Genomic DNA, 223,607 nt, shown 5'->3' with positions numbered 1-223,607 from the left:
GTGGAGGCCGAGGTCAGCGGCCTCGAAGTCGACGTGCCTGTGCTCGAGCTGCCGGACGGCGAGGTGCGCTGCGGACCCTCGTTGCTCGTCCGCAGCGACCCCGACGAGCCGTTCTTCACCGAGACCGCCAAGTACGAGAGTGCGGCGACTCGGTTCGCCGTCCCTGCGCCACTCGGTCCGGAGCTCACCGCACACCTCGAGCAGCTGGCCGTCGCGGCATTCGACGCCCTCGGCTGCCGGGGCCTCGCCCGCGTCGACTTCCTCGTCGGAGTCGACGGACCGGTCCTCAACGAGGTCAACACGTTCCCCGGGTTCACGCCTGCGTCGCAGTTCCCACGCATGTGGGCCGCCGCCGGGACGGACTACGCAGATCTGGTCGACCTCCTGGTGCGGACCGCGGCCGGGTCATCGGTGGCGATGGTGTCAGGGGTGCACGGGTGAGCGCTCCGACGACGGCGCCAGGCCCTACCTTGCTCTCCGACCCACGCGTCGTGGGCATCCGTGTCGTCGACGACGGGTCCGAGCTCGTCGACGTCGCGAGCGCCGGGGTGCTCGTCGTACCCACCCAGCCGGACCCTCCGCCGGGCCTCGGCCTCGTCTGGGCCGCGTCGATGCCGACCCCTCCTCACCGGCTCGTGCGCCACACCCTCGCCGACCGGCTCGGCGAGGCGCAGTCGACGCTCCCCGACGGCCTGCACCTGCTCGTCGTGGAGGGGCTGCGACCGTTGGCCGCTCAGCAGGCGATCCACGCGGCGTACCGCCGTCGGCTGGCTGACGACCAGCCATGGCTCGACGCGGCCGAGCTCGACCGTCTGGCGAGCCGCTTCGTGGCGCCGCCGGCGAGCGCGCCCCACGTCAGCGGCGCCGCCGTCGACCTCATCCTCGCCGACGACGACGGCCGTCGGCTCGACCTCGGCACGCCCATCGACGCGACGCCCGAGGAGAGCCGCGGAGCCTGCTACTTCGACGCGCCGGGCATCGGTCCTCACGCCCGGCAGCTGCGCTCGGTGCTCGCCGGAGCACTCGGGCGCGCCGGCCTGGTCAACTACCCGACCGAGTGGTGGCACTGGTCCTTCGGCGACCGCTACTGGGCCCACGTCACCGGAGCGCCGTTCGCGATCCACGGGCCGGTGGACCCGTTGCGGAGCCTCGGATCGTGAGGGACTGCCTCAACGCCTGAGCTCGGCCAGCCGGAGCGAGACGATGCGCTCGAGCACCGTGTCGGGCACGGGACGGTCGACCGTGAAGCGGACGGTGCCCTTGCTCAGGGCGAAGCCGTCGAGGTCGGGCGCCACCGCCTCGACGACCGCCGGGCTGAACGGGAAGACCGACAGGTGCTTCGCGGCAGCGGTGATCCCGACGAGCGGCCGGCCGTCCAGGCGCAGGGCAGGCATCCCGTAGCTCGTGCCTTCCTCCGCCTCCGGCACCAGGCGTGACGCGACGTCGACGACGTGCTGCAACGCTGCGCGCTGATCCGGCTCGAGGCCCTCCAGGTAGTCACCGATCGTCCCCACCCTGTGATCGTGCCATCGGCCAGGTGGTTGCGGGGGCGTATCCGCCGGGTGGGGAGGGCGAGCGGAACCGACGGGCACGCCGGGCCTTGCTGCGCCCCTCGAGCTTGGCTCGTCCGACCCGAGCTGCAGCCGACTGTCGACGACCGCGATCACGATCGTCGCGGGCCCGCTCAACTACGTCGGGCTCAACCCGAAGATCGGCTGCTCCACCCCCCAGCCGTCGAAGTAGTCGCCGGCTCCCGGCGTCGTGCCGGGTGGGCCCGGGCGCGGTCCGCACCCGCGGACGCGCGACCCGGCCACCCGGCATACTGGCCGGGTGACCGAGCCCGGCGCCGACGCCGCCCACCMACCTGCACCCGACGACCACACCGACACGGTCAGCGCGCCCCCGACCGAGGCGGAGTCGGTCGACGACTACTACGCCCGCATCGCCGCTGCGGCGGGTGAGGACGGGCGACTGCCCGTGGCAGTCGAGGAGATGCCCGGGTGGGACATCTACCCGTACGAGCTCGAGGGCCTTCGGCTCAAGCCGGTGCGGCCCCCAGCCGACGAGGAGCCCCCGCGCCGCGGCGAGCAGGCTGCCGACTGTCACTGCGCACAAGGGTTCGACGACGCCGACGAGCGCGTCGTCTGGACGAACTCACGCTGGCGGCTGACGCTGTCACGCGACACCGGGCTCCCGCTGATGCTCATGCTGATGCCGGTGGAGCACCACGACCTGCCCTCGCTCCCCGCCGACCTCGCCGCCGAGATGGGTCAGCTCGTCGTCGCGATCTCCGACGCGGTCGAGCACGTGCCGACCGTCGGCCGAGTGCAGCTGGCCAAGTACGGCGACGGCGGCGCCCACCTGCACCTGTTCTTCCTCGGCCGGCCCGCGCGGATGCTGCAGTTCCGCGGGTCGCCCCTCATCGACTGGGAGGAGAACCTCCCACGCGTGCCGTTCGAGGTGCTGCAGGCCAACGCGCGGGTCGTCGCCGAGCGGATGGTCGTGCACGTCGGCGGACGCGCCGGCGCCCTCGGCCGTCGGGACTGACCGGGACCGACCGGCTCACCGGACTCGCCTGGCTGACCGGGCTCACCGGGTGACGAGGCTGGTCCCTTTCCGGTCGGGCCGCCCGGCGAGGTCGTAGGGTCAGCCGTGGTGCGCGGGTCGCTCGAAGAAGAGCACGGCCACGACCCCGATGAGCAGCACGGCGGCGGGCAGCAGCATCGCCTGGGACATGGCCGAGGAGAAGCCGTCGGAGACCTGTGGTGGCATCGCACGGCCGCCGCCCTGCTGGATCGACCCTGCTGACAGCTGGAGGCCGGGCAGGTTGGCGGCCATCCGCGCCTCGATGACCGCGGCGATGGCCGCGCTGCCGAGGACGGCGCCCACCTGCCGCGTCGTGTTGTAGACCCCGGCCCCCGCGCCGGCCGACGACAGCGGCAGGTTGCGGGTGGCGGTGGCCGCGAGCGGGCCCCACATGAAGGCGCTGCCGACGCCCATCAGCGCCATCGGCAGGAGCAGCTGCCAGATCGGGGTGGCGGGGTGCATGACGGCGGCCACCCAGAAGAGCGAGGCCGAGGTGAGACCCAGGCCGACGGGGGCGAGCATCTTCGGGTGGACCTTGTCGGTGAGGCGACCGCCGACCGGAGCGAGCGCGCCGGAGATGACCGCCATCGGTGCGAGCAGCAGTGCCGACGACGTCGGGCTGAGGCCCCGGACCGCCTGCGCGTAGAGCATGAACGGGAAGGCCATCGCCGTGATCGCGAAGCCGACCGTCGTGATGCCGATGTTGGACACGGAGAAGTTGCGGTCGCGGAACAGCCCGAGCGGGACCAGGGGCTCGTTCGTGTTGCGGGACTGCCACACGAGGAACAGGGCGAACACGACGAGTCCGACCCCGATCAGCAGCGGCACCGACACGAATCCCGAGATCGCGCCCCAGTTGTAGGTCTCACCCTCCTGCACCCCGAAGACGATGAGGAACATCCCCACGGCCGACAGCGCGACACCGAGCCAGTCGAAGTCATGGCTGCGCGTGCCCAGACGCGGCACGAGCCGGGCCGCAAGGACGAAGGCGACGATGCCGACCGGCACGTTGATGAAGAAGATCCACTCCCAGCCGGGGCCGTCGACGAGCAGGCCGCCGACGACGGGTCCGACGAGGATCGCGACGCCGGCGGTCGCGCCCCAGAGGGCCATGGCCTGCCCGCGTGAGGCGGCCGGGAAGGTGCGCGTGATCACGGCCATGGTCTGCGGCGTGAGCATCGAGGCACCGATGCCCTGCACGACACGGGCGACGATGAGGCCCGTGATGGTGCCGGTGAGGCCGCACCACAGCGAGGCCAGGGTGAAGATGGCGAGCCCGGCCAGGTAGATGTTCTTCGGGCCGTAGCGATCGCCGAGCCGCCCGGTGATGAGCAGCGGCGTGGCGTAGGCGAGCAGGTAGGCGCTCGTGACCCAGATGACACTGTTGACCTCGGTGTCGAGCCCTCGCAGGATCGCCGGGGTCGCCACCGACACGATCGTCGAGTCGACGAGGATCATGAAGAAGCCGATGACCATGGCCCAGAGGGCGGGCCACGGGTTGTGGTCGGCGGCCACGCCGCCGGGGGGTGCCTGCGCCGCCGCAACCGACGTGCTCGTCGTCGTGTCTGTCGTGCTCTCGTCACCGGCCACGGTGGGCCCCCTTCCGCTGCCTCGCGCAGCACTCCCCGATTCTGCACCCGGGCACCGACAGCCGTCATCGGCTCAGGCAGTGGCCCAGCGGGTCGAGAGCCACATCGGGTCGTAGCCGGTCAGCGGCACCATGCGCCACGTCAGGTCGGCGTCGGCGCTGCGCAGCCGCGCCTCGACGCGGAAGCGGTGCGGCGTCTCGATCACGATGACCTCGGCGCGGAAGGTGTCCTCGTCGACCCAGCCACCGCTGGCGACGACCGGAAGCGTGCCTCCCGCAGCGACCAGGTCGCTCTCGCGCCAGGCCCCGACGCCGACCGGCACGCGCAGCCACTGCCCGCGCCGGGCCAGGCCGAGCACCAGGTCGGCGCCCTCGCGCGTGACCGAGACTGCCGTGTAGTCCGGGGCCAGGTCGGACGAGCTCGAACGGTTGAACTCGGCGTACTCCGGGCCCAGCGCCTCTCCCGTCATGGCGGGGATCTCGAGGCCCGCCAGACGCTCGGCCAATGCGGCGTCAGCCGCGTCGGATCCGGCCGCACCGATGGCGGGCACGAGGTGGCGCCACAGCGCGTCGAGGGTCGACTGCATGCGCTGCTGCTCCGCCGTGACGGCCGCGACGGTGTCGTGCTCGGGCAGCACGATCAGGAACTGCCCGTAGGCCCCGTCGCCGCGGAAGCCGAAGCGCTGCATCCAGAACGAGTAGCCGTAGCCGCGCCTCCAGTCGTCGTCGGCGCCGGGGTCCTCGTTGAGCGGCCCGAATGCGCGGGTGGCCTCGTCGACCCAGGCCTCGGACAGCAGCTGGCGCCCCTGCCAGCGACCCCGGTCGAGGTAGAGCTGGGCGACCGATGCGATCGTCTCGGTCGTCAGGTGCGACCCCGTGAAGCCGAGCTCGCGACCGACCGGGTCGCGGTGCCACGGAATGCCCTCCTGCACGCCGAGCGGCACGAGCAGCCGCGGATGCAGGACGTCGGCGATGCCGCCGCCCGTCAGCTGTCGCACGATGACGGCGAGCAGGTAGGTCGCGACCTGGTTGTAGGCGAAGACCGTGCCCGGCTCACGGGTGGGCGTGGTCGCGAAGACGCGAGGCACCCAGTCGCCGGTGTCGGCGAAGTCGCTGCCGCTCATCCGGTCGAAGACGTGCGTCCACGCGTCCTCCTCGTGCCCGACGGTCATCGAGAGGCAGTGCCGCACGCGCACGTCCTGCCAGCCGGGTGCGACGCGGTCGCGGTCGAGGTCGGGGAAGTGGTCGAGCACCCGGTCGTCGAGCGAGAGGCGACCCTCCTGCGCCAGGAACCCGACGGCCGTGGCCGTCAGCGTCTTCGAGAGGGAGTACGCGAGGTGGACGCGGTCGGCGGCATACGGCCTCCACCAGCCCTCGGCGACGACGTGGCCGTGGCGCACGACCATGATGCTGTGGAGGCCGAGGTGCTCACGCTCGACGGCGTCGACGAGATCGAGGACGCCTGCGGCGTCGACGCCCTGGGCCGACGGGGTGCTGCGGGGAAGGGTCACAGCGCGAGGCTACGCGTCGGCGTCGCCCCACGGGGGCAGCGGCCGGGGCCCGTGCGGCGCGTCAGAGCACCGTCTCAGACCGAGACGTCGAGAGGGGCGTATGCCGCCCCGACCGCCTCGAGGGCAGCCTTTCCACCGTCGATGGCGGTGAGGATCCACAGGCCGTTCTCGCGGACCGCGACGGAGTGCTCCGCGTGCGCGGCCCGCGACCCGTCGGCCGTCACGACGGTCCAGTCGTCGGCCAGCACCTTGGTGTCGGTCGAGCCCAGCGTGATCATCGGCTCGATGGCGCCGGTGAACCCGTCGACGAGCTTCGGGCCCGTCTCGCGCACGGCGTAGTTCGGGATCTGGGGATCCATGTGCATCTCGGTGCCGATGCCGTGGCCGACGTACTCGTCGATGACACCGTACGCGTGCCCGTCGCGGTCGGCGGCACGCTCGATGCTCGCCTCGACGGCGTCACCGACGGCGTACAGCCTGCCGCCCACCTGCATCGCGGCGATGCCGGCGTACAGGCTGGCCTCGGTGGCGGAGATGAGCGCGAGGTCCTCGGGCCGGCCGGCGTCGGGACCACCGACGACCGCGGTGAAGGCCGCGTCGCCGTTCCAGCCCTTGACCTCGGCGCCGCAGTCGATGGAGACGATGTCGCCCGCCGCCAGCACCCGCGGGCCGGGGATGCCGTGGACGACCTCGTCGTTGACGCTCGTGCAGAGCGTGTGGCTGTAGCCCGGCACGAGCTGGAAGTTCGGGATGCCGCCGTGGCTGCGGATGAAGTCCTCGGCGAGGCGGTCGAGCTCGAGCGTCGTGACCCCCGGGCGCACCTCGCCCGCGAGCATCTCGAGGGTGCGCCCGACGAGCAGCCCCGCCTCACGCATGAGGAGGAGCTGCTCGTCGGTGCGGCCCTGGAGCCGGCCTCGGCGTCCGAACATCAGGCGTGCTGGGGCAGCGCGGCGATGACGCGGTCGGTGACCTCGTCGACCTCGCCCATGCCGTCGACCTTCACGAGGAGGCCGACCTGGTCGTAGTGGTGCGACAGCGGCGCGGTCTCCTTGCGGTAGATCGCCTGACGCTCGCGGATGACGTCCTCGGTGTCGTCGGCGCGCCCCTCGGTCTCGGCCCGCTTGAGCAGGCGCTCGACGATGGCGTCCTCGTCGACCTCGAGCTCGAGGACGGCATCGAGGGCGTGGCCGTGGCGCGCGAGCATGGCGTCGAGCGCGTCGACCTGGCCCGAGGTGCGCGGGTAGCCGTCGAGGAGGAAGCCGTGGGTGGCGTCGTCCCAGGAGAGGCGGTCCTCGACGATCTCGTTGGTGATGTCGTCGGAGACGTAGCCACCGGACTTGATGATCTCGTCGACCTTGACCCCCAGCGGGGTCTGGTCCTTGATGTTGGCGCGGAAGATGTCGCCGGTCGAGATGGCGGGGATGCCGAGGCGGTCGGCGATCCGCGCCGCCTGGGTGCCCTTACCGGCACCGGGCGGGCCGAGGATGATCAGTCGCATTTAACGCAGGAACCCTTCGTAGTGACGCTGCTGCAGCTGTGCCTCGATCTGCTTGACCGTCTCGAGACCCACGCCGACGACGATGAGGATCGAGGTGCCACCGAACGGGAAGTTCTGGTTGGCGCCGACGAGCACGAGGGCAACGAGCGGGATCAGCGAGACGATGGCGAGGTAGATGGCACCCGGCACGGTGATTCGGGTCAGGACGTAGTTGAGGTACTCGGCCGTGGGTCGCCCGGCCCGGATACCCGGGATGAAGCCGCCGTACTTCTTCATGTTCTCGGCGACCTCGGTCGGGTTGAACGTGATCGAGACGTAGAAGAACGTGAAGAAGAGGATGAGGGAGACGTAGATCGCCATGTAGATGGGGTGGTCACCGCGCACCAGGTTCGACTGCACCCACGTCACCCATTCGGGGTTGGTGCCGTCGGCGCGCGTGTTGAACTGCGCGATGAGGCCGGGCAGGGCCAGCAGCGAGCTGGCGAAGATGACCGGGATGACGCCGGCCATGTTGACCTTGAGCGGGATGTACGTGGACGTGCCGCCGTACATGCGCCGGCCGACCATGCGCTTGGCGTACTGGACGGGGATGCGGCGCTGCGACTGCTCGACGAAGACGACTGCGGCGATCACGAAAATGCCGAGCGTGATGATGCCGAGGAAGGTGCCCCAGCCCTTGTTCTCACGGATGCCCCAGAGCGAAGCCGGGAAGCCGGCGGCGATCGAGGTGAAGATCATCAGCGACATGCCGTTGCCGACGCCCTTGTCGGTGATGAGCTCGCCGAACCACATGATCAGGCCGGTGCCGGCCGTCATGGTGAGGACCATGATCAAGATGGTGACCATCGACTGGTCGTTCATGATCGAGGTGCACGAGCCGCCGAACAGGCTGGACGGGTTGCGCGCGAACGTGACGAGCGTGGCCGACTGGAGGATCGCGAGGCCGATCGTCAGGTAGCGGGTGTACTGGGTCAGCTTGCTCTGACCCGACTGGCCCTCCTCCTTGAGCGCCTCGAAGCGCGGGATGACCACCGTGAGCAGCTGGATGATGATGCTCGCGGTGATGTACGGCATGATCCCGAGCGCGAACACCGACAGCTGCAGCAGCGCACCGCCGCTGAAGAGGTTGGCCAGGTTGAGGAACCCGCTCTGGTCACCCGACTGGCCCTTGTTGGCCTGCAGACAGTTCTGCACGAGGCTGTAGCTGATACCGGGCGTCGGCACGTGTGATCCGAGCCGGAACAGCACGATGATGCCGAGCGTGAAAAGCAGCTTCTTGCGCAGGTCCGGGGTACGGAACGCGCGTACGAAGGCGGCGAGCACTGGGTCCTCCTGGGGGCCGCGGGGTGGCGCGGCGTCATTCATGCAATCCGTGGAAGGTTAACGCAAAGGCGCAGCGCCCCGAGCCTCCCTCCGCGGTAACCGACGTCACGTCGGCCCGCGGCTGGCGCTCGGGGCGCTGCTCACACGAGGTGTGTGGGGGTCACGCTGGACCGGTCACTCAGCCCGCGAGGGCCGTGACCGTGCCGCCGGCGGCCTCGATCTTCTCCTTGGCGGACGCCGAGAACTTGTGCGCCTCGACCTCGACCTTGACGGAGATCTCGCCGGTCCCGAGCACCTTCACCGGGAAGCCGTCGCGGACGGCACCCTTGGCGACGAGGTCCTCGACCGAGACCTGCCCGCCCTCCGGGAAGAGGACCTGCAGGCGGTCCAGGTTCACGACCTGGTACTCGGTGCGGAACGGGTTCTTGAAGCCACGGAGCTTCGGAAGGCGCATGTGCATCGGCATCGAGCCGCCCTCGAAACGCTCCGGGACCTGGTAACGGGCCTTGGTGCCCTTGGTGCCACGACCGGCGGTCTTGCCCTTGGAGCCCTCACCACGACCGACGCGGGTCTTGGCGGTCTTGGCTCCGGGGGCCGGACGCAGGTGGTGGACCCTGAGGGCGGACTCGCCCGAGTTCTTGGCGTTGTCGGCCATGGTCAGTCAACCTCCTCGACGGACACGAGGTGCGTGACCGTCTTGACCATCCCGCGGATCTCGGGACGGTCCTCCTTGACGACGACGTCGCCAATGCGCTTCAGACCGAGGCTGCGCAGCGTGTCACGCTGGTTCTGCTTGCCGCCGATCTCGGAACGGGTCTGGGTCACCTTGAGACGAGCCATCACGCACCAGCCTTCGCGGCCTGGGCCTCGGCGATGCCGGCGGCACGGGCCCTGAGCATGGCCGCCGGAGCGACCTCCTCGAGGGTCTTGCCACGGCGGGCAGCGACCGACTCGGGGCGCTCGAGGTCACGCAGGGCCTGGGCCGTGGCGTGCACGATGTTGATGGCGTTGTCGGAGCCCAGCGACTTGCTGAGGACGTCGTGGATGCCGGCGCACTCGAGCACCGCACGCACCGGGCCACCGGCGATGACACCGGTACCGGGGGCGGCGGGGCGGAGCATGACGACACCTGCGGCCGCCTCACCCTGGACGGGGTGCGGGATGGTGCCCTGGATGCGGGGGACCTTGAAGAAGTTCTTCTTGGCCTCCTCGACACCCTTGGCGATGGCCGCGGGAACTTCCTTGGCCTTGCCGTAGCCGACACCCACGGTGCCGTCACCGTCACCGACGACGACAAGGGCGGTGAAGCTGAAGCGACGACCACCCTTGACGACCTTGGCGACACGGTTGATGGTCACGACACGCTCGACGTACTGGTTCTTGTCGTCACGGCTGTCGCGGTTGTCGCGGCCACCGCGGTTGTCGCGGCGGTCTCCGCGCTCGGTGCGCTCGCCGCCACCGGCGGGGCCGGTGCCTCGACGCTGCTGTCCGGGCATCAGATGTTCCTCATCTCAACAATTGCGGTCACGAAGTGCTTGGTCACAGGGACAGCCCACCTTCACGGGCGCCCTCGGCGATCGCCGCGACGCGGCCGTGGTACTTGTTGCCACCACGGTCGAACACGACGGACTCGATGCCGGCGTCCTTGGCACGCGAGGCGACGAGCTCGCCGACCTTCTTGGCCTTGGCGGTCTTGTCACCCTCGAACGCACGCAGGTCGGCCTCCATCGTCGAGGCCGAGGCCACGGTCTTGCCGACCGTGTCGTCGACGACCTGGACGAAGAGGTGACGGCTGGAGCGCGACACCACGAGGCGGGGACGGGCGGTGGTGCCGCTGATCTTCTTGCGACCGCGGACCTGGCGACGGATACGGGCGGCAGCCTTGGACTTGCCGCGCTTGATGATCATTGCCATGGCTTACTTACCGGCCTTTCCGACCTTGCGACGGATCTGCTCGCCCGCGTAGCGAACGCCCTTGCCCTTGTACGGGTCGGGCTTGCGCAGCTTGCGGATGTTGGCCGCGACCTCACCGACGAGCTGCTTGTCGATGCCCTGCACCGAGAAGCGGGTCGGGTTCTCGACGGCGAAGCTGATGCCGGCGGGAGCCTCGATGAGGATCGGGTGCGAGTATCCGAGCGAGAACTCGAGGTCCGAGCCCTTCGCCGCGACACGGTAACCCGTGCCGTGGATCTCCATCTTCTTCTCGTAGCCCTCGGTGACGCCGAGGACCATGTTGTTGATGAGCGAGCGGGTCAGGCCGTGGCGCGAGCGCGAGTCACGCTCGTCGTCGGGGCGCTTGACCTCGAGGTTGCCCTCGGCCAGCTCGACCGTGATCGGCTGGACGACGGTCAGGGAGAGCTCACCCTTGGGGCCCTTGACCGTGACGTCCTGGCCGGCGACGTTGATGTCCACACCCGAGGGGATGGAGACGGGGAGTCGTCCGATACGCGACATGTCTGCGTCTCCTTACCAGACGTAGGCGAGGACTTCCCCACCCACGCCCTTCTCGTGTGCCTGCTTGTCGGTCAGGAGACCCGTCGAGGTCGACAGGATCGCGACACCGAGCCCGCCGAGAACCTTGGGCAGGTTCGTCGACTTGGCGTAGACGCGCAGACCGGGCTTGCTCACGCGACGCACACCGGCGATGGAGCGCTCGCGGTTGGGGCCGTACTTGAGGTCGATGGTCAGCGTCTGGCCGACCTCGGCCTCCTCGATCTTCCACGAGGCGATGTAGCCCTCGGCCTGGAGGATCTCGGCGATGTTCTTCTTCAGCTTCGAGTACGGCATGGAGACGACGTCGTGGTGCGCCGAGTTGGCGTTCCGGACGCGGGTCAGCATGTCCGCAATCGGGTCAGTCATGGTCATGTGGGCTCTCCGCCCTTCCTCACCGGGGTTTCGACCGCGGCATCTGCCGCCGGCTTGCGCCGTGTGGTCGACCTACGGTGTCAGAGGTGTGTTGGTCTGGGTTGTGCTCTGGGCTCGAAAAGCCGATTACCAGGAGCTCTTGGTCACGCCCGGCAGCTCGCCCGCGTGAGCCATCTCGCGAAGGCAGATGCGGCAGAGGCCGAACTTGCGGTACACCGAGTGCGGACGACCGCACTTCTGACAGCGGGTGTACGCGCGGACCTTGAACTTCGGCTTCCGGTTCGCCTTGTTAACGAGCGCGGTCTTGGCCATGTCAGTTCTCCTTGAAGGGGAAGCCGAGCTGCTTGAGCAGCGCGCGACCCTCGTCATCGTTGGTCGCCGTGGTGACCACGGTGATGTCCATGCCCCGCACGCGGTCGATCCGGTCCTGGTCGATCTCGTGGAACATCGACTGCTCGGTCAGACCGAACGTGTAGTTGCCGTTGCCGTCGAACTGCTTCGGCGAGAGGCCACGGAAGTCACGGATGCGCGGGAGGGCGATCGTGACGAGACGGTCGAGGAACTCCCACATGCGGTCGCCGCGGAGCGTGGTGTGGGCGCCGATCGGCATGCCCTCACGCAGCTTGAACTGGGCGATGGACTTGCGAGCCTTGGTCACGACCGGCTTCTGGCCGGTGATGGCCGTGAGGTCGCGCACGGCGCCCTCGATCAGCTTGCTGTCCTTGGCCGCGTCGCCGACACCCATGTTGACGACGACCTTGACGACGCCGGGGACCTGCATGACGTTGGCGTGGCCGAACTGCTCCTGCAGGGAGCCCTTGATCTCGTCCTGGTAGCGCTGCTTCAGGCGCGGCTTGGTGCTGGTCTCAGTCATTCTCAGAGGTCCTTGTCCGACTTGACCGCGACACGGACGCGAGCCGCCTTCTGGCGACCGTTGCGCTCCACGGTCTCGACACGCGTCTTGACGCGGGTCGGCTTCTTCGACTCGGGGTCGACGATCGCGACGTTGCTCACGTGGATCGCGGCCTCGGTGTGCGTCAGGCCACCGGTGCGCGTGCCACGGGCGGTCGCGCCCGCCTTGACGTGCTTGGTGACGCGGTTGATGCCCTCGACCAGCACGCGCTGGTTCTCGGGGTAGACCGCGATGACCTTGCCCTGCTTGCCCCGGTCGCCGCCGTTCTTCTGGCTGCGGCCGGAGATGACCTGGACGAGGTCACCCTTCTTGATCTTCATCTTGGTCGGCTTGTTCGCCATGTTCACAGCACCTCCGGCGCGAGCGAGATGATCTTCATGAACTTCTTCTCGCGAAGCTCGCGGCCCACCGGGCCGAAGATGCGGGTACCACGGGGGTCACCGTCGGTCTTGAGGATCACCGCAGCGTTCTCGTCGAACTTGATGTAGGAACCGTCGGCACGGCGACGCTCCTTGACGGTGCGGACGATGACGGCCTTGACGACGTCACCCTTCTTCACGTTGCCGCCAGGGATCGCGTCCTTGACGGTGGCGACGATCGTGTCGCCGATGCCGGCGTACCGACGGCCCGAGCCACCGAGAACACGGATGCAAAGGAGTTCCTTGGCACCGGTGTTGTCGGCGACGCGCAGCCGCGACTCCTGCTGAATCACTTCTAACTCCTGTCGTCGTGCTGGTTCTCACCGGTTGCCCGGATGAGCCTTGCCGAACGGAATGGGGGGCACACAGGGGGCGGAGCCCCCGGTGGGTTGGCTTACTTGGCCTTCTCGAGGATCTCGACGATGCGCCAGCGCTTCGTCGCGGAGAGCGGACGCGTCTCCATGATCAGCACGCGGTCGCCGATGCCGGCCTCGTTCTGCTCGTCGTGCACCTTGACCTTGCTGGTGCGACGGATGACCTTGCTGTAGAGCGCGTGCTTGACGCGGTCCTCGACCTCGACGACGACGGTCTTGTCCATCTTGTCGCTCACCACGTAGCCCTGACGGGTCTTGCGGTGGTTGCGCTCACTCGCCTGGTCGCTCACGACCTTCTCCTGCTCGCTCATGCGTCAGCCTCCTGCGCCTTGTCAGCCTTCTTGGCCTTCTTCTCGGCCTTGTCAGCCTTCTCGGTCTTGTCGGCCTTGGCGGACTTCTTGTCCGCCTTCTCGGCCTTCTCCTCCGCCTTGGGGGCGGCGGGCGCCGAGCCGATGCCGAGCTCGCGCTCACGCATCTCGGTGTAGATCCGTGCGATGTCCTTCTTGACCGCGCGCAGACGCCCGTGGTTGTCCAGCTGGCCGGTGGCCGACTGGAAACGCAGGTTGAACAGCTCTTCCTTGGCCTTCTTCAGCTCGTCCGCCAGCTTCGTGTCGTCGAGACCACGCAGCTGCTCGGGAGCCAGGTCCTTGGTTCCGACTGCCATCAGATGTCACCACCCTCACGCTGAACGAAGCGGCACTTCATGGGGAGCTTGTGCATCGCGAGACGCATGGCCTCGCGCGCCACCGGCTCGGTCACGCCCGAGATCTCGAACATGACGCGGCCCGGCTTGACGTTGGCGATCCACCACTCCGGCGAACCCTTACCGGAACCCATGCGGGTCTCGGCGGGCTTCTTGGTGAGCGGACGGTCGGGGTAGATGTTGATCCACACCTTTCCGCCACGCTTCATGTAACGGGTCATCGCGATACGAGCGGACTCGATCTGCCGGTTGGTGACGTAGGCGGGCTCGAGAGCCTGGATGCCGAAGTCGCCGAAGGCGATCGTCGTGCCACCCTTGGCCGCACCGTGGCGGTTCGGGTGGTGCTGCTTGCGGTGCTTGACTCGACGGGGAATCAACATGGTCAGGCCTGCTCATTCTCGGTGCTCGCCGCGGCGGGAGCCTCGGCAGCAGCGGTCTCGTTCACTGCCGGAGCAGCGGCGGTCTCGTTGCGGTCACCACGACGGGCGCGGTTCGGGCGGTCGCCGCCGTCACGACGCGGGCCACGCGACGGGCGCGGGGCGGCGGCCTGCTGGGCCGCGAGCTCCTTCGCCGTCATGTCGCCCTTGTAGATCCAGACCTTGACGCCGATGCGGCCGAAGGTCGTGCGGGCCTCGTAGAAGCCGTAGTCGATCTGCGCACGCAGCGTGTGCAGCGGGACGCGACCCTCGCGGTAGAACTCGGTGCGGCTCATCTCGGCGCCGTTGAGGCGGCCCGAGACCTGCACGCGGATGCCCTTGGCGCCGGCGCGCTGGGCGGACTGCATGCCCTTGCGCATCGCGCGGCGGAACGCCACGCGGGCCGAGAGCTGCTCGGCGATGCCCTGGGCGACCAGCTGGGAGACGATCTCGGGGTTCTTGACCTCGAGGATGTTCAGCTGGACCTGCTTGCCCGTGAGCTTCTCGAGCTCGCCGCGGATGCGGTCGGCCTCGGCGCCGCGGCGGCCGATGACGATGCCCGGGCGGGCCGTGTGGATGTCGACGCGGACGCGGTCACGGGTGCGCTCGATCTCGACCGAGGCGATACCGGCGCGCTCCATGCCCTTCTCCATCAGGCGACGGATGGCGACATCTTCCTTGACGTAGTCGCGGTAGCGCTGACCCGACTTCGTCGAGTCGGCGAACCAGCGGCTCTTGTGGTCCGTCGTGATGCCGAGACGGAAGCCGTGGGGGTTGACCTTCTGACCCATCAGCGGGCTCCCTTCTTGTTCTCCGGCTGCGTGACGACCACGGTGATGTGGCTCGTGCGCTTGTTGATGCGACCGGCGCGGCCCTGGGCCCGCGGACGGAATCGCTTCATGGTCGGGCCCTCGTCGACGAACGCGGCCGTGATGACGAGGTTGCGCTCGTCGAAGGCGACCGACTCGCGGTCAGCCTTGACACGGGCGTTGGCGATGGCGCTCTCGAGCACCTTCTTGACCGGGTCGGAGGCCGACTGCGGAGCGAAGGTCAGCGTCGTGACGGCGTCGGTGGCCGCCTTGCCGCGGATCAGGTCCACGACACGGCGAGCCTTCTGCGGGCTGACACGGACGTGCCGCGCCGAAGCCTTGGCTTCCATGACTTCTTCCTTGGATTCGGTGGCCATCAGCGACGACGACCCTTCTTGTCGTCCTTCACGTGACCCTTGAACGTGCGGGTCGGCGCGAACTCGCCGAGCTTGTGGCCGACCATCGACTCGGTGACGAACACCGGGACGTGCTTGCGGCCGTCATGGACGGCGAAGGTGTGGCCGAGCATGTCCGGGCTGATGACCGAACGGCGCGACCAGGTCTTGATGACGGTCTTGGTGCCCGCTTCGTTCTGGGCGTCCACCTTCTTCTGAAGGTGGTCGTCGATGAAGGGGCCCTTCTTCAGGCTACGAGGCATTCCAAAGGCTCCTTATCAGCGCTTCTTGCCAGTACGACGGCGACGCACGATGAGCTTGTCGCTTTCCTTGTGTCCCTTGCGGGTGCGGCCCTCGGCCTGACCCCAGGGGGAGACGGGGTGACGTCCACCGGACGTCTTGCCCTCACCACCACCGTGCGGGTGGTCGACCGGGTTCATCGCGACACCACGGACGGTCGGGCGCTTGCCCTTCCAGCGCATGCGGCCGGCCTTGCCCCAGTTGATGTTGCTCTGCTCGGCGTTGCCGACCTCGCCGACGGTCGCGCGGCAGCGCGCGTCGACGTTGCGGATCTCACCGGACGGCATACGCAGCTGGGCGTAGGGGCCGTCCTTGGCGACGAGCTGCACGCGAGCACCCGCGGAGCGGGCGATCTTGGCGCCGCCACCGGGCTTGAGCTCGATCGCGTGAACGACCGTACCCACGGGGATGTTGCGCAGCGGAAGCGAGTTGCCCGGCTTGATGTCGGCCGCGGGGCCGTTCTCGATCGGGTCGCCCTGCTTCAGCTTGTTCGGGGCCAGGATGTAGCGCTTCTCGCCGTCGACGTACTGGACGAGCGCGATGCGCGCGGTGCGGTTGGGGTCGTACTCGATGTGAGCGACCTTGGCCGGCACGCCGTCCTTGTCATGGCGACGGAAGTCGATGACGCGGTAGGCGCGCTTGTGACCGCCACCGATGTGGCGCGTGGTGATGCGGCCGGCGTTGTTACGGCCACCCGTCTTCGACAGGGGGCGGACCAGCGACTTCTCCGGAGTGGTGCGCGTGATCTCGACGAAGTCGGCGACCGACGAGCCACGACGGCCCGGCGTGGTCGGCTTGTACTTGCGGATACCCATGTTCGTTAAGTCTCTCTTCGTCTATCTCAGGCGCCCGCACCGAAGATGTCGATCGAGCCCTCGCGGAGGGAGACGATCGCACGCTTGGTGTCCTTGCGCTTGCCGAGGCCGAATCGGGTGCGACGGGTCTTGCCCTGGCGGTTCAGGGTGTGGACCTTGTCGACCTTGACGTTGAAGATCGCCTCGATGGCGATCTTGATCTCCGTCTTGTTCGCACGCGGGTCGACGATGAAGGTGTACTTGCCCTCGTCGAGCAGCCCGTACGACTTCTCGGAGACGACCGGCGCGATCAGGATGTCGCGGGGGTCCTTGGCGTGGATGCTCACTTGGAGGCCTCCTTGTCGGCCTTGTCGGCCTTCACGGGACCGGCCACGAACGCGTCGAGGGCGGCCTGCGTGAAGACGATGTCGTCGGCGCACAGGACGTCGTACGTGTTGAGCTGGTCGGCGACCAGGACGTGGACGTTCTGCAGGTTGCGCACCGACTTGAACGACACCTCGTCGTCGCGCGTCAGCACGACGAGCAGGTTCGGACGCTCGGTGAGGCCCGCGAGCAGCGCCGCGGCGTCCTTGGCCGAGGGCAGCTCACCCGTGACGACGGAGTCGACGACGTGGATGCGGTCGAAGCGGGCCCGGTCGGAGAGGGCACCGCGCAGGGCGGCGGCCTTCATCTTCTTGGGGGTGCGCTGGCTGTAGTCACGCGGCTGCGGGCCGTGGACGACGCCACCGCCGGCGAACTGCGGCGCGCGGGTCGAGCCCTGACGCGCACGGCCGGTGCCCTTCTGGCGGTACGGCTTGCGCCCACCGCCGCGGACCTCGCCGCGGGTCTTGGTCGAGTGCGTGCCCTGACGAGCCGCCGCGAGCTGGGCCACCACGACCTGGTGGATCAGCGGGACGTTCGTCTGCACGTCGAAGATCTCGGCGGGCAGGTTCGGGGTCTTGGTTGCCATGTCGATCATGCACCCTTCGCAGCCGTGCGGATCAGGACGATGCCACCGCGGGGACCGGGGACGGCACCCTTGATGAGCAGCAGGCCCTTCTCGGCGTCAACGGCGTGGATCTGGAGGTTCTGGGTCGTCTGGCGGACGCCACCCATGCGACCGGCCATGCGCATGCCCTTGAAGACACGGCCCGGGGTCGAGCAGCCGCCGATGGAGCCCGGCTTGCGGTGGTTGCGGTGCGCACCGTGCGAGGAGCTGACGCCGTGGAAGCCGTGACGCTTCATGACACCGGCGAAGCCCTTGCCCTTGGTGGTACCCGTCGCGTCGACGCGCTGGCCGGCCTCGAACGAGTCGGCGGTGATCTCCTGGCCGAGCTCGTAGTCGCCGGCGTCCGCGGTGCGCAGCTCGACGAGGTGACGGCGCGGCGTGACGCCGGCCTTCTCGAAGTGACCGCTCATCGGCTTGTTGACCTTGCGCGGGTCGATCGCACCGAAGGCGATCTGGACCGCGGCGTAGCCGTCGGTCTCGTCGGCGCGCACCTGCGTCACGACGCAGGGGCCGGCCTGGACGACGGTCACGGGGACGAGCTTGTTGTCGGCGTCCCACACCTGGGTCATGCCGAGCTTCTCGCCGAGCACGCCCTTGACGTTCTTCTGAGCAACAGTCATGTCAGCAACCGCCTCAGAGCTTGATCTCGATGTTGACGTCCGCCGGCAGGTCGAGACGCATCAGCGAGTCGACGGCCTTGGGCGTCGGGTCGATGATGTCGATGAGGCGCTTGTGCGTGCGCATCTCGAAGTGCTCGCGGCTGTCCTTGTACTTGTGCGGCGACCGGATCACGACGAAGACGTTCTTCTCCGTCGGCAGCGGGACGGGGCCCACCACGGTCGCGCCGGCGCGCGTCACTGTGTCAACGATCTTCCGGGCCGAGTTGTCGATGACCTCGTGGTCGTACGACTTCAGCCGGATGCGGATCTTCTGTCCCGCCATCTGATGAACGTCTCTCTCTCGCTTCTGACTTCCGGTTCCCTTGGCCATCCGACCCCCGAGGTCGGGCGTGTCGCGCCCGCTTCGCGGCGAAAGTGACGCACTTCCGTGCTACTTCCGGTGTGGATTGCCCGGCCGAACCGGGTAACTTGCGCTTCCCTTGGGCCTCCGAGAGGAGTCCGGGCGAGTCCCCGTCAGGAGGCTCTCAAGGGGCGGCGGCACCGACATGGGTCAGCGACGCGCGTCAAGCAACCTGAACAGTGTGCCAGAGGCGGCGACGCACTATCAAATCGAGCAGAGGCGTCACCGCAGGCCAGGGGCTGTGGCGCGTCGTGAGGCCGGCCGCCGTCGCGCGGTGAGTCACTCCCCCGGCGTCGCCGACGGCCGCGCGCACGCCGCCGTGCCACCCGGCAGCTGGTAGCGGTGCTCGGCGACCCAGCCGTACGCGCGAGACGCCACCCGCGAGACGCCGGGGGCCATCAGCAGGTAGCCGACGGGCCGCCAGGCCGGCGCACCGTGGGTGGCCGCGCTCGCGATCGCCCGGTGACCGGAGCGGATCGAGCCGTCCGCGGTCACGAACTGGGCCGCCTCGTCGCAGTCGGCGGCCGACAGCCCGATGGCCGCCAGGTCGAGCTCCTGCCACGGGCGCACCGCGAACCGGTCACGACGGTCGACCCACCGCTTGGCGAACAGGGCACTTCGCGTGCAGAACCCGCAGTCCGCGTCGTAGACGAGGGTCGGCCGGTCGGGCACGTCGAGCGCTGGGGCCTCCACGGGTTCATCCTCCCATGCCCGAGGACGTATGCCGCCCGGCTGGGCAGGCGGCTCACCTGCGGTCCGCGCCCAGCCCGGCTCTCAGGCCGGGGCGAGGAAGGCGCTCAGCGCGCCGGCATACATGGCCGGGTCGTCGGCACCCATCAGCTCGCGCGTGCTGTGCATCGAGAGCGCGGCCGCACCGAAGTCGACGGTGGTCGCCCCGGTCAGGGACGAGGTGACCGGCCCGACGGTCGAGCCGCACGGAAGGTCGCTGCGCGTGACGAAGGTCTGCATCGGCACGCCGGCCTGCTCGCAGGCGAGCCGGAACGCGGCGGCCCCGACCGAGTCGGTCGCGTAGCGCAGGTTGGCGTTGACCTTGAGCACCGGGCCGCCGTTGACCCTGATGGTGTGCATCGGCTCGTGCCGGTCGGCGTAGTTGGGGTGCGTCGCGTGCCCCATGTCACCGGAGGCGATGACGGTGGAGGCGAGCGCACGCCAATAGTCGTCACGGGTGCCGCCGCCCGCGGTGACGATCCGCTCGAGGACGGACGGCAGCAGGGTCGAGGTGGCACCGCGCTCCGAGGTGCTGCCGATCTCCTCGTGGTCGAAGAGCACGAGGACGGGCACGTGGGTGGGCTCGGTGGCCACGGCGTCGAGCAGAGCGCGCACACCGGCATACGAGGTCGCGAGGTTGTCGAGGCGGGGGGCCGCGATGAGCTCGCGGGCGCGACCGAGACGTGTCGACGGCTGGACCGGGTGCGTCATGACGTCCCACGACAGGACGTCATGACGGTCGACGCCGACCTGCTCGGCGAGGTAGCCGACGAAGTCGCCGGGCTCGTCACCGACGCCCCAGAGCGGCTCCATGTGCGCCTGCTTGTTGAGGCTGAGGGCCTCGTTCTGGGTGCGGTCGAGGTGGATCGCGAGCTGCGCGACGCGGAGCAGGGCCTCGCGACCGTGGAAGGTGCGCGACTCGACACCTTCGCGTCCGCGCACCGCGACGCGGCCCGCGAGGCCGAGGTCGCGGTCGAGCCATGAGCTGAGGAGGAGTCCGCCGTAGGGCTCGACGCCCAGCATCTGCCAGCCGGCACGGCTGTGGTCGGGGTTCGGCTTGAGGCGCAGGTTGGGGCTGTCGGTGTGGGCACCGACGACGCGGAACCCGGCCGCCGGACCGGCACCTGCGCCGTGCGCGCCCGTCGTGTCCCAGGCGATGAGCGAGCCCCCGCGCACGAGGTAGTGGCGGCCCGGCTCGGTCGGCCACGCCGCCCGCTCGTCGACCTCGATGAAGCCCTCGGCCCCGAGCCGCCGGGCGGCCTGCTCGCACGCGTGGAACGGGGTGGGGCTGGCGTCGACGTAGTCGATGAGCCCCTGGGCTTCGGTGTCGGTGTCGAACGAGTGCGCCATGGTCCCCGACCTTATCCACCGACAGGTGGCGCCCACCGCGGGCCCCGGGACTGCGAGCATCGCCCCCATGCCCGACGCAGCGCTGTCCCGACTGGTCGACGACCTCGCCTCCCCCCGACCCGGTCGTCCGCGACGACGGGGCGTATGCCGCCCTGGTACGTCGGCGAGACGGACTGCGCGGCCACGACGACGGGCTCGGCTGGGTCCACGTCGTGGCCCACGGCGCCGGCCGCGATCGGCTGGCCAGACCCCGTGCCCCGTCTCTTCGACACCGGTCGCCCGGCGCGCTGCCGCCGGAGGCGAGCAAGACGACGCGCACGCTCCGGTCGCTCCACGTCGTCCTCGGCGAGCAGGTGGTGCACGACGGACGGCCCGTCGCGGTTCGCGACGGGCCGTGAGCGCGGTGCTCGCCGGCGTGACGGCCTGGTTCTGGGGCCGAGCCGGGTCGTGACCCGGTCACGGGGAGTGCTCCCCATTGGCCGTCAGCACCGGGGGTGCCTAGGGTCGTCAGGAGCGGCCGCCCCTCGGCCGCGGTCGCCGATGCTCGGGGAGGGGCACAGCCGTGGTCGTGTACAGGAAGGGCGCCGATCCGGACGCCCTGGAGCGGTCGGCGGGCCAGCTCGACCGCTACGCCGGCGAGTGCCGAGCCGCTCGTTCGGCCGTCGACCACGCCTTCGGCTCGCTCGGCACCGCCTGGGGCGGCGGCGACTTCGAGTCCTTCCGCGGCGACTGGCGCTCCTCGGCGCCGAGCATCGACGCGCTCGAGAGGGCCCTCCACGGCCTGGGGTCCAGACTGCGCGAGAACGCCGCCCGGCAGCGGGGCACGAGCGGCGATGGCGGCACCGTGCCCGGCAGCGCCAACGGTGGCGGTGGCTCAGTCCCGCTCGGCGGCACGGTCCCGATGTCCTTCGGTGGGCCCACGCCCTCACCGTCGCCCGGGCCCGCGCCCACGCCGACCACTCCCCCGCCCCCTGCCACGACCGGCACCGGCGGCCCGGTCGACGGCTACGACTTCGGTGAGCCCGACAAGCCCGACATCGAGTGGGACGAGGGCTTCGAGTACGACTCCAAGGACTCGAACTGGCACGACCACCTCACCAAGCTCGAGTGGATGGCCAAGCTCGAGGCCGGTCGGGCGTTGAAGTCCGACCTCGACGACGCGACGGCGATGTACGCCCACTACTGGGACAACAACGGCGAGCCGGCGCGCTTCGACTACGAAGAGGGCTACAAGGAGGACCCGTCGATCGCGGCCAACGTCAACGACGAGGTGGCCCGCACGGCGGCGGCCGTCGACGAGATGGTCCGCAACGGCAACTCCCACTTCAGCATGACGGGTGAGGCTCACCCCGCCACCGACTACCCGAAGACCGAGAACTGGCAGAAGACGATCGGCGGCTACCAGCAGTGGAGCAGCGCCGACGTCACGGTGGAGGACGGCCAGGTGTCGATGCAGGTCACCGTCCATGCCGAGGACTACTACAACTTCAACCCCGACCAGGCCGACATCGCCAGCGGCGCGGGCGACAACGAGAACGGCCGCTTCACCGAGATCGGCTGGGCCAAGCCGTTCCCGTCGAGCGGCGACGTCACCCGTACGATCACGTGGCCGGTCGGCTCGCCGCCGCCCACCATCGACGTGGGCTCGGGCGACGTCGAGCGCACCCCGGGTCTCGGTCGCGAGGACCGGGCCGACGAACGAGGAAGCAGCCGATGAGCCACCGCCGCCGGGCCCTGGCGACCGCCGCCGCCCTGCTGACCCTGGCCGCGGCCGGGGCCTGCAGCACCGAGCCCGACCCGCCGACCGACCGCACGAGGAGCACCGTGAGCGCCGTGACCCCAGGGACCAAGACCGGCACCGGCGAGGTCCGCACCGACCTCGAGCCGCTGACCAAGCGCTTCAGCGCCCTCGGCCAGCCGGTATCGGCGACGTGGATGTCCGGCACCCTCGGCAGCGAGGCACCGGGCCCCTCGACCTACTGGATCGACGCAGTCGTGAAGGTGACGCCCGAGAGCGCCGCGACGCTACGTGCCGCCTCGCCCCAGCCGACGACCGAGACACCAGCGGTCGAGGACGGCGTGCGCTCCGCGGTCCCCGCCGGACAGCTGCTCACGTCGAAGGCGCTCGACGCCCTCTTCGCGCAGGGTTCGTTCCGCGCCACGGCCTACCTCGCGGCCGACTCCGACACCGTCGTCCTCGTCGCGCTCGGCCAGTAGCACGGCTGCTCGACCCGCGCTCGACCGCGGGTGACGATCCCTTCAAGACCCCGGCCGGGCTGGACCTCCGACGGCCAGATCCACCTCGGCGGCCTGGTGCGCTACACGACCGCCCGACCAGCCTGCCGCTTTCGAACACCGCCACCGCACTGCAGGTGAGGTCAGACGGTCTTGAGACTGCTGAGCACCCGGCGCATGAGGCTGTCGGCCTGTCGCTGCTGGACGCCAGTCACGACCAGGACGACGACGCGGTTGCCGTGCCGGACGTGGGCCTCCACCCCGACCACCTGCCTGCCGTCGAGCTGGAACCGCACCACCTTCGCCGGGCCGAGTGTCGACGCCCAGGTGGACACCTCGACGTCTCCGCCGGCGTCCTTGACGATGGTCGCCAGCCCGGCTTCCTTGCCGTTGACGAGCGACTCGTTGCTCACGAGGACGCTGTACGGGCGGTCACCGGGCCCCACTGCGATCGCATCGTGGTCGGCGACACGGAACTTCACGTAGTCGGCCCCGTCCTCTCCCTGGAGGTCCGCCGCGGCAGAGACACGCTCGGGCGGGTCCGCCGCCAGGGCATTGAGCACCTCCAAGGAGTACGCCTCCCAACGTTCCGGCACGGCGAACGAGACGGACGAGTCGGTGACTACGACACGCGAGCCCTGCAGCAGGGAGGGGCTGTTGAGCGTCAGCTCGGGCAACGGCCTGCTGGTCGTCGCGGCCCCCGGGGTGGGGCGCGACGTGGCGGCCGTGGACGTCCGCGCCGTCGTCGCGGCTCGCGGGGCGCCGACGGGCGCGGCCGACGCGCACCCGGTCAGCACCGCAGGGAGCACGAGCAGCGAGCAGGCCAGCCACGACAGGGTGGGCACGTGACGGGAACGTGGCACCGGCACACGGTAGCCGAGCGGGTGCCGGCGGGCGCCGCGCGGGTCKGTCGCGGGCGCAGCGGCAGGGACCGCGGCCGCCCCGGGGCCCGGCCGGCGTACGCGCTCTGCCCGGGAACCGCGGGCAGGCGGAAGGGCCCGCCCCGCCGAAGCGGAACGGGCCCTACGCGTACTGCTCTGAAGCTGGTGCTGCAGGTGCAGCGTCAGGTCACTTGTTGATCTTGGTGACCTTGCCGGCGCCAACCGTGCGGCCACCCTCGCGGATGGCGAAGTTGAGGCCCTCCTCCATGGCGATCGGCTGGATGAGCTCGACCGTCATGTCGGTGTTGTCGCCGGGCATGACCATCTCGGTGCCCTCGGGCAGGTGCACGACACCCGTGACGTCCGTCGTACGGAAGTAGAACTGCGGACGGTAGTTGTCGTAGAACGGCGTGTGACGGCCACCCTCGTCCTTGCCCAGGATGTAGACCTGAGCCTCGAACTCGGTGTGGGGCGTGATCGAGCCGGGCTTGACGACGACCTGGCCGCGCTCGACGTCCTCGCGCTTCGTGCCACGAAGAAGGAGGCCGACGTTCTCACCGGCGCGACCCTCGTCGAGCAGCTTGCGGAACATCTCGACACCGGTGACGGTGGTCTTGGCCGGCGGGCCGGTGTGGATGCCGACGATCTCGACCTCCTCGTTGACCTTGAGGATGCCGCGCTCGATACGACCGGTGACGACGGTGCCACGACCGGTGATCGTGAAGACGTCCTCGACGGGCATCAGGAACGGCTTGTCGATGTCGCGCTCGGGCTCCGGGATGTAGGTGTCCACGGCGTCCATGAGGTCGAGGACCGTCTGGCCCCACTCCGCGTCGCCCTCGAGCGCCTTGAGCGCCGAGACCTTGATGACGGGAAGGTCGTCGCCGGGGAACTCGTAGCCCGAGAGCAGCTCACGGACCTCCATCTCGACGAGCTCGAGGATCTCCTCGTCGTCGACCATGTCGGCCTTGTTGAGCGCCACGACGATGTAGGGGACGCCGACCTGCTTGGCGAGCAGGACGTGCTCCTTCGTCTGCGGCATCGGGCCGTCGGTGGCGGCGACCACGAGGATCGCGCCGTCCATCTGGGCCGCACCCGTGATCATGTTCTTCACGTAGTCAGCGTGACCGGGGCAGTCGACGTGGGCGTAGTGACGACCCTCCGTCTGGTACTCGATGTGCGCGATCGAGATCGTGATGCCGCGCTGGCGCTCCTCGGGAGCCTTGTCGATGTCCTCGAACGCGAACTGGGGGTTCAGGTCGGGGTACTTGTCGTGCAGAACCTTGGAAATCGCAGCCGTCAGCGTCGTCTTGCCGTGGTCGATGTGACCGATGGTGCCGATGTTGACGTGCGGCTTGGTCCGCTCGAACTTTGCCTTCGCCACTGTGGTCCTCCTCAGGACTTTCTCGTGTTACGCCGTACGACCAGGGCAGGACGTGGCGCTGTGGGGTGGTTTCCGATGAAAGAGACTACGGGATGGCCCGCAGTCACTCTCCGCGGGTCTTCTTGATGATCTCCTCGGCAACAGCCTTGGGGACCTCTGCGTAGGAGTCGAACTCCATGGAGAAGCTCGCACGGCCCTGCGTCTTGGAGCGCAGGTCACCGACGTAGCCGAACATCTCGGACAGCGGGACGAGGCCCTTGACGACCTTGGCGCCGCTGATGTCCTCCATGCCCTGGATCTGGCCACGTCGAGAGTTGATGTCGCCGATGACCTCGCCCATGTAGTCCTCGGGCGTGCGCACCTCGACGGCCATCATCGGCTCGAGCAGGACCGGGTCCGCCTTCTTGATGGCCTCCTTGAGGACCATCGAGCCGGCGATCTTGAACGCCATCTCCGAGGAGTCGACGTCGTGGTAGGCACCGTCGTTCAGGGTCGCTCGGATGCCCACGAGGGGGTACCCGGCGAGCACGCCGTACTGCATGGCGTCCTGGATGCCGGCGTCGACCGACGGGATGTACTCACGCGGGACGCGACCACCGGAGACACCGTTGACGAACTCGTACATCGAGCCGTCCTCGGTCTCGCCCAGCGGCTCGAAGCTGACCTGGACCTTGGCGAACTGGCCGGAGCCACCGGTCTGCTTCTTGTGCGTGTAGTCGTACTTCAGCACCGCGCGGCGGATCGTCTCGCGGTAGGCCACCTGCGGCTTGCCGACGTTGGCCTCGACCTTGAACTCGCGCTTCATGCGGTCGACCAGGATGTCGAGGTGCAGCTCGCCCATGCCGGCGATGATCGTCTGGCCGGTGTCCTCGTCGTGGTGGACCTGGAAGGTCGGGTCCTCCGCGGAGAGCTTCTGGATGGCCGTGCCGAGCTTCTCCTGGTCACCCTTGGTCTTGGGCTCGATGGCGACCTGGATGACGGGGTCGGGGAAGGTCATCGACTCGAGCACGATCTGCTCGTTGAGGTCGGACAGCGTGTCGCCGGTCGTCGTGTCCTTGAGGCCGATGGCCGCGTAGATGTGGCCGGCCATGGCCTCCTCGACGGGGTTCTCCTTGTTGGCGTGCATCTGGAAGAGCTTCCCGATGCGCTCCTTGCGGCCCTTGGTCGAGTTCACGACGCTCGTGCCCGAGCTGATGTGGCCCGAGTAGACGCGGATGAAGGTCAGCGTGCCGAAGAACGGGTGCGTGGCGACCTTGAAGGCGAGAGCCGAGAACGGCTCGTCCTTGCTCGGTGCACGCGTCAGCTCGACGCTCTCGTCGCCCGGCTTGTGACCGATCATCGGGGGCACGTCGAGGGGCGAGGGGAGGTAGTCGACGACGGCGTCGAGCATGGGCTGCACGCCGCGGTTCTTGAACGCGGAGCCACAGAACACCGGGTAGAGCTCGGAGTTGACCGTGAGCTTGCGGATGCCGGCCTTGATCTCCTCCGGTGTCAGCTCCTCGCCACCGAGGTACTTCTCCATGAGGTCGTCGTCGGACTCGGCGACGCGCTCGACGAGCGCCATGCGGTACTTCTCGGCCTTGGCCTGGAGGTCCGCCGGGATCTCGGCGATCTCGTACTTCGCACCCATGGTCACGTCGCCCTTGGCGTCGCCGGGCCACACGAGGGCACGCATGTAGACGAGGTCGATGACACCGAGGAAGTCGTTCTCGGCACCGATCGGGAGCTGCATGACGAGCGGCTCCGCACCGAGGCGGTCCTTGATCGTCTGCACGGTGAAGTAGAAGTCCGCGCCGAGCTTGTCCATCTTGTTGACGAAGCAGATGCGCGGCACGTCGTACTTGTCTGCCTGGCGCCACACCGTCTCGGACTGGGGCTCGACACCCTCCTTGCCGTCGAACACCGCGACGGCACCGTCGAGGACGCGCAGCGAGCGCTCCACCTCGACCGTGAAGTCGACGTGCCCGGGGGTGTCGATGATGTTGACCTGGGTGCCTTCCCAGAAGGAGGTCACGGCGGCAGACGTGATCGTGATGCCGCGTTCCTTCTCCTGCTCCATCCAGTCGGTGGTCGACGCACCGTCGTGGGTCTCACCGATCTTGTGGTTGACACCGGTGTAGAACAGGATGCGCTCCGTCACCGTGGTCTTGCCAGCGTCGATGTGCGCCATGATGCCGATGTTGCGGACCTTGTTGAGGTCCGTCAGGACGTCGAGTGCCACGTCAGGTTTCTCGTCTCATTCGTCGTGGGGTGAAATCGTGGGCGCCGTGGGCCGCGTCGCAGGACGGGCGGGCGCGTGCCCGGCGGTATGCCGTGGAGCGAGCTCCCCGGCATACCGGCCGGACCGCTGGGTCACCAGCGGTAGTGCGCGAAGGCCTTGTTGGACTCGGCCATCTTGTGGGTGTCCTCGCGGCGCTTCACAGCGGCACCGAGGCCGTTGCTCGCGTCGAGGATCTCGTTCATCAGGCGCTCGGTCATGGTCTTCTCACGACGCTGCCGCGAGTAGCCGACGAGCCAGCGCAGGGCGAGCGTGGTCGAGCGACCGGGCTTGACCTCGATCGGCACCTGGTAGGTCGCGCCACCGACGCGACGGCTCTTGACCTCCATGGCCGGCTTGACGTTGTCGAGCGCACGCTTGAGCGTGGCGACGGGGTCGGTGCCGGTCTTGGCGCGGACGCCCTCGAGGGCGCCGTAGACGATCATCTCGGCGATCGACTTCTTGCCGTCGAGGAGGATCTTGTTGACGAGCTGCGTGACGAGCGGGCTCTGGTAGACCGGGTCGACGACGAGCGGGCGCTTCGGAGCGGGTCCCTTACGAGGCATCAGCTCTTCTCCTTCTTCGCGCCGTAACGGCTACGAGCCTGCTTGCGGTTCTTGACACCCTGGGTGTCGAGCGTGCCGCGGACGATCTTGTAACGCACACCCGGGAGGTCCTTCACACGACCACCGCGCACGAGCACGATCGAGTGCTCCTGCAGGTTGTGGCCGACGCCAGGGATGTAGGCCGTGACCTCGATGCCGCTGGAGAGGCGCACACGGGCGACCTTGCGCAGGGCAGAGTTCGGCTTCTTGGGGGTGGTGGTGTACACGCGGGTGCACACACCGCGGCGCTGGGGCGAGCCCTTGAGCGCCGGGGTCTTGGCCTTCGTGGCCTTGTCCTGGCGGCCCTTGCGGACCAGCTGGTTGATGGTAGGCAACCTGGTTACTCCATAACGTTGCTCGTTGTCAGTCGTCCGGGAGGACGACTCCTTGGCTGTTCGGCTCGTCGACCCCCGAGGTCGGGTGTGTCGGATCCGGTTCTTCCCCCTGCACTTCCCGCTCCTGCCACGGCCTCACGGCGTTCGGAAGGGATGGGTTGCCCGGCGGAAGGTCTGCTCTGGACCGAAGTGGTGTCGCATCCGCAGCGTGCGGTTGGACAGGGCACCGAGGCCGTCATCGCGCGTGCCTGAGTTCTGCCTCAGACACAGTGTTCAAGCGTACCGGGGTGCGGCACGCCGACCAAATCGGTTGGAGCGGCCCAGACCTCCCGATGGGGTATGCCGCCCGCTGGCGTCGCATGGACCGGCTGGGTCAGCCGAGCCGCCAGTCACCGGCGTACATGTGCAGCACGGGGACGCCGAGCGACTCGCGGGCCCGCGAGGCCCAGTCGCGGTGGAAGGTGTCCTCGACGGCGTGCGGCTCGGTGACGACGACGACCTCGCGCGCGCCCAGCCTGGCGACCTCCTCGACGAGGGCGGGCATGGGGTCGTCGGAGGTGATCTCGCCGGTGGCGTCGACGTCGTGGCGCTCGAACTCTGCGAGCGTCGTGGAGAGCGCCGTGTCGGCGTCGGCGTGCGCGCCGGTGCGGTTGACGGGGCGCAGCGCCTCGAGCGCCTCGCGCATCTCGAAGAGGCTCAGGTGGTTGAGGAAGGAGCTGAGCAGGTTGCGCTCGGTGTCTGCCGGCACGAGCACCCGGTAGGTGGGCCGGTCGTCCTCGTGCAGACCGACGATCTTGGTCACGTCGACGGCCTTGAGCGCCTCCTCGGTGAGCACGATGATCGTGGGCGTGGGGCCCTCGCCGCTGGGCGCTCCGGCCGACGTCGTCTGGTCGTCGGGCTCGGGCGAGTGCGGCGCGTCGGCTGTCGGCTCGGTCATGCGACCACCCTATCGAGGCAGGCTCCCCCAGCGGGTCACCGGTTGGTCATGCGCCAGCGGGCGAGCAGCACCCCGAGGCGGTCCTCCACCGGACGCGGCGAGGTGCCGGAGAAGTTGCTCATCATGACGAAGACGTAGCGCCGACCGTCGGCGCCCGACACGTAGCCGGCGAGCGAGCTGACGCCGGTGAGGCTGCCGTTCTTGGCCCGCAGGTTGCCGGCGGCGGCCGTGCCGCGCATCCGCGAGGCGAGCGTGCCACCCTGCCACCGCACCGGGTCGACCCCGGCCACCGGCAGCGCGGCCCGGAAGGCGGACCACCACGGGGCGTGCTGGGCCTTGTCGAGCAGCAGCGCGAGCTGGTTCGGGGTGAGCCGGTTGGCGCGGGCCAGGCCCGAGCCGTCGACGAAGCGCAGACCGGTCACCGGGATGCCGGCGCCGACGGCATACGCCCGGAGCGCGGCGGTGCCGTCGGCCCAGCTGCCCGGACGGCCGGTCCTCGCACCCAGGGTCTTCGTGATGGCCTCGGCGTGCGAGTTGTTGCTCAGCTTGAGGAAGGGCACGAGCAGCTGCCCCAGCGTCATCGATGAGTGCCGTGCCAGCAGGGTGCGCGCCTTCGGTGTCGCGCCTCGCACCGCGCTGCCGTCGACCCGGATGCCGGCGGCGACGAGGCGGGCCCGCAGCGCGCGCCCGACCATGAGCGCGGGGTCGTTCACCGTCACCCACTTGCGGGTGGCCGCGTGCCGCACAGGCACCTGTCCACTCACCGTGATCGTGTTGGTGCCGGCCGCGCGGGTGACCGCGATCGTCGTCGCCGTGCCGGCCGCCGACGTGCGGGTCCTGTTGACGAGGCGCACGTGCGACGCCGCGGAGGCCGGCGTGACCGTCAGGCGCGCCAGCGCCGCCGTCGAGGCCGCTGGGGTCGCGGTGACGATGATCGTGCCGGCGTCGTAGTCGGTGTCTGGCGACAGTGTCAGGGCCGACACCTGGGCCGCGTAGTAGGCGGACGCGTACGACGTGGACCAGTACGGGTTGTAGCGCACGTCGTCGAAGGCGGAGGCGTCGGCGACGACGTCTCCGGTGATGCGAGTGACCCCCTTGGCCCTCAGGGCGGACACGAGCGAGGTGAGGTCCTTCTCGAGCAGCGTCGGGTCGCCGCTCCCCCGCAGGTAGAGGCGCCCGGACACCACTCCCCCGCTCACCGGGGCACCGGCGTAGAGGTCGGTGGGCCACCGGTAGCCGGCCCCGAGGCGGCTGAGCGCCGCGGCAGCCGTGAACGTCTTCTGGGTCGAGGCGGGGGCGAGCGGGGTGTCGGCGCCTCGCAGGTAGATGTTCGAGCGGGTCGACGCGTCCCTGATGACGGCCCCGACCCTCGCCGACGACGCGGTGACCCGCGAGTCGCCAAACACCTTGGTGACCTCGCGGCGCAGCGCTGCGTCACGGACGTCGTAGACGGTGGCACCGCTGCCCCGCGGCGCCGACGACAGGACGGCCGCGACGGCGAGCATGACGACCGCCAGCAGGAACGGCCATCGCGCGGACTGGGTGCGTGGACCGCGGGGGCCGCGCACGATCCTCGCTGATCGAGGCTCTCGTGGTGCTCGCGGGCTTCGTGGCGTTCGGACCATGACGACCTCCGGACGGGTGCCGCCGACTGCCCGGACGCCGCCGGACGACCACCTGCCGTTCGAGGCTAGTCCGAATTGTCCGTTTTGGGGAGGGCGAGCTGCGCCCTTCCCGGGAACGCCGAGGGCCGGCTCCCCGTGACGGGGAGCCGGCCCTGCGGCATACGTGGTGCTCGGGTGTCAGACCCGGGCCACCGCTCAGAACTGGTCGAGACCGAGAGCCTCGTCGTCGAGACGGATGGCCTCGCCCGAGCCCGAACCGAAGCCTGCGTAGTCGTAGGCGTCGTAGTTCGGCAGGGAGTACATCGCAGCCTTGGCCTCCTCGGTGGGCTCGACCTTGATGTTCCGGTAGCGGGGCAGGCCCGTGCCGGCAGGGATGAGCTTTCCGAGGATGACGTTCTCCTTGAGGCCGAGCAGCGGGTCGGACTTGGCTTCCATGGCGGCCTGCGTGAGCACGCGGGTCGTCTCCTGGAAGGACGCGGCCGACAGCCACGACTCGGTGGCCAGCGAGGCCTTGGTGATGCCCATGAGCTCGGGACGACCAGCGGCCGGGCGGCCACCCTCAGCCATGACGCGACGGTTCTCGTCCTCGAAGCGGCCGCGCTCGGCGAGCTCGCCCGGGAGGAGGTCCGCGTCGCCGGCCTCGATGATCGTCACGCGCCGCAGCATCTGCCGCACGATGACCTCGATGTGCTTGTCGTGGATCGACACACCCTGCTGGCGGTAGACCCGCTGCACCTCGTCGACGAGGTGCTTCTGGGCGGCACGCGGGCCGAGGATGCGAAGGACCTGCTTCGGGTCGATCGCGCCCTGGACCAGCTTGTCACCCACGGTCACGTGGTCACCGTCGCCGACGAGCAGGCGCGAACGCTTGCTCACCGGGTAGGCGTGCTGCTCGGAGCCGTCGTCGGGCGTGAGCAGGACGCGACGCGCCTTGTCGGTGTCCTCGATCTCGACGCGACCGGTGGCCTCGGCGATCGGGGCGACACCCTTGGGCGTACGGGCCTCGAAGAGCTCGACGACACGCGGCAGACCCTGGGTGATGTCGTCGGCCGCAGCCGCGCCACCGGTGTGGAAGGTGCGCATCGTCAGCTGCGTGCCGGGCTCACCGATCGACTGGGCCGCGATGATGCCGACGGCCTCGCCGATGTCGACGAGCTTGCCGGTCGCGAGCGAGCGGCCGTAGCAGGCCGCACACGTGCCGACCTTGCTGTCACAGGTGAGGACCGAGCGGACCCGCACCTCGTCGACCCCGGCGGCGTAGAGCGCGTCGATGACGACGTCACCGAGGTCGATGCCGGCCACGGCGAGGACGGTGCCGTCCTTGTCGGTGACGTCCTCGGCGAGCGTACGGGCGTAGATCGAGGCCTCGACGACATCGCTCGGCGCCCGCGTGCCCGTGGTCTCGTTGACCTGGGCGATCGGCAGCTTCAGGCCGCGCTCGGAGCCACAGTCGTCCTCACGGATGATGACGTCCTGCGACACGTCGACGAGACGACGCGTGAGGTAGCCCGAGTCGGCGGTACGAAGCGCCGTGTCGGCCAGACCCTTACGGGCACCGTGCGTCGAGATGAAGAACTCGAGCACCGTGAGGCCCTCACGGAAGTTCGCCTTGATCGGGCGCGGGATGATCTCGCCCTTCGGGTTGGCCATCAGGCCACGCATGCCGGCGATCTGACGGATCTGGAACCAGTTACCACCAGCACCCGAGCTCACCATCCGGTAGATGGGGTTCGTGCGCGGGAAGTTGGTCTCCATCTCCTTGGCGACCTGGTTCGACGCCTGCGTCCAGATCTCGACGAGCTCCTGTCGGCGCTCGTCGTCGGTGATCAGACCACGCTCGTACTGCGTCTGGACCTTGGCGGCCTTCGTCTCGTAGCCCTCGAGGATCGCCGTCTTGTTGTCCGGCGTCGTGACGTCGGAGATGGCGACGGTGCAGCCCGATCGGGTCGACCAGTGGAAACCGGCCTCCTTCAGGGCGTCGAGGGACGCGGCGACCTGGACCTTGGAGTAGCGCTCCGCGAGGTCGTTGACGATCGCCGAGAGGCGCTTGCGGTCCACCGGGCGGTTCTCGAACGGGTAGTCGATCGGCAGCGTGTCGTTGAAGATCGCGCGGCCGAGCGTCGTCTCGAGCGTGATGCTCGGCACGATGCCGTCCTCGCCGGCCTCGACACCCTCGGGCAGCTCGAAGCCAGCCGGGGGCACCGCGTCGGTGAGGCGCAGCTTGACCGCCGAGCCGATCTGGATCTCGCCACGGTCGAACGCCATCCGCGCCTCCGACGGAGACGTGAACGCGCGACCCGCACCGGTGCCGCCGCCGTCGATGGCGTCGGTGAGGTGGTAGATGCCGGTGATCATGTCCTGCGTCGGCATGGTGACGGGGCGACCGTCAGCCGGCTTGAGGATGTTGTTGCTCGACAGCATGAGGATGCGGGCCTCGGCCTGCGCCTCTGCCGACAGCGGCACGTGGACGGCCATCTGGTCGCCGTCGAAGTCGGCGTTGAACGCCGAGCAGACGAGCGGGTGGATCTGGATGGCCTTGCCCTCGACGAGCTGCGGCTCGAACGCCTGGATGCCGAGACGGTGCAGGGTGGGCGCACGGTTGAGCAGCACGGGGTGCTCGGTGATGACCTCTTCGAGGACGTCCCACACGACCGGACGGGCCCGCTCGACCATGCGCTTGGCCGACTTGATGTTCTGCGCGTGGTCGAGGTCGACCAGACGCTTCATCACGAACGGCTTGAAGAGCTCGAGCGCCATCTGCTTGGGCAGACCGCACTGGTGCAGCTTCAGCTGCGGGCCGACGACGATGACCGAACGGCCGGAGTAGTCGACGCGCTTGCCGAGCAGGTTCTGGCGGAAACGCCCCTGCTTGCCCTTGAGCATGTCGGACAGCGACTTGAGCGGACGGTTGCCGGGGCCCGTGACCGGGCGACCGCGACGGCCGTTGTCGAAGAGGCTGTCGACGGCCTCCTGGAGCATGCGCTTCTCGTTGTTGACGATGATCTCGGGCGCACCGAGGTCGAGCAGGCGCTTCAGGCGGTTGTTGCGGTTGATGACGCGACGGTAGAGGTCGTTGAGGTCCGAGGTCGCGAAGCGGCCACCGTCGAGCTGCACCATCGGGCGCAGGTCCGGGGGGATGACCGGGATCGCGTCGAGGACCATGCCCGACGGGTGGTTCGTCGTCATCTGGAAGGCGTTGACGACCTTGAGGCGCTTGATGGCCCGGGTCTTCTTCTGGCCCTTGCCGGTGGCGATGATCTCCTGCAGGAGCTCGGCCTCGGCGTCGAGGTCGAAGGACTGGAGGCGCTTCTGGATGGCTGCGGCGCCCATGCCGCCCTCGAAGTACAGACCGAAACGGTCACGCATCTCGCGGTAGAGGATCTCGTCGCCCTCGAGGTCCTGGACCTTGAGGTTCTTGAAGCGGTCCCAGACCTGCTCGAGGCGCTCGACCTGCTGGTCGGCGCGCTTGCGGATGTTGTTCATCTCGCGCTCGGCCTGGTCGCGGACCTTGCGCTTCGCGTCGGCCTTGGCACCCTCGGCCTCGAGCTCGGCGACGTTGCGCTCGAGCAGCTGCGCACGCGACTCGACATCCGAGTCGCGGCGGTTCTCGATCTCCTTCTTCTCGACCTGGATCTGCGCCTCGAGCGACGGCAGGTCAGCGTGGCGCTGGTCGTCGTCGACGGACGTGATCATGTAGGCCGCGAAGTAGATGACCTTCTCGAGGTCCTTCGGGGCGAGGTCGAGCAGGTAGCCGAGGCGGCTCGGCACACCCTTGAAGTACCAGATGTGGGTGACGGGCGCGGCGAGCTCGATGTGGCCCATCCGCTCACGACGCACCTTGGCGCGCGTGACCTCGACGCCACAGCGCTCGCAGATGATGCCCTTGAAGCGGACGCGCTTGTACTTGCCGCAGTTGCACTCCCAGTCCCGGGTGGGGCCGAAGATGCGCTCGCAGAACAGGCCCTCCTTCTCGGGCTTCAGCGTGCGGTAGTTGATGGTCTCGGGCTTCTTGACCTCGCCGTGGCTCCACTGGCGGATGGACTCCGCAGTGGCAAGGCCGATGCGCAGCTCGTCGAAGAAGTTGACGTCGAGCACGTGGTTCCTTCTCTCGTAACTCTCGTTAAGTCTTTGGTCTGAGTGGGATTCGTTGACAACCGGTGGCGTATGCCGCTGAGCGGGCCCAGCGGCATACGCACCGCTTGTCGTGGGGTGGCCTTTTCTCAGACCTCTTCGACGCTGGACGGCTCACGCCGGCTCAGGTCGATGCCGAGCTCCTCCGCTGCGCGGAAGACCTCTTCGTCGGACTCCTTCATCTCGATCGTCGTGCCGTCGCTGCTCAGGACCTCGACGTTGAGACACAGGGACTGCATCTCCTTGAGGAGGACCTTGAACGACTCCGGGATGCCCGAGTCGGGGATGTTCTCGCCCTTGACGATGGCCTCGTAGACCTTCACGCGGCCGGGAACGTCGTCCGACTTGATCGTCAGCAGCTCCTGGAGCGTGTAGGCGGCGCCGTACGCCTCGAGGGCCCAGACCTCCATCTCACCGAAGCGCTGGCCACCGAACTGGGCCTTACCGCCGAGCGGCTGCTGGGTGATCATGGAGTACGGACCCGTCGAGCGAGCGTGGATCTTGTCGTCGACGAGGTGGTGCAGCTTGAGGATGTACATGTAGCCGACCGCGACGGGCTCGGGGAACGGCTCGCCGGAGCGGCCGTCGAAGAGGCGCGTCTTGCCCGAGGCGTCGATGAGGCGGACCCCGTCGCGCGTCTTGAGCGTCGAGTCGAGCAGACCGGTCACGACGTCCTCGGAGGCACCGTCGAAGACCGGGGTCGCCACACGCGTGCCCGCAGGGGCCTCGTGCGCGTCGACCGCGATCTCCTTGGCCCACTCCGGGTTGCCCTCGATCTTCCAGCCGCGCGAGGCGGCCCAGCCGAGGTGCAGCTCGAGGATCTGGCCGAGGTTCATACGACGCGGCACACCGTGCGGGTTGAGCACGACGTCGACCGGCGTGCCGTCCTCGAGGAACGGCATGTCCTCGACCGGCAGGATCTTGGAGATGACGCCCTTGTTGCCATGGCGACCGGCGAGCTTGTCACCGTCGGTGATCTTGCGCTTGTTGGCCACGTAGACGCGGACGAGCTGGTTGACGCCGGGCGGCAGGTCGTCGCCCATGTCGGCGCGGAACTCCTTGACGCCGATGACCGTGCCGGTCTCGCCGTGAGGCACCTTGAGCGACGTGTCGCGGACCTCGCGCGCCTTCTCACCGAAGATCGCGCGGAGCAGGCGCTCCTCCGGGGTCAGCTCGGTCTCGCCCTTGGGCGTGACCTTGCCGACGAGCAGGTCGCCGTCGCGGACCTCGGCGCCGACGCGGATGATGCCGCGCTCGTCGAGGTCGGCCAGGACCTCCTCGGAGACGTTCGGGATGTCCCGGGTGATCTCCTCGGGGCCGAGCTTCGTGTCGCGGGCGTCGACCTCGTGCTCCTCGATGTGGATCGAAGAGAGGACGTCGTCCTGGACCAGACGCTGGCTGAGGATGATCGCGTCCTCGTAGTTGTGGCCCTCCCACGACATGAACGCGACCAGCAGGTTGCGCCCGAGCGCCATCTCGCCACCCTCGGTCGCGGGACCGTCGGCGATGACGCCGCCGGCCTCGAGCCGGTCGCCCTCGTTGACGACGACGACCTGGTTGTAGCTCGTGCCCTGGTTGGAGCGCGCGAACTTGGCGATGCGGTAGGTCTGGTAGGTGCCGTCGTCGTTGGCGACGGTGACGAGGTCAGCCGACACCTCCTGCACGACACCTGCCTTCTCGGCGCGGACGACGTCGCCCGAGTCGAGGGCGGCGCGGAACTCCATGCCGGTGCCGACGATTGGCGCCTCGCTCTTGACGAGCGGGACGGCCTGACGCTGCATGTTGGCGCCCATGAGCGCGCGGTTGGCGTCGTCGTGCTCGAGGAACGGGATCATCGCGGTCGCGGCAGACACCATCTGGCGCGGCGAGACGTCCATGTAGTCGACCTCGTCGCCGGGGACGAGCTCGACCTCTCCACCCTTGGTGCGCACGAGCACGCGGTCCTCGGTGAAGTTGTTCTGCTTGTCGAGCGGCGCGTTGGCCTGGGCGACGACGAAGCGGTCCTCCTCGTCGGCCGACAGGTAGTCGACGTCGTCGGTGACGTGACCGCCGGTCACCTTGCGGTACGGCGTCTCGATGAAGCCGAACGCGTTGATGCGACCGTAGGACGCGAGCGAGCCGATGAGACCGATGTTCGGGCCTTCCGGCGTCTCGATCGGGCACATGCGGCCGTAGTGCGACGGGTGGACGTCACGGACCTCCATCTGGGCCCGGTCACGGGAGATACCACCCGGGCCGAGTGCGGACAGACGACGCTTGTGCGTCAGACCCGCGAGCGGGTTGTTCTGGTCCATGAACTGCGAGAGCTGCGAGGTGCCGAAGAACTCCTTGATCGACGCCACCACGGGGCGGATGTTGATCAGGGTCTGCGGGGTGATCGCCTCGACGTCCTGCGTGGTCATGCGCTCGCGGACGACGCGCTCCATGCGCGACAGACCGGTGCGGACCTGGTTCTGGATCAGCTCGCCGACGGAGCGCAGGCGACGGTTGCCGAAGTGGTCGATATCGTCGACCTCGACGCGCACGTCGACCTCGTCGCCGTTCTTGACGCCCTTCATCGAGTCCTGGCCGTCGTGCAGCGTGACGATGAACTTGATCGTCTTGACGATGTCGTCGATGGACAGGGTCGAGTCGTTGATCGAGGCGTCGAGGCCGAGCTTCTTGTTGACCTTGTAGCGACCGACCTTCGCGAGGTCATAGCGCTTGCCGTTGAAGTAGAGGTTGTCGAGCAGGGTCTGCGCGGCCTCCTTCGTCGGCGGTTCGCCCGGGCGCAGCTTGCGGTAGATGTCGAGCAGCGCGTCGTCCTGGCCCTGGGTGTGGTCCTTCTCCAGGGTGAGGCGCATCGACTCGAACTCGCCGAACTCCTCGAGGATCTGGGCCTCGGTCCAGCCGAGGGCCTTGAGGAGCACCGTGACCGACTGCTTGCGCTTGCGGTCGACGCGGACGCCGACCATGTCGCGCTTGTCGATCTCGAACTCGAGCCAGGCACCACGGCTCGGGATGATCTTGGCCGTGTAGATGTCCTTGTCGGACGTCTTGTCGGGCGTGCGCTCGAAGTACACGCCCGGGCTGCGGACGAGCTGCGAGACGACGACACGCTCGGTGCCGTTGATGATGAAGGTGCCGCGCTCGGTCATGAGCGGGAAGTCGCCCATGAACACCGTCTGGCTCTTGATCTCGCCGGTCTGGGAGTTCATGAACTCGGCGGTGACGAAGAGGGGCGCGTCGTACGTCTGGTCGCGCTCCTTGCACGACTCGATCGTCTTGCGGGTCTCCTCGAAGCGGTGGTCGCGGAACGACAGCGACATCGAGCCGCTGAAGTCCTCGATCGGGGAGATCTCCTCGAAGATCTCCTCGAGCCCGGACCGGTCCGGGACGTCGGTGCGTCCCTCGGCCTTGGCCGCGGCGACGCGAGCCTGCCAGCGCTCGTTGCCGAGCAGCCAGTCGAAGCTCTCCGTCTGAAGCGCCAGGAGGTCGGGGACCTCGAGTGGTTCGCGAATCTTCGCGAAGGACAGACGCCCCGAAGGGGTCTGTGCGGTGGACATGTTCGTCGCAGTACGCGAGGCAGCCAAGGAGGGTCCTTCCACGGGCCTTTTTCGAATCTTCAGATCCGCGTTGCCGCATGGCTCCGCTCGCGGGTCCCATGGTCGAGCCGCATGCCGTGTGGCATGGTGGATGGCCTGACCGAGGTCGCGAAGGGTGGGCATGGGCAGCGCAAAGGCTTAGCCTACCGTCGAAGGGCAGGAGTGTCCAGCCGGGTCAAGCGGCGGAGGTCGTCAGCCGAGGTACGGCCCGGTCTCGAACGACCGAGCGCCCTCGGCGTGACCTGCTACGCCTCCCGGACCGGGAGCTCGCGATGCGAACGCGACGAATATGGCCCGACGCGGCCCAGACGTCAAGACCTGCCCACTCCGTAGGCGCGTCGCGGACCGGGCGGGCGTGCCGCCGCCGCCTAGCATGGGAGGGGCATCCAGTTCCGCAGACGTCCTTCCGAGAGGGAAGCCATGTCCGACCAGAACCCGCCCGAGCAACCGTCCTTCAACCGCCCCGCCGGCGACCCGACCACGCCCCTGCCGACGAGTTCGTCCGGCTCGTCCGGCTCGTCGCCGTCGAGCGGTCCGACGGGAGCGTTCGACTCCCCGGCGGAGCCGGTGCAGAGCGCCGCGCCCGGGTCGTCCACGGGTGCCGGCAGCCCGCCGCCCCCGCCACCGCCGCAGGCGCCGACGGGCTACTCGCCCGGCCCGTCCGGGATGGCCAGCGTGCCCAACCCGGCACGCGAGGGCGCCGGCTTCTTCACGGCGCTCTTCGACTTCAGCTTCACCAACTTCGTGACGCCGATCCTGGTGCGCTTCGTCTACCTGCTCGCGACCGTGGCGCTCGTGGCCACCTGGCTGGTGCTGCTCTTCGCCGGCTTCGTCCGCGGCTTCGGAAGCGGGCTGTCGGTGCTCATCCTCGGACCGATCTTCCTGGTCATCTACCTCGCGGTGATCCGCATGACGCTGGAGTTCTACCTCTCCGTCGTCCGGATGAGCGAGGACATCCACAAGCGCCTCCCCCAGGCCTGAACCCCTCATCGAAAGAGCCGTTCGTCGTGAGGCCGCCCGCGGCCGAGCGAACGAACTGCTCTTTCGATCAGGTCGGGCGTCCGGAAGTGGGCACTCGACATCAGACGCTGGGCTGCTGCTGGGTGATGCAGTGGATGCCGCCGCCACGGTCGAAGAGTGGACGGGCGTCGACGCCGACGACGCGTCGGCCCGGGTAGGCATCGGCGAGGACCGCCAGCGACGCCTCGTCCTGAGGGTCGCCGAACGTGCAGGCGATGACGCCGTCGTTGACGACGAGGTGGTTGAGGTAGCTCCAGTCCACCGGCCCGTCGTCGTCGGCGAGTGTGCGCGGCGCCGGCACCCCCACGACCTCGAAGCGCTCACCCCTGGCGTCGCGGGCGTCCTCGAGCAGGGCCCGCAGCTCGCGTGAGACCGCATGGTCGGGATGGTTCGGGTCCTGCTGCTCGTGGAGCAGGACGACCCCGGGGCTCGGGATGGTGGCGACGATGTCGACGTGACCGCGCGTGCCGAACTCGTCGTAGTCGCGGGTGAGGCCGCGGGGCAGCCAGATGCACGTCGTGGCGCCGATGGTGCGGGCGAGCTCGGCCTCGACGTCGGCACGGGCCAGGCCCGGGTTGCGACCCGGGTCGAGCTGCACGGTCTCGGTCAGGAGCACGGTTCCGAGGCCGTCGACGTGGATGCCGCCGCCCTCGTTGACGAGGGACGAGCCGATGACCTCGGCTCCGCTGAGGCCTCCCACGAAGGTCCCGATGCGCGCGTCGTGCTCCCAGCTGGCCCAGGACTGGGCGCCCCAGCCGTTGAACACCCAGTCGACCGCGCCGAGCCGGGTGCCGTCGCCGGAGTGGACGAACGTCGGGCCGATGTCGCGCATCCACGCGTCGTCGAGGGCAGCCGGGACCAGCTCGACGTCGGGGTGCAGGCGCTCGCGTGCCACGGCGAGGTCGTCGGGGACGACGACCATGCGGACCGGCTCGAACTCGGTGACGGCATTGGCGACGGCGGCCCAGGTGCGGCGAGCGGTCTCGACCTCCTCGGCGGTGTCGCCCAGCGTGTAGCCCTGGCTCGGCCACGCCATCCACGTGCAGTCGTGCGGGGCGGTCTCGGACGGCATGCGCCAGGCCGGCGTCGCGGCGTCGGCGCCTCCCCCGGGTGACGCCTCGGGGGCGTCGGTCACTGCTCCACCTCGCGACGGTGCTCGTCGCGCACGGGGGCGGTCAGGGCGGCATACGAGTCGGGACGCCGGGTCTCGAGGAACGGGAACAGCTCGAGCCAGTCTCGACGCTGGGCCAGGTCGAGGTCGGCCACCAGGACCGCGGCCTCGTCACGTGGGGCCTGCACGAGGATGCGGCCGTACGGGTCGGAGATGAACGAGCTGCCGTAGAAGGTGATGAGGCCCTCGGTGCCGAAGCGGTTGGGAACCACCATGAAGAGGCCGTTGGCGATGCCATTGCCGACGATGACCTGCTGCCACAGCGGCTGCGTGTCGAAGCCGGGGTGGTCGGGCTCGGAGCCGATGGCCGTCGGGTAGCAGAGCACCTCGGCGCCGCCCAGCGAGTAGAGGCGCGCGACCTCGGGGAACCACTCGTCCCAACACGTCGGCAGACCGAGACGCACCGACGGGTTGTCAAGGGAAACAATGGGATACGCGTCCTCGGGCGGACCCGGACGGAAGTACTTGTCCTCGTAGTATCCGGCCGTGACGGGGATGTGCGTCTTGCGGGTGCGCGCCACGACCTCGCCGGTCGGGGCGACGACGACGGCGGTGTTGAAGCCGAGCCTGTCACCGGCGTCGGCGCGCTCGTAGAGCGAGGCGTGCACGTGCACGCCGAAGTCGCGGGCGGCCTCGCGCGCGAAGCTGACGGTGGGTCCGGTCTCGAGGTCCTCGGCGATGGCCGACGGGGTGCCCTCCGGAAGCGTGTCGGCCGGGTAGCGCGACAGCGTCAGCTCGGGCAGGAAGACGATCGTGGCGCCGGCCTCGGCCGCCGTGCGAATGCCGTCGCGGAGGGTCGCGACCAGCGCGGCGGGGTCGTCGACCCACTCGTGCTGGACGACGCCCACGCGCACGGGCGCTGCCTCCGGCTGGTCGACGCGGGCAAGGGACTCGGGGACGCCATCGGCCTGGATCAGCTTCACAGCAGGCAGTATGCCGCAGCGTCGCGAGGCGGTCGGTCCGCGCGCGACGGCGCTCGGTCCCGGACGTCGGGATCGACGCCCGGGACCTCGCCCCCCAGGTTGCCCCCCTCGTAGAAAAGCCGGTCAGCAGCTCGTCAGAAGGCGGAGAGCTCGCTGACGAGCCAGCGCTCGCCGACCTTGCGCATCGTGGCGATGACCCGGTTCTGGTCGATCGCCGGCGCCTGCTGCGCCTTGGTCGTGGTGGCCTGGTTGACGAAGGCCATGACGCGGACCGTCGTGCCCTCGCCGCCGTCGCCCGAGGCGTCCATGACGCCGGCCTCGTAGACCTTGGCCTGCACGGTCGCCTCGTTCTTGACCGCCATCGGCTTGATGTCGCTGGCCGCGACCTTGGTGAACTGGTCCTTGAAGGGGGACGTCAGCTGCGGAGCGACCTCACCGACGTGCTTGTCGAAGGTCGACCCGCTGTAGCTGAGCAGGCTCTCGAGCGTCGTCCGGGCCGAGCCGACCGCTGCCGCGCGGTCGGTGTCGGACACGGTGGGCCGCAGGCCGTAGACGGTCGCGGTCGCGAGCAGTGCGAGGGCGACCACGGCCCCGGCGGCTGCGATCCACAGACGGGCCGAGCCACGTCGCGCGCGCCCCTCGGCACGGTCGTCCGCACGCTCACGGACGGGGCCGGCCGACGGCGCCGTGTCAGAGGGAGCCCGGGTGTCCGCGGTGTCGGCGGCTGCAGCCGCGAGCCCGCGGTCGTGCTTCGTGGGGGCGAGGAGATCGGTGTCGGTGTTGAGGTCGGCGTCGACCTCGGTGCTGCGGTCGAGCACGAGGGTGGACGCGGTCGACTCGCGTCGACGGCGGGTGCCGGCGACACGACGGCGCGGGGCGCCTGCCGTGCCGGCCGGGCGTCGGGGGTCAGCTGACGAAGTCAAGGGTGCTCACCTTCCAGGAGTCGCCGACCTTCACGAGGTCGAGCCGGAGCCGGTAGGTCTTCTTCTCGGCCTTGGGGGTCGAGGCGTTCGTGGTGGGGGCGACGACGCCCACGATGACGCGGGCGGAGTCGTCGTCGCCGGAGACGAGCGAGGCCTCGGCGCGCTCGACCGTGGAGACGGTCTTGTTGGCCGTCACGACCGGCTTCAGCTGCGCGAGCGTCGCGGCGTACTCCTTCTGGAACGAGCCGGTCGACTCGGCGAGCACCCGCTTGGTGTCGGCGTCGAACGTCGCGGCGTTCATCGTCACGAAGTTGACGGCGATCTGGCGCCCGGCAGCGAGCGCGGTGTCACGGGCGTCTGCTGTGCGCTGCGCCCGCCAGGCCGACCGGCCGAGGGTGGCCGACACGGCGACCGCCGCGAGGAGCAGGACTGCGGTGACCGTCCAGAGCAGGCGCGGCGTGGGTCGCCACGTGCGGACACCCCTGAGGCCCGCACGTGGCGCGTCGTCACGGCCGGGAGCACTGGCGTCGCGCTCATCGGCGGCAGTGTCTTCGGGGTGGGGTGACCGGTTGGGCGGCTCGCTCCCCGCCTGGGAGGTGGAGCGGGTGGGGGCCATCGTCATCGAGGGGATTCCTTCCGTCACCGGCTAGCGGAGCGCCTCCTGCATCATCCAGAGCCAGCTCGTGCCGTTGCCGGTCCGTGCGTCGCCGCCGGCCGGGACGACCGGCGACTGCACTGACAACGAGGCAGGGCTCCCGGAGGTCACGGCCGGGTTGCCGAGAGTGACCGGAGTGGGGCCGAACGCCATCGGGTAGCTCAGACCGCCGCCGTTCTGCCCCGAACGGGACGGTTTGGGCGCGTTCTGCGCGCCTCGCACGTTGACGCCGGAGCCGCGCGAGGCTGCGCAGTGCGCGTCGAGGTTGACCGGCGGAAGGCCCGAAGTCCGGTGCGGGTCGACCTTCTGGGTGCCTTCGTAGCCCGCCTCGCAGGCCTTCGGGTCGTCGACGTTGAGCACGAGGCCGAAGTGCGCGGTGCCGTCGCCGGGCACGACCGTGAAGCCGCCGTTGACGACGTCGGGGTAGGTCACGAGCAGCTGCTCGATCCCGTCGAGGCGCGCCGTGGTCACGTTGCCGATGGTGATGAAGTTGGCGATGAGCGCCGCGAGGCTCTGCTTGTTCTCGGCGATGAGCGCGTCGAGCTCCTTGGTGGCGACGGCACCCCGGTCGAGCACGACGCGGAGGTCGGGGTCGGCCTGACGCAGGGCGTCAGCCACGTCGGCGAAGCCGGAGACGCTGGTGCGGATGTCCTTGCCGGACCGCACCTGGGTGTCGAGCACGATGCGGCCGTCGTCGATGAGCTTGGTCGTCTGGGGCAGGGCCTCTGAGGCTGCCGTGGTCAGGGCGTTGCCCGAGTCGATGAGGCGTTGCAGGTCGGCGCCGCCGCCCTTGAAGGCGTCGGCGAGCTCGTCGACGGTCGTGACGAGGGCATCGCGCGGCACGGAGGCGACGGTGTTGTCGACGTGCTGGAGCAGCTGGTCGATGCGGATCGGGAACGCCGTCCGATCGCGCGGGATCACGTCGCCCGCGGCGAGGAAGGGAGCGCGAGAGGTGCGCGGCTGGAGGTCGAGGTACTGCTCCCCCACGGCGGACCGGTTCTCGACGACGGCCTTGGCGTCCTTCGGCACCTCGGTGCCGCGGTCGAGGCGCGCGTCGACGACGACGCCGTCGCCCGAGAGCCGCATCCCCTCGACCTTGCCGACCGTGACGCCGCGGTAGGTGACCTCGGCGCCGACGAAGATGCCGCCCGACTGTGCCAGGTCGGCGGAGACGACATAGCTGCCGCCGGCGATCTTGTCGGTCAGCCCGACGTAGTTCGCCGACAGGATGGCGACGAGGGCCACCGACAGGAGGGCGAACGCGGCGAGCTGGAGCCGGACGGTGCGCGTGATCATCGGGAGCCTCCCGTGGGGAAGAGGGCGGACCACGACGCTGTGTCGGCTGAGGAGCCACCCGCCCGGGGAGCCCCGAGGAGGCCGCCCGGCAGTGTCGTCGGTATGCCGGAGGGAACGCCGGGGACGGACGGCAGCGGGATGCTCGGGCGAGGGACCGACGGCAGCGGGACTCCTGGCACGCTCGGCAAGGTCGGCAGGCCCGGCAGACCTGGCCCGCTCGGGAGCTTGCCCACACCGAGGTTGCCCGCGAGCGTGTCGAGGTTGGTGTCGAGGGTGGCCCAGAGGTTGGTGTAGTCGCCCTTGATGGTGTTCTGGGCGTTGTTGGGGAAGGGGTAGGTCAGCAGCAGCTGGAAGCTCTTCGGCAGGTCGTCGCCGGCCTTGTTGAGCTGGCGCAGGATCGGGCTGACGGCGCGGAGGTTCGCCTCGAGGTCGGCCCGCGACCCGCGGATGACGCGGGTGCCGACCTCGCCGAGGTCGCGCAGGGCGGTCAGCATCGCCGTCAGCTGTCGGCGCTGGTCGGCGAGGATCTTGAGCCCCTTGGGCAGCTCGTCGAGGGCCTTGGCGATCTTGTCCGAGTTCTTCGCGAGGGTGCCGGAGAGCCGGTCGATGCTGTCGATGGCGCGCACGATCTCGCCCTTCTGGGCGTCGAGCCCACCGACGAAGGTGTTCAGCTGGCCGACGAGGTCCTTGACGTCTCCGGTGCGGCCGCGCAGTGCGTTGTTCAGCTCGACCTCGATGGTCTTCAGCTGGGCCACGCCGCCGCCGTTGAGCAGCAGCGACATCGCGCCGAGGACCTCCTCGACCTCGGGGTTGCGACTCGTGCGGGACAGCGGGATGCGGTCGCCCTGGCCGAGCCTGCCCTGCGGCTTCGCGTCGGTGGGTGCGGCGAGCGCGACGTACTTCTCACCCAGGAGCGAGGTCTGCTTGAGCTCGGCCGTGGCGTTGTCGGGCAGCACGACGTTGCCGGGCAGGCGGAGCCGGACCGTCGCGGTCCAGCCGGTGACCTGGATGTCCTCGACGGAGCCGACGGTCACCTGGTTGACCTTCACCGACGACTGCGGCACGAGGTCGAGCACGTCGGCGAACTCCGCGGTGACCGTGTAGGAGTTGTCGCCGGTGCCGGCGCCGCCCGGGAGGGGCAGGTCGTAGGCGCTGCAGCCACCGAGGGCCAGAGAGCCGAGCACGACGGCGGCGAGCGCGGCACGAGAACGGTTGCGGGCGGCATACGTCATCGGGAACCTCCGAGCAGTCCGCCGAGGGTCGGATCGGCACCACGCAGGTTGACGAGCCCACCCGGTTGCGGACTGCCTTGCAGCGCAGAGCCGTTCGGCAGCGAGGGGAGCTGGGGCAGCTTGGGCAGCACGGCCTTCTTGAGCGAGTCGCACAGGCGTGTGTTGCCGGCGTTGGTCGGCCCGGTGAGGATCGAGCAGACGAGGAGCAGGGGATCGTCCAGGCCCTTCGCGTTGTTGCGCGTGTCGAGTGTGCCCGTCTCGGGGTGGTAGGCGTTCTGGAGGTTCGAGAGCGCCACGGGGGCATTCTCGAGCACCTGGGCGAGCGCCTGGCGGTTCTTCGCGAAGGCGCCGGTGACGGTGACCGCGCGGTCGAGGTTGCTCTTGAGCAGCGTCCGGTTGTCAGCGACGAAGCCGGACACCTCGTCGACAGCGACCCCGAGGCTGCTCAGCGTCGACTTGAGGTTCTCGCGCTCCTCACCCAGCTGGACCGCCACGGTCGCCAGGTCGGAGTTGAGACGGCGTACCTGCGCGTTGTTCGAGGCCAGCATCGAGGTGAAGGACTGGAGGTTCTTCACCGTGCCGAAGAGGTCGTCCCGGCTGCCCGAGAGCGTCGACAGTGCCGTGGACAGGTCGTGCACCGTCGAGTTCAGCTTGTCGCCGTTGCCGTCGAGGTTGGCGGCCGACGTCTGGAGCAGCTGGTTGAGCGCACCGTCCTTGTTGGCGCCGTCGGGCCCGAGCGCGACCATGAGGTCGTCGAGGCTCTGCGACACCCGGTCGAGCTCCACAGGAACTGCCGTGCGCGACAGCGGGATCCGCGTTCCGGGCGCGAGCGCCGGTCCCGCCTCGTAGACGGGGAGCAGCTGCACGTAGCGGTCGGAGACCAGTGACGGCGCCACGATCGCGGCCTTGGCCGAGGCCGGCACGCGGTACTTCTCGTCGTAGCTGAAGGTGACGTGCACGTGGTCGCCCTCGGGTGCCACCGCCTCGACCTGGCCGACCTTGACCCCGAGGATCCGCACGTCGGAACCGGGGTAGAGCCCGACGGCGCGGGTGAAGTCGGCGCTGACCGTCGTCTGCTGCTGCCGCGGCCAGAAGAGGAACGCGGCCGCGACCAGGGCGACGACGACGAGGCCGGTCACGACCTTTCCGAGCGCGGTCGCGGGACCGTGGAGCCGACCGAACGGCATCCGGCTGCTGGTCTGTGCGGCCATCAGCGAGCACCTCCTGAGGTGCCGGGCAGGAGCAGTCCGGGCAGCTGCGTGCCCGGCAGTGCCAGACCGGGCGTGCCGACGGGCACGACGAGGTTGGACACCCACGTGTCGAACCAGCGGCCGCTACCGAGGGTGTTGGCGTAGACGCGGGTGAAGGGGGCCATGGCGCGGATCGTCTTCTGGAGGTCGGTGTCGTGCTTCTGCAGCAGGGCGAGGGTCTTGTCGAGCTCGGCGAGCGCCGGCTTCAGCTGGGCCCGGTTGTCACGAGCCAGACCGGTCAGCTGCGTGGCGAGCGCCGACGTGTTGCGGAACAGGGTGCGGATGTCGTCGCGGCGCTTGACGAGCTCGACCATGAGCAGGTCGGCGTCCTTGATGAGCGTGCCGACCTGCTGGTTGCGGCTGCGCACCAGCCCGGACACGCTGTTGGCGCGCTGGAGCAGCGAGCCGAGCTCGGCATCGCGGCTGGCGACGGTGCGCGACAGGCGCGAGAGCCCGTCGAGTGTGGACCGGACGTACTGCGGGCTGTCCTTGAACTCGGTGGCGATGACCGAGAGCGACTTCGCCAGCTGGCCGGTGTCGATCCGCTCGGTCGTGGTGGTGAGGTCCTGGAAGGCGTTGATGACGTCGTAGGAGCTGACCGTGCGCGAGACCGGGATCTGGCTGTCCGCGTCGAGCTGGCCGGCGCCCTCGGGGTCGAGCGCGACGTACTTCTCGCCGAGGATCGTCTTCATCCGGATGGAGGCGCCCGTGCGGGTGCCGAACGAGGCGTCCTCGGTGATCGTGAAGTCGACGCGCACGTGACCGTCCTCGAGGTCGACGCCGGTCACCTTGCCGACCTTGACGCCCGCGATGCGCACGTCGTCGTCGGGTCGGATGCCGCCCGCCTCGGTGAAGGCGGCACTGTAGGACGTGCCACCCCCGATGAACGGCAGGCTCGAGGCGTTGAACGCGAGGAACAGCAGCAGCCCGAGGATCACCAGACCGGCAGCGCCGATCGGCACGGGGTTGCGCTCGCGGAAGGGCGTGCTCATGAGTTGCACCTCGCGGACGCGACGTCGTAGGTGGGCGAAACACCGGGCAGCAGCGGGCTCTTGGTGTCGAACCGGCAGAGGTAGAAGTTGAACCACGAGCCGTAGGTGGCGGTGCGTGTCAGGGTCGTGATGCGAGTGGTGGCGTTCGAGATGAAATCCTCGAACTCCTTGACGTTCGCAGGCTTGTTGAGCGTCGTGGCGAGGGTGCGCAGCTGGGCGACGTCGTCCTTGATGAACGGGCGCGTCGACACGAGAAGGTCGGCCGTCTCGGCGGACAGCGTGTTGATGCCCGAGAGGGAGCGCCCGATCGTCTCGCGGTCGGCCGCGAGACCGCTCGTGAAGCGCTGCAGCTGGTCGATGAGCGAGAGCAGCTGCTGGTCGTGGGCGTCGACGGTGCCGAGCACGGCGTTGAGGTTGTCGATCGTGCGGCCGATCACGGCGTCGCGGTCGGCGAGGGTGGACGTCAGGCTCGCGGTCTTGGCCAGCAGGCTGTTCACGTCTCCGCCCTCGCCCTGGAGGGTCTGGATGAGCAGGCCCGAGAGCTCGTTGACGTCGCTCGGCGAGAGCGCGGCGAAGAGCGGCTTGAAGCCGTTGAACAGGACGGTGAGGTCGAGCGCCGGGTGGGTGCGGGCGAGTGGGATCGTCGCGCCGTCCGGGAGCGCGGCCGGGGTGCCGGCGCCCTGCGTGAGCGCCAGGTAGCGCTGCCCGACGAGGTTGCGGTACTTCACCGTCACCTCCGTGCCCTGGGTGAGCACCGAGCTCTTGAGCACCGAGAACTCGATCGCGGCGGTGGCGTGGTCGGAGCCCGCTCCCGGTGCGACCCGGACGTCGGACACCTCCCCGACGCGCACGCCGGCGATGCGGACGTCCTGCCCGGCGATGACGCCCGTGGCGTCGCTGACGAGAGCCGTGTAGGTCGCCTTCGACCCGAGCTGGATGTTGGCGATGGTCAGCGCGAGGATGCTCGTCGCGAACAGCGTGACCGCCGCGAAGACGATGAGCTTGATGAGGGAACCCTTGACCTTCATCGGGTGCTCACCACCGTTCCACGCATCATCGGCCCGGCGAGCAGGGTGCGTATGCCGTCAGCGCCGTCGCTCCCCTGCTGCCCGTCGCGGGCGAAGAGGGCACCGACGACGCGCTGCTCGTCGGCCGTGCCGGCCGACCCCGAGTCGGCGGCCGCGTCACCCAGCAGCGCCTGCGGCACGCCCGAGAACGGTTGGGCGTTGCTCGCCGGCCTCGTGCCGTCGTCGAAGTGGTTGCCGGCGAACGGGTTCGACTGCGACCCGTCGGGCGAGGGCAGGCCGTAGCAGTGCGGCCCGCGCTTGTCGTCCCAGCGCGGCTCCTCGCCCGGCTTGTAGGCCTGGCGGGGCGGCACGACCTCGAGCGTGATGTGGAACGTCCCGCCCGAGAACGCCTGGTTGGCCCGCGGCAGCCAGTTGACCATGCCGCTGGCGACGCACGGGTAGATCGGGGAGTACTCGGCGAGCACGGCGAGCGTCGGGCGGCTCACCTGGCCGACCTGGATGATGCGGTCACCGTTGTCGCGCAGGAAGCCGGCGGCCTCGTTGGCGAAGCCGGCCGTGCCGACGAGGAAGGCCGCGAGCTGCTGGTCCTTCTCGACGATGGTGCGGTTGGTGACCCGAAGCGACTCGGTGAGGCGGAAGAAGTCGGGCGCGACGCCGTTGTAGAGGTCTGCGGTGTCGGCGAGCAGGGAGATGTCCTTCTGGATCGTCGGCATGCTGGGGTTGAGCGCCTTGAGGTAGCGGTCGACCAGCACGAAGTTGCGCCCGATCTGGTCGCCGCGACCGTCGAGCGTCGTCGACAGGGCGTTGAGGGTCGTGGCCAGCTTGGCCGGCTGCACCGTGCGCAGCAGCGGGTAGAGGTTGTCGAGGACCGTCTCGAGCTCGATCGCGACCGTGCTGCGGTCCTGCGGGATGACGTCGCCGGCCCGGATCGAGCGCTGGCTCGGCCCCGCCGTGACGAGGTCGACGTAGCGCTCGCCGAAGAGCGTCTTGGGCAGCAGGCGAGCCGTGACGTTGGCGGGGATCTTCGCGACGTCCTCGGGCTGCAGCGCGAGCTCCAGGCGGGCACCGGTGGGCGTCGCCTCGACGGTGCGCACCTCGCCCACGAGCAGGCCGCGCAGCTTGACGTCGGAGCTCTCCTGCAGCTGGCTGCCGAGCCGGTTGGTCTCGAGCGTGACCATGACGACGGGCGTGAAGCGCTTCTGGAACGAGGCGATCGAGAGCCCGAGAAGGAGCGTAAGCACCACGAGGAAGATGATGCCGTATGCCTTCTGCCCCAAGCGCTTTCGCGTGTGCTGGGTGATCGGGCCCGGAGTCGCGTCGGTGCTGACGTCGTCTGCGGCTGTGCTCTTCGCGGGGCTCATCCGGCGATCCGGACACTCGTGGTCGCGCCCCAGATCGCGAGCGACAGGAAGAAGTCGACGATGTTGATGGCGACGATCGAGGTGCGCACGGCCGTGCCGACGGCCACGCCCACGCCCGCGGGGCCGCCCGACGCGGTGTAGCCGTAGTAGCAGTGGATGAGGATGATGACGACCGCGAACACCATGACCTTGGCGAACGACCAGAAGACGTCGCCCGGTGGCAGGAACAGGTGGAAGTAGTGGTCGTAGGTGCCCTCCGACTGCCCGAAGTACGCCGTCGAGATGAACCGGGTCGCGGCATACGAGCTGAGGAGCCCCAGCACGTAGAGCGGGATGACGGCGACGAAGCCAGCGATCATCCGGGTGGTGACGAGGAACGGCAGAGACGGGATGCCCATGACCTCGAGCGCGTCGACCTCCTCGGAGATGCGCATCGCGCCGAGCTGTGCGGTGAAGCCGCAGCCGACGGTGGCAGCGAGTGCGAGGCCGGCGACGAGCGGGGCGATCTCGCGGGTGTTGAGGTAGGCGGAGAAGAAGCCGGTGAACGCGCCGGTGCCGAGCTGGTCGAGCGAGGAGTAGCCCTGCAGGCCCACCTCGGTGCCGGTGAAGAAGGCGAGGAAGGCGATGACGCCGACCGTGCCGCCGATGACCGACAGCGCGCCGGTGCCGAGCGAGACCTCGGCGAGGAGGCGCACGACCTCCTTCTTGTAGCGGCGCAGGGTGCGTCCGCTCCACGCGAGGGATCGCACGTAGAAGCGCATCTGCTCGCCGAGCGAGTCGAGCGCGCGGGAGGGCCCGCCGGCCAGGTGGAGCAGGCGCTCCGCGCTCTGGGGTCGGGTCTTGGTCTTGGTCTGGGTCTGGGTCTTGGTCTTGGTCTTGGTCGCCATGGTCGGTTCTCAGATCTTCTGGGGGACGACCTGGAAGTACACGGCCGTGATGACGAAGTTGACGACGAAGAGCAGCATGAAGGTGATGACGACGCTCTGGTTGACGGCGTCGCCGACGCCCTTCGGGCCACCCCCGGCGTTGAGTCCCTTGTAGGCCGCGACCACTGCGGCTATCGCCCCGAAGATGAGGGCCTTGATCTCGGCGGTCCAGAGGTCGGGCAGCTGGGCGAGGGCGGTGAAGCTCGCGATGTACGCGCCGGGCGTGCCGCCCTGGACGATGACGTTGAAGACGTATCCACCGACGACGCCGACGACCGACACGAGTCCGTTGAGCAGCACCGCGACGAGCATCGAGGCGAGCACGCGGGGCACGACGAGGCGCTGGATCGGGCTGATGCCGAGCACCTCCATGGCGTCGATCTCCTCGCGGATCTTGCGGGAACCGATGTCGGCGCAGATCGCCGAGCCGCCGGCGCCCGCGATGAGCAGCGCCGTGACGATCGGGCTCGCCTCACGCAGGACCGCGAGCACGCTCGCCGCTCCGGTGTAGGACTGGGCCCCGAGCTGGCGGGTCAGCGTGCCGAGCTGGAGCGCGATGACCGCGCCGAAGGGGATGGACACGAGGGCCGTCGGCAGGATCGTGACGCTCGCGATGAACCAGGCCTGCTGGATGAACTCCTTGACCTGGAACGGCCGTTTCGGCAGGGCTCGGAAGACGTCGAGCGTGAGCGCGAACAGGGAGCCGGACTGGCGCAGTGCGCCGGTGAGGGGTGCGGCCATGTCAGCTCACCTCGCCGACGAGCTCGGGTGACTCCGCCGCGGCCGCGGGCTGGACGGCCGTCGGCGCGGCCGGCGACTCGTAGCGGACCCCGGGGACGCCCGCCTTGTCCGAGAGGAACGAGCCGGGCGCGGGGGTCACGCCGTTGGCGCGGCACCACTCCCCCGCCGGGCGCTCTGCACGGCGCGGCGAACCGTCGCTCGTGCGCAGCTGGAGGGCGATGGGCGGCAGCGGGGGGAGCTCCTGGCCCTCCTCGGCCGCCAGCTCGTCGGCGTCCTTCTCCTCGGACATGCCGATCGGTCCCACGGTCTGGGCGTTGAGGAACTGGCGCACGACCGGTTCCTCCGAGCTCAGCAGCATCTCGCGCGGGCCGAACATCGCCAGGTGCTTGTGGTAGAGCAGCCCGATGTTGTCGGGCACGGTGCGGGCGGTGTTGATGTCGTGCGTGACGATGAGGAAGGTCGCGTCGATCTGGGCGTTGAGGTCGATGAAGAGCTGGTTGATGTAGGAGGTGCGCACCGGGTCGAGGCCCGAGTCGGGCTCGTCGATGAGGAGGATCTCGGGATCGAGCACCAGCGCGCGGGCCAGTCCGGCGCGCTTGCGCATGCCGCCGGAGATCTCACCCGGCAGCTTGCTCTCGGCGCCCGAGAGACCGACGAGCTCCATCTTCTCGCTGACGATGCGCCTGATCTCGGCCTCGGTCTTCTTCGTGTGCTCGCGCAGGGGGAAGGCGACGTTGTCGTAGAGGGTCATCGACCCGAAGAGCGCACCGTCCTGGAAGAGGACACCGAACAGCTTGCGCACCTCGTAGAGGTCGGACTCCCTCAGCCGCGTGAGGTCGCGGCCGTTGATGACGATCGAGCCGGCGTCGGGCTTGAGCAGCCCGACGAGCGTCTTGAGGAAGACCGACTTGCCCGTGCCGGAGGGGCCGAGCATGACCGAGATCTCACCTGCGGGAAGCGTGAGGGTCACGTCCCGCCAGATCGTCTGCGACCCGAACGTCTTGGTCAGCCCTGTGACCGCGATCTCCACACCCATGTGGCATCCACCTGCATCTCTCTCACCGTCTCGACTCGGCTACGGGGGAAACGAGGGGCCCGGACGGAAGTTACGCGCGAGTTCGGTTTGCCCGGTGTGGCCGGGCGGCGGTGGTTACCCTGTGTGCACCGTGATGGAGGAGGGGTGCATGCGAGCGAAGCTGCGTGAGTCGCAGGTCGGGCCAGGTGCCGTGCTCGAGGTCGAGGGCACGCGCCACCGTGTCGTGGGCAGCCTGCGCTTCGACCTCGACGGCATGGCCTGGGGCGAGCACTGCATCACCGCCTCGGGGCCTCGCGAATGGGTCTCGTTGCGGCCGCGCGGGGCCGCGTCGATCATCCACTGGCGCTCGCGTCACGACCTGTTCGGCGAGCCCGACCACGCCGGGACGACGCTCGACGGTCGCGACTGGACGTTGCTCGAGGCCGGCTCGCTGACCTACACGGCCAAGGGCGACACGGGCACCGGCAGCAGCGGCACGTGCGAGTTCGTGGAGTTCACCCATGCCGGCGAGCTGCTCGTCTTCGAGAGCTTCGACGGCGCCGTGTGGGAGATCAGCGTCGGCCGGCTCGTCGACCCGGCCCAGGTGCGCGGCTACCACGAGGTCGCCCGCGCCTGACGCTCAGTGGGTGGCGGTGACCTCGTGGCTGACGCTGTCGCCGTCGACGCGCACGGTGAACGACGCGACTCCGGCGTCGCCCTGGCCGCCGGCCGCGCCGAGGCGCGCGAGCACATCGGCCAGCCGGGCGAACGTCTCCGGCGTCGGCACCGGCGCCTGGCCGTCGGCGTTGCCCGACAGGCCGGTGAGCCGGTGGGCCGCGTCGACGGTCAGCGCCGCCGTCATGCGCTGGACGGGCACGCCACGCTGGGCCTCGATCCCCTGGCGCAGCACTGCGGCGACCTCGTCGAGCACCCCTGCCACGGCGCCGGCGTCGACCCCTCCCCCATTCGCAGGGGAGCCTTCCTCCCCGCCGGTCGCGTCGGCGGCCGTATGCGGCTGGGCTGGGTCGGCGGCATACGCGGCCGTCGTGCCGGGCGTGGCGTCAGCCGGGCCTTCCGCTGCCGTGTCAGCCGGGGTGTCGGCGGGGTTGTCTGCGCCGGGTCGGGGCGTGTGCCCCTCGCTCAGGAAGCCGATGGCGGCGAACTCGATCTTGCCGAAGTCGACCTCCGCGTCGCGCGCGAGCGAGTTGTCGATGACGTAGGCGAGGTTGACGGCGAGGTCCTTCATGCCAGGGTGAAGCTGCTGGCCGACGAAGCGGGCACACAGGAGCAGCGCGTGCACCCGGACCATCGGGCGGCCCTTGCGGTCCTCGACCCGCTGCTCCGCCTCGACCCGACCGAGGTCGAAACCGTCGGCGGGGTAGAAGTGCACCGGCCGCTCGAGCACGAAGAGCGAGTAGTCGGGCCGGTCGGATCCGGGCATGAGCCGGTAGAGCTCACCGTTCAGGGGGAGCTGCCACTCGAGCTCGGGCGGCGCCGTGTCGAAGTGCGTGACGGAGACGAGCGGGCCGTAGCGCCCGGACGGCGTCGGCGTGGGCGTGCCCGAGGGCGCGTCGGCGACGGGCAGGGGCGCAACGAGCTGGGGCGCGACGGGGACGGGCGGTCCAGACTGGGGCGCCGACGCGTCCGGGTTCGCTGGCGGGTTGCCCGGCGCGGACGCCGGGGTGTCATCGCCGGAGCCGAAGGTGCGCGACAGCCATCCCATGCGGGCAAACCTACCCGGACGTCCACCGGAATCCGTGGGGCGCCGGTGCAGCACATCCGGGGTGTCGATGCGTCGAGGTGTCGAGGTGCCGGTACAAGGGCCGGCACCCCCAGCGAGAGGCAGTCCGTGGAGGCATCGTTCGAGGAGTTCGTCCGCAGCCGCGGTCCGGCGCTGCTGCGTTACGCGCACCTCGCTCGGGAGGCCGTAGAGGTTCTCGTGGTGGGCTGTCGGCACCACGAGAACGGCGCCCGGGTTCGCCGGCCACCACTTCGGGCCGATTCGCGCGAAGACGAGGCCTTCACTGGCGACGATGTCGTCGGCGGCGCTGTCGGCGTTCGTGATCCCGGCCAGCAGGTTGCAGAAGGGGCAGGACCAGCCGGCCGGTTCGTGGCGCACGCGCATCGGCCCACCCTGCCCGAGCGCGCGACACCCAGCGGCCCGTGGTTACGGTGGGTCGGTGACGACAGTGAGCAAGGACGCTCCGGACCGCCCGGCCCTGGGTGACCTCGCAGACACCCTGGCGACCGGCGCCCTGCTGACCGAGCCCGACAGCCTGGCGGCCTACCGCTTCGACTACACCGCTGACGCCGGCGCAGGTATGCCGCTCGCCGTGGTCCGGGCGGAGACCGCGAAGGACGTGCAGGCCACGGTGCGCTGGGCCGGGGCTCACGGCATACCTGTCGTGCCTCGTGGCGCCGGCAGCGGACTGTCCGGTGGCGCCAACGCGATCGACGGTTGCATCGTGCTGAGCCTCGAGCGGATGCGGGCGCTCGAGATCGACCCCGCGACGCGCACCGCCGTCGTCGAGGCCGGCGCCCTCAACGCAGAGGTGAAGCGAGCCGCGGCGCAGTACGGCCTCTGGTATCCACCCGACCCGTCGTCCTACGAGATCTGCTCGATCGGCGGCAACGTCGCCACCAATGCCGGCGGCCTGTGCTGCGTGAAGTACGGCGTGACCACGGACTACGTGCTCGGCCTCGACGTCGTGCTCGCCGACGGCACGCTCGTGCACCTGGGCGGCCAGCGGGTCAAGGACACCGCCGGCCTCTCGCTCGTCAAGCTCTTCGTCGGCAGCGAGGGCACGCTGGGCATCGTGACTCGCGCGACGCTGCGGCTCGTGCCGGCCCAGGCTCCTCCGGCGACGCTGGTCGCCACCTTCGACGACGTCGAGGCGGCCGCCCGCGTGGTCGTCGCCATCGGGGCGAGCATGCGCGCGTCGATGATGGAGCTCATGGACCAGGCCTCCATCAACGCCGTCGAGGACCATCGCAGCATGGGGCTCGACCGCACGGCCGGCGCGATGCTGCTCGCGCAGTCCGACGCCCCGGGTGCTGCGCGCGGCGAGGAGATCGCCGAGATGGAGCGCATCTGCACGGCCGGCGGCGCCCGCGAGTGCTTCTCGACGACCGACTCCGACGAGGGAGCGATGTTCGTCGCCGCCCGGCGGTCGGCGATCGTCGCCATCGAGCGCCGCGGCGCCATCATGCTCGAGGACGTCGGGGTGCCCGTGCCGCGGCTGCCCGAGCTGCTCACTGGCATCGCGGCCATCGCGGCACGGCGTGAGGTCGAGATCCCGGTCGTGGCGCACGCCGGCGACGGCAACACGCACCCGATCGTCGTGCACCCACCCGGCGATGCCGACGCGAAGGAGCGTGCGGCACAGGCGTTCTCGGAGGTGATGAGCCTCGCGATCAGCCTCGGCGGCACCATTACCGGCGAGCACGGGGTCGGTCGCCTCAAGCGCGCTGCCCTCCCCGAGCAACTGGGCCCCGATGTCATGGCCCTCACCCACCGCATCAAGAACGCCCTCGACCCGCAGGGCATCCTCAACCCCGGAGCAGCCTTCTGATGACGACCACGCCCCCGACCACCGCGTCCCGTCCCGTCGCCGAGCGTCACCTCTTCGGGCCGGGCCCCTGCAACCCCTACCCCGAGGCGACGCTCGCTCTGGCCGCGCCCCTGCTCGGGCACCTCGACCCCGACTTCCTGGCGATCATGGACGAGACGTGCGACCTGCTCCGCTACGTGTGGGGCACCGGCAACCGGCGTACGCTGCCGCTCTCGGCGACGGGGTCGGCCGGCATGGAAGCCGCCTTCGTCAACACCGTCTCCCCCGGCGACGTCGTCGTGGTCGCCGTCAACGGGCTCTTCGGCGAGCGCATGGTCGACGTGGCGGGACGCCACGGCGCCGAGGTGGTCCGGGTCGACCACGAGTGGGGCACGCCCGTCGATGCCGAGCGCGTGGCCGCCGCCCACCCGTCACCGAAGATCATCGCGGCCGTCCATGCCGAGACCTCGACCGGTGTCCGCTCCGACATCGCCGCGCTCGGCGCAGTCAAGGGTGATGCCCTGCTGCTCGTCGACGCCGTGACGAGCATCGGCGGCATCGAGCTGCGCGCCGACGAGTGGGGCATCGACATCGGCTACGCCGGCACGCAGAAGTGCCTCGGCGTCGCCCCCGGCCTCGCGCCGTTCACCATCAGCGACCACGCCTTCGCGCGGCGCGTGGAGAAGCCGTCGTCGTGGTACCTCGACCTCGGCCTGCTGGGCGGCTACGTCGGCGAGGCCTCAGGCGCCGGCAAGCGCACCTACCACCACACCGCACCGACGGCGATGGTCGCGAGCCTGCACGCCGGACTTCGTCGCATCGCCGACGAGGGACTCGAAAAGGTCTGGGACCGCCACGCCGAGGCCGGACGACTCCTGCAGGACGGCCTGCAGGAAATGGGGCTCGAGCTCTTTGCGTCCGAGGGCTGGCGCCTGCCCGAGCTGACGACGGTGCGCGTGCCAGACGGGGTCGACTCGGCGGCCGTGCGGGGCTACCTGCTCGAGCGGCACGACATCGAGATCGGCGCGGGCGTCGGTGAGTTCGCCTCGACGGTCTGGCGCATCGGCCTGATGGGCCACAACGCCCGCCGCGACCGCGTCGCCCTCGTGCTCGCGGCCCTGAAGGACGCCCTGACCCACGCCGCCTGAGTCGGAGCCCTCCGTCGGAGGAGGTATGCGGTCGCGCCAGGACGCGACGAATCGCCTCGACCCACAGTGCCCACAGAGGGCGCGGGGCGTGGCGGTGGGAGCGGCATCGGCGGCGGCCATGCGGCATACGCAAGGAGCGGGTGGGCTGGAACGGCCACCGACGCTCCACGCCGCGACCGCCGTCACGCCCCGCGTCCGTCGGGAACTGAGCACTCGACGGGGAGGGGCCGTCGGGAACTGAGCACTCGACGGGGAGGGGCCGTCGGGAAGTGAGCACTCGACGGGGAGGGACCGTCGGGAAGTGAGCACTCGACGGGGAGGGGCCGTCGGGAAGTGAGCACTCGACCGGGCACGGTGGGCAAACGAAAAGGCGGGCCCGACCGTGTGGTCGGACCCGCCTTCGCGGTGAAGCAGTGATCCCGGCAGAGCCGGGTCAGATCACTTGAGCTCGACGGACGCGCCGGCGCCCTCGAGCTGCTCCTTGGCCTTCTCGGCCGCAGCCTTGTCGACACCCTCGAGAACGGGCTTGGGGGCGCCGTCCACGAGGTCCTTGGCCTCCTTGAGACCGAGGCTCGTGAGCGCGCGGACCTCCTTGATGACCTGGATCTTCTTCTCGCCGGCGGCGGTGAGAACGACGTCGAACGAGTCCTTCTCCTCCTCCTCGACGGCGGCAGCGCCGCCACCGGCAGCCGCGGGAGCGGCGGCAACGGGGGCAGCAGCGGTGACCTCGAAGGTCTCCTCGAACTGCTTCACGAACTCAGAGAGCTCGATGAGGGTCATCTCCTTGAAAGCGTCAAGGAGCTCGACGGTGCTGAGCTTCGCCATGGTGGCTTCCTTCCTAGATATTGCCGTGAGTGGCGTGTTGTTGAATCGAGCTGGAGCGCAGGAGCGCAATCAGCTCTCGTCGCCACCCTCGGCGACGTCGGTGGTTGCCTCGGCGGCCGGAGCCTCCGTGGCGGGAGCCTCGTCGGCGGCAGCCGGCGTGGCGGGACCCTGCGCCTCGACCTTCTGGCGCAGGGCGTCGACCACGCGGGCCGTCTGCGACAGAGGTGCGACGAAGAGGTAGGCGGCCTTGGTGAGGGAGCCCTTCATGGCCCCCGCAAGCTTGGCCAGGAGAACCTCGCGGGACTCGAGGTCCGCGAGCTTCGTGATCTCCTCGGGGGACAAGGCCTTGCCGTCGAGGACGCCGGCCTTGATCACGAGGAGGGGGTGTGCCTTGGCGAAGTCACGCAGACCCTTGGCCGCTTCGACCGGGTCACCGGTGACGAAGGCGATGGCCGACGGGCCCTGGAGGTGGCCGTCGAAGGCCGAGATCCCGGCCTCCTGCGCGGCGCGCTCCGTGAGCGTGTTCTTGACCACGGCGTAGGTGGCGTGCTCTCGGATCGAGTTGCGCAGCTCGGTGAGCTGCTTCACGGTCAGGCCGCGGTACTCGGTGAGAACGGCCGCACCGGACTCACGGAACTTGTCCGCGATCTCGGCAATGGCTGCGCTCTTCTCGGCGTTCGCCATCTGGGCCTCCTTCCCTTGCGTGGTGCCGCCGGTGAAGGGGCCCGTAGGGCCTGCACGAGAAGAGCCCCGGCGCAGGGCGCTCGGGGCTCGAGGCGGCATACTCGACGTATGCCGTGAGGCTGAGTGTCCTGCGCTGGCTGCCCGCATCGTGCGGGACCTTCGAGAGATCGTGGTTGCCCACGCCTCCAACCGGCGGTCATTGGTCGTTGACCAGAGTACGGGGTGCGCCCCCCACGACCAAATCGGCATGGCCCTGGCCCGCTCTCCCGCGCGTCCCGGGTGCGCTCCCTGCCTAGGGCGGGTAGGTGACCTAGCGTGAGCCACATGGCGCGAGGCAGCGTGGAACGCCGGCCCACCCCGGCTCAACGGCAGGCCATCCGCCGTCGACGCACGTGGGCCGGTCTGGTCGTCGTGCTCTGCATCGCCGGCGACGTGTGGTCGGTGAGCGGCGCGGGAGCCCGCGAGCCCGTGCCGGAGGCGGGGCTGCTCCGCATCGACCGGTTGTCGTTCGCGGCGGGTACGGCGCCCTCCATCGCCGTCGACCAGGTCGAGCGTGTGCCCGACTCACAGGTCGGCTCCCCCGTCGGAGGCTCCGCCGCCGGCGAGACACCAGGCACTGCAGCCCAGGGCGACGCCGGTGCCACGGCCGGGGGCGCCACCCTCAACGACGGCAAGGACGCCAAGGGCAACGTCATCGAGTCCGGCACCGGACGCTTCACGGTCGTCGCGATGCCCGCCAAGGCTCTTCGCCCCACCCCGGCCAGCGGCCGCACAGTGCGCTACACCGTCGAGCTCGAGGGCGGGCTGGACGTGTCCGGCGAACAGCTGGCCACCGTCGTCGGCACCGTGCTCACCGACCCCCGCGGCTGGCAGACCAAGGACGACGTCCGGTTCGTCAACGTGGCGCCGGCCGCTGCGGCGAGGGGTGCAGGCATCGACCTGCGCATCACCCTCGCGAGCCCGAACACCACCGACAAGCTGTGCGCCCCGCTCGAGACCCGAGGTGAGGTGAGCTGCCACAACTCCGGGCGGGTCGTGCTCAACCTGCGACGCTGGGTGCTGGGCGCCGAGGCCTACGGCACCGACATCGCCGCCTACCGCACCTACCTCGTCAACCACGAGGTGGGCCACGGCATCGGCCACGCCCACGCGTACTGTGGCGGCCCGGGCAAGGTGGCGCCCGTCATGATGCAGCAGACCTACGGCCTCAAGGGCTGCACAGCGTGGCCGTGGCCCACGACCAAGCCCGCCTGACTGCCTTCCTGACCTGTCACCGCACCGTCCCGGGGCGAGCACGCGGCCGAGCGGGCAGGCTCGTCGCGACGATGGTCACGACCAGCCTGCCCTGCCCCGTCTCGGCGGATCTCAGAGCAATGAGGTCACGGACGATCCGACACGCACCACGGAACCCGTCGGGAGACTGCCCCGGACGCGGTCGGTCACGATCTCGAGCATGACCACCTCGATGGACTTCGAGGTGCGCACCACCTTGTGCAGCGTGACCTTGCCTACGCCGGGGACGGTCAGCACGGTGTTGGGCGGGACCGACGACGAGATGGCCGGGACGCCCGGGATGCGCAGCCCCACGAACCTGGACGCGTCGGCGTAAACGGGAGCGCCGCCGGGGCCGGCCTGCCGCGCCGAGGTCTCGGCGACGATCGACTCAGCGCTGATCAGGCCGCCGAGCACCCGCGGGGCCGTGATCGTGTTCCGCGCCCAGGAGCTGCGCACGGTCGAGGTCAGCTTGGAGAGAACGTCGGTGGAGGTCGTGCCGGTCGAGACCAACGTGGGGACGGTGGCTGTCGCGAGGGTCGCCTGACCCGAACCGCCGGTGCACGGCACGCCGGCCAGGGCGGTGCGGCTCGATGACGCAGCGCCGTCGGGGTAGCTCGCGGACGTCGCAAAGCCGAACCCACCGACGAGCCCGCTCACGGGACCCGTCAGCGTCGCGCGGGACACGCCGACGTCCATGCGTGAGCCGATGGGAAGACCGAGCGCGTTCGACCCTGTGACGACGACCCGCAGGGCCGTGGTGGCGACCCGCAGCTCATTGCCGACGACCGACCTGGACTGCTGGTTGAGGTAGACCGTCGCGAAGGCCGCCCAGCCCGACGAACGCAGGGTGATGGCCGAATTCGGGGCGGGGACGCTGTTGACCGACCGGCCGCCGACCTTGAGCCCGACGAGCTGGGATGTGTTCGAGCCAGTGAGAGCCCCGGCGGTGCTGCGTGAGGCGGCACTCGTCGAGGTCACGTTGTCGGCGTGGACGAGCCCCTTGAGGAGGTTCACCCCCGAGGTCGTCGACGACGCCCGGCTCGAGTGACCGGTCGGGCTCTGCGTCGTCGTCGCGCTGGTGCGGGTGGCGCCGACCCAACCGGCAGGAACATCGCCAGCCGCGGCGGATCCGGCGGTGGACCTCCCGAACACCGTGGTGCAGCTGATCCCGGCGTATGCCGTCGGGCCGGAACGGACGACGCCCCCGACCACGACGTAGCTGCCGTAGGCGGAGGCGCTGGCCCCGAGCAGCGGCGTGGCCGCAGTCGCCGGAGCGGCAGTGAGAGGCGCGGCCATCCCCGAGATGGCCGCACCGACGAGGATCGCCGTGAGTTTCCTGTTCATTGTCGAGCTCCCTGTCATCGATGCCCTGCCATCGATCCCCTGACCGATGTGCACAGAAAACGAGGGTCCGCACCAGTGTGTTATGCGACACATCGACTATTTGCGTGATATGCGCACTCCGCACGTCGCACCGATCCCGCAGCCGGACTCACACCGAAGGAGGCCGTCCCCGGTGGGAACGGTCTCCTTTCCATCCCCGGTGACCGGGGCGGTCAGCGGGGATGGACGACCATCGCCGAGCCGCCCCCGCGCCGCACCGTCTCGGCCGCCGCCTCGAAGCGGTTGCCACCGAGGCTCCGGATCGCCGTCACTGCGCCGATCTCACCAGCGTCCCTGAGCACGTGCCCGAGGGCGCGCAACCCGGCCGCGGCGGGGCTCGCAAGGAACGCCGGCTCGGCGTCCTCCGCCGCGCCGTTGCGGGAGGAGAGCCGCGGGGCCGCGATGGCGTCGACCAGTGACAGTTCACGGTCGAGGTAGCCGAGGATCGTCTGCGACACCGACGTGATGATCGTGGCGCCGCCGGGCGAGCCGACGGCCAGGTAGGGACGACCGTCCTGAAGCAGGATCGTCGGGCTCATCGACGACCGCGGCCGCTTGCCGGGGCCCGGGAGGTTCGGGTCGGGGGCCTCGCCCTGGGTCGGGGCGAAGTTGAAGTCGGTCAGCTCGTTGTTGAGCAGGAAGCCGTAGCCAGGCACCGTGATCCCCGAGCCACCCGTCTGCTCGATGGTGAGGGTGTAGGACGCCACGTTCCCCCACCGGTCGGCCACGGTCAGGTGGGTGGTCGACTGCCCCTCGCTGGGCTGTGACGACGCGGGTGCGGTGGCGCACGAGGTGTAGGAGCCGTCGGGGATGCCCGGCGGGATCGGCCGCGGCGAGTAGGCCTTGGCCGGGTCGAAGAGGCAGGCGCGCTCGGCGGCGAAGCCTCGGCTCGTCAGCTCATCGACGGGGACACCGGGCACGTCGCCGACGTAGCGGTTTCGGTCGGCGAACGCCGTGGCCGACGCCTCGGAGAACCGGTGCAGGTAGTCCACGTCGGAGAGCGCGGACGTCTTGGTGCCCGTGCGGTTCTCGTAGGCCTTCATGAGGTTGAGGATCTCGGCGACGGCGATGCCGCCCGAGCTGGGAACCGGCATGCCGTAGACGTCGAGGCCCTCGTACTGCGAGTGGATCGGCGCCTTCGTCAGCGCGCGGTAGGAGGCCAGGTCGCGCAGCGTCAGCTTCCCGCCCATGACCTCCTGGCCCGGCACGGTGTGCGGGGCGTTGGACTCGCGGACGATCGCCTCACCGAGGCGGCCACGGTAGAGCACGTCCGTCCCCTGGGTCCGCAGCGTGCGGTAGGCCCTGGCCATGTCGGGGTTGGTGAAGGTCGAGCCGACGGCCGGCGCCTGGCCGTTGCGCAGGAACACCTGCGCCGTCGCCGGGAACCTCGAGAACCGAGTGGCGTTCTGTGCCGTCTGGTCGTGGAAGGTCTGGTCGACGACGAACCCCTTGGCGGCGAGCCGCTCGGCCGGCTTGAGCGCTTCGTTGAAGGAGATGGTGCCGTGGTCGCGCAGCGCCTTGGCCCACAGTGCGGGCGTGCCCGGGACCCCGACCGAGAGGCCGGAGTTCACGGCGGTGGCGAAGGCGTAGGGCTGGCCGGTGGCCGGGTCGATGAACGCCTTGTCGGTGAAGGACATCGGCGCGGTCTCCCGGCCGTCGATGGTGCTGACCTTCCTGGCGCGTGCGTCGTAGTAGACGAGGAAGCCGCCACCGCCGATGCCGGCGCTGTAGGGCTCGGTGACGCCGAGGGCAGCGGCTGTCGCGACGGCGGCGTCCGCGGCGTTGCCGCCCCGGGCGAGCACGTCGATGCCGACCTGCGAGGCGTCGCGGTCGACGGAGGTGACCGCGCCCCCGGAACCGACCATGAGCGGGGACTTGGGCAGCGGCGTCGGGTTGCCGTGCCGGCCGTGGTCGCGCTGTGGCGCGGGCACCACCGTCGGCTGGGCACCGGCCGTGGCTGGCAGGAGGGCGAGCGGGAGGCCGACGACGAGGGCGCCGAGGACCCATCGGGAACGTGTCGTTGTGCGTGCGCTGTGACGACTCATCTTTCGACCGTACCCGGGCGAACGCCGCAGATCGCGCCGAGCACCCACCCGATCCCCGACGACGTGACGCAGTGTTCTCTCGATCGAGAAGGTGAGCGCGGTCCCGCCATGGTCGAGTGACGGAGTGTTCTCTCGATCAGGAAGGGAGCGCTGTGGTGAGGGAGCTCAAGCGAGCGGGGTCGGTGGTCGTGAGCCGCATCGGCGACGGGCACGTTGCCATGGAAGCGAGCGTGCCGGCATACGCCCGTCGACGCTCGAGAGCCCGCCACCCCAGTGGGGTGACGGGCTCTCGACTGCGTGGGTCAGGCGATCAGGCCTGGTCCTCCTCGACGAGGAGGTTGCGCGTCTTGGAGAAGTCGAGCGGGATGCCCGGGCCCATCGTCGTGGAGACGGTGGCCTTCTCGATGTAGCGGCCCTTGGAGCTGGCCGGCTTCAGACGCAGGATCTCCTCGAGGGCGGCGGCGTAGTTCTCGACGAGCTTGGTCTCGTCGAAGGACGCCTTGCCGATGATGAAGTGGAGGTTCGCGTGCTTGTCGACGCGGAACTCGATCTTGCCGCCCTTGATGTCGGCGACGGCCTTGGCGACGTCCATCGTCACGGTGCCGGTCTTCGGGTTGGGCATGAGGCCACGCGGGCCGAGCACCTTGCCGAGACGACCGACCTTGCCCATGAGGTCAGGGGTGGCGACGACGGCGTCGAAGTCGAGCCAGCCGCCCTGGACCTTCTCGAGGAGGTCGTCGGAGCCGACGTGGTCGGCGCCGGCCTCGCGGGCGGCCTCGGCCTTGTCACCGTTGGCGAAGACGAGGACGCGGGCGGTCTTGCCCGTGCCGTGCGGCAGGTTGACCGTGCCGCGGACGGCCTGGTCGGCCTTGCGGGGGTCGACGCCGAGACGCATGGCGACCTCGACGGTCTCGTCGTACTTGGCCTTCGCGGTCTTCTTGGCGACGCGGACGGCCTCGAGCGGGGCGTAGACCTTGCCCGGCGTGACGAGCTCGGCTGCGGCGCGGTAGTTCTTGCTGCGCTTCATGACTGCTCCTGCTTTCTTCGTGGAGTCGTGGTGCGACCGTGCGCTGGTCTCCCACGGGGGCTTCACGGCCGTATGCCGTGTGCCCCGGTTCGGGGGTGCCCGCCCTCACGAGGAGGGCGGGCGTCCCGAGGTTCTGGTGACCCGGGCTCGTCAGAGCTCGGTGTCGATGCCCATCGAGCGAGCGGTGCCGGCGATGATGCGCGCCGCCATCTCCTCGTCGTTGGCGTTGAGGTCTTCCATCTTCTGGCGAGCGATCTCGAGGACCTGGTCACGCGAGAGCTTGGCGACCTTGGTCTTGTGCGGCTCGCCGGAACCCTTGGCGACGCCGGCGGCCTTCTTGATGAGCTCGGCGGCCGGCGGGGTCTTCGTCACGAAGGTGAACGAGCGGTCCTCGTAGACCGTGATCTCGACCGGGATGACGTTGCCGCGCTGGGACTCCGTCGCGGCGTTGTACGCCTTGACGAACTCCATGATGTTGACGCCGTGCTGACCGAGGGCCGGGCCGACGGGCGGGGCGGGGGTGGCCTGTCCGGCCTGGATCTGCAGCTTGATGAAGCCGGAGACCTTCTTCTTGGGGGGCATGGTTGCCTACCTTCTGCGTTGTGGCCGACGCCGTGGGCGATGACCCGGTTGCATGCCGGTGCGGGATGCCGCACCGAACGTGGTGGGACCTTGCTCAGATCTTGGCGACCTGGGCGAAGGAGAGCTCGACCGGGGTCTCCCGGCCGAAGATCGAGACGAGCACCTTGAGCTTCTGCGTGTCGGCGTTGATCTCGGAGATCGTGGCGGGAAGGGTCTCGAAGGGCCCCTCCATGACGGTGACGGACTCGCCGACCTCGAAGTCGACGACGCGGACGTCCTTGGGGGCGCTGGACTTCGACGCCGCCGAGCCGTCGGCGCCCGCGGCCGCCTCGAAGGTCGGGGCGAGCATCGTGAAGACCTCGTCGATCGACAGCGGCACCGGCTGGTGCGCGTTGCCGACGAAGCCGGTCACACCGGGCGTGTGGCGGACGGCGCCCCAGCTCTCGTCGGTGAGGTCCATGCGGACGAGGACGTATCCGGGCATCCGGACGCGGCGGACCTGCTTCTTCTGGCCGTTCTTGATCTCGGTGACCTCCTCCATGGGGACCTCGATCTCGAAGATGAAGTCCTCCATGTTGAGGGTCTGGATGCGCGTCTCGAGGTTCGCCTTCACGCGGTTCTCGTAGCCGGCGTAGGAGTGGATGACGAACCAGTCGCCGAAGCGGCTGCGCAGGTCGGCCTTGAAGTCGGCGACGGGGTCGCCGCTGCCGGTGGCAGCCGGGGTGGCCTCGGAGTCGTCGTCGGAGTCGTCGTCGGAGTCGAGCTCGTCGCTCGGCTCGCCGGCTTCGTCGTCCTCGTCCGTGGGGTCGTCGGAGTGGTCAGCGGCCTCGTCGGCGTCAGACGCGTCGTCGACACTCGCGTCGGTGGCCTCGGCGTCCTCAGCACCCGACGCGACGTCGGAGGCCGAGAGCTCGTCGGACGGGGCCGCGGGGTCGACGACGTCGGTCCCGGTGCTGTCGCCGTTCGGGGCACCCTCGTGGGCGAACTGCTCGGACACGCTCTGACCTACTTCCTTGCTCGTGGACCAGCCGATGGCGGCTGGTGGTGACATCCCGGGGCGGGCGGCGAGCCCGCGCGTCAGCTCGTCGAGCCGGTGAAGGCCCACGAGATCAGCTTGCTCAGACCGAAGTCGAGCCCCGACACGAGAGCCATCATGATCACGACGAACACGACCACCACGGTGGTGTAGCGCACGAGCTCGGGGCCCGTGGGCCGCACGACCTTGCGCAGCTCGTCGAGGATCTGGCGAACAAAGAGGCTGATCGCGCCGAGGAACCGCGACACCGGGTTGCCGCCACGGGCCTTGTCAGCCCGGCCGGACCCGCGCTTGGCGCTCGTCTCCGTCACGATTCCTTCTTTCTGCCTGGGTACTGGCCCGCGACAGCGCCCGGGACCGTGGGGTGTCCACGCCTGAGCGAGAGCCGCGTGCCGCCTTGCACGACGACCACATCACTGGGGATGCGCAGGGCAAGAGGGACTCGAACCCACAACCGCTGGTTTTGGAGACCAGTGCTCTACCAATTGAGCTATTGCCCTTCGCCGAGACCGTGGGGGTCGCGGCGGGACGGCATGCGTCAGCATGGCCAGCGAAGCCGTCCGAGGGTCGATCATACGGGACGATCGGACCGCAACGCGAACCGAGCGCCGACAGCCCCCCGGCCGCGCCGCGTCCACGTCCAGGGGGTCCCGGTGACGGCACCACCCGGCATACGGACCGCGCTCCTCGGGAGCACGCCCGAGTGGCAGGATCGGGAGGGTGACGAACCCGCGCACCGCCCTCGCGTCCCTGTCCGACGACGACCTGGCCGGCTTCCTCGCCGAGCAGCGTGAAGCCTATGCCGGCCTGCAGGCCCGCGGGCTCAAGCTGGACCTGACGCGGGGCAAGCCGTCGGCCGCGCAGCTCGACCTCTCGGATGCGTTGCTCGCACTGCCGTCGACGACGAAGGACCGGGCCGGCGTCGACGTGCGCAACTACGGCGGTCTCGAGGGCCTGGCCGAGCTGCGCGAGATGTTCGCCGAGCTGCTGTGGGTCGAGCCCGCGCAGGTCGTCGCCGGCGGCAACTCGAGCCTGACGATGATGTACAGCACGATCGTCGACTTCCTGCTCTTCGGCGGCGTCGACTCCCCGCGGCCGTGGTCGCAGGAGGAGAAGGTCCGTTTCGTCTGCCCCGTCCCCGGCTACGACCGGCACTTCTCGATGCTGGCCTCGTTCGGCATCGAGATGGTCACCGTCGACATGCACGACGACGGCCCCGACATCGCTGCGGTCGAGGCTCTCGTCAAGGACGACCCGAGCATCAAGGGCATCTGGATCGTGCCCACCTACGCCAACCCGTCCGGCGCCGTCGTCTCGCAGGAGATCGCGGCCCGACTCGCGGCGATGCCGACAGCGGCACCCGACTTCACGATCTTCTGGGACAACGCGTACGCCTTCCACCACCTCACCGAGGACGAGGCCAAGAGCGCCGACATCCTCACGCTCGCGGCTGCGTCGGGCCACCCGAACCGCCCGATCATGTTCGCCTCGACGTCGAAGATCACGTTCGCCGGCGCCGGGGTCGCCGTGCTGGCGGCCAGCGAGGCCAACGTGAAGTGGTACCTCAAGCACCTGTCGATGAGCTCGATCGGACCCGACAAGGTCAACCACCTGCGGCACATCGAGTTCTTCAAGGACGCCGACGGCGTTCGCGCACACATGCGCGGGCACCGCGAGATCATCGCCCCGAAGTTCGCGGCGGTCGACCAGGCCCTCACCGAGGGGCTCGACGGCCTCGAGGTCGCCGAGTGGACGCGGCCCACCGGTGGCTACTTCGTCAACCTCGACGTGCTCGACGGCACGGCGTCGCAGGTCGTGGCCCTGGCCAAGGAGGCCGGCATCGCGCTGACCCCGGCCGGCGCGTCCTTCCCGCTCGGGCACGACCCACGCGACCGCAACATCCGCCTCGCCCCGACGTTCCCGGTTCTCGACGAGGTGCGCACGGCCATGGCCGGCGTGGCGACCTGCGTCGCCCTCGCCGCCGCCGAGAAGGTGACCGCCGACCGGTCCGCCGGGGTAGGGGACGGGAGCGACGCCGCCGCGGCGCCGACCGAGCCGGCCACCGAAGGAGCAGCCCGATGAGCGAAGCCAACGAGAACATCGACGACGACCTCACCAGCTACAGCGTCGACGACGAGGACCAGCTCCAGCCCGAGGACACCCTCGAGGACGGCGAGCTCGACGACGTCCTCGACCGCGGCTACTCCCCCAACGACCGTCCGCAGGGTGTCAATGCCCACGGCACGACGGCCTACGAGGAGTCGATCGACGAGACGATCGACGAGCGCATCCTGCAGGAGGAGCCCGATCCCAGCTCGGCCTACGGCCGGCCCGACAACGAGAGCGGCCTCGACGACGACCGCATCGGCGGCGACGACCCCGACTCCATCGACGCCGAGGACGACTGGCTCGGCGACCGCGAGGTCGGCGACGCCCGCGCGGGCCGTCTCGTGGCCGATGACGAGGGCGCGCACGACGACGAGGAGAAGCAGGCCTGGGCCAGCGACGTGGGCGTCGACGGCGCGGGCGCTTCGGCCGAGGAGGCCGCCATGCACGTCGTCGACGAGATCGCCGACGAGCCCGACGAGGACTGATCTCGCGCCATGCACCAGGTAGGCCGCGTCGCTGACTCAGGCTGCCCGGCCGGCCGCAGCAGCGGGTGACACACTGGCCCGCATGACGCGCTCGGTGGAGGACCTCCCCAAGGCCCACCTGCACCTGCACTTCACCGGCTCGATGCGCATCGACACGGTGCGCGACCTGGCTTCCGCGCACGGCATCCGGCTTCCCGACGCGCTCGCATCCGGATGGCCGCCGAAGCTCGCACGGGCCACCGACGAGCGCGGCTGGTTCCGGTTCCAGCGGCTCTACGACGCCGCCCGCTCCTGCGTGCGCAGCGAGAGCGACATGCGCCGCATCGTGCGCGAGGCCGCCGAGGACGACGCGGCCGAGGGCTCGCGATGGCTCGAGATCCAGGTGGACCCGACGTCCTACGCGCCCTTCGTCGGGGGCATCACGCCGGCTCTGGAGATCGTCCTCGACGAGGCCCGGGCCGTGTCGTCCGAGGGCCGCACCGGCGTCGGCGTCGTCGTCGCGGCGAGCCGGATGCGCCACCCCCTGGAGGCCCGCACGCTCGCCCGGCTGGCGGCGCACCACGCCGGCGACGGGGCGGGCGAGGTCGTCGGGTTCGGGCTCTCGAACGACGAACGGCGCGGCGTGGTCGCCGACTTCGCGCCGGCCTTCGCCATCGCCCGACGGGCCGGGCTCGCCCTGGTGCCGCACGGCGGCGAGCTGCTCGGGGCACAGTCGGTGATGGAGACCCTCGAGCACCTCGACCCCGACCGCATCGGCCACGGCGTGCGCAGCGTCGAGGACCCGCAGGTGCTCGACGCGGTCGCCGAGGCCGGCGTCACCCTCGAGGTGTGCCCAGGCAGCAACGTCGCCCTCGGCGTCTATGCCGACCCCACCGAAGTGCCGCTGCGTCGCATCGTCGACTCGGGCATCCCGGTGGCCCTCGGCGCCGACGACCCCCTGCTGTTCGGGTCGCGGCTGGCGGCGCAGTATGCCGCGGCCCGTGACCTCGGGTTCGACGACAAGGGGCTGGCCGACCTCGCGCGCGGGTCCCTCGAAGGCAGCCGGATGCCGTCCCGGCTGCGCGCAGCCGCCATGGCCGACGTCGACGGGTGGCTCGCGCGCCCCGAGCACGACGTCACCACCCCGACCGTTGCGGGTGACCGCGGGTTGGCCACCGAGCCGGCCTGACCCGCCACATGGCGTGACTCGGGCCACACCGAGGAGCCGGGCACACCGGGGCAAAATCACCCACCGGCCGCTGCACTGCACCGTCCACGTCGGCGCACCGAGTTTGCTCAGGGTCGGTGCGCCCGGTCATGCTGGGCGGGAGATGAAGACTTCTGCCGCCGCCCTCGCCCGCCCCACGACCGCCTCGGGCGACCGCCTGCGACGCCTTTCGGTCGTCGGCCTGCTCGCCCCTGTCGTCGCCCTGGCGGCCTGCAGCGGCGAGTCCCCGGTGACCGCCGACCCGACGGCGCCCGCCGGTGTCACGTCGTCGACGACGGAAGCCGCCGCGACGTCGACGAGCCCCGCGACGGCGCCCCCCAGCACCACCTCGGACGCGGCCGCGCCGGTCGACAAGATGGTGACGAAGACGATCACGGCCACCCTGAAGGACCCCGAGCTCGGGCACACCATCACCGCCCGGCGGCTGGTGCGCAACCTCTCGTGGCCCTCCGGACAGCCGGTCGGGGCCAAGCAGTTCGAGATCGTCGGCGTGTGGGTGACCCTGAAGGCGGGCAGCCGCTACTCCGCCTCGGTCGACTCCTCGATGCTCTCCCTCGTGGCCGCCAGCCCCGCACAGTCGGTCGTGCCCACGTCAGAGTTCACCAAGCGCTGGGGCGCCACCGTGCTGAAGCCCGCCAAGCGGTCCCAGACCACCGCCGGCTGGGTGTTCTTCAAGGTCGACCGCGGCACGACGAGCGCGCTGAAGCTCGGCTTCAACCGTCCGGCCTACCAGGTCAGCACGACCGGCAAGAAGCTGCCGGCGAAGTCGTTCAACGTCGTCCTCACTAAGTAGCGCCACGAGGTAGCGCCGCGAGGTAGCACCATGGCGCTATCTCGCGGCGCCGTTGTGCCGGCCGTCAGAGGTCGAGGCCGAGCAGCACCGGCTCGTTGACGAGGGTGACGCCGAAGGCGTCACGGACGCCGTCGCGGACCTGGCGTGCGAGAGCGACGACGTCGCCCGCCGTGGCGCCGCCACGGTTGGTGACCGCGAGGGTGTGCTTGGTCGACAGGGCCGCCGGGGCGGGGAGCCCGAATCCCTTGCCGAACCCGGCGTGCTCGATGAGCCACGCCGCGCTCGTCTTGACGCGGCCGTCGGGCTCGGCGAACCGGGGAGGCGTCGGCCCCTCCCACCCGAGCCGCTCGCCGACCCGCTCGACGAGGGCGTCGAACTGCTGCCTGCTGAGGATCGGGTTGGTGAAGAACGACCCGCACGACCAGGTGTCGGGGTCGGCGTCGTCGAGCACCATGCCGCGGGACCGTCGCTGCTGCAGCACGGCCTCGCGGGCGTCCTCGAGGGGCACGCGCGCGCCCAGAGGGACGTCGAGACCCTTGGCCAGGGCGGCATACGCGATCGGGCGGCTGAGGTTGGCGAGCTCGAACTGGAAGAGCACGTCGAGCACGACGTAGCGCGCGTTGCCCTTGAAGCGTGAGTGACGGTAGGTGAAGGCGCAGTCCGAGCTCATGAAGGTGCGGACGGCCTGCTCCTGGCGGTCCCACGTGCGCACGTGCGCAACGGTCTGCGAGATGTCCTGGCCGTAGGCGCCGACGTTCTGGATGGGGGTGGCGCCGGCGCGGCCGGGGATGCCGCTGAGCGCCTCGACCCCCGCCCAGCCCTCCGCCACGGCCCGCTCGACGACGTCGTCCCAGACCTCGCCGGCCGCGACGCGCACCATCGCTCCCCCGCACGCGTCGGCCGACTCCGGCGTGACACCGCTCGTGGCGACGTGCACGACCGTGCCCTGGAAGCCGTCGTCGGACACGACGAGGTTCGACCCGCCTGACAGGACGAGCAACGGCTCGTCGGCGTCGTCGACCTCGCGCACGGCGTCGACGAGCTCGTCGATCGTCTCGACGGTGACGAGCCGGGCCGCAGGACCCCCGACGCGCATCGTCGTCAGGGTCGAGAGGGGGACGTCGTGATCCTCGCGCACGTGTGGACCTGACGTCTCAGTCGAGCCGGGCGACGGCCAGGGCGCGGCCCAGGACCTTCTCGCCGGCCGCGATGGCGGTCAGCTCGACCGTGACCCGCTTGGTCTCGGGGTCGACGGACTTCACGACGCCGGAGACCTCGACGTCGGCGCCGGTGTCGTAGGGCACGACCACGGGGCGGGTGAAGCGCACGCCGTACTCGACGACGCGGCCGGCGTCGCCCACCCAGTCGGTCACGACGGTGACGGCCGAGCCCATCGTGAACATGCCGTGGGCGATGACGTCGGGCAGGCCCACCTTCTTGGCGAACGGCTCGTCCCAGTGGATCCGGTTGCGGTCCAACGACGCCCCGGCGTACTGCACGAGGCGGGCCCGGTCGACGTGCACGGTCACGGGCGGGAGCGCGTCACCGGCGGCGACGCTGTCGAACGCCCGCACCGCTGTGGGCGCGGGGGTGGCGGATGTCGTGGATGTCGTGGGCTGGGTGCTCATCACTCGCCTCCTCGGATGACGATCGTCGACGTGGCCGTGCAGACGGCCTCACCCTGCTCGGTGGCGAGCTCGGTGCGTGTCGTCACCATCGCGTGGCCCCCGGCCTCGCGCACCGCGTCGACGTGGAGCGTGCCGATGACGGCGTCGCCGGCCGTGAGCGGGCGGTGGTGGGTGAAGCGCTGCTCGCCGTGGACGACCCGCGAGAAGTCGATGCCGGCCTCGGGGTCGGCGATCAGCTGCGCGTCGCACTGCTGGGCGATGAGCACGGCGAACGTGGGTGGCGCGATGACGTCGGCGTAGCCGCGCGCCCGGGCGACCTCGGCGTCGACGTGGACGGGGTCGGCCGAGCCGACGGCCTCGGCGAACTCGCGGATCTTGGCGGCACTGACCCGGTAGGTCTCGGTGGGCGGGTAGACCCGCCCCTGGAAGTCTGCGTTCACCGGCATACGGGCACCCTACCGACCGGCGGGGTCACGGGCTCAGCGCGTCTCGGCCCGGCCGGACCGGCCGGACCCGACCGGACCCGACTGGCGAGCCGTTCGGGAACGACGACGCTCCCCCGGCCGAGGGCCGAGGGAGCGTGGACGTCGAGCCGCTGGGTCAGCGGGTCTCGCGGTGCTCCGTGTGCTTGCCGCACTTCGGGCAGAACTTGTTCATCGCGAGACGGTCGGGGTTGTTCCGACGGTTCTTCTTCGTGATGTAGTTGCGGTCCTTGCAGTCCACGCACGCCATCGTGATCTTGGGACGGACGTCGGTGCTCTTGCTGGCCACGGCAACCTGCTCTTTCGGGAACGTACGGGGTGATCTGTCGTCTTGCGACGGGTGTCGCGCGGCGCGTCACGCGTTCCGGGCTCCCGGGTGACACGCAGGCGCGACGTCCTAGGCTACGCGACACCCCGGCGATTGGAGAAATCGACGTCGGTGCGCGTGGAAGTGGTAGCGGGAGCGGGGCTCGATCCCGCGACCTCACGATTATGAGTCGTGCGCTCTAACCAGCTGAGCTACCCCGCCATGGGCTGCCGTGCCCGGACCTCGTCGCGATGCTGCGAGAGGCCGGGACCGGCCGACCAGAGCCCCAATAGGGAATCGAACCCTAGACCTTTTCCTTACCATGGAAACGCTCTGCCGACTGAGCTATTGGGGCACGGCCGACGTCGTGGAACCGTCGTGACGACGGGCCCGGGTCGACCTGCTGTGCGACGGCGAGACTACACGGTCGCAGCCGTGGATACGAAATCGGGCAGGGCACGTGCGCACGGCCCGCGGGCAGGGCGCCGCCCCGGCCTCGGCTCCCCCGCACCAGGGCAGGTCAGCCCTCCGCGTCGTGGTCGGCGAGGGCCTGCTGCGCGGCCTCCTCCTCCGTCTCACGGCGATCGCGTATGCCGGTCGCGTCCTCGAGCTCGCCGGTGACCTTCTCGAGCCGCCCGCGGGCCGTGGCGAGCCGCCGCTCCAGGTCGGCGATGCCCTCGGTCACCTCCTCGTGGCGCGCGGTGAGGACGGCGACCTGCCGGTCGGCGGTGCGCAGCTCGGAGCGGGCCGTCTCGAGTGCTGACTGGAGACGGGCTCGCACCGCGGCTCGCTTGGCCCGGCGCCGCTCCTCGAGGTCGACGGCGTCCTCACCGTCCTCACCGTCGTCGGCCTCGCCGCCCTTGCCCTTGGAGCCGGCGCCGCCCCGGACGACAGACAGCGACGGACGGGCGGTCCCACCGTCACCGTCGTCACCCCCGAGCGCCACGACGTCCTCGACGTCGACCGAGCCGAAGCCCGAGTAGCTGAGGGAGCGCACGAGCGAACCGGTGAGCACGGAGGACTCGGCATCCTCGTCGGCGATCACGGCCGTCAGGGTGTCGCGGACCTCCTGCGCCACCCCGGCGCCGAGCTTCTGCCCGGCCTCCGCCGACTCTGCCCCGATGCGCTCGGCCAGCGCGTCGACGCGCCTCGACCGCTCACGACCCAGCAGCCGCAGCTGGTCGGCATCGAGGCTGCGCTGGGCCTCGCGGAGCAGCTCGGCGAACTCGCGGAAGTCCTCGAGCTCGTCGGCGTGCTCGCGCACGAAGTGGTTGACGGCCCACGCGGCCACCGTCGGCTTGCGGAGGGCGCCGATCGCCGTGGCGAGGTCCTTGTCGCCGGCCTTCTTCGCCTCGGCCACCAGCTCGGAACGCAGCGGGGTGAAGCGGGCCGGCGGGGCGGCATACAGCTGCTCGACAGCGGCGCGCAGGTGCATGATCACGGATGCATCCTCCCGCAAACCTGCTGGTGCGGCGCGGCGCAGCCGGGCAGGCTGGGCGGGTGATCTGGATCTGTGCGACCTGTGCCGTCGAGACCGATGACCTGGCGGAGCCGCCGACGGAGTGCGAGGTGTGCGAGGACGACCGGCAGTGGGTGCCCGCGTCGGGCCAGCGGTGGACGACCGTCGCGGAGCTGCGCGAGGCAGGCACCCGCATCACCATCGATCCCGTCGAGCACGACCTCTGGGGGCTGCACGCCGACCCCGCCGTCGGCATCGGGCAGCAGACCATGGTGGTGCGCGCCCCGGAGGGCGTCCTGCTCTTCGACTGCGTCGGCTACCTCGACGACGAGGCGGTCGAGTTCGTGAGGTCGCTCGGGCCGACCCTCGCCGTGGCCGCGAGCCACCCGCACATGTACGGCGTGCAGACGGAGTGGGCCCGGGCGCTCGGGGAGGTGCCGGTGCTCGTCGCGGAACGCGACGCGGAGTGGGTGCGACGCAACGACGCGCTCGTCGAGCTCTACGACGAGTCCCGCGAGGTGGCACCCGGCCTCACCCTGCACCGCGTGGGGGGTCACTTCCGCGGCCAGGCCGTCGTCGAGTGGCAGGCTGGCGCGGAGGGCCGTGGCGTGCTGCTCGCCGGCGACGCCGTCTTCCCGAACCCCGACCGGAGGTCGGTCAGCTTCCTCCGCAGCTATCCCAACCGGATCCCCTTGTCCGGCAAGGTGGTCCAGCGCATCGCCGCCCAGCTCGAAGGGCTGCACTACGACCGGCTCTACAACAACTTCGGCGCTGTTGTGCCGCGCGAGGCGAAGGCCGTGGTCCGCTTCTCGGCCGACCGGCACGCAGCCTGGACGCGTGGCGACTTCGACCACCTCACCTGACGGCGGGCACGACATGGGGCCCGGTTCGTGCCGGAGCGCCCGGCAGCGGGTAGGTGCAGGGGCGACGGCGTCGTCCGGCGCCGCCTGGAATCAGCAAGAGGAGCAGCCATGAGCGACAACCCGCTGGACCCGGTGAGCGACGACCCGACGACCGAGGGGCCGGCTGACGGCGGCGCCGACGCGCAGACCCACGACGGCGGAGCGGACGGCGGCGCCGACACGGCGCTGGGATCCGACACCGAGTCCGACCTGGGCTCTGGCATGGGCTCTGGCATGGGCTCTGGCATGGGCTCCGAGATGGGCTCCGACGCCGGTTCCGGTGGAGAGGGCCCGGCTGACGGCGGCGCCGACGCGCAGACCCACGACGGCGGAGCCGACGGCGGCGCAGGAGCGGACTCCGACGGTGAAGGCCCGGCTGACGGGGGCGCCGACACCGACAGCCACGACGGCGGTGCCGACGGCGGAGCCTGATGACCGCTGGCACGACGAGCCGGGTGCCCGCCTCCGACGGCGGGCACTCGGCCCTGCGGCGTCTCGTCTCGATCGACTCCGACACCTTCGCCCGTGAGCACTGGTCCAGCCGGCCGCTCGTGACGACGGCCGCGGACCTTCCCGGAGACCTGGCTGACCTGTTCGACGAGCACGCCGTCGACGAGCTCGTCTCCCGGCGAGGACTGCGCGCTCCCTTCCTGCGCGTCGCACGTGACGGCCGCACCCTCGGCGACCGCGAGTTCACGCAGGGTGGCGGTGTCGGGGCCACCGTCACCGACCAGGTCAGCGACGACAAGCTGCTCCACCTCTTCGGCGAGGGCTCGACCATCGTCCTGCAGGGCCTCCACCGCACGTGGGGCCCGCTGATCGACTTCACCCAGCAGCTCGCCGAGGAGCTCGGCCATCCGGTGCAGGCCAACGCGTACGTCACGCCGAGCCAGAGCACCGGCTTCAGCGACCACTACGACGTGCACGACGTCTTCGTGCTGCAGATCGCCGGCGAGAAGCGCTGGCGGCTCAGGGCGCCGGTCCACGCGTCCCCGCTGCGCGACCAGCCGTGGACCGACCACCGCGCAGCCGTCGAGGAGGCCGGGCGGGCCGAGCCCGACCTCGAGGTCACGCTTCGACCGGGTGACGTGCTCTACCTGCCGCGCGGCTGGATCCACTCGGCCACCGCGCGCGGCGGCGTGAGCACCCACCTGACTCTCGGCATCCACGTGTGGACGCGGCGCCACCTCGCGGACGAGCTCGTGCGCCTCGCGCTGGCGTCGGCGAGCCGCGACGAGCGGGTGCGCGCCTCCCTCGAGCTGACCTCGTCGGGCCTCGACGGCGCCTCGCTGGCGACCGACATCGAGGTGGTGCGCGAGAGCCTGATACGAGAGCTCGGCTCGGTCGACGCCGGCGCGGTGGTCGATGCCCTCGAGGCGCGGGTGCGGTCGGCGCAGCGACCGGCACCGATCGGGCCGCTGGCCCAGGTCGCCGCGGCGGACGCGCTCACTCCCGAGACCGGCCTCCGGCTGCGCCCCCATGTCGATGCGCGCCTCGTGCCCGACCCGAACGGCTCGGTGACCCTGCGCAGCCGTCTCGGCGACCGACCTGTCGGCCCGCACGAGGTCGGCACCCTCGTCGCCCTCGTGGGCGGCGGGGTGCTCCGGGCCGACATGGTGGGCATCGAGCTCGCGCGACAGCTCATGTGCGCTGGACTCCTCGTCGTCGCCGACGAGCCCTGACCCCCTCAAACCGTCGAGAGGCCACGTGTGGCCCCCTCGCCGCCGTCGACAGGCCAGACCTCGTCAGCCGCTGACGGCCGCGGCGAGCGCGGCGCGGGCGCCGACGAGCGAGGGGCCGTACCACGTGAGCAGCCGGCCGCTGACGAGTGCGGTACGCGCCTGCCTGAATGCCTCGGGACCGTCCTGCGCCGTGAACACGTAGGGCTCGTCGGGCAGCAGGACCGTCACGCCGTCGCGGTCGAGGTCGGCCAGGTCGACGTGGGGGTAACGCTCGGGCGAGCCGGCGAGCACGTTGTGCCAGCCCAGCCGGGCGGCGACGTCGCCCGTGAAGGTGTCGCGCCCGACCGCCATCCACGGGTCGCGCCAGATCGCCACCGCAACCTCGAGCGTCGGCTCGGGCACCGGACCCGACCACTCGTCGCGGGCGGCCGCGAGCCAGGTGGGCGTTCCGATGTCGAGCACCTCCACGAACAACCGCTCGAGCGAGTCGAGCGCCCCCGGCACCGTCTCGATGTCGGTGACCCAGACGGGTATGCCGGCAGCCCGCAACCGCTGCACGTCGAGCTCGCGATTCTCCTCCTTGTTGGCCACGACCAGGTCGGGACTCAGCGCGGCGATCGCCACGCGGTCGGGGTTCTTGGTGCCCCGAACTCGTTGCACCGCAAGGTCGCTCGGGTGCGTGCACCAGTCGGTCGCCCCGACGAGCCGGTCCTGGCATGTTGTTGCCAAGGCCTCCGTGATGGACGGCACCAGCGACACGATCCGACCTGGCGGCGTCGGGAGCGAGACGGCATACGCCAGGTCGTCGAGCAGCGTCACAGAGGACATGGACTGGCCTCTCGACTGGTCAGGACCGACAAACTTTGGCCTCTCGACGGTTGAGGGTGGGGGTCAGACGTTGCGGCGGTACTGGCCGCCGACCTCGAAGAAGGCCTCGGTGACCTGCTGGAGCGAGCAGACGCGAGCTGCGCGCATCAGCACCTCGAAGACGTTGCCGCCCTCGATCGCGACCGTCTTGAGATCCTCGAGCGCGGCCTTCGCCTCGACCTCGTGCTCCGAACGGAACGCCCGGACGCGTGAGAGCTGGCTCTGCTTCTCGTCCTCGGTGCCCCGGGCGAGCACCACCTTGCGGGGCTCCTCCCCCTCGTGCGGGTTGCGGAAGGTGTTGACGCCGATGATCGGCAGGCTGCCGTCGTGCTTGCGGTGCTCGTAGAGCATCGACTCGTCCTGGATGCGGCCACGCTGGTAACCGGTCTCCATCGCCCCGAGAACGCCGCCACGCTCGGTGATGCGGTCGAACTCCTTGAGCACGGCTGCCTCGACGAGGTCGGTGAGCTCGTCGATGACGAACGACCCCTGGAGCGGGTTCTCGTTCATCGCGAGACCCCACTCGCGATTGATGATGAGCTGGATCGCGAGGGCACGGCGCACCGACTCCTCCGACGGGGTCGTGACGGCCTCGTCGAAAGCGTTGGTGTGCAAAGAGTTCGCGTTGTCGTAGATCGCGATGAGCGCCTGGAGCGTCGTGCGGATGTCGTTGAAGTCCATCTCCTGCGCGTGCAGTGAGCGGCCAGACGTCTGCACGTGGTACTTCAGCTTCTGGCTGCGGTCGTTGGCGCCGTACTTCTCCTTCATCGCCACCGCCCAGATGCGGCGGGCCACGCGGCCGAGCACGGAGTACTCGGGGTCCATGCCGTTGCTGAAGAAGAAGCTCAGGTTGGGCGCGAAGTCGTCGATCTTCATGCCCCGCGCGAGGTAGCTCTCGACGTACGTGAAACCGTTGGCGAGGGTGAACGCGAGCTGGCTGATGGGGTTCGCCCCGGCCTCGGCGATGTGGTAGCCGGAGATCGACACGGAGTAGAAGTTGCGGACCTTCCGCTCGATGAACCACTCCTGGATGTCGGCCATCATCTTCAGGCTGAACTCGGTGCTGAAGATGCAGGTGTTCTGGCCCTGGTCCTCCTTGAGGATGTCGGCCTGCACCGTGCCGCGGACGTTCGCGAGGGCGTATGCCGTGAGCTCGGCCCGCTCGTCGTCGCCGGGCTCACGCCCCTCCCGCTCGCGGAAGACGTCGACCTGCTGGTCGATGGCGGTGTTGAGGAAGAAGGCGAGGATCGTCGGCGCGGGTCCGTTGATCGTCATCGACACCGACGTGGTGGGCGAGACGAGGTCGAAGCCGTCGTAGAGCGCCTTCATGTCGTCGAGGGTGGCGACCGAGACGCCCGAGGTGCCGACCTTGCCGTAGACGTCGGGGCGCGGGTCGGGGTCGCGGCCGTAGAGGGTCACGGAGTCGAAGGCCGTCGACAGGCGCGTCGCCGGCTGTCCCTCGGAGACGAGCTTGAAGCGGCGGTTGGTGCGGAACGGGTCGCCCTCCCCCGCGAACATGCGCGCCGGGTCCTCCCCCTCGCGCTTGAACGGGAAGACGCCCGCCGTGAAGGGGTAGTAGCCGGGGAGGTTCTCGCGACGCAGGAAGCTGACGAGTTCGCCGTGGTCGCGGTAGCGGGGCAGCGCGACGCGGGGGATCTTGTTGCCCGACAGCGACTCGCGGGTCAGGGAGTTGCGGATCTCCTTGCCACGGATGCTGACGACCTGCTCGTCGCCGGAGTAGGACTCGACGACGGAGGGCCAGGCGGCGAGGGCGCCGGCCACGTCGGTGGGCACGTCGGTGCGGGCCTTCTCGAGGAGCGCCTCCACGGCGTCGACAGCGCTCTCGGCGCTGTCGACGTCGTCGGCCGCCGCTGCGGCCGCGAGCTCGCGGCGCACCGACTCGAGGCGCTGCACGCGGCTGGCCGCCGCGGCATACCGCTCGGTGGCCTCGTGGTAGCCGCGGACCGTGTCGCTGATCTCGGCGAGGTAGCGCACCCGGGCGGCGGGCACGATCGTCGCGATGCGGGTGGACTGCCTGGTCGCGACGTGCGGGAGCACGCCCTCCTCGACCGGCATCCCCTTGTCGGAGAGCAGGGTTCGCAGCTCCTGGTACAGCGCGGTCACGCCGTCGTCGTTGAAGGTGGCGGCGCTCGTGCCGAAGACGGGCATGTCGCCGGGGCCCTTGCCGAAGGCCTCGCGGTTGCGCACCATCTGGCGACCGACGTCGCGCAGGGCGTCCTCGGCACCGCGCCGCTCGAACTTGTTGATGGCGACGACGTCGGCCCGGTCGAGCATGTCGATCTTCTCGAGCTGGCTGCTGGCGCCGAACTCGGGCGTCATGACGTAGAGGGAGACGTCGGCGTAGCGCACGACGGCGGCGTCACCCTGGCCGATGCCCGGCGTCTCGAGGATGACGAGGTCGAAGCCTGCGGCCCGCACCACGTCGAGCACGTCGTCGAGGTGGGCCGGCACCTGCGACTCGCCACGGGTGGCGAGGCTGCGGAAGAAGACGCGGTCACCGTCGAGCGAGCTCATGCGGATGCGGTCGCCGAGCAGCGCGCCACCGCCACGGGAGCGGGTGGGGTCGATGGCGAGCACCGCGACACGGAGCTTGTCCTGCTGGTCGAGGCGCAGCCGCCGGACGATCTCGTCGGTGAGGCTCGACTTGCCCGAGCCGCCGGTGCCGGTGATGCCGAGCACCGGAACGCGCCGGCGACCGGCCGCCTCGCGGATGCCCGTCAGGGTCGCGTCGTCGAGCTCGCCCTCCTGGGCGCCGGTGATGGCGCGCGCCACGGCCGAGCGGTCTCCGGCGAGGAGCGCCTCGAGCGAGGGCGACGCGATGTCCCACGGGTCGAAGTCGCAGTCGGCGACGACCCGGTTGATCATGCCGGCGAGGCCGAGCCGCTGGCCGTCCTCGGGGCTGAAGATGGTCACGCCAGACTCGCGCAGGCGGGCGATCTCTTCGGGCACGATGACGCCGCCACCGCCACCGACGACGCGGATGTGGCCGGCGCCGTTCTCCTTGAGCAGCTGCACGAGGTACTCGAAGTACTCGACGTGCCCACCCTGGTAGGAGCTGACGGCGACGCCCTGCACGTCCTCCTCGATCGCCGCGTCGACGACCTCCTGGACCGAGCGGTTGTGCCCGAGGTGGATCACCTCGGCCCCCTGCGTCTGCATGATGCGCCGCATGATGTTGATCGACGCGTCGTGCCCGTCGAACAGGCTGCTCGCCGTGACGAGGCGGACGTGGTGTGACGGCTGGTGGAGATCGCGCTTCGCTGCGTCGGACATGCAAAAATAGTAGGACTTCCTACTAATGGACGTCAACGCGTCGCCGCCCTACGATGGCGCCATGAGCGCGGACACAACCGGAGCCCTCGAGGCGCAGCCAGTCCCGGCACCGCCTGGCGTCGCCGCGGGTTCCGGGCTCGGTTTCGACCCGATCGCCCGCGCCCGCGACCAGTGGGTCGAGCAGGGCTGGGACGCCGCCGCCGACGGCATGGCCGCGATCACCTCCCTCATGCGGGCGCACCAGATCGTCCTCGCCCGGGTCGAGGCCACCCTCAAGCCGCTCGGTGTGACCTTTGCCCGCTACGAGGTGCTCATGCTGCTGTGGTTCAGCAAGCGCGGGTCGCTGCCGATGAAGGTCATCGGCTCGCGTCTGCAGGTGCACCCCACCAGCGTGACGAACGCCGTCGACCGCCTCGAGGACGCCGGGCTCGTGACGCGTTCGACGCACCCGGAGGACCGCCGCGCCATGCTCGTCGCCCTGACGCCGTCGGGCCGCGAGCTCGCCGAGCGGGCGACGAAGGCCCTCAACTCCGAAGTGTTCGAGCAGCCCGACCTCGGCTCGGGTGACGTCCACGCGCTCGTCGACGTGCTGACCCGCCTGCGTCGGGGCGCCGGCGACTTCTGAGCCGACACCCCAACCTGCTGGCACACGCCACGCCCGTCTCGTTGGCCGGACCTCCAGCGGCCGCGCGCCGATCTCGGCAGACTGGGCCCATGGCCGATGCTCCTTCCTCGCCCGCCGACCACCTCGACCACCTCGACTGGCTCGACGAGCAGCGACGACGCATGCGCACCCTCGTGCGGCGTGCGCAGAACCCGTCGGGCGGCTTCGGCTGGCTCACCGACGACGGCGACCTCGACCCCGACAAGGGCGTCGAGCTGTGGATCACGGCGCGGATGACCCACGTCGCGGCGCTCGCCGTGCTCGAGGGCGACACCGCGTCGACCGATCTCGTCGACCACGGCGTAGCGACCTTCGCGCCCGGGGGGATGCTCCACGACGCCGAGCACGGCGGCTGGTTCGCGTCGGTCCACCCCGACGGCTCTCCCGACATCGCCGACAAGCGGGCCTATGAGCACGCCTTCGTCGTGCTCGCCGCGACGAGCGCCTCGGCCGCGCGACGCCCCGGCGCCGACGACCTGCTCGACACTGCCCTGCAGACCTTCGAGCAGCGATTCTGGCGCGAGTCCGACGGCTTGGCCGTCGACGTGTGGGACCGCACCTGGACCGAGCTCGAGGACTACCGCGGCGTCAACGCGAACATGCACTCGCTCGAGGCCCTGCTCGCGGCGTGGGACGTGACGCGCGACCCGCGGTGGCTCGGGCACGCGCTGCGCATCACCGAGCGGGTGGTGCACGGCTTCGCCCGGTCGTGGAACTACCGGCTGCCCGAGCACTTCGACTCCGCCTGGCAGCCGCGCCCCGACTACAACCGCGAGCGCGCGACCGACAAGTTCCGGCCCTTCGGTGTCACGCCGGGCCACCTGCTCGAGTGGGCGAGGCTGGCTCTCCACCTGCGCCGCGCACTGGGTGCCGAGGCGCCACCGTGGCTGCTCGACGACGCCCGCTCGCTCTTCGACGTCGCGGTGCACGAGGGCTGGCACGTCGACGGCAACGAGGGCTTCGTCTACACCACCGACTTCGAGGGGCGTCCGGTCGTCCGCGACCGGCTGCACTGGGTCGTCGCCGAGGCCATCGGGGCCGCCCGCACGCTCGACCTCGCCACGGGCGACCCGACGTATGCCGCGTGGTACGACCGCTGGTGGCAGCATGCCCAGCACTGGTTCGTCGACGCCGAGCGGGGGTCGTGGCGACACGAGCTCTCACCCGCACTCGAACCGTCGAGCGTTGTGTGGCAAGGGCGCCCGGACGTCTACCACGCCTACCAGGCCTGCCTCGTCGGCGCGCTCGGCGAGATCACGTCGTTCGCCGGCGCCCTGCGCGAGGGGGTCCTGAGCTGAGCGTCAGCCGATGACCCGCTGGAGCCACGCGTTGCCGAAGACCCGGTCGGGGTCGACGCGGTCGCGCAACGCGCGGAAGTCGCCCAGGCGGGGATAGAGCGGGGCGATCGCGTCGGCGGCAGCCACGAAGCACTTGCCCCAGTGCGGGCGGGCGCCGAGTGGCAGGAGGGCGTCCTCTACGGCGGGCAGGACGGCATACACCCGCTCCTCGTCGCGCAGCCACGTGAAGTGCACGCCCAGGACATCGTGGCCGTAGGAGCTGCTGAGCCAGTGCTCGTCCGCTGCGACGGTCCGCAGCTCGCACACCTGCAGCACCGGCGCCAGTCGGGGGCCGAGCGCGCGCAGCCGCTCGATCGCGGAGAGCGCGCGCGTGCGGGGCAGGAGGTACTCGCTCTGCAGCTCCTCGCCGCGGCTCGGGGTGAACTCCATCCGGAAGTGCGGCAGCCGGTCGAGCCACGGCCCGAACACGCCGCCCTGCTCGGTGACCGACTCGGTGGGGGCACCCTCGAGCATGTGCAGGGTGCGGCCGGCCGGTTGCGCGCCGTGCAGGTCGACGGGCGCCTCGTCGACGCGGCTCTTGCGCCAGACCTGCTCGATGCCGGCATCGGTCCAGCGGGTGAAGAGGCTGACGCTGTAGGCACTGCGGGCGACCTCCTCGATGTTGGCGACGAGGGCGTCCCAGCCGAGCCCGGTGTAGACGTCCTGGCGAATGTCGTAGGTCGGTTCGATGTCGAGGGTCAGCCCCGTGACGACGCCAAGCGCACCCAAGGACACGACGCTGCCCTCGAAGTCGGCGTCTCCCCGGCTGACGGTGCGCATCTCACCGTCCGGCCCGATCATGTCGAGGGATGCGACCGCCGTTGCGAGAGAACCGTTCTCGACGCCCGACCCGTGAGTGCCCGTGGCCACGGCGCCGGCCACCGAGATGTGCGGCAGCGAGGCCAGGTTGCCGAGCGCCCACCCGGCCGCCTGCAGCTGGGTGGCGACGTCGCCGTATGCCGCACGGCCCGTCACGCGGGCCGTGCGGCTCGCGGGGTCGACGTCCACCGTCGTCGGCAGCTCGGCCAGTGACACGAGCACGCCGTCGTCGACATCGGTGATGTCGGTGAGGTCGGTGAAGGAGTGGCGCGACCCGAGGGCGCGCACGCGCGCGGACGCCGCCACGATCTCCTGCAGGTGCTCGACCGAGCGCGCCCGCTCGATGCGAGCCCGATAGGTGTGGTTGCCGGCCCAGTTCTTCTCCGTCGTCACGTCCGTCATGCGCCCAGTCTGGCAAGGCCGCTCACCGGGCACTGCGGATGACCGCCGCGGCCGCGTCGACCGCGTCGACCGGGGCGTTCGCCGCGCGACGCGGCTAGTGGCGGCGTCGGCGCGTGCGGTCCTGGTGCAGCTCGGGGTGGACGTCCTCGGGCAGCTCTTCGGGCATGGCTCCCTCGCCCGGGGTGGCGACCCCCCAGCCCTCGGTGCTGATCGTGTCGACCGGCGGGTTGCCGACGAGGTGGGAACGCTCTGCACCCTCGGGGTGGTCACGGCGGTCCTGCTCCGTGCGGTCGCGGTGCGAGTTCATGGAGTCCATCGGGTCGCCTCCCCGCCGGGAGCTCCTCGGCTCGACCATGACGAAGCCGATGACGAGGATGACGATGACACCGAACAGGACGAAGATTCCTACGCGATCACCCATGGCAACCTCCCGGGACGAGCCGATACTCCAGACGGTACTCCCGTCAGGGCGCGCCCGACCTCGAAAGACGGTGGGCGTCAGTCGGCGTCGCTCCCGCGCGCGGCGCGGGCGCGAGCCACGCGGGCCTCGCGTTCACGCGCGAGACGGGCCTTGGGGTCGTTGCCCTCACCGAGCTCGGCGGGACCGAAGATCGTCAGCCCGATCAGGCGCAACCGGTAGCCGATGCGGTATCCGACGGACAGTCCCTTGGACCTCGAGCTCGCCACGTGCTGCCTCCATGGTTAGTGTGCTAACTGTTAGTGTACAGGCGAAAGAGGACCACCCCCGACGACGAGGCGAGATGACCACCCGCACCCCGAACGACTCCGAGGCGACGCACCGCCTCGACACCGCGGCACCCGATGACCTGCTGCGCCTCGACCAGCAGGTCTGCTTCGCACTGGCCGTGGCGGCTCGCAACGTCATCGGCCTCTACCGGCCGGTGCTCGAGCCGCTCGGTCTCACCCACCCCCAGTACCTCGTCATGCTGGCGCTCTGGGAGCGGTCGCCCCTGACGCTCCGCGAGATCAGCCACCTGCTCAGCCTCGAGCCGGCCACGCTCTCCCCGCTGCTGAAGCGCCTCGAGGGGGCGGGGCTGGTCACCCGCGACCGCCACCCGGAGGACGACCGGGCGCTCGCGATCACCCTGACGCAGCGTGGTCGCCGGCTGCGCGCCAAGGCGCTCGAGGTGCCGCCGCAGATCGTCGAGACGCTGGGGATGGAGCTCGGCGAGCTCGAGCTGCTCCGCACCGCCCTGACCCGCGTCATCGCCGCCACCACCCCCGCGGGCTGACGAGCACGCCGGCGGACGCGCACCGACGAGCGTGGCCCCGCCGGGATCGGCGAGGCCACGCGCGGGTCGACCGGGGTCGACAGAGGGAGGTCTTTGGGGGTCGTGCCGCTCAGGCAGCCTGGACCTGGTGGTCGACGAGGGCGCCGAGCGCGTCGCGCAGGCGGCCGAAGACCTGGGGGTCACCGAGCACGTCGGTGTCGATCGTCGACTGCGACACGACCACCTGGTCGAGGACGACCGCGCCGGCGATGCCTGCCGAGCGGCGCGCGTCGTCGTGGGCCCACTTGCCGCCGTAGGGGGTCGGCGTCGCTCCGATGACGGCGAAGGGCTTGCCCGAGATGGCGCCCTGCCCGAACGGCCGGGACAGCCAGTCGATGGCGTTGTTCAGCACGGCCGGCATCGTGCCGTTGTACTCCGGCGTCACGACGAGCACGCGGTCGGCGCCGGCCACGGTGGCACGCAGGTCGGCGGCCGGAGCCGGAGCCTGGTCGCCGTCGATGTCCTCGTTGTAGAAGGGCAGAGCGGCCAGACCGTCGACGATCTGGACTTCGACGCCGGCGGGGGCCTGGTCGCGGAGGGTCTCGGCGATGCGGCGGTTGACCGAGTCGGCGCGGAGGCTGCCGACGAGCACGGCGACGCGGGTGGGGACAGTGGGGCTGGGGGCAGCAGAAGTCATGTGGAGCCAAACGGACCACAGTCCGTTTCTATTCCGGAGCCGCCATGCCGACCTCCCACCTAGGATCACGACCGTGTCCACGGAGCCGACGGTCGAGCGCGCGCTCTTCGACCTGCACGCCCGTCCGGAGCGCCGCGACGCGGCACGCAACCGCGAGCTGCTGCTCGACGCCGCCCACCGGCTCGTCGATCGTGACGGGGCCGAGGCCGTGACGATGGACGCGGTCGCCTCCGAGGCCGGTGTCGGCAAGGGCACCGTGTTCCGCCGGTTCGGCAGCAGGGCCGGGCTCATGACCGCCCTGCTCGACCACACCGAGGCACGCTGGCAGGGCCTCGTCATCTCGGGGCCGCCCCCGCTCGGTCCGGGCGCCCCTCCCCTCGAGCGGCTCCTCGCCTTCGGCGCCTCCCGCCTCGACCGCACCATCGCGAGCACCGACCTCATGGTCGCCGCGGCGGGGCGCCACGGGAGGTCGGGACCCGCGGTCGCATTCTGGACCGTGCACGTGCGCCACCTGCTCACCGAGCTCCGGGTGACGGGCGACCTCCCCCTCCTCGCCATGGCGTTGCTCGCACCGCTCGACGTCTCCATCGTGAGTCAGCAGCTCGACGGCGGGGTGAGCCGCGAACGCATCCTCGCGGCGTGGACCGACCTCGTCGAGCGTGTCGTCGCAGGCCGTTGAGCTGTCTTGCCGCGGGTCTCACGCCCCGCCGACCGGCCCGGCACCACCGGTAGGACGCTGCGACGCGGCGGCCGCCCCCAGGTCGTCCAGGTGCAGCGGCCGGCGCGGCTCCGAGTCGACGACGAGTCGCTCGGTGACGGCGAGGCGCTCGTCGACGGCGAGCAGCACCCCTGGCTCGAGCAGGCGCCAACGGTCGTCGTCGTCGAGGCGCTCACTCGCCACGACGACGCTGGGCGCGTCGGACAGGTCGTGCGAGACGACGTGCGTGCCGGCGGCGGACCTGTGGTCGAGCCGGCCACGCGGCTCGTGGCGCTCGAGCACCCACAGCGCGTGCGTGGCGGGGTAGCGCACCGCCCAGAGACGGCCGGGCGTGGTGAGGACGACGTTGACGGCATACACGGGCAGCTCGGCCGCCACCCAGCGCAGGGCGGCGCTGAGGCCCGCGCCGACATCTCCGCCGGCGGCCGCGGTCTCGCGGGTGACCAGAGCGAACAGCCGCTCTGAGTCGGTGTCGCCACCGACGCGGCGCAGGTCGTCACCGAGGTGGCGTTCGAGCACGTCCATGCCCTCGACGACACCGTTGTGGGCGAAGAGCCGACCGTCCATCTCGAACGGGTGGGTGTTCTCGAGGCGCACGGGGGCACCCGACGAGTGGCGCACGTGCGCCACGAAGGTCGCACTCGTGCGGTCCCGGGCCTCGCCGGCGAAGTCGGCGTCGTCGTAGGCCGCGAGCGCCTGCTTCTCGACGACGGGCCGGCCTCCCTCGTCGAAGGTCCCGAGGCCGGTGCCGTCGAGGTTGGCGTGCGACTGCGCGGTCAGGCTGTCGGGGGCATCGAGCAGCCAGAAGGTCGCCCGGACGCGGCGGTGCCCGGCGGTGAGGCCGAAGAGGCGGCACACGGTGGGCTCCCCCTCACCGGCTCTCGAAGGCCTCGCGCGACTTGGCGATCGCGAAGCCCCAGCCCTGCGCGAGCGTCGGCTTCGGCGGCACGGCAACCTCGTCGGGGTTGGTCACGACGTCGAGCAGCACCGGGCCGGCGGTGGCGAGCGCCCACGCGACCGCCTCGTCGAGGTCACCGGCGTCGGTGACCCGGCGGGCAGTGAGACCCATCGCCGTGGCGACGGCGGCGAGGTCGGGGTTGTCGAGCTCGGTGCCGAACTCCGGCAGACCACCCTGTTCCTGCTCGAGCTTGACCATGCCCAGGCGCCCGTTGTCGAACACGACGACCTTGACGGGCAGGTCGTGGGTCACTGCGGTGCGCAGGTCTCCGAGCAGCATCATGAGGCCGCCGTCACCGGAGAAGGACACGACGGGGCGAGCCCGGTCGAGCGCCTGCGCCCCGAGCGCCATGGGTAGGGCGTTGGCCATCGAGCCGAGGTTGTAGGAGCCGACCAGCCGCCGGGTTCCMCGCATCGTGACGAACCGCGAGAGCCACGCCGTCGACATGCCCGTGTCGCTCGTGAAGATCGTCGAGTCGGGGGCGAGCCGGTCGACGGCTGCAGCCAGCGCCTCGGGCCGGATCCGCTCGTCCGGGTTGTCGAACACGGCCCGGGCCCGTCCGAGCAGGGAGTCGTCGTGGTGCGGGTCGAGCAGGGCACGCTGCCTCTCGTGCCAGCTGCGGTACGCGTGCACGGCCTGGTCGAGGTGGGCGCGGTCGGCGCGCCTGGCCAGCAGCGGGAGCAGCGCCTCGAGCGTCGCCCTGGCGTCGCCCACGAGCGCCTGGGCGACGGGGGTGCGACGACCGATGTGCTCGCCGCGGGAGTCGAGCTGGACCACCGTCTTCTCCTTCGGGTACCAGTCGCGGTACGGGAAGTCGGTGCCGACGAGGACGAGCACGTCGCAGGCGTCCATCGCCTTGGCCGCGGCAGGGTTGCCGATGAGCCCCGACTGACCCACCTCGAAGGGGTTGTCGTGCTCCAGGCCCTCCTTCGCCTTGAGCGTCAGCACCATCGGCGCCGCCAGCAGGTCGGCCAGCTCGAGCACCTGGTCGCGCGCGTCCCGGGCACCGGACCCGACGAGGAGCGTGACGGCCTCGTCACCACCGAGCATCTCCGCGACGCGGCGGACCGCGTCGGCGGGAGCCGCGGCGGCCGCAGACGTCGGCGCGAAGACCGGTGTCGTCGTGTGCTTCGGCACGTCCATGTCTCCCACGTCGCCGGGAACGGTGAGCACCGAGACCCCGCGCTGCGCGTACGCGGCGTTGACCGCCTGCTCGAGCAGGTGCGGCAGCTGGGCCGGCGCGCTCAACGTGTGCGCCCAGACGGACACGTCGGCGAAGAGCGTGTCGTTGTCGACCTCCTGGAAGAAGTCGGTGCCGATCTCGGCGCTCGGCACCTGGCCGCAGATCGCGAGCACCGGCGCGTGCGACTTCTTCGCGTCGTAGAGGCCGTTGAGCAGGTGGATCGAGCCCGGGCCGACCGTGCCCATGCACACGCCGATGGTGCCGGTGAGCTGGGCCTGCGCACTGACGGCGAAGGCTGCGGCCTCCTCGTGGCGCACCCCGACCCACTCGACCCGGTCATCCCGGCGGATGGCGTCGGTGAGGGGGTTCAGCGCGTCACCGACGACGCCCCAGACCTGGCGCACCCCGGAGTCCGCGAGGGCGGTGACGATGTGCTCGGCGACAGTGGTCATGTCGGTCCTTCCTCAGAGGTGACGCGGGGAGGCGTGGGGTGCGAAGTGATCGGCCGTGGCGACGGCCCAGTCGCCTGCCCACGCCGCGGGCGGCTCGGCGAGCAGCTGACCCGGCTCGAGCCAGTCGTAGAGCTCGGCGTAGGACAGCGTCGTGGTCGCGGAGACGTTGCGGCGCAGGTGGTGCGGGTTCAGCTGGGCCGGGTCGGTGACGCCCATGGCGGCCATGATCTTCATGGCCGACTCCACGGTGGCCTCCTGGAAGCGCTGGACGCGAACGCTCTTGTCGCCGACGTCGAGCGCCCTTGCGCGGCGGGGGTTCTGGGTCGCGACCCCGCTGGGGCACTTGTCGGTGTGGCAGCGCTGAGCCTGGATGCAGCCGGCGGCCATCATCATCGCGCGGGCCGCATTCGTGTAGTCGGCGCCCTGGACGATGCGCTTGACGACGTCGTTGCCTGCAGCCACCTTGCCGCTCGCGCCGATGCGGATCCGGTCGCGCAGGCCGACGCCCACGAGGGCGTTGTGCAGGGTCATGAGGCCGTGGGTCAGGGGCATGCCGACGTGGTCCTCGAACTCGAGGGGCGCGGCCCCCGTTCCGCCCTCGGAGCCGTCGACGACGATGAAGTCGGGCGTCGTGCCCACCTCGAGCATGGCCTTGCAGATCGAGAGCACGTCGACGCGCGACCCGACGCAGAGCTTGAAGCCGGTGGGCTTGCCGCCGGCGAGCTCGCGCATCCGGCCGATGAACTCGACCAGCTCGACGGGCGTGTGGAAGACGCGGTGCGACGACGGGCTGACGCACTTCTCGCCCTGCGGCACCTGGCGGATGTCGGCGATCTCCTTGGTGACCTTCGCGCCCGGCAGGACGCCGCCGATCCCGGGCTTCGCGCCCTGACTGAGCTTGAGCGAGACGCACCTGACGGCGTCGTGGGCTGCCTTGTCGCGGAAGGTGTCCGGGTCGAAGTCGCCGTCCTTGGTGCGGGCCCCGAAATAGCCGGTGCCGATCTCCCAGACGATGTCGCCGCCGTTCTCGAGGTGGTAGGGCGACAGCCCGCCCTCGCCGGTGTCGTGAGCGAAGCCGCCCATCGCGGCGCCCTTGTTCAGGGCGCGGATCGCGTTGGCCGACAGTGCTCCGAAGCTCATCGCCGAGACGTTGAGCAGCGCCATGGAGTAGGGCTTCGAGCAGTCGGGACCTCCGACCATGACGCGCGCCGGCTGCTTCGGCGGGTCAGTCGGCGCCACCGAGTGGACGAGGTACTCGTAGCCGACCTCGTTGACGTCGAGCTCGGTGCCGAAGGGGCGCTCACCGTGGATGCCCTTGGCGCGCTCGTAGATGACCGAACGGGTGTCGCGGTCGAACGGCCTGCCGTCCCAGTCGCGCTCGATGAAGTACTGCTGGAGCTCCGGGCGGATGCCCTCGAGGAGGTAGCGCATGTGACCGATGACGGGATAGCGGCGCAGGATCGTGTGCTTCTTCTGCAGCAGGTCCCACGTGCCGAGCGCCGCGAGGCCTGCCCCGACGCCTCCTGCGACCGCACCGAGACCGTTGACGCGCTTTCCACCCAGCATGGGCCCTCCTCGACCTTCGACGCCCCCAGCGGCCCGGCCGTGTGCACGGACCCGCTCCTTGGCGATACCCGCCACCGCAGCCGAGCAACCTGAGCATTTGCTGCACGCCACGTCGGTCACAGGAGACGTCCAGCGGGCGTCCAGCCAGCAGGGGCATCCTCTCGCCCATGGGCACCCGTCACTCCGGGCCGCCGGCTCCCCACCGTTCCGCGCGCATGCTCACCGGTCTGTATGCGCTGGCCACGCTGGTCGCCCTGCTGCTGACCCTCCTCGCGCGCCGTCGCCCCGGGCCGGTTCCCGGCGAAGCCGTCTTCGGCCTGCTCAACGTCCCCGTGGCGCGCACCTTCGTCTCCGTCGTCGTGCTGGCCCTGGTGACGCGCGCCCTGCTCGGGCGCAAGCGGATCGGGCTGTGGCTCGTCGCCCTGTTCCAGGCGCTCGGCCTCTACGTCGGGGTCGTCGCCCTGGTGCCCGCGGCGCGCCTGCCCCTCGTCCGCATGTGGGAGAGCCGCGGCGACCTCGGCCGGGGCCTCGACATCGCCTCGATGGTCGTCGCCGTGGCCGTGCTGTGGTGGCTCCACCGCATCCGGAGTGCCTTCACCGGCAAGCTGCAAAGCGGGTCCTGGTGGGTCGCGCTGGGGGCCATCGTCGCCGGCAGCCTGGTCACGCTGGGCGTCGCCTGGGCCCTGCTCGGCGCGGTCGGTGCACCACGCACCGAGGTCGACGGCATCGTCGGCACGGTGCTCGCGGCCTTCGGCGGGGTGACCCGGCGCGCCCTCGTCGGCGTTCCGGAGTGGGTCGTCGAAGTGGTCGCGGTCTGTGCCGGCCTCACCATCCTCACGACCGTCGCCCTGTTCCTGGCTTCGGCCAGGCCCGGCAGCCGGCGGTCGCCCGACCGCGAGGTCGCGCTCCGCGGCCTCCTCGCCCGGCACGGCGCCGACGACTCGCTCGGCTACTTCGCCACGCGACGCGACAAGGCCTCGGTCTTCTCGCCCGATGGTCGCGCCGCCGTCACCTACCGCGTGCTTGCCGGCGTCTCACTGGCGTCGTCCGACCCGGTCGGCGACCCCGACAGCTGGCGCGCAGCCATCGAGGCCTGGCGGGCCGAGGCTCGCGAGTTCGGTTGGGTGCCAGCCGTCCTCGGCACCAGCGAACGAGGGGCGCGAGCGTATGCCGCTGCGGGGGGCATGCGCGTGCTGCGGCTCGGCGACGAGGCCGTGCTCGACCCGGCTCGGTTCGACCTGCGCCGGGCCTCGCTCTCACCGGTGCGGCACGCCGTCAAGCGGGCGACCCGGGCCGGGGTCACGGTCCAGGTGCGCCGCCAGCGGGACGTCCCGCCGGGTGAGCTCACCCAGGTCGTCGAGCGGGTCGACGCCTGGCGGCACGGCGAGACCGAACGTGGCTTCTCGATGGCACTGGGTCGCCACGGTGACCGGTCCGACGGCGACGTCCTGCTCGTGACCGCGCACGCGCCCGGTCAGCGAGGCTCGGAGCTTGTCGGCGTGCTCGGCCTGGTGCCCTGGGGTCGCCACGGGGTGTCGCTCGACGTGATGCGCCGCTCGCCCGACGCCCCCAACGGTGTCACCGAGCTCATGGTGAGCGAGCTGCTAGCCGGCGCGCACCCGCTCGGGCTGCGACGTGTGTCGCTCAACTTCTGCCTGTTCCGGGCCGTCTTCGAGGACGCCGAGCGCCTCGGCTCCGGGTCGTTCACTCGTGTGGGTGCCTCGGTGCTCGGCCGGCTCGACCGGTTCTGGCAGCTCGAGCGGCTCTACCACTCCAACGAGAAGTACGACCCGACGTGGGAGCCCCGGTTCCTCTGCTACGACGACGCGGTGTCCCTCCCCCAGGTCGCCGTGGCTGCCGGGGCCGTCGAGGGCTTCATGCCGTGGCCAGGTCCGCGAGGCACCGGCGGCGAGCTCGACGCCGACCACCTGGCCCAGCTGGACGAGCTCGACGCCGCGGCCCGGACCCACGACACCGATGCGCTCGGACCCCGCCGCACCGACCAGTTCCGCCACCGCGCCGCGACCCTGGACCGGATGCGGGCCGCGGGACTCGACGCCTACCCGGTCGCCGCAGCGACGATCCCCACGACGCCCATCGGGGACCTGCGGACCGACGTGTGGGAGCGCCCGACACGCCTCTCGGTCGTGGGCCGCGTCCGCGAGCTGCGCGACCACGGCGGCGTCGCCTTCGCCCGACTCGTCGAAGGACACGACGAGCTCCAGGTGCTCCTCGACGCCGCGGCCATCGGCAGGCCGTGCCTCGACCAGTTCACGAGCGTCGTCGACATCGGCGACCTCGTCCGCGTCGAGGGGGTGACGGGGCACTCCCGTTCGGGCACGCCCAGCCTGCTGGGCCAGGCATGGCGCATGGAGGCCAAGTCCCTGCACCCCGTGCCGTTCGGCTCGTTCGACGACCCGACCGCCCGGGCCCGGCAGCGCTCGACCGACCTGCTCGCGAACCCCGAAGGCCTCGACCTGCTCCGACAGCGGTCGGCCGTCGTCGGCTCGCTCCGCCGCACGCTCAACGACGGCGGCTACCTCGAGGTGGAGACCCCGATGCTCCACACGGTGCACGGCGGCGCCACCGCACGCCCCTTCCGGACGTTCATCAACGCGTACGGGGTCGACCTCTCGCTGCGGATCGCCCCGGAGCTGCACCTCAAGCGCCTGCTCGTTGCCGGGCTGGGGCCGGTCTTCGAGCTGGGGCGCAACTTCCGCAACGAAGGGGCCGACGCGACGCACAACCCCGAGTTCACCTCCCTCGAGGTGTACCGGCCGCACGCCGACTACGTGGAGATGCGGCGCCTCACCGAGCGGCTCGTCAAGGACGCCGCCTGCACCCTCCACGGTCGTGAGGCGCTGCCGCTGCCCGGACCCGACGCGCTGCGCACCGGGCTCGCTGACGTCGAGCTCGTCGACATCAGCGCGCCCTGGCCGGTCGTGCGGGTGCTGGACGCGGTGTCGGAGGCCGTCGGGCAGCCGGTGTCGCTCGACACCGACATGGACGTGATGCTCGGGCTCGCCGACACCCACGACGTCGCGGTGCGCCCCGACATGGGCTCCGGGGCCGTCATCGAGGAGCTGTACGCCGCTCTCGTCGAGCCGAACACGCTGCGGCCCACGTTCTACACCGACTTCCCGGTCGAGACCTCACCGCTCGCCCACCCGCACCGTTCGGAGCGGGGGCTGGCCGAGCGCTGGGACCTCGTCGTCGCGGGCATGGAGGTCGGCACGGCCTACAGCGAGCTGACCGACCCCGTCGACCAGCGGGCCCGGCTGACCGAGCAGTCGCTCAAGGCGGCAGCCGGCGACCCCGAGGCGATGGAGGTGGACGAGGACTTCCTGCTCGCACTCGAGCTGGGGATGCCCCCGAGCGGCGGACTCGGCATCGGCGTCGACCGGCTCGTCATGCTGCTGACCAACACCCCGATCCGCTCCGTCCTCACCTTCCCGTTCGTCCGCCCCCTCACCGACCGAACGGCCCGACGGAGCCCGACGTGGAGCTGACCGACACGAGCCTCGTCGTCCTCCTCGGCATCCTGGCGGTGGCCGTGTTCGGGCTCGTCGTCGCCGGGGTGCCCCACGGTGGCCGGCGCCCCGTCCGGCTCGCCCTGCGCGCGGGCCAGGTGCTCCTGCTCAACGTGCTCGTCGTCGCCCTCTGCGGCGCGGCGCTCAACGACCAGTACTTCTTCTACTCCAGCTGGGGCGACCTCTTCGGGTCGCGCTCGCCGTCCGTGGAGTCGCACCGCGGCGGCACGGCCCGCGAGGCCGTCGTGGCGTCCGTTCGGGGGCCGGGACTGAGGGGGCTGGCGACGCCGGCCACCTTGCCGCCGCTGCCGCAGCCGGGGGCGCGGCTGCAGACGTACACCGTGGTGGCCGGGCGCTCCCACGCCGAAGGCCAGGTGTACGTCTACCTCCCCGTCGGCTACGACCCTCACTCGAGCCGCACCTACCCCGTCCTCGTGGGACTCCACGGCTTCCCCAGCGGCCCGAAGAGCTTCCTCAAGCTCAGCTTCCTCTCCGACATCGACACCTTGACGGCCGCGCACCGGATGGCGCCGTCCATCGTCGTCGTCCCGCGCATCGACACCCCGGCCGGACTCGACACCGAGTGCGTCAACGGCGCGCCCGGCGAGCCGCAGACCGACACCTGGCTGGCCCGCGACATCCCCGCCTGGACGGTCCACCACTTCCGGGTCGAGCGCACACGCGGGGGCTGGGCAACGATCGGCTACTCCTACGGGGCGTGGTGCGCCGCCTCCGTCTCGATGCGCCACCCCGACGTCTTCGGGGCTGCCATCGTGCTGCTCGGCTACTTCCGGCCCGACTTCTCCCGCGCCTACGACCCGCTCACGAGCCGCACCCTGCGCGACTACGACCTCGTGACGAAGGCGCGCACCGCTCCCCCACCGCTCGCCATGTGGGTGCTCACGTCCCGGGAGGACCAGCTCTCCTACCCGAGCACCTCGAGCTTCCTCGGCGCCGCGCACGCCCCGCTCGATGTCGCCGGCACGGTGCTCGCCCATGGCGGCCACCGCAACGGCGTCTTCACCCCCTACATCCCGACCGCTCTCTCGTGGCTGGCCCAGACGCTGTCGGGTTTCCATGCGTGACAAGGGTGCCCGTATGCCGTCGCGGCCGTCCGAGGAATCCTCGGGTCACCCGCCGGCCCGGTCCAGCGGTCGTCCCGGCCCGCACCACGTGGTCGCAGCCGTCCTGGCCCTGGTGGTCCTCGTCGCGCTGGTGGTCACGGGGGTCGTGCCCGGCACGGGCCTGGCCCTCGGCGACGTGGCGCGGCCAGGTGCGGGCACGGCGACGTCGAGCGCGCCGGGCCGGACGGCAGACGCCAGCCAGCCTCCGTCGAGCACACCGTCGAGCACAGCGTCGAGCACGCCGTCGGGACCGCTGACGGTCGTAGGCCTCGGCGACTCGGTGCCGTCGGCTGACACCTGCGGCTGCACCGGCTACGTCGAGCAGGTCGGCAGCGAGCTCGGGCACCTGACGCAGCGTCCTTGGATCGTGCACAACGACGCGACGGGGGGCTGGACCACCACAGACGTCGCCGACGACCTGCTGACGTCGCCGACACGCGAGCACCTGGCGGACGCCGACCTCGTCGTCGTCGAGGTCGGCGCCAACGACTTCGACCTCGGGAACGTGGCCGACAGGGCGTGCCTGCCGGCGGCGACGTCGGGCTGCTGGTCCGCCACACTCGCCGGCGTGCGCGACGGCTTGACCCGAATCCTCACCAGCATCAAGCAGATCAACACTCGACCCGACCTGCGCATCGCCGTGCTCGGCTACTGGAACGTCACGCTCGACGGTTCCGTAGGCCGGGCACTCGGGGCGGACTTCGTGCTCGGCAGCGACGCGCTGACCCGCCTCGTCAACACGACCGTCGCGCAGGTGGCGGCCAACACAGGCGCCGTCTACGTCGACGCCTACACGCCCCTCAAGGGCGAGTCGGGCGAGCGTGACCCCACCAGCGACCTCCTCGACGACGGTGACCACCCGAACGCCACCGGCCACACGCTGCTGCGGACCGCAGTGCTCGACCAGCTGGCGGACGCCGGGGCCATCGACGCCTGGCGGCGGCTGCCCGGCTGAACCCGTTCTCATACCCATTTCGACGAGAGCCTGACTCGCACAAGCAGATCAGTGCTGGGGCCGTTGACGACCGGACCGACGTGCGGTTGCGTGAGTGGGCATGACCGTCATCGGCTTCCACTGCTCCCACGAGCAGATCGACCCGGCCCGGCTCCTGCGCGACGTCCAGGCGGCCGAGGCTGCCGGCTTCACCGCAGGCATGTCGTCAGACCATCTCTCGCCATGGAGCAGCCGGCAGGGCGAGTCCGGGTACGCGTGGAGCTGGCTGGGCGCTGCCCTGGCCACGACGTCGCTCCCGTTCGGCGTGGTGACGGCCCCTGGGCAGCGCTACCACCCCGCGGTCGTGGCGCAGTCGATCGCCACCCTGGGCCAGATGTTCCCCGGCCGGTTCTGGGCGGCGCTCGGCTCGGGCGAGGCGTCGAACGAGCGGGTCACGGGCGCCGAATGGCCCCGCAAGGAGGTGCGCGACGCCCGGCTCCTCGAGTGCGTGGACGTCATCCGGCGGCTGCTCAACGGTGAGGAGGTGAGCCACGACGGGCTCGTCACGGTCAACAGGGGGCGCGTGTGGACCCGCGCGGACCCGGCGCCCGACCTCGTCGGTCCGGCCGTCACCCCCGAGACCGCCGCCCGGCACGCCACCTGGGCGGACGGGCTGATCACCGTCAACCAGCCCGCCGACACGCTTCGTCGAGTGCTCGAGGCCTACCGGGGCGCCGGCGGACGAGGTCCGGCCCGGCTCCAGATCCACCTCAGCTGGGCACCGACGGAGGGCGAGGCGCTGTCGACGGCCCACGACCAGTGGCGCAGCAACGTGCTCGGCCCGCCCGTCGCGTGGGACACCGAGACCGTCGAGGCGTTCGACCTCATCGGTGAGACCGTCCCACCCGACGGGGTGCGCGACGCGGTGCTCGTCTCCGCCGACCTCGGCCGGCACGCACAGTGGCTGCAGGACTACGTCGAGATGGGCTGGGACGAGCTCTACCTCCACTTCGTCGGCAAGGACCAGACGCCCTTCATCGACGCCTTCGGGGAGCACGTCCTTCCACAGCTGTCACCGAGCAGGCCTGTGCCGCAGCAGGATCCGACACACGCAACACGAGGAGCGGGCCGATGAGGATCAGCGACACGGGCGACGTGTGGTGGAAGAACGCCGTCCTCTACTGCGCAGACGTGGAGACCTTCCACGACTCCGACGGCGACGGGGTGGGCGACCTCCGCGGCATGACCGACCACATCGAGTACCTCGCCGACCTGGGCATCACGTGCCTGTGGCTCATGCCGCTGTACCCGACCGCTCGCAAGGACGACGGCTACGACATCACCGACTTCTTCGGGGTCGACCCGAAGCTGGGGACGCTCGGCGACTTCGTCGAGCTGGTGCGCACGGCACGGGCACACGGCATACGCGTCATCGTCGACTTCGTCATGAACCACACGTCCGACAAGCACCCGTGGTTCAGGTCGGCCCGGCGCAGCCGCGAGGACCCCTACCGCGACTACTACGTCTGGAGCCGCACCAAGCCGAGGTCGAGCAAGAAGGACGTCGTCTTCCCTGACCAGGAGGACAGCATCTGGGAGCGCGACGAGAAGACGGGCGACTACTACCTGCACCACTTCTACAAGCACCAACCCGACCTCAATGTCGCCAATCCGGCTGTGCAGGAGGAGATCTCGCGAACGCTCGGATTCTGGCTCGAGCTCGGCGTCTCGGGCTTCAGGGTGGACGCCGTCCCGTTCCTCTTCGCCCGCGACGGCGTGCCCGGCGTCGACGACGCCGAGCAAGACGCCTTCAACCCCGACCGCTACCTCGGCGACGTCCGCTCGTTCGTCACCCGACGCGTGGGTGACGCGGTGCTGCTCGGCGAGGTGAACCTGCCCTACCCGGACCAGAAGCGTTTCTTCGGCGGTGACGACGGCGACGGACTCAACATGCAGTTCGACTTCATCGGGATGCAGCGGCTCTACCTGTCGCTCGCCCGCGGCGAGGCCGCACCCCTGGCTGATGCGCTGCGCGAACGGCCCGCCCTGGACGTGACGAGCCAGTGGGCCAACTTCGTGCGCAACCACGACGAGCTGACGCTCGACAAGCTGACCATGCCCGAACGCCGTGAGGTCTTCGACGCCTTCGGGCCCGACCCCGACATGCAGCTCTACGACCGCGGTCTACGTCGCCGCCTGCCCCCGATGGTCGGCGGCGACCAACGCCGTCTCCGACTCGTCTACTCGCTCATGTTCTCCCTGCCAGGAACGCCGGTGCTCTTCTACGGGGAGGAGATCGGGATGGGTGAGAACCTCGACATCCCGGGCCGCCTCGCGGTCCGCAGCCCGATGCAGTGGACCGAAGGCGAGAGCGGCGGGTTCTCCTCCGCGTCACCTCGGCGGCTCACCCGTCCCATGCCCGACGGCCTCTTCGGGCCGGAGCACGTCAACGTCGCCGACCAGCGCCGCGACCCCGACTCGCTGTGGTGGTTCATGCGCGGGCTCGTCCGTCGCTACCGGCAGCTGCCGCAGAGCGGGTGGGCCACGGTCGAGGTGCTCGACCACCCGGTCGCGTCCACCCTCGCCCACCTGAGCCGCACCGACGACTGGGCCATGCTGGGGCTCCACAACTTCGGACCCGACGGTGCTGTCGTCCCGCTGACGCTGCCCGACCTCCCGCCCGGGTCCACGCTGCTCGACCTGCTCGGCGAGCGACGGGTGACGGAGATCGGGGCCGGCGGCGCGGTCGAGCTCGACGTCGAGCCCTTCGGCTACCGTTGGCTCCTCGTCGTCCCGGAGGGTGAGGACCCCGGGCTCTGAGTCCGGCGCCAGCCGTGCCGCGGCCGTGCGCCGGCCCGGCTCGGCCCCCTCCGCCGATCGGCGGCCTGCCGAGGCGGGTAGGTGCAACGGGTCACCACTTCGAGGAGCCCAGCGTGTCGCCCGTGTCGTTGCCATGTCGATCAACCTGATCTACCTCATCGCCGGGGCGGCGATGTTCCTCGCAGCAGTGCTCCCGACAGTGCTCGACCGGTATGCCGTCTCGGCCGCCATGGTGCTGCTCGTCCTCGGCATGGGCATCGGCCTGCTGCCCTTGCCGGAGGGGATGCGCCTGGACCCCATCCTCATCCGCCCCCAGGTGGAGCGCGTCACGGAGTTCACCATCCTCGTCGCGCTCATGGGCGTCGGCCTCGCGATCGACCGCTCGTTCGAGTGGCGCCGGCGCACGGCCTGGGCGTCGTGGTCGCCGACGTGGCGCCTGCTCGCCGTCGCCATGCCCCTGACGATCGCGTCCGTGGCGCTGCTGGGCTGGGGCCTCGGCGTCGCGCCGGCGGCGGCCCTGCTGCTCGGTGCCGCCCTCTCGCCGACCGACCCGGTGCTGGCGAGCGACGTGCAGGTGGAGGGCCCCCGGGTCGAGTCCCCTGACGGGGACAACGAGGAGGGCGATGACGAGGCGCTGGGCGAGCCCGTCGACGAGAAGGACGACGTCCGCTTCGCCCTCACCTCCGAGGCGGGCCTCAACGACGGGCTGGCCTTCCCGTTCGTCACCGCCGCCCTCCTGCTCGCCTCGGCCGGCAGCGCCGGCTCGTGGTGGGCCGGCTGGCTCGCGTGGGACCTCGTCGGCAAGGTCGTGGTCGGCGTCGTGGTCGGGGTCGCCGTCGGGTGGGGGCTCGCCCGCGTCGCATTCCGCTCGCCGCGGAGGTCACTGCGCCTCGCCGAGCAAGGTGAGCCGCTGCTGGCGCTGGCCGCCCTCGTGATGACGTACGGGGTGAGCCAGCTCGTCGGTGGCTACGGCTTCGTCTCGGTCTTCGCCTGCGGATTGACCCTCCGCGCGGCAGAGCGCAACCACCACTACCACCGCTCCATGCACGAGGTCGTCCAGCGCCTCGAGCGGCTGCTGACGCTGATCATCCTGCTCATGCTGGGCATGGCGATGACGAAGGGAGTGTTGGACGAGCTCGACTGGCGGGGCGTGCTGATCGCCCTCTCGCTCGTCTTCGTGCTCCGACCGCTGGCCGGGTGGGTCAGCCTCCGGGTGCGCGCACGAGGCGATGACCTCCCGGGCGGGCTGAGCAGGCACGAGGCCCTGGCAACGGCCTTCTTCGGCGTGCGAGGGGTCGGCTCGCTCTACTACCTCGCGTTCGCGGCGGGCGAGCACGCCTTCGTCGAGGAGCGGTGGCTGTGGTCGACGGCTGCGTTCACGATCCTCGTGTCGGTCATGGTCCATGGCGCCCTCGCCACCCCGGTCATGCGCTACCTCGACCGCAACCGAGAGGCCGCCCGAGCCTGACCCGTGGCGTGAACCGGCCCCGAGGAGGGGTGTCTCCTCGGGGCCGGTCGTGAACCGAACTCAGGCGACCTACCCTCCCCGGGGGTCTTCGCCTGACGGACGGAGGTGGTGCAGCGTGACCGATCCTGTCGGGCAGCTCCGGGCACGTGCCGCGGCAACGGCCCAGTGCCACGCGGACCTCCTGATCCCCCGGTTCCCCGAGCGGTCCGCGCCCACGACGATCCGGCTCGCCCTCACGGACGGGCTCACGTGCGGTTCCCCACCGCTGCCGCCGCACGTGTCAGATCGTGTGCCGGTGATCTCTGCCAGCCAGGTGGTCCCGGCCACGTCGCTCACCTCCTGCTCCATCGTGCGGCTCCACAGGTGGCCTTCGACAGGTGCTTCCGGCCTGTCCGAGTCGGGACCTTCGGCCCGATCCGGTGCGACCTTCGTCCGTGTCGTCGGCACTCGCGCCCGGCGCACGATCGAGGTGGCGTCACGCCCGGCGCCCCACACCGACCGGGAGAGCCCATGTGCACCGTCCTCATCACGTACTCGACCCCGCCCGCGCCGCCCGCTGCCGGGGCTGAGGTCGACGCGGGCGCCCGCGGGCGCGACCCCGCCGACCCCCTCGACCCCGCCGACCCCGCCGACCCCGCTGGAGCAGCCTCCGTGCGGCTCATGGTCGCGGGCATCGACGAGGCGATCGCCGAGACCATCGCGACGGAGCTGGCCCGAGCCGGCCACAGGGTGACCTGCCGGCCGTGCGTCGCGACGACGACGACGGAGCGGGGCTTCGACCTCGTGGTGGTCGTGGACCACCTGCACGTCACCCACCGCAGCGACACCGTGTGGGGGCAGGTGGCCGGCACGCCCGAGGACACCCTGGCGTATGCCGCCGGGCCGGCGGGGGCCGAGGGCACCCCACGCATACGGGATCACGATCCCGACCCGCGCGACCTGCGCGACGCGGCACCCGCGACGGGTGAGGCGACCATCCCGATGACGTGGTGCGCCGACTTCCGGGCCGTGGAGGCCTGGGGACAGAGCATCGCCGACCACCTGGTCCGCTTCCTCGAGCTGCGTTCGGAGCTGGTGCGCATCCGGGCGGAGCTGGTGCGCTGCAGGGCGCTGCTCAAGGCCGTCACCCCCGAGCCGCGGGCGGCCTCGGCCGTCGAGCTCGGCCGCCCGATCGGCGCCGGCCGACCGCTGCACGCCGGCGAGCGCCGCGCCCCCGCCGGCCAACCCGGAAGGAGCTGAGATGACCATGGCCCAGCACCAGGTCGCCCAGGGACGGGGGGAGTTCCCGACCCGGCGGTCCAACCGACGACAGGCCAGCAGCGACCTGGCGCCCGCCGAGTGCCAGGCCCTCCTGGAGTCACGCAACATCGGCCGCATCGGCTGGTCGGCCGGTGACGGTCCGCAGATCTTCCCGGTCAGCTACGCGTGCGTCGCCGACCTCATCGTCTTCCGCACCTCACCCTTCGGCGTGCTCTCGGAGCTCGTCCGTCCCGCCCAGGTCGTGTTCGAGGTCGACGAGCTCGACGAACGGGCCCACTCCGGCTGGAGCGTGATCGCCTGCGGACGCGCCCAGGCCGTGGCGTCACCTGCACTGCTCACCCACCTGTGGACCCTCGACGGGGCCGAGCCGTGGGCGGCGGGCACCCGCAACCTCTTCATCGGCATCGAGGTGGAGCGGCTCACCGGCCGCTCGTTCGAGTCGCACCACGCGCCCTCGACGGGTCGATGACGCTGCCACCGGCCCCGAGCACGGGCGGGCCGGGCGCCGTCAAAGGCCCCCGCCCGCGAGAGGCCGGTCCTAGCCTTGGGGCATGACGTCGGCGCCGCCGGGGACCTCTCGCACGAGCGAGCTCACCGTCGCGCGGCGCTCGCGGGCGGTCAGGCGCTGATGGTCGAGACCGTCGCTTCGGGTTCGGCCGGCCAGGGATCCTCCGAGGACCGCCTGCGCGGTCTGCTCGCCGCCAACCGGTCGGTCGTCTCCGAGCTGGCGCTGCCGGCGGTCCTGCGTCGCATCGTCGACGCGGTCCGGGTGGTCTCCGGCGCCGACTACGCGGCGCTGGGCGTCATCGGGGCCGACGGCAGGCTCGAGCAGTTCGTGCACTCCGGGATGGACGCGGCCACGGTGGAGCGGATCGGGCACCTGCCCACCGGCGCCGGCGTGCTCGGGGCCGTCATCGACGACGCTGCACCGATCCGGCTCCACTCCATCGCCGATGACCCCCGGGCCAGCGGCTTCCCGGCCGGGCACCCGCCCATGCGGGCCTTCCTCGGTGTCCCGGTGCGCTCGCGCGGACAGGTCTTCGGCAACCTCTATCTCGCCGACCGGTTCGACGGTGCTGACTTCAGCGCCGACGACGAGGACCTCGTCGTCGCCCTGGCCGCGAGTGCCGGCATCGCCATCGAGAACGCCAGGCTCTACGAGGAATCGCGCCGCAGGCAGGAGTGGTTGCGCGCCTCGGCCGAGATCAGCCGAGACCTCCTGCGTCCCGGTCTCGGTGAGGTGGTGCTGGTGCGCATCGCCGATGCAGTCCTGCGGCTCGCTGACGCCGACTCGGTGACGATCGACCTGCCCACGCGTCGCTCACCGGCGGCTGTCGACGGGCCGGGCGTCCCCTCGCCGGGCGCGAGCGCACCCGCCCTGCAGCCGTATGCCGCCGAGCTCGTCGTCGAGGTCGCCCGCGGGGTGGGTGCCGAGGCGCGCGTCGGCACCGCGTATGCCGCGTCGCCCTCCCTGGCCGGCAGGGCGATGCGCGAGCGCCGGGCCGTGCTCACCGAGCCCCCCGCGAGCGGATCCGGCGCCGAGGTCGACGCGGGCGGCGGCCCCGGCACGCTCGTCGGTGTCGATGGTCCGGCGATGGCGTGCCCGCTCGTGGGCGACGCGGGCGTGCGGGGCGTGGTCGTCGTGACCCGGGGGGCCGGCCGGCCACCGTTCAGCCCGGCAGACGTCGAGATGGCCGAGCAGCTCGCGACGCACGCCGCCGTGGCCCTCGAGCTCGCCGACCGCCGTGCCGACGAGGAGCGCGTCGCCCTGCTCGAGGACCGTCACCGGATCGCCCGCGACCTGCACGACCACGTCATCCAGCGCATCTTCGCGACCGGTCTGACGCTCGACTCTGTTGCCGAGCACGCGCCTGAGTCCCGGTCGGGCGAGGAGCCCGACGGGCAGGACGTGCGCGAGATCCTGAGCCGCGCCGTCGAGGACCTCGACGAGACGATCCGCCAGATCCGGGCGTCGATCTTCGAGCTGCAGGAACCGACCGGCCTCACCGCGTCGCGGACGCGCCTGCGGGAGGTCGTGGCGGCGACCTCCGCACCACTGGGCTTCGAGCCGGCCCTGCGCCTCGACGGTCCGGTCGCCAGCGTGCTCGACGCGTCCCTGCTGCACGACGTGACAGCGGTCCTGCGCGAGGCCCTCACGAACGTCGTCAGGCATGCCGGGGCACACGCCGTCGACGTCAGGGTGTCGGTGACCGGCCCCACCTTCTGCGTCGAGGTCACCGACGACGGGCCGTGCGGACTCGTGGTAGCCGCGATCGACGGCGCTGAGATGGCAGACAGCGCCGAGTCTGCGACGCTCGTCACGCCGGAGCCCGGACACCGCGGCCTCGCCAACCTCGCCAGCCGTGCCGAGGCCCGCGGCGGGCACTGCTCCCTGCGATCGGACGAGAGGACGACGGTGCTGACATGGACGGCGCGACTGGACCAGTGACCCGGCAGCCTGCAAGGCAGGGGGCAACCGACCCCGAGCCCGTGACCGTCTTCCTCCTCGACGACCACGAGATCGTGCGCCGCGGGCTCATCGACCTGCTCGAGTCGCACCGCGGCTTCCGCGTCGTCGGTGAGGCCGGCACGGCGGCCGAGGCGCTGCGCCGCATCCCGACGCTCGCTCCCGACGTGGCGCTGCTCGATGCCCGCCTTCCCGACGGCAGCGGCATCGACGTGTGCCGAGAGGTGCAGGTCAGCAGTCCCGGCACGCGGTGCCTCATCCTCACCTCGTACGACGACGACGACGCCCTGTTCGCGGCGGTCATGGCCGGCGCCTCCGGCTACCTGCTCAAGCAGATCCGGGGCACCTCGCTCACCGAGGCGGTGGCCCACGTCGCGGCGGGGCACTCGCTCATCGACCCCACCCTCGTCGAGCGCCTGCTCGACCGACTCCGGCGCCCCGAGGGCGAGGCCGGCTCTGGTGCCGGTTCTGGCTCACCTCCAGGCGCGCCGCCCGGCTCCGCGCCGCTCACCGACCGCGAGCAGGAGATCCTGACGCTCATCGCGGAGGGGCTGACCAACCGCCAGATCGGCGAGCGCCTCTACCTCGCCGAGAAGACGGTGAAGAACTACGTGTCTGGCCTGCTCGCCAAGCTCGGTTTCGAACGACGCACCCAGGCCGCGGTCTACGGCGCGCAGCACCGTGACGACGCCACCGGACACTGACCGCGTGTAACGATCCGGCGTACGCCGCGATGGAAGGGCTGAGGCGGCACCCGATCCCCCGAGCGGGTGCCGCCTCGCCCTGCGCCCGGCCTCCTGACGGGTCATGCGCACTCCTGCACCTCGCGAGGGTCACCGAGGGCCATGGGTCCCCTAGGCTGGATCCTCACCTGTTGCGGTCGAGCCCTGGCCGGCAACTGGGATCTCGTAGGAGTCAGCAGATGGAGCCACACGAGGCAGTCGGTGCGTCCCGTGGGTCCGAGGTCGGCGCCGAGGCCGACGCCAGGCCCGGCCGGACGAGCGCCCGACGAGCCGTCACGCGGGGTGACGCAGCCGTCGACGCGGTGGTCACGGCGCACGTCGATGCCGTCTTCACGACGTCTCCGGGCGCGTCCCGTCTCACTCCGGTCGAGGCATACCTCCTCGAAGCCCTCGAACGGCTCGATACCGCAGAGACGAAGGTGACCCAGCTCGAGGCCGCCCTGGAGCACAGCCGCGAGATCGGTGCCGCCGTCGGCGTCCTCATGGCGCTCCACAAGCTGACCCGCGAGCAGGCGTTCGACGCGCTGAGGCGCGCGAGCATGGCGCAGAACGTCAAGGTCCACGTGCTGGCCGCCCGGGTGCTCGAGACCGGAGCCACCGACCGGGCCTGACGCGTCGGTGGAGGACCGCCGTCACGCGAGGGCGCCCGCGAGCCATCAGCGTGGTCTGACGACGGACGAGGTGACGTCAGCGTGCTTCGAGCACGAAGAAGAGGAAGCAGATGAAGGCGGTTCGATCGCCGAGGTCCGGCGGGAGGAGCTCACGTGGCGTGTCGGGCGAGAAGGGCGGCTCGCTGATGACCGAGATGCGGAAGCCGGCCTCCGTGAAGGCGTCGGACATGGCGTGCAAGGGTCGGTGCCAGTAAGTGAGCACCGCCTGCTGGTCTCCGAAGGTGTACTCCTCGGAGTACTCGGTGACGGCGAAGTAGTCGGCATCGGGGTCGCTCGACTCGAGGATGCGGGGGTGGTTGACCGACAGGAGGAGGCGACCGCCGGGCTTCAGGACGCGTCGCAGCTCGGCCAGTGGTGCCCACCAGTCCTTGAAGTAGTGCAGGACGAGCGAGACCACGACGTCGTCGAACTCGCCGTCGGCGTACGGAAGCGGCTGACCGAGGTCGACCACGCGCAGGTCGACGTCCTCACCCAGCCGCTCGCGAGCCAGCTCGAGCATGGCGGCGCTGGAGTCGAAGCCCGACACGACGGCGCCCTTCGCGCGCAGGTCTTCGGCCAGGGGTCCCGAGCCACACCCTGCGTCGAGCACGCGACGACCGCGGACGTCGCCGGCGAGCTGGACCATCGCCGGTCGCGCGTAGTACTTGTTGAAGAGACCCGACTCGTTCGCCGTTGCGTAGCTGCGGGCGAAGCTGTCGTAGTGGTCGGCCTTCATGAGTCCTCGCTCCCCTGGGTGCTTCCCCGTGGAAGCGACCCGAGCAAGGGTGGCATGCCCAGAGCCACGACGCGCGTCGGCGAAGGCGTGAGTCGTGGACGACAGCTGGTGGCGCGATACGGCCTCAGGCGACGAGTGCGAGCGCGAGTACGCGTTCGAGACGACTTGGCTGGTCGGGCTCGGTTGCTACGCGAGCGCGTTCGGGTTCGCGCTGGTCGCGCAGGAGTCCGGGGATCAGGGGCGGGGCGTGGGAGGTGTAGGCGTGCCCGGTCGGGGTCGCGGTCACCACCGTGTGCGGCGCGCCCGGCGGTGAGCCGGGGCCAGCGGGCCCAGTGACGGTGATGGCAGTGAAGCCCGGGTGCTGCTTCGCGTGGTTGCACTGCACGCACAGGCCTTGCGCGTTGGTGTCGCTGGTGGGGCCGCCGTCGGCGTGGTCGCGGACGTGGTCGACGTGCTGGGCCGGTGCGTCGCACCACGGGGTGCGGCAGGTGCCGGCGTCACGCAGGAGGACGTAGCGCCGGAGGCCGCCATCGAAGGTTCGGCGGGTGGAGTCCATGGCGACCAGTGCCCCGGTGGTCGGGTGAGTGAACAGCCGTCGCAGCCACACCCTCGCCTTCTCATCCACCTCGCCGCGTGCCTCGTGCGAGGGGGTCAGCTGGGCGCGCGCAAACGCGGCCGGGACGGTGCCGTAGCCCAGCAGCTGGGCCGGGGTGTCGTCGCCGGCGAGGAGGGTGCGGTCGGTCATGACGAGGTGCACCTCGACCGGGACCGCGTCGGCGGCCTGCTGGCCGGTGACGCAGGCCACGAGGGTGTCGGCCATCACCTGGCCCTTGCCCCGCTCGTCACCGGCAGCATGGGCCGTGTCTGCCGCTGCCGTGAGCGCGGCGTGCGAGGCGACGGCCTGCGCGACCGGCAGCAAGGCGGTCAGGTAGGCCATCGTGTCGGGCGCCGGACGCAGCGTGACTCGCCGCTCGGTCGCGGCCTTCGAGGCACGCGCCACCACGGAAGCGCGTCGATGCGGTAGGCGGCAGCGCGGACCTGCCGGGTCAGCTCCCGGTCGCCCCAACCGGCCAACGTCTCGCGGTGCCCGCCGACCACCTCGGCGTCGACGAGGCTGCGCTGCTCGCCCGTCAGGATGGCGGTCTCGCGCACGATGATCTGCGCTCGCCACTCGCTGAGCTCGCCGGCGGCGAGGGCGGCCATCGTGTGCGGTAGTTCGCTCGTCAGTGCCAGCGCGAGCCGCACATGGCTCGCGCCCTGGACCGGGGACTTGCGCCGAGCCAGCGCGACCTGCGCCGCCACGCCCGTCACGCCCGACGGCCGCCGCCGACGCCGACGCCGACCATCGTTCGAGCCGGCACGACCCTCGTCGTCGAACGACGACGCCCGGGCATGCTCCCGCGCAGCCCGCCATCCGTCGAAGTCACCGGCGGCCGAGCACTCCCGCGCCCGGTCCCGCCACGCCTGCGCGACCTGCTGCTGCGAGTCGACGAACGCCGCCGTGAGCCGCGCCTGGGCCGCCGACGCGGCGGCCTTCAACCGCTCGAGCGCCGCCAGCTGGTCCACCCGAACCCGGTCCGAGCCTGCGGCGCTGTCGACGGCCCTGCCATCAGCACGGGCATCGTTGCTGCCGGACCCGATCCGCGACAGAGCCAACACCAGAGTTTCCAGCTCATCCGTCGCCAGCGCCGTAGAGTCGATCATGTGTTCGATTGTACGCCAAACGCATACGCCCCTCAAGGACTGTCCCCAGCCGATCTGCCCGCGGCGCAGGACGATTCGTCAGGATGGTCTGCGAAGGGCTGTCTGCGACGCTCCTATGGTTCGTCAAGCAGCTGCGGCGCCCCTTTCAGGCAGGCGGTAGAGGTCGCGGGCGACGTAGCGGGCCAGGCGGCGTTTAATCTCCCGGCGGGTCTTTCCTTCCGCACCGCGGCGGGCGACGTAGTCGCGGGTGGCTGGCTGGTACTGCATCCGGATCCGGACCACCGTGTGCAGGGCTCGGTTGAGCTGGCGATCTCCGTAACGGTTGAGCCGATACCGGGTGGTGACTTGGCCACTGTTCGCCGGGATCGGTGCGACGCCGGCGAGCATCGCGAACGCCGCCTCGGAGTGGACGCGCCCGGGGTCCGCCGGTGCCCTCGATTGCCCAGGCCCGCAACGTCGCGTGGTTGTTGGCGAACTCCACCAACTCGGCATAACCCTCGGTTGTCGCCTCGACCGTGATCTCCTCGAGGACACCACCGGACGCGGTCTCGACCACGGCCGCGGAGTGAGTGTGGACGTGGGTGTCGACGCCGATGACGACATCGACCACCTCACGCAGATCGGCCAGACTGGCCATGCGTTCTCTCCTTCACCGGATGGGACGTGGTTCCGGTCCGGGACGGAGGTTCGGCAGGACTGTGATGAGACACGCCAGGCGCCGCTAACGCCAGCGGTCAAGCTCCTGACCAGGCCAGCTCCTCCAACCGGGCCGGGGCCGGCGACCACGAGCGGACAAGTCGCACCAGGGCACGAAGCCAGTCACACCGTGAGTCACACTCGTGGTCACCAACCACAGCCCAGCACCATCAGGCTGCGAACGCGATCCTCACAGTCACATCTCCTCGTGGGTGTCGGGGTCGCCCCCGAAGAGCCGCCCGTCCTCGCGACCGAGTGCCGAGATCGCGGCCACCTCGGCATCGTCGAGCTCGAAGCCGAAGACGTCGAGGTTGGCCCGCTGGCGCTCGGGGTCGGCCGACTTGGGCAGCGGCAGCGCACCGAGCTGGACCTGCCACCGGAGGATCGCCTGGGCCGGGCTCACGCCGTGGGCCTCGGCCGCCGCGGCGACCGGGTCGGCACCGAAGGGTGCGTTGCGCTTGCCGAGCGGGCTCCAGCTCTCGGTGCGCACCCCGAGCCGCTCGTGAACCGCCCGCAGCTGCTCCTGCGGGAAGAGCGGGTGCAGCTCCACCTGGTTGATGGCCGGCACGACACCGGTGGCGTCGATGATCTCGGTGAGGTGCTTCTCGGTGAAGTTGCTGACCCCGACGGAGCGCACGAGCCCACGTTCGCGGCACTCCACGAGGGCGCGGTAGGCGTCGACGTAGAGCCCGACGCTGGGGTTGGGCCAGTGGATCAGGGCGACGTCGAGCTGCTCGATGCCGAGCCGCTCGAGGCTTCCCTCGACCGAGGCGACGGCCTTGTCGAACGCGTGGTCGCGGCCCGGCACCTTGCTCTGCACGACCAGCTGGTCACGGTCGATGCCCGACCGACGGATGGCCTCGCCGACCTCGGTCTCGTTCCCGTAGTTGACGGCCGTGTCGAGGAGCCGGTAGCCGCCCTCCACCGCCGACACCATCGCGCGTATGCCGTCCTCACCCGCGAGCGGGTAGGTGCCGAAGCCGATGGCCGGGATCGTCGTGCCGTCGTTGAGGGTGTGGGTGGGGACCGTCGTCATGCCGCCAACCTACGGCGGCACGGAGCCGCGCGCGAGAGTCGTCCCGCCCCGTCGCACGTCTCACCGAACGGGCCGATTGGGACGACGCCGACTGATTGAATAAGGTAAGGCGAACCTAAGCGAACACCGTCGGCCGTCGACGCGACCGACATCCCGAGACCGGGCGTCCGTGTCGACGCCGCCCCGCGCGCCGCCGGTCCCGGCAACCCGATGGAGGACCCGTGACCACCCGACGCACCGCTCTCGTCGCTGGACTGAGCGCCGCCGCCATGCTGGCCCTCTCCGCGTGCGGCAGCAGCCTCGAGGCGGGCACCGAGCTCGACCCGGGCAAGCTCACGATCTACAGCGCCCAGCACGAGAACCTCACCGACGCCTGGGCCAAGGCGTTCCAGGAGAAGACAGGCACGCAGGTCCAGATCCGCTACGGCGGCGACTCGGCGATGGCGGCCCAGCTCGTCCAGGAGGGCACCCGCTCCCCTGCCGACGTCTTCCTCACCGAGAACTCCCCGGCGATGACGACCGTGCAGAACGCCAACCTCCTCGCGCCGGTCACGCCGGCGACGCTGGCCCAGGTCGGCAAGGACTACGCCCCGTCCACCGGCAAGTGGGTCGGCATCGCAGCCCGCTCGACCGTGCTCGTCTACAACCCGAGCAAGATCTCCGAGGCCCAGCTCCCGAGGTCGATCATGGACCTCCAGAAGCCGGAGTGGTCGGGCCGCTGGGGCGCCGCGGCCGGCGGCGCGGACTTCCAGGCCATCGTGTCGGCCATCGCCGCGCTCGAGGGCAAGGACAAGACGGCGGCCTGGCTCAAGGGCCTCAAGGACGGCGCCAAGATCTACAACAACAACATCGCGGTGATGAAGGCCGTGAACGCCGGCGAGGTGCCGGTCGGGATCATGTACCACTACTACTGGTACCGCGACCAGGCCCTCAGCAAGGACGGCAGCGGCAACACCAAGCTGCACTACTTCAAGAACCAGGACCCCGGCGCCTTCGTCAGCCTCTCGGGCGGTGGCGTGCTCGGCTCGAGCAAGCACGCGGCCGATGCGCAGAAGTTCCTCGCGTTCGTCACCAGCAAGGAGGGCCAGGGCATCCTCGCCTCGAGCGACGCCAAGGAGTATGCCGTCGGCGCTGGTGTCGAGTCCGACCCGGCCCTGCCCAAKCTCGCCTCGCTCGAGGCCCCGCCGGTCGACCCCTACGCGCTCAACGGTCCCGAGGTCATCACCCTGATGACCGAGGCGGGCATCCTCTGACGTGACGGTCCCCGTGCTCGGACGCATCTCCACCGGCTCGCCCGGTCGCCGCTGGCGACCGGGGTCGGTGGCGTCCCGGCTCGTGGCGGGCCTCGTCGCGCTCGTCTGCTGCACGCCGCTCGTCGTCATCGTCACCAAGGCGCTGGCGGTCGGGCCGGAGCGGGCCGGGCAGCTGCTCTGGCGCCCCCGGGTGGGCGAGCTGCTCGGCAACACCCTCTCGCTCGTGCTGCTGACGGTGTCGATCACCGTCGTGCTCGGTGTGGCGGCGGCCTGGCTCGTGGAGCGCACCGACCTGCCGCTCGCCGGTCTGTGGCGGGTCGTGCTCGTGTGCCCGCTCGCCGTCCCGGCGTTCGTCAACGCGTACGCGTGGGTGTCGATCCGCCCCGACCTCAACGGACTGTCCGGCGCCGTCCTCGTCACGTCCCTGTCGTACTTCCCGTTCGTCTTCCTGCCCGTCGCCGCGGTGCTGCGCGGACTCGACCGCAGCCTCGAGGACACCGCCCGCTCGCTCGGACTCGGCCCGTGGCGGACCTTCCTGCGCGCGACGCTCCCCCAGCTGCGCCCGGCCCTCATGGGCGGCGCCTTGCTCGTGGCCCTGCACCTGCTCGCCGAGTTCGGCGTGCTCGCCCTGGTGCGCTTCCCGACCTTCACGACCGCGATCCTCGACCAGTACCAGGTGGCCTTCGACGACGCGGCCGGCAGCGTGCTCGCCTCGGCGCTGCTCGCGCTCTGCCTCGCCTTCCTCACCATCGACCTCGTGAGCCGCGGCCGCGTCCGCCACGCCCGCCTCGGTCGGGGCACGCCCCAGCGGCCCACGCCCGTTCGGCTCGGTCGCCTCACACCGCTGGCTCTGGGCGGCGTCGTGGTGCTGGTGCTGCTGGCCATCGCCGTCCCGGTCGGCAGCATCGGGCGCTGGCTCGTCATGGGTGCCGACTCCCTCTCCGCCGGCGACCTGGTCGCCCCGGTCTGGAGCACCCTGCGACTCGCGGCCACCGCCGCCGTGCTGACGACGGTGGCGGCCTTCCCCGTGGCGTGGCTCGTGGTCCGCGCCATCGACCGCCGCGACCGGTGGGTCGCCGTCGTGGTCGAGCGCTCCACCTACCTTGCCTCGTCGCTGCCCGGCGTCGTCGTCGCCCTCGCGCTCGTCGGGCTGGCCGTGCGCTACCTGCCGGCTGTCTACCAGACATCGGTGCTGCTGGTGCTCGCGTACGCCATCCTCTTCGTCCCACGCGCCATGGTGTCCATCCGCGCGGCCCTCGCCCACCTGCCGCCCGAGCTGGGCGACGCGGCACGGGCCCTCGGCGACAACCCGGTGCGCGCCTTCGTCCGGGTGCAGCTGCCCCTCGTGCTGCGGGGCACCCTCGCCGGCTTCGCCCTCGTCTTCATCGCGGTCTCCACGGAGCTGACCGCGACGCTGCTGCTCGCGCCCACCGGCACGCGCACTCTGGCCACGGCCTTCTGGGCCGCGAGCGAGTCGCTCGACTACGCCGCCGCCGCTCCGTATGCCGCCGCCCTCGTCATCCTGTCGGCGCCGGTGACCTACCTGCTCATGCGACGAACTGAGGAGGTGACCGCGACGTGAGCGAGGTCCGCATCGCCGATGTCACGGCATCCCACAACGGCCAACCTGTCCTGCGGGGCATCGACCTGCACGTGCCGGAAGGCTCGACGACCGTCATCCTCGGCCCGTCCGGCTGCGGCAAGACGACGCTCCTTCGCGTCATCGCGGGCTTCCAGGCCCCCGACAGCGGCTCGGTCGCCCTCGGTGACGACGTCGTCGTCGGTCCCGGCCTGTGGCGGGCTCCCGAGCGCCGCGGCGTCGGCTACGTCGCCCAGGAGGGCAACCTCTTCCCACACCTCAGCGTGGGCGCCAACGTCGTCTACGGCCTCGACCGCGCGGCCCGTCGCGACACGGCCCGCCTCGGCGAGCTGCTCCGCCTCGTCGGTCTCGACGTGGGCCTCGCCGGCCGCCGTCCCGACCAGCTCTCGGGCGGCCAGCAGCAGCGCGTCGCGCTGGCCCGCGCCCTCGCCCGCCGCCCCAAGGTGCTGCTGCTCGACGAGCCCTTCTCGTCGCTCGACGCCGCGCTGCGCACCTCGACCCGCGAGGCCGTCGCCGAGGTGCTGCGCCGTGAGGGGGTCACGGCCATCCTCGTGACCCACGACCAGTCCGAGGCGCTGTCGATGGCCGACCAGGTCGCGATCATGCACGACGGGCGCTTCTCGCAGGTCGGCTCGCCCGCCGACGTCTACGACCGTCCCGCCGACACGCGATCGGCCGGGTTCCTCGGCGACGCCGTGACGCTCGCCGGGCGCGCCGCCGCCGGAACGGTCCACCACGCGCTCGGTGTGGTCTCGGTCGAGCACGTGCCCGACGGACCCGTCGACGTGCTGTTGCGCCCCGAACAGATCGCGCTCGTCGCCAACGGCTCCGGTCGCCCGGCCACCGTGCTCTCCTCGACCTACTTCGGTCACGACGCCCTCGTCGCCCTCGACCTCGGCGCCGACGAGCGTGGCGGGCTGGGCTCGGCCGCGCCGGCCGTCGTCAGGGCCCGCGTACGCGGTCAGGACGTGCCGCCCGACGGCACCGTCGTCAGCCTCCAGCTGCTCGGCGAGCCGCTCGTCTTCCCGCACGCGGGCGGCGCCGCCGTCGGCTGACGGGCCTGGCGCTGTCCCCGCGACCACTTCCGGAGGACGATCGGCAGGTGGGCACACCCGAACCCGGCCCGGTGCGGAGACCTGCCGTGCATCGCGCGGAGGTCGAGGCCGGCCTGCTGACCTGTCGGGACGACCTCCACCGGCTGCTCGTCGGAGCGTCCCCCGATCAGTTGCGCGCGGCGAGCAACGGCACGGCCTGGACGAACGAGCAGCTCCTCTTCCACATGGTCTTCGGCTTCCTTGTCGTGCGCCGGCTGCTGCCGCTCGTCCGCTTCCTCGGGCGTCGACCACCGTGGGTGGGGCGAGGCTTCGCCCGGCTGCTCGACGCGACACGGGTCCCGTTCCACTGGGTCAACTACGTGGGGTCGTGCGGCGGCGCACTCGTCTTCGACCGGTCCCGCATGGGCGGCCTGTGCGACCGCACCATCGCCTTCCTCGTCCGCAGTCTCGAGTCGGAGACGGAAACGCGTCTGGCTGAAGGGATGCCGTTCCCGCCGAGCTGGGACCCGTACTTCGCGTCGTTCATGACGCTCGCGGACGTCTACGCCTACCCCGAGCTGCACTACCGGCACCACCGGGCCCAGCTGACCCTCACGGCTCTCGAACAGCCCTGATGCGCGCCCTCGCCGGGCCGGTGCGAACGCCGCCCGGCCCGACGCGGACGCCCGCACGCCTACGCGTGACGCAGCGGCCAGAGGGTGGGTCGCGGGTCGAAGCGCGTGGCGAGCCGTTGCAGCGCAACGGCGGCGAGGAGCAGACCGAAGTCGCGCAGGGCGACGTCATAGAAGCCCGGGATCAGCAGCAGGTTGACGATGATTCCGGCGAGCCAGGCGGCGACGACGAACGCCCCGAGCCGCGGGTGCAGCAGCACGACGACCCCGGCCACCACCTCGATGACGCCGACGGCATACATGGCCTGGTGGGGCGTGACGGGCAGCGGGTTCGACAGCACGGGCGCGAGGTACCGGTCCCACTGGACCAGCAGGTTGGTGAACTTGTCGAGCCCGAAGACGATCGGCGCGACCGTGAAGGCGGTGCGCAGCACGGCATACGCCTGGTACGTCGCGTCGCTGTGCAGGTCGGATGTCGAGGCCCCTGCGGGGCTGAGGGTCGTGGCCATGCTGACCTCCAAGGTCGGTCTCCCGTGGTCCTCCCGGAGGATGCGGCCCGTGACGTGCGCAGGCAGCGGTGGGAGGCTTGCACCGTGTTGGCGGCGCGACAGGGCACACGTCTTACCGGCAGGACGGGGCGTCCCGTTCCGCGTCGCGCCGTCGTGCAGCGCCAGGGTAAGACGCGGACCCCCTCCGTCAGCCAACGAGGTATGACCATCCAGCAGACCAGCCACACGGTGCCGTGCCGCTCACCCGGCCCACCGCTCGACGTCGTCGCGTGGCGTGTGTGCCGGCTGCGCGAGGCCGGCTTCCCGGCCGCCCTCGCCGAGGCGCTCGCGCACCAGCGCATCGACCTGCACGCCCTGCTCCAGCTCGTCGACGCGGGCTGCCCGCCCGAGCTGGCCGCGCGCATCCTCTCCCCCGTCGACGATCCCCGGGCGTCCCGGTGACCGCCGTGAGCCGGGACGACCTCCCCCCACCCGGCAGCGGTCCGGGCACGACGACCCGCCCGGCCCCTCCGGGCGGGCTCGCCGTGCCGGCAGGTCGAGGGTCGGCGGCTCCCCCCCACCGGCGCGAGCCCGCCGACTGGGTCGTCGCCCTCTCGACGCCCGGCCCGGAGCAGCAGGTCGCCCTGCGACTGCTCCACGAGCTCATGGTCCGGGCGGCCGCCCACCAGGTCTGGCGCATGCGCGCCGTCCTCCCCGACGACTCACCGGCCTCGGTCGAGGTGATCGTCCAGCAGGCCGCCGACGAGGCCATGACCGCCCTGCTGGCCAAGCTGCACACCTTCGAGGGCCGCAGCCGGTTCACCACGTGGGCCTTCAAGTTCGCCATCCTCCAGGCGTCCTCCGACGTTCGTCGTCTCCAGTGGCGTCGCCGCGAGGTCGAGCTGCGCGACCTCGACCTCGGCACGATCCCCGCCGCCGACCACGACGACGCCGCGCACTCCGCCGAGGGTTCGGATCTCGCCAACGCCCTGGCCCGGGCGATGGCGAGCGTGCTGACGCCCTACCAACGCCGCATCGCCGTCGCCCTCCTCGTCGACGAGGTGCCGATCGACGTGCTCGCCGAGCGCCTCGGCACCAACCGCGGCGCCCTCTACAAGACCCTGCACGAGGCCCGCCGCCGACTGCGCGCCGAGCTGACCGTCCGCGGCTACCTGTCCCCCACCGGAGGCGCCCGATGACCGACACCCCACGACCCCGTCCACCGCTGGAGCCGACCCTCCCAGCCCGAGCCGTCGACGCCCTGCTCGTCGACACGACGCCGTGGCTCTCGTGCGACGACTGCTTCGAGCGGATGGACCTCCACGTCGAGGCGCTGCTGGCCGACCCACACCACCGCGACGACGCCATGGAGCACCACCTGCAGGGGTGTGCGGCCTGTGCCGACGAGGCGCGCTCGCTGCTGGACCTGCTGCGAGCGGGGACCGTCTGAGCCGCGACGCGTATGCCGTCGCGGACGTGCGCGCGAGCCGGCCCGACGGCATACGGCCGGGGTCTCAGACGTCGGGCTCGGACGTCGGGCTCAGCCGTCGGACAGGTCGAGCGGTCCGGGGCCACCGTGGACGAGCCACCGCAGCTCGCTGCGGTGCTGGAGTCCGAGCTTGCCCAGGGCAGACGAGATGTGCGTCTTGACCGTGGCCGTCCCGATGTCGAGCGCCCGCGCGATGCCGGCGTTGCCCGGGTCGCCCGTGCGGCTCGTGACGAGCGCGACGACGTCGCGCTCACGCGGCGAGAGGCCCTCGAGAGGGTCCGGCCGGGACTCGGCCCGACCGTCGACGGAGGCGTGCTGGCCCACCCGCGTGATGATCGCCGCCTGCACCTCGAAGCAACGCCGGCTCAGCGCCGCAAGCCGTTCGTCGAGCGCGCCTTCTGACGTCAGCTCGTCGAGCTGACGTCGCATCTCGTCGATCTCGGCCGCCATGCCGGTCAGGGCGGCCGAGGTGCGGTTGACCGCCAGGAGCGCCCCGGCGCGGCCGTCGTCCTCGAGCTCGGGGTAGACGAGGCTGAGGTCGAGGCGTCGCCCGGGGTCGGCCGCCTGCACGCGGTCGAGCACGACGCCCGCGAGCCAGGTCATGGCGGTGACGATCTCGTCGGTGAACACCGACGGGGTGTCGCTCAGGGCGCCGATGATGCCGACGAGGCCGTCTTCGCCGATCATCGGCACGACCACCGCATCGGCCGACAGCTCGTCGTCACCGAAGCGGACACCCCGGTTGAGCAGCGCACCGTCGTCGTCGCGGTAGCGGTACGGCTTGTGGGACGCGGCGATCCACGCGACCACCCCGCCCGGGCCGTACGTCAGGCTGCCCGTCTCGAGGTAGTGCCCGTTGCTGAAGAGGTAGGGGTAGGAGATGCGTCGGTCGCGGTCCTTGAGGAGGGCGATGTAGAAGTCGTCGACCGGCGCGATCGCCGACACCGCTGCCCGGCATGCGTCGTAGACGCCGAAGACGTCACCGCGCCCCACCTCGTGCATCTTCTGGTCGGCGTGGCGCAGGGCGCGCACTACTGGGTCGCTGAGCGGCACGGAGCCTAGGCTAGCTCGCCGGGGGGCAGGTTCTCCCCGATCGAGGAGATTCTCTCCCCCGAAGGCGGACTCCCTCATTCCACCACCGGCTGATCCTCCCCCGAGAGGGGATGGGTGATGCTTGCTTTGCCGGTCGACGGTTCCGCATGGCATCGACGCCCGAGTGGAATGTCACGCGGTCGCACCGGGGGGAGCGACCACGGCGTCCGGCGCAGGGGACCTGGCGCCGCCGGTGACGCATCCACCCGGCTCCAGCCCCCGCGGTCAGCCCGGCCCCAGGCGTTCGTGGAGGGGCGCAGGGGGCCGGGCCACGGCCTGTCCCCTGCCACCCGTTGCCCACGTCGGGCGCTACTTCGGCCCTTCTCCTGCGGTCAGCTGCTGCGACAGGTAGGCCGCCGCGCCCAGTCGCCCGAGCGCGTCCACCTGCGTCTCGAACCAGTCCGCATGCTTCTCCTCGTCGCGGACCATCTCCTCGAAGACGCTGGCCGTGCCGTGGTCGCCGAAGTCGTGACACTCCTTCGCCGCCGCGTTGAACTGCGCCACGGCCGCCTTCTCGCTCTCGAGGCCCAGCGTGAGCATCTCCTCGGGCGTCTCGCCGATGTGGATGGCCCCGAGCTTCTGCACGTTGGGGTGCCCGTCGAACATGAGGATGCGGTTGATCAGGTCGTCGGCGTCGCGCATCTCGTCGATCGACAGGTCGTAGAAGACCTTCCCGAGCTTGGGGAAGCCCCAGTTGTCGAGCATGCGGGCATGCAGGAAGTACGTGTTCGTGACCGTCAGCTCGAAGGTCAGGGCGTCGTTGAGGAGCTCTGTGACGCGTGGACTAGCTGGCTGCACCTTCCACCTCCAGGAATGCGTCTCGCTGGGCCCCCTCATGCTGGCAGATGATCCGCCGCACGGAGAAGACGCACGAGCCACAGTCCTGGCCGGCCCCGGTCGTCTGGCAGACGTACGAGAGGTTGTGGGCTCCCGCTTCGACGGCGCGCACGACGTCGCCGTCGCTCACGGCCGCGCACTGACAGATGATCACGTCGATTAAGGTAAGGCTTACCTCAGCGTCTTGTCGAGTTCCGACCGACGGGCGGACACGTCACACCCACGGGGTCGCCGCCTGCGAGGTGAGGCGCACCGGCGTGTTGGCCGCCCCGAAGCCGCGATAGCCGCCCCGGCGCTCGAGCAGCTCGACGTAGAAGCGACCGGCCACGAGCGGGGTGTAGAGGTGGAAGAGCTCGCCGCCCTTGTCGTCCCGGTCGTAGAGCACGCCGAGCCGACGCAGTCGGGCCAGCAGCTCGGGTGCGGGGTCGAGGCGGGCTGCGAGGTCGTCGTAGTACGCGTCGGGGACGGGCAGGAGCGGCGCTCCCGACGCCCGCAGGGCCTCGGCGCGGTCGAGCAGTCCGGTGCACGCGTACGCCAGCTGGTTGACCCCCGTCCACGTCGGCACCCCGGGCGCCCGGACCGCGATGTTGAGCACGACCCGAAGCGAGCCGTCGTCCGGCTGGAGCACGCGGCTGCGCAGCCGTCCGGCGGGGTCCATGAACTCGCTCACCGGCCCCGGTCGCAGCCCGAGCAGCGTGCGGTGGAAGGAGACCTCCGCGTCGGATCGGTCGGTGTCGATCGCGAAGCCGATGTGGTCGAGCGCCCCCCAGCCGTCCTCGGTGCCCGGTGACGCGAGCGCCAGCCCGTCGAGGTGCACCTCGACGCCCGCCGGACTGCGGGTGGCACCGACCCGTCGCTCGCCGTCCGTCGCCTCGACGACCGGCCAGTGCAGCGACTGAGCCCGTGCCGGCAGGTCGGAGTCGGCGTCGCCCCGCACGCCGATCGCCGCGACGTGCGGCCGCTGCGCCGCGGCAGACCTGCGCAGCTCGAGGTCGGAGCGGGTGTCGAGGACGACGGTCGCGGCGCCGTTGCGCAGGACGCTGCGGCCCGGGGAACCGATGGCAGACCCGGCCGGCCCGCTGCCCTCCGCCGTGAACCCCAGACTGGTGAAGAGGCCGTGCGTGCGCGAGTCGCCGGGCGCGACGGCGAGCTCGACGACGTCGATGGTGGGCGAGGCCGGCGCGGGTGGGGGGTCGAACAGCTCGACGCTTGGGCGACGCGGACGACCGGTGGGAGAGTCGATGCCCGAGCCGGCGTCGGAGGCCGCCACCCCGTCGGTCTCGTCCCACCGGCGACGGAGCTGCTCCTCGAGGTGCAGGAGCGAGCGCATCGCGTCTCGCGCCGTGTCGCGGGGGTTGGCCTCGCGCACGATGTCGCTGAAGACCTCCAGGGACAGCGGCCCCCGGTAGCCCGCCTCCACGCAGGCGCCGACGACGCCCTCGACGTCGAGCACGCCCTGGCCCGGGAAGCACCGGTGGTGGCGGCTCCACTCGAGGACGTCCATGCTCAGGCCGTGCGCGTCGGCGATCTGCACGAACGCGATGCGGTCTCCGGCGAGCCCGGCCAGCGCCTCCGGTCCGTCGCCGCGCGCCAGCAGGTGGAAGGTGTCGACCGCGACGCCGACGTTGGCGAGGTCGACCTTCTCGACGATGCGCCGCGCCTGGCCGAACCGGTTGACGTGCGTGCCCCAGGCCAGCGCCTCGTACGCGAGCGTGAACCCGTGCTCGGCCGCCACCGACCCGACCGTGCCGAGCTGCTCGGCCGTCAGGTCGGGGTCGTCGACGGAGGTCGGGTGCACGGCGGAGCAGACGAGCGCACGGGTCGCGCCGAGCCGCTCCATCAGCTCGAACTTGGCCCGGGCGAACCGCAGCCGGTCGGAAAAGGCGTCCGGTGTGAGCCCGACGAGGTCGCGCAGCGGCTGGAACAGGTCGATGTCGAGGCCGAGGTCGGAGCACCGTCGCGCGATCTCCTCCGGCCCGAGGGGCGACGACACGATGTCGGCGTCGAAGAGCTCGACGGAGTCGAAGCGCGCGGCGGCGATCGCCTCGAGCTTGACGTCGAGGCTGCCGCTGATGGAGACGGTCGCAATTCCCTTGCGCATCAGGGCTCCTCATCCCGCCTGGGTGGTCACGGCGGCCGATGCGGAAACGGTGTCGGGTGCGAGCACCCGCAGACCGGTGAGCCGGGTGAAGTGGTCAGTCATCCGCGAGACGTCGGCCTCCTCACCCGTGAAGAGCGCGTATGCCGCCGCGTGCTGGTGGATCGCCATGGCGCCGCCGGTCATCGTGGCGCACCCGATCGCCCGGGCCGCGTGGACGAGCTCGGTCTCGAGCGGGAAGTAGATGATCTCGGCCACCCACTGGGTGGGCCGCAGCAGGGTGGGGTCGAGCGGCATACCGGGTGAGCTCGTCATCCCGACGGGTGTCGCCTGGATGAGGCCTCCCACCTGCTCCAGCGCGGACGCGACGTCGAGGTGCACTCGCACGCGTCCCGGCCCGACGGCTGCCTCGAGCCGGTCGACGACCGCCCGGGCCCGTTCGGGCGAGGTGTCGGAGACGAGCAGCTGGCGCACCCCGGCCCGGAGGGCGCCGTAGCCGACGGCCACACCGGCCCCGCCCGCCCCGAGCAGGAGGGCGTCCTGCCCGAGGGCGTGCGGCAGCGTCGTCGAGAGGGCGGAGGCGAAGCCGACCCAGTCCGTGTTGTGCCCGGTCGTGCGGCCGCCCCGGATGACGATCGTGTTGACCGCCCCGAGCGCCTCGGCCTCGGGCGACACCTCGTCGACCAGGTCGAGCACGACGGTCTTGAACGGGTGCGTGACGTTGAGGCCGTCGAAGCCGAGGCGGACCGCCCAGCGCAGCACGTCGGCCGCGTCGCCGGGTCGGAGCCCCAGGTCGGCCGCGTCGACGAGCCGGTACGCCAGCGAGTGGCCCGCCGCCGCCCCCTCGGCCTCCTGGAGCGGCGCGGCCAACGAACTGCCGATGTGCTCTCCGAGGAGTCCGATGGCGAAGGACCTCCGGTGCGGCTGTGACGTCATGATGTCGACTCTCTCCTGGCTCTCTGCTGTTCTCTGCTCTTACCTGGATGCCTCTGAGCTGACGGCCGCGGTCCTGACGGGCGCGGAGGTCCTCACCGCCTGACGACCCAGCTCGCTGGTTGGGATCTTGTGGGTGCCGCGCGGCCCCGTCGCCACGGCGATGGCGGAGATGGCGCAGGCGAGGACGGCGAAGGCGGCCACCTTCGGCCACCCGTCACCGTTGTCGCCGAGGAGCGCGGCCGCGATCGTCGGCGTGAACCCGGCGAGCGCGAACCCGAACTGGGTGCCGATCGCCATGCCGGAGAGGCGGACGCTCGTGGGGAAGTACTCGGCATACGTCGAGGGCCACACGGCGTTGGTCGCGCTGTAGACGATGCCCGCGAGGAGGATGCCCACGACGGCGGTGAGCGCCCGGTTGCCGCTGGCGATGACGGCGACGTACGCGGCAGCGAGCACCGCCGAGCCTGCCAGGCCGCCGAGGAAGACCGGCTTGCGACCGACTCGGTCGGAGACGCTGCCCCAGAACGGGATCACGGCGATCGCCACGAGGTTCGAGATGATCGCCACCCAGAGCATGAACGTGGAGCTGAAGCCGACGCCGTAGGTGTCCTTCGTCGCGAACGCGAGGGCGAAGACGGTGTAGAGGGTGTTCACCATGGCGATGAACGCCGCGAACATCACCCGCAGCACGGCGCGCCAGTGGTCGCGCAGCAGGACCGAGAGCGGCGTGCGCGAGAGGGCCTGCGACTCCACCTCGGACTCGAACGCCGGGGTCTCGTCGAGCGTGCGGCGGATGACGAAGCCGACGACGACCACCACTGCGCTGATGAAGAACGGGATCCGCCAGCCCCACGACAGGAGCTGGTCCTCGGACAGGATCGCGGCGAGCGGCAGGAAGATCGCCGGCGCGAGCACCTGACCGCCCTGGGTCCCGCTCAGGGTCCAGCTGGTGAAGAAGCCGCGGCGGTGGTCGGGTGCGTGCTCGAACGACATCGAGTTGGCACCGGCCTGCTCCCCCGCTGCCGAAAGGCCCTGCAGCAGGCGCAGCACGACGAGCAGGGCCGGCGCGAGCATGCCGACGCTCTGGTACGTCGGCAGGCAGCCGACGAGGAAGGTCGAGACGCCCATGAGCAGGAGCGTGAAGATCAGCACCTTCTTGCGGCCCAGCTTGTCTCCGACGTGGCCCAGCAGGAACGACCCGACGGGGCGCGCGACGTAGCCGACGCCGAAGGTGGCCAGCGAGGCGACGGTGGCGGCGGCCGGATTACCCTCCGGGAAGAAGATCTTCGGGAAGATCAGCGAGGCGGCCGTGCCGTAGATGACGAAGTCGTAGTACTCCAGCGCACTGCCGACCCAGGCCGCGATGGCGGCCTTCTTGGGGGTGCGCGCCGTCTGCGACCTGTTCACGGGTGTGGGCTCGGGGGCTCCCGGGCTGGGGACTGGCGTCATTGTCGATCCTCCTGTGCGGGCCACCTCGTCGACCCTGACGGGTTGCACTCTGGTGCGGGACGAGAACGGCGGTGTTCCTCGGTGGGCTGTCTCGACGGTAGAGACGCCTTGCAAGGACTGGCAAACGTTTGCCAAAATTTGCCACATGCCGTCCATGAGACGTCCTCACGCCGTGACCATCACCGACGTCGCCCGCGAGGCCGGGGTCGCCGCCTCCACGGTGTCGCGCGCTCTGACAAACCCCGATCGCGTGAACGTCGTGACGCGTGAGCACGTGCAGCAGGTCGCGGCCCGCCTCGGCTACCGGGCGAGCCCGGCCGCTCGGGCGCTCGGCACCGGCCGCACCGCCACCCTGGCCCTCGTGCTGCCGGACATCACGAACCCGTACTTCGCCGGACTGATCCGTGGCGCGGAGCGGCAGGCGGAGGCGACCGGACACATCCTGGTCATCGGCGACAGCGAGGAGAATGCGCGAGCCGAGGCGCGGATGGTCGAGCGCCTCGGCCCGGGCGTCGACGGCTTCCTGCTCGGCTCGAGCCGGCTTCCCGACGCGCGGATCCTCCAGTTCGACTCCGCCATGCCCGTCGTCCTGGTCAACCGGCGCGTGGCCGGCGTGACGAGCGTCAGCCCCGACCAGCAAGGCGGCACGCGCCAGATCGTCGAGCACCTCGTCGCTCTCGGCCACCGGCGTGCGATCTTCCTGGCGGGACCGCCCGAGTCATGGCTGGGTCGGCAGCGGTGGGCCGGGATCTCCTCTGCCGCAAAGAAGCACGGACTGACGGTGCGACGGCTCGGCCCCTACCACCCCTCGGTCGAGGGCGGCCTGCTCGCCGGTGAGGCCGCACTGGCCGACGGGGCGACCGCGGTCATCGCCCACAACGACCTCATGGCCATCGGGGCCCTCAAGCGGATGAAGGCGCGAGGCGTCTCGGTGCCCGGCGACGTCAGCATCGTCGGCTTCGACGACATCTTCGGCGCCGACTTCTGCGACCCGCCGCTCACGACGCTGAGCGACCGCACCGAGCAGGCCGGCCGGTCGGCTGTCGACCTGCTCGTGGCACTGGTGCGAGAGCAGGCGCGGCACGAGCACGACGCCCCGGCCGACATCGTGGCGCCCACCCAGCTCGTCGTCCGCGGCTCCACCGGGCCAGCGCCCGTGCCAGTGCACCCCGACCCGAACGAAGGACGCAACCCATGACCGCACCCCAGCGCGTCGCCGTGCTCAACGGCCCCAACCTCAACCTGCTCGGCGAGCGCCAGCCGGAGGTCTACGGGCACGAGACGCTCGACGACGTCAGGGCGCTGTGCCAGCGCGCCGCCGACGCGGCTGGGCTCGAGCTCGACTTCCGGCAGAGCAACCACGAGGGAGAGCTCGTCGACGCGATCCAGGAGCTGCGGCACAGCGCCGTCGGGCTGGTCGTCAACGCGGCGGCCTACACGCACACGTCGGTGGCCATCCGCGACGCACTCGCGCTCGTCACGGCCCCCGTCATCGAGGTGCACATCAGCAACGTCCACCGGCGCGAGTCCTTCCGCGGGCACTCGTACCTGTCCGACGTCGTGGACGGCGTCATCGTCGGCTGCGGCACGCAGGGCTACGAGCTCGCCATCGCCCGGCTGGCCCGCCTGGCCGGGTAGCGGTGCAGGCAGCCCGTCCCCGCCGTTCGATGTCGTCCGCCGTCGCGGGGGACGGCGGAAAACATCGAACGGAGAGGACGGAGGGGGCGGCGCGGCTCAGCGGTCGAGACGCGGGGAGCCCCACCTCTGGGGCTCGTCGGCCATCTCGGGTCGCGCCAGGCGCAGGTCGGCGCCGATCGCGCTCGCCGTCGCGACGAGACGGCTCGCGAGCTCGTCGTCGCCGAACCGACCCGACGAGGCGGTGGTCGTCGACACGTTGATGGCGGCGATCGCCTCGCCGCGGGGGTTGAAGACGGGGGCGGCGAGCGAGCGCAGCCCGATCTCCAGCTCCTGGTCGACGACCGCCCAGCCGCGCTCACGGATGCGCACCAGCTCGTCGCGCAGGACAGCCGGGTCGGAGACCGTGTGGGGCGTGAGCGGCTCGAGCGTCACGCGCCCGAGGAAGGCCTCGAGGGCCTCCGGAGGTGCGAAGGCCAGCATCGCGCGGCCCATCGAGGTGGCATACGCGGGGAACCTCGTGCCCACCCGGATCTCGACGGCCATGATCCGCCGTGCCTGCACCCGCGCGACGTAGACGATGTCGTCGCCGTCGAAGACCGACGCCGACGTGGACTCCCCCAGCTGTGACGTCAGGGTCTTGAGGTGGGGCTCGGCCACGTCGGGCAGGCTCAGCGACGAGAGGAACGCGTGCCCGAGCGAGAGCACGCGCGGGGTCAGCGAGAACAGCTGTCCGTCGCTGCGCACGAAGCCGAGCGACTCGAGCGAGAGCAGGAAGCGACGCGCGCTCGCCCGACTCTGCCCCGTGCGCCGGGCCACGTCGCTGAGGGTGAGGTCACGGTGGTCGGCGTCGAACGCCCGGATGACGTCGAGCGTCTTGGCGACCGACCGCACCATCTCACCACCGGCAGGTGACTCGGACATGTGTCTCCTCCCGGCTCATCTGTGCCGCAGTGCGATTCACGAAGACGCTCAGGCTCGCCGTAGCGGCACCGGGACGAGGGCCTCGAGCTCCTCGAAGGTCACCCCGTGGGTCTCCCGCACGACGACGGAGCCGTCACCGCCCTCGCGGTCGATGAGGAAGACCGCGACATCGGTGTAGATGCGGCTGACGCAGCCCACGCCGGTGAGCGGGTAGGTGCAGGCCTCGACGAGCTTGCTCTGCCCGTCGCGCGTCAGCAGGGTCATCATCACGAAGGTGTCCTTGGCCCCGATGGCGAGGTCCATGGCGCCGCCGACGGCCGGGATCGCACCCGGCTCACCCGTGTGCCAGTTGGCCAGGTCCCCTCGGGCAGACACCTGGTAGGCCCCGAGCACGCAGATGTCGAGGTGGCCGCCGCGCATCATCGCGAACGAGTCGGCGTGGTGGAAGTACGAGGCCCCCGGCAGCTCGGTCACCGGGATCTTGCCGGCGTTGATGAGGTCGAGGTCGACCTCGTCGCCGTGGGCCTCCGGCCCCATCCCGAGCATGCCGTTCTCGGTGTGCAGCGTGACGCCGCTGTCGGCGTCGAGGTAGTTGGACACGAGGGTCGGCTGGCCGATGCCGAGGTTGACGAAGGCGCCGTGCGGGATGTCGGCGGCGACCAGGGCCGCCAGCTCGTCCTTGCCGAGCCGCGTCGGGCCTTCGGTGAACGTGGGCGGGGTCTGCAGGGAGCTCACTGGCCCTCCTCGGGCTCGGGGGTCGACGCACTCGGCACCACGACGACGCGGTCGACGTAGATGCCCGGCGTCACGACGCCTTCGGGGTCCATGGCGCCGGCCGGCACGACCTCGTGCACCTGCACGATGGTGGTCGTCGCAGCCGCGGCCATGATGGGGCCGAAGTTGYGTGCGGTCTTGCGGTAGGTGAGGTTGCCGACCTCGTCGGCACGATGCGCCTTGACGAGGGCGTAGTCGGCACGGATCGGCAGCTCGAGCACGTAGTGCCGTCCGTCGATCTCGCGCACCTCCTTGCCCTCGGCGAGCGGCGTGCCGTAGCCCGTCGGCGTGAAGAAGGCGCCGATGCCCGCACCGGCGGCGCGGATGCGCTCGGCGAGGTTGCCCTGGGGCACGAGCTCGAGCTCGATCTCGCCGGCGCGGTACTTCGCATCGAACTGGTGGCTGTCGTGCTGCCTCGGGAAGGAGCAGATGACCCGGCTCACGCGTCCGGCACCGATCAGCGCGGCGAGGCCGACATCGCCGTTGCCGGCGTTGTTGTTGACGACGGTGAGGTCTCGCGTGCCGCTCTCGACGAGGGCCTCGATGAGCTCCACGGGCTGCCCGGCGGGGCCGAAGCCGCCGATGAGCACGGTCGCCCCGTCGGGGATGTCGGCCACCGCGTCGAGCGCGCTCTGGGTGATCGTCACCATGTCAGTTCCCTTGTGTCCGAGTGCTCTTGCGTATGCCGTGTCGTCACGACGAGACTCCCGCGCTGACGTTCTCGAGCACGACCGCGAGGCCCTGCCCGACGCCGATGCAGATGCAGGCCACGCCCCACCGTCCACCGGTGCGCTGGAGGTCGCGGGCCAGGGTGCCCAGGATGCGCCCACCCGACGCGCCGAGCGGGTGGCCGATGGCGATGGCGCCGCCGTGCCGGTTGACGATCTCGGGGTCGATCGGCCACGCGTCGAGGCAGGCCAGCGACTGCGCGGCGAAGGCCTCGTTGAGCTCGACGGCCGAGACGTCTCCCCACCCGATGCCGGCGCGGGCGAGGGCGGCATTGGCGGCCTCGACCGGGGCGTAGCCGAAGTACTGCGGCTCGAGGGCGCTGGCCCCGCGACCGGCGACGCGGGCGATCGGGTCGAGGCCGATCTCGTCGCGGGCCCCCTCGCTGCCGAGCAGCACGGCGGACGCGCCGTCGTTGAGCGGCGAGGCGTTGCCGGCGGTGACGGTGCCACCCTCCTTGCGGAACGAGGTGCGCAGCCCGGCGAGACGCTCCGGCGTGGTCTCGGGGCGGATCGACTCGTCGCGCGTCAGCTCGACGCCCGGCACCTGGACGACGAGGTCGTCGTACCACCCGTCGGCCCATGCCTGGTCGGCCAGGCGGTGCGAGCGGGCGGCGAAGGCGTCCTGGCGCTCGCGCGTGACGCCGTACTTCTCCCGGAGCTGCTCGGTGGCCTCGCCGAGCGAGACGGTCCAGTCCGCAGGCATGGCCGGGTTGACGAGGCGCCATCCGAGCGTGGTCGAGGCGAGTGCGAGGTCGCCTGCGGGATAGGGCTTCTCGGTCTTGGGGAGCACCCAGGGCGCACGACTCATGGACTCGACGCCGCCGCTGATGACGATCTCGGCGTCGCCGGTCTCGATCGAGCGAGAGGCGAGCATCGCGGCGTCCAGGCTCGACCCGCACAACCGGTTGACCGTCGAGCCGGGGATGCTCGTCGGGAGACCGGCGAGCAGGGTCGCCATGCGCGCCACGTTGCGGTTCTCCTCGCCCGCGCCGTTGGCGTTGCCGAGGACGACCTCGTCGACCTGCTCGCCGAAACCGCCGTCGGCGAGCCCCGGCGCGCGGCCGACGAGCTTCTTGACGACGTGGGCTGCGAGGTCGTCGGGCCGGGTGCCGGCGAGCAGCCCCCCGAAACGGCCGAAGGGGGTGCGGACGGCGTCGTAGACGTATGCGGCGGTGGTGGTCATCACCGGTCTCCTGCTCTGGGACCGCCCTCGCGGTCACTGTCGATGGTGGGGTCCTGCTCGTACTCGGCGAGCGCCTTGCCGGCGACGGCGAACGCATGGTTGGCCGACGGCACCCCGAGGTAGATGGCTGCCTGGAGCAGCACCTCCTGGATCTCGTCGACGCTGAGGCCGTTGCGGCGTGCGGCGCGGACGTGCATGGCGAACTCGTCCCAGTGGTCGCGCGCGACGAGGGCGGTCAGCGTGATCGCGCTGCGCGTGCGGCGGTCGAGTCCGGGGCGCGTCCAGATCTCGCCCCACGCGTACCTCGTGATGAGGTCCTGGAAGGGCTCGGTGAATGCGGTGGTGCCGGCCGACGCGCGGTCGACATGGGCGTCGGACAACACCTCGCGCCGCACGATCATGCCCTCGGCATGCGCCTGGGCCGCTGTCCGGGAACGGCTGTCGTCACTCATGCCCGGCCTCCTGACGGCAACGTGTCGAGGAACTCGGAGAGCCGCTGCGCTGTCGCCCTGGGCTGCTCTGCCGGTGGGAGGTGCGCAGCTCCGGCAAGCACCCCGGACGCACCGCCGGAGCGTTGCGCCACGAGCTCGGACATCGGCGGCGGTGCGACCTCGTCGAGTTCACCGGCGAGCGCGAGGAGCGGGACCTGCACGCGGTCGAGGTCGTCGCGCACGTCGAACGCGGCGAGGGCCTCGCAGCATCGGGCGTAGCTGGCACTGTCGGCGTCCTGCAGCGAGCTGAGCAGCTGAGCGGCGCGGGCGGGTTCGCGCTCGATGAAGCCCGGCGCGAACCAGCGCTTCGCCGAACCCTCGACCATCACGGGCGTCCCGGCCCGGCGCACGAGGTCGGCCCGCTCGAGCCAGCCGTCGGCCTCACCGATCTTCGCTCCGGAGGCGATGCTGACCACGCCCTCGAAGCCATCGGTGTGGTCGACCGCGAGGGCGAGCCCGACGGCCCCACCGAGGGAGACCCCGGCATACAGGACCGGGGCGACGGAGTCGGCGCGGACGCCCTCGGTGGACTCGACGACGGCACGCGCGAGGTCCTGCACGGTGAACGGATGGTCGTGGGGCGCGCTCGCACCGTGACCGGGGAGGTCCCAGCCGACCACCGCGAGGTCGCGAGGCAGCTCGCTGACGCAGGCCGCCCACAGCGGGGCCACGGCCGTGCCGAGCGACGGCCCGACGACGAGCAGGGCCGCCGCCTGCTCCGGTGAGCGCAGGTGCGTCAGGGTGATCGGGATGGTCATGCGGCTCCCCCTCTGTCGGTGCTGCTGGGGTCGATGCTGGGGTAGACCGGGCGGTCGGCGTCGCGGTGGCGCGCCACGGCCCGGTCGACGAGGTCGCCGGCGGCGCCGAGGTAGTGGGCGGGCTCGAGCAGGTCGGCGATCTCCTCGTCGGACAGGACGTCGACGGGGAGGTAGGCGCGCAGGATGGGCGTGAGGTGTCTGGCCCGGGCACCTCCGACGAGGGCCGGCCGCAGCGCGCTGACGGCCGAGGCACCACCGGACAGGCGCGCGACCTCGTGCAGGAGCCGCTCGGCGACGAGGGCCGGCCCGACCGCGTCGACGTTGCGTCGCATCGCGTCGACGTCGACCTCCAGGCCGGCGAGGATCTCGGCAGTCTGGGCTGCAGCGACGACGACGCGACGGAGCAGGCGCAGCAAGGCGCCCCACTCGGCGTGCCACGATCCGTCGGGTCGCTCGTCGACGGCGAGACCGGCGGCACTGTGCAGGGTCGCGCCGAGGTGCGGTGCCTCGATGGCGACGGCCTTGACGAGGACGGACAGGACGGGGTTGCGCTTCTGCGGAAGGGTCGAGGATCCGCCTCGCCCGTCGTCGGAAGGCTCGCGCACCTCGGCGATCTCGGCGCGCGAGAGGGTCACCACGTCGGTGGCCACCTTGCCCATCGCGTCGGCGGTGCGCACGAGGCTGTCGCCGACGCGGGTCATCGGGCCGCGGTCGGTGTGCCAGGGTCGGCCCGGGTCGGCCAGGCCGAGCTCGTCGGCCAGCATCGCCGCGGCCTGGGCCGACCGACCGGGGACCAGCGCCTCGATCGCCGAGAGCGTGCCGGCAGCACCGCCGCACTGGACCGGCAGGGCGCGCCGGACCGTCGCGAGCTCGTCGACCACGTCGTCGAGGGCGCCGAGCCAGCCGGCGGCCTTGAGCCCGAAGGTGGTCGGCAGTGCGGGCTGTGCGAGCGTGCGTGCGACCTGGACCGTGTCGCGGTGCTCGACGGCGAGCCGTGCTGCGGAGTCGGTGGCGGCGCGGAGGTGTCGGCTCAGCACCTCACCCGCGCGCGCGACGAGCAGCATGACGGCGGAGTCGACGACGTCCTGGCTCGTGAGACCACGGTGGATCGCGGCCGCGGCATCCGCCGAGGCGGCGTCGGTCTCGGCGCCGAGGGCGTCGGCGTGGTCGTGCCGCCCGACCGACAGCAGTCGCACGCGCTCACGCAGTGACGCGAGCATCGGGATGACGGGGTTGCCACCGCCCTCGGCACGGGCACCAATGTCATCGACGTCGTGGTCACCGGCGACGCAGGCTGCCGCCACGACGGCCATGACCTCGTCGGTGACGAGACCGAGACGGCCCTGGACGCGGACCCACGCCGCCTCGACGTCTAGCATCGCCTGGAGCACGGCGCGGTCGTCGGTGAGGCTCGCGGCGCGAGGAGCGCCCGGCTCGAGGAGGGGGCTCACACCTCGTGCCTCGGGAAGCGGAGGAAGACGGTCTCGCCGTCACCCTGCAGGCGGACGTCGAACCGCAGCGACCCGTCGGACTCGCGCGAGGCCACGAGCGTCGCGCGCTCGTCGGGGTCGAGCGACGAGAGCAGGGCGTCCGACTCCAGGGCGGACGAGGGCTCGGGAAGGTAGACGCGGGTGAACAGCCGGTTGAGCAGGCCGCGCGCGAAGACCGTCATCGCGATGAACGGCGCGGCCCCCGCGGAGGTCGCGCCCGGCTCGACGGTCGTGAAGGAGTAGCCGCCGTCGCGCCACGTCTGGGTGCGGCCGAAGCCGGTGAAGACTCCGGGGTCGCGTCGCAGCGAGCCGCTCTCGCGCACGATGCGGCCCTCGGTGTCGGGCTGCCAGATCTCGAGCAGCGCGTCGGGCACCGGGGCGCCGTTGCCGTCGGTGACGGTGCCGTGCAGCCGCACCGAGCCGGGCGTCCGGGCGGGGACGAGGTGCTCGCCGTTCTCGAAGGGCAGCGCGTAGTGGTAGAAGGGCCCGACCGTCTGGCCGGGGGTGGGCGCCAGACCGGGAGCGGCGGCATACTTCGAGTTCGCTTGTGCGTCAGGCATGCTCGCCCTCCTCCATCGGGGTCGCGTGGGTGCCGGTGAGCACGATGTCCCAACGGTAGCCGAGCAGCCACTCGTGCTCGGAGGTGTCGTGGTCGTAGGCGGCGACGAGCCGGTCGCGCGCCGCCTGGTTGGTGACGGCCTGGTAGATCGGGTCGAGGGCGAAGAGCGGATCGCCCGGGAAGTACATCTGCGTGACGAGCCGCTGCGTGAACTCGGTGCCGAAGAGCGAGAAGTGCACGTGCGCGGGACGCCAGGCGTTGCGATGGTTGCGCCACGGGTAGGGGCCCGGCTTGATCGTGACGAACGAGTAGGAGCCGTCGTCGCCGGTGATCACTCGGCCGACCCCGGTGAAGTTCGGGTCGACCGGTGCAGGGTGCTGGTCTCGCTTGTGGATGTAGCGTCCGGCCGCGTTCGCCTGCCACACCTCGACGAGCTGTCCACGGACGGGCCGGCCGTCGCCGTCGAGCACGCGACCGGCGATACGGATGCGCTCACCGATCGGTTCGCCGCCCCGCTGGATGGTCAGGTCGGCCTCGAGCGGGTCGACGTCGCGGTGACCGAAGACCGGAGCGACGAGCTCGATGCCCTCGGGGTCGGCGTGCCGCGGCTCCTTCGTCGGGTGGCGCAGCTCGGCGCTGCGGTAGGCCGGGAAGTCGAGGCGCGGCTGGACCCGCGTGATGGCCCGGGAATCGTCGTCGGCGTGCGCGGCCGCGATCTCGGCACTGACCGCCGCCTGGCTGTCGCGGTCGGTCGGGGCCTCGAGCCCCTCGGTGACGGTCTCGCTCATGTCGACCTCCTCATCTGCGTGGCCCGACCGTACCAGCGTGTTCGCATTCTGCACAAGTGTTCGCTGTGCGAACACAGCAGGGACGACGTAGGCGGCTGGGCGTCACCCATATCGGGTGAGCCGCCGGCCGGCCCGGGATCCTTACGCGCTGGCCCCACGATCAGGCGCTTTGGTGCGTGACTGGAGAAGAGCCTTGGGGCGTATGCCGAGCGGCCGGGAACACGCGGGGGCGGTCAAGGCGATCACCGAGTGGGCGAACCGCACCTTCGACCTCAGGCTCCACCCCACGACGCTCGCCGACACGCTCCAGGTCTTCCCCTCTCAGGTCGCCAGCATCGGGGCCTCGGTGGCGGGCGGGGTGCTCGGAGTCATCGCGCAGCTCGTCGTCGTCTGGGACCTCGCCGTGAAGAAGACCGGCGGCTATGTCGCGGCTCGCATCGTCCTCGCCGGCATCTGGGCCGCCTTCACGTCGGTGTGCCTGCTGCTCATCGGCATGGACTACTGGCTGGCTCTCGGCATCTGGACCGGCGTCGTGGCCCAGTTCGTCCCCACGATCGGCACCTACATCGCCATCGCCCTCCCCGTGGTCGTGGGTCTCACGAGCGAGCAGCCGGTCGACGGCGTCCTGGCGCTCGCCTTCGTGCTCGTCTACCAGCAGATCGAGAACCTCACCATCGAGCCGAGGATCAGTGGGTCCCCTGACGCCTACCGACTCGCTCGGCCGCTCGCGGCAGCAACGCACGAGCGAGCCTCGCCGAGACCCGGACGCCGACCGGCAGTCCGGCCCTCAGGATGGGTGAGGGTTCGGGACTCGTCGTCGGCGCTAGATGCCGACCGAGTCGACGACCTCTCCCTGAGGCACGCGATGGACGTGCGTCGACGCGGGCAACCCCGGCGCGAGGCCGAGCTGCACGCGAAAGCGGGTCGCCCCGGGGACCGCGAGCCCGACCGTCCAGCAGTCGTCGTCCACGTGGTGCTCCTCGTCGGTGAGGGAGAGGGTCGCCGGGTCCACGTCGCGGAAGGCATGGGCGACCGCGGCGGTCGCGGCGTTCAGCGCGTCGGCGCGGTCGGGCACCGGCGAGTCCGGGGCGAACCGACCTACCATCCGCGAGAACGCTTCTGCCATCAGCGGGGTCAGGTCTCGCGCGGGCGCGCCGTCGGCCGGCGGTCCGCCCACCGCGAGCAGCACCGACAGCCGGGCCTCCCCCAACCCGTCGCGGTCTGCGCGGTGCGTCCGTGACACCTGGACGACCCACGGCAGCCGGCCGCCGGAGGAGTCGAGCACGGGCTCGAGGCACTCGAGGTAGGGCACCTCGTCGAAGCGGCTGCCCGCCACGGCCTCGGTGGTGGGTGCGAGGTCGAGCAGGTAGACGTCGTGGGGCACCTCGTCGAGCGAACGGGCGCAGGCGACCACGATGCGCAGCCCGTCGACCCTTCCCTTGCGCAGCGCGGACATCATGGCCCCACACTTCTCCACTCGGGTCGCCGCGGCAACGCCCTGTGGAGCGCTGCCGGTCGGGCAGCCCGGAGCGCTACCTGCCGACGGACACCGATCCGGCGGCATACCGCCGGTCGAGCTCGCGAGTGATGCGGCGCTCACGACGCTGCAGCTCGGCCCGACGGTGCATCTGACCGGGAATCGGGCGGTATCCATTCGACGCAGCGTCGCGGTCGACCATGTCCTGCAGCCTCACGAGCTCCGCGATCAGCTCGCGGATCGTCATGGACTCCAGGGCCGGAGCCTCCCTGTCGAGCGGATGCAGATCGACCGTCATGACCGGACCTCCTCCTGCTGTTGCGACTCCCTTCGCCCGACCATCATCCGGCCGGCAGGGCGGAGAGGCAATGGCTCGACCCGGCAGGATCGCAGACCCGGACGTCAGGGACGCGGGAGGACGGTGAGGACCCGCTCGATGTGGTCGCGGAAGTCCTGCATGAAGCCGGACAGGAAGTCGGCCGTCGACTCGTCGGTCACTTCGCCGTCGTCGCTGAAGAGCCCCGGCCGGAACGTCACGTACGCCTCCGGCGCGGTCATCTGCCGGGCGTTGCAGAAGCTCAGTACGCCGCGGAGGCTCTGCTGGGCCAGCGCCGTTCCGATCTGGCCCGGCGAGGCACCGATCACGGCGGCAGGGATGTGGTCGAACGAGTTCTGACCCCACGGCCGCGACGCCCAGTCGATGGCGTTCTTCAGCGCCCCCGGGATCGAGCGGTTGTACTCCGGAGTGACGAAGAGGACCGCCTGGGAGCCGGCGATCGCCTCCTTGAGCGCCTTGGGCTCCGCGGGGTAGTCCGAGTCGAAGTCCGGGCTGTAGAGCGGCAGGTTGCCGATCGGGATCTCGGTGAAGCCCAGGTCCTTCGGCGCCAGACGGACCAGGGCCTTGCTCAGGGTGCGGTTGATGGACGTCGATGACAGGCTGCCGACGAAGTAGCCGACCTCGTACGTGGGCATGCGTCCTCCTGGTGCGGGTTGGGTTCGGGCGAGCCGGTACGCGGGTGGGGCGTCCGTTTCTCGAGGCTCCCAGACTTCCCCTCACCGCGACACCCCACGAGGAGCGCACGCGACCTCCTTGGGCCATCTTCTGCAAAACGCCGCGACGTCGGCGCCCCGCGAGTAGCGTCGACAGTTGGGCCACGACCTCGCCGGTCGGTCCTTCGGTCAGGTCTCGCCCGTGATCTCGCGATCCCTGCCGAAGGAGATGCCATGTCCCAGACCTCCCGCCGATCGTTCCTGGCCGTGGCCGGCGCGGGAGCCGCCGCCACCGCAGTCGCCGCCCCGGCGGCAGCCAGTGCGGCGGTCGCCACGCTTGCAGCTGCGCCCCTCGTGGCCCACGTGCGCGACACGGCCACAGGCACGGTGGTGATCTACCTCGGCGACGAGGAGGTGGTCGTCCACGACCACGACCTCGTCCGTCGCCTCAACCGGGCAGCGGGGCGCTGACGATGTCCTCGCACCGAGAAGCCCCTGAGATCTCCAAGGACCCCGTCGCCGACAACACCGACGTGTACGCCTTCATCAGTCCCGACCGGCCCCACACCGTCACCCTCATCGCCAACTTCATCCCGTTCCAGAACCCGCAGGGTGGGCCCAACTTCTACGAGTTCGGCGACGACGTCGTCTACGCCATCAAGGTGAGCAACCGCGGCGATGCGCGCGCCGACGTGACGTACGAGTTCCGTTTCACGACAAAGATTCTCAACGACGAGACCTTCCTCTACAACACGGGTCCGATCACGTCGATCCACGACCCGGACTGGAACCGTCCGCAGTTCTACTCGGTGACGAGGACTGCGCGGGGACACAAGCCGCAGGTGCTCGCCAGCCGCCTCGCCTGCCCGCCCGTCAACATCGGACCGCGCAGCACCCCGAACTACGGGTCGACCTTCACCCACGCGGCGGTCCACCCGATCCGCGGCGGGCGCACGGTGTTCGCCGGCCAGCGCGGCGACGCCTTCTTCGTCGACCTCGGCAGCATCTTCGACCTCGGCGCCCTGCGGCCGTTCCAGAACCTGCACCTGCTACCACTGCCGAGTGCGGCCGGAGTCAACGGGTTGCAGGGCCTCAACGTCCACACCATCGCGATCCAGGTCCCGATCTCCGACGTCAGCCGCACCGGGCACATCCCGACCGACGTGATGAGCGCCTCCTCCGTGATCGGGGTGTGGGCGACCGCCAGCCGCCGGAAGGCCCGGATGTGGAACGACGCGCGGGGGCGGGTCGAGGGACACGGGCCCTTCAGCCAGGTGTCACGGCTGGGCAACCCGCTCTTCAACGAGGCCATCACCCCGATGGCGGACAAGGACCGGTGGAACGCCGTGGCGCCCCACGAGGACAGCCAGTTCGCGAAGTACGTCGCACACCCCGAGCTCGCCCGTCTGCTGCCCGTCCTCTACCCGGGCGTCTTCCCGCACCTCGCCGCCTACACGGCCGCTCGCGCGGACCTGCTCGCGATCCTGCTCACGGGGATTCCCGCCGGGGTGGTCCCAGGCTTCCAGAACTTCACCGGCCGGCGGCAGGCGGACCTGCTCCGGCTCAACCTCGCCGTCCCACCGAGCAGCAAGCCCAACCCGATCGGGCTCATCGCCGGTGACCCGGCCGGCTTCCCGAACGGGCGTCGTCTCGAGGACAACGTCGTCGCCATCGAGCTGCGGGCCATCGCCGGCGTGACGATCCCCCTCGTCGACCCGTCGTTCACGCCTGACAAGGCCGCGGCCCTCCTCGAAGACGGCACGTCGAACACCAACCTGGACCTGCTGCCGACGTTCCCGTACATGCCCGACCCGGCCGGTGGATTCCAGAGCACACCGGGGATCCCGGCCGCCTGACTGCGCCAGCGTCCCGCCCCCGGGTCGGCGACACCGCCGACCCGGGGCCGCGAACGGAGGGGAGCCACATGGCCACTGCCGAGAACCCGTATGCCGGCCAGGGGCCAGTGCTCCTCGACATCGGTGACGGCGTGGGAGCCCTCGTCGTCCGGATGCCACCGGAGACGGAAGGGCTAGAGGTCGAGATCCGCCCGGCCGGGACGACGGCCCGTGGCGCAGCCGCCCCACACCACCATGGCCCCGACAACCAGGAGGCCCGGGATGCCCACCACCACCATGCGCACGTGGCGGTCGTGGGACGTCCGAGCCGAGGGGGCATCGCGTACACGCTCGTGTATCCCGCCGTCGCCGAGGGTGACCACGAGCTCGTGCCGCTGCCCGGCGGATCTGTCGTCATGACCGCCACCGTGGTCGGTGGTCAGGTCACTCGGGCGACCTGGCCCGGGGCCACCTGATACCGTCATGAGGCGACCGTGCGCAGGGGCGCCCCTGGCCACCTCCCCCGCGTTGTCGGGCGGACCGACCGCGGGGGCGCCGCCGGCCCACCCCGGTCCTCCTCCGAGAGCAGGGGGGCCACCGCCGAATGGCGGGATGAGCCGTGGGCAGCCACGCGCGCGGCCAGGCTCGACGCCGACCTAGAGACAGGCGCCACCGGGCAGGTCCACGACCGTGGTCGCCCCAGCCCGGACGGTGACCGCAGCACTGGGCCACGAACCCGCCCCGACGGCATACGCGCCCGGCAGCAGGCTCAGGCGATAGGTGTGGGCTGCGAGCGTGGCGGGCACGGTCACCGTCGATGTGGTGTTGCCCTGCTGGGTCGCGACCACGACGAGCGTGGGCGTGAGGTTCATGTCGGGCCCGGGGCCGAAGCAGAGGGGCACCTGCCCGGTGACGGTGCCGGTGACCGCGGGCCCGACGGACGCGCCGGGGCTCGCCGCCGTCGTCTCGGCGACGACCCAGGCGGTCAGACCACCGACGGCGAGGCCTCCGGCCGCAGCGGCAGCCACCCACCGACGACGGCTCGGGCGCCGCATCGGCGGTCGCGGCTCGGCTTCCGGTGTCACCTCGAGGAGCACCTCGGACATGGGCCAAGCGTAGGTCGCGCAGGGGGACCAAGCGCCCCCTTTCCGGTCGGACCCAGGTCACGGCAGGCGACCGGTCCGCAGATTACTTGACACGTCAACTTATCCATGTCATATTACTTGAAGCATCAACCAACAACGGACCTGGAGGTCACAGTGGCACGCATCAGCATCATCGGTACCGGCAACATGGGTCAGGCCATCGCAGGGGTCTTCGGCAAGGGCGGCCACTCGGTGCAGCTCCTCGGCGAGGCCGACGCGTCGATCGCGGTCAACGGCGACATCGTCGTGCTGGCGGTCCCCTACAGCGCCGTCTCCTCGATCGCTGCGGAGCGTCGCGACAGCCTCGCCGGCAAGATCGTCGTCGACATCACGAACCCGGTGAACTTCGAGACGTTCGACTCGCTCGTCGTCCCCGCTGACGGCTCGGCCGCGGCCGAGATCAGCAAGCTGCTGCCCGAGTCCAAGGTCGTCAAGGCCTTCAACACCACCTTCGGCGGCACCCTGGCGGCAGGCGTCGTCGGCCCCAACACGACGACGGTCCTCATCGCCGGCGATGACGCAGAGGCGAAGTCCGAGCTCGCCGGTGCCGTCGCGGCCGGTGGCCTCAAGGCCATCGACGCGGGCTCACTGGCCCGTGCCCGCGAGCTCGAGGCCCTCGGCTTCCTCCAGATCAGCCTCGCCGCCGGCGAGAAGATCTCGTGGACGGGCGGCTTCGGCGTCGTCGCCTGATCGTCCCCCACTCGGCCCGACGGCCGGCCACTGGTTGCCCAGACCGGCGGTCGGCCGTCATGCGCATCCACCTCGTTGTTGAACCCGAATTGATCTGTGCTGCAGAGGATCTCGCCACGAACACACAGCCTTGGGCAACGGACATTCCGTCCTCGATCGGCCCTTATGCAGCCGAAGCGCAGCGGATCGGTCACGCGCCTGTCGAGGCCCACGGATGTCCAAGGAATGCACAAGGTGGTCGCCCGATCTTGTAGAGGCTCGCGAAGGATGGGCAACTGGCCCTTCCTCGACATGGCTCGCAGGAGGGGACCAAGATGCGACCAGCCAGAACAACGTCCAAAGACAGGGCCGCCCGACGGCGGGGGGTCCGAGGAACCGTCGGCGCAACTGCCGCAGTGGGGTTGGCGTTCACGCCCATCCTGATGCTCGCCGGCTCGGCCTCTGCGGCCGTGCCCACCTTCCCGAACAACATCGCCGTGTTCCCCGACCGTGACTTCGTCTCGATCGAGGGCTACTCCGAGCACGCCGGCGAGACGGCGACCATCAAGGTCACCCGCCCGGGTGTCGGCGTCGTCGGCTCTGCGACCGGAGTCGTCTCCGGCACCGACGTCGCCTTCGAGGTCAACCACCCCGGCGGTATCTGCTGGGGCAACGGGACCGGCCTCGACGTCACGCCCGACATCATCGCGGGAGACAAGGTCTCGATCACCTTTCCCGATGGCTCGTCGGACGACACCACGACGTCGTCGGCGACGGTCAGCCATGACATGGTGCAGAGCGGGACGACGATCACCGTCGACGGGACCTTCAACGAGGACCCGGCCAGCGCGCTCCCGGTCGTCAACCGCGACTTCCTCGAGCAGCGGATCATCCAGCCCGACCTCGTTCCGGTGATCGGCAAGCGTGACATCCGGGCGGTCCCCGGGCCGCTGACACCGGCACCCCGGGGTGGTTACAGCTCGATGCTGGAGTTCCCCTCACTCGGTCACTTCAAGGCCACGTACGTCTTCGACACCCTAGAGGCCGCCAACGTCGCAGCCGCCGCCGACCTCGGCGAGCGGGCGATGAACTGGGAGGTCCAGGACGCCGACGGCAACCGTCAGGGCCTGACCATCGCCGAGTTCGGCGAGGCCGGCGGCCCGGGCATGGGCGGCTGCCCTGCCGGGCCGGCCGACCAGACCGCGCCTGCAGGCTCGGCATCGGTCGTGCGCACCGGCGCCACCGCACTCGTCAAGTGGACCCCGGTCACGGCCGTCCCGACGGCCGACCCGGTCACCGGCTACAGCGTCGAGGCCGTCACGGCTCCCGACCCGACGACCGGCGCACAGTCCACCGCGGGCGTGCGGCTCGGCGTCAGCGCGACGCAGACGACACTCACGGGTCTCGACACCACCAAGACGTACAGCTTCGAGGTGCGCTCGATGGCCGGTGCCAAGCTGAGCATCCCGTTCAAGATGGGTGCCATCGACACCGTCGCCCCGACCCTCTCGGTGACGCCCGCAGGCGAGAGCACGACCGCGCCGGTGCAGGCCGGCTCGGTCAGCGTCGCCAGCAACGGACAGGTGTTCTTCACCAACGACGGCACGCCGGTGGTCTCGGGCAACCTGCCCTCCGACAGCGCGCAGCTGCTCACGGGCACGTCCATCCCGGTCACCGCACTGGTCACGCTGCACATCGTGGCCTTCGACCAGGTCGGCAACATCTCCTCGGTGTTCGAGGGGACCTTCACGCCGGTCACGGCCGTCGCGCCGCCTGTTCCCACCGGACTGACGGGAACGCCGACGCAGAACTCGGTCGCCCTGACGTGGAACGCTGCACCCGCCGGCGCCACGGTGACCGGTTGGCAGGTCACCGCCTACAACGGCGCGGGCACCAAGCTGACCACGCAGCCGCCGGTGACCACTGTTCCCCGCCAGACGATCACGGGGCTCACGGCGGGAACGCCCTACCGGTTCACGGTGAAGGCACTGAACGCCGGCGCCGCCAGCGCGGAGACGGCCCCTCCCCTGGCCCTGTCGACCCCGGTGGCGACCGACCGCATCACCATCTCCACGGCCAAGTGGAAGGCGGGCGACTTCAAGGTCGTGGGCACCGGTGACCAGGTCGGCGCGACCGTCAAGCTGTACCGCGTGAACGCCGACGGCTCGATCGGCGCCGAGATCGTCGGCTCCTCCGCCGCGGTCGTCGCCGCCGCTCCGCCCGGCATCGGCGACTGGACGGTCCGCATGCGGACCAACGTCCCCACGACGAACCCGGGTCGCATCATCGCCAGGTCCGACCGGGGCGGCCAGACCGCACCGTTCACCGTCTCGAACGGCTGAACCTCCCGGACCGGCAGCGAACACGCCACGGGCCCCCGCTGGAGCGGGGGCCCGTGGCGTGTCCAGAACGTCCGATTGCTCCCTGTTCACGGGTCGAATTCGCTTGGAGTACCACGACATTCGCGTTTGCGTCACGAAACGCATGCCCAAAAACTAGGGGTCACCCTTCGCTCCCATTCCGCCTCCGGGGCGGGGCGAGCTCCCGCAACATAACTGCAAGGGGATCAGCATTGGGGGGGATCAGCATGAACGGTGTGGTCGGCGTACCTGTGGTGCGGTTGTGTGGGGGGCTCGTGGTGGGACACGGGCCGGAGGCGTTGGGTCCGCGGGACCTGGGGGGCGCGAAGGCGCGGCAGGTGTTGTTGGCGTTGCTGCTCGAGGGTGGTGACCCGGTCTCCAAGGGTCGGATCATCGAGTACCTGTGGGGTGACACGCCCCCGGCCGGGGCGCTGGGCACGTTGGAGGCGTACGTGAGCCTGTTGCGCAAGCGGCTCGCGGGGGCGCCGGGGACGCCGGTGGGGGCGGCGCCGATCGTGACGGTGCCGGGCGGGTACCGGTGGGATGTCACCTCGGGCTCGGCAGGCTCGGCCGGCTCGGCGGGTTGGGCGGGCTGGTCGGTGGATGTGGTCGAGTTCGGGCGGCTCACCGGCCGGGCCCAGGAGCTGTCGGGTGAGCCGGCGCTGGCGGTGGCGGTGTACGTGCGGGCGTTGGCGTTGGTGGCGCGGCCGTTGGTGCCGGATGAGGCGGACCTGCCGTGGTTGCAGGAGGCGGTGCAGGCGCACGAGGCGCGGGTGTTGCGGGCGTTGGCGGACGGGGCGCGGGCGGCGTTGGAGGCCGGTGACCTGGTGCATGCGCAGCGGTGGGCGCGGGCGGCGATCGAGCGGGACCGGTTGCTGGAGTCGGCGTGGCTGGTGCTGCTGGAGACGTTGGAGCGTCGCGGTGAGCACGCGGACGCGGTGCGTGAGTACGAGACGTGTCGCACGGTGTTCGCGGCCGAGCTGGGGTGTGACCCGGGGCCGCGGTTGCGGGCGGTGTTCCGTCGGCTGTTGGCGGCGACCTCGGAGCAGGATGACCGGTTGCGTGACCTGGTGGCTGCGGTGGTGCGCCTGCACCACGTGCTGGACACCTCCACGCCCCCGCACCGGCCCGAGCCCGAGCCTGGTGAGCGTGGCGAGGGTGGTGAGGGTGGTGGGCAGCGGTCTGCTGCAGCCGAGCCGGGCGCGCTGCAGGAGGACTGCAGCCGGCTCATGGCCCTCATCCGCGCAGCGGACGCACGAGCCCGCGCGCTCGCCGGCCAGGCGGCAGCCATGGCTGTCACCGCCACCGGCTGACCGCACGACCTCCGGAGGGGCCTGCCCGCGGCAGGCCCCTCCGGCCTGTCACCCACCAGCCTCCGGTCAAACGGGTGGCGCGAGCAGGGCAGCTGCGACGACGATCGTCAGGTGCACGTCGACATCCGGGTCAGTGGCGGGGTCGCCCGCGGCGGGACGGACGACGACCTGACGGTCTTCCGCGGGATCCCGTACGCGTCCCTCCCTGTGCGCCTCGACACTCCCCGTCCCGTGGAGCCGTGGCCCGGGGCGCGCGACTGCACCCGGTTCGGCCCGCCTCCGCCGCAGTCCGGGGCCTTCGGGATGGACGCGATGGGCGCGCCCGCCCACGACGACGAATGGCTGACCGTCAACGTGTGGTCGGGCGACGTGCGGGGCCACTCACCGGTGATGGTGTGGATCCAGGGCGGGGCCTACGCGTTCGGCACCTCCGGCCTTCCCGAGTACGACGGCACGACGCTCGCGCGAGGTGGTGTCGTCGTCGTGACCTTCAACTACCGCGTCGGTCTCGAGGGTTTCGGCCACGTGGACGGCAGACCCGACAACCGCGCTCTGCTCGACCAGGTGGCCGCACTCCAGTGGGTGCAGGGCAACATCGAACGGTTCGGGGGCGACCCGGGGCGCGTCACCGTCTTCGGCCAGTCGGCCGGCGGAGGGTCGGTGGCGGCGCTCCTCGCCATGCCGCGCGCGAGGGGCCTCTTCCACCAGGCGATCGCCCAGAGCGTGCCCGGCACGTTCTTCACGCCGGCGCTGGCGGCCGACATCACCGCCGCGTGCGCCGCGGAGCTCGGCGTCGAGCCGGGAGAGCTGGCCACGCTCGACCCGCAGCTCCTGCCCCTCGGCGCAGACGCCGTGGCCGGCGCCCTGGCAGAGGACGTCGAGACGTACGCGCAACGTTGGGGTCGAGCGGCTCACGGACTCGTGCTGTTCGCCCCGGTCGTCGACGGCGACGTGCTGCCGACCACGCCGTGGCAGGGCCTCACCGGCGAGGTGCCTCTCGTCGTCGGGCACACGCGGGACGAGCAGCGCCTCCTCACCGCGGTCACCGGCCGCGCGGGCACCGTCACCGCGGCCGAGGCGGCTCGCACCGCCGAGGTCTTCGCACCCGACCCGGCGCGCTACCAGCCGACCTTCGCCGATCCAGAGCAGCTCTACGAGGTGGTGCGGTCCGACTGGCTCTTCCGTATGCCGTCGCTCCACCTCGCCGAGGCCCAGCTGGCGGCGGGCGGCGCCGCCTGGCTGTACGAGCTCACCTGGCCCGCCCCCGGCATGGGCGGGACGCTCGGCGCGTGCCACGGCCTCGACGTGCCGCTCGTCTTCGGCAACCTCACCTCCGGGCAGCCGGCGATGCTGATCGGCGACCCGACACCCGAGGCCGTGGCGGTGTCGGGGCAGATGCGCACGGCGTGGACGGACTTCGCCGTCCACGGTGACCCGGGGTGGCCGGCATACGGCTCTGGCGTGGTGCACCTCTTCGACGTGGCGCCGTCGGACGAGGCGTATCCCGAACGCCTGTCGCGCGACATCTGGCGCCGACCCCCCGACGTGCTAGACCTGTGCCCGTGACCGGCGTGACCCCCGCGACCCGCGACGCCCGACGGCCGGCACCGAGAGAGGCTGCGCGATGATCGAGATCCTGCACCTCGGGCAGCTGCCCCGAGCCCGCGCCGCCGGGGCTCTCGTCGCCGACATCCTCGAGTCGATGCGCACGCGCGCCGTCGTGGGCACCAACCTCCTCGAGATCGACCGGTGGACGAGGTCGATGGTCGACGGGGCCGGCGCCGAGTCGTGCTACGTCGACTACGCGCCGTCGTTCGGGCGCGGGCCCTTCGGCCACCACATCTGCACGTCCGTCAACGACGCCGTGCTCCACGGGCTCCCCCACGACCGCAGCCTCGCCGACGGCGACCTGCTCTCACTCGACCTCGCCCTCTCGCTCGACGGCGTCGTGGCCGACTCGGCGATCAGCTTCGTCGTCGGCGACGCCCCGACACCCGACAGCGCGGCGCTCATCGAGGCCACCGAGCGCGCCCTCGTCGCCGCCATCGCCGTTGCCGCACCCGGCGCGCGCGTCGGCGACCTCTCCCACGCCATCGGCACGGTGCTCGAGGGCGCGGGCTACGTCGTCAACACCCAGTTCGGAGGTCACGGCGTCGGGTCGACGATGCACCAGGACCCGCACGTGCCCAACAACGGGCGCCCCGGACGCGGCTACACCCTGCGCCCCGGCCTGCTGCTCGCCCTCGAGCCGTGGGTGATGGCCGACACGGCGGAGCTGGTCACCGACGCCGACGGCTGGACGCTGCGCAGCGCGACGGGCTGCCTCACGGCCCACAGCGAGCACACGATCGCGATCACCGAGGACGGCGCCGAGGTGCTGACGACGCCGACGAGCAGCGGCCGCTAGGCGATGCTCGCGAGGATGCGGTCCGCGACCTCGTCGGGCCGGCGCCTCGTCGTGTCAGCACGACGGCATCGGCCGGGGCCGGCAGCTCGCGGATGGGCAGAAGCCGCCGCACCACCTCGGGATCCATCAGCTTCGCCCGCTGAGACCGGTCGGGTCGCACGACGCGAGAGGCGAGCTCGCCGGGTCCGCGGTGAGCCAGACCGGCACGAACCGCACTGCCCGACGCTGCGCGAGAGAACGCAGGCTCTCGACGAGGGCGGCGTTCTCGACGACGATGGCGCCGGTCCGTCGCTCGAGCTCGCGGGCGACGGTGAGCTTGCCGACGGCGGGCGGTCCGACCAGGTAGAAGAGGTGCGACACGGACCGACCGTATGCCGTCGGGACCGGCTCACGTCATCGGGGCGAGTGACAGCGGCCGGTCGAGGACTTCGGCGAGCCTGGCGACCTCTGCCTCGAACAGCCGGCGAGAGGGCTGCCGCTGGGAAGGACTCTCCCGAGGGGCGAGCCAGGCGACCGACACCTCGTCCCGTGTCACCGACCACGTGCCGCTCACGACCCCACCGGCGACGACGAGATTCGCCGCGCGCGTCACGGCGGTCCGGTGCTCCGGCGGCACCACGTGCTCGTCCTTGGTGCCCGGCCCCATCACCCACTGGTCGTGGCCGGGCAGCAGCCGCACGGCGTCGGTCGGTCTGGTCGCCACGAGGTCGTCGACGTGCTCTGCGAGGACGTACGCGTTCGTCCCGTCGACGTCGATGGGCGCCAATCGCTCACCGAGGTCGGCGAGCCACCGGTCGAGGCGCCTACCTCCGGCGCTCAGGCCGCTGCCCAACCAGTAGCGGACGTGGTCGGCGGTCGCCGGGCCGTATGCCCGGACGTACGACTCGACGGCATACGGTCCCGCCTCGTCGAGATCCCACACCCCGGCCCACGCGGGGCTGGCGTCGAGGCGCTGGAAGGTGGCCTGCCCGTTGCGCGACGGCCCGAACGCCATGTCGCCCTGCCAGGTCAGTGGCTTGACCAGAGTGCCGGCCCCCTCGTCGAAGACGGGACGCAGGTGCCGGAAGGCCGCCTTGCCGGTCACGGCGGCCCCGAGCTCACGGATGGTCAGCGGCCCGTCGGCGAGTGCATAGCGCACGGCCTCGCGGAACGAGGGCCAGGTCTCCGGCGTGAGCTGGTAGTAGTCCTGCCAGCTCGGCAGCTCCCACTGCCGGCCGGATGCCCGGAGCGCGAGGTAGGCGCCGCCGTCGTCGGGCGCCAGATAGTGGACCCCGCCACGGAAGGCGAACACCTTGACGAGACGTCCCTGCTCCAGGGCACGGGCGACGTCACCGGGCCGATGCTGCGTACGCCGCAGCCCGACGGCCAGCTCGGCCGCACTCTCGGACTTCGCTGACACGGCGCCGAGCCGTCGCACGACCCCTGCCACCGACACGTCGGCGACGGGCTCGAGGAAGTGTTGCCGCATGCGCCAGGCCAGCGCCTGGGCCCAGGTGGTCGACATGGACGCAGGCTAGGCGCAGACCCGGACGTTGCACGACCGGACGAGGGATCGAGCGTCCGACGTCGCTCCTCTAGGTGTCCGCCGATCGCTCCACCGCGGCCAGCTCTCGCGCGATGCACTGTGAGAGGTCGCGCGCCAGGAACCCTGGCATCTCGCGGTCGAGCACCTCGCCAGCGCGCCCGTGCGTCCAGGTGCCCCAGACGGCTGCCTGCTCGGGTGAGGCACCGCGTGCCATGAGCCCGGTCACGACGCCCGCCTTGACGTCTCCCGACCCGGCGGTGGCCAGTCCCGTCGAACCGCCTTCGTGGCGCCACGACGCGCCCTGGGCCGTGGCGATGCACGACACCTCTCCCCCACTGAGCACGACGGCACCCGTGGCTTCGGCCAGCCGCCGCGCGGCGTCCATGGGGTCCGCCTCGACCTCGGACTGGGGGACACTCAGCGTCTGGGCGAGCTCGGTCTCGTTGGGCGTCAACAGAACTCGTCCCTCGAGATGACGTATCCCGTCGAGATTGTCCGTGAGGTATGCCGTGCCTAGGGCGTCGATCACGACGCGCGTGTCGAGCTGCGGCACCACCTTCTCGAGAAGCAGGTTCGCGGATTGGGGGTCGCCCAGACCGGGGCCGAGCAGGACGACGTCGACCTCCGAGGCCAGCTCGAGGATGCGCTCCGCCCCGGCCACTGCCAGGTCCCCCGAACGGAGCACGGGGAGGGACTCCACATACGCCTCGGGGACCATCACCGACAGGGCGGGGGCCGCGCCCACGGCCGTCGCGACCTGCACCCTGCCGGCGCCCACACGCAGGGCCGACTCGGCGGCGAGGAGGATGGCCCCGGGGGTCTGGCGTGAGCCGCCGACGACGAGCACAGTTCCGCGGTCGGTCTTGTCGCCGTCGGAGGACGGCAGGGGCCACTCGCCCAGGAGGGTGGCATCGACGGTGCGTGGCGCGTCACGAGACATCGTCGTCACCTCGCCGCGGGCCGTGCAGACTCGTGGGTCTCGTCAGCCTCCGAGGTCGCGAGGTGCGTGGTGTCGGCGAAGGAGACCAGCTCGAGTGTGCCGTCGGCTCCACGCCGGTAACGCGTCAGCGAACAGTTGCCCAGCGGCTCGTCCCGGTCGAGCGCGAGCAGCCGCTGCTCGTCGAGGCCCTCCAGCACGAGCCGGAAGCTCATGATGACCGCCTGGTGCGTGAAGACCCACACGCGGCGGCCGGCGTGCATGGATGCCAGGTCGACGAGCACGTGGCGCACGCGGAGCGCGACGTCCGTCCAGCTCTCACCGCCCGGCGGCCGGTAGTAGAACTTGCCCAAACGGGCTCGCCGCTCCGCCTCGTCGGGGTATCTCTCTCGGATTCCGGCACCCGTGAGCCCGTCGAACAGGCCGAGATCACGTTCGCGCAGGCGCTCATCGAGTAGCGCCCGCAGCCCCAGCGGCTGGGTCACCAGCCGGGCCGTCTGGGCGGCTCGGGCGTAGGGCGAGCTGAGGACGACGTCCGGGCGCTCGTCGTCGGGTCGGCCGGCGAGCGTCCTGGCGAGCACCTCGGCCTGCTGCTGCCCCTGCTCCGACAATGGGGTGTCCGGATCGCGGGTCTGGAGGTCGAGGCGGCCGACCCCCTTCCGCCGGGCCTCGGCATCGGCCACGTTGCCCACGCTCTCGCCGTGGCGCACGAGCACGAGCTCCTCGACGTGGGCGGGCGACGACTCGCGACTGGGTTCGATCGACACGGGGCCTCCTGTGAACTCGTTCGTACCGACGCAGATACCCACGTTCCGGGTCGCCCGAACGCGCCCCCGAGGCCTAGCAGCAGGCGTCCGCTGTCGCCGCCTCCGTCCGGGTCTCGTTGCTGCCGCAGGCGGGGGCGCCGTCCGAGGCGCTGAAGGTTGGGCTGTCGGCGAGGACGGTGTAGACCTCCCAGCGCTCGCCGTCGGCGGCCCCCTCGACCCAGAACTTGTCCTGCTTCGCGTAGCAGCACGTCGTGCCGCGCTCGTCGAGCGTGGCGAGCCCCCGCTCCGCGAGACGGGTCTGCTCCGTGTCGACCGTGTCGACGTCACCGACCTCGATCCCCAAGTGGTTGAGGCTCCCGCCCCGCCCCTGCTGCTCGATGAGGACGAGCTTGAGCGGCGGCTCGGCGACGGCGAAGTTGGCGTAGCCCGGGCGCACCTTGGCCGGTGCGGTGTCGAACAGGGTGGAGTAGAAGTCGATCGAGGCCTGGAGGTCGTCGACGTTGAGCGCGAGCTGGATGCGGTTCATGATGAGCCCCTTCGAGATATCGATGAATGTCGATGTGTTGATGAGGCGAGGTTGCACCCTCACATCGACGTCTGTCAATATCGACGGGTGTCGAATCCCTCACTGTTGACGCTGACCCCGGTCGAGGCGGTCGCCTGCTGCTCCCCCCTGAGCCGCGAGCCGTTGAGCCAGGACGCTGCCGAGCGCATCGCGCCGATGCTCAAGGCGCTGGCCGACCCCGTACGCCTGAGGCTGCTGTCGCTGGTCGCCTCGCACGAAGGTGGAGAGGCCTGCGTCTGCGACCTCAACGACGCATTCGAGCTCTCGCAGCCGACGATCAGCCACCACCTCAAGGTGCTCCACGAGGCGGGCCTGCTCGAACGGGAGAAGCGGGGCGTCTGGGTCTACTACCGGTCCAGCCCCACCGCCCTGTCGTCCCTGGCGACGCTCATCTCCGACACCGCTTCGTGAGGCTGAGCCAGAAGGCGGCGGCCGAGCTGCTGGGCACCGCCTTCCTCGTGGCGACCGTCATCGGCTCCGGCATCGCGGCGAGCCGCCTCTCCCCCGGCAACGTCGGCCTGCAGCTGCTCGAGAACTCCCTCGCGACCGGCGCCGTCCTCGTCGCGCTGATCATCGCGCTGCACCCGGTGTCGGCCTCGTTCAACCCCGTCGTCACGGTGCTCGAGCGGGTGCTCGGGACGATCTCCACCCGCACGGCCGCCACCCTCGTCGTCGCGCAGGTCGTTGGCGGCCTGGTCGGCGCCGTGGTCGCCAACCTCATGTTCGACCTGCCCGCCGTGGCGTTGTCGCAGCACGTCCGATCCGGATCCGGACTGTGGCTCGGCGAGGTCGTCGCGACCCTCGGCCTCGTGGTCGTCGTGTTCGGCACGCTGCGGGGTGGCGACGCCAGCCGCGTCGCGTACGCCGTGGGTGGCTACATCGCCGCCGCGTACTGGTTCACCAGCTCGACGTCGTTCGCCAACCCGGCCGTCACCGTGGCCAGGACCGTCACCGACACCTTCGCCGGCATCGCGCCGTCAAGCGTCCCCGCGTTCGTCCTCGCCCAGCTGCTCGGCGGCGCACTCGGACTCGGTGCGGTCGCCCTCCTGCATCCCGTACGCCGCATCGCCCCTCCAGCCCGAAAGGCAACGTCGTGAACACCTGGACCCCCGGTGACGACCGGCCCACCGTGCTCTTCGTCTGCGTGCACAACGCAGGCCGGTCCCAGATGGCCGCCGGCTACCTGCAGCACCTCGCGGGCGACCGCGTCCAGGTACTGTCCGCCGGCTCCGCACCGGCCGACCAGGTCAACCACGTCGCGGTGCTGGCCATGGCCGAGGAAGGCATCGACCTCACGGCCGAGACCCCGAAGCTGTTGACCGACGCAGCCGTGCGCGAGGCGGACGTCGTCGTGACGATGGGCTGCGGCGACGCGTGCCCCTTCTACCCCGGAAAGCGTTACGAGGACTGGGTGCTCGACGACCCGGCCGGGCAGGACCTCGAGCACGTCCGATCGATCCGCGACGAGATCCGCGGCCGCATCGAAGCGCTCGTCAGCGAGCTCGTCGGCAACTGACTGGCCCTGACACCGGCCCGCTCAACGAGGGTCTGGCACGTGCGCGCGGCCCTCCACGCTGGTCATGTGGAGGGCCGCGCAGAGCTCCAGCAGGTCAACCGGCGAGGCCCCAGTGGGAGCGGAAACCTGCCTGGTAGTCGGTCGAGCCGTACCCCGGTGCGGCCCACCTCTTCGTCGAGATCGACCAGCCCCGACACCAACCTCATCCTGCGCCTCTGGGACGAGTCACCCACGGGGAAGAGGCAGCTCGTCACCACGGGCTTCCTCAAGGCGTCGCACCGGGAGCTCGACGAGCGCACCACCGAGGGCAACCCGTACCACCCACACACCCGCGCGGTCCCGGTCGAGCCCCCGGCGTCGTGGAGGAGTACGTCGTGCGCCTCTACCCCTTCGCGTCGGCGTTCCTGCCGGCCACCGGCTCGTCGTGCAGCTCTCGAACGACGAACCCCTCGCCGACGAGCACAACGCCCTCCTGCCGCCCGACGCGTTCCACCTGCCGGTGGGCCGCCCCGTGACGCACAAGGTCTACCGCGACGCGGCGCACCCGTCACGGCTGGTCCTCCCGTTCACCACGACCGCGTCGCCGGCTCGCTGAGCCGGCGGTGGCCGAAGCCGCCTAGCGGTCGTCCGGCGGCGGCATGAGGAACGCCCCCGCCGCCGGGCCGGGAGGTACGCCTGCACGCCGGCGTCGAGGATGCGACCCACCGGACCCGTGACGTCGATGCCCAGCTCGGGGTCGTAGATCTCGGTGACGATGACGTGCGCCTGGGGGAACATCAGGTGGAAGCGGCCCAGCAGCTGCGGGCTGACCGGGTGGCTGAGGATGATGTCGGCCGAGTCGGGCGCCCCGGCGAAGTCGACGACGAGGAAGCCGGGTCCCATGGCGTCGCCGAGTCGTCGGCGCGCCTCACGCGAGAGTCGCAACGTCGTCACCACCACCTTGACGCCCTCCGGCATCGGGCGGCCGGGCCGGTGGCCCTCGTCGCGCGGGCCGTGATGGTCGGCCGGGACGGGAGTCGCGTGCACCGTGCCCGTCAGCACCTCCGGCCGGAACGACAGGGTGCCCAGGGTCTCGCCCTCGCGGTCGACCGTGACCTCGCCGCCGACGAGCGACTCGACCAGTGCGCGCAGCTCGGGCGGCAGGCGCGCCAGGTCGATGCGGGTCTGCCCTGACGCGCGAGGCGGCATCGCGTTCCAATCCGGGGGTGGCGTGCTGGTACTCCACCCTGCCACGCGGACGGCCGCGACGACATGCCCGCGCCCCGATGGCGCCGCCTCCCCCTGATGGAGGCGGCGTCACCGGCGGCTGCTCAGACCTGGGACGGATGCGCCGCGAGCGGCGTCACCTCGATGGTCATGTACGGGAAGAGCGGCAGGCCCCAGAGGATCTCGTGCAGGCGGTCGTTGGACGAGACGTCGAAGACGCTGATGTTGGAGTACTGCCCGACGACCCGCCAGATGTGGCGCCACTCTCCCTCCCGCTGCAGCTGCTGGGAGTAGGCCTTCTCACGCGCGAGCGTCTCGTCACGGAGCGTCGGGTCGAGGTCGCGCGGGATGTCGACGTCCATCCGGACAGCGAAGAGCATCAGGCGCGCACGGGGTCAAGAACGAAGCCGTAGTCCACGGCGACCGCACCGTCGCCCTGCGGGCGCGGGTCGAGCACGAGCTCGGGCTTGACCGCCGAGGCGATGTCGTCGTCGTTGTGCTCGTCGCCGGGGAAGTAGAGCTGGGCCGTGAGTTGCTCGTGGCCGGGGGCCGACACCTTGACGTGCATGTGGGCCGGACGCCAGGCGTGCCAGCCGGCCGCCGCGATGAGCTTGCCGCACGCGCCGTCGGTCGGGATCTGGTAGGGCGCGGGCTGGATCGTGCGGATCTCGAAGGCCCCGTCGGGCCCGACCGTGAAGGAACCGCGGAGGTTCCACTCGGGGATGCCGGGGGCGAACTGCGAGTAGAAGCCGTCGTTGTCGGCGTGCCACAGCTCGATCGTCGCCCCGTCGAGCGGGGTGCCGTCGGTGCTCGTGACGGTGCCGGTCCACGTGAGGGCCGTGCCCTCTTCGCCGTCACGGGTCGGGACGGAACCGCGCGCGCCCTGCTCGGGAGCCCCGGGCACGTAGTAGGGACCCTCGATGGTGCCCTTGCTGCCCTCGCGGTGGTCAGTGGCCACCTCCTCGACGACGTGCTCGACCCAGACGTCGAGGAAGAGCGGCCACTCGCCGTCCTGGCCGACCTGGATGAGCCACGCCTTGAGCGCGTTGTACTCGTCGTAGGTCACCTTCTCGCGACGGATGGTCTCGTAGATCGCGTCGAGCACGGAGCGGGCGAGCAGGTCGACCCGCTCGACGGGCGTGTCCTTGACGGCGGCGAACGCGGACTTGTCGGTGGCGAATCGCTCCGTGGCCGCGTTGCCCGATGCTGCGGCGGTCGCGACCTCGACGTTGAGGTGCTGGTCGGTGGTCATGGTCGTTCCTTCTCGTGGTGGGTACTCGGTGGTGTTCTGGACTGGTGTGGCGACGTCCTGACGGGTGGTGTCAGGACGCGTCGACGCGATAGCGCCGAAGCTTGTCCTCGTCGATCTCGACGCCGAGGCCGGAGCCACGACCCACGACGAGCTCGCCGCCGACGATGCGCAGGGGCTCGGTCAGCAGGTCGTCGCTCATGTCGAGGAAGTTGGACAGCTCGCCGGCCTGGGCCGTGGTTCGCCGGTGGGCGGCCCCGAACGCGACGGTGCACGCCGACCCCAGCTGTCCGTCGATCTGGTTGCCCATGACGAGCTCGAGCCCGAGCCCCTCGGCGAGGTGCAGCACGCGCTGCGAGCCGGTGAAGCCGGTGCGGGCCGTCTTGATGGACAGGGCGTTCGCCGATCCGCCGAGAACCTCTCGCGTCACCTCGGCGGGGGTCGTGGCCGACTCGTCGGCGATGAACGGGACGTCGAGCTGGCCGACGAGCCAGCGGCGCCCGACGACGTCGTCGGCGGGGTTGAGCTCCTCGGCGAAGGCGAGGTCGAGGTCGGCCATCTGGCGCATGGCGCGGGCCGACTCGGAGGCGGACCAGCCGCGGTTGCCGTCGACGTAGAGCACGACCTCGGGGCCCATCGCCTCGCGCAGCGCCCGCACGACGTCGACGTCGAGGGACACCGGCCGACGACCCACCTTCACCTTGAACGTGGTGATGCCGTGCTCGTCGCGCATGCGCTGGGCCTCGTCGACCATCGCCGCCGGCTGGTCGAAGCCGAGCATGTGGGAGACGCGCATGCGGTCGGTGTAGCCACCGAGCAGCTCGGTCACCGGGAGCCCAACCGTCCGGCCGAAGGCGTCCCAGACAGCCATGTCGAGGGCCGCCTTGGCGGTCGGGTTGCCGACGGTGCGGTCGAGGTGGGACCACATCCGCTCCCGCTCGGTGAGCGAGAGGCCGACGATCTGGGGCGCGAAGATCGTCTCGATGACGGCAACGATCCCGCGCTGGGTCTCGCCGTAGGTGAACGGGCGCGGCGGTGCCTCTGCCACACCGACGACACCGTCGTCCGTGCGGACACGCACGAGCACGTGCTCGGCGTGGTGCACCTCCCCGCTGGCGAATTTCAGCGGCTTGACGTACGGGATCCGGAACGGGATCGCCTCTACGGCAACGATCTTCACGATGCATCCTTTGCTGGGGATGGTTCGGTGCCGAGCGACACCGCGTCGAAGAAGCCATTTGTGCGCAGGACGTCGAGGGCGCTGGCGACCAGGGGCGATTGGTCGTCCGAACGCCAGGCGAGCGACAGGTCGATGGTGGGTGCACCGTGCACCTCGCGGAAGACGACACCCGCGAGCTGCATGCTGCGCACCGACTCGGGCACGAGCGCGACACCCAGCCCCGCCGCGACGAGCGCGAGGAGGGCCGCGGTGCCCGGGGCGCGGTGGGCCACCACGGGGGCGAAGCCGGCTCGTCGGCAGCCGGCCATGGCTGCCTCGTTGACCGCCGAGCCGGGGTCGGCGTAGAGGACGAACTCGTCGACGGCGACGTCGGACACCTCGAGTCCCGGCTCCGGCACGAGCCGGTGGTCGGCGGGCAGGGCCAGCACGAGCTGCTCGTCGAGGAGGTGACGCGTCTCGATGGCGGGTGCGGCCACCGGGCCGCGCAGCACCCCGAGGTCGAGCCGCCCGTCGAGCAGCCGCTCGACCTGGGCCGGCGTCAGCAGGTCGGCCTGGACGTCGAGCGCGACGTCGGGCAGCTCGGTGCGCAGCAGCCTCGAGAGGCCCGCCAGCTGGGTGAAGGCGCTGGTGCCAGTGAAGCCGACCCGCAACAGCCCACGGCGGCCGTCGGCGATGCCCCGCACGGCAGAGACCGCGGAGTCGAGCTCGTGGAGGATGCGGCGTACCTCCTGGTGAAGGAACTCGCCCGCGGCGGTGAGTCCCACCTGCCGCGTGGTCCTTTCGAGCAGGACGACGCCGAGCTCTGACTCGAGGCGACGCACGGCCTGCGAGAGGGCCGGCTGGGCGATGTGCAAGCGTTCGGCGGCCTGGCCGAAGTGGCACGTCTGTGCCACGACGTCGAAGTAGCGGAGCTGTCGTAGGTCCATGGGTCACCTCCGTCCGGGGATCTCGTTCACGCTAGAGCGGTGGCATCCAGAAACACAAAGACCAATTTCCGCGCTATTGATAACTCTCATTGATCAATCATGCCCCCACCCAGCACTAGGTATTCGCCTCGTGCACCCTCTGGCGGGCCGTGGTGGAGTTCCGGGAACCCCAACGCAAGGACGCCTGGAGGAGTCATGACCGAGACGCTCGATCGGGTCGGCGCGAAGCTGGCCGACGCCGTGGTGGAGGAGCCGGGCACCGGCACCTACCGCGCCAACCGCCGCATCTTCACCGACGAGGAGCTCTTCGAGCTCGAGATGACGCACATCTTCGAGGGCAACTGGATCTACCTGGCCCACGAGAGCCAGGTCGCCTCCCCGGGTGACTACTTCACGACCTACATGGGACGCCAGCCCGTCGTCATCACCCGCGACAAGGACGGCGAGCTGCACCTCCTCGTCAACGCCTGCGCGCACCGCGGGGCGATGATCTGCCGCCGCAAAACCGACAACCGCACGACGCTCACCTGCCCCTTCCACGGCTGGACGTTCCGCAACGACGGGACGCTCCTCAAGGTCAAGGACCCCGACGGCGCCGGATACCCGGAGTCCTTCGGCACCAACGGTTCCCATGACATGACGAAGGTGCCCCGCTTCGACAGCTACCGAGGTTTCCTCTTCGGCAGCCTCAACGCCGACGTCGTTCCCCTGAGCGAGCACCTCGGCGACACGACGACCGTCATCGACATGCTCGTCGACCAGTCACCCGACGGCCTCGAGGTGCTGCGCGGGTCTTCGACCTACACCTACGACGGCAACTGGAAGGTGCAGGCCGAGAACGGCGCCGACGGCTACCACGTCACTGCCACCCACTGGAACTACGCGGCCACGACGTCGCGACGCGACACCGGCGAGTCGGCGAACAGCACCAAGACCCTCGACGCAGGCAGCTGGGGCAAGTCTGGCGGCGGCTACTGGTCCTATCCCAACGGCCACCTGTGCCTCTGGACGTGGGCCGGCAACCCGCAGGACCGCCCGCTCTGGGACCGCCTCGACGAGCTCAAGGAGCGCTTCGGCGACGCCAAGGGCGAGTTCATGGTCAAGGGGTCACGCAACCTCTGCCTCTACCCGAACGTGTACCTGATGGACCAGTTCTCGACGCAGATCCGCCACTTCCGGCCGATCGCGCCCGACCAGACCGAGGTCACGATCTACTGCATCGCCCCCAAGGGCGAGAGCGCCGAGTCGCGGGCCTGGCGCATCCGGCAGTACGAGGACTTCTTCAACGCCTCGGGCATGGCGACTCCCGACGACCTCGAGGAGTTCCGCTCCTGCCAGCTGACCTTCCGCGCGACGGCAGCGCCGTGGAACGACATGAGCCGCGGTGCCGAGCATTGGCTCGACGGCCCCGACGAGGTGGCCCTCTCGCTCGGGATGACCGAGGTCGTCTCGGCCGGTGTCAAGAACGAGGACGAGGGCCTCTACCCCGTCCAGCACACGTACTGGCGCGACACGATGCGCGCCGCGATGGCCAAGGAGCAGGCGCGGGCCGAGCAGGACGCGGCCGCCGAGGCGTCGCGCAAGGAGCACTCATGACCGTCACCGAGCAGCTGGGCACACGCTCTGGAGAAAAGCTCGTCACGCAGAACCACATCGAGCAGTTCCTCTACCGCGAGGCACGCCACCTCGACGACCGCGAGTTCGAGAAGTGGCTCGACTGCTACGCCGACGACTGCGTCTACTGGATGCCGGCCTGGACCGACGACGACGACCTCGTCGAGGACCCGCAGCGCGACATCTCGCTCATCTACTACGCCAACAAGGGCGGTCTCGAGGACCGCGTGTTCCGCATCCGCACCGAGCGCAGCTCGGCGACCTCGCTGCCGGAGCCGCGAACGAGCCACAACATCAGCAACGTCGAGGTCATCGAACGGCGGGGCGACCTCGTCGACGTGCGCTTCAACTGGCACACGATGTACTTCCGCTACAAGACGGTCGACCCGTACTACGGCACCTCGTTCTACACGATCGACTTCTCGGGCGACGCTCCCCTCATCCGCCGCAAGACCGTGGTGCTGAAGAACGACTACATCCACCACGTGGTCGACATCTACCACTTCTGAGCGGGGAACCATGACTGTCAACGACATCGACGTCGCGAAGCACCAGGTGGCCCTGTCCTTCGAGGACGGCGTGACGCGGTTCGTGACGTGCCGCGAGGACCAGACGGTCGCCGACGCCTCGTACCGCCAACGCATCAACATCCCCCTCGACTGCCGCGACGGCGCCTGCGGCACGTGCAAGGCGTTCTGCGAGTCGGGGCAGTACGACGGCGGGACCTACATCGACGACGCCCTCAGCCGGGACGAGGCCGACCGCGGGTTCGTGCTGCCGTGCAGCATGCGGCCCCGATCGGACCTCGTCCTGCAGGTGGCGAGCACCTCGGAGGTGGCCAAGACGAGGGCGACGACGTATGCCGGCACGCTCGCCGGTCTCGAACGCCTCTCGCGCACGACGGTCGAGATCGCCGTCGAGATCGCGAACCGGGGCGAGCTCGCCTTCCTGCCGGGGCAGTACGTCAACATCGCCGTTCCCGGCACCGACGTCAGCCGCTCGTACTCGTTCAGCAACGCACCGCACGAGGAGCGCCTCACCTTCCTCGTGAAGCTGACGCCGGGCGGCGCGATGTCGACCTACCTCGACGAGCGAGCGGCCGTCGGGGACGCGATCAGCTTCACCGGCCCGCACGGGTCGTTCTTCCTGCGCGAGAGCGAGCGGCCGGTGCTGCTGCTCGCCGGCGGCACCGGTCTCGCCCCGGTCCTGTCGATGCTGCGCACCCTGAGCGCGGCCGCGAGCGAGCGGCACGCCCACCTCGTCTACGGCGTCAGCACCGACGATGACCTCGTGGCCCTCGACCAGGTCGAGCGCGCCGCCGAGGGGCTGGCCAACCTGACGTGGGACCACTGCGTCTCCGACCCCGACAGCTCGGCAGCGAACAAGGGCTACGTCACGAGCCTCCTTCGGCCCGAGCACCTCCACGACGGCGACGTCGCCATCTACCTCTGCGGCCCGCCGCCGATGGTCGAGGCCGTGCGCGCCCACGTGACGGATTGCGGCACGGAGCCGACGGGCTTCTACTACGAGAAGTTCGCTCTGGCTGCCGCGTCCGCCAAGGCACAGGCCGAGCCGCCCGAGGCGCTGGAGCGCACGCAGGAGCAGTCGAAAACGCGGGAGCTGCAACGGGATCCAGAAGAGCTGCTGCCAACGCCCGACGCCCGGGGCATCGCCGGACAGGACGTGCTTCCGCCCGCGGACATCAGCCCGTGGACGGGATCCCGTCCGACGCCGGACGACGGCGACTCCGTGCGCCGGATTGCCAAGCAGCTCCTTTTCTCGGCACCGGACGCCACCGACGCCGTGCCTGACACAGCGCCCGACACAGCGCCCGACACGGCGCCCGACACAGCGCCCGACACAGGGCCAGACACAGGGCCGGACGCGACTCCGGACACGGCGTCCGATGGCTACCAGATCGGCGAGGAGCACCCCGACGTGCAGTCCTCGGACGCCGTGTTCGAGGCGCGGCAGGCGCTCGAGCTCGGCGCGCTCGAGCTGACGATCGGACGGCTCAGCTCGCAACAGCTCGCCGGCTACCGGTTGCTCGCCGAGTCGACGCTGCCCTACGTGCAGGGCGACCGCTTCGTCGACGCTCACGCGTACACCGAGGCGAACGCCAGCTTCCACGACTACCTCTTCGCGCAGACCCGCAACGCGCACCTGCTGCAGGCGTACCAGGCGCTGGGCGTCAAGGGTCGGATGGAGGAGGCCCTGCGCAGCGCCACCTGGTGCCACCCGCGCTGCGCCACCGACCACGTCGAGATCGTCGAGGCCTTCGAGGCCGCCGACCGCGAGCGCGCCCGAGCGCTCATCGCGGCGCACGCCGAGCGCTCCAAGCTCACGATGCGGCGCGCCATGGCGGGACCCGCCCGCGCCGGCCGACCCGCACGCATCTCTCCCGGACGCTTCGACGACACCGTCGTCGTCGTCACCGGCGCGGCTCAGGGGATCGGCGCGCAGGTGGCCCGTCGCATCGGAGCCGAGGGCGGGCTGCTCGTCCTCGCGGACCGGTCCGAGCTGGTCGCCGAGGTGGCGGACGAGCTGCGGGCCGACGGGCACGACGCCCTCGCGGTCACCTGCGACCTCGAGACCTGGGGGGGCAGCGAGGAGCTGACACGCCGAGCCGTCGACCGTTTCGGTCGGGTCGACGTGCTCGTCAACAACGTCGGCGGAGCCATCAACTTCAAGCCCTTCACCGAGTTCACCGAGACCGAGATCCGAGCCGAGCTCGAGCGCTCGCTCGTGACGACGCTCTTCACGACACGGGCCGTCCTGCCGTGGATGGTGGCCGCCCAGCGAGGCGTCATCGTCAACGTGTCGTCCGCGGCGACACGCGGGATCCACCGCATCCCGTACTCGGCGTCCAAGGGCGCGATCAACGCCCTGACCGCGTCGCTCGCGATGGAGTACGCCGAGCACGGCATCCGGGTCGTCGGGACGGCTCCCGGAGGCACCGAGGCCCCGCCGCGCCGCATCTCGCGCGGCACCCCACCGGCCCGCAACGAGCAGGAGCGGGCGTGGTTCGACGCCCACATCGAGCAGACGCTCGGGTCCTCCCTCCTGGGCCGCTACGGGACCCTCGACGAGCAGGCCGCGGCGATCACCTTCCTCGCCTCCGACGAGGCGTCGTACATCACCGGGACCGTGCTCCCCGTCGCGGGCGGCGACCTGGGCTGAAGCCGTGGCCCGCCCGAACCCGCCCGAACCCGCTCCAGGAGCGCGCCATGGCGCGGTTTCGGGTCGGTCCGCGCCCCAAAACCGGCCGGAAGTGCGCCATGGCGCGGTTTCGGGTCGGTCCGCGCCCCCGAACCGGCTGGAAGTGCGCCATGGCGCGGTTTCGGGTCGGTCCGCGCCCCAAAACCGGCCGGAAGTGCGCCATGGCGCGGTTTGCGGTCGAGTCGGGGCCTACCGTGGCCGTGTGACTCTCGCCCAGGTCCTGCCGACGCGCCTGCGCGAGCTCGACGCCCTCGTCGACCTCGTCGGCGCACCGTCACCCGCGGAGTCGGCCCTCGTCGTCGTGACCGCTCCGGCGGGCGGAGGCCTCACCACGTTCCTCCGGGCCTTCGTCGACGGGTGCGGAGAGGGCGGTCGGATCCAGACCGTCCGGGTGCAACGGCTCCTCGGGCTCCCCTGGGAGAGAATGCAGCCGGGCGCGGCTCTGGGTGCCCTGCTGCCGCCGGTCGGAACAGGCGGGTCCGGCTTCTCGCCGCTCTCGGCTGCGGAGGACGTGCTGCGTCAGGTCCCTGTCGGGGCCGGAGGCTGGGACCTCCTCGTCGTCCTCGAGGACGCGCACCATGCCGACCCGTCCTCCATTGAGTCGCTCGTCAGCCTCACCCGTCGACGGGGGGCCGCTCGCGTGCTCGTCGTGCTCGGCTGGCGCGAGCTCGACCCGGGGACGCCGGCCCGAGGGGACGGCACGGCATACGCCCTCGGTGACGGGCAGCTGCACGACGTCGTCCTCGCTGCTGCCGACCACGTCGTGCGCCTCGCGCCTCTGAACTTCGACGACGTCCTCCCACTCGCCGAGCGTCGCGGGCTCAATCTCCCTGCGCTGCAAGTTGATCGGCTCCTGCGTCACTGTGGTGGCCGCGTCCGCAACGTCGTCGAGGTGCTCGACACGGTGGCCCCGGGTGACTGGGAAGCGCCCCAGCTCGTGCTCCCGGCTCCGCCGACGGCGGCGCGGTCGATCCGGGCCACCCTCGCGGCCATGAGTGACATCGCACGGCGCCTGGTGCAGGCGGTGGCCGTGCTCGAGCTCGGCGACCGCCAGGCCCACGGCGTGGAGGTGAGCCAGGCCGCCGACGTCGCAGCCGTCGGCTCTTCCACGCTCGCGGTTCGGGAGGCCGTGCGCGGGGGCCTGCTCCGTCAGCTCGACGAGCTGGGCGGCTCCGTGCGCCTCGAAGACCCCATGGCCCGGCGTGCTGTGCTCGACGCGATCGAGCCGGACGAACGGGCAGACCTGCACCTGCGCGCCGCCGACGTAGTGCCGAACCCGGGAGTCTCGCTGCGGCACACGTGGTTCGCTGACCCACGACCGGACGAGGAGCTGGCCTCGCGCCTGGAGGCCGAGGCCACACGCAGGGCGACGGACGGTGCCTGGGCAGCGGCCGCGGACCTGCTCCTCGTGGCGGCACACGCAAGTGCCGACCGCGAGAGGTCCGGGGCGCGCCTCGTCGCAGCTGTCGATGCGCTCGTCGGGGCCGGCGACGTGCCTCGGGCGGCGCGCTTCCTCGCCGAGGTCGAGACCGTGCGCGAGACGCCCCAGCGCAACGCGGCCCTCGGCTACCTCGCGGTCGTGCGGGGCCGACCGGCGGAGGCGGAGCACAAGCTCCGTCGCGCCTGGGACCTCGTCAACGCACGTCGTGACCCCGCGACGGCGGCTGTCGTGGCCCAGCGCCACGTGCTGCACGCCCTCGCGCGGTGCCGCGCCCTCGACGTCGTCGAGTGGGCCGACCGCGCCGTCGCGGTGGCGCCCGGCACGCCCGCTGCCCTGGAGGCGGCGGCGATCCGCGGCCTGGGCCTCGCGGCCGGTGGCGACGTGACCACCGCCGTCGCGGAGTACGAGAGCCTGCTGGGCCGCCTGCCCGAGGGGCTGGTGGCCCAACGCGTCGTGATGGCCTCGGGGTGGCTCCACCTGGCGAACGACGACCCGGACGCTGCCCTCGCGGAGCTCGAGAGCGCCACCGCGAGCGACCACGGCGGCGGGTCGCTGCGCATCTCGCTGTGGGCCAGGGCCTGGCTCGCCCGGGCCCAGTTCGTCACCGGTGACTGGACGGCCGCCGTCGCCACCGCGGCGGCGGGCGCCGACCTGGCCCGTCGCTCCGGCACCCAGCTGCTCGTCCCCCTCCTGGAGTGGACCCGCACGCAGGTGTACGCCCTGCGCGGCGACTGGGCCGCTGCCGAGCACAGCGCCCGCGCCGGCGAGGCGGGTGCGCGCGGCTACGAGGTCATGCGGGTCCCGGCCGCCCTGGGCCGCGCCGCGCTGAGCGAGGCCCGCGCCGACTACGCGGGCGTCGTGCGCGCCCTCACGCCCCTCACCGAGCCGTGGGCGCGTGGCTGGATCGACGCGCCGGGGTTCTGGCCCTGGACGGACGTCCACGCCAACGCCCTCGTGCTGGTCGGGCGGGCCGACGACGCCGATCACTTCCTGCGCGTGCACGAGGACCGGGCCTCGGCCGCAGCCCACGCCTCGGCCTCGGCCCGGCTGGCCTACGCCCGCGGCCGCTGGCACGGCAGCCGGGCAGACCTCGACGCTGCGCGAGCCAGCTTCGAGCGCGCGCTGGCGCTCCTGTCTCCCCTGCCGCTCGCATACGACCGGGCACGCGTCCACTTCGCCTTCGGGCAGACCCTGCGCCGAGCCGGTCGACGTGCCGAGGCCGACGCCGTCCTCGCGACGGCACGGGAGGCGTACCTGGCCTTGGGTGCAGCGACGTACGTGGCCCGCTGCGACCGCGAGCTCGCCGCCGGCGGGGTCCACGTCGTGCGGCAGGATCGCGAGCACGACGAGCTGACGACGCAGGAGGAGGTCGTCGCCTCGCTCGTGGCGAGCGGGCGCACGAACAAGGAGGTGGCCGCCGAGCTGTTCCTGTCGCCCAAAACCGTGCAGTACCACTTGACCCGCATCTACGCGAAGCTCGGAGTCCGGTCGCGCTCTGAGCTGGCCGCGCTGCGGTCGCAGCCCGCGCCGAAGTGAAGGGCAAGTCGTCCCCTTGGCCACTTCCGCTCAGCGGAACCGCCCCCTTGCCGGCACCGCTGCCGGCGGGGTGCAATGACGACGTGCTGCCCAAGCTAGAGCCCTACGCCAACCACTACGGGCGCGACGTGAGCGCGCACGTCCCGGACGCCCCGAACCCGTCGCGCCTGCTCGACCCGAACGGGCACCACGCGGCCATCTGGCAGGAGGCGGCGCCCTACCTCGCGGTTCGCGACAACGACGTCCACACGCTGTACGCCTACGGGCTCGCGCGCGCCCTGGTCGAGTGCCACCCGGACGCCGACCCAGAGGTGGTGCTGCCGGCGATCCTGCTGCACGACACCGGCTGGTCGCAGGTGCCGGAGGCGCAGGTCCTCGCCGCCATCGCACCCGGCGCCGGTGACCGCCAGACGGTGCTGCGCCACGAGAAGGAGGGCGCCCGCATCGCCGCGTCGATCCTCTCAGCGGTTGGCCACGACGACGAACGGGCCGCTCGCGTCGTCGAGATCGTCGACGGCCACGACACGCGTCGTGAGGCGCTGTCGATCGACGATGCCCTCGTCAAGGACGCCGACAAGCTGTGGCGCCTCACACCGCACGGGATCGACACGGTGATGGACTGGTTCGGCCTGAGCCGCGAGCAGACCCGGCGCCTCGTCGTCGGCCGGGTGCACGACCACCTCTTCACCGATGCCGCGCGCACCATGGCCGAGGCCCTGTCCGCGGTCGCCCACGTGGACATGCTCCCCCAGCGCATCGCCCTGGGATGATGCCCGACTCGCCCGCGAGCGCACCCGGCGACGCCGGGCGCACCGTCACGAACAAGGTGCTGGCGATCCTCGCCACCTACGAGCACTCGCCGGGTGCCTTGTCACTGACCCAGCTCGCCGACGGGGCCGGGCTGCCACTGCCGACGGCCCACCGGCTCGTCGCCGAGCTCGTCGGGTGGGGCGCTCTCGAGCGCGACGAGAACGGCAGGTATGCCGTGGGGCTGCGCCTGTGGGAGATCGCGCAGAACGCCCAGCGCGAGCTCCGTGACGCGGCGAGACCCTATCTCCAGGACCTCTTCTCGCTGACCCAGGAGACGGCCCACCTCGCGGTGCGCGAGGGCCACGAGGCCCTCTACATCGACCGGATCTACAGCTCCAAGCGGGTGCCCCGCGCGTCACGGGTCGGCGGCAGGCTGCCGCTGCACGCGACCGCCGTGGGGAAGGTGCTCCTCGCGTTCGAGGAGCCCTGGGTGCGCGACGCGTACGTGGCCCGTGGCCTCGAGGCGCCCACCCGCAACACCCACGTGAACCCGACGCGCCTGCTCGAGGAGCTGGAGACCATCCGCGAGCAGGGCTACGCCACGACGTTCGAGGAGGTGCGTCCCGGATCGTGCTCGATCGCCGTTCCCGTCCAGTCCGGCGACGGTCGCGCGCCGGCCTCGATCGGTCTCGTCATGCTGTCCACCCAGTCGGACCGCATGGTGCGCTACGTCCCAACCCTCCGCGGTGTCGCGTCACGCATCGAGCCCGCCGTCTCACGGTGGCGCTCCTGAACTCACTTCCGCCCAGTGGAAGTCGAGCGTTGTCGGCCTGCTGGCCCCGAGGCCACGATGAGGACATGTCGAAGACGACGGAGACCCCCACGGGGCAGTCCGGCTGCCCCGTCCACCACGGCTACGAGCCCTTCAAGCTCGACGACCCGTTCCCGGCCTACGCCGAGCTGCGTCGCGAGGAGCCGGTCATGTTCGACGAGCGCATCGGCTACTGGGTGGTGACGCGCTACGACGACGTCAAGGCCGTCTTCGACGACTGGGAGACGTTCAGCAGCGAGAACGCCCAGGCACCCGTGCGCGAGCGCGGCCCGGAGGCGGAGCGGATCATGCAGGAGGGCGGCTTCACGGCGTACTCGGGCCTGTCGGCGCGCGTCCCCCCGGAGCACACGCGCATCCGCAAGGTCGTCGCGAAGGCGTTCACGCCGCGGCGCTACAAGGCCCTCGAACCGACCATCCGCGCCAACGTCGACGCGCAGGTCGAGGCCTTCCTCGCCCGGCCGGAGCGGCGCGCCGACCTCGTGCGCGACCTCGCCTACACCGTGCCGACGGTCACCATCCTCACCCTCATCGGCGCCGATGTGTCCCAGGTCGACACCTACAAGCGGTGGTCCGACTCGCGAGCCGCCATGACGTGGGGCGACCTGTCCGACGACGAGCAGGTGCCGCACGCCCACAACCTCGTCGAGTACTGGCAGGAGTGCCTCCGGCTCGTGGCCGAGGCGCACGAGACGCAGCCCGACAGCCTCGTCGGCGACCTGGTGCGAGCCCAGCAGGGCGGCGACCCGATCAGCGACCACGAGATCGCGTCGATCTGCTACAGCCTGCTGTTCGCCGGTCACGAGACCACGACGACGCTCATCGCCAACACGCTGCGCGTCCTGCTCGCGCACCCCGACCAGTGGCAGCAGGTCGTCGACGACCCCAGCCGCATCGCCGCTGCGGTCGACGAGGTGCTGCGCTACAGCCCGTCGATCGTCGCCTGGCGCCGCAAGGCCACCCGAGCTGCCTCGATCGGGGGCGTCGACATCCCCGAGGGTGCAGATGTGCTGCTCGTCATGGGGTCGGCCAACCGCGACGACTCCCGCTTCGACGACGCCGAGTCCTTCGACATCTCCCGCCCGAACGCCCGCGAGCACCTCGCGTTCGGCTTCGGCATCCACTACTGCCTGGGCAACATGCTCGCCAAGCTCCAGGCCAAGATCGCCGTCGAGGAGGTCGCGCGTCTCGCGCCCGGCCTGCGGCCGGTCGAGGAGGAGCCGGTGCACTTCGGCGACAACCTGTCCTTCCGCGTGCCCCTCGCCGTCCCCGTCTCCTGGGAGTCCTGACATGACCTCCGCACCTTCCGCGTACGTCCAGTTCTTCGACGGCGGCGCCGAGCCCGTTCACGACCTGCTGGGCGGCAAGTGCGCCTCACTCGTCACGATGACCGCAGCAGGCATGCCGGTGCCGCCCGGCTTCGCGGTCACGACGGTGGCCTACGACCGGTTCGTCCACGAGGCCGGCATCGCCGCCGAGATCGCCTCGAAGCTCTCCACCCTGTCGCCCGACGACGTCTCGGCCGTCGACTCCGTGGCGGCGTCGATCCGTGACGCCATCTGCTCGCGCCCGGTGCCCGCCGAGGTGCACGCACAGGTCGTCGAGGCGTACGAGCAGCTGCAGTCCCAGTTCGACGCCGAGGTCCCCGTCGCCGTCCGCTCCTCCGCCACCGCCGAGGACCTGCCCGGAGCCAGCTTCGCCGGCCAGCAGGACACCTACCTGTGGCTGACCGGAGTCGACAACGTGCTCAAGCACGTCCGCGCGTGCTGGGCCTCGCTCTACACCAGCCGGGCGATCCTCTACCGCCTCAAGAACGACATCCCGGACGAGGGCCTGTCGATGGCGGTGGCAGTGCAGAAGATGGTGAACTCGGCCGTGTCGGGCGTCGCCATGACGATGAACCCGACCAACGGCGACCGCTCCAAGGTCACCATCGACTCGTCCTACGGCGTGGGCGAGATGGTCGTCTCCGGCCAGGTCACCCCGGACAACATCGTCGTGGACAAGGTCGTCCTCTCCACGGTCAGCCAGACCGTGGGTGACAAGCACGCCGAGCTCGTGCCCGACTTCGAGCTGGGCCGACTCGTCGAGCGCGACGTCGACGACGAGCGCCGGGCCCGGCTCAGCCTCACCCCCGAGCAGGTCACGGCCGTCGCGGCCCTGGCCAAGGCCGCCGAGAAGCACTACGGCTGCCCGCAGGACGTCGAGTGGGCGCTCGACCGAGACCTTCCAGATGGCTCGAACCTCCTTCTCCTGCAGGCCCGCCCGGAGACCGTCCACTCGGCGCCCGGATCGACGGGCGCGGGCTCCGGAGCGCCGCAGGCCACCGCCCGTGCTGCGACTGCCGGCACCCCACCGGCGTTCAGCCTTTCCGGTCTGACCTCCCGCCTCACCGGCGGCCGGACCGGTAGCTGACCGCCCTCACCCACCGGACGCGCCGCGTCCGCCCAGCCAGTCCTGCGTTTCCCGACTCGCGACAAGGAAGTCCCGACATGACCGCTGACCTCAGCGCCCAGGCACCCGCCGCCGCGCCCACCCTCAAGTCCTTCCCGAAGCCCTCCGCGCTGCCCGTGCCCGACGGCGCCGAGGGCTGGGAGGACCTGTACCCGTACTTCCTGTCGTTCCGGAACCTCAGCGGCGACGAGGACGAGAAGTTCTGGTTCTGCGACAGCCAGCACTGGCCGACGGTGTTCAAGCCGTTCGAGACGATCGGCGGTGAGTTCGCCGTCAAGTGCCTCGGGCAGTACAACACCCGACACCTGCTCATCCCGCCGGCCAACGGCATCGAGTTCAAGATCCACCTCGGCTACCTCTACATGAGCCCGGTCCCGGTGCCCGAGGGCGAGATCGCCTCGCGGGTGCCCGAGTTCGAGCGTCGCGCCGGCCACTACTTCCAGAACTGGGACAGCATGCTCGACGGCTGGCACACCAAGGTGCGCGGCACCATCGCCGAGATGGAGGCCCTCTCGTTCGAGTCGCTGCCCGACGCCGTGCCCTTCGACGACATCGTCGCCGGCGTGGCCAAGGACGGGTCGGAGAAGCTCATGGAGAGCTACGACCGGCTCATCCAGCTCTGCTACCAGAACTGGCAGTACCACTTCGAGTTCCTCAACCTCGGCTACCTCGCCTACCTCGACTTCTTCGGCTTCTGCAAGCAGCTCTTCCCCGGCATCCCCGACCAGTCCATCGCGAAGATGGTGCAGGGCGTCGACATGGAGCTCTTCCGCCCGGACGACGAGCTCAAGAAGCTCGCCCTCCTCGCCGTCGAGAAGGGCCTCCAGCCGGCGTTCTCCGACACCGACGACGTCCAGGGCACGCTCGACCGGATCGCCGCCCTCGACGGCGGCGCGGAGTGGCTCGTCGCTTGGACCGAGGCCCAGGACCCGTGGTTCAACTTCACCGTCGGCAACGGCTTCTACGGCCACGACAAGTACTGGATCGAGCACCTCGAGATCCCCCTCGGCTACGTCAAGGACTACGTCCGTCGCGTCGACGAGGGGCACCAGATCCTGCGCCCCGTCGACGAGCTCGTCGCCGAGCGCGACCGTGTGGTCAGCGAGTACCGCGACCTCGTGCCGGCCGAGCTGGTCGCCGACTTCGACGCCAAGGTGGGCCTGGCCGCGACTGCCTACCCGTACGTCGAGAACCACAACTTCTACATCGAGCACTGGACGATGGGCGTCTTCTGGCGCAAGGTCCGTCAGCTCGGTCGCGTCTTCGCGGACGCCGGCTTCTGGGCCGACCAGAGCGACCTGCTCTACCTGACGCGCGGTGAGGTGCGCGACGCGATCTTCGACCTCGTCACCGGCTGGGCGGTCGGTGCCGAGCCGACGGGACCGCACTACTGGCCCAAGGAGATCGAGCGCCGCCGGGGCATCATCGACGCCCTGTCGAGCCAGCGACCCCAGCCGGCCCTCAACACGCCGCCGGCAGAGATCACCGAGCCGTTCACGATGATGCTCTACGGCATCACGACCGAGCAGGTGCAGCAGTGGCTCGGCGACGACGACTCCGCCGAGTCGGGCACGATCACGGGCATGGCCGCCTCCCCGGGCGTCGCCGAGGGTCCGGCGCGCGTCGTCACTCACGCCGACCAGCTCGGCGAGGTGCAGGAGGGCGAGATCCTCGTGGCCACGATCACCGCGCCCTCGTGGGGCCCGATCTTCGGCAAGATCAAGGCGACCGTCACCGACATCGGCGGCATGATGAGCCACGCCGCCATCGTCTGCCGCGAGTACGCCCTCCCCGCCGTCACCGGCACCGGCAACGGGTCGACGACCATCCGCACCGGTCAGCGCATCCGGGTCGACGGCAACACCGGCCGCGTCGAGCTGCTCGAGGACTGAGCCGTCGTGACCGACCCCACCACCCCGACCGGCGCCCCCGACCGCACCGTGCTCGTCACGGGCGCGGCCGGGGGGCTCGGACGCAGCTTCGCGCTCGGGTTCGCCGCGCGCGGCTACCGCGTCGCCGTCGCCGACATCAACGCCGAGGGAGTGGCCGAGACGGCACGCCTCGTCGAGGCGGCGGGCGGAAAGGCCTGGCACGGCACCGTCGACGTCACGTCGACGGCATCCACTGAGCAGCTCGCCCGCGGCGTCGCCGCGTTCGGCGACGGACGCATCGACGTCGTCGTCAACAACGCCGCCGTGTACGCGACCCTCAACCGCTCGCCGCTCGAGGACATCGACCCCGCCGAGTGGGACACCGTCATGGCGGTCAACCTCAAGGGCCCCTGGCTCGTCGTGCGGGCGTGCAGCCCGCACCTGCCCGACGGCGCCCGTGTCGTCAACCTCGCCTCGGCGACCGTCTACAGCGGGTCGGAGCAGTGGCTGCACTACGTCGCCTCGAAGGGCGGGGTCATCGCGATGACTCGAGTCATGGCCAAGGAGCTCGGGCGACGGGGCATCACCGTCAACGCGATCGCACCGGGCTTCACCCTCACCGAGGCGAGCCTCGGCCTGATGGAGAACGCCGAGCAGTACGGCGTCGACCGGGGCGCCCTGCGCAGGTCGAGCCAACCCGAGGACATCGTCGGTGCTGCGCTCTTCCTCGCGAGCGCCGACAGCGCGTACATCAGCGGCCAGACGCTCGTCGTCGACGGCGGCCGCCAGTTCATCTGAACCAGCACTTCCCGAATCCACACCAGGAGCGAGACATGGCCCAGATCACCTACACGGACACCACCGGTGAGGCGCGGACCGTCACGGCGACGGTGGGCGACTCCGTCATGGAGACCGCAGTGCGCAACGGCGTTCCCGGCATCGTCGCCGAGTGCGGCGGCTCGCTGTCGTGCGCGACGTGCCACGTCTTCGTCGACGACGCCGACTTCGCCGCCCTCCCGACGATGGAGGACATGGAGGACGAGATGCTCTACGGCGCAGCCGTCGACCGCGGCCCAACCTCCCGACTGTCGTGCCAGATCAAGGTCGTCGACGCCATGGACCTGCACGTGACGACCCCCGAGACGCAGGTCTGACATGTCCGGCCTGCTCATCATCGGCTCCTCGCAGGCAGGGGTGCAGCTCGCGGTGTCGTTGCGCGCCCTCGGCCACGACGGGCCGATCACCCTGCTCGGCGAGGAGAACCACCGGCCCTACCAGCGGCCGGCCCTGTCCAAGGAGTTCCTCCAGGACGTCATCACCAAGGAGTCGCTGATCTTCCGCACCCAGGAGTACTGGGACGAGCACCGCATCAGGGTGGTCAAGAACGAGCGGGTCGTGCGCATCGACAAGTCCGACGACGGCTCCGGGGTGGCCCACGCAGTCTCGGGAGCGCAGTTCCCGTTCGAGCGACTCGCTCTCACGGTCGGCGCCCGCGCCCGCCGGCTGTCGCTCCCGGGTGCTGACCTGCCGGGCGTGCTCTACCTCCGCAACGCCGACGACGCGCTCGAGCTCAAGGCTCGCGTGCCGGCGGTCCAGGACGTCGTCGTCATCGGCGGCGGCTTCATCGGCATCGAGGCCGCGGCGAGCCTGCGCAAGCTCGGCAAGACCGTCACCCTCGTCGAGGCCGGTCCGCGCCTCGTCGGCCGGGCCGTCGGCGTCGAGACCGCCGAGTTCCTCCGGGCCCACCACGAGGCTGCCGGCATCGACGTCGTGCTCGACGCGAAGGTCGAGCGGGTCACCCCCCGGGCCGAGCGTGGCGACCGCGTCGGGGGCGTCGAGGTGGACGGTCGCACGATCCCCGCCGACCTCGTGCTCATCGGGGTCGGCGTCGTGCCCAACACCGAGCTCGCCGAGAGCATCGGCCTGGACTGCGACAACGGCATCGTCGTCGACCGGTATGCCGTCGCCTCCGACGGCGTGACCCTGGCCGTCGGCGACGTGGCCAACCAGCCCAACCCCGTTCCCGGAGCTCCCGACGGCGACCGAGTGCGGTTCGAGAGCGTCAACAACGCCGTCGAGCAGGCCAAGGTCGCCGCGTACTCGATCACGGGCCGCCAGGAGGAGTACGCCGGCATCCCGTGGTTCTGGTCCAACCAGGGCGACCTCAAGCTGCAGATCGCCGGCCTCAGCTCGGGACACGACCGCACCGTCGTGCGCCGCGACGACGCCCGAGGGAAGTTCTCCGTCCTCTACTACCGCGCCGGGCGCATCATCGCGGCCGACTGCGTCAACACCCCGCTGGACTTCATGGCGGTGAAGTCCGCTCTCGCCCAAGGCGCCTCGATCCCACCCGATGAGGCCGCCAACCCCGAAACCCCGCTCAAGTCGATCACGAGGAACGACCCGCGATGACTCATCACCTGCCCCCGACGCCCGTGGCCGCCGCAGGTCCGGTGGACACCTCACCGATCACGCTGACCCCCGCCGACGGCGCCGACCTCGACCCGGTGTGGAGGAGCGTCGTCCCCGAGACGCGCACCCGCGGCAACGACATCCACCTGCCGATCTCACTCGCGTACGCCGAACGCCTGTGTCGCGCCTACCCGCAGGCCGACGCCCGCCTCGTGCGCGTCGCGATCCTGCTCCACGACACCGGCTGGGGCCGCGTCGACGAGAGCCGCATCATCTCCGAAGGCTTCGGCGGCGACTGGCGCAAGGCGGCGATCCGCTTCGAGCACGAGAAGCAGGGCTGCATCATCGCCCGCGAGGTGCTGCCGCCGCTCGGCTACGACGAGGCGTTCGTCGACGACGTCTGCGCCATCATCGACGGCCACGACACCCGCCACGAGGCCTACAGCCTCGAGGACGCGATGATGCGCGACGCCGACCGCCTCTGGCGGTTCGACCCGGCCGGTATCGCGCTCGCCTCCGGCTGGTTCGGCATGGACCCCGCGACCTACACCGACCGGCTGCGCGCGGAGATCATCCCCGAGCTGCTGACCGAGGCCGGCATCGCGATGGCGACGGCATCGCTCGACCGGTCGACCGCCCTGCTCCGGACGGATGTGCTGCGATGAGCCGGAGCCGAGCCGACCTGGACCTGCCGTGGACGCACGTCGACGACCACTACCTCGACGGGCGGTGGACGCCGTCGACGGGCGACGCCCGCACCCAGGTCGTCGACCCGGCGACGGAGGAGGTGTGGGGCTCGGTGCCCGACGCGACCCCCGAGGACGTCGAGGCTGCGATGACGGCGGCCGACCGCGCCTTCCGGAGCGGACCCTGGCCGCGGCTGACGGCAGTGGAGCGCGCGGACCACCTGCGCCGTGTGGCCGACGAGCTCGAGAAGCGCTCCGAGGAGCTCGCGCTCACGATCACGCGCGAGAACGGGACGCCCCTCTCAGAGAGCCGCGGGGCCGCCGGCAACGCCGCGGGCATCTTCCGGTGGTTCGCCGGCATCGCCGACCACCTCGACGCCGACGACGTGCGTCCGTTCCCCGCGATGGCGGGTTCCGAGTCCGTCGTACGCCGCGACCCCGTCGGCGTGTGCGTGCTCATCGCGCCGTGGAACTTCCCGATCAACCTCGTCGCGATCAAGCTCGCGCCCGCGTTGCTCGCGGGCTGCACCGTCGTCGTCAAACCCGCATCGCCCACTCCCTTGTCGATCCGCTTCGTCATCGAGGCGGTCGAGGCCGCAGGTGTGCCCGCCGGGGTCGTCAACCTCCTCACCGGGCCGGGGGCCGTCGGCGACGCGCTCGTGCGCCACCCGCTGACGGCGAAGGTCGCCTTCACCGGGTCGACGCCGGTCGGGCGCAAGATCGCCGCCGCGTGCGGTGAGCTGCTGCGGCCCGTCACACTCGAGCTCGGCGGCAAGTCGTCGGCCGTCGTCCTGCCCGACGCCGACCTCGACGCCATGTCGGCGGTCCTGATCCGCTCCAGCATGCGCAACACGGGTCAGACCTGCTACATCAGCACCCGGATCCTCGCGCCGGCCGAGCGCTACGACGAGGTGGTCGACATGGTGACCAGCACGATCAGCGCCGGCCGGCAGGGCGACCCGCTCGACGACGACACGATCTTCGGCCCGGTCGCCACCAAGGCGCAGTACGACAGCGTGCTGGGGCACATCGAGTCGGCCCGTCAGGAGGGTGCTCGTGCAACGACGGGTGGACGAGCCCGCGTCGGGCACGGCTACTTCGTCGAACCCACGGTCCTGGCTGACGTGACCCCCGACATGCGGGTGGCCCGAGAGGAGATCTTCGGCCCAGTCATCACCGTGCTGCGCTACGACGGCATCGACGAGGCCGTCGCGCTGGCCAACGACACGGGCTTCGGGCTCGGCGGCCTCGTCTTCTCGAGCGACCCGCGCGCGGCTCAGGATGTGGCTGAGAGAATGGACACCGGGTCCGTGGGCATCAACTTCTTCGCCTCGAACCACAGCGCGCCCTTCGGAGGCCGTCACGACTCCGGCCTCGGGGTCGAGTACGGACTGGAGGGGCTCGCCGCGTACGTCACCTACAAGTCGATCCACCGCCGCACCCCGAACGAGGAGCACCGATGAGCCGACCGGCGCCGAGCACGACGACCAGGACCACCGTCGGCATCGTGGGTGCCGGGCCCGCCGGCCTCATGCTCTCGCACCTGCTGCACCGCGCAGGCATCGACTCCGTCGCCGTCGACAACCGCACGCGCAGCGAGATCGAGCAGACGGTGCGGGCCGGCATCCTCGAGGCCGACAGCGTGCGCCTGCTGGTCGACACGGGTGTGTCCGACCGCGTCCTGCGTGAGGGGCACGCCCACGACGGGATCGAGCTGCGCTTCGGCGGCGTCGGCCACCGGATCGACTTCAAGGGCCTGGTCGGCGAGTCGGCGTGGCTCTACCCGCAGACCGACGTGTTCATCGACCTCGCGGACGCTCGGGAGCGCGACGGCGCCGACGTGCGTTTCGGTGTCAGCGACACCCGCGTCGAGGACGTCCTCGGCGACCGCCCCCGGATCTGCTTCACCGACTCCTCCGGCGTGGAGCAGGTCGTCGAGTGCGACTACCTCGTCGGCGCGGACGGCTCGCGCAGCATGTGCCGGCACGAGATCCCGGAGGCCCAGCGCCGACAGTTCTCGCGCGAGTACCCGTTCGCGTGGTTCGGCATCCTCTGCGAGGCCCCGCACAGCGCGCCCGAGCTCATCTATGCGCACTCCGACCGCGGCTTCGCCCTCATCAGCCAGCGCTCGGAGACGTTGCAGCGGATGTACTTCCAGTGCGATCCCGACGAGGACGTCGATGCCTGGAGCGACGACCGCATCTGGGAGGAGCTGCAGTCCCGCGTGGGCGGGCCCGACGGCTTCAGCCTCAAGGAGGGCACGATCACCGACCGGACGGTGCTGCGCTTCCGCAGCTTCGTTTGCGAGCCGATGCGCCACGGCAACATGCTGCTCGCCGGCGACGCGGCGCACACGGTGCCGCCCACCGGCGCCAAGGGGCTCAACCTCGCTCTCGCCGACGTCAAGGTGCTCGCCGAGGTGCTCGAGCAGGCAGTGCGGACGGGAGACAAGGACGTCCTCGACACCTACAGCCCGCGGGCACAGTCACGCGTGTGGAAAGCCCAGCACTTCTCCTACTGGATGACGAGCATGCTGCACACGGTCCCGGGCGCCACGGACTTCGACCGTCGCCGCCAGCTGGGCGAGCTCGCGATGGTGACCGGTTCGGAAGCGGGCTCGCGGTTCCTGGCCGAGGCCTACACGGGCTGGCCGGAGGGTGCGTCGGGGCGCGGCTGAGGGATACCTACGCCTGCGCCTCACCGAGACGGCTCAGGGCGGCGACGACCAAGGCTGTGGTCCCGGTGTCGAGAGTCGGCTGGATGAGCGGCGCGAAGAACGGGGAGTGGTTGGGAGGCGCCTCGGTGCCCGCCGCAAAGCCGCCGACACCCCAGTAGCAGTAGGGGATCCCGAACGCGTCGGGCACCCGGCTGAAGTCCTCGCTGGCCGTCACCCGCCCGAGGTCCACGACGTGTTCGTCGCCGAAGTGCTCCCGGAACGAGGCAGTGACCGCCTCACCCACCTCCGCGTCGTTGTCGGTGAGGGGGTACTGGTCGTAGTAGTCGAACGTCGGGGCCTGCGGTGAACCGGACGCCTCGCACTCGGCCCGGACGATGCGCTCGATGGCGGACAGGACGTGGGTCCTCACGTCGTCGTCGTAGGTGCGCACGTTGACGAGCAACACCGCCCGGTCAGCGATGATGTTGCTCTTGGTGCCCGCGACGCTGCTGCCCACCGTCACGACGGCGAACTCGCCCGGCTTGGTCTCGCGGGCGACGACCGTCTGCAGCCGCAGCACCACGGCCGCAGCGAGGACGACCGGGTCAACGCTCAGGTGAGGCATGGAGCCGTGAGACCCCTTGCCGTACAGGGTGATCCGGATGCTGTCACCGGCGGAGAGCACTGGTCCGGGGTGGGTTCCCACCGTGCCGGCCTCGAGCCCCAGGACGTGCTGGGCGAAGGCGACCTCGGGTCTCGGGATCGCGTCGACCAGACCGGCGTCGAGCATCGCCTGCGCTCCCGATGCCGTCTCCTCGGCCGGCTGGAAGAGGGCCACGAACGTGCCCGACCAGGCCGAGGCACCCTGCGCGATCAGCTCGGCTGCGCCGAGCAGGCACGTGACGTGGACGTCGTGTCCGCACGCGTGCGCGATGCCCACGACGGCACCGGTCTCGTCGGTGGCGGACTCGGTCGAGGCGTACGGCAGCTCGGTCAGCTCGGTCACCGGCAGGGCGTCCATGTCGGCGCGGGTCAGCACGACCGGGCCGGGTCCGTTCTCGAGGACGCCCACGACCCCGCCGCCGAGCTGCTGGACGGCATACCCCATCTCGCCAAGGCGTTCGGCGACCTTGGCGACCGTGCGATGCTCCAGGCCGCTCAGCTCGGGGTGCGAGTGGAGGTCGCGGTAGAAGTCCTCCTGCCACTCCCTCGTCCTGGGCAAGCCCTGCAGCACCGACTCGTTCCGACCCATCGGATCTCCTTGGTCGCTCTGTGTTGTCCCACCGCGCCACTGGTCATGACCTGTTCAGGCTACGCAGCCTGCCTCGCCTCCGGCTGGGAGTCCCGAGTCCCGCATGGCGCCGCCGCCCACGACCGCTGCGGGAACAATCGACCACGAAATAACGCTACACAGTATGTAGCGTAATCAATCCTGCGGCCCCGCCGCGGAAACGGAGAGCCCCCATGACACCCACCGGCACCCTGGTCCTCGGCGCCGTGGCGATCCTGTTCGTCACCGCCTGGTTCGTCTTCGGCGTCATCGACGGCACCCGCCCGGAGCGGAGCCACCTCGGCGAGGACAGGCACGACGCCGAGCAGACCGAGCAGGCAGACGCCACCCGGCACGCGGACAGCCACCGGCTGACGACGCGCGTCTGAGCCATACGCATCTTGGGCCGTGCACGCGTGGCGGGGTCAGGAGTCCCCTCGGACGGGCTTGCGTCGACCCTGCGGGCCGACGCCGAGGAGGAGCAGCTCGAGCACACCGTCGGCCCAGCCACGGCGGGGCTGCCCGTGCTGCAGCAGTTCTCCGAGGTAGGCGCCGAAGGCGAGCGCGGCCAGGCCCTCGACATCCACGCCCCGCCTGAGCCGGCCGCTGGAGACGTCGGCCGCGATCTCCTGCTCGAGCACCTCGAACCAGCTGCTCAGCCGGGCGCGGAGGGCGGCGCTGAACGCGGGGTCGGAGCCGGTGAGCACCGCGGCGATCGCCCCGCGCCCCAGGTGCTCCTCGATCAGGGCGCGCACCTGCTCGAGCACCCACCTCAGCTTCTCCTCGACCGGGAGGTCGGCCTGCGGGAACGCGCCACCGGTGAAGGCGGCGAGGGTCGCCGCCAGCAGGGCCTCCCGGTCGCGGTGACGACGGTAGATCGTCGTGCGCGCCACGCCCGAGCGGGCCGCGACGGCGTCGATGTGCACGGCCTCCGGACCCCGCTCGCGCAACAGCGCCAGAGCCGCGTCGGCGATGCGTTCGTCGACACCGGCATCACGCGGTCGACCGGCCGCAGGAGACATCGCGAGTCCTTCCGGGAACAAAGCAGCGAGGATTTACGCTACACCTAACGTAGCGAAAATCGAGCGGCGCGGGGGACGAGATGAATCGAGCCGCGCGTCTTTCACCCACTAGTTGAAACTTCACTCACATCGGCATGCAATGCCGGAAAGGACGGTGGACGGCCATGGTCGTCTACAACGAGCTCGTCGCCATCACGGCGGGAGCGGGACTCATCGGCTTCGCGTGGTTCCTGACCCGACTCATCCGCGGGCTGCGAATCGACAGCGAGGGCTGGGCCGGCTTCTTCGGCGTCACCGGCGTGCTCCTGCTGGCCCTCGGCCTGCACACCACGGTCACCTGGCCCTTCGGCGGCGACGGCTTCGAGTACGCCAACATCGCCTTCGGCCAGCCGGCAGCCGGGTTCGGTGCGCTGTTGCTCTTCGCCGCCATCTACCTGTGGCGCCACCGCGCCCTCTTCGCGGCCGACGTCGACCCAGCCCGCGCTGCCGCCCTGGCCGCCCTGAAGCCGGTCGCCGTCTTCGTCGGCGCGCTCGGGCTGGGCATGGCGGTCCTCGCCATCGCCTTCGTCCGATTCCAGCTCGGCGCCGCTCCGCCGCAGGAGCCGATCAGCGGGCGGTTCGGCCACCTGCCGCTCCTCGAGGCGCTGTTCCTCGGCGGCCTCTGGGGAGTCATCGCGCTCGGCTCGCTGCTGTTCGCCGTCGCCCAGCTCACCGACCGGCCGGCCCTGCTGCGATGGGCTGCTCGCGCGTGGACCGTCGGAGGAGTCGTGCTCCTGATCTTCGGCGCGATGAACTTCTACACGCACATCGGCATGTACTACAACATCGCCCACGGGACCTCCATCCTCTGGTGAGCCCCTGGTGACCCGAGGACCCCGCGGCCGGACCTACGATCTGTGGGTCCGGCCGCTGCGTCTCTGCGGCCGCCCGGCAGTTGCGTGGACGATGGTGTCGAAAACGCCTGACACCGTTCGTGTAGAAGGTGTCGACGCGGACCAGCAGGGTCCGCCAGAGCTGAAGGAGCCGTCGTGGCCGAGTACCTCCTCTACTTCAACCAGCAGTGGGTGGGCGAGCACACCGAGGAGTGGTTCCGCGGGCGCGGCCCCCTCGCCATGGGCGTCGTGAACGACATGAAGGCTGCCGGCGTGTACGTCTTCGCCGGAGGGCTCGAGGAGGAGGACGGCCCGATCTACAACGCCGACCCCACCAGCGGCACCGTGATGGTCACCGACGGCCCCTACGTCGAGACGAAGGAGTGGCTGGGCGGCTTCGCCATCGTGGACGTGCCCGACGACGCAACCGCGAACATGTGGGGCTCCAGGATCGCCGAGGCCTGCGGGTGGCCGCACGAGGTGCGCCGCTTCAAGCCCCAGCCCAAGGTCGGCTGACCCCGCGAGTCGGACCCCTCGACGCCGGCGACCGCCTTCACGGTGCCGAGTCGTGCCACGCTTGCAGCCATGACCGACGCGTCGACGCCATCTGACGAGCCTCGAGTCCTGGTCCACGAGGGCGTCGCGACCCGAGTGCTCATCGGGCCCGGCGCCCTCCGGCACGTTCCCGACGAGATCGGCCGAGTCGGAGCGTTACGAGTGCTCCTCGTGGCGACGCGGTCGGCCTCCGCTTCCGCGGACGAGCTCTCAACCGCGCTGGGCGACCGCCTCGCGGCACGCTTCGACGACGCGAAGGTGCACACCCCGGTGGAGGTCACCGACCAGGCGCTCGCCGTCGTCACCGCACACCGTGCCGACGCCGTCGTGGCCCTGGGGGGCGGGTCCGCGGTCGGGCTGGCCAAAGCGCTCGCCGCACGCACCGGCATACCCCAGGTGGCCGTCCCGACGACGTATGCCGGCTCGGAGGTCACGCCTGTCCTGGGCGAGACGCGGGGCCGGGTGAAGACGACGCGCCGTGACCCCGCGCTCGCGCCCCGGACCGTCGTCTACGACCCCGCGCTGACCCTGTCGATGCCGCACGGGCTCACCCTGACCAGTGCGCTCAACGCGCTCGCGCACGCGGTCGAGGCGCTGTGGGCCCCCGACCGGACACCGGTGAGCGACGCCCTCGCCACGGAGTCGGCGCGGGAGATCGTCGAGGCGCTGCCCCACGTGCTGTCCGACCTGCGCGACCTGAGTGCTCGCGCCCGGGTCCAGGCCGGTGGGTGGCTCGCCGGGATGTGCCTTGCCCAGACCCGGATGGGCTTGCACCACCAGCTCGCCCATTCCCTGGGCGGCAGCTTCGACCTCCCCCACGCCGAGCTCCACGCGATGCTGCTGCCGCACGTCATGGACTTCAACCTGCCTGCCGCGCCCGACGCCGAGCGGCGGCTCGAACGGGCTCTTGGCACCGACCCCGTACGCGTGGTGCGCGGCCTCGCGGCCGCCCACGAGGGCCCTCGCCGGCTGCGCGAGCTGGGGGTCCCGCGTGACGCCCTGGCCGGGGTCGCCGAGCGCGTGGTCGAGGCGCCCTACCCCAACCCGCGACAGCTCGACGTCGCGTCGGTGACGGAGCTGCTCGAACAGGCCTGGTGATACCGGGGCGTCCCGGGGAGGGCGGTCGTCTTCGAGCGGGTCGCAAACGCCTGGAGTGCATCACGTTCGAGGGCGCGCTGGGCGGGCCGACTACTACGCTGGGCAGGAGCGCACGGGTGTCAGTCTTCTCGGGCGGCCATCGCACGGGCAGGTTCTGGCTGTCGCAGGACGGAGTTGTCACGAGCAGTCGGCACTGGATGCCATCCGGTACCTGACCGGCTTCGGGCCCGCGGTCTTCGTCGGCGTCGGGGCTGCGGTCATGCTGGCCTCTCCGCTGACCGAGGAGCGCTTCCGCAGCATCGTGGTCGAGCTCACGCAGCGGCGGTCCGAGCGCACGAACCGCCATCAACCGGGGTAGGGGGCGAGCTCGGCGAGCACCTCGTTGAGCGCCTCGGTGCTGGACGGGTGGGTCCAGATCCCGTCGAGCAGCTCGTCTGCCGTGGTGCCGGTCCGGATGGCCAGGGCGACGAGGTTGACCAGCTCCTGGGAGTCGATGCAGAAGAGGGTCGCGCCGAGGATCCGCCGCGTCGCCGCGTCGACGGTGAAGGTGATCACGCCGTCCGGGTCACCGACGATCTTGGGCCGCGGCATGGTCGCGATCCGGGCGACCTCCTTGCTGGCGTGGAGCACGTCGTGGCCTGCTGCGCGCGCCTCCATCGGCGTGAGCCCCACCTCCGAGAGTGGCGGGGTGATGAACGTCGTGCGCGGGACGGCGACCCGGTCTGAGGTGGAACGCCGCCCCTCCCCCGTCAGCTGGTCCCAGACCACCCGGTTGTCGTCGAGCGAGATGTAGGTGAACTGCGGGCCTCCGTTGACGTCGCCGACGGCGAAGACGCCATCGGCGGAGGTGCGCAGACGGTCGTCGACGACGATGAATCCCTCGTTGTCCGTGGCGATTCCGGCCACCTCCAGGCCGAGGTCGCCGGTGACAGGTGTCCTGCCCGTGGCGAGGAGCACCGCGTCGGCCTCGACGCGGTCGCCCGCGAGCACGACCCGCAGACGGTCGCCCTCCTGCTCGATGCTGCGCACCCTGGCGTCGTGGCGCACCGTCACACCGCGACGGGACAGGACGTCCTCGACCGCCTGTGCCACAACCGGTTCGGCGCCGGGGAGGAGGGCGTCGCGGGAGTCGAGCAGGGTGACGTCGGCCCCGAAGAGCGCGAACATGTTCGCGAACTCCAGACCGACGGAGCCGGCGCCGACGACGACCAGCCGCTCCGGGAACGGCTCGGCGTGCTGGATGGTCGTGGAGTCGTACACCCGGGGCAGCGTGGCGCCCGGGATGTCCGGGCGGGCCGGCACCGCCCCGGTGCCGACGACGATGTTCTCCGCGGTGACCACGACCTCGCCTTCCGCGGTGCGCACCGTGACCTGCTTCGGGCCGGTGAAGCGTGAGTGGCCGTCGAGCAGCGTCGCCACACCCTCGAGCATGCCGTGGTTGGCCGCGTTCAGCCCGCCGATGAGGGTGTCACGGTCAGTGACGGCACGGGCGAAGTACGCCGCCGGGTCGTCGGTCGGGCGCCGGACCTCGGCCGACACGACGAGGTCCTTCGTGGGCACGCAGGCGACATTGATGCACGTGCCGCCGTACATTGCCGGGTCGCGCTCGACGAGGGCGACCGACCGACCCGTGGCCACGTAGCGCTTGGCGAGGGTCTTGCCCGCCTTGCCCCACCCGATCACCAACAGGTCCACGTGCAGCGGTGACGTGGTCACGACGAAGCCTCCTCGAACCGACTACGTATGCCGTGCCGGCACCCTGTCACTGTCGTGCCCGTGGTACGGAGGGCGCAAGGGGCGCAGGCCCGGCCGACAGACGAAGATGAGCGCGCCCCCTGGGCCCCACCAGATCGAGCCGCGATCGGTGGAGCAGCGTTCCTGAAGAGCACCGCGTTGATGACGGGGGCGAGGTTCGGGGCCGAGGAGGAACGTGTAGTCGCGGATCGCCGCCAGCCCGTGGCCGGTCGTCAGCCGGGACCGATGAGCCCGGGGATCGCGGTCTCCATCAGAACCGCCGCCCGGTCGTGATCGCCTGCCGCCAGGGCATGACGGACCGCAGGAACGGGTTGGCCGTCCTGCTCGAACCAGGCGCGCGCACGGCCGCCCAGCTCGCCATCGCGGTGGTCTTGCCGAAGCCGGCCTGCGCGGCCACCAGGCTCAGCTTCCCGGAGACGCCCCGGCGCATCAGCTCGGGACCCGCGGGCGTGCCACGGTGCTGTCCGGCGGACGCGGGATGAACAGCTTGGTGCGGAGCAGTGGCGTTGGCATGAGGCACAGGCGGTCAGGCGGAGGCGGCGATCGCGTCGATGGTGCCGGCCATCAGCTCGACGTACGCGTCGGCGTCGAAGTCCGGATAGACCTGCGAGCCGACGACGATGCCGTCCGAGATCGCGATGACGAGGTTGCCGAGGTCGTCGGCGAGGTCGCCACCCACCTGCTCGGGGAGCAGCTGGGTGATCCATGCCGAGATCATCAGGCGCACCTGCTCGCGCACGTCGACGTATGCCGCACGCGACTTCGCGTTGACCTCTCCCGTCTCGAGCAGCACCTGCATTCCGATGCGCAGGAACGCCGGCATCTCGGCGAAGGTGCGGGTCGACTGGCCCATCACCCGGCGCAGGCCCTCGACGATCGTCGTGTCGGTGGAGACGTCCCACCGCGGCACCGAGACGAGCCACTTGGCATAGCTCGCCCGGATCACCTCGGCGAACAGGTGGTCCTTGTCCTCGAAGTACCAGTAGACGGAGCTGACCGGCAGGCCGGACCGTTGGCACACCCGCGCGATCGTGGCACCGCTGACACCGCGCTCCTTGGCGAGCTCGGAGGCGGCCTCCATGATGCGGTCGCGGGATCTCGCCGGCGGGGCGGCCTTGCTCGCCTCCTTGCTCACTTCCTTGCTCACCTCGGTGGCGGGGATCGGTCGCGTGGCCTGGCCGGTCGCCTTCGGGCTCATGCCGCGACCCCCAGCGACTCGAGGTGCTTTCCGAGTCCCTGCGCCACACGGCTGACGAGCCGTTTGATGTCCTTGTGGTTCGTCGAGCGGACCTGCAGGAACAGGCCGTCCATGAGCATCATGTGGAAGCGCGCCAGCCGGGTGGTCAGGTCAGGGTCGGCCTCGAGGGCCGCGGGGGCGAGCACCGTGGCCCACCAGTCGCCGATGGCGACCTCGGTCTCGTGGCGCACCTCGGCGTAGAGCCGACGGGCGGCCGGCTCCTTGACCCGCTGCTGCAGGGTGAGCAGCAGCCCGAGGGCCCAGAACTGGGGCGAGGTGGTCAGCGACTGCGCCGCTGCGGCGAACCGCTTCTCGATGCGGTCGGCGAAGAGCTCCGGCTCGGCGCCCGCGACCCAGGTCGGGGCGGTGGCGCGCCAGGACCGGTAGGAGTGCTCGAGGGTGGCTGCCAGGAGCTGGTCCTTGCTGCCGAAGTGCCAGTAGATCGAGCTGGCGGGCAGCCCGGTGGCCTGCTGCACGAGGGCGACGGTCGTGCCGTCGTAGCCCCGCTCGGCAGCGATCGAGAGCGTCGCCTCCAGGATGGCCTGGCGGGACTCGTCGCCCTGCCGGTGCCGACGTTCGGTCTTGCGTGCCATTCGCGCTCCAGTCTCTGCCCGGCCGCCGCTCCGTGACGCGTGGTGGGCCGGTTCCCTGTAGTGCGATCCTACGGAATGTCGACGCGTTCCATGGCTCACGGGAGGGCGGTTTCTTTTTCGGGCATGGAAGACCTTGCCCTCACCCGCCTGATGTCTTACCTTCACTGTAGTGATTGCTACAGAGTAGTAGCAGGAAGAGAAGGTGGCACCGTGGCCGAGGGCACATCGATGGTCCAGTCCCAGGCGCTGGACCCCGCACACTACCGCGAGGTCATGGGTCACTACCCGACCGGCGTCGCCGTCGTCACCGCCACCTCGCCCGACGGCGAGCCCGTCGGCATGGTCGTCGGCACCTTCACGGCGGTCTCGCTCGACCCCCCGCTCGTGGCGTTCATGCCGACCACGACGTCCGGCACCTTCGCCCTCATGCGCGACGCCGACGCGTACTGCATCAACGTGCTCGCCCACGACCAGCTCGAGCTGTGCCGCACGATGGCCGTGCCCCGGCCGGGCAAGTTCGACGAGGTGCAGTGGCACCCGTCGGACCACGGCGCACCCGCCCTCGACGACGCCGTGGCCCGCATCCACTGCCGCACGCACGACGTCGTCACCGCCGGCGACCACTTCATCGTGCTGTGCGACGTGCAGGCGATGGAGGTCAGCCGTCCGGTGACGCCCCTGCTCTTCTTCCAGGGTGGCTACGGCGGCTTCAGCTCACGCGGTCTGAGCGCCAAGGGCGACGCCGACCTCATCGAGTCGGTGCGCCTCGCCGAGGTCGGCCGCGCCCAGGCCGAGCGCGTCGCCCGCACGCTGGGCTGCGAGACCGCCCTGCTCGTGGCCGCGAACGACCACGAGCTCACCACCGCGGTGACGGCATACGCCCCGTGCGTGACGGCGCTCGAGCCGCTCGGGGTCCGGGTGCCGCTCATGCCCCCGCTCGGGGAGGCCTACGTCGCCTGGTCCGACGACGCCGTCGTCGACGCCTGGCTGCGCCGCGCATCGAGCCAGGAGCCGGAGGTCGTCGAGAAGTACCGCCGTCGCCTCGCCGCGGTGCGCGAGACCGGCTACGCCGTGTCGCGGCAGCGGGAGCTCGACCACCCGCGCTACTCCGACCTGCGCGAGGCGATGCGCGAGTATGCCGCCGGGGACCTCACGCCGGTCCGCGAGCGAGCGGTGCGCTCGGTCATCTCGCAGTCCTCCGCCTTCTTCGAGACGATCGAGATCCAGGACGGCGAGACCTACGACCTCGGTGCGATCGTCGTCCCGGTCCTCGGGCGCGAGGGGCGAGTCGCCCTGTGCCTCAGGGCGAGCCAGCTCCCCGGAGGGGCAGATGCCGACACCGTCCGCGGCTGGATCAGCACCCTGCGTTCGGCCGCCGACGAGATCGGCGAGCAGCTGCGCGAGCCGCGCCGCGCGGAGTTCGCGGCGTTCCTCGAGGCCACGCCCGGCGACTTCATGATGTGAGCCCGTCTCCGCCGCCGCGGCAGCTCGCCCAGGTGCGCGCAGCCCTCAGGAGTGCAGCGTTCCGTCACCAGTGCGTCGTGCAAAGCGCACTGCTGAGGCAACCGCGCACTTCTGGCGGCGGCGCACGCTCGTGACGAGAGAGGGCCGACCCGCCCGGGTCGGCCCTCGTCGTGTCCGAGACCCGTCAAGGACGCGAGCTGATGCCGTTCCCGATGATCCAGCCCATGCCGAAGGCCGACAGCAGGCCGTTGCCGGAGCTGTAGCCGCCCGACTGCGCGCCGGCCAGGCCTACGGCCACCCCGCCGCCGGCCCGCAGGCCCGCGATCGACGTGCCGTCCGTTCGCAGCACCCGTCCCTGCGGGTCGATGGCGACGCCGCCCTGGGTCGTCAGGACGCCGTGGGTGAGCCAGGCGTAGTGGAAGGGGGTGACCAGCTCGCGCCGTCCGGGCAGCGGCTGCAGCGAGGCCTCGAGAACGGCCGGGTCGATCCGGACTGCGGCCGCCAGCGAGGCGAGGTCAGGGGCGGTCCGCAGGGCCCCGGCGCTCTCGGACTCGCGCATCATCTCCGAGTGCTGCGCGGTCTGTTGCGCCTCGTCGTCCCAGACCATCACGGCCCGCTCGCCGGGCTGCTGCTGGACCACGCCGGCCAGGCCCGAGTAGCCGTTGGCCTGCTCGTCGACGAAGCGCTGGCCGTCGCGGTTGACCAGCACCGCGCCGAGCCACGGCAGGGCCGGGTTGACCCGGGTGCCGTGCAGCGTGACCTGGCCGTGGCGCAGGCACGCACCCATGTTGCGCAGCTCGGCCCCGAGCGGACGCAACCAGCCGAGGGCGTCACCCGTCGCGGTGCTGACCCCGCCGTGGAAGGGGTCGCCGAGCTCGGCGCAGAACTCCTGCATCAGCGCGCGGTTGCCCGCGAAGCCGTCCGTCGCGAGCACCGTGAGTCCGGCGGACACGACGAGCTCGCTCCCGCCCTGCTGGGCGCGCACCCCGACGACCGTGCCGTCCTCGACGCGCAGACCGGTCACGGGCGCCTCGTCGAGGACGGCCACGTTGGGTCGGTCGGCGAGGATCCGCCGCAGGTGGCCCATGAGGGGACCTCCGCCGGCACGGGCCGGGTCGGCGTGCAGCCGCGGCACTGACATCCCTTTGCGGGCCATGTCGGTGCCGATGTCCATCGGGTAGCCGAGGTCGTCGGCGACCCAGTGCACGTAGTCGGCGGCGACACCGCAGAGGGCCTCGACGACCTCACGGTAACGCTCGTCGCCGGATGCGGCGAGGATGTCGTCCGCATGACGCTCGGCCGAGTCGTCGATGCCGGCAGCCTGTTGGAAGCGGGTGCCGCCGGCGGCGAGGCTGCCGCTCGACACCCCGGCGTTGCAGCCTTCGGTCATGCTCTTCTCGAGCACTGCGACGACGATGTCGGGGTCCTCACTGGCTCGCAGCGCTGCCATCACGCCGCAGGCACCCGCGCCGCCCACGACGACGTCGACCTCGATGTTCTCGTGCATGGCCCGGTCCTCAGCCGTCGAGGGCGTCGGGGATGCCGTAGAACGAGCGGGCCCGGTCCAGCAGGTCGCGCGGCGGCTGCGCGTGGTGGAAGCCGCGGCGCGACGGCACCAGGCCGGCCGAGCGGTACTGCCGCCCACGCAGCTCGGCGACCTGCAGCAGCGTGCCGAGCGAATCGACGACCGGCACGTCGTCGACCCGGCTGACACCGTGGTCAGCGAGGAAGACGTTGAGCGGCCCCTCCCCCGGCACGATGACGTCGGCGCCGGCCGCGATCGCCTCGCGTGCAGCGGCACGGAACGCCTCGAGGAGGGCGTCGGGGGCGGCATACGCCCCCATGACGTCGGTGAACTCCGCCGCCACCTGCCGGATCGGGCCGACGACGGCGTCCAGGCCGTAGGTGCGCAGGTTGCGGCGCAGCTGCGGCTCGAGGGCGCCGATGAAGTTGACGATGCCGACCGTGGCGCCGAGCGTCGAGGCCATGAGCACCGAGGTCTGCCCGAACGCGAGCACCGGGATGTCGACGACCGAGCGGCACTCCTCGTACGCCGCGTCGGGGATCGTCGCGATGAGGAACGCGTCGTAGCCCTCGTCCTGGGCCCGCAACGCCGCGTGCACGAACTGCTCCTTGTGCAGCCCCGAGAGGTATGCGTAGCCGATGTGGGTGCCCGGGTAGTCGCTCGGGTAGGTGCCCGGCTTCATGCCGTGGAGGTGCACCTCCGTGCCGGGGTCGGCCACCTTGGCCAGGTGGCGCTCGAGGGCGTCGCGGTAGTGCGGCACGTCGTCGAGCACGGTGAAGCTCTGGTGCCAGATCTTCACGACCGCTCCTTCGCGGCCAGCGCAGCGGCGTCCGCTCCGGCGATGCGCCCGAACGTGGCACCGCGCAGCACCGACGTCGAACCGGTGTAGTTCGAGTAGTAGAGCCCCGTCATCTCACCGGCGGCGTAGAGCCCCGGGATGGCACGGCCGTCGCGGTCGATCACGCGGGAGCCGGCGTCGACCTTGAGGCCACCGAAGGTGAAGACGTTGGCGCACATCACCGGGTAGGCGATGAAGGGGCCGGTCTGGATCGGCTTGGCCCAGTTGGACTTCGGCGGGGTCACCCCGTCGGTGGCCAGGCCGTCGGGACGGGTCGGGTCCCACTCCCCCTCTGGGCAACCGGCGTTGTAGGCCTCCACGGTCGCCTCGAGCGTTGCCGCGTCGACCTCGATCTTCGCCGCGAGCTCGGCCACCGAGTCGGCGCGAACCGGCTTCTCCTCCGAGCGGATCGCCGTGCGCAGGTTCGGGATCGCCTGCCCCTGGGCGTCGAGGATCATCCAGGCCATGCCGCGCGGCTGCGCCTGGATGTCGCGGGTCGTGCGCTCGTACCACGCGTCTATCGGGCCGCGCGCCTCGTCGACGAAGCGCTCCCCGTCGACGTTGACGAGGATGCCGTAGGTGAACGCCATGATGGCCGCCTCCGGGTCACCCGACCTCGGGTCGACGGGCTCGGCATGGAAGAGGGAGAAGTTGCCTGCGGTGGCCGCTCCGACGGCCATCGCCATCTCGAGGCCCTCGCCCTTGTTGTAGTTGCCGCCACGGGCGACGGGACGGCACAGCATCCCGAGCGGGCCGTGGTAGCGCGCCATCAGCTCCGCATTGCCCTGGTAGCCACCGCTCGCGAGCACCACCGTGCCGGTGAAGGTGCGCCGCCCGCCGTCGGCGACGGAGGCCTCGACGCCCGTCACGGCCCCGGAGTCGTCCACGACGAGGGCGCGGGCGGTGGTGCGGAAGTGGAAGTCGACGCCGAGCGATCGTGCCCGCGCACCAAGGGTTTCGACGAGAGCGAGACCACCGCCGACAGGCGCCATCCTGGTGGTGGACACGGTCAGGAAGAGCGTCGGCAGCTCGCCGAAGGCAATGCCGTGGCCCTCGAGCCAGCGCAGGGTGGGGCCGGCGTTGTCCTCGAAGGCGGCGACGTAGTCGAGGTCGACGACCGGGTGCGCCCTCAGCAGGGCGTTGCGGCGCTCCCAGTCGAGGCCCGAGTCGGCCGTGATGCCCGGGTCGGGGTGGCCCATGAAGTCGTCGACGAGTGTGTCGGCGAGGCCGTCGGAGACCTCGTCGAGCGACTTCATCCGGAGGTAGGCCTCGGTGTAGCGGGTGTTGCCGCCGGTCTCGGCCTCGACCGAGCGCTCGAGCAGGGCCACCCGGGCGCCGTTCTCGGCCGCCGAGAGCGCGGCGGACAGGCCGGCGATTCCTCCGCCGACGACGACGACGTCGTAGGCGGTTCCGGTGGGCTCACTTGCCCCCCGGGCGAGCTCGCGTGTCGTGGTGGTCATGCCCAGCTCCCGATGACGTCGTCGGCGCTGCGGACGTCGCCGAAGAGCGGCAGCGTCCGGGTGATCGCGAAGTCGTGCAGGGCCGGGTCGGGGGCGGCGCACATGTCCTCGACCACGCTGACCTGCAGCCCGGAGTCGGAGGCGTGGCGCGCCGTGGACTCGACGACGAGGTGGGTGGCGATGCCGCCGAGCACGACGTGGTCGACGCCCTCGGCCGCCAGCACCTCGCGCAGGGGGGTGCCGATGAAGGCGTTGACGCAGCCCTTGTCGACGACCGGCTCGCCGTCGACGGGCGCGAGGTCGGTGACGAACTCCGCCTCGGCCGAGCCCGCGAGCATCTTGCCGTTGGCCGGGTAGCCGTCGAAGCGCGGGAGCCGGTTGGTGCGCAGCCGGTACGTGGGGTCGAAGGCGAGCCGCACGTGGAACACCGGCACCTCCGCGCTGCGCGCCGCCTGCAGCACCCGCGCGGCCGTGGACAGCACGTCGCGCTCGCGCACCTGGGCCGCGAGCGGCGGTGCGAGGCAGAGGTCGCCCTCCTGGGCCAGCGCGACCTGGTAGTCGAGCATCAGCAGTGCAGACTTCGGGGACATCAGGCTCTTCTCCTTGGAAGACAATGGGTTTCGGGGTTCACCACGCGGACCAACCGCCGTCGACGTAGACGACCTGACCGGTCATGTACGCCGAGCCGGGTGACGCGAGCAGGACGAGGGGACCGGCGAGATCGGTCGCCGGGTCGCCGAGCCGGCCGAGCATGGTGCGTTGCGCGAACCACTCGAGGCGCTCGGGGTCATTGCCGAGCGGGGCGGTCATGGCCGTGGGGTAGAAGACGGCCGGGGCGATGGCGTTGACCGTGACGCCGGAGGGCCCGAGCTCGCTCGCCAGCGAGCGAGTCACGTTCACCACGGCCGCCTTCGAGGCGTAGTAGGCGCTCTCGGGGACCGGGCCGACCCGCTCGGCGTAGACCGTCGTGACGTTGACGATGCGGCCCCAGCCGGCGGCGGCCAGGCGCGGACCGAACTCGCGTCCGACGAGCCAGCAGCCGGAGACGTTCACGCGCATGACGCGCTCGAAGTCCTCGAGGGAGGTGTCGCCGACCTCTCGTCGGAGCATCACCCCGGCCGCGTTGACGACGATGTCGACGCGACCGTGCGCCGCGACGACCTCGTCGGCGAGCGCGCGGACCGAGTCCTCGCTCGTCACGTCGACGGTGTGGGCCGTGGCCGTGCCGCCGCAGAGCGCCCGGGTCTCGGCGAGCTTGTCGGACTGGGACTCGAGGTCGGCCACGGCGACCGTCGCGCCGTGGTCGGCGAGGGCTCGTGCGGCGCGCTCTCCGAGGCCGCCAGCGGCAGCCCCGATCACGACGGCCACCCTGCCGGTGAGGTCGAACAGCTCTGTCACCACTGAAGATCACTCTCCTCGCTGGCGGCGGCGACACCGGCGACCCGGCCGAAGACGGCCGACTTCCCGATCGACGTGCCGGTCATGTAGCCCGCTCCGTGGAACCCGCCGATGAGCTCGCCCGCCGCGTACAGCCGCCGGATCGGCTCGCCGAAGACGTCGAGCACCCGCATCGCCGTGTCCACGGTGACGCCGCAGTAGGTCGCGAGCACGACGGTGCCGGACAGCTGGGCGTGGAAGGGCGGCGTGTCGATGGGCTGCCGCTCACCGACACCCCCCACCACGTGCACGCGACCGAGCCGGTCGGGCTCACCGGCGGCGATGCGTGCGTTGTAGTCGGCGATCTCGGACTCGAGGACGCCGGGCTCCGTGCCCAGCCGCTCGGCGAGGCCTTCCAGGGTGTCGGACGTCTCGAGCATGCCGGCGCGCAAGCGGCCGGCGAAGTCGTAGATGGGCACCTCGTCGTTGGACTGCGCCATCACCTTGGCGTCGAACACCTGCCAGGTGCGCGCGGTCGGCTGAGCCAGGCTCGCGTCGCCGAGCGCCTTGTAGGGGATCGACTCGTCGACGAAGCGACGCCCGCTCCGGTTGACGGCGACCGCACCCTTGTAGACGGCGAGGATGCCGGTGCCGTCCTCGCCGTGGTGTGGCTCGTGGAAGATCCCGTAGGTGCCCTTGACGTAGGGCAGGTCCTGCAGGCCGGCGCCCAGCCGCATGGCCATGCGCAGCCCGTCGCCGTGGTTGCCCTCTCCCCCGGCCAGAAGGGCCTGGGCCATCTGCGGCGCGAAGCGCTGGAGCATCTCGCGGTCCCGCGAGAAGCCCCCGGTCGCGAGCACGACGGCGTCGGCCAGGACCTGCCGCTCCTCACCCCCGTGCGTCACGAGCACGCCGGTCACCCGCGAGCCGTCGTGGAGGATCCGGGTGACGTCGGCACCGAGCACGAGCCGGGCCCCGAGCCGGCCGGCCGCGGTGAAGAGCGAACGCAGCATCGCCGTCGTGTCCGTCGGGTGCGAGCGAGGGACGGACTGCCCCGACGCGGCGTGGATGTGGCCGTAGCGCACGCCGTGGTCCTTGAGCCACCGGTACGTGTCGAGCTGGCGCTCGCAGTAGAGGTCGACGAGCGCCCCGTCGTTGACGTGGCCACCGGTCTCGAGCAGGTCTTTGCGGAACAGCTCGACGGAGTCCGGGATGCCCTGCTCCTGCTGCTCGTCCGTGCCGACGAAGGCTGACAGGCCCGCGGAGCGCACCGTCGACCCACCGAAGGCGTCGGTCTTCTCGAGCAGCACGGCATACTGCCCGGCCTCGGCGGCGGCGAGCAGGGCGGCAGCGCCGGCGAGGCCACCGCCGAGCACGAGCACGCCGACCCGGTCTGGCAGCTCGGCATCGACGGGCAGGCCTGCGGCCGGGAGGCCCGGCTCCTCCCTCACCGCCCACCCGCCCGGGTGTGGGAGGGCGCGTCGAAGTGCGCCTCGGCAGAGGAGAACTCGGGGAGGTGGAAGAGCGCCTGGCGCTCCTGCCACGTCGCGATCCGGCCGGCATACGACGCCGTCTCGCCCGTCGCCCGCAGGTGGGCGAGCGCCTCGGAGCCGGCGCGGATCGCCGCTCGCATGAGGAAGTTCGCGAAGAGCACGACGCCGAAGCCGAGGTCGCGGTACTCCGCGAGGCTCAGCTGCGGGGTCTTGCCGCCTTCGACGACGTTGACGACGAGCGGCACGCCCGCGAGCTCGCGGCCGACCCGCTCGAGCTCCTCCACCGTGCGCGGGGCCTCGACGAAGATCACGTCGGCACCGGCGTCGACGTACGCGTGGCCGCGCCGGATCGCCTCGTCGATGTCGTGCACGCTGCGGGCGTCGGTGCGCGCGATGACGACGGTCGCCGGGTCCTCGAGGGCTTGGCGCACGGCGACGAGCTTGGCCTGCATGTGCGCGGTGGGGATGAGCGCGTGGTGGTCGAAGTGGCCGCAGCGCTTGGGCATGTCCTGGTCCTCCAGCTGGAGGGCCGCGGCACCGGCGCGCTCGAGACGTCGCGCGGCGCGCATCGCCATGACCGGCTGCCCGAAGCCGGTGTCGGCGTCGACGACGAGCGGCAGGTGGGTCGCCGAGGCGAGCCGCTCGACGTGGTCGGCCACCTCGCCGAGCGACACGAGGCCGATGTCGGGAACGCCGTACTGCGCGTTGGCGAGGCCGGCCCCGGTGGCGTACGCGGCCTCGAAGCCCGCCTCCTCGATGAGGCGGACACCGAGCGCGTCCGTCGCACCGGGCAGCACGAGCGTGCCGTCGCCGGAGGCACCCACGGGGCGAGGGGCGAGGAGGGCGCGGAGGCGCTCGCGACGTGCGGTGGGGGTCGGCGCAGGGCCGACCCCCACCAGCGTCGCGGCCGCCTCGAAGGGGGCCGGGACTGCGGACACGACTGCTCAGGCCTCCTCGGCCGCCGGCAGCGACGGGTCGGCGAGCGGGTGCATGATGCCGGGCGGCCGACCCTTGCCGTCGGGGTGCTGTTCGTGACCCCAGACGGCCGTGCGGTCGTAGACCTTGGGGATCCAGGTCTCCTCGTCGACCTCGAGACCGCCGTAGCCGTACTCGACGTGGAACGAGCTCGGCGTCGAGTGGTAGAAGCTGAACTGCTGGTCGTTGGAGTGTCGGCCGATCGTCAGCGTGATCGGCACGCCGATCTCCTGGGCGATCTCGTAGCCCGTGCCGACGTCGTCGATCGAGCCCACCTGGATCATCAGGTGGTTGAGCCCGGCCACACCGGGCGGGCACTGCCCCAGCGCGAGCGTGTGGTGCCGCGCGTTGCAGTGGTAGAAGCGCGCGTTGAGCCGGCCCGGCACGATGATCTTGTCGGAGAGCCGGAAGCCGAGCTTCGTGAAGAACTCGTGGCCCGCCTCGATGTCGGGCATGAGCAGCAGCACGTGGCCGAGGCCCTGCGCGCCGGTGACGAAGCCGGTGATGGCGCGGCCCGGTCGGAACGACGAGCGCACGTGGCTCTGGCCCCAGGTCACCTCGTGGCGGAAGCCCCAGGGGTCGGTGAACACGAGGATCCGGTTGACGGCCCGGGCCTGCGCCAGCGCCTCGTCGCCGCGCTCGCTGGAGACACCGAGGTCGGCGAGGGCCTTCTCGACGCGGTCGATGTCCTCCTCGTAGTCGACCCCCCAGCCGATGTATGCCGTCTCGTCGCGTTCGCCGGGATGGATCTGCAGGCGCCATTGGGCGTCGTCGAACTTGAGGCGCACGGCCCCGTCGGGTCCGGGGTCGGTCACCATCGCGCCCCAGAAGCGGGTGGCCATCTCGGGCCACTCGTCCTTCTTCGGTGAGTTGATGCCCAGGTAGGCAAGTGAAGTGATCATCGTCGATCTCCTCGTTCGGGTTGGTCTGTGCGGGATGGTCGTTGGGGTGTGGTGTCTGGCGGGTCAGGCGAAGACGGGCGGGACCGAGGCCTCGCCGCCGAGGTCGTCGGTGGCCCACTCGACCGTGATGGACTCGGAGACGTTGCAGATGTGGCTCAGGCCGGACTGCATGTCGCGCCAGTAGCGCTCGTTGGGGAGCCGCTCGTGGATGCTCTGTGCGCCGCTGATCTTGTAGAGGCGGTCGACCGCGTCGACGGCCCGGCGCACCGCACGGACGCCGTTGCGGCGCACCGTCAGGCGCTGGCTCCACGACACCTCGCCGCCCTTGTCGACGTGGTCGAAGAGCTCCTTCATGTCGTTGAGGAGCACGGTCCGCGAGGCGGCGACGTCGGCGGCGGCCTCGCCGTAGACGTTGAGCTGGATGGGGTCGCGCCGGGCCACGCGGCCGTCGGCGGAGACGCGCTGCTCCATGTAGGAGCGGTAGACGTCGAGGGCGCCCTGGACGATGCCGAGCGTTCCCGAGTTGATCGCCGCGGAGAAGACGACGGGGAACTTCAGGCGGTAGAGCGACTTGCCGGGCTGGCGGTCCTCGTAGGCTCCGTTGAGCATCAGGGGCGCCTCGACGACGCGGTAGTCCGGGATGAAGACGTCGGTCATCCGCACGTCCTTCGAGCCGGTCCCCTTGAGTCCCAGCACGTTCCAGCTGTCGTCGATGATCTCGTAGTCCTTGCGCGGGATCACGAAGTGGCGCATGTCCGGGGGCATCGTCGGCTCACCGTCGTCACCGACGACGAGTCCGCCGAGGATGACCCACTCGGAGTGGTCGGTGCCTGTCGAGTAGGGCCACTGACCGGTGAAGAGGAAGCCGCCGTCGACCTTCGTGGCCCGACCGAACGGGGCGTACGGCGACGCGGTCCACGTGTCGGGGTCCTCGCCCCAGATCTCCTCCTGGAGGCGGGAGTCGAACATCGCGATCTCCCACGGGTGCACGCCCACGACGCCGGTCACCCAGCCCGCGGAGGGTGAGGCCGCGCCGACGGCCATGGCCGCCTCCATGAACTCGACCGGGTGCGCTTCGTAGCCGCCGAACTCCTTCGGCTGGTAGAGGCGGATCACGCCGCTCTCGCGCAGCACGCTCGCGGTGCGGTCGGTGAGCCGGCCGAGGTCGTCGCTGGGCTTCGCCTCGTCCTTGAGGAGGGAGGCGTTCTCCTTGATGTTGCCGAGCACGTCGGTCATGGGAATTCCTTTCCGCCGGCGCCCGAGGGCGTCTGCTGAGCGGGTCGTGGGCTAGTTGGCACTCACGAAGTCGATGACGAGGCGGTTGAACTCGTCGGCGTGCTCGACCTGGGCCCAGTGGCCGCAGCGGTTGAGCAGGACGGCGCGCGAGTTCGGGAGGTGGGCGAGGAGCAGCAGGGTGTTCTCGAAGTGGACGACCCGGTCGTCGCGGCCGTGGATGAGCAGCGCCGGGATCTGCACCTTGGGCAGGTCGTCGAGGCGGAACCACTTCGCGATGGGGCCGCCCTTGGCGAAGCCGTCGAGGTAGTTGGCGAGGTGCTCGGGGTGGGCGTTGGCGTTCTCGGCCCGCTCGGCCGCGAGCTCGGGCGTCGCGAAGCGTGCGCTGTCGTAGGTCATCACCTCGGTGAGGCGGGTCATCGACTCGACGGACGGGTCGCGGTAGGCCGCGACAAGCGTGCGCATGCCTTCGGAGAGGCCGCCGCCGGGCGAGACGACCTTCGGCTGGGGGCCGGAGCCGGGTCCCATCGTGATGATGTGGCTGACGCGCTCGGGATACTCGGTCGCGACCCGCAGGGTGGTGATGCCGCCCATGGAGTTGCCGATGAAGGCCGCCTGCTCGATGCCGAGCGCGTCGAGCAGGTCGACGGCGGCCCGGGCGTGGTCCGACTCCTCGCGGGTGATCGCCGGCGACCGGCCCCAGCCGGGCATGTCGGGGGCGATGACGTGGAAGTGCTCGGCCAGGACCTCGATGTTGGTCTTGAAGTTGCTCCACCCCGTCGCTCCCGGTCCGGAGCCGTGCAGGAGCACCACCGCCGGCGATGCCGGGTCGCCGGCCTCGCAGAAGTGGATCGTGCCGGAAGCCGTCTCGAGCGTTCGGCTCGTCTGCTCGGATGTCAGCGTCATTGCTGCCTCTCTCGACCGGGCTGGAGGAGCACCTCACTGGCCTTGTCTGTAGTAATCGCTACACAGAATGTAGGACGAAGCCGTCTGTTGCACAAGGGCTTCTTCGGAGATTCTGTTGCCTACATTCCACGGAAGGGCTTCTGGGGGCGCATCCCGAGCACGGCGAGCAGCCCGACTGCCGTCAGCGCGAGGAGAACGGAGACGGCAGCGCGATGCCCGTGCAGCAGCGCGTCGAGCGCCGGCGCACCGAGCCGGTCGGCGCGGCCGGCGTAGTAGTCGGCGGATGCCTCGGGCGTGAGGCCGCCTGCGCCCAGCGAGAGCAGCAGGGCGGTACCGACGGAGACCGCGGACTGCTGGGCAGTGGCGCGGATCCCGTTGAGGGTGCCGGCCCGCGTGAGGCCCCCCATCGAGATGATCATCGTCCCGTTGACGGTCTGGAACGCCCCGCAGCCGAGCCCGAGCACGACGAGACCGGAGATGACCGCCCAGGGTGCCGCGCCGGCATACATGGCCGCGACGAGCAGCGCGCTCCCGAGGAGCGCGAGGCCCGCGAGCAGCCTGGAGGTGACGACGTCGTCGTGCCTGCGGCCCAGCCGTCCGATGGCGAGCGTGCCGACCGTGACGGCCGCCGCGAGAGGCGTGATCTGCAGGGCCGCGCTGAAGGGGTCGTCACCGTCGACGCCCTGGAACCACAGGCTGAAGACGACGGCTGGGACGACCCTGCCCACACACAGGCAGAAGGCCGCGACGTTGGCGAGGACGAACTGCCGGTCGGCGAGGAGCTCCACGGCCACGGCCGGCCACCGGGCGCGCCGCTCGACCGCGACGAAGGCCGGCACTGCCAGCACGACACCTGCGAGCGGCACGAGGGTGCGCACACTCCCCCAGCCGCCCTGCTGCACCTCCGCGAGCGCGACGAGGAGCAGCGTCGTCAGCACCACGATGAGCGCGTTGCCCGGCAGGTCGACCCGCAGGCCGGCGAACCGCCGGCTCGGCAGCCGCGAGAGGGCTCGCCAGCCGAAGAGCACGTCGCCCGCCGCGATGAGCAGTCCGAGAACGAAGAGCGACCGCCAGCCCAGCGCGCTCGTCACCAGCCCCCCGATGAGCGGGCCCGAGACCTGGGCGATGGCGAAGCCCGCGAGGTAGACCCCCATGGCGCCTCGGCGTCTCTCGGGAGGGTGGCTGACCGTGACGATGGCCGCGGCCGTGCTGAGCATGAGCGCCGACCCTGCTCCCTGGACTGCCCGGGCGGCGATGAAGACGGCAGCGTCGCTGGTGAACACGAGGGCGAGCGAGGCGCTCCCGAAGGCCACGAGTCCGGCGCGAAACACGGCGGCGAGGTCGAGGCAGTCGGCCAGCTGCCCGCTGAGCACCAGGCCCGCGCCGGCCACGACGAGGTACGCCAGCAGCATCCAGGTGCCCTGCACCGGGCTGGCTCCGAGGTCGCCGACGACGGTCGGGAGCGCCACGCTGAGCATCGTGGCGTTGAGCCCGATCAGGATCGTCGCGGCGAAGACGACGGCCAGCGCCGCCCGGGCGTCACGCGCCGACAACGCCTGACGTCCGGTTCAGTACTGGGCGGACGGGGGGATCTGCCCGCCGAACGCGTCGAGGCCCCAGGCGAGGTAGCAGGGCTCCTTGCTGTTGCAGACGTGCGTGGCGGCGACCTGCAGGTCGCGCCAGAAGGTCTCGAGAGGTGACCCCTTCTGGATCGCGCTCGACCCCATCAACCGGAAGAGCTCGTTCACCGCGGTGATGGCGCGGTCGGTCGCCCGCACCTGGTCGACCCTGAAGCGCAGCCGCTCCTTCACGGTGATGTCGCCGCCGCCCTCGACGGTGTCGTGGAAGCGCGTGATGATCGACTGCACGTGGCTGATGCCGGCCTCGACGTCCGACTCCGCCCGCGCGAGCGCCGCCAGGACGAAAGGGTCCGTGCGCGAAGCGCTGCCCTGCGACGACACCCTCGCCCGGATGTGGTCGTGAGCTGCGCGGAGCGCCCCCCGCGCGATGCCGAAGGTGCCCGCCGAGATGGCGAAGGGGAACATCACCCCGAACCGCATCGCGTAGAGCGCTTCGCCGGCACGCCAGCGGTCGCTGTAGGTGTTGTCGCGCACGAGGACGCCGTCGAGCACCCGGTGCTCGGGCACGAAGACGTCGACCATGCGTACGTCCTTGGAGCCCGTGCCCGCCAGCCCCATGACGTTCCAGCTGTCCTCGACGATCTCGTAGTCCACTCGGGGCAGGACGAAGTGCCGGACGTCGGGCGGCGCGAGCGGCGTGCCCGAGCCGTCGGTCACCATGCCGCCGAGGATGACCCACTGCGAGTGGTCCGTGCCTGTCGAGTAAGGCCACCGCCCGCTGAAGAGGTAGCCGCCCTCGACCGGCCTCGCCCGTCCGAAGGGGGCGTACGGCGAGGCCAGCCACGTCTCGGGATCGTCGCCGTAGACCTCCTGCTGGAGCCTCGGGTCGGCGATGGCGATCTCCCAGGGGTGTATCCCCACCACTCCCGCGACCCAGCCGGCGGACGGGTGGTTCATCCCGACCGCCATGACCCAGTCCATGAAGTCGTTGGGGTGGCCCTGCAGGCCGCCACTGTCTTTGGCCTGGAGCAGCTTCATGCCGCCGGAGGCGCGCAGGATCTCGGCCGTGCGGTCGGTGATCCGGCCGAGCTCGTCGCTCGGGCCGGCCTCGGCCCGCAGCTCCTCGGCGTGGTCGAGGACGTATCGGGTGGCCTCGTGCATGGCGAGGTCGCCCCCTCTCGTGTGGTGGGTGTGCGTGTTCGGCAGGGTGGTGGTGTGAGCTCGCGCGCGTGACGACGCGCGTTACGCGTACAGCTCGTCAGTCGGTGCGCGAGCGGTCGCGGACGACCTTGGCGAGCGTGACGGCGACGACGAGGCCGGCTCCGTAGAAGACGTTCTGGATCCAGCCCGAGAAGCCGAGCAGCTGCAGCCCGAAGATCCCGGTCGTCAGGAAGTAGATGGCGATGATCGTCCCGATCGGGTTGAACATGCCCGGCTGCACCACGGCGGTGCCGAGGAACACGGCGGCCAGGGCCGGCAGGAGGTAGGTCGCCGACGTGGAGGAGTCGAAGCCGCCGACGGTGGCGACCATGATGACGCCCGCGAGCCCGGCCAGCAGCGACCCGGCGAGGTAGGCCCCGGCCCGGATGCGAGGGACGCGGATGCCCGCGAGCCGGGCCACCTCGGGGTTCGCTCCGACGAAGATCATGCTGCGCCCCAAGGGAGTCCAGCCCAGGAGGTACGCGATGCCGGCCGCGAGGAGGATGCCGTAGTAGAAGGAGATCGGCATCCCGAGCACCTCGTAGGTCGCGAGGTTGCCCAGCTCCGGGCTGTTGACCGAGACGATGTTCGACCCCGAGACGACCTGCGCCAGCCCGATGAGCAACGTGCCGGTGCCGAGCGTGACGACGAAGCTCGAGACGTCCATCACCACGACGAAGAACGCGTTGACGGCGCCGGCGAGGAGGCAGACGCCGATCGCGACGAGGCAGGCCAGCCAGATGTTCCAGCCGTGGACGCCGGCGAGCACCGGGACCAACGTCGCGGAGATGCCCATGACGGAGGCGATCGACAGGTCGAACTCGCCCACGACGAGCGTGATCATCGCGGACATCGCGAGGAACACGAGCACCTGCTGGCTGCCGAAGATCGACGAGAAAGCACTCCAGGAGCCGAAGCGGGTCGGCATGAGGATGTAGTAGACGAGCGCCATTGCGCCCCAGACGAGTACGAGTGCGTACTTGCTCGTGACGGTGTGGAGCCACGAGGGCTCGAACCTGCTGCGGAGGGTGACGCGTCGCGGCGTGGGCGCAGGCTGCTCGGGCCGCCCGCTGTCGGTCAGGATCCGCTCGGTGAGTCCGGTCTGCTCGCTCAGTCGCTCTGCCGAGCTCTGGGTGGTGCTGTCAGTCATGGGTCGGTCCTCCTGCGACGAGCGCGGACGCCGAGTCGTCTGAGTGGTTGGCGTGGTCGGAGTAGATGGCGTGCAGCACCTCGTCGGGGTCCTGCGTCCGGATCTCGCGCAGGCCGCCGGCGCCGTTGACGAGGATGCGGTCACAGACCTCGGCCAGGTCTGAGGGCTCGATGCTGACGAGGAGCACGCCGACGCCCCGGGCGGCCGTGTCGGCCACGGCGCGCAGGATGTCGACACGGGCCCCGACGTCGACCGCCTGGGTCGGCTCGTGGAGCACGAGGAGGTCGGGGCTGACGGACAGCCACTTGGCGAAGAGGACCTTCTGCTGGTTCCCGCCCGACAGCTCCTTGACCAGGGCGTGGGGCGAGCGGGTGCGGATGTCGAGCCGGCGGATCGACGAGCGCGCCTCGTGGTCCTGCCAGCGCCGACCGACGTGCCACGGCCGGCCGCGGCGGCGCAGGCTCGGGACGGCGATGTTGTCGCGGATGCTGAGCTCGACGGCGAGTCCCTCGAGGATCCGCTTCTCCGGAACGAGCGCCGCCCCCAGGGCCAGGCACGTCGCGACGTCGGAACGGGCGAGGTCGACGCTGCCCGCTGGCGTCGTGAGGCGTCCGGCTCGCGCCCGACGGCCCCCGGTGACGAGGTGGGCGACCGCCTCGAAGCCCGACCCCGGCAGACCAGTCAGGCCGACGATCTCGCCGCGGCCGACCGTGAAGGAGAGGTCGTCGACGCCGTCGCTGCTCAGGCCCTCGACGGTCGCCGCGACTCCGCCCGGCTCGTCGGCGGGCTGCCGGGAGCGGCCGACGGCCTCGACGGTCTTGCCGAGCATGTGACGCGCCAGGTCGTGCTCGGAGAGCCCGGCGGTGGGGATGCCGGCGGCTGCGACGGCGCCGTCCCGGAGCACGGTGACGCGGTCGGCGAGCCGCAGCACCTCTGTGAGGTTGTGGCTGACCATGAGGATGGCGGTGCCGTCGGCGACCACCTTGCGCAGCAGCCTGTGGAACCTGGCCAGCTCCTCGCGGGGCAGCGAACGGGTGGCCTCGTCGAGGATCACCAGCCCCTCGCCCGGCCGCTGGTCCCGCAGAGCGCGGGCGATCGCCACCTCCGCCCGCCGCATGGCGGTGAGCGGTCCGACCGGGTCTCGGGGGTCGACGGGCACGTCGAGTCGGTCGAGCACCCTTCTCGCGATGGCGTGCTGGGCCCGCCAGTCGATCTTGCGCGAGACCTGGTGGCGGACGAAGCCGCCGACGCCGATGTTCTCCGACACCGTGAGGTGGTCGAGCAGGCCGAGGTCCTGGTGCACGACCGAGACCCCGGCCGCCGACGCCTCGCTCCAGCGGACGGGCAGGCTCAGCGCCTGCCCGTCCACCGCGACGGTCGCTCCGTCGTCCGGCGCGTGGTAGCCCGTGAGGATCTTGACGAGCGTCGACTTGCCGGAGCCGTTCTGGCCGATGAGGGCATGGATCTCGCCCGGAGCGACGTCGAGGTCGACGTCTCGGAGCACGACCGTCGATCCGAACGTCTTCGAGACGCCCCGGGCCACCAGCCTCATCGTGGCGGGCACGGTTACTTGACTCCCCAGGCAGCGAGGAAGGTCTGCTTGTACGCGCCCCCGCCGAACCAGTCGTCGGTGAGGTACGTCTTGGCGTCGAGCGTGAGTCCGCCGACGTTGTCCTTCGTGAAGGCGCGGGTGACGAACTCGGTCCCCTTCTCGACCTCCTGGCCGGCGAGAAGCTGCACCATCCCGTTGGCGAACTTCCAGCCCTCGAAGAGCACGGGGGTGCCGAGGTCGGTGGTCTGCTGGCCGTCCTTGACGCGCTGCAGGCCGGCGAGGTCGGAGCTCGACGAGAAGACCTTCACCTTGCCGCCGAACTTGGCGCTGAGGATGCCCTGGAGCACCGGCGGCACGAAGCTGTCCACCGGCACGATGACGGCGTTGGTGTCCGGGTTGGAGACCAACGCGGCACTGACGGACGTGGCGAGCTTGTCGACGTTGGCGGTGGTGAACTCGGTCTCGGCGATGCCGCAGCTCGGGCAGAGGGCCTTGAACTTGGCGATCCCCTGGGCGCTGGCCCCGGTGGTCGTCGTCGAGTCCATCAGCCGAACCCAGAGGACGTTGGTCGACGTGCCACCGTCGGCGATCGCGGCCTCCGACATCGCCTCGTGGAGGGCGGAGACCCGGGGGGTGTTGTCGTAGAAGGCGAGGTTGGCATCGGCCTTGCGGCCGCCCGACGGGGCCACCCCACCGACGATGACCTTGACGCCCTTGGCGGCCAACGCGTCGAACGCGGGGCCGGCCATCTGGTAGTCGACGAAGGCGCTGATGACGCCGTCGACCTTCTCGTCGCCGGCCGCCTTGAGGCAGTCGGCCACGGCCGTCGGGTTGAACTTGCCATCGCAGATCTTGACGGTCGCACCGGCCGCGCTGAGGGCCTCCGTGACACCCACGCCGACGGCGTGGATGACGGGGATCTGGTCGCCCAGGGCGACGAACGTGAACTTCTTGCCCGTGAGGTCGACGGGCTTGCCGATCGGCGTGACCTTCGGCCACGTGGGCGCCTTGGACCAACCGGCCAGCGACTCCTTGGCCTGCTGGACGCCGGCCGCGCCGGCGGCGGTCGCCTCGGCGCTGACCGGGGCGACCTTCTCCCCGGCACCACAGGCACCGAGCAACGACACGGCGAGGGCGCTCGCCGCGAGGGCCCGCGCGGAGCGGGAACGGAAGAGGGGACGAGACATGGTGGCGGCTCCTTTGCCGTGCAGTGTCCTGTGGTGCGGCCGGCCCGGTGGTGGGTCGATGGTGTCGCAGCCAGATCTTCATGTAGTGCTTGCTACAGAGAAGCAGAGTGTGAGTTCCCGTGCAATAGGTTTGCGTGAACTTTTCGTGTAGTGACCGCTACGCGCTCAAACGAGCGTGTGCGACATCCGTCCGATGCCGTCGACCCAGGTCTCGAGCACCTCACCCGAGCGGAGGTAGCGGGGCGGCGTGAGGCCGATCCCGACGCCGTCGGGAGTGCCGGTGAAGACGAGGTCACCGGGCCGCAGCACGAGCACCCGCGACAGCTCGGAGATCGAGCGCGAGATCGAGAAGATCAGGCCGGCCGTCGTGCCGGACTGGACCACCTGGCCGTCGATGCTGCAGCCGAGGCGGAGGTCGTTCGGGTCGTCGAGCTCGTCCATCGAGACGACCCACGGTCCGATCGGGCTGAAACCCGGGTAGGACTTCGCGAGCCCGAACTGCGGCGCGGGCCCGGAGAACTGGCGGGTCCGCTCGGACAGGTCCTGGCCGATGGTGAGACCGGCGAGGTGGCTGAAGACGTCCGCCTCGTCGACGTCGTGCATCTGCGTGCCGACCACGGCGACGACCTCCACCTCCCAGTCGACGGTGCCACCCTCGGGAAGGCGGACGACACCGTGGGCACCCGTCACGGACGACGGGAACTTCGCGAAGACCGGGGGCAGGTCGGTGGGCGGCTCGAAGCCGGTCTCGAGCGCGTGCTCCGCATAGTTGAGCCCGATGGCGATGATCGACGGGGGCACGGGAACGGGCGCATCGAGCTCCTCCGGCGTCACGGGCTCGGCGCTCGCCTCGTCCAGACCGGCCACCCAGGCGGCGATCTCGTCGTGTCGCACCCACATCTGCATCGGGTCGGGCGAGAAGCGACCACTGCTCTCCTTCTCCAGGTCCCAGCCGGCCGACGTGCCCTTGAGCACGAACGCACGACCTCCCCGGTTGGCGAACCTCATGCCATCACCGGCGCGGCGTCGCGGACGATGCCTGGCGCCGTCGTTCGGCCCGCCTCGGTGAGCTCGTGGCCCCACAGGGAAGGACGGTCGTTGGTCGCCGCGACCCAGGTCACGTCGTCGACCACGATGCCGCCGTGGCCGTACTCGATCTGGAACGACGACGGCGTCAGCATGTAGAACGAGGTCATCAGGTCGTTGGTGTGACGACCGATCCCCCGGAGCACGGGCACACCTGCCGCCTTGGCGATATCGAGGCCGGTCCCGACGTCGTCGAGGCTCTTGACCTCGAGCATCAGGTGGTTGAGGCCCACCTTGCCCGGCACCTCGGCGACCGCGAGCGAGTGGTGCCTGCCGTTGCAGTGGTAGAAGCGCACCTTCATGTGCTCCTCGTCGACCCGGTCGGACAGCGTGAACCCGAGCAGGTCGGCGTAGAACGCGTCCGCGTGCGCCAGGTCGGGCACGACGAGGACGACGTGACCGAGTCCGAAGTCGTCGGCGACGAAGCCAGTCATCGGCCGACCGGGCCAGAAGGTACCCGGTCGACGACGCTGGCCCGCCACGAACTCGTGCCGGGCTCCCCATGGGTCGGTCACCCAGGTGAGCTCGGCGACGCCGCGGTCACGGCACTCCGCCGGCGTGCCGGCCGTGGTCTCGAGTCCCGAGAGCCGCAGTCGGTCGAGGTACGCGTGAAGCTCGGCCTCGTTGGCGAAGGCCCAACCCGTGTAGAGCAGCTCGTCCCGGTCGCCCGGTTCGATCGTGATGCGGTGGAGGGCGTCATCGACACGCAAGCGCACCGACCCGTTCTTCCCCCGCGGGCCGGCCGCGCAGCCGAGCACGTCGGTGCCGTAGTCGAGCCACTCCTCGTGCCGGGGAGAGGCGACGCCGATGTAGGCGAGCTCCTTGATCATGCTTGGTCCCTTCGCGTCAGTCGAGCGCAGACCGCGACGTCTCTGTAGCGATCGCAACAGAGCATGGGGCAGACTCTTGCGCGGGGCAAGGTCTTTCTCGTGTGACTTTTGGCGTCTCACAGTGCGTGCTTGAGCCCTTGCCGAGAAGGTCTCTCACGCATACCGTGTAGTGGTTGCTTCAGAGTCGAATCAATCCACCCGAGAGAGGTACGCCTTCATGGCCACCGTCAACAGCACCGACGTCACGCTCAGCGACGTCACCTACCGCGTCCACTCGACGGGCGAGTCGAGCCCGACCGCCCTGCTCTTCCTGCACGGCTCGGGGCCCGGGGCCACAGGAACCTCCAACTGGAAGGCCGTCATCGAGGAGCTCGGCGAGCGCTACTACTGCCTCGCGCCGGACATGGTCGGTTTCGGCGACTCCGAGCACCCGGTCGACCCCCCGTCGGGCATGAAGGCCTTCAACCTGCTCCAGGCGGAGACGCTCTGGCAGCTGCTCGACAAGCTGGGCGTCGATCAGGTCCACCTCGTCGGCAACTCCATGGGCGGGATGATCTCCATCCGCATGGCGCTGGCGCAGCCGGAGCGCGTCGAGACGATGCTGCTCATGGGTTCCGGAGGCGCCCCCGACCTGCCCATCACGCCGGGACTGCAGCACCTGCGCACCTTCTACGCCAACCCCACTGCCGACTCCCTGCGCGACCTGCTCGAGTCGTTCGTCTACGACATGGACACCCTCGAGGGGGTCGTCGACCGCGTCGTCGAGGAGCGGATGCCCTACATCGGGCGAGCCGACGTCAAGCGCTCGCACGCCGCGATGTTCGACCCGAAGGCCGGCCCGCCTGCCTTCACCGAGGAGGAGCTGACCTCGCTGCCGCACCCGACGCTGTGCGTGCACGGTCGCGACGACATCATCGTGCCGGTCGAGTCGAGCACCTACCTCGCCAAGACGATGCCCAACGCCACGCTCCACATCATCCCGAAGAGCGGGCACTGGACCCAGATCGAGGCCCACGACACCTTCGTCTTCCTCCTCGAGAGCCTGATGGCCGGCAAGTTCTGAGCGACCCACCGGGTCGACCACGTATGCCGCTGGGTCACGCCCAAAAGCCCCTGGCGGTCCACGAAATCGGTTCAGACACAGGGGAACTGACAAGTCGTCATCGGGCGCGGCGCGCTCTGCCGACGACATCGCCGTCGGTGGGCCGCGTTGCGCCCCCTTTCGGATCAAAGGAGATCCAGATGTGTGGAAGCTGCCTTCCTGACGACATCCATACGGCCCTCGGGCACGAAGCCCCGACCGCCGCGGAACCCGACGACCACATGGCTGGTGGAGTCGCGCGCCGCGCGCTCCTCCACGGCGGCCTCGGCGTCGCCTCGGCACTCGGCCTCGCGGTCGCGGCCGCAGGACCCGCCCAGGCCGCCCCGTCCTCCAACGCCCGCCAGATCCGCGGCGACGCCCGCACCAAGGCCGTCCTGGTGGGCACGGCCGGCGGACCGATCTGGCGACAGGCCGCGGGTCGGCGCGGGATCTGCACCGTCGTCGAGGTCGACGGCGCGAGGTACCTCGTCGACGTCGGTCACGGCTCCGCTGCCGGGCTCTACGAGGCCGGCATGATCGGCGGCGCCGACGGCAAGAACGACCTCACCGCCTTTCGCGCCGGGTTCATCACCCACCTGCACTCGGACCACGTCACCGACCTGTCGACCTTACTCGTGCAGGGCTTCATCGCTGGCGGGCTCGGCTCTGCAGCAACGCCTTTCCGACTCCTCGGGCCAGGAGACCGAGGGGCGCTGCCGCACGTCTTCCCGCCCAGCCGGCCCACGCCCGCGGCCTTCAACCCGGGCAACCCGACCCCCGGCACCCGGTCGATGATGGAGCAGCTGCTCGGCGCCTTCGCCACCGACGTCAACGACCGCATCTTCGACGCCGGGTCCCCGCGCATCGACGCGATCGTCCACGCCGAGGACATCCCCCTGCCCCTGGGCGTGACGGCGAACCTCTCGGGGCCGCCCCCTCGGATGCGGCCCTTCCGCATCCACGAGGACGATCGGGTGGCCGTGTCGGCGACCCTCGTTGACCACGGCCAGATGGCACCGGCGTACGCGTACCGCTTCGACTCGGACCACGGCTCCGTCGTCGTCTCGGGCGACACGACGTTGTCGCCGAACCTCCTCGAGCTCGCCGACGGGTGCGACGTCCTACTCCACGAGGTCATCGACTACGACTCCATCGTCGCCAGCATCAACGCGCTCCCGGTCCCCGAGGAGATCAAGCAGGCGTTCCGCAACCACATGTTCGGCGCCCACACGACTGAGGCCCAGCTTGCCGACCTGCTCCGCACCATAGAGGTGGGCACGCTCGTCCTGCACCACGTGGTTCCGGCCAACATCGGGCCCGGCGGCTGGAAGCGCGTCGCGCAGCGGCTCAACCGTGTCGGCAGGACGACCGTCGTGGCGGGCGAGGACGGCATGGTGGTGGGCGCAAAGTGATCGCCGGCACCGCCTGACCATCGACACCCTCCCGACAACGTATGCCGCCGAGTCATGTCAACGTGACCCGGCGGCATACGCAATTGTCTGGCCTTACAGCGAGCTCAGGGCGGCCCTCGCGCGGAACTGAGCACTCGACCGGAAGGTCACGTCGGGAACTGAGCACTCGACCAGAACCCGACCCTCCTCACACCTCGAGTGCCCACTTCCCTACGCCGAACCCCCGTCGGGAACTGAGCACTCGACGGTCCCTCTCAGTCGAGTGCCCAGTTTCCGACACCTCAGCCGGCGCTGGTTTCGGCACTGACGAGGTCGAGCGCGATGTCGACGATCATGTCCTCCTGGCCGCCGACGAGCTTGCGACGGCCGACCTCGAGCAGGATAGAGCGCACGTCGATGCCGTAACGCTGCGACGCCGCCTCCGCGTGGCGCAGGAAGCTGGAGTAGACCCCCGCGTAGCCGAGCGTGAGCGTCTCCCGGTCGACCTGGACGGGCCGGTCCTGAAGGGGGCGCACGAGGTCGTCGGCGGCGTCCTGCAGGGCGAAGAGGTCGCAACGGTGCTTCCACTCGTTGAGGTTGGCGACCGCGACGAACGGCTCGATGGGGCAGTTTCCGGCCCCGGCGCCGTGGCCGGCGAGCGACGCGTCGACGCGCACGACCCCCTCCTCGACGGCGACCACGGAGTTGGCGACGGCGAGCGAGAGGTTCTGGTGGGCGTGGATGCCGATCTGCGTGCTCGGGTCGAGCACGTCACGGTAGGCCCGCACCCGCTCCCGCACGCCGTCCATCGTCAGGCGTCCACCGGAGTCGGTGACGTAGACGCAGCCGGCGCCGTAGGACTCCATCAGCTTCGCCTGGGCGGCGAGCTCGGGCGCGCTGCTCATGTGGCTCATCATGAGGAAGCCAGAGACGTCCATCCCGAGCTCGCGAGCCTTGCTGATGTGCTGAGCCGAGACGTCCGCCTCGGTGCAGTGCGTGGCGACGCGCACCGACCGGACGCCGAGGGAGTACGCGTCCTCGAGCTCGCTGATCGTGCCGATGCCGGGAAGCAGGAGCGTCGTCAAGGTGGCCTGCGAGATGTTCTCCGCGGCGGCCTCGATCCAGGCCCAGTCGCTGTGCGAGCCGGGGCCGTAGTTGAGGCTGCCACCCGCGAGCCCGTCCCCGTGCGCGACCTCGATCGCATCGACGCCGGCCGCGTCGAGGGCCGCGACGATCCGGCCCACGTCCGTGGGGCTGATCCGGTGGCGGACGGCGTGCATCCCGTCGCGCAGCGTGACGTCCTGGATGTAGAGCAGCGGGGTCTCGGTGTTCGGAAGGGTCACGGGAAGGTCTCCTGGGCTGGTGGCGCTGTCGCCGGGGGTGGTGGTCGTGGCGCTCATGCGGTCACTCCTGCGTCGGCCCGCGAGCCGAGGCGCTCGGCGATGGTCTCGGCCACCCGCATGGCCGCGGAGGTCATGATGTCGAGGTTGCCGGCATACGCAGGCAGGTACATCGCCATGCCCTCGACCTCGAGGAAGACGCTCACCTTCGTCGTCACCGCGGGGGCGCCCTTGGGGAGCAGCGTGTGCACCGGCTCGTCGGGCGCGATGGGCGTGAACTGCACCTGCTGCTTGAGCCGGTAGCCGGGCACGTAGTCCTGCACCTTCGCGACCATCTCGTCGACAGAGGCGCGGATCGCCTCGTGCGTCTGCTCGTCGGACGCGCCGATGAGGGCGAAGACGGTGTCGCGCATGATGAGCGGCGGCTCGGCGGGGTTGAGGATGATGATCGCCTTGCCACGCAGCGCCCCCCCGACCTTCTCGATGCCCGCGGTGGTCGTCTCGGTGAACTCGTCGATGTTGGCGCGCGTCCCCGGCCCCGCCGACTTCGACGCGATGGAGGCGACGATCTCGGCGTAGGGCACCGTCGTGACGCGCGAGATGGCGGCGACGATCGGGATGGTGGCCTGGCCACCACAGGTGACGAGGTTGACGTTGTCGGCGTCGTCCTCGAGGAGCTGGTCGAGGTTGACCGGCGGCACGACGTACGGCCCGATGGCTGCCGGCGTCAGGTCGACGAGCTTCTTTCCGTATGCCGCCAGCCTGGCGGCGTTGGCCACGTGGGCCTTCGCGGACGTGGCGTCGAAGACGATGTCGATCTCGTCGAAGCCGTCGAGGGCGATGAGTCCGTCGACCCCGTCGTGGGTCGTCGGAACGCCGAGGCTCGCCGCGCGGCGCAGCCCGTCGGAGGCCGGGTCGATGCCGACCATCGCACCCATCTCGAGGGTGCTTGACAGCCGTATCACCTTGAGCATCAGGTCTGTTCCGATGTTGCCGGGGCCGATGATGGCCACCTTGGTCTTGTTCATCTGTGCTTCCTTCGGGGTCGGTTTCAGGGCGCGCGAGGGCGCGCGAGGGCGCGTGACGGCGCGTGAGAGGTCCTCGCGGCCGCGGACGGGCGCGCCGAGCTCTGGTGCGGGTGAGGGGACGGCTCGAGGTGCGGTCAGGCCGGGGACGCGGCGAACCGCGCCGTCACGGTGCCGAGCGCAGACAGCTCGGCGCGCACCACCGACCCCGGGGTCACCGGGCGCATCGGCCCCAGGGCGCCGGAGAGGACGACCTGGCCGGCACGCAACGGGTCACCGACCTGCTGCGCCGTGCGCGCCAGCCAGAGGAGGGCCTCGAGCGGGTCTCCGAGGCAGGCTGCACCGGTGCCCTCGGACACCAGCTCGTCGTCGGCGTACATCTGCATCTGCACGTCGACAGGCTCGAACTCGTCGAGCGACAGGCGCCGGTCGCCGAGGACGAACAGGCCGCTCGACCCGTTGTCGGCGATCGTGTCGGTGATGCGGATGTCCCAGCCGGCGATGCGGCTGTCGACGATCTCGATCGCCGCCACAGCGTGCTCGACCGCCGCTCTCACGGTCTCGATGTCGAGGTCGTCGCCCTCAAGGTCGGCGCCCAGCACGAAGGCGACCTCGGCCTCGGCCCGCGGCGCCAGCAGGGCCGAGGTCGGGACCTGCTCGTGCGTGGAGACGTCCATGTCGTCGAAGAGAACGCCGAAGTCGGGCTGGTCGACGCCGAGCTGCGCCTGCACTGCGGGCGAGGTCAGGCCGATCTTGCGCCCCACGACGCGGGCGCCCGAGCGCGAGCGTCGTTGTGCGAGCTCGTGCTGCACGGCATACGCGAGGTCCAGGTCGGTCTCGCCGAGGAGGTCGCGCACCGGCGGGCAGGCCTCGCCGCTCCTCGCCGCCTGCTCGAGGCGCTCGACGGCCTCGAGGACGGTGGGGTCGGGGTCCGCCCGGACGTGCGTGGCGGCGGAGGGGTTGGAGACGGTCATGGGGGCTCCTTGTCTGTGTTCCCCCACCCTGCGCGAGTCGGCACCGCGGCCGCCATCACGACGTTCCACTCAGTGGACCCTCATTCCGCTGCGCTCGAACGGCGCAGCGTCGACCGTCGTGCCAGCGTCGCGGCCACCCCGGCCGCGGCGGCCCGCACCGCGACCGCGTGCTTGTCGGGCTGGAACCGCGTCACGGGACCCGTGACGCTGATCGCGGCCGTCGGACGGTCGTCGGGCCCGAGCACGGGCGCGGCGATGCAGACCAGGCCGGTCGCGGACTCCTCGTACTCGTAGGCCACGCCGTCCTCGACGATGCGGTCGAGCTGGCGGCTCAGCGCCCCCGGCGCCGTGATCGTGCGCGGCGTCCGGCGCGTCAGGCCGGCCGCCACGACATCGCCGAGGAGCTCGGGCGGCGAGTGCGCCAGCAGGGCCTTGCCGATGGCCGTGCAGTAGAGCGGCATCCGTCCCCCGAGGCGCGACGGCGAGCTCGCCTGACGGTGACCGCCGATCTTCGCGACGTAGACGACCTCGGCCCCTTCGAGCACACCCAGGTGCACCGTCTCGTGGGTGCGCTCGCGCAGGTCCTCCATGAAGGGGGTCGCCACCTCGAGCAGGCCGCGCTCGAGCGAGGCCCTCATGCCCAGCTCGAAGACGAGGCCGCTGAGGCGGTAGCCGTGGGTGGTTCGCTCGAGCAGCCTCGCCGCTGCGAGGTCGTTCACGACACGGTGCAACGTGCCCTTGGCCAGGCCGGTACGCCGACCGAGCTCAGCCAGCGACAGCCCGTAGTCGTCCGCGGAGAACGCGAAGAGCACGGCGACGACCTTGCCGAGCACCGTGTCGGTGCCGACGTCGGACGGCGTCGACCTCTGCGGTGGCTCGGGACTGCCCATGGCCCAACGGAACCCGACGGCACGCCCGTCGTCAACCTCGGCCTTCGCAGCTGGCACCCGGGGCGCTCCGCCGCCTCAGTCCACCTGGATCGAGCGGATGTGGTTGCCGAAGACCGCGCGGTCGAAGGCGGTCGTGGCCGTGCTCGCGTCGGTGGCGGCGCCCATGGTCAGCAGCAGTGGGACGAAGTGGTCGGCGGTCGGGTGCGCGACGCTGGCGCCCGGACCCTTCGTCAGGTAGTCGGAGAGGCTGTCGACGTCGCCTCGACTTGCTGCGTCCGCTGCCCACTCGTCGAACGCGTCGAGGTGCCCGGCCAGGCCCGGGTTGCGCATCACGGCGAAGCTGTGGGTCATGAACCCCGAACCCATGACGAGCACTCCCTCGTCACGCAGCGCGTGCAGCCTGCGGCCGAGCCGGAGCAACGCCTCCGGCTCGAGGCTCGGCATGGACAGCTGGACCACTGGCACGTCGGCGGCGGGGTACATCGCCATGAGCGGGATGAACGCGCCGTGGTCGAGGCCCCGGTCGGGGAACTGGTGGACCGGGCTGTAGCCGAGGGTGCCCGCGACCCGGTGGGCGAGGTCGTTCGCGTCGGGCGTGGCGTACGGGAGCGTGTAGTAGCGGGGGTGGAAGCCGCCGAAGTCGTAGTAGAGCGGCGTCCCGGCGGCACTGCCGGACAGGGCCGCTGGGGCGTTCTCCCAGTGCGCTGACACGATGACGATCGCTCGCGGCTTCGGCATCGACTGCCCCCACGCGAAGAGGTCGTCGAGCCACTGCGGGTCGTCGAGCGTGGGGGGCGCCCCGTGGCTGACGAACAGTGTGGGGAGACGACCGTCCGCGGGCTCCCACACCCGCTGCTGGCGTGAGACGGGGAGCGCCCGCGCGAGCAGGTCGTCGTAGGCACCGGCGGGCACGGCCGGGTTGAACGGGTCGATCACGCTGCTCATTGTCGTCTCCTGGTCGCGTGCGCCGTGGACCGTGCGTCGTGCTTGTCGGGTGGCCGAGGTCAGGACGTGAACGCCTGGGGCCCGAATCGGGCGACCGCCACCACGAGCGCCAGCACGAGCAGCGCGACGTTGATGCCGATCATCTGGATCTCCCTGCGCCTGGCGTGCGTGATCGCTGCCCCGAGCATCATCGCCGCCAGCCCGGTCGCGGCCAGGGGGACGAGCACGGGAGCCACGCCGACGAGAGCCGGGACCACGAGACCGACGGCGGCCAGCAGCTCGAGGGCACCGATCGCGTTGACCGCGCCCGGGCTGAAGTCCTCGACCCAGGCCAGGCCCGAGGCGGCGAGCTTCTCCTTCGGCTGGGTCAGCTTCATCGCACCGGCGACGGCGAAGGCGGCCGCGAGCAGGCCCGCGATGATCCACAGCACAACGTTCATGACTTCCACATCCTTGGTCGGCACTTCATGTGTGAAGTGATCGTAGAAGTCAATGACTTAATGGAGCAAGTCATTCCCATGTCGTTCCAGTTCATGCGTGAAGGGTGCTACTACGCTCGGTGACATGACAGCAGCCGGGTCCCGTGGCGCCGAGAACGCCGCGCCACGCTGGCTCGACGACGACGAACGTCGCGCCTTCCTGTCGCTCATGAGCGTCGCCGTGCGACTCGAGCCCGCGCTGGATCGGCAGCTGCGGCAGACCGCTCAGCTCAGCCACTTCGAGTACACCGTGCTGGCGGCCCTGTCCGAGGCGCCCGACCACCAGCTGCGGATGAGCGACCTCGCCTGGATGGCCGAAGGCTCACTCCCCCGGCTCTCGCAGGTCGTCGCCCGGCTCGAGAAGCGCGACTGGGTGCGCCGCACCCCCGACCCCGACGACGGCCGCTACACGCTGGCGACTCTCACCGACGACGGCTGGGACAAGGTGGTGGCCACGGCGCCGGGCCACGTCCAGGAGGTCCGCCGGCTCGTCTTCGACGGCTTGACCCGAGCCCAGGTGCGGCAGGTCACCGAGATCGGGAGGCGCATCGTCCGCGCCATCGACCCCGAGGACCGCTGCCTCGACACCTGAGCCCCCGCCGCGGCCGTGGGTCGTGCGGCGCGGCGGGGGCCGCAGGGCCGGCCCGAACGACCGACGAGGTCAGCGGTCGATCATCCGCTGCATGGCCTCCGGGTAGCGGTCGCCCTGCACCTGCACGCTCGTCGACGCCCGGTCGAGCTCTGCGAGGTCCTCGTCGGCGAGCAGGAGGTCGACGGCGCCGAGGTTCTCGTCGAGCCGTCCGAGCCGCCTGGTCCCGGGGATCGGGGTGATCCACGGCCGCTGCGTGAGCAGCCAGGCGAGCGCGACCTGGCCGACGGTGACCTGCTTGCGCTCGGCCACGCCCCGCACCAGGTCGACGAGGGCGAGGTTGGCCTGCAACGCCTCCCGCTCGAAGCGCGGCAACGAGGCACGGACATCCCCCTCGCCGAACTCGGTGGTGGCGGTCACCTGACCGGTCAGGAAGCCGCGCCCGAGCGGGCTGAACGGCACGAAGCCGATGCCGAGCTCCTCCAGCGCCGGCAGGATCGCCTCCTCCGGCTCGCGCCAGAACAGCGAGTACTCGCTCTGCAGCGCCGTGACCGGCTGCACCGCGTGCGCGCGGCGGACGGTCGCGACGCCGGCCTCGGACAGCCCGAAGTGGCGGACCTTCCCGGCCTCGATGAGCTCCTTGACGGTGCCCGCGACCTCCTCGATCGGGACGTCCGGGTCGACCCGGTGCTGGTAGAGCAGGTCGATCGTGTCCGTGCGCAGCCGTCGCAGTGAGCCCTCGACGGCGGCCCGGATGCTGTCGGGTCGGCTGCTGACACCGGTCTGCTTGCCGTTCTCGTCGAAGGCGAAGCCGAACTTCGTCGCGATGACGACGTTCTCACGAACGGGCTGCAGCGCCTCGCCCACGAGCTCCTCGTTGTGGAACGGGCCGTAGACCTCGGCGGTGTCGAAGAACGTGACGCCCCGCTCGACTGCGGCGCGCAGGAACGTGATCATCTCCTCGCGCGGGGGCGGTGGCCCGAACGACTGGCTCATGCCCATGCAGCCGAGGCCGAGGGCGGAGACCTCGAGGCCCGGTGCGCCGAGAGTGCGTGTCTGCATCATGCTTCCTTTCGTCGGATGAACATTGTCGTGCGGGCGTGCCGGCTTGGCGCGATCACGGCCACGACGACGAGCAGGCACAGGGCCATGAGGCCGGCACCCCACCGATCAGCACCATCGGGAGCCCCATCCCGCTCACGTATGCCGTCGAGCGCCACCGTCGCCTTCTCGAGAGCGCGGTGAGGTGCTCGATCATGAAGTTGCTGACGCCGATGGCTCGCACCTTGCCGTCCGCGAGGAGCCTCTCCAAAGCCCGGTACGCCTCCAGCGTCTTGTCGAACGCGGACGGCAGGGCCTGGTGCAGGATCAGCAGGTCGATCTGCTCGTCGCCGCGCTTGCCGGCGCTCTTGTCGAACCCGTGCAGGGTCTGGTCGTTGCCGTAGTCGCTGATCCAGATCTTCGTCTGGAGGAAACCTCGTCACGTGGCACGCCGGAGGCGCGTACGGCCTCGCCGACCTCTCGCTCGTTTGCCGTACGCGGCGGCGGTGTCGATGTGCCGGTAGCCCGTTGCCAGCGCCGCCTCGACGGCGGCGCGGGTCTCCTCCGGCGGGGTCTGGAACACCCCCGGGCCGATCGCGGGCATCTCGACGTGGTTGTTCAGGAGGAGAGTCGTCATGCGTTCGACCGTAGGCGCGGACCCGTGCAGGTGGGAGGGACTGGCAGTACCTCTCAGGCGGCGGCCGAGGACGTCGGGTCGGGTCGGGTGGCCATCGGGACGACCGTGGCCCGGCCCCGGCGCAGGAGGTCGTTGGGAAGCGACAGGCGGAACACCTTCTTCCACGCGGACGCCACCTGACGCGGGAGCGAGCCCGTCGTGTAGGTCAGGCCGTACCTCCGGAAGAGGTCCTGCACCTGCGGGGCGATCTCCTGGTAGCGGTTGCTCGGCAGGTCGGGGAAGAGGTGGTGCTCGATCTGGAAGCTGAGGTTGCCGGTCATGAAGTGCATGGCCTTGCTGCCGCTGATGTTGGCCGAGCCGAGCATCTGGCGCAGGTACCACTCGCCGCGGGTCTCGCCCACGATCGACCGGCGCTCGAAGGTCTCGACGCCCTCGGGAAAGTGACCGCACATGATGACCGAGTGGGTCCAGAGGTTGCGGATGAGGTTGGCGGTGGCGTTGGCCGTCAGCGTGCTGAGGAACGACGGGCCGGACAGGAGCGGGTGGATGACGTAGTCCTTGGTCATCTGGTTGCGGATCTTCTTCAGCGTCACCTTGGCGCGCGCCCGGAAGTCGGGGTCCTGACGGCGCTCCTTGGTGGCGAGGTTCTTGCCGAGCTCCAGGTCGTAGGCGGCGATGCCGTACTCGAAGAAGCAGGCGTTGACGAAGTTCCACAGCGGCTGCGCGGCGTAGAGCGGCACCCAGCGCTGGTCCTCGTCGACGCGCATGATGCCGTAGCCGAGGTCGTTGTCCTTGCCGATGACGTTCGTGTAGGTGTGGTGCAGCTCGTTGTGCGAGTGCTTCCACTGCTCCGACGGACTGGCGTTGTCCCACTCCCACGTCGTCGAGTGGATCTTCGGGTCACGCATCCAGTCCCACTGGCCGTGCATGACGTTGTGGCCGATCTCCATGTTCTCGATGATCTTGGCGACGGCGAGGCCGGCCGTCCCGACGACCCAGGCCGGCGGGAACATCGAGACGAGCAGCACTGCGCGAGAGCCGAGCTCGAGCTTGCGCTGGGTGGCGATGACCTTGCGGATGTAGGTCGCGTCATCGGCGCCGCGGGTGTCGATGACGGACTGACGGATGGCGTCGAGCTCGACGCCGATCTGCTCGATGTCCGCGGCGCTGAGGTGCCCGATGGGGTTGTGGGCCTTCTTCTGCAGGACGGTCATGGTGACTCCTCTTGGGGTCTGTCTCAGTGGTCAGTGGTCGATGACGCAGGCGCCGGCGGCTGCGGAGATGCACGTCTGGATCGGGACGCCCTGGCCCTCGGTCTCGCCCGGCGTCGCCCGCGTGACCTCGCCGGTGCGCAGGTCGCGCACGGCGCCCTCGCGCAGCGGCAGCACGCAGCCGAAGCAGATGCCCATGCGGCACCCGGACGGCATGAGCACGCCGGCGGCCTCGGCGGCGTCGAGGATGGGGGTCGCGCCGTCGGCGTCGACCGTCATGCCGGAGCCGGTGAAGCCGACGGTGCCGCCCTCGCCGACGACGAGCGTTGTCGCCCGGAACTGCTCGGTGAGCAGGCCCAGCCCGCGCTGGTCGTGGTGTCGCTGGAGGGCGTCGAGGAGCCCGCCCGGGCCGCAGGCGAGGGTCGTCCGCTCGTGCAGGTCGGGCACGAGGATGTCGAGGTCGTCGACGTCGAGCACGCCGTGCTCATCGTCGTAGCGGGCGACGAGGCGGATCAGGCCTGCCTCGTCGAGGGCCCGGAGGTTGTCGATGAAGATCGAGTGCGGCTCGCTCGGCGCCACGTGCACGACGACGATGTCGTATGCCGCCGCGCGGGGCAGGCGTACGACGCCCTCCTCGGCGACGGGAAAGAGGTTGCGCAACATGCCGATGACCGGCGTGACGCCGGAGCCGGCCGTGACGAAGAGGAACTTGCCCCCACCGGTGGGAAGCACGAACTCGCCCTGCGCCTGCTCGAGGTGCACGAGCGTGCCCGGTCGCGACTCGCGCACGAGGTGGTTGCTGACCAGGCCGTCGGGCACGGCCTTGACGGTGATGGAGATGTTGCCGTCGGCGCGCGGGCCGTGGGTGAGGGAGTAGGCCCGCCACTGGCGTACGCCGTCGACGTCGACGCCGATGCGCACGTACTGCCCCGGCACGTGGCCGGCCCAGTCGGCGCCCGGGCGGATGACGATGGTGGCCGCGTCGACGGTCTCGGGGCTGACCTCGACGATGCGGCCGCGCAGGTCGGCACCGGGGCGCAGCGGGTCGAAGAGGTCGAGGTAGTCCGCCGGCAGGAGGGGCGACGTCGCGCGCTCGGCCAGGGCGACGATCCGTCGGCGCAGCGACGGTCGGGCGGCTCGGGTCGAGGGTGCTAGCAGGCTCATGTCTCCAGCATGACTGGCAGGCAAGGGTAAGATCCTGACCGCACGGCGTGAAGAATGCGGGAACTCTTGTTCGGGGGGAACAGTTGATGGCGTCAGAGCCTGCACGAGCGACCGCTCGAGGCGCAGCAGACCTCCAGCTCGACCATGCCGTGCTCCGCCAGCTGCGTGAGCGCCTCCCCGCCATCGCTGCGACCACGGTCGCGGCAGTGGTCGACGAGGTCCCCGACTACCGCGGGGCACTCGGTGGGGTGGCGGGCGACACCATCGAGCGCGCCGTGCAGATGGCCATCGCCGGCTTCCTCAAGCTCGCGGGCGGGGGCCGAGACGTCGACGCGAGCACGCCGCTGGGCCCCACCCGCGAGGGCGCGTACGCCCTGGGGCGCGGCGAGGCGCGGGGTGGACGGTCGATGGACAGCCTGCTCGCGGCATACCGAGTCGGGGCGCGGGTGGCGTGGCGCGAGCTGGCCGCCGCCGCGGCCGGGGCGGGGCTCACGGCAGTGACGATGGCGAAGTTCGCCGAGCTGCTCTTCGCCTACATCGACGAGCTGTCGGCTGCCAGCGTCGCCGGGCACACCGACGAGCTGACGACCAGTGGCCGGGTGCGAGACCGCTACCGCGAGCGGCTCGGTCAGCAGCTGCTCGCCCGTGCTGGTGCTGACGTCCTGGCCGCGGCCGCTGCCCGCGCCGAGTGGACCCCGCCGGCGTCCCTGACCGCGGTGCTGCTGCCGGCCGCCGAGGCCCGCCGCGCCATCGCCTCCCTCCACACGGACACCCTCCAGGTCGGCGAGGACCTGCAGGGCATCGAGGACGCCGACCCCGACCACCCGCTCACCCTGCTGCTCGTCCCCGACGCGGACGGCACGGGGCGTCGGCACCTGCTGCGGCAGCTGCGGGGGCGCCACGCCGTCGTCGGGCCACCGCGCCCCTGGGCGGAGGCGCGGTCCTCCTACGACCGCGCCCTGCGCACCGCGGCGCTGGCGCGGCCGTCACGCACCGGGGCTGCGGTGGACAGCGAGCAGCACCTCGCCGACCTCGTGCTGACAGCCGACGCCGAGGCGCTGGCCGACCTGCGCGACCACGCCCTGGCCCCACTCGCCGACCTGTCCCCCGGCACGCGGGAGCGGCTCGCCGAGACCTTGCTGTCGTGGCTGCTGCACCAGGGCCGCCGCGAGGAGGTGGCCGCCGCCCTGCACGTGCACCCGCAGACCGTGCGCTACCGGATGGGGCAGCTCCGCGAGCTCTACGGCGACCGTCTGGCCGACCCAGCGGTGGTGCGTGAGCTCGTGCTCGCCCTCTCCCCGACCCAGTGACTCGCCCTGCTCGGCCGCGCGACCGACGTCCGGTCAGCCCACGATGACGCCTTCGACGGGCTACGGGTCACTCCTCGGCGTAGGTCCAGGCCTGCCTGACAGCCCTTACAGCCCATCGGCTCATCTCCGCCCAACCCGGCTCGTGCGAAACGCTCGTCACCCGCCTCGTCCTCCGCTGGACAGGGCCGCGCCTGCGAGGGCGACAGCCGCGGACGCCAGGGCGGGTGGTGCGTAGTCCGGCCGCCACACCGCGAGGGCGAGCATCGAGAGGGCGTGGGCGGCGTCGACGGCGGCGGCCGGACGGCGCACGGCCACCGGGGCCACGACCTCGGCCAGACCCTGCGCCAGGTGACGCAGCCCGAGGACCTGCGTGACGAGCTGCTCGTCCTGGCTGCAGCCGCGGCCTGCGACGCGCTGCCAGACCTCCTCCGGGAAGGCGAAGAGCACTGCGCCCCAAGCGATCCCGATGGTTCCTACGAACCGCGCCCGCGAGTTTCGCTTCACCGCCGGCGCCTCACGGCCGCGAGGGCGACCCCGGCCACCGCGACTCCGGCGGCCCCGGCCAGCTGCGGGTAGCGGTGTGCCAGCCACTGCTGGCGGCTCGTGGGCTTCGAGCGGCCGCCGAACACCCCGTGGGCGCCGAAGTCACGGCCGTCCGCACCGTCGGCCGGCTCCCAGAGGTTCACCGGCTGGTCGTCGGACCGGGCCTCATCGGTCTGCTGGGCGTCGAAGCCGGTCCGCGCCAGGTAGCGGTCGAGCAGCCCGGGAGCGACGGCGTTGGCCATGAGCGTGGCGACGGTGGTCGCGCCGACCCAGTACTCGCGCCTGCGCGGGTGCTCGGCGGCGAAGACGACGGCCCGGGCAGCGACCTCGGGCTGGTAGATCGGTGGAACCGGCTGGGCGTGACGGGGCAGGCGCGAGAGCACCCAGGAGAACTGCGGCGTGTTGAGCGCCGGCATCTGCACCATCGTGACGTGCACGTTGCTGTGCTCGTGCAGCAGCTCGACCCGCAGCGCCTCATGGAAGCCCTGGATGGCGTGCTTGGCGCCACAGTAGGCCGTCTGCAGTGGGATGCCGCGGTAGGCGAGCGCCGAACCGACCTGCACGATGGTGCCCGCGTCACGCTGCCGCATACGGCTCAGGACCGCCCGGGTCGCGTAGACGTAGCCGAGGTAGCTCACCTCGGTGACGCGGCGGTACTCCTCAGGCGCGATGTCTTCGAACCGGGCGAAGACGGACGTGAAGGCGTCGTTGACCCACACGTCGACGGGACCGAGCTCGGATTCGATGCGCTCGACGGCCGTCTCGATCGCAGCTGCGTCGGAGACGTCGACAGGCACGACCAGGGCTCGACGGCCCTCGGCGCGCACCTCGGCGGCGGCTGCCTCCAGGCCTGTCTCACCCCGCGCGAGCAGCGCGACGTCGCTTCCGTGTCGGGCGAACTCGCGGGCGACGGCCCGGCCGATGCCCCCGCTCGCCCCGGTGACGGCGACGACCTGTGCCATGTGTCCTCCTCGGCGCCTTGCGTGTGCCGCCTCGCGGGGCAGGCGCGCTGAGGCACCCGAGGGGCGGTGAACGGCGACAGGGCCCCCCTACCCCGTTTCGACCACTACCCTCGCGATGGCGTCACGATCGCCTCGGAAGGCGACGTGGTGCGATGGGTCAGCGAGCGAGGGGATGCACCGTCACGTGGTCGGCCACGACGTGCAGGAACTTGCCCCGTGGCTCGGCCACGAGACCGAGCAGGCCGCATCGACTGGAGATCTCGACCGTCTGCGCGTCCAGGATCACGCGCACGTCGCCGCCGTCGAACGGCATCTGCCAGGACGTTCCCGCGGCCTGCGCCTCGAGCAGCCCGTGCCCGACCCGGATCTCGAGGAGCGCATCGTCTCCATTTGTGACGTCCAGCGTTGCGTCGCCCCGGGGCGACCACTCGACGTCGGCGGCCAGGCCCCTGACGAGGCCGGCCGGGACGGCGGGTGACCGGTACCGCTCCAGGTCAGGGTGCGGAGTCGCGACGAGACGGTCACCGTCGGCGCCGATCACGTAGGGCACGCTGTGCGCGCCGACCCACCCTGCGTCGAGGTCCTGGACCCCACGCATCCAGAAGAGCAGGCAGGTCCGTCCAGCATCGTCGCGGAAGGACGAGGGCGCGTAGTAGCTCGGGCCGTGCGTGAGACGGCCCCACGTCTCGGCAGCGAGGTGCCCTGCCGCATACATCCCGAGGGCGTATGCCGCATGGTGCAGCACGTCGTCGGCCCACACCGAGAAGACCATCGCGTGGGCACCGTCGACCTCGATGACCTGCGGGCACTCCCACAGGGTGCCGACCCACAGTGGGTCGACCTCGTCGGTGGACCGCTCCATGGCGACGCCCTCGTAGGTCCACGCGTCCAGGTCGTCGGACCGGTAGCTCAGCGCCATCGCCGTGCCGTCCGTCGTGCCGGCACCGACGAACATGCGCCACGCGTCGGGGTCGCGCACGACGAACGGGTCGCGGTACGCCGAAAGGTCGAGTCCCGGCGGGGCGTCGACGACGACGTCGCCCTTGCGCCACGAGACCCAGTCGGAGTCGGTCGGCGTCGCGACGCGGACGCGACCGATCGAGAAGTCGGGTGCCGTCGTGGCCGTGTAGAAGATGCGCGCGCCTCCGTCCGGTTCGGTGACCAGCGCGCCGGTCCAGATGCCGTCGTCCCCCTCACCGGGTGCGATCGCCACAGGCAGCTCGGTGAGCGACAGCAGGTCGGGACCGGTGGCGTGACCCCAGTGGCAGCCGGGCGCCCACGCCGGGCTGCCCGGCACGTACTGGAAGAACGAGTGATAGCCGCCGTCCCTCGCGGTGATGCCGTGCGGGTCGTTGATCCACCCGGACTGGGGCGTGAAGTGGAACTCGGGCCTCATCGTCATCCCTTCGCCGAGACGATCTTCAACCTGCGGGTCAAGCCTGGAGCGCCGCGCGCCGGATGTCGATCGCGAGGGACGCTCGTCGCTCCCGTGGCATCCACCGACACCCATCCGTTGTCCGCTCGCACGCAGCCCAGGTCGGCACGCAGAGAGCCCTGGGCACGAAACGAGGCCGCACGAGGCCCCGACCCGCGGCCGGCCCGACCCTGGTGCGGCGACGCGGCCGGGGTGCGCAGAGGCGCGTCCCGACGGACCGGCGCCTGACCAACGCCTCTTGACGAGATACCCCATAGGGGTATCTTGGAGTGATGGACCACCACCGTCACCTCTCGACCGCCACCACACGCTCGCTGGTGCGCGACCCCGTCTGCGGGATGGAGGTCGACCCCGCCTCGAGCCAGCACCACCACGAGCTGGACGGGCACACCTTCCACTTCTGCTCCGCGGGGTGCCGTTCCGCCTTCGCAGCGAATCCCGTTGAGTTCCTGACTCGCTCGGAGGGCAACACCCGTGCGGGGCACGACCCCCGGGCCGCCGGCGACGACCGCGTCCACGCGACCCCTTCCCCCGGCGACGAGGTCGAGTGGACGTGCCCGATGCACCCGGAGATCCGCAGGCCCGGCCCCGGCTCGTGCCCGATCTGCGGCATGGCGCTCGAGCCCGTCACCGTGACCGCCAGCAGCGGGCCCAACCCGGAGCTGGCCGACATGACACGCCGGTTCGCCGTCGCGGTCGTCCTCAGCATCCCCGTGCTCGTGCTCTCCATGGGCCGCGAGCTCGTCCCAGCCCTGGAGGACGCGATCTCCGCGACGGCAGCCAACTGGGCCCAGCTCGTCCTGGCCACGCCGATCGTGCTGTGGGCTGGCTGGCCGTTCTTCCAGCGCGGCTGGACCTCCGTGCGCACGCTGAAGCTCAACATGTTCACCCTCATCGCCATGGGCACCGGGGTGGCGTGGCTGTTCAGCGTGGTCGCGACCGTCGCGCCGGGTGTCTTCCCTGAGGCGTTCCGGATGGACGGTGCGGTCGCCGTCTACTTCGAGGCCGCCGCCATCATCACCGCGCTCGTGCTGCTCGGACAGGTCCTCGAGCTGCGCGCCCGGGAGAGCACGACCGGCGCGATCCGCGCGCTGCTCGACCTCACGCCCACGACGGCCCGGCGCATCGAGCCCGACGGCTCGGAGTTCGAGGTCCCCCTCGACGAGGTGCAGCTCGGCGACCTGTTGCGCGTCCGCCCCGGAGAGTCGGTTCCGGTCGACGGGTCCGTGCGCGACGGCAGGTCCACGGTCGACGAAGCCATGGTCACGGGCGAGTCCATGCCGGTCACCAAGGCCGCAGGCGACACCGTCATCGGAGGCACCGTCAACCGGACCGGATCGCTGGTCATCCGGGCCGACAAGGTCGGACGGGACACCATGCTCGCCCGCATCGTGCAGATGGTCGCCGAGGCGCAACGGTCACGCGCGCCCATCCAGCGGCTCGCCGACCGGGTGTCGGCCCTGTTCGTGCCGGCCGTCATCGCGGTCGCTGTTGCTGCGTTCGCCGTGTGGGCCGCCGTCGGCCCGGACCCGCGCCTCGCGCACGCCCTCGTCGTCGCCGTGAGCGTCCTCATCATCGCCTGCCCGTGCGCGCTCGGCCTCGCCACGCCGGTCTCGATCATGGTCGGCGTCGGGCGCGGCGCCTCGCTCGGCGTCCTCATCAAGAACGCCGAGGCGCTGGAGCTCATGGAGAAGGTCAACACCCTTGTCGTCGACAAGACCGGCACCCTCACGCAGGGCCGCCCCTCCGTCACGCACGTCAGCGCCGCTGACGGGGTCGCCGAGCAGGAGGTCCTCCGGCTGGCGGCCGCCGTCGAGCGCGCCAGCGAGCACCCGCTCGGCCTGGCGGTCGTGGGCGCCGCGACCGACGCCAGCCTGGTCGTTCCTGACGTCACGGACTTCGACGCCCCCAGCGGCAAGGGCGTCACCGGCACGGTCGACGAACACCGGGTGCTGGTGGGCAGCAGGCCGTTCCTCGTCGGCGAGGGCGTGGACACCGCCCGCCTCGACCTCGAAGCCGACCGGCTGCGCGCCGACGGGGCCAGCGCCGTCTACGTCGCGGTCGATGGTCGCGTCGCGGGCGTGCTCGCCATCGCCGACCCGGTCAAGGAGACGACTCCCGCTGCGCTGAAGGCCCTACGCGACGACGGGATCGAGGTCGTCATGCTCACCGGCGACAACACGGTCACGGCCCAGGCCGTCGCCCGCACCCTCGGCATCGACCGCGTCGAGGCCGAGGTGCTCCCCGCGCACAAGAGCGAGGTCGTCAAGGCGCTGCGCGCCGAGGGCCGGGTGGTGGCCATGGCCGGGGACGGCGTCAACGACGCCCCCGCCCTCACCGCGGCAGACGTGGGCATCGCGATGAGCACCGGCACCAACGTCGCCATCGAGAGCGCCGGCGTCACCCTGCTCAAGGGTGACCTCACCGGCATCGTCCGCTCCCGCGCACTCTCCAGGGCGACCATGTCGAACATCCGCCAGAACCTCGTGTTCGCCTTCGTCTACAACGCCGCCGGCATACCCCTTGCGGCCGGCGTGCTGTACCCGCTGTTCGGCCTGCTGCTCTCACCGATGATCGCCGCGGC

General features: G+C 70.9%; 220 protein-coding genes, 3 tRNA genes and 2 pseudogenes (2 of these 225 cut by a window edge). 78 read left to right on the top strand and 147 right to left on the bottom strand.

Annotated features, from left to right (window positions below):
* A protein-coding gene (locus AC1DE0_RS01860) for a D-alanine--D-alanine ligase family protein (protein ID WP_478096533.1) crosses the window boundary here: on the top strand, positions 1 to 441 show its 3' portion. Its footprint begins 591 nt before the window's first position; only the last 441 of its 1,032 coding nucleotides appear in the window; the start codon falls outside the window, past its left edge; it ends in the stop codon at positions 439 to 441.
* Positions 438 to 1,160 carry a M15 family metallopeptidase gene (locus AC1DE0_RS01855; protein WP_478096531.1) on the top strand — a complete coding sequence of 241 codons (723 nt, stop codon included), beginning with the start codon at positions 438 to 440 and terminating at the stop codon, positions 1,158 to 1,160. The genes AC1DE0_RS01860 and AC1DE0_RS01855 overlap by 4 nt, the downstream gene beginning before the upstream one ends.
* A gap of 9 nt (positions 1,161 to 1,169) precedes the next feature.
* Here AC1DE0_RS01855 and AC1DE0_RS01850 read toward each other — a convergent pair whose 3' ends face one another.
* On the bottom strand, positions 1,170 to 1,514 hold the full coding sequence (locus AC1DE0_RS01850) for an iron chaperone (protein ID WP_478096529.1): 345 nt from the start codon (positions 1,512 to 1,514) through the stop codon (positions 1,170 to 1,172).
* 316 nt (positions 1,515 to 1,830) lie between these two features.
* Between AC1DE0_RS01850 and AC1DE0_RS01845 the strand changes: the two genes are divergently transcribed.
* Positions 1,831 to 2,547, top strand: a complete 717-nt coding sequence (locus AC1DE0_RS01845; protein ID WP_478096526.1) for a hypothetical protein — start codon at positions 1,831 to 1,833, stop codon at positions 2,545 to 2,547.
* 99 nt (positions 2,548 to 2,646) lie between these two features.
* Here the strand turns inward: AC1DE0_RS01845 and AC1DE0_RS01840 are convergent, their stop codons facing one another.
* The 28 genes from AC1DE0_RS01840 to AC1DE0_RS01705 all read right to left on the bottom strand — a co-directional run bounded on the left by AC1DE0_RS01840 (position 2,647) and on the right by AC1DE0_RS01705 (position 20,602).
* Positions 2,647 to 4,062, bottom strand: a complete 1,416-nt coding sequence (locus tag AC1DE0_RS01840; RefSeq protein WP_478097738.1) for a DHA2 family efflux MFS transporter permease subunit — start codon at positions 4,060 to 4,062, stop codon at positions 2,647 to 2,649.
* A 186-nt stretch (positions 4,063 to 4,248) separates the two neighbouring features.
* Entirely contained in the window at positions 4,249 to 5,685 is a 1,437-nt protein-coding gene (locus AC1DE0_RS01835) for a serine hydrolase domain-containing protein (RefSeq protein ID WP_478096524.1), read from the bottom strand.
* Between the two features lie 74 nt (positions 5,686 to 5,759).
* Positions 5,760 to 6,614 carry a type I methionyl aminopeptidase gene (map, locus tag AC1DE0_RS01830; protein WP_478096522.1) on the bottom strand — a complete coding sequence of 285 codons (855 nt, stop codon included), beginning with the start codon at positions 6,612 to 6,614 and terminating at the stop codon, positions 5,760 to 5,762.
* Positions 6,614 to 7,183 (bottom strand): adenylate kinase, encoded by a 570-nt coding sequence (locus AC1DE0_RS01825; RefSeq protein ID WP_478096518.1) that lies wholly within the window; start codon positions 7,181 to 7,183, stop codon positions 6,614 to 6,616. The genes map (AC1DE0_RS01830) and AC1DE0_RS01825 overlap by 1 nt, the downstream gene beginning before the upstream one ends.
* Complete coding sequence (gene secY, locus AC1DE0_RS01820) at positions 7,184 to 8,506, bottom strand: preprotein translocase subunit SecY (RefSeq protein ID WP_478096516.1); 1,323 nt, start codon at positions 8,504 to 8,506, stop codon at positions 7,184 to 7,186.
* A gap of 178 nt (positions 8,507 to 8,684) precedes the next feature.
* Positions 8,685 to 9,161, bottom strand: a complete 477-nt coding sequence (rplO, locus tag AC1DE0_RS01815; RefSeq protein WP_478096514.1) for a 50S ribosomal protein L15 — start codon at positions 9,159 to 9,161, stop codon at positions 8,685 to 8,687.
* Between the two features lie 2 nt (positions 9,162 to 9,163).
* Positions 9,164 to 9,346, bottom strand: coding sequence for a 50S ribosomal protein L30 (rpmD, locus tag AC1DE0_RS01810; protein ID WP_020143226.1), 183 nt, complete (start codon positions 9,344 to 9,346; stop codon positions 9,164 to 9,166).
* Entirely contained in the window at positions 9,346 to 10,002 is a 657-nt protein-coding gene (gene rpsE / locus AC1DE0_RS01805; RefSeq protein ID WP_478096511.1) for a 30S ribosomal protein S5, read from the bottom strand. Before rpsE ends, rpmD begins: the two co-directional genes overlap by 1 nt.
* 43 nt (positions 10,003 to 10,045) lie before the next feature.
* On the bottom strand, positions 10,046 to 10,420 hold the full coding sequence (gene rplR, locus AC1DE0_RS01800) for a 50S ribosomal protein L18 (protein ID WP_442290151.1): 375 nt from the start codon (positions 10,418 to 10,420) through the stop codon (positions 10,046 to 10,048).
* A 3-nt stretch (positions 10,421 to 10,423) separates the two neighbouring features.
* Positions 10,424 to 10,960 carry a 50S ribosomal protein L6 gene (rplF, locus tag AC1DE0_RS01795; RefSeq protein WP_478096509.1) on the bottom strand — a complete coding sequence of 179 codons (537 nt, stop codon included), beginning with the start codon at positions 10,958 to 10,960 and terminating at the stop codon, positions 10,424 to 10,426.
* A gap of 12 nt (positions 10,961 to 10,972) precedes the next feature.
* On the bottom strand, positions 10,973 to 11,371 hold the full coding sequence (gene rpsH / locus AC1DE0_RS01790; protein ID WP_045191896.1) for a 30S ribosomal protein S8: 399 nt from the start codon (positions 11,369 to 11,371) through the stop codon (positions 10,973 to 10,975).
* Between the two features lie 126 nt (positions 11,372 to 11,497).
* The gene (locus AC1DE0_RS01785; RefSeq protein ID WP_020143231.1) at positions 11,498 to 11,683 is read right to left on the bottom strand and encodes a type Z 30S ribosomal protein S14; all 186 of its coding nucleotides are present in this window, start codon (positions 11,681 to 11,683) and stop codon (positions 11,498 to 11,500) included.
* A gap of 1 nt (position 11,684) precedes the next feature.
* Positions 11,685 to 12,245 carry a 50S ribosomal protein L5 gene (gene rplE / locus AC1DE0_RS01780; RefSeq protein WP_478096506.1) on the bottom strand — a complete coding sequence of 187 codons (561 nt, stop codon included), beginning with the start codon at positions 12,243 to 12,245 and terminating at the stop codon, positions 11,685 to 11,687.
* Positions 12,246 to 12,247: 2 nt separating this feature from the next.
* Positions 12,248 to 12,625 carry a 50S ribosomal protein L24 gene (gene rplX, locus AC1DE0_RS01775; RefSeq protein WP_478096504.1) on the bottom strand — a complete coding sequence of 126 codons (378 nt, stop codon included), beginning with the start codon at positions 12,623 to 12,625 and terminating at the stop codon, positions 12,248 to 12,250.
* A gap of 2 nt (positions 12,626 to 12,627) precedes the next feature.
* Complete coding sequence (gene rplN, locus AC1DE0_RS01770; protein WP_045191900.1) at positions 12,628 to 12,996, bottom strand: 50S ribosomal protein L14; 369 nt, start codon at positions 12,994 to 12,996, stop codon at positions 12,628 to 12,630.
* Between the two features lie 101 nt (positions 12,997 to 13,097).
* Positions 13,098 to 13,388, bottom strand: coding sequence for a 30S ribosomal protein S17 (gene rpsQ, locus AC1DE0_RS01765; protein WP_478096501.1), 291 nt, complete (start codon positions 13,386 to 13,388; stop codon positions 13,098 to 13,100).
* A complete protein-coding gene (gene rpmC / locus AC1DE0_RS01760; protein ID WP_442290146.1) occupies positions 13,385 to 13,741 on the bottom strand; it encodes a 50S ribosomal protein L29 in 357 nt (118 codons plus the stop codon). Before rpmC ends, rpsQ begins: the two co-directional genes overlap by 4 nt.
* Positions 13,741 to 14,160: a 50S ribosomal protein L16 gene (gene rplP / locus AC1DE0_RS01755; RefSeq protein WP_478096498.1), complete on the bottom strand. Its 420-nt coding sequence runs from the start codon at positions 14,158 to 14,160 to the stop codon at positions 13,741 to 13,743. Before rplP ends, rpmC begins: the two co-directional genes overlap by 1 nt.
* 2 nt (positions 14,161 to 14,162) lie before the next feature.
* Positions 14,163 to 14,987: a 30S ribosomal protein S3 gene (gene rpsC, locus AC1DE0_RS01750; protein ID WP_030194229.1), complete on the bottom strand. Its 825-nt coding sequence runs from the start codon at positions 14,985 to 14,987 to the stop codon at positions 14,163 to 14,165.
* Positions 14,987 to 15,355, bottom strand: a complete 369-nt coding sequence (gene rplV, locus AC1DE0_RS01745; protein ID WP_386050627.1) for a 50S ribosomal protein L22 — start codon at positions 15,353 to 15,355, stop codon at positions 14,987 to 14,989. Before rplV ends, rpsC begins: the two co-directional genes overlap by 1 nt.
* Before the next feature lie 26 nt (positions 15,356 to 15,381).
* On the bottom strand, positions 15,382 to 15,663 hold the full coding sequence (rpsS, locus tag AC1DE0_RS01740; RefSeq protein ID WP_141823434.1) for a 30S ribosomal protein S19: 282 nt from the start codon (positions 15,661 to 15,663) through the stop codon (positions 15,382 to 15,384).
* A gap of 15 nt (positions 15,664 to 15,678) precedes the next feature.
* A complete protein-coding gene (gene rplB, locus AC1DE0_RS01735; RefSeq protein ID WP_147066110.1) occupies positions 15,679 to 16,515 on the bottom strand; it encodes a 50S ribosomal protein L2 in 837 nt (278 codons plus the stop codon).
* 26 nt (positions 16,516 to 16,541) lie between these two features.
* Positions 16,542 to 16,841 carry a 50S ribosomal protein L23 gene (gene rplW, locus AC1DE0_RS01730; RefSeq protein ID WP_442290145.1) on the bottom strand — a complete coding sequence of 100 codons (300 nt, stop codon included), beginning with the start codon at positions 16,839 to 16,841 and terminating at the stop codon, positions 16,542 to 16,544.
* On the bottom strand, positions 16,838 to 17,473 hold the full coding sequence (gene rplD, locus AC1DE0_RS01725; protein WP_478096493.1) for a 50S ribosomal protein L4: 636 nt from the start codon (positions 17,471 to 17,473) through the stop codon (positions 16,838 to 16,840). The genes rplW and rplD overlap by 4 nt, the downstream gene beginning before the upstream one ends.
* Entirely contained in the window at positions 17,470 to 18,123 is a 654-nt protein-coding gene (rplC, locus tag AC1DE0_RS01720) for a 50S ribosomal protein L3 (protein ID WP_478096490.1), read from the bottom strand. The genes rplD and rplC overlap by 4 nt, the downstream gene beginning before the upstream one ends.
* Before the next feature lie 13 nt (positions 18,124 to 18,136).
* Complete coding sequence (gene rpsJ, locus AC1DE0_RS01715; RefSeq protein ID WP_009775966.1) at positions 18,137 to 18,445, bottom strand: 30S ribosomal protein S10; 309 nt, start codon at positions 18,443 to 18,445, stop codon at positions 18,137 to 18,139.
* A 357-nt stretch (positions 18,446 to 18,802) separates the two neighbouring features.
* Entirely contained in the window at positions 18,803 to 19,216 is a 414-nt protein-coding gene (locus AC1DE0_RS01710) for a thiol-disulfide oxidoreductase DCC family protein (RefSeq protein WP_478096486.1), read from the bottom strand.
* 81 nt (positions 19,217 to 19,297) lie between these two features.
* Positions 19,298 to 20,602, bottom strand: coding sequence for a M18 family aminopeptidase (locus AC1DE0_RS01705; protein WP_478096484.1), 1,305 nt, complete (start codon positions 20,600 to 20,602; stop codon positions 19,298 to 19,300).
* A 562-nt stretch (positions 20,603 to 21,164) separates the two neighbouring features.
* Here AC1DE0_RS01705 and AC1DE0_RS01700 point away from each other — a divergent pair.
* Both AC1DE0_RS01700 and AC1DE0_RS01695 read left to right on the top strand, forming a co-directional pair.
* Positions 21,165 to 22,319 carry a WXG100 family type VII secretion target gene (locus AC1DE0_RS01700; RefSeq protein WP_478096482.1) on the top strand — a complete coding sequence of 385 codons (1,155 nt, stop codon included), beginning with the start codon at positions 21,165 to 21,167 and terminating at the stop codon, positions 22,317 to 22,319.
* On the top strand, positions 22,316 to 22,819 hold the full coding sequence (locus tag AC1DE0_RS01695) for a hypothetical protein (protein WP_478096480.1): 504 nt from the start codon (positions 22,316 to 22,318) through the stop codon (positions 22,817 to 22,819). Before AC1DE0_RS01700 ends, AC1DE0_RS01695 begins: the two co-directional genes overlap by 4 nt.
* A gap of 161 nt (positions 22,820 to 22,980) precedes the next feature.
* Here the strand turns inward: AC1DE0_RS01695 and AC1DE0_RS01690 are convergent, their stop codons facing one another.
* The 9 genes from AC1DE0_RS01690 to rpoB form a co-directional block, all read right to left on the bottom strand.
* Positions 22,981 to 23,700 carry a hypothetical protein gene (locus AC1DE0_RS01690; RefSeq protein WP_478096478.1) on the bottom strand — a complete coding sequence of 240 codons (720 nt, stop codon included), beginning with the start codon at positions 23,698 to 23,700 and terminating at the stop codon, positions 22,981 to 22,983.
* Between the two features lie 205 nt (positions 23,701 to 23,905).
* Entirely contained in the window at positions 23,906 to 25,102 is a 1,197-nt protein-coding gene (gene tuf / locus AC1DE0_RS01685) for an elongation factor Tu (RefSeq protein ID WP_442290140.1), read from the bottom strand.
* 103 nt (positions 25,103 to 25,205) lie between these two features.
* Positions 25,206 to 27,323, bottom strand: a complete 2,118-nt coding sequence (gene fusA / locus AC1DE0_RS01680; RefSeq protein WP_478096475.1) for an elongation factor G — start codon at positions 27,321 to 27,323, stop codon at positions 25,206 to 25,208.
* 131 nt (positions 27,324 to 27,454) lie between these two features.
* Positions 27,455 to 27,925, bottom strand: coding sequence for a 30S ribosomal protein S7 (rpsG, locus tag AC1DE0_RS01675; RefSeq protein WP_442290138.1), 471 nt, complete (start codon positions 27,923 to 27,925; stop codon positions 27,455 to 27,457).
* Positions 27,925 to 28,299: a 30S ribosomal protein S12 gene (gene rpsL / locus AC1DE0_RS01670; RefSeq protein ID WP_141823424.1), complete on the bottom strand. Its 375-nt coding sequence runs from the start codon at positions 28,297 to 28,299 to the stop codon at positions 27,925 to 27,927. Before rpsL ends, rpsG begins: the two co-directional genes overlap by 1 nt.
* Positions 28,300 to 28,672: 373 nt before the next feature.
* Positions 28,673 to 29,236, bottom strand: coding sequence for a hypothetical protein (locus AC1DE0_RS01665; protein ID WP_478096473.1), 564 nt, complete (start codon positions 29,234 to 29,236; stop codon positions 28,673 to 28,675).
* A gap of 35 nt (positions 29,237 to 29,271) precedes the next feature.
* Positions 29,272 to 30,804, bottom strand: a complete 1,533-nt coding sequence (dacB, locus tag AC1DE0_RS01660) for a D-alanyl-D-alanine carboxypeptidase/D-alanyl-D-alanine endopeptidase (protein WP_478096471.1) — start codon at positions 30,802 to 30,804, stop codon at positions 29,272 to 29,274.
* A 252-nt stretch (positions 30,805 to 31,056) separates the two neighbouring features.
* Positions 31,057 to 34,956 (bottom strand): DNA-directed RNA polymerase subunit beta', encoded by a 3,900-nt coding sequence (locus tag AC1DE0_RS01655; protein WP_478096469.1) that lies wholly within the window; start codon positions 34,954 to 34,956, stop codon positions 31,057 to 31,059.
* 125 nt (positions 34,957 to 35,081) lie between these two features.
* Complete coding sequence (gene rpoB, locus AC1DE0_RS01650) at positions 35,082 to 38,564, bottom strand: DNA-directed RNA polymerase subunit beta (protein ID WP_478096467.1); 3,483 nt, start codon at positions 38,562 to 38,564, stop codon at positions 35,082 to 35,084.
* A 432-nt stretch (positions 38,565 to 38,996) separates the two neighbouring features.
* Here rpoB and AC1DE0_RS01645 point away from each other — a divergent pair, with 432 nt between their 5' ends.
* Positions 38,997 to 39,557: a DUF4282 domain-containing protein gene (locus AC1DE0_RS01645; protein WP_478096465.1), complete on the top strand. Its 561-nt coding sequence runs from the start codon at positions 38,997 to 38,999 to the stop codon at positions 39,555 to 39,557.
* A gap of 100 nt (positions 39,558 to 39,657) precedes the next feature.
* On the opposite strand, the gene AC1DE0_RS01640 is transcribed toward AC1DE0_RS01645, so the two are convergent.
* The 13 genes from AC1DE0_RS01640 to AC1DE0_RS01580 all read right to left on the bottom strand — a co-directional run bounded on the left by AC1DE0_RS01640 (position 39,658) and on the right by AC1DE0_RS01580 (position 53,130).
* The gene (locus tag AC1DE0_RS01640) at positions 39,658 to 40,668 is read right to left on the bottom strand and encodes an agmatine deiminase family protein (RefSeq protein WP_478097735.1); all 1,011 of its coding nucleotides are present in this window, start codon (positions 40,666 to 40,668) and stop codon (positions 39,658 to 39,660) included.
* 59 nt (positions 40,669 to 40,727) lie between these two features.
* The gene (locus AC1DE0_RS01635; protein WP_478096463.1) at positions 40,728 to 41,690 is read right to left on the bottom strand and encodes a nitrilase-related carbon-nitrogen hydrolase; all 963 of its coding nucleotides are present in this window, start codon (positions 41,688 to 41,690) and stop codon (positions 40,728 to 40,730) included.
* 134 nt (positions 41,691 to 41,824) lie between these two features.
* The gene (locus AC1DE0_RS01630; RefSeq protein WP_478096461.1) at positions 41,825 to 42,613 is read right to left on the bottom strand and encodes a hypothetical protein; all 789 of its coding nucleotides are present in this window, start codon (positions 42,611 to 42,613) and stop codon (positions 41,825 to 41,827) included.
* Positions 42,597 to 43,235, bottom strand: a complete 639-nt coding sequence (locus AC1DE0_RS01625; RefSeq protein ID WP_478096459.1) for a hypothetical protein — start codon at positions 43,233 to 43,235, stop codon at positions 42,597 to 42,599. Before AC1DE0_RS01625 ends, AC1DE0_RS01630 begins: the two co-directional genes overlap by 17 nt.
* Before the next feature lie 24 nt (positions 43,236 to 43,259).
* Positions 43,260 to 44,564, bottom strand: a complete 1,305-nt coding sequence (locus AC1DE0_RS01620; RefSeq protein ID WP_478096457.1) for an MCE family protein — start codon at positions 44,562 to 44,564, stop codon at positions 43,260 to 43,262.
* Entirely contained in the window at positions 44,561 to 45,796 is a 1,236-nt protein-coding gene (locus tag AC1DE0_RS01615) for an MCE family protein (RefSeq protein ID WP_478096455.1), read from the bottom strand. Before AC1DE0_RS01615 ends, AC1DE0_RS01620 begins: the two co-directional genes overlap by 4 nt.
* Entirely contained in the window at positions 45,793 to 47,007 is a 1,215-nt protein-coding gene (locus AC1DE0_RS01610) for an MCE family protein (RefSeq protein ID WP_478096453.1), read from the bottom strand. Before AC1DE0_RS01610 ends, AC1DE0_RS01615 begins: the two co-directional genes overlap by 4 nt.
* A complete protein-coding gene (locus AC1DE0_RS01605; RefSeq protein ID WP_478096451.1) occupies positions 47,007 to 48,038 on the bottom strand; it encodes an MCE family protein in 1,032 nt (343 codons plus the stop codon). The genes AC1DE0_RS01610 and AC1DE0_RS01605 overlap by 1 nt, the downstream gene beginning before the upstream one ends.
* Positions 48,035 to 49,066, bottom strand: a complete 1,032-nt coding sequence (locus tag AC1DE0_RS01600; protein ID WP_478096449.1) for an MCE family protein — start codon at positions 49,064 to 49,066, stop codon at positions 48,035 to 48,037. Before AC1DE0_RS01600 ends, AC1DE0_RS01605 begins: the two co-directional genes overlap by 4 nt.
* Complete coding sequence (locus AC1DE0_RS01595) at positions 49,063 to 50,427, bottom strand: MCE family protein (protein ID WP_478096447.1); 1,365 nt, start codon at positions 50,425 to 50,427, stop codon at positions 49,063 to 49,065. Before AC1DE0_RS01595 ends, AC1DE0_RS01600 begins: the two co-directional genes overlap by 4 nt.
* On the bottom strand, positions 50,424 to 51,314 hold the full coding sequence (locus AC1DE0_RS01590) for an MlaE family ABC transporter permease (protein WP_478096445.1): 891 nt from the start codon (positions 51,312 to 51,314) through the stop codon (positions 50,424 to 50,426). Before AC1DE0_RS01590 ends, AC1DE0_RS01595 begins: the two co-directional genes overlap by 4 nt.
* Before the next feature lie 9 nt (positions 51,315 to 51,323).
* The gene (locus tag AC1DE0_RS01585) at positions 51,324 to 52,094 is read right to left on the bottom strand and encodes an MlaE family ABC transporter permease (protein WP_478096442.1); all 771 of its coding nucleotides are present in this window, start codon (positions 52,092 to 52,094) and stop codon (positions 51,324 to 51,326) included.
* 1 nt (position 52,095) lies between these two features.
* Positions 52,096 to 53,130 (bottom strand): ABC transporter ATP-binding protein, encoded by a 1,035-nt coding sequence (locus AC1DE0_RS01580; protein ID WP_478096440.1) that lies wholly within the window; start codon positions 53,128 to 53,130, stop codon positions 52,096 to 52,098.
* 148 nt (positions 53,131 to 53,278) lie between these two features.
* Here AC1DE0_RS01580 and AC1DE0_RS01575 point away from each other — a divergent pair, with 148 nt between their 5' ends.
* Positions 53,279 to 53,746: a DUF4178 domain-containing protein gene (locus tag AC1DE0_RS01575; protein ID WP_478096438.1), complete on the top strand. Its 468-nt coding sequence runs from the start codon at positions 53,279 to 53,281 to the stop codon at positions 53,744 to 53,746.
* 3 nt (positions 53,747 to 53,749) lie between these two features.
* On the opposite strand, the gene AC1DE0_RS01570 is transcribed toward AC1DE0_RS01575, so the two are convergent.
* A complete protein-coding gene (locus tag AC1DE0_RS01570; protein ID WP_478096436.1) occupies positions 53,750 to 55,234 on the bottom strand; it encodes a hypothetical protein in 1,485 nt (494 codons plus the stop codon).
* A 64-nt stretch (positions 55,235 to 55,298) separates the two neighbouring features.
* Between AC1DE0_RS01570 and AC1DE0_RS01565 the strand changes: the two genes are divergently transcribed.
* Positions 55,299 to 56,681: an FAD-binding oxidoreductase gene (locus AC1DE0_RS01565; protein WP_478097733.1), complete on the top strand. Its 1,383-nt coding sequence runs from the start codon at positions 55,299 to 55,301 to the stop codon at positions 56,679 to 56,681.
* Positions 56,681 to 57,808 (top strand): pyridoxal-phosphate-dependent aminotransferase family protein, encoded by a 1,128-nt coding sequence (locus AC1DE0_RS01560; RefSeq protein ID WP_478096434.1) that lies wholly within the window; start codon positions 56,681 to 56,683, stop codon positions 57,806 to 57,808. The genes AC1DE0_RS01565 and AC1DE0_RS01560 overlap by 1 nt, the downstream gene beginning before the upstream one ends.
* A gap of 438 nt (positions 57,809 to 58,246) precedes the next feature.
* Here AC1DE0_RS01560 and rplL read toward each other — a convergent pair whose 3' ends face one another.
* Positions 58,247 to 58,633: a 50S ribosomal protein L7/L12 gene (gene rplL / locus AC1DE0_RS01555; RefSeq protein WP_478096432.1), complete on the bottom strand. Its 387-nt coding sequence runs from the start codon at positions 58,631 to 58,633 to the stop codon at positions 58,247 to 58,249.
* Between the two features lie 69 nt (positions 58,634 to 58,702).
* Positions 58,703 to 59,317 (bottom strand): 50S ribosomal protein L10, encoded by a 615-nt coding sequence (gene rplJ / locus AC1DE0_RS01550; RefSeq protein WP_478096430.1) that lies wholly within the window; start codon positions 59,315 to 59,317, stop codon positions 58,703 to 58,705.
* Positions 59,318 to 59,641: 324 nt separating this feature from the next.
* On the opposite strand from rplJ, the gene AC1DE0_RS01545 reads away from it, so the two are divergent.
* Entirely contained in the window at positions 59,642 to 60,571 is a 930-nt protein-coding gene (locus AC1DE0_RS01545) for a DUF3152 domain-containing protein (RefSeq protein ID WP_478096428.1), read from the top strand.
* Positions 60,572 to 60,682: 111 nt separating this feature from the next.
* Here the strand turns inward: AC1DE0_RS01545 and AC1DE0_RS01540 are convergent, their stop codons facing one another.
* From AC1DE0_RS01540 to AC1DE0_RS01510, 7 genes are all read right to left on the bottom strand, one after another.
* A complete protein-coding gene (locus AC1DE0_RS01540) occupies positions 60,683 to 61,936 on the bottom strand; it encodes a choice-of-anchor P family protein (protein WP_478096426.1) in 1,254 nt (417 codons plus the stop codon).
* Positions 61,937 to 62,148: 212 nt separating this feature from the next.
* Positions 62,149 to 64,020, bottom strand: coding sequence for a gamma-glutamyltransferase (gene ggt / locus AC1DE0_RS01535; RefSeq protein WP_478096424.1), 1,872 nt, complete (start codon positions 64,018 to 64,020; stop codon positions 62,149 to 62,151).
* Between the two features lie 310 nt (positions 64,021 to 64,330).
* On the bottom strand, positions 64,331 to 65,047 hold the full coding sequence (rplA, locus tag AC1DE0_RS01530; protein WP_478096422.1) for a 50S ribosomal protein L1: 717 nt from the start codon (positions 65,045 to 65,047) through the stop codon (positions 64,331 to 64,333).
* 150 nt (positions 65,048 to 65,197) lie between these two features.
* Positions 65,198 to 65,629 carry a 50S ribosomal protein L11 gene (rplK, locus tag AC1DE0_RS01525; protein ID WP_030194100.1) on the bottom strand — a complete coding sequence of 144 codons (432 nt, stop codon included), beginning with the start codon at positions 65,627 to 65,629 and terminating at the stop codon, positions 65,198 to 65,200.
* Between the two features lie 94 nt (positions 65,630 to 65,723).
* Positions 65,724 to 66,626 carry a transcription termination/antitermination protein NusG gene (nusG, locus tag AC1DE0_RS01520; RefSeq protein WP_478097730.1) on the bottom strand — a complete coding sequence of 301 codons (903 nt, stop codon included), beginning with the start codon at positions 66,624 to 66,626 and terminating at the stop codon, positions 65,724 to 65,726.
* A gap of 80 nt (positions 66,627 to 66,706) precedes the next feature.
* Positions 66,707 to 66,976, bottom strand: a complete 270-nt coding sequence (secE, locus tag AC1DE0_RS01515) for a preprotein translocase subunit SecE (RefSeq protein ID WP_478096419.1) — start codon at positions 66,974 to 66,976, stop codon at positions 66,707 to 66,709.
* Positions 66,977 to 67,092: 116 nt separating this feature from the next.
* Positions 67,093 to 67,165 (bottom strand) — tRNA-Trp (locus AC1DE0_RS01510).
* A gap of 220 nt (positions 67,166 to 67,385) precedes the next feature.
* Here AC1DE0_RS01510 and AC1DE0_RS01505 point away from each other — a divergent pair.
* The 4 genes from AC1DE0_RS01505 (at position 67,386) to AC1DE0_RS01490 (ending at position 71,259) form a co-directional block, all read left to right on the top strand.
* Positions 67,386 to 68,747: an aspartate aminotransferase type Ic gene (locus AC1DE0_RS01505; RefSeq protein ID WP_478096416.1), complete on the top strand. Its 1,362-nt coding sequence runs from the start codon at positions 67,386 to 67,388 to the stop codon at positions 68,745 to 68,747.
* Entirely contained in the window at positions 68,744 to 69,259 is a 516-nt protein-coding gene (locus tag AC1DE0_RS01500; RefSeq protein WP_478096414.1) for a DUF5709 domain-containing protein, read from the top strand. Before AC1DE0_RS01505 ends, AC1DE0_RS01500 begins: the two co-directional genes overlap by 4 nt.
* Positions 69,260 to 69,341: 82 nt before the next feature.
* Entirely contained in the window at positions 69,342 to 70,427 is a 1,086-nt protein-coding gene (locus tag AC1DE0_RS01495) for an adenosine deaminase (protein ID WP_478096412.1), read from the top strand.
* Positions 70,428 to 70,569: 142 nt separating this feature from the next.
* The gene (locus AC1DE0_RS01490) at positions 70,570 to 71,259 is read left to right on the top strand and encodes a hypothetical protein (protein WP_478096409.1); all 690 of its coding nucleotides are present in this window, start codon (positions 70,570 to 70,572) and stop codon (positions 71,257 to 71,259) included.
* Positions 71,260 to 71,323: 64 nt separating this feature from the next.
* Here the strand turns inward: AC1DE0_RS01490 and AC1DE0_RS01485 are convergent, their stop codons facing one another.
* From AC1DE0_RS01485 to AC1DE0_RS01455, 7 genes are all read right to left on the bottom strand, one after another.
* Positions 71,324 to 72,397, bottom strand: a complete 1,074-nt coding sequence (locus tag AC1DE0_RS01485; RefSeq protein WP_478096406.1) for a UDP-N-acetylmuramate dehydrogenase — start codon at positions 72,395 to 72,397, stop codon at positions 71,324 to 71,326.
* 16 nt (positions 72,398 to 72,413) lie between these two features.
* Positions 72,414 to 72,887, bottom strand: coding sequence for a MaoC/PaaZ C-terminal domain-containing protein (locus tag AC1DE0_RS01480; RefSeq protein ID WP_478096403.1), 474 nt, complete (start codon positions 72,885 to 72,887; stop codon positions 72,414 to 72,416).
* Entirely contained in the window at positions 72,887 to 73,333 is a 447-nt protein-coding gene (locus tag AC1DE0_RS01475; protein WP_442290100.1) for an FAS1-like dehydratase domain-containing protein, read from the bottom strand. The genes AC1DE0_RS01480 and AC1DE0_RS01475 overlap by 1 nt, the downstream gene beginning before the upstream one ends.
* A gap of 154 nt (positions 73,334 to 73,487) precedes the next feature.
* Positions 73,488 to 73,658 (bottom strand): 50S ribosomal protein L33, encoded by a 171-nt coding sequence (rpmG, locus tag AC1DE0_RS01470; protein ID WP_034801502.1) that lies wholly within the window; start codon positions 73,656 to 73,658, stop codon positions 73,488 to 73,490.
* Between the two features lie 163 nt (positions 73,659 to 73,821).
* Positions 73,822 to 73,898 (bottom strand) — tRNA-Met (locus tag AC1DE0_RS01465).
* Positions 73,899 to 73,958: 60 nt separating this feature from the next.
* Positions 73,959 to 74,031: transfer RNA gene (locus AC1DE0_RS01460), tRNA-Thr, on the bottom strand.
* Positions 74,032 to 74,196: 165 nt separating this feature from the next.
* Positions 74,197 to 75,111, bottom strand: coding sequence for a hypothetical protein (locus AC1DE0_RS01455; RefSeq protein ID WP_478097727.1), 915 nt, complete (start codon positions 75,109 to 75,111; stop codon positions 74,197 to 74,199).
* Positions 75,112 to 75,176: 65 nt separating this feature from the next.
* Here AC1DE0_RS01455 and AC1DE0_RS01450 point away from each other — a divergent pair, with 65 nt between their 5' ends.
* From AC1DE0_RS01450 to AC1DE0_RS01440, 3 genes are all read left to right on the top strand, one after another.
* Positions 75,177 to 75,998, top strand: coding sequence for an MBL fold metallo-hydrolase (locus AC1DE0_RS01450; RefSeq protein ID WP_478096400.1), 822 nt, complete (start codon positions 75,177 to 75,179; stop codon positions 75,996 to 75,998).
* A gap of 108 nt (positions 75,999 to 76,106) precedes the next feature.
* Entirely contained in the window at positions 76,107 to 76,469 is a 363-nt protein-coding gene (locus tag AC1DE0_RS01445) for a BatC protein (protein WP_478096398.1), read from the top strand.
* Entirely contained in the window at positions 76,469 to 77,719 is a 1,251-nt protein-coding gene (locus AC1DE0_RS01440) for a cupin domain-containing protein (RefSeq protein ID WP_478096396.1), read from the top strand. The genes AC1DE0_RS01445 and AC1DE0_RS01440 overlap by 1 nt, the downstream gene beginning before the upstream one ends.
* A gap of 63 nt (positions 77,720 to 77,782) precedes the next feature.
* On the opposite strand, the gene AC1DE0_RS01435 is transcribed toward AC1DE0_RS01440, so the two are convergent.
* A complete protein-coding gene (locus tag AC1DE0_RS01435; RefSeq protein ID WP_478096394.1) occupies positions 77,783 to 78,547 on the bottom strand; it encodes a helical backbone metal receptor in 765 nt (254 codons plus the stop codon).
* 63 nt (positions 78,548 to 78,610) lie between these two features.
* Complete coding sequence (gene icmF / locus AC1DE0_RS01430) at positions 78,611 to 81,880, bottom strand: fused isobutyryl-CoA mutase/GTPase IcmF (RefSeq protein WP_478096392.1); 3,270 nt, start codon at positions 81,878 to 81,880, stop codon at positions 78,611 to 78,613.
* A gap of 61 nt (positions 81,881 to 81,941) precedes the next feature.
* On the opposite strand from icmF, the gene AC1DE0_RS01425 reads away from it, so the two are divergent.
* Both AC1DE0_RS01425 and AC1DE0_RS01420 read left to right on the top strand, forming a co-directional pair.
* Entirely contained in the window at positions 81,942 to 82,505 is a 564-nt protein-coding gene (locus tag AC1DE0_RS01425; RefSeq protein ID WP_478096390.1) for a MarR family winged helix-turn-helix transcriptional regulator, read from the top strand.
* An 89-nt stretch (positions 82,506 to 82,594) separates the two neighbouring features.
* The gene (locus AC1DE0_RS01420) at positions 82,595 to 83,842 is read left to right on the top strand and encodes an AGE family epimerase/isomerase (RefSeq protein ID WP_478096388.1); all 1,248 of its coding nucleotides are present in this window, start codon (positions 82,595 to 82,597) and stop codon (positions 83,840 to 83,842) included.
* Between the two features lie 3 nt (positions 83,843 to 83,845).
* On the opposite strand, the gene AC1DE0_RS01415 is transcribed toward AC1DE0_RS01420, so the two are convergent.
* From AC1DE0_RS01415 to AC1DE0_RS01405, 3 genes are all read right to left on the bottom strand, one after another.
* Positions 83,846 to 85,102 (bottom strand): D-arabinono-1,4-lactone oxidase, encoded by a 1,257-nt coding sequence (locus AC1DE0_RS01415; protein WP_478096386.1) that lies wholly within the window; start codon positions 85,100 to 85,102, stop codon positions 83,846 to 83,848.
* Between the two features lie 94 nt (positions 85,103 to 85,196).
* Complete coding sequence (locus AC1DE0_RS01410) at positions 85,197 to 85,523, bottom strand: hypothetical protein (RefSeq protein ID WP_478096384.1); 327 nt, start codon at positions 85,521 to 85,523, stop codon at positions 85,197 to 85,199.
* A 77-nt stretch (positions 85,524 to 85,600) separates the two neighbouring features.
* Positions 85,601 to 85,789: a hypothetical protein gene (locus tag AC1DE0_RS01405; RefSeq protein ID WP_478096382.1), complete on the bottom strand. Its 189-nt coding sequence runs from the start codon at positions 85,787 to 85,789 to the stop codon at positions 85,601 to 85,603.
* A 74-nt stretch (positions 85,790 to 85,863) separates the two neighbouring features.
* Between AC1DE0_RS01405 and AC1DE0_RS01400 the strand changes: the two genes are divergently transcribed.
* On the top strand, positions 85,864 to 86,355 hold the full coding sequence (locus tag AC1DE0_RS01400; protein WP_478096380.1) for a MarR family winged helix-turn-helix transcriptional regulator: 492 nt from the start codon (positions 85,864 to 85,866) through the stop codon (positions 86,353 to 86,355).
* A gap of 109 nt (positions 86,356 to 86,464) precedes the next feature.
* Here the strand turns inward: AC1DE0_RS01400 and AC1DE0_RS01395 are convergent, their stop codons facing one another.
* Complete coding sequence (locus tag AC1DE0_RS01395) at positions 86,465 to 87,031, bottom strand: NADPH-dependent FMN reductase (protein WP_478096378.1); 567 nt, start codon at positions 87,029 to 87,031, stop codon at positions 86,465 to 86,467.
* 73 nt (positions 87,032 to 87,104) lie between these two features.
* On the opposite strand from AC1DE0_RS01395, the gene AC1DE0_RS01390 reads away from it, so the two are divergent.
* Positions 87,105 to 87,710 carry a TetR/AcrR family transcriptional regulator gene (locus tag AC1DE0_RS01390; protein WP_478096376.1) on the top strand — a complete coding sequence of 202 codons (606 nt, stop codon included), beginning with the start codon at positions 87,105 to 87,107 and terminating at the stop codon, positions 87,708 to 87,710.
* 18 nt (positions 87,711 to 87,728) lie between these two features.
* On the opposite strand, the gene AC1DE0_RS01385 is transcribed toward AC1DE0_RS01390, so the two are convergent.
* The 3 genes from AC1DE0_RS01385 to AC1DE0_RS01375 are packed head-to-tail and all read right to left on the bottom strand — an operon-like array spanning position 87,729 to position 91,908.
* A complete protein-coding gene (locus AC1DE0_RS01385; RefSeq protein ID WP_478096374.1) occupies positions 87,729 to 88,607 on the bottom strand; it encodes a class II glutamine amidotransferase in 879 nt (292 codons plus the stop codon).
* Positions 88,608 to 88,620: 13 nt separating this feature from the next.
* The gene (locus tag AC1DE0_RS01380; RefSeq protein ID WP_478096372.1) at positions 88,621 to 90,342 is read right to left on the bottom strand and encodes a thiamine pyrophosphate-dependent enzyme; all 1,722 of its coding nucleotides are present in this window, start codon (positions 90,340 to 90,342) and stop codon (positions 88,621 to 88,623) included.
* A 12-nt stretch (positions 90,343 to 90,354) separates the two neighbouring features.
* Positions 90,355 to 91,908, bottom strand: a complete 1,554-nt coding sequence (locus AC1DE0_RS01375) for an FMN-binding glutamate synthase family protein (RefSeq protein ID WP_478096370.1) — start codon at positions 91,906 to 91,908, stop codon at positions 90,355 to 90,357.
* Positions 91,909 to 92,075: 167 nt separating this feature from the next.
* Here AC1DE0_RS01375 and lysX point away from each other — a divergent pair, with 167 nt between their 5' ends.
* The 11 genes from lysX (at position 92,076) to AC1DE0_RS01320 (ending at position 106,865) form a co-directional block, all read left to right on the top strand.
* Positions 92,076 to 95,417 carry a bifunctional lysylphosphatidylglycerol synthetase/lysine--tRNA ligase LysX gene (gene lysX, locus AC1DE0_RS01370; protein WP_478096368.1) on the top strand — a complete coding sequence of 1,114 codons (3,342 nt, stop codon included), beginning with the start codon at positions 92,076 to 92,078 and terminating at the stop codon, positions 95,415 to 95,417.
* A complete protein-coding gene (locus AC1DE0_RS01365) occupies positions 95,408 to 96,523 on the top strand; it encodes an alpha/beta hydrolase (RefSeq protein WP_478096366.1) in 1,116 nt (371 codons plus the stop codon). The genes lysX and AC1DE0_RS01365 overlap by 10 nt, the downstream gene beginning before the upstream one ends.
* Positions 96,516 to 97,517, top strand: coding sequence for an SGNH/GDSL hydrolase family protein (locus AC1DE0_RS01360; protein WP_478096364.1), 1,002 nt, complete (start codon positions 96,516 to 96,518; stop codon positions 97,515 to 97,517). Before AC1DE0_RS01365 ends, AC1DE0_RS01360 begins: the two co-directional genes overlap by 8 nt.
* Before the next feature lie 100 nt (positions 97,518 to 97,617).
* Complete coding sequence (locus tag AC1DE0_RS01355) at positions 97,618 to 98,631, top strand: TIGR03885 family FMN-dependent LLM class oxidoreductase (protein WP_478096361.1); 1,014 nt, start codon at positions 97,618 to 97,620, stop codon at positions 98,629 to 98,631.
* Complete coding sequence (locus tag AC1DE0_RS01350; RefSeq protein ID WP_478096359.1) at positions 98,628 to 100,316, top strand: alpha-amylase family protein; 1,689 nt, start codon at positions 98,628 to 98,630, stop codon at positions 100,314 to 100,316. The genes AC1DE0_RS01355 and AC1DE0_RS01350 overlap by 4 nt, the downstream gene beginning before the upstream one ends.
* A 133-nt stretch (positions 100,317 to 100,449) precedes the next feature.
* A complete protein-coding gene (locus tag AC1DE0_RS01345; protein WP_478096357.1) occupies positions 100,450 to 101,784 on the top strand; it encodes a cation:proton antiporter domain-containing protein in 1,335 nt (444 codons plus the stop codon).
* Between the two features lie 510 nt (positions 101,785 to 102,294).
* Positions 102,295 to 103,023: a hypothetical protein gene (locus tag AC1DE0_RS01340; RefSeq protein WP_478096355.1), complete on the top strand. Its 729-nt coding sequence runs from the start codon at positions 102,295 to 102,297 to the stop codon at positions 103,021 to 103,023.
* A gap of 1 nt (position 103,024) precedes the next feature.
* The gene (locus tag AC1DE0_RS01335; protein WP_478096353.1) at positions 103,025 to 103,513 is read left to right on the top strand and encodes a pyridoxamine 5'-phosphate oxidase family protein; all 489 of its coding nucleotides are present in this window, start codon (positions 103,025 to 103,027) and stop codon (positions 103,511 to 103,513) included.
* A 75-nt stretch (positions 103,514 to 103,588) separates the two neighbouring features.
* Positions 103,589 to 105,493: a GAF domain-containing sensor histidine kinase gene (locus AC1DE0_RS01330; protein WP_478096351.1), complete on the top strand. Its 1,905-nt coding sequence runs from the start codon at positions 103,589 to 103,591 to the stop codon at positions 105,491 to 105,493.
* Positions 105,469 to 106,215, top strand: coding sequence for a response regulator (locus tag AC1DE0_RS01325; RefSeq protein WP_478096349.1), 747 nt, complete (start codon positions 105,469 to 105,471; stop codon positions 106,213 to 106,215). The genes AC1DE0_RS01330 and AC1DE0_RS01325 overlap by 25 nt, the downstream gene beginning before the upstream one ends.
* Positions 106,216 to 106,433: 218 nt before the next feature.
* A complete protein-coding gene (locus AC1DE0_RS01320; protein ID WP_478096346.1) occupies positions 106,434 to 106,865 on the top strand; it encodes an ANTAR domain-containing protein in 432 nt (143 codons plus the stop codon).
* A 76-nt stretch (positions 106,866 to 106,941) separates the two neighbouring features.
* On the opposite strand, the gene AC1DE0_RS01315 is transcribed toward AC1DE0_RS01320, so the two are convergent.
* From AC1DE0_RS01315 to AC1DE0_RS01295, 5 genes and pseudogenes are all read right to left on the bottom strand, one after another.
* On the bottom strand, positions 106,942 to 107,640 hold the full coding sequence (locus AC1DE0_RS01315; RefSeq protein ID WP_478096344.1) for a class I SAM-dependent methyltransferase: 699 nt from the start codon (positions 107,638 to 107,640) through the stop codon (positions 106,942 to 106,944).
* A 124-nt stretch (positions 107,641 to 107,764) separates the two neighbouring features.
* Positions 107,765 to 108,640 (bottom strand): HNH endonuclease, encoded by an 876-nt coding sequence (locus tag AC1DE0_RS01310; protein WP_478096342.1) that lies wholly within the window; start codon positions 108,638 to 108,640, stop codon positions 107,765 to 107,767.
* A complete protein-coding gene (locus tag AC1DE0_RS01305; protein ID WP_478096340.1) occupies positions 108,565 to 109,344 on the bottom strand; it encodes a DUF222 domain-containing protein in 780 nt (259 codons plus the stop codon). Before AC1DE0_RS01305 ends, AC1DE0_RS01310 begins: the two co-directional genes overlap by 76 nt.
* A gap of 123 nt (positions 109,345 to 109,467) precedes the next feature.
* Positions 109,468 to 109,761: pseudogene (locus AC1DE0_RS01300) on the bottom strand (transposase); the annotation flags it as partial.
* Positions 109,762 to 110,236: 475 nt separating this feature from the next.
* Positions 110,237 to 111,076, bottom strand: coding sequence for an aldo/keto reductase (locus AC1DE0_RS01295; protein WP_478096338.1), 840 nt, complete (start codon positions 111,074 to 111,076; stop codon positions 110,237 to 110,239).
* Between the two features lie 269 nt (positions 111,077 to 111,345).
* Here AC1DE0_RS01295 and AC1DE0_RS01290 point away from each other — a divergent pair, with 269 nt between their 5' ends.
* From AC1DE0_RS01290 to AC1DE0_RS01275, 4 genes are read left to right on the top strand one after another with little or no spacing between them, the layout of a single operon-like run.
* Entirely contained in the window at positions 111,346 to 112,329 is a 984-nt protein-coding gene (locus AC1DE0_RS01290; protein ID WP_478097725.1) for an iron ABC transporter substrate-binding protein, read from the top strand.
* A 1-nt stretch (position 112,330) separates the two neighbouring features.
* Positions 112,331 to 113,911: an ABC transporter permease gene (locus AC1DE0_RS01285; RefSeq protein ID WP_478096336.1), complete on the top strand. Its 1,581-nt coding sequence runs from the start codon at positions 112,331 to 112,333 to the stop codon at positions 113,909 to 113,911.
* Complete coding sequence (locus AC1DE0_RS01280; RefSeq protein ID WP_478096334.1) at positions 113,908 to 114,984, top strand: ABC transporter ATP-binding protein; 1,077 nt, start codon at positions 113,908 to 113,910, stop codon at positions 114,982 to 114,984. The genes AC1DE0_RS01285 and AC1DE0_RS01280 overlap by 4 nt, the downstream gene beginning before the upstream one ends.
* Before the next feature lie 47 nt (positions 114,985 to 115,031).
* The gene (locus AC1DE0_RS01275) at positions 115,032 to 115,598 is read left to right on the top strand and encodes a DinB family protein (protein ID WP_478096332.1); all 567 of its coding nucleotides are present in this window, start codon (positions 115,032 to 115,034) and stop codon (positions 115,596 to 115,598) included.
* A gap of 59 nt (positions 115,599 to 115,657) precedes the next feature.
* Here the strand turns inward: AC1DE0_RS01275 and AC1DE0_RS01270 are convergent, their stop codons facing one another.
* Positions 115,658 to 116,104 carry a hypothetical protein gene (locus AC1DE0_RS01270; RefSeq protein ID WP_478096330.1) on the bottom strand — a complete coding sequence of 149 codons (447 nt, stop codon included), beginning with the start codon at positions 116,102 to 116,104 and terminating at the stop codon, positions 115,658 to 115,660.
* Positions 116,105 to 116,305: 201 nt separating this feature from the next.
* Between AC1DE0_RS01270 and AC1DE0_RS01265 the strand changes: the two genes are divergently transcribed.
* The 3 genes from AC1DE0_RS01265 to AC1DE0_RS01255 are packed head-to-tail and all read left to right on the top strand — an operon-like array spanning position 116,306 to position 117,533.
* On the top strand, positions 116,306 to 116,545 hold the full coding sequence (locus AC1DE0_RS01265) for a hypothetical protein (protein ID WP_478096328.1): 240 nt from the start codon (positions 116,306 to 116,308) through the stop codon (positions 116,543 to 116,545).
* 5 nt (positions 116,546 to 116,550) lie between these two features.
* Positions 116,551 to 117,282 carry an RNA polymerase sigma factor gene (locus tag AC1DE0_RS01260; protein WP_478096326.1) on the top strand — a complete coding sequence of 244 codons (732 nt, stop codon included), beginning with the start codon at positions 116,551 to 116,553 and terminating at the stop codon, positions 117,280 to 117,282.
* Positions 117,279 to 117,533: a hypothetical protein gene (locus AC1DE0_RS01255; protein WP_478096324.1), complete on the top strand. Its 255-nt coding sequence runs from the start codon at positions 117,279 to 117,281 to the stop codon at positions 117,531 to 117,533. The genes AC1DE0_RS01260 and AC1DE0_RS01255 overlap by 4 nt, the downstream gene beginning before the upstream one ends.
* A 90-nt stretch (positions 117,534 to 117,623) precedes the next feature.
* Here AC1DE0_RS01255 and AC1DE0_RS01250 read toward each other — a convergent pair whose 3' ends face one another.
* The 6 genes from AC1DE0_RS01250 to AC1DE0_RS01225 all read right to left on the bottom strand — a co-directional run bounded on the left by AC1DE0_RS01250 (position 117,624) and on the right by AC1DE0_RS01225 (position 123,984).
* The gene (locus AC1DE0_RS01250) at positions 117,624 to 118,625 is read right to left on the bottom strand and encodes a helix-turn-helix transcriptional regulator (RefSeq protein WP_478096322.1); all 1,002 of its coding nucleotides are present in this window, start codon (positions 118,623 to 118,625) and stop codon (positions 117,624 to 117,626) included.
* 348 nt (positions 118,626 to 118,973) lie between these two features.
* A complete protein-coding gene (gene bfr, locus AC1DE0_RS01245; RefSeq protein WP_478096320.1) occupies positions 118,974 to 119,462 on the bottom strand; it encodes a bacterioferritin in 489 nt (162 codons plus the stop codon).
* Positions 119,449 to 119,655 carry a (2Fe-2S)-binding protein gene (locus AC1DE0_RS01240; protein WP_478096318.1) on the bottom strand — a complete coding sequence of 69 codons (207 nt, stop codon included), beginning with the start codon at positions 119,653 to 119,655 and terminating at the stop codon, positions 119,449 to 119,451. Before AC1DE0_RS01240 ends, bfr begins: the two co-directional genes overlap by 14 nt.
* Positions 119,656 to 119,715: 60 nt before the next feature.
* Positions 119,716 to 121,602 (bottom strand): TIM barrel protein, encoded by a 1,887-nt coding sequence (locus tag AC1DE0_RS01235; RefSeq protein ID WP_478096316.1) that lies wholly within the window; start codon positions 121,600 to 121,602, stop codon positions 119,716 to 119,718.
* A gap of 9 nt (positions 121,603 to 121,611) precedes the next feature.
* Positions 121,612 to 122,535, bottom strand: coding sequence for a shikimate dehydrogenase (locus tag AC1DE0_RS01230; RefSeq protein WP_478096313.1), 924 nt, complete (start codon positions 122,533 to 122,535; stop codon positions 121,612 to 121,614).
* Between the two features lie 39 nt (positions 122,536 to 122,574).
* On the bottom strand, positions 122,575 to 123,984 hold the full coding sequence (locus tag AC1DE0_RS01225) for an MFS transporter (protein ID WP_478096311.1): 1,410 nt from the start codon (positions 123,982 to 123,984) through the stop codon (positions 122,575 to 122,577).
* A gap of 145 nt (positions 123,985 to 124,129) precedes the next feature.
* On the opposite strand from AC1DE0_RS01225, the gene AC1DE0_RS01220 reads away from it, so the two are divergent.
* Entirely contained in the window at positions 124,130 to 125,182 is a 1,053-nt protein-coding gene (locus tag AC1DE0_RS01220) for a LacI family DNA-binding transcriptional regulator (RefSeq protein WP_478096309.1), read from the top strand.
* Positions 125,179 to 125,622: a type II 3-dehydroquinate dehydratase gene (gene aroQ / locus AC1DE0_RS01215; RefSeq protein ID WP_478096307.1), complete on the top strand. Its 444-nt coding sequence runs from the start codon at positions 125,179 to 125,181 to the stop codon at positions 125,620 to 125,622. The genes AC1DE0_RS01220 and aroQ overlap by 4 nt, the downstream gene beginning before the upstream one ends.
* A gap of 96 nt (positions 125,623 to 125,718) precedes the next feature.
* Here aroQ and AC1DE0_RS01210 read toward each other — a convergent pair whose 3' ends face one another.
* From AC1DE0_RS01210 to pcaH, 9 genes are read right to left on the bottom strand one after another with little or no spacing between them, the layout of a single operon-like run.
* Positions 125,719 to 126,543: an IclR family transcriptional regulator domain-containing protein gene (locus AC1DE0_RS01210; RefSeq protein ID WP_478096305.1), complete on the bottom strand. Its 825-nt coding sequence runs from the start codon at positions 126,541 to 126,543 to the stop codon at positions 125,719 to 125,721.
* A gap of 48 nt (positions 126,544 to 126,591) precedes the next feature.
* Positions 126,592 to 127,269, bottom strand: a complete 678-nt coding sequence (locus AC1DE0_RS01205; protein WP_478097723.1) for a 3-oxoacid CoA-transferase subunit B — start codon at positions 127,267 to 127,269, stop codon at positions 126,592 to 126,594.
* A gap of 5 nt (positions 127,270 to 127,274) precedes the next feature.
* Entirely contained in the window at positions 127,275 to 127,967 is a 693-nt protein-coding gene (locus tag AC1DE0_RS01200) for a 3-oxoacid CoA-transferase subunit A (RefSeq protein ID WP_478096302.1), read from the bottom strand.
* A 43-nt stretch (positions 127,968 to 128,010) separates the two neighbouring features.
* On the bottom strand, positions 128,011 to 129,228 hold the full coding sequence (locus tag AC1DE0_RS01195) for a thiolase family protein (protein WP_478096298.1): 1,218 nt from the start codon (positions 129,226 to 129,228) through the stop codon (positions 128,011 to 128,013).
* Positions 129,228 to 129,680: a 4-carboxymuconolactone decarboxylase gene (pcaC, locus tag AC1DE0_RS01190; RefSeq protein ID WP_478096295.1), complete on the bottom strand. Its 453-nt coding sequence runs from the start codon at positions 129,678 to 129,680 to the stop codon at positions 129,228 to 129,230. Before pcaC ends, AC1DE0_RS01195 begins: the two co-directional genes overlap by 1 nt.
* Entirely contained in the window at positions 129,677 to 130,477 is an 801-nt protein-coding gene (locus AC1DE0_RS01185) for an alpha/beta fold hydrolase (RefSeq protein ID WP_478096293.1), read from the bottom strand. Before AC1DE0_RS01185 ends, pcaC begins: the two co-directional genes overlap by 4 nt.
* Positions 130,474 to 131,928 (bottom strand): lyase family protein, encoded by a 1,455-nt coding sequence (locus AC1DE0_RS01180; protein WP_478096291.1) that lies wholly within the window; start codon positions 131,926 to 131,928, stop codon positions 130,474 to 130,476. Before AC1DE0_RS01180 ends, AC1DE0_RS01185 begins: the two co-directional genes overlap by 4 nt.
* Complete coding sequence (pcaG, locus tag AC1DE0_RS01175; RefSeq protein ID WP_478096289.1) at positions 131,925 to 132,527, bottom strand: protocatechuate 3,4-dioxygenase subunit alpha; 603 nt, start codon at positions 132,525 to 132,527, stop codon at positions 131,925 to 131,927. The genes AC1DE0_RS01180 and pcaG overlap by 4 nt, the downstream gene beginning before the upstream one ends.
* Positions 132,520 to 133,314, bottom strand: coding sequence for a protocatechuate 3,4-dioxygenase subunit beta (gene pcaH / locus AC1DE0_RS01170; RefSeq protein WP_478096287.1), 795 nt, complete (start codon positions 133,312 to 133,314; stop codon positions 132,520 to 132,522). Before pcaH ends, pcaG begins: the two co-directional genes overlap by 8 nt.
* Positions 133,315 to 133,486: 172 nt before the next feature.
* On the opposite strand from pcaH, the gene AC1DE0_RS01165 reads away from it, so the two are divergent.
* Positions 133,487 to 134,554 (top strand): AI-2E family transporter, encoded by a 1,068-nt coding sequence (locus tag AC1DE0_RS01165; protein ID WP_478096285.1) that lies wholly within the window; start codon positions 133,487 to 133,489, stop codon positions 134,552 to 134,554.
* Positions 134,555 to 134,846: 292 nt separating this feature from the next.
* On the opposite strand, the gene AC1DE0_RS01160 is transcribed toward AC1DE0_RS01165, so the two are convergent.
* Complete coding sequence (locus tag AC1DE0_RS01160) at positions 134,847 to 135,089, bottom strand: hypothetical protein (protein WP_478096283.1); 243 nt, start codon at positions 135,087 to 135,089, stop codon at positions 134,847 to 134,849.
* A 104-nt stretch (positions 135,090 to 135,193) separates the two neighbouring features.
* A complete protein-coding gene (locus tag AC1DE0_RS01155; RefSeq protein WP_478096281.1) occupies positions 135,194 to 135,763 on the bottom strand; it encodes an NADPH-dependent FMN reductase in 570 nt (189 codons plus the stop codon).
* Between the two features lie 252 nt (positions 135,764 to 136,015).
* Here AC1DE0_RS01155 and AC1DE0_RS01150 point away from each other — a divergent pair, with 252 nt between their 5' ends.
* From AC1DE0_RS01150 to AC1DE0_RS01140, 3 genes are all read left to right on the top strand, one after another.
* Complete coding sequence (locus tag AC1DE0_RS01150) at positions 136,016 to 136,252, top strand: hypothetical protein (protein ID WP_478096279.1); 237 nt, start codon at positions 136,016 to 136,018, stop codon at positions 136,250 to 136,252.
* Between the two features lie 2 nt (positions 136,253 to 136,254).
* On the top strand, positions 136,255 to 137,637 hold the full coding sequence (locus AC1DE0_RS01145) for a DUF4331 domain-containing protein (protein ID WP_478096277.1): 1,383 nt from the start codon (positions 136,255 to 136,257) through the stop codon (positions 137,635 to 137,637).
* Positions 137,638 to 137,705: 68 nt separating this feature from the next.
* Positions 137,706 to 138,092: a hypothetical protein gene (locus AC1DE0_RS01140; protein WP_478096275.1), complete on the top strand. Its 387-nt coding sequence runs from the start codon at positions 137,706 to 137,708 to the stop codon at positions 138,090 to 138,092.
* Between the two features lie 180 nt (positions 138,093 to 138,272).
* Here AC1DE0_RS01140 and AC1DE0_RS01135 read toward each other — a convergent pair whose 3' ends face one another.
* Complete coding sequence (locus AC1DE0_RS01135) at positions 138,273 to 138,722, bottom strand: hypothetical protein (protein ID WP_478096272.1); 450 nt, start codon at positions 138,720 to 138,722, stop codon at positions 138,273 to 138,275.
* A 153-nt stretch (positions 138,723 to 138,875) separates the two neighbouring features.
* Here AC1DE0_RS01135 and AC1DE0_RS01130 point away from each other — a divergent pair, with 153 nt between their 5' ends.
* From AC1DE0_RS01130 to map (AC1DE0_RS01110), 5 genes are all read left to right on the top strand, one after another.
* A complete protein-coding gene (locus AC1DE0_RS01130; RefSeq protein ID WP_478096268.1) occupies positions 138,876 to 139,451 on the top strand; it encodes an NADPH-dependent F420 reductase in 576 nt (191 codons plus the stop codon).
* Between the two features lie 401 nt (positions 139,452 to 139,852).
* A complete protein-coding gene (locus AC1DE0_RS01125) occupies positions 139,853 to 141,772 on the top strand; it encodes a fibronectin type III domain-containing protein (protein WP_478096266.1) in 1,920 nt (639 codons plus the stop codon).
* A gap of 245 nt (positions 141,773 to 142,017) precedes the next feature.
* Positions 142,018 to 143,103, top strand: a complete 1,086-nt coding sequence (locus tag AC1DE0_RS01120) for an AfsR/SARP family transcriptional regulator (protein WP_478096264.1) — start codon at positions 142,018 to 142,020, stop codon at positions 143,101 to 143,103.
* A gap of 111 nt (positions 143,104 to 143,214) precedes the next feature.
* Positions 143,215 to 144,669 carry a carboxylesterase/lipase family protein gene (locus AC1DE0_RS01115; protein WP_478096261.1) on the top strand — a complete coding sequence of 485 codons (1,455 nt, stop codon included), beginning with the start codon at positions 143,215 to 143,217 and terminating at the stop codon, positions 144,667 to 144,669.
* 58 nt (positions 144,670 to 144,727) lie between these two features.
* Positions 144,728 to 145,510 carry a type I methionyl aminopeptidase gene (gene map, locus AC1DE0_RS01110; RefSeq protein ID WP_478096259.1) on the top strand — a complete coding sequence of 261 codons (783 nt, stop codon included), beginning with the start codon at positions 144,728 to 144,730 and terminating at the stop codon, positions 145,508 to 145,510.
* A gap of 126 nt (positions 145,511 to 145,636) precedes the next feature.
* On the opposite strand, the gene AC1DE0_RS01105 is transcribed toward map (AC1DE0_RS01110), so the two are convergent.
* The 5 genes from AC1DE0_RS01105 to AC1DE0_RS01085 form a co-directional block, all read right to left on the bottom strand.
* Positions 145,637 to 145,870: a hypothetical protein gene (locus AC1DE0_RS01105; protein WP_478096257.1), complete on the bottom strand. Its 234-nt coding sequence runs from the start codon at positions 145,868 to 145,870 to the stop codon at positions 145,637 to 145,639.
* A gap of 28 nt (positions 145,871 to 145,898) precedes the next feature.
* The gene (locus tag AC1DE0_RS01100; protein WP_478096255.1) at positions 145,899 to 147,014 is read right to left on the bottom strand and encodes a DNA glycosylase AlkZ-like family protein; all 1,116 of its coding nucleotides are present in this window, start codon (positions 147,012 to 147,014) and stop codon (positions 145,899 to 145,901) included.
* Between the two features lie 70 nt (positions 147,015 to 147,084).
* Positions 147,085 to 147,975, bottom strand: coding sequence for an NAD(P)H-hydrate dehydratase (locus AC1DE0_RS01095; RefSeq protein WP_478096252.1), 891 nt, complete (start codon positions 147,973 to 147,975; stop codon positions 147,085 to 147,087).
* 5 nt (positions 147,976 to 147,980) lie between these two features.
* On the bottom strand, positions 147,981 to 148,739 hold the full coding sequence (locus AC1DE0_RS01090) for a histidine phosphatase family protein (RefSeq protein ID WP_478096248.1): 759 nt from the start codon (positions 148,737 to 148,739) through the stop codon (positions 147,981 to 147,983).
* A 73-nt stretch (positions 148,740 to 148,812) separates the two neighbouring features.
* A complete protein-coding gene (locus tag AC1DE0_RS01085; protein ID WP_478096244.1) occupies positions 148,813 to 149,265 on the bottom strand; it encodes an ArsI/CadI family heavy metal resistance metalloenzyme in 453 nt (150 codons plus the stop codon).
* 87 nt (positions 149,266 to 149,352) lie between these two features.
* Between AC1DE0_RS01085 and AC1DE0_RS01080 the strand changes: the two genes are divergently transcribed.
* Genes AC1DE0_RS01080 through AC1DE0_RS01070 form a run of 3 tightly spaced genes read left to right on the top strand, consistent with a single transcriptional unit; the run spans position 149,353 to position 150,820 of the window.
* Entirely contained in the window at positions 149,353 to 149,715 is a 363-nt protein-coding gene (locus AC1DE0_RS01080) for a metalloregulator ArsR/SmtB family transcription factor (RefSeq protein WP_478096240.1), read from the top strand.
* Positions 149,712 to 150,401, top strand: coding sequence for an aquaporin (locus AC1DE0_RS01075; protein ID WP_478096238.1), 690 nt, complete (start codon positions 149,712 to 149,714; stop codon positions 150,399 to 150,401). The genes AC1DE0_RS01080 and AC1DE0_RS01075 overlap by 4 nt, the downstream gene beginning before the upstream one ends.
* Complete coding sequence (locus AC1DE0_RS01070) at positions 150,398 to 150,820, top strand: arsenate reductase ArsC (RefSeq protein ID WP_478096236.1); 423 nt, start codon at positions 150,398 to 150,400, stop codon at positions 150,818 to 150,820. Before AC1DE0_RS01075 ends, AC1DE0_RS01070 begins: the two co-directional genes overlap by 4 nt.
* Positions 150,821 to 151,345: 525 nt before the next feature.
* Here the strand turns inward: AC1DE0_RS01070 and AC1DE0_RS01065 are convergent.
* The 5 genes from AC1DE0_RS01065 to AC1DE0_RS01045 form a co-directional block, all read right to left on the bottom strand.
* The gene (locus tag AC1DE0_RS01065; protein WP_478096232.1) at positions 151,346 to 152,008 is read right to left on the bottom strand and encodes a hypothetical protein; all 663 of its coding nucleotides are present in this window, start codon (positions 152,006 to 152,008) and stop codon (positions 151,346 to 151,348) included.
* A gap of 122 nt (positions 152,009 to 152,130) precedes the next feature.
* Complete coding sequence (catC, locus tag AC1DE0_RS01060; protein WP_478096228.1) at positions 152,131 to 152,406, bottom strand: muconolactone Delta-isomerase; 276 nt, start codon at positions 152,404 to 152,406, stop codon at positions 152,131 to 152,133.
* The gene (gene catA / locus AC1DE0_RS01055; protein ID WP_478096226.1) at positions 152,406 to 153,278 is read right to left on the bottom strand and encodes a catechol 1,2-dioxygenase; all 873 of its coding nucleotides are present in this window, start codon (positions 153,276 to 153,278) and stop codon (positions 152,406 to 152,408) included. Before catA ends, catC begins: the two co-directional genes overlap by 1 nt.
* 70 nt (positions 153,279 to 153,348) lie before the next feature.
* Positions 153,349 to 154,455 (bottom strand): mandelate racemase/muconate lactonizing enzyme family protein, encoded by a 1,107-nt coding sequence (locus AC1DE0_RS01050; RefSeq protein WP_478096223.1) that lies wholly within the window; start codon positions 154,453 to 154,455, stop codon positions 153,349 to 153,351.
* Positions 154,452 to 155,381, bottom strand: coding sequence for a LysR family transcriptional regulator (locus AC1DE0_RS01045; RefSeq protein ID WP_478096221.1), 930 nt, complete (start codon positions 155,379 to 155,381; stop codon positions 154,452 to 154,454). The genes AC1DE0_RS01050 and AC1DE0_RS01045 overlap by 4 nt, the downstream gene beginning before the upstream one ends.
* A 195-nt stretch (positions 155,382 to 155,576) precedes the next feature.
* Here AC1DE0_RS01045 and benA point away from each other — a divergent pair, with 195 nt between their 5' ends.
* The 15 genes from benA to AC1DE0_RS00970 all read left to right on the top strand — a co-directional run bounded on the left by benA (position 155,577) and on the right by AC1DE0_RS00970 (position 174,870).
* Entirely contained in the window at positions 155,577 to 156,977 is a 1,401-nt protein-coding gene (gene benA, locus AC1DE0_RS01040) for a benzoate 1,2-dioxygenase large subunit (protein ID WP_478096219.1), read from the top strand.
* Positions 156,974 to 157,504, top strand: a complete 531-nt coding sequence (benB, locus tag AC1DE0_RS01035; RefSeq protein ID WP_478096217.1) for a benzoate 1,2-dioxygenase small subunit — start codon at positions 156,974 to 156,976, stop codon at positions 157,502 to 157,504. The genes benA and benB overlap by 4 nt, the downstream gene beginning before the upstream one ends.
* Positions 157,505 to 157,514: 10 nt before the next feature.
* The gene (benC, locus tag AC1DE0_RS01030) at positions 157,515 to 160,175 is read left to right on the top strand and encodes a benzoate 1,2-dioxygenase electron transfer component BenC (protein WP_478096215.1); all 2,661 of its coding nucleotides are present in this window, start codon (positions 157,515 to 157,517) and stop codon (positions 160,173 to 160,175) included.
* A 241-nt stretch (positions 160,176 to 160,416) separates the two neighbouring features.
* Entirely contained in the window at positions 160,417 to 163,191 is a 2,775-nt protein-coding gene (locus tag AC1DE0_RS01025) for a helix-turn-helix transcriptional regulator (protein ID WP_478096213.1), read from the top strand.
* Between the two features lie 83 nt (positions 163,192 to 163,274).
* Entirely contained in the window at positions 163,275 to 163,961 is a 687-nt protein-coding gene (locus AC1DE0_RS01020) for an HD domain-containing protein (RefSeq protein ID WP_478096208.1), read from the top strand.
* Positions 163,961 to 164,734, top strand: a complete 774-nt coding sequence (locus AC1DE0_RS01015) for an IclR family transcriptional regulator (protein ID WP_478096204.1) — start codon at positions 163,961 to 163,963, stop codon at positions 164,732 to 164,734. Before AC1DE0_RS01020 ends, AC1DE0_RS01015 begins: the two co-directional genes overlap by 1 nt.
* 65 nt (positions 164,735 to 164,799) lie before the next feature.
* Positions 164,800 to 166,059, top strand: coding sequence for a cytochrome P450 (locus AC1DE0_RS01010; RefSeq protein ID WP_478096202.1), 1,260 nt, complete (start codon positions 164,800 to 164,802; stop codon positions 166,057 to 166,059).
* A gap of 1 nt (position 166,060) precedes the next feature.
* Positions 166,061 to 167,185, top strand: coding sequence for a PEP/pyruvate-binding domain-containing protein (locus AC1DE0_RS01005; RefSeq protein ID WP_478096200.1), 1,125 nt, complete (start codon positions 166,061 to 166,063; stop codon positions 167,183 to 167,185).
* 77 nt (positions 167,186 to 167,262) lie between these two features.
* Positions 167,263 to 169,116, top strand: coding sequence for a PEP-utilizing enzyme (locus AC1DE0_RS01000; RefSeq protein ID WP_478096196.1), 1,854 nt, complete (start codon positions 167,263 to 167,265; stop codon positions 169,114 to 169,116).
* A 6-nt stretch (positions 169,117 to 169,122) separates the two neighbouring features.
* On the top strand, positions 169,123 to 169,893 hold the full coding sequence (locus AC1DE0_RS00995) for an SDR family NAD(P)-dependent oxidoreductase (RefSeq protein WP_478096194.1): 771 nt from the start codon (positions 169,123 to 169,125) through the stop codon (positions 169,891 to 169,893).
* A gap of 35 nt (positions 169,894 to 169,928) precedes the next feature.
* Complete coding sequence (locus tag AC1DE0_RS00990; RefSeq protein WP_478096192.1) at positions 169,929 to 170,249, top strand: 2Fe-2S iron-sulfur cluster-binding protein; 321 nt, start codon at positions 169,929 to 169,931, stop codon at positions 170,247 to 170,249.
* Position 170,250: 1 nt separating this feature from the next.
* On the top strand, positions 170,251 to 171,507 hold the full coding sequence (locus AC1DE0_RS00985) for an NAD(P)/FAD-dependent oxidoreductase (protein WP_478096190.1): 1,257 nt from the start codon (positions 170,251 to 170,253) through the stop codon (positions 171,505 to 171,507).
* Positions 171,504 to 172,172 (top strand): HD domain-containing protein, encoded by a 669-nt coding sequence (locus AC1DE0_RS00980; protein ID WP_478096186.1) that lies wholly within the window; start codon positions 171,504 to 171,506, stop codon positions 172,170 to 172,172. The genes AC1DE0_RS00985 and AC1DE0_RS00980 overlap by 4 nt, the downstream gene beginning before the upstream one ends.
* The gene (locus AC1DE0_RS00975; RefSeq protein WP_478096181.1) at positions 172,169 to 173,656 is read left to right on the top strand and encodes an aldehyde dehydrogenase; all 1,488 of its coding nucleotides are present in this window, start codon (positions 172,169 to 172,171) and stop codon (positions 173,654 to 173,656) included. The genes AC1DE0_RS00980 and AC1DE0_RS00975 overlap by 4 nt, the downstream gene beginning before the upstream one ends.
* A complete protein-coding gene (locus tag AC1DE0_RS00970) occupies positions 173,653 to 174,870 on the top strand; it encodes a 4-hydroxybenzoate 3-monooxygenase (RefSeq protein ID WP_478096177.1) in 1,218 nt (405 codons plus the stop codon). The genes AC1DE0_RS00975 and AC1DE0_RS00970 overlap by 4 nt, the downstream gene beginning before the upstream one ends.
* 7 nt (positions 174,871 to 174,877) lie before the next feature.
* Here the strand turns inward: AC1DE0_RS00970 and AC1DE0_RS00965 are convergent, their stop codons facing one another.
* On the bottom strand, positions 174,878 to 176,101 hold the full coding sequence (locus AC1DE0_RS00965; RefSeq protein WP_478096174.1) for an amidohydrolase: 1,224 nt from the start codon (positions 176,099 to 176,101) through the stop codon (positions 174,878 to 174,880).
* Positions 176,102 to 176,313: 212 nt separating this feature from the next.
* On the opposite strand from AC1DE0_RS00965, the gene AC1DE0_RS00960 reads away from it, so the two are divergent.
* A complete protein-coding gene (locus AC1DE0_RS00960; RefSeq protein ID WP_478096170.1) occupies positions 176,314 to 176,508 on the top strand; it encodes a hypothetical protein in 195 nt (64 codons plus the stop codon).
* Between the two features lie 36 nt (positions 176,509 to 176,544).
* Here AC1DE0_RS00960 and AC1DE0_RS00955 read toward each other — a convergent pair whose 3' ends face one another.
* The gene (locus AC1DE0_RS00955; protein ID WP_478096166.1) at positions 176,545 to 177,141 is read right to left on the bottom strand and encodes a TetR/AcrR family transcriptional regulator; all 597 of its coding nucleotides are present in this window, start codon (positions 177,139 to 177,141) and stop codon (positions 176,545 to 176,547) included.
* A 164-nt stretch (positions 177,142 to 177,305) separates the two neighbouring features.
* Here AC1DE0_RS00955 and AC1DE0_RS00950 point away from each other — a divergent pair, with 164 nt between their 5' ends.
* The 3 genes from AC1DE0_RS00950 to AC1DE0_RS00940 all read left to right on the top strand — a co-directional run bounded on the left by AC1DE0_RS00950 (position 177,306) and on the right by AC1DE0_RS00940 (position 179,666).
* Entirely contained in the window at positions 177,306 to 177,995 is a 690-nt protein-coding gene (locus tag AC1DE0_RS00950) for a DUF981 family protein (protein ID WP_478096164.1), read from the top strand.
* A gap of 174 nt (positions 177,996 to 178,169) precedes the next feature.
* Positions 178,170 to 178,529: a YciI family protein gene (locus tag AC1DE0_RS00945; protein WP_478096162.1), complete on the top strand. Its 360-nt coding sequence runs from the start codon at positions 178,170 to 178,172 to the stop codon at positions 178,527 to 178,529.
* 69 nt (positions 178,530 to 178,598) lie between these two features.
* Positions 178,599 to 179,666: a maleylacetate reductase gene (locus AC1DE0_RS00940; RefSeq protein WP_478096160.1), complete on the top strand. Its 1,068-nt coding sequence runs from the start codon at positions 178,599 to 178,601 to the stop codon at positions 179,664 to 179,666.
* A 345-nt stretch (positions 179,667 to 180,011) separates the two neighbouring features.
* Here AC1DE0_RS00940 and AC1DE0_RS00935 read toward each other — a convergent pair whose 3' ends face one another.
* The 4 genes from AC1DE0_RS00935 to AC1DE0_RS00920 form a co-directional block, all read right to left on the bottom strand.
* Positions 180,012 to 181,382, bottom strand: a complete 1,371-nt coding sequence (locus tag AC1DE0_RS00935) for an FAD-dependent oxidoreductase (RefSeq protein WP_478096156.1) — start codon at positions 181,380 to 181,382, stop codon at positions 180,012 to 180,014.
* 289 nt (positions 181,383 to 181,671) lie between these two features.
* Entirely contained in the window at positions 181,672 to 181,818 is a 147-nt protein-coding gene (locus AC1DE0_RS00930) for a hypothetical protein (protein WP_478096153.1), read from the bottom strand.
* A gap of 129 nt (positions 181,819 to 181,947) precedes the next feature.
* Positions 181,948 to 182,619, bottom strand: coding sequence for a TetR/AcrR family transcriptional regulator (locus AC1DE0_RS00925; RefSeq protein ID WP_478096149.1), 672 nt, complete (start codon positions 182,617 to 182,619; stop codon positions 181,948 to 181,950).
* Positions 182,616 to 183,251, bottom strand: coding sequence for a TetR/AcrR family transcriptional regulator (locus AC1DE0_RS00920; RefSeq protein WP_478096144.1), 636 nt, complete (start codon positions 183,249 to 183,251; stop codon positions 182,616 to 182,618). Before AC1DE0_RS00920 ends, AC1DE0_RS00925 begins: the two co-directional genes overlap by 4 nt.
* A gap of 210 nt (positions 183,252 to 183,461) precedes the next feature.
* On the opposite strand from AC1DE0_RS00920, the gene AC1DE0_RS00915 reads away from it, so the two are divergent.
* Positions 183,462 to 184,715, top strand: coding sequence for a flavin reductase (locus tag AC1DE0_RS00915; protein WP_478096140.1), 1,254 nt, complete (start codon positions 183,462 to 183,464; stop codon positions 184,713 to 184,715).
* Positions 184,716 to 184,899: 184 nt separating this feature from the next.
* Here the strand turns inward: AC1DE0_RS00915 and AC1DE0_RS00910 are convergent, their stop codons facing one another.
* The 17 genes from AC1DE0_RS00910 to AC1DE0_RS00830 all read right to left on the bottom strand — a co-directional run bounded on the left by AC1DE0_RS00910 (position 184,900) and on the right by AC1DE0_RS00830 (position 204,006).
* Positions 184,900 to 186,222, bottom strand: coding sequence for an FAD-dependent oxidoreductase (locus AC1DE0_RS00910; RefSeq protein WP_478096136.1), 1,323 nt, complete (start codon positions 186,220 to 186,222; stop codon positions 184,900 to 184,902).
* Between the two features lie 10 nt (positions 186,223 to 186,232).
* Positions 186,233 to 187,039, bottom strand: coding sequence for an aspartate/glutamate racemase family protein (locus tag AC1DE0_RS00905; RefSeq protein ID WP_478096132.1), 807 nt, complete (start codon positions 187,037 to 187,039; stop codon positions 186,233 to 186,235).
* Complete coding sequence (locus AC1DE0_RS00900; RefSeq protein ID WP_478096128.1) at positions 187,036 to 188,538, bottom strand: FAD-dependent oxidoreductase; 1,503 nt, start codon at positions 188,536 to 188,538, stop codon at positions 187,036 to 187,038. The genes AC1DE0_RS00905 and AC1DE0_RS00900 overlap by 4 nt, the downstream gene beginning before the upstream one ends.
* The gene (locus AC1DE0_RS00895) at positions 188,535 to 189,128 is read right to left on the bottom strand and encodes a cysteine hydrolase family protein (protein ID WP_478096124.1); all 594 of its coding nucleotides are present in this window, start codon (positions 189,126 to 189,128) and stop codon (positions 188,535 to 188,537) included. The genes AC1DE0_RS00900 and AC1DE0_RS00895 overlap by 4 nt, the downstream gene beginning before the upstream one ends.
* Positions 189,129 to 189,165: 37 nt before the next feature.
* Positions 189,166 to 189,939, bottom strand: a complete 774-nt coding sequence (locus tag AC1DE0_RS00890; RefSeq protein WP_478096122.1) for an SDR family NAD(P)-dependent oxidoreductase — start codon at positions 189,937 to 189,939, stop codon at positions 189,166 to 189,168.
* A complete protein-coding gene (locus AC1DE0_RS00885) occupies positions 189,933 to 191,363 on the bottom strand; it encodes an FAD-dependent oxidoreductase (RefSeq protein ID WP_478096120.1) in 1,431 nt (476 codons plus the stop codon). Before AC1DE0_RS00885 ends, AC1DE0_RS00890 begins: the two co-directional genes overlap by 7 nt.
* Entirely contained in the window at positions 191,360 to 192,343 is a 984-nt protein-coding gene (locus AC1DE0_RS00880) for an isocitrate lyase/PEP mutase family protein (RefSeq protein WP_478096117.1), read from the bottom strand. Before AC1DE0_RS00880 ends, AC1DE0_RS00885 begins: the two co-directional genes overlap by 4 nt.
* A gap of 6 nt (positions 192,344 to 192,349) precedes the next feature.
* The gene (locus tag AC1DE0_RS00875) at positions 192,350 to 193,282 is read right to left on the bottom strand and encodes a VOC family protein (RefSeq protein WP_478096116.1); all 933 of its coding nucleotides are present in this window, start codon (positions 193,280 to 193,282) and stop codon (positions 192,350 to 192,352) included.
* 63 nt (positions 193,283 to 193,345) lie between these two features.
* Positions 193,346 to 194,518, bottom strand: a complete 1,173-nt coding sequence (locus AC1DE0_RS00870; protein WP_478096113.1) for an acyl-CoA dehydrogenase family protein — start codon at positions 194,516 to 194,518, stop codon at positions 193,346 to 193,348.
* A gap of 51 nt (positions 194,519 to 194,569) precedes the next feature.
* Positions 194,570 to 195,421 carry an alpha/beta fold hydrolase gene (locus AC1DE0_RS00865; protein ID WP_478096111.1) on the bottom strand — a complete coding sequence of 284 codons (852 nt, stop codon included), beginning with the start codon at positions 195,419 to 195,421 and terminating at the stop codon, positions 194,570 to 194,572.
* Between the two features lie 119 nt (positions 195,422 to 195,540).
* Positions 195,541 to 196,974: an MFS transporter gene (locus tag AC1DE0_RS00860; protein ID WP_478096109.1), complete on the bottom strand. Its 1,434-nt coding sequence runs from the start codon at positions 196,972 to 196,974 to the stop codon at positions 195,541 to 195,543.
* Positions 196,975 to 196,989: 15 nt separating this feature from the next.
* Positions 196,990 to 198,162, bottom strand: coding sequence for an acyl-CoA dehydrogenase family protein (locus AC1DE0_RS00855; RefSeq protein WP_478096107.1), 1,173 nt, complete (start codon positions 198,160 to 198,162; stop codon positions 196,990 to 196,992).
* A gap of 97 nt (positions 198,163 to 198,259) precedes the next feature.
* Positions 198,260 to 199,351: an ABC transporter permease gene (locus tag AC1DE0_RS00850; protein WP_478096105.1), complete on the bottom strand. Its 1,092-nt coding sequence runs from the start codon at positions 199,349 to 199,351 to the stop codon at positions 198,260 to 198,262.
* Entirely contained in the window at positions 199,344 to 200,903 is a 1,560-nt protein-coding gene (locus AC1DE0_RS00845; protein ID WP_478097721.1) for a sugar ABC transporter ATP-binding protein, read from the bottom strand. Before AC1DE0_RS00845 ends, AC1DE0_RS00850 begins: the two co-directional genes overlap by 8 nt.
* 14 nt (positions 200,904 to 200,917) lie before the next feature.
* Complete coding sequence (locus AC1DE0_RS00840; protein ID WP_478096104.1) at positions 200,918 to 202,090, bottom strand: sugar ABC transporter substrate-binding protein; 1,173 nt, start codon at positions 202,088 to 202,090, stop codon at positions 200,918 to 200,920.
* A 165-nt stretch (positions 202,091 to 202,255) separates the two neighbouring features.
* The gene (locus tag AC1DE0_RS00835) at positions 202,256 to 203,098 is read right to left on the bottom strand and encodes a fumarylacetoacetate hydrolase family protein (RefSeq protein WP_478096103.1); all 843 of its coding nucleotides are present in this window, start codon (positions 203,096 to 203,098) and stop codon (positions 202,256 to 202,258) included.
* The gene (locus tag AC1DE0_RS00830; RefSeq protein WP_478096102.1) at positions 203,095 to 204,006 is read right to left on the bottom strand and encodes a VOC family protein; all 912 of its coding nucleotides are present in this window, start codon (positions 204,004 to 204,006) and stop codon (positions 203,095 to 203,097) included. The genes AC1DE0_RS00835 and AC1DE0_RS00830 overlap by 4 nt, the downstream gene beginning before the upstream one ends.
* Positions 204,007 to 204,223: 217 nt before the next feature.
* Between AC1DE0_RS00830 and AC1DE0_RS00825 the strand changes: the two genes are divergently transcribed.
* Together AC1DE0_RS00825 and AC1DE0_RS00820 are read left to right on the top strand one after the other, a co-directional pair.
* Entirely contained in the window at positions 204,224 to 205,069 is an 846-nt protein-coding gene (locus tag AC1DE0_RS00825; RefSeq protein WP_478096101.1) for an alpha/beta fold hydrolase, read from the top strand.
* Between the two features lie 179 nt (positions 205,070 to 205,248).
* Positions 205,249 to 206,499 (top strand): MBL fold metallo-hydrolase, encoded by a 1,251-nt coding sequence (locus AC1DE0_RS00820; RefSeq protein ID WP_478096100.1) that lies wholly within the window; start codon positions 205,249 to 205,251, stop codon positions 206,497 to 206,499.
* 281 nt (positions 206,500 to 206,780) lie between these two features.
* Here the strand turns inward: AC1DE0_RS00820 and dmpG are convergent, their stop codons facing one another.
* The 6 genes from dmpG to AC1DE0_RS00790 all read right to left on the bottom strand — a co-directional run bounded on the left by dmpG (position 206,781) and on the right by AC1DE0_RS00790 (position 212,092).
* Positions 206,781 to 207,878 carry a 4-hydroxy-2-oxovalerate aldolase gene (gene dmpG, locus AC1DE0_RS00815; protein ID WP_478096099.1) on the bottom strand — a complete coding sequence of 366 codons (1,098 nt, stop codon included), beginning with the start codon at positions 207,876 to 207,878 and terminating at the stop codon, positions 206,781 to 206,783.
* On the bottom strand, positions 207,875 to 208,846 hold the full coding sequence (locus AC1DE0_RS00810; RefSeq protein ID WP_478096098.1) for an acetaldehyde dehydrogenase (acetylating): 972 nt from the start codon (positions 208,844 to 208,846) through the stop codon (positions 207,875 to 207,877). Before AC1DE0_RS00810 ends, dmpG begins: the two co-directional genes overlap by 4 nt.
* Positions 208,847 to 208,980: 134 nt before the next feature.
* On the bottom strand, positions 208,981 to 209,817 hold the full coding sequence (locus tag AC1DE0_RS00805) for a 2-keto-4-pentenoate hydratase (RefSeq protein ID WP_478096097.1): 837 nt from the start codon (positions 209,815 to 209,817) through the stop codon (positions 208,981 to 208,983).
* 80 nt (positions 209,818 to 209,897) lie between these two features.
* Complete coding sequence (locus AC1DE0_RS00800) at positions 209,898 to 210,707, bottom strand: IclR family transcriptional regulator (RefSeq protein WP_478096096.1); 810 nt, start codon at positions 210,705 to 210,707, stop codon at positions 209,898 to 209,900.
* 75 nt (positions 210,708 to 210,782) lie between these two features.
* Positions 210,783 to 211,652 (bottom strand): DODA-type extradiol aromatic ring-opening family dioxygenase, encoded by an 870-nt coding sequence (locus AC1DE0_RS00795; protein ID WP_478096095.1) that lies wholly within the window; start codon positions 211,650 to 211,652, stop codon positions 210,783 to 210,785.
* 59 nt (positions 211,653 to 211,711) lie between these two features.
* On the bottom strand, positions 211,712 to 212,092 hold the full coding sequence (locus AC1DE0_RS00790) for a DoxX family protein (RefSeq protein ID WP_478096094.1): 381 nt from the start codon (positions 212,090 to 212,092) through the stop codon (positions 211,712 to 211,714).
* Between the two features lie 124 nt (positions 212,093 to 212,216).
* On the opposite strand from AC1DE0_RS00790, the gene AC1DE0_RS00785 reads away from it, so the two are divergent.
* Positions 212,217 to 212,723, top strand: a complete 507-nt coding sequence (locus tag AC1DE0_RS00785; protein WP_478096093.1) for a MarR family winged helix-turn-helix transcriptional regulator — start codon at positions 212,217 to 212,219, stop codon at positions 212,721 to 212,723.
* A 69-nt stretch (positions 212,724 to 212,792) separates the two neighbouring features.
* Here AC1DE0_RS00785 and AC1DE0_RS00780 read toward each other — a convergent pair whose 3' ends face one another.
* From AC1DE0_RS00780 to AC1DE0_RS00765, 4 genes and pseudogenes are all read right to left on the bottom strand, one after another.
* Entirely contained in the window at positions 212,793 to 213,782 is a 990-nt protein-coding gene (locus tag AC1DE0_RS00780) for an aldo/keto reductase (RefSeq protein ID WP_478096092.1), read from the bottom strand.
* Positions 213,783 to 213,954: 172 nt separating this feature from the next.
* A pseudogene (locus AC1DE0_RS00775) lies at positions 213,955 to 214,398 on the bottom strand (aldo/keto reductase); the annotation flags it as partial.
* Positions 214,399 to 214,451: 53 nt separating this feature from the next.
* Positions 214,452 to 215,612 (bottom strand): fatty acid desaturase family protein, encoded by a 1,161-nt coding sequence (locus AC1DE0_RS00770; RefSeq protein WP_478096091.1) that lies wholly within the window; start codon positions 215,610 to 215,612, stop codon positions 214,452 to 214,454.
* A 30-nt stretch (positions 215,613 to 215,642) separates the two neighbouring features.
* Positions 215,643 to 216,773, bottom strand: coding sequence for a ferredoxin reductase (locus AC1DE0_RS00765; protein WP_478096090.1), 1,131 nt, complete (start codon positions 216,771 to 216,773; stop codon positions 215,643 to 215,645).
* An 86-nt stretch (positions 216,774 to 216,859) separates the two neighbouring features.
* Between AC1DE0_RS00765 and AC1DE0_RS00760 the strand changes: the two genes are divergently transcribed.
* Positions 216,860 to 218,083: a PucR family transcriptional regulator gene (locus AC1DE0_RS00760; RefSeq protein ID WP_478096089.1), complete on the top strand. Its 1,224-nt coding sequence runs from the start codon at positions 216,860 to 216,862 to the stop codon at positions 218,081 to 218,083.
* 156 nt (positions 218,084 to 218,239) lie between these two features.
* On the opposite strand, the gene AC1DE0_RS00755 is transcribed toward AC1DE0_RS00760, so the two are convergent.
* The 3 genes from AC1DE0_RS00755 to AC1DE0_RS00745 all read right to left on the bottom strand — a co-directional run bounded on the left by AC1DE0_RS00755 (position 218,240) and on the right by AC1DE0_RS00745 (position 220,984).
* Entirely contained in the window at positions 218,240 to 218,587 is a 348-nt protein-coding gene (locus AC1DE0_RS00755) for a hypothetical protein (protein WP_478096088.1), read from the bottom strand.
* A complete protein-coding gene (locus AC1DE0_RS00750) occupies positions 218,584 to 219,588 on the bottom strand; it encodes an SDR family oxidoreductase (protein ID WP_478096087.1) in 1,005 nt (334 codons plus the stop codon). Before AC1DE0_RS00750 ends, AC1DE0_RS00755 begins: the two co-directional genes overlap by 4 nt.
* A gap of 157 nt (positions 219,589 to 219,745) precedes the next feature.
* Positions 219,746 to 220,984: a glycoside hydrolase family 32 protein gene (locus AC1DE0_RS00745; protein ID WP_478096086.1), complete on the bottom strand. Its 1,239-nt coding sequence runs from the start codon at positions 220,982 to 220,984 to the stop codon at positions 219,746 to 219,748.
* Positions 220,985 to 221,295: 311 nt separating this feature from the next.
* Between AC1DE0_RS00745 and AC1DE0_RS00740 the strand changes: the two genes are divergently transcribed.
* Positions 221,296 to 223,607, top strand: partial view of a heavy metal translocating P-type ATPase gene (locus tag AC1DE0_RS00740; RefSeq protein WP_478096085.1) — the 5' portion only. 67 nt of this gene lie beyond the right edge of the window; 2,312 of the gene's 2,379 nt are visible here — the first part of the coding sequence; its start codon is at positions 221,296 to 221,298; its stop codon lies off the right edge, out of view.

The organism is Terrabacter sp. 05T424 (assembly GCF_056396225.1).
Note: the sequence above shows the minus strand (reverse complement) of the source record. Positions and strands in the feature narration are given on the sequence as shown.

Excerpts from the sequence above, each read along its gene's own strand:
- AC1DE0_RS01840 (WP_478097738.1), bottom strand. The coding sequence starts at position 4,062 with ATGGTCATCGGCTTCTTCATGATCCTCGTCGACTCGACGATCGTGTCG.
- map (WP_478096522.1), bottom strand. The coding sequence starts at position 6,614 with ATGTTCGGACGCCGAGGCCGGCTCCAGGGCCGCACCGACGAGCAGCTC.
- AC1DE0_RS01825 (WP_478096518.1), bottom strand. The coding sequence starts at position 7,183 with ATGCGACTGATCATCCTCGGCCCGCCCGGTGCCGGTAAGGGCACCCAG.
- rplO (WP_478096514.1), bottom strand. The coding sequence starts at position 9,161 with ATGGCCGACAACGCCAAGAACTCGGGCGAGTCCGCCCTCAGGGTCCAC.
- rpmD (WP_020143226.1), bottom strand. The coding sequence starts at position 9,346 with ATGGCTCGTCTCAAGGTGACCCAGACCCGTTCCGAGATCGGCGGCAAG.
- rpsE (WP_478096511.1), bottom strand. The coding sequence starts at position 10,002 with ATGCCCGGACAGCAGCGTCGAGGCACCGGCCCCGCCGGTGGCGGCGAG.
- rplR (WP_442290151.1), bottom strand. The coding sequence starts at position 10,420 with ATGGCAATGATCATCAAGCGCGGCAAGTCCAAGGCTGCCGCCCGTATC.
- rplF (WP_478096509.1), bottom strand. The coding sequence starts at position 10,960 with ATGTCGCGTATCGGACGACTCCCCGTCTCCATCCCCTCGGGTGTGGAC.
- rpsH (WP_045191896.1), bottom strand. The coding sequence starts at position 11,371 with ATGACCATGACTGACCCGATTGCGGACATGCTGACCCGCGTCCGGAAC.
- AC1DE0_RS01785 (WP_020143231.1), bottom strand. The coding sequence starts at position 11,683 with ATGGCCAAGACCGCGCTCGTTAACAAGGCGAACCGGAAGCCGAAGTTC.
- rplE (WP_478096506.1), bottom strand. The coding sequence starts at position 12,245 with ATGACTGAGACCAGCACCAAGCCGCGCCTGAAGCAGCGCTACCAGGAC.
- rplX (WP_478096504.1), bottom strand. The coding sequence starts at position 12,625 with ATGGCGAACAAGCCGACCAAGATGAAGATCAAGAAGGGTGACCTCGTC.
- rpsQ (WP_478096501.1), bottom strand. The coding sequence starts at position 13,388 with ATGAGCGAGCAGGAGAAGGTCGTGAGCGACCAGGCGAGTGAGCGCAAC.
- rpmC (WP_442290146.1), bottom strand. The coding sequence starts at position 13,741 with ATGGCAGTCGGAACCAAGGACCTGGCTCCCGAGCAGCTGCGTGGTCTC.
- rplP (WP_478096498.1), bottom strand. The coding sequence starts at position 14,160 with ATGTTGATTCCCCGTCGAGTCAAGCACCGCAAGCAGCACCACCCGAAC.
- rpsC (WP_030194229.1), bottom strand. The coding sequence starts at position 14,987 with ATGGGTCAGAAGGTCAACCCCCACGGCTTCCGTCTCGGCATCACGACG.
- rplV (WP_386050627.1), bottom strand. The coding sequence starts at position 15,355 with ATGGAAGCCAAGGCTTCGGCGCGGCACGTCCGTGTCAGCCCGCAGAAG.
- rpsS (WP_141823434.1), bottom strand. The coding sequence starts at position 15,663 with ATGCCTCGTAGCCTGAAGAAGGGCCCCTTCATCGACGACCACCTTCAG.
- rplB (WP_147066110.1), bottom strand. The coding sequence starts at position 16,515 with ATGGGTATCCGCAAGTACAAGCCGACCACGCCGGGCCGTCGTGGCTCG.
- rplD (WP_478096493.1), bottom strand. The coding sequence starts at position 17,473 with ATGATCGACATGGCAACCAAGACCCCGAACCTGCCCGCCGAGATCTTC.
- rplC (WP_478096490.1), bottom strand. The coding sequence starts at position 18,123 with ATGACTGTTGCTCAGAAGAACGTCAAGGGCGTGCTCGGCGAGAAGCTC.
- rpsJ (WP_009775966.1), bottom strand. The coding sequence starts at position 18,445 with ATGGCGGGACAGAAGATCCGCATCCGGCTGAAGTCGTACGACCACGAG.
- AC1DE0_RS01705 (WP_478096484.1), bottom strand. The coding sequence starts at position 20,602 with ATGGCGCACTCGTTCGACACCGACACCGAAGCCCAGGGGCTCATCGAC.
- AC1DE0_RS01695 (WP_478096480.1), top strand. The coding sequence starts at position 22,316 with ATGAGCCACCGCCGCCGGGCCCTGGCGACCGCCGCCGCCCTGCTGACC.
- rpsG (WP_442290138.1), bottom strand. The coding sequence starts at position 27,925 with ATGCCTCGTAAGGGACCCGCTCCGAAGCGCCCGCTCGTCGTCGACCCG.
- AC1DE0_RS01665 (WP_478096473.1), bottom strand. The coding sequence starts at position 29,236 with ATGACCGAGCCGACAGCCGACGCGCCGCACTCGCCCGAGCCCGACGAC.
- AC1DE0_RS01645 (WP_478096465.1), top strand. The coding sequence starts at position 38,997 with ATGTCCGACCAGAACCCGCCCGAGCAACCGTCCTTCAACCGCCCCGCC.
- AC1DE0_RS01640 (WP_478097735.1), bottom strand. The coding sequence starts at position 40,668 with ATGCCGTCCGAGACCGCCCCGCACGACTGCACGTGGATGGCGTGGCCG.
- AC1DE0_RS01625 (WP_478096459.1), bottom strand. The coding sequence starts at position 43,235 with ATGACGATGGCCCCCACCCGCTCCACCTCCCAGGCGGGGAGCGAGCCG.
- AC1DE0_RS01620 (WP_478096457.1), bottom strand. The coding sequence starts at position 44,564 with ATGATCACGCGCACCGTCCGGCTCCAGCTCGCCGCGTTCGCCCTCCTG.
- AC1DE0_RS01615 (WP_478096455.1), bottom strand. The coding sequence starts at position 45,796 with ATGACGTATGCCGCCCGCAACCGTTCTCGTGCCGCGCTCGCCGCCGTC.
- AC1DE0_RS01610 (WP_478096453.1), bottom strand. The coding sequence starts at position 47,007 with ATGGCCGCACAGACCAGCAGCCGGATGCCGTTCGGTCGGCTCCACGGT.
- AC1DE0_RS01605 (WP_478096451.1), bottom strand. The coding sequence starts at position 48,038 with ATGAGCACGCCCTTCCGCGAGCGCAACCCCGTGCCGATCGGCGCTGCC.
- AC1DE0_RS01600 (WP_478096449.1), bottom strand. The coding sequence starts at position 49,066 with ATGAAGGTCAAGGGTTCCCTCATCAAGCTCATCGTCTTCGCGGCGGTC.
- AC1DE0_RS01595 (WP_478096447.1), bottom strand. The coding sequence starts at position 50,427 with ATGAGCCCCGCGAAGAGCACAGCCGCAGACGACGTCAGCACCGACGCG.
- AC1DE0_RS01590 (WP_478096445.1), bottom strand. The coding sequence starts at position 51,314 with ATGGCGACCAAGACCAAGACCAAGACCCAGACCCAGACCAAGACCAAG.
- AC1DE0_RS01585 (WP_478096442.1), bottom strand. The coding sequence starts at position 52,094 with ATGGCCGCACCCCTCACCGGCGCACTGCGCCAGTCCGGCTCCCTGTTC.
- AC1DE0_RS01580 (WP_478096440.1), bottom strand. The coding sequence starts at position 53,130 with ATGGGTGTGGAGATCGCGGTCACAGGGCTGACCAAGACGTTCGGGTCG.
- AC1DE0_RS01575 (WP_478096438.1), top strand. The coding sequence starts at position 53,279 with ATGCGAGCGAAGCTGCGTGAGTCGCAGGTCGGGCCAGGTGCCGTGCTC.
- AC1DE0_RS01570 (WP_478096436.1), bottom strand. The coding sequence starts at position 55,234 with ATGCGCGTGCGCCACGAACCGGCCGGCTGGTCCTGCCCCTTCTGCAAC.
- AC1DE0_RS01560 (WP_478096434.1), top strand. The coding sequence starts at position 56,681 with ATGACGACCACGCCCCCGACCACCGCGTCCCGTCCCGTCGCCGAGCGT.
- rplL (WP_478096432.1), bottom strand. The coding sequence starts at position 58,633 with ATGGCGAAGCTCAGCACCGTCGAGCTCCTTGACGCTTTCAAGGAGATG.
- rplJ (WP_478096430.1), bottom strand. The coding sequence starts at position 59,317 with ATGGCGAACGCCGAGAAGAGCGCAGCCATTGCCGAGATCGCGGACAAG.
- AC1DE0_RS01545 (WP_478096428.1), top strand. The coding sequence starts at position 59,642 with ATGGCGCGAGGCAGCGTGGAACGCCGGCCCACCCCGGCTCAACGGCAG.
- AC1DE0_RS01540 (WP_478096426.1), bottom strand. The coding sequence starts at position 61,936 with ATGAACAGGAAACTCACGGCGATCCTCGTCGGTGCGGCCATCTCGGGG.
- ggt (WP_478096424.1), bottom strand. The coding sequence starts at position 64,020 with ATGAGTCGTCACAGCGCACGCACAACGACACGTTCCCGATGGGTCCTC.
- rplA (WP_478096422.1), bottom strand. The coding sequence starts at position 65,047 with ATGAAGCGCAGCAAGAACTACCGCGCCGCAGCCGAGCTCGTCACGCCG.
- rplK (WP_030194100.1), bottom strand. The coding sequence starts at position 65,629 with ATGCCCCCCAAGAAGAAGGTCTCCGGCTTCATCAAGCTGCAGATCCAG.
- AC1DE0_RS01500 (WP_478096414.1), top strand. The coding sequence starts at position 68,744 with ATGAGCGAAGCCAACGAGAACATCGACGACGACCTCACCAGCTACAGC.
- AC1DE0_RS01495 (WP_478096412.1), top strand. The coding sequence starts at position 69,342 with ATGACGCGCTCGGTGGAGGACCTCCCCAAGGCCCACCTGCACCTGCAC.
- AC1DE0_RS01490 (WP_478096409.1), top strand. The coding sequence starts at position 70,570 with ATGAAGACTTCTGCCGCCGCCCTCGCCCGCCCCACGACCGCCTCGGGC.
- AC1DE0_RS01480 (WP_478096403.1), bottom strand. The coding sequence starts at position 72,887 with ATGAGCACCCAGCCCACGACATCCACGACATCCGCCACCCCCGCGCCC.
- AC1DE0_RS01475 (WP_442290100.1), bottom strand. The coding sequence starts at position 73,333 with ATGCCGGTGAACGCAGACTTCCAGGGGCGGGTCTACCCGCCCACCGAG.
- AC1DE0_RS01455 (WP_478097727.1), bottom strand. The coding sequence starts at position 75,111 with ATGCACCTGCGCGCCGCTGTCGAGCAGCTGTATGCCGCCCCGCCGGCC.
- AC1DE0_RS01445 (WP_478096398.1), top strand. The coding sequence starts at position 76,107 with ATGAGCGACAACCCGCTGGACCCGGTGAGCGACGACCCGACGACCGAG.
- AC1DE0_RS01440 (WP_478096396.1), top strand. The coding sequence starts at position 76,469 with ATGACCGCTGGCACGACGAGCCGGGTGCCCGCCTCCGACGGCGGGCAC.
- AC1DE0_RS01435 (WP_478096394.1), bottom strand. The coding sequence starts at position 78,547 with ATGTCCTCTGTGACGCTGCTCGACGACCTGGCGTATGCCGTCTCGCTC.
- icmF (WP_478096392.1), bottom strand. The coding sequence starts at position 81,880 with ATGTCCGACGCAGCGAAGCGCGATCTCCACCAGCCGTCACACCACGTC.
- AC1DE0_RS01425 (WP_478096390.1), top strand. The coding sequence starts at position 81,942 with ATGAGCGCGGACACAACCGGAGCCCTCGAGGCGCAGCCAGTCCCGGCA.
- AC1DE0_RS01420 (WP_478096388.1), top strand. The coding sequence starts at position 82,595 with ATGGCCGATGCTCCTTCCTCGCCCGCCGACCACCTCGACCACCTCGAC.
- AC1DE0_RS01415 (WP_478096386.1), bottom strand. The coding sequence starts at position 85,102 with ATGACGGACGTGACGACGGAGAAGAACTGGGCCGGCAACCACACCTAT.
- AC1DE0_RS01410 (WP_478096384.1), bottom strand. The coding sequence starts at position 85,523 with ATGGGTGATCGCGTAGGAATCTTCGTCCTGTTCGGTGTCATCGTCATC.
- AC1DE0_RS01400 (WP_478096380.1), top strand. The coding sequence starts at position 85,864 with ATGACCACCCGCACCCCGAACGACTCCGAGGCGACGCACCGCCTCGAC.
- AC1DE0_RS01395 (WP_478096378.1), bottom strand. The coding sequence starts at position 87,031 with ATGACTTCTGCTGCCCCCAGCCCCACTGTCCCCACCCGCGTCGCCGTG.
- AC1DE0_RS01375 (WP_478096370.1), bottom strand. The coding sequence starts at position 91,908 with ATGCTGGGTGGAAAGCGCGTCAACGGTCTCGGTGCGGTCGCAGGAGGC.
- lysX (WP_478096368.1), top strand. The coding sequence starts at position 92,076 with ATGGGCACCCGTCACTCCGGGCCGCCGGCTCCCCACCGTTCCGCGCGC.
- AC1DE0_RS01360 (WP_478096364.1), top strand. The coding sequence starts at position 96,516 with ATGCGTGACAAGGGTGCCCGTATGCCGTCGCGGCCGTCCGAGGAATCC.
- AC1DE0_RS01355 (WP_478096361.1), top strand. The coding sequence starts at position 97,618 with ATGACCGTCATCGGCTTCCACTGCTCCCACGAGCAGATCGACCCGGCC.
- AC1DE0_RS01350 (WP_478096359.1), top strand. The coding sequence starts at position 98,628 with ATGAGGATCAGCGACACGGGCGACGTGTGGTGGAAGAACGCCGTCCTC.
- AC1DE0_RS01345 (WP_478096357.1), top strand. The coding sequence starts at position 100,450 with ATGTCGATCAACCTGATCTACCTCATCGCCGGGGCGGCGATGTTCCTC.
- AC1DE0_RS01340 (WP_478096355.1), top strand. The coding sequence starts at position 102,295 with ATGTGCACCGTCCTCATCACGTACTCGACCCCGCCCGCGCCGCCCGCT.
- AC1DE0_RS01335 (WP_478096353.1), top strand. The coding sequence starts at position 103,025 with ATGACCATGGCCCAGCACCAGGTCGCCCAGGGACGGGGGGAGTTCCCG.
- AC1DE0_RS01325 (WP_478096349.1), top strand. The coding sequence starts at position 105,469 with ATGGACGGCGCGACTGGACCAGTGACCCGGCAGCCTGCAAGGCAGGGG.
- AC1DE0_RS01320 (WP_478096346.1), top strand. The coding sequence starts at position 106,434 with ATGGAGCCACACGAGGCAGTCGGTGCGTCCCGTGGGTCCGAGGTCGGC.
- AC1DE0_RS01315 (WP_478096344.1), bottom strand. The coding sequence starts at position 107,640 with ATGAAGGCCGACCACTACGACAGCTTCGCCCGCAGCTACGCAACGGCG.
- AC1DE0_RS01305 (WP_478096340.1), bottom strand. The coding sequence starts at position 109,344 with ATGATCGACTCTACGGCGCTGGCGACGGATGAGCTGGAAACTCTGGTG.
- AC1DE0_RS01295 (WP_478096338.1), bottom strand. The coding sequence starts at position 111,076 with ATGACGACGGTCCCCACCCACACCCTCAACGACGGCACGACGATCCCG.
- AC1DE0_RS01270 (WP_478096330.1), bottom strand. The coding sequence starts at position 116,104 with ATGGCCACGACCCTCAGCCCCGCAGGGGCCTCGACATCCGACCTGCAC.
- AC1DE0_RS01265 (WP_478096328.1), top strand. The coding sequence starts at position 116,306 with ATGACCATCCAGCAGACCAGCCACACGGTGCCGTGCCGCTCACCCGGC.
- AC1DE0_RS01255 (WP_478096324.1), top strand. The coding sequence starts at position 117,279 with ATGACCGACACCCCACGACCCCGTCCACCGCTGGAGCCGACCCTCCCA.
- AC1DE0_RS01235 (WP_478096316.1), bottom strand. The coding sequence starts at position 121,602 with ATGCGCAAGGGAATTGCGACCGTCTCCATCAGCGGCAGCCTCGACGTC.
- AC1DE0_RS01230 (WP_478096313.1), bottom strand. The coding sequence starts at position 122,535 with ATGACGTCACAGCCGCACCGGAGGTCCTTCGCCATCGGACTCCTCGGA.
- AC1DE0_RS01225 (WP_478096311.1), bottom strand. The coding sequence starts at position 123,984 with ATGACGCCAGTCCCCAGCCCGGGAGCCCCCGAGCCCACACCCGTGAAC.
- AC1DE0_RS01220 (WP_478096309.1), top strand. The coding sequence starts at position 124,130 with ATGCCGTCCATGAGACGTCCTCACGCCGTGACCATCACCGACGTCGCC.
- aroQ (WP_478096307.1), top strand. The coding sequence starts at position 125,179 with ATGACCGCACCCCAGCGCGTCGCCGTGCTCAACGGCCCCAACCTCAAC.
- AC1DE0_RS01210 (WP_478096305.1), bottom strand. The coding sequence starts at position 126,543 with ATGTCCGAGTCACCTGCCGGTGGTGAGATGGTGCGGTCGGTCGCCAAG.
- AC1DE0_RS01195 (WP_478096298.1), bottom strand. The coding sequence starts at position 129,228 with ATGACCACCACCGCCGCATACGTCTACGACGCCGTCCGCACCCCCTTC.
- pcaC (WP_478096295.1), bottom strand. The coding sequence starts at position 129,680 with ATGAGTGACGACAGCCGTTCCCGGACAGCGGCCCAGGCGCATGCCGAG.
- AC1DE0_RS01185 (WP_478096293.1), bottom strand. The coding sequence starts at position 130,477 with ATGACCATCCCGATCACCCTGACGCACCTGCGCTCACCGGAGCAGGCG.
- pcaG (WP_478096289.1), bottom strand. The coding sequence starts at position 132,527 with ATGCCTGACGCACAAGCGAACTCGAAGTATGCCGCCGCTCCCGGTCTG.
- pcaH (WP_478096287.1), bottom strand. The coding sequence starts at position 133,314 with ATGAGCGAGACCGTCACCGAGGGGCTCGAGGCCCCGACCGACCGCGAC.
- AC1DE0_RS01160 (WP_478096283.1), bottom strand. The coding sequence starts at position 135,089 with ATGACGGTCGATCTGCATCCGCTCGACAGGGAGGCTCCGGCCCTGGAG.
- AC1DE0_RS01155 (WP_478096281.1), bottom strand. The coding sequence starts at position 135,763 with ATGCCCACGTACGAGGTCGGCTACTTCGTCGGCAGCCTGTCATCGACG.
- AC1DE0_RS01150 (WP_478096279.1), top strand. The coding sequence starts at position 136,016 with ATGTCCCAGACCTCCCGCCGATCGTTCCTGGCCGTGGCCGGCGCGGGA.
- AC1DE0_RS01145 (WP_478096277.1), top strand. The coding sequence starts at position 136,255 with ATGTCCTCGCACCGAGAAGCCCCTGAGATCTCCAAGGACCCCGTCGCC.
- AC1DE0_RS01140 (WP_478096275.1), top strand. The coding sequence starts at position 137,706 with ATGGCCACTGCCGAGAACCCGTATGCCGGCCAGGGGCCAGTGCTCCTC.
- AC1DE0_RS01135 (WP_478096272.1), bottom strand. The coding sequence starts at position 138,722 with ATGTCCGAGGTGCTCCTCGAGGTGACACCGGAAGCCGAGCCGCGACCG.
- AC1DE0_RS01120 (WP_478096264.1), top strand. The coding sequence starts at position 142,018 with ATGAACGGTGTGGTCGGCGTACCTGTGGTGCGGTTGTGTGGGGGGCTC.
- map (WP_478096259.1), top strand. The coding sequence starts at position 144,728 with ATGATCGAGATCCTGCACCTCGGGCAGCTGCCCCGAGCCCGCGCCGCC.
- AC1DE0_RS01100 (WP_478096255.1), bottom strand. The coding sequence starts at position 147,014 with ATGTCGACCACCTGGGCCCAGGCGCTGGCCTGGCGCATGCGGCAACAC.
- AC1DE0_RS01095 (WP_478096252.1), bottom strand. The coding sequence starts at position 147,975 with ATGTCTCGTGACGCGCCACGCACCGTCGATGCCACCCTCCTGGGCGAG.
- AC1DE0_RS01085 (WP_478096244.1), bottom strand. The coding sequence starts at position 149,265 with ATGAACCGCATCCAGCTCGCGCTCAACGTCGACGACCTCCAGGCCTCG.
- AC1DE0_RS01065 (WP_478096232.1), bottom strand. The coding sequence starts at position 152,008 with ATGCCGCCTCGCGCGTCAGGGCAGACCCGCATCGACCTGGCGCGCCTG.
- catC (WP_478096228.1), bottom strand. The coding sequence starts at position 152,406 with ATGCTCTTCGCTGTCCGGATGGACGTCGACATCCCGCGCGACCTCGAC.
- catA (WP_478096226.1), bottom strand. The coding sequence starts at position 153,278 with ATGACCACCGACCAGCACCTCAACGTCGAGGTCGCGACCGCCGCAGCA.
- AC1DE0_RS01045 (WP_478096221.1), bottom strand. The coding sequence starts at position 155,381 with ATGGACCTACGACAGCTCCGCTACTTCGACGTCGTGGCACAGACGTGC.
- benA (WP_478096219.1), top strand. The coding sequence starts at position 155,577 with ATGACCGAGACGCTCGATCGGGTCGGCGCGAAGCTGGCCGACGCCGTG.
- benB (WP_478096217.1), top strand. The coding sequence starts at position 156,974 with ATGACCGTCACCGAGCAGCTGGGCACACGCTCTGGAGAAAAGCTCGTC.
- benC (WP_478096215.1), top strand. The coding sequence starts at position 157,515 with ATGACTGTCAACGACATCGACGTCGCGAAGCACCAGGTGGCCCTGTCC.
- AC1DE0_RS01015 (WP_478096204.1), top strand. The coding sequence starts at position 163,961 with ATGCCCGACTCGCCCGCGAGCGCACCCGGCGACGCCGGGCGCACCGTC.
- AC1DE0_RS01010 (WP_478096202.1), top strand. The coding sequence starts at position 164,800 with ATGTCGAAGACGACGGAGACCCCCACGGGGCAGTCCGGCTGCCCCGTC.
- AC1DE0_RS01005 (WP_478096200.1), top strand. The coding sequence starts at position 166,061 with ATGACCTCCGCACCTTCCGCGTACGTCCAGTTCTTCGACGGCGGCGCC.
- AC1DE0_RS01000 (WP_478096196.1), top strand. The coding sequence starts at position 167,263 with ATGACCGCTGACCTCAGCGCCCAGGCACCCGCCGCCGCGCCCACCCTC.
- AC1DE0_RS00990 (WP_478096192.1), top strand. The coding sequence starts at position 169,929 with ATGGCCCAGATCACCTACACGGACACCACCGGTGAGGCGCGGACCGTC.
- AC1DE0_RS00985 (WP_478096190.1), top strand. The coding sequence starts at position 170,251 with ATGTCCGGCCTGCTCATCATCGGCTCCTCGCAGGCAGGGGTGCAGCTC.
- AC1DE0_RS00980 (WP_478096186.1), top strand. The coding sequence starts at position 171,504 with ATGACTCATCACCTGCCCCCGACGCCCGTGGCCGCCGCAGGTCCGGTG.
- AC1DE0_RS00975 (WP_478096181.1), top strand. The coding sequence starts at position 172,169 with ATGAGCCGGAGCCGAGCCGACCTGGACCTGCCGTGGACGCACGTCGAC.
- AC1DE0_RS00970 (WP_478096177.1), top strand. The coding sequence starts at position 173,653 with ATGAGCCGACCGGCGCCGAGCACGACGACCAGGACCACCGTCGGCATC.
- AC1DE0_RS00965 (WP_478096174.1), bottom strand. The coding sequence starts at position 176,101 with ATGGGTCGGAACGAGTCGGTGCTGCAGGGCTTGCCCAGGACGAGGGAG.
- AC1DE0_RS00960 (WP_478096170.1), top strand. The coding sequence starts at position 176,314 with ATGACACCCACCGGCACCCTGGTCCTCGGCGCCGTGGCGATCCTGTTC.
- AC1DE0_RS00955 (WP_478096166.1), bottom strand. The coding sequence starts at position 177,141 with ATGTCTCCTGCGGCCGGTCGACCGCGTGATGCCGGTGTCGACGAACGC.
- AC1DE0_RS00950 (WP_478096164.1), top strand. The coding sequence starts at position 177,306 with ATGGTCGTCTACAACGAGCTCGTCGCCATCACGGCGGGAGCGGGACTC.
- AC1DE0_RS00940 (WP_478096160.1), top strand. The coding sequence starts at position 178,599 with ATGACCGACGCGTCGACGCCATCTGACGAGCCTCGAGTCCTGGTCCAC.
- AC1DE0_RS00925 (WP_478096149.1), bottom strand. The coding sequence starts at position 182,619 with ATGAGCCCGAAGGCGACCGGCCAGGCCACGCGACCGATCCCCGCCACC.
- AC1DE0_RS00920 (WP_478096144.1), bottom strand. The coding sequence starts at position 183,251 with ATGGCACGCAAGACCGAACGTCGGCACCGGCAGGGCGACGAGTCCCGC.
- AC1DE0_RS00910 (WP_478096136.1), bottom strand. The coding sequence starts at position 186,222 with ATGCACGAGAACATCGAGGTCGACGTCGTCGTGGGCGGCGCGGGTGCC.
- AC1DE0_RS00900 (WP_478096128.1), bottom strand. The coding sequence starts at position 188,538 with ATGACCACCACGACACGCGAGCTCGCCCGGGGGGCAAGTGAGCCCACC.
- AC1DE0_RS00895 (WP_478096124.1), bottom strand. The coding sequence starts at position 189,128 with ATGTCCCCGAAGTCTGCACTGCTGATGCTCGACTACCAGGTCGCGCTG.
- AC1DE0_RS00875 (WP_478096116.1), bottom strand. The coding sequence starts at position 193,282 with ATGATCACTTCACTTGCCTACCTGGGCATCAACTCACCGAAGAAGGAC.
- AC1DE0_RS00870 (WP_478096113.1), bottom strand. The coding sequence starts at position 194,518 with ATGACCGACGTGCTCGGCAACATCAAGGAGAACGCCTCCCTCCTCAAG.
- AC1DE0_RS00865 (WP_478096111.1), bottom strand. The coding sequence starts at position 195,421 with ATGACGCTGACATCCGAGCAGACGAGCCGAACGCTCGAGACGGCTTCC.
- AC1DE0_RS00855 (WP_478096107.1), bottom strand. The coding sequence starts at position 198,162 with ATGCACGAGGCCACCCGATACGTCCTCGACCACGCCGAGGAGCTGCGG.
- AC1DE0_RS00850 (WP_478096105.1), bottom strand. The coding sequence starts at position 199,351 with ATGACTGACAGCACCACCCAGAGCTCGGCAGAGCGACTGAGCGAGCAG.
- AC1DE0_RS00845 (WP_478097721.1), bottom strand. The coding sequence starts at position 200,903 with ATGAGGCTGGTGGCCCGGGGCGTCTCGAAGACGTTCGGATCGACGGTC.
- AC1DE0_RS00840 (WP_478096104.1), bottom strand. The coding sequence starts at position 202,090 with ATGTCTCGTCCCCTCTTCCGTTCCCGCTCCGCGCGGGCCCTCGCGGCG.
- AC1DE0_RS00835 (WP_478096103.1), bottom strand. The coding sequence starts at position 203,098 with ATGAGGTTCGCCAACCGGGGAGGTCGTGCGTTCGTGCTCAAGGGCACG.
- AC1DE0_RS00830 (WP_478096102.1), bottom strand. The coding sequence starts at position 204,006 with ATGATCAAGGAGCTCGCCTACATCGGCGTCGCCTCTCCCCGGCACGAG.
- AC1DE0_RS00825 (WP_478096101.1), top strand. The coding sequence starts at position 204,224 with ATGGCCACCGTCAACAGCACCGACGTCACGCTCAGCGACGTCACCTAC.
- AC1DE0_RS00820 (WP_478096100.1), top strand. The coding sequence starts at position 205,249 with ATGTGTGGAAGCTGCCTTCCTGACGACATCCATACGGCCCTCGGGCAC.
- dmpG (WP_478096099.1), bottom strand. The coding sequence starts at position 207,878 with ATGAGCGCCACGACCACCACCCCCGGCGACAGCGCCACCAGCCCAGGA.
- AC1DE0_RS00810 (WP_478096098.1), bottom strand. The coding sequence starts at position 208,846 with ATGAACAAGACCAAGGTGGCCATCATCGGCCCCGGCAACATCGGAACA.
- AC1DE0_RS00805 (WP_478096097.1), bottom strand. The coding sequence starts at position 209,817 with ATGACCGTCTCCAACCCCTCCGCCGCCACGCACGTCCGGGCGGACCCC.
- AC1DE0_RS00800 (WP_478096096.1), bottom strand. The coding sequence starts at position 210,707 with ATGGGCAGTCCCGAGCCACCGCAGAGGTCGACGCCGTCCGACGTCGGC.
- AC1DE0_RS00795 (WP_478096095.1), bottom strand. The coding sequence starts at position 211,652 with ATGAGCAGCGTGATCGACCCGTTCAACCCGGCCGTGCCCGCCGGTGCC.
- AC1DE0_RS00790 (WP_478096094.1), bottom strand. The coding sequence starts at position 212,092 with ATGAACGTTGTGCTGTGGATCATCGCGGGCCTGCTCGCGGCCGCCTTC.
- AC1DE0_RS00785 (WP_478096093.1), top strand. The coding sequence starts at position 212,217 with ATGACAGCAGCCGGGTCCCGTGGCGCCGAGAACGCCGCGCCACGCTGG.
- AC1DE0_RS00780 (WP_478096092.1), bottom strand. The coding sequence starts at position 213,782 with ATGCAGACACGCACTCTCGGCGCACCGGGCCTCGAGGTCTCCGCCCTC.
- AC1DE0_RS00770 (WP_478096091.1), bottom strand. The coding sequence starts at position 215,612 with ATGACCGTCCTGCAGAAGAAGGCCCACAACCCCATCGGGCACCTCAGC.
- AC1DE0_RS00765 (WP_478096090.1), bottom strand. The coding sequence starts at position 216,773 with ATGAGCCTGCTAGCACCCTCGACCCGAGCCGCCCGACCGTCGCTGCGC.
- AC1DE0_RS00760 (WP_478096089.1), top strand. The coding sequence starts at position 216,860 with ATGGCGTCAGAGCCTGCACGAGCGACCGCTCGAGGCGCAGCAGACCTC.
- AC1DE0_RS00750 (WP_478096087.1), bottom strand. The coding sequence starts at position 219,588 with ATGGCACAGGTCGTCGCCGTCACCGGGGCGAGCGGGGGCATCGGCCGG.
- AC1DE0_RS00745 (WP_478096086.1), bottom strand. The coding sequence starts at position 220,984 with ATGAGGCCCGAGTTCCACTTCACGCCCCAGTCCGGGTGGATCAACGAC.